Consider the following 230,686-nt stretch of genomic DNA (forward strand, 5'->3'; position numbering starts at 1 on the left):
GCAAGAATGTCGACGAACCAGAGATCGCCCGTCCCGTCATCCCATGTGGGCGACTCGCCGACCTTCATCGGGGTATCGATCAGACGGCGCGTCTCGGGGGTGATGATCGCCGGACCGCTCATCGTGGCGCCTCCGCTCGGACGGCCAGGCCGTCGCGATCGCGCAGACGAATTTTCCCGTCATGGTCGCCCTCGCAAAAGCCGCCGCCCTGAAAATAGGCGGCAATCGCTCCCTCGGTCGGGTTTTCAAGGCGCAGGTGGTCGCGCGGGTTGTCCTGCGGCCGATATCCAAGCCGCCAGGCTAGATCGTCCTTCCACCAGTTCGCATCGGTCCGGGAAACCCCGTAGACGACCGCCGCGGCGATGTCGGGATGGGTGAGTCCGATGCGTACGAGCTGCGCCAGATCGCGGGCACTGATCCAGATCGCCGCCGAGCGCTCGCTGTTCGGATAGGTGCCGGCATTGCCGATGCGGATCGACAGCGTGCGAATGCCCGCCGTGTCGTAATACAGGCCGGCGAGCAGTTCGCCGAAACATTTCGAGAGGCCGTAGCGGCTGTCCGGACGGGCGGGATCGAGCGGCGTGATGGTCTCGCTGCGTGGATAGAATCCGCTTGCATGGTTGCTGGAGGCGAAGACGATGCGTTGAACGCCATTGGCGCGCGCCGCCTCGTAGACGTTGAAGGTGCCAAGCGCGTTGGCGCGCAGGATCGCCTCGATATCGCTCTCCTGGGCAATGCCGCCGAGATGGATGACGCCATCCATGCCGGCGAGCGCTCCTTTCATCGCCTCCGCATCGGCGAGATCGGCCTCGACGAAGCTCTCGTTCGGCCGGAGCTCCTCGGCTCGCCTAACGTCGATCAGCCGCAGATGCTCGACTTCCGTGCAAAGGAATCCCCGGAGCAGCGTGGCTACGTGGCCGGCGCCGCCCGTCATCGCTATCCGTCTCAAGGTAAATGCTCCTCCCGGTTTACACCGCCCGCGTCCAACCCGTCCGCGCGGTCAGGTCCCTCCGTCCCTGGGTCCTTGCTCGCCGGGTCGCGGCGTCTCGGTCCCCACGCCCTGGAACATGCGCGCCCGCGCATTCAGGATATGCCGTTTCATGGCGTCATGCGCCTCGGTCTCGGCCCGAGCGAAAATCGCCTCGACGATCGCCGCGTGCTCGTCCTGGACCTCGCGCACATGCGCCGGGGTGCGCTTGAGGCTCAGGCTGCGGGTGACCGACATGCCGATCGCGAAATGCGGTCGGAACCATTCCCGGACAATGACGTGAAACTGGTTGCCGGTCGCGATCGCGATCGCTTCGTGCAGCGCCTGATCCTCGTCGGCGCCCAGTTCCCCGAGCACCAGGCATCGTTCCAGCGCCTCGAGGGCGGCGCTGATGCGCGCCTTGTCGGCGGGCTGCCAGTTGCGGGCGGCAAGCTCGGCCGCCTCCGCTTCGAGCCCGGCCCGGAATTCGAAGAAGCGCTGCACGTCCGCAAGCGATCCGACCGGAACCTGCTTCAGCACCGAGGAATCCGGACGCTGCCGCACATAGGAGCCCGACCCCTTCCGCGACACGATGAGATTGTCGGCGCGCAGCCGTTCCAGCGCCTCGCGCACGACCGGCCGGGATGCCCCGAGCATGAGAGCCAGGTTCTGTTCCGACGGCAGCCGCTCATTCACCGGGAAGCGTCCATCGGCGATCATGCCGACGATCTTCTCGTAGATGATGTCGCTGAAACGCGGTTCGCTTCTATCGGCCGCCAGGGCGTGCCCGGGATTCATCAGCGCCTCTTTTCCTGCCTCCAGCGGAGGAATTCCGCCTGCGCTTCAGGCCCCGGAGGATAGAGCCCGAATATGCCGCGGCCCTCCTTCACCCGCTCCTCGACGAAATCCTCGAAAACGGTCTGCTCGAATGCCTCGTTCGCGACCTCGTCGGCAATCGCCGATGGGATCACGACCACACCCTCGTCGTCGCCGACGATGACATCGCCCGGATAGACCGGCACGTCGCCGCAACCGATCGGCTGATTGATATCGAGCGCATGGTGGCGGATCAGGTTGGTGGGAGCGGACGGCGCCGAGTGATAGGCCGGGAAGGGGAGCTTGGCAATGTCCGGCGTGTCGCGGAAACCGCCGTCGGTCACCACCCCTGCGACGCCCCGCATCCACAGGCGGGTCACCAGAATTCCGCCGGCCGAAGCGGCACTTGCATCCTTGCGGCTGTCCATCACCAGCACGTGCCCTTCCGGGCACTCTTCAACGGCTCGCCGCTGCGGATGGCCACGGTCGTTGAAGGCGCCGACATGATCGAGATCCTCGCGCGCCGGGATGTAGCGCAGCGTAAAGGCCGGCCCGACCAGACGCGGCGCAGCGGGATTGATCTTGTGGATGCCGCGAATGAAGACATTCCGCAGGCCTCGTTTCATGAGCACCGTCGTCAGGGTCGCGGTCGATACCGTCTTGAGCTTCTCGCGGGTCGCCTCGGAAAACTGCATCTGTCCCTCCCGGCTGTCATTCCAATCGAGGTCAGGCTTACCCAAGATGTAAAAATCTGTCAATTCTTGTAATTATCTGAAAACGCGTTATCGTCACGCTGCTGGCCAGTGGAGGGGCCGGCTCCGGAATCCCGGCCTTAAGCGGCCGGCCTCCGGTGCGACTGATCCTAGGGAGGAGACATCAGATGCATGATGGACAGAAACCATCGCGCGGCGTGACGCGCCGAACCGTATTGGCAGGTCTGGGGGCGGCCGTGGCACTTTCCGCAGTCGCGCGCCGGGCAGCGGCCGCAACCGGGAAGGAGGCGCCGCAACTCGCAGCGCTTGTCAAGGACGGCAAGCTGCCGCCGCTTGCAGAGCGAATTCCTCCGAAGCCGATGGTGGTCAAGCCCTTCGAGAAGACCGGTGCCTATGGTGGCACCTTGCGCCGCGGCCTGCGCGGCTCGTCCGATCACAACGGCATTCTGCGCATGGTCGGCAACCAGGGCCTCGTGCGCTGGAACATGGACTTCACCGAAGTCCTTCCCAATCTCGCAGAGAGCTGGGAGGTCAGCGCCGACGGCACGCAGTTCACCTTCCACCTCATTCCCGGCGTGCGTTGGTCCGATGGGCACCCGTTTACGGCCGAAGACGTGGTCTTCGCGATCGAGGATTGCGTCAAGAACAGCGAGCTCTACAGCGCGACGCCCGCCCAGTTGACGGTGGCCGGCAAGCCGGTGGTGGTCGAGAAGATCGATGACCATACGGTGAAATTCACCTTCGCCGCGGCAAACGCGCTTTATCTGGAGAACCTCGCGACGCCGCTTGGCCAGCATCCGACGCTGTTCCCGAAACACTACTGCAGCAAGTTCCTGCCGAAGTACAATCCGAATCTCGAGGCGGACGTCAAGGCGGCGGGCGTGACCAGCTGGACGGAACTCTTCCGCGCCAAGTGCGGCGACATCGAAATTCCTTCGAGGTGGGGGAATGTGGACAAGCCGACGCTCGATCCCTGGGTCGTCAAGGAGCCCTATTCCGGCGGGGCGACCCGCGTCGTCATGACCCGCAATCCCTATTTCTGGCAGGTCGACACCGAGGGCAACCAGCTTCCCTATGTGGATGAAATCAACTTCGGCATCTCGCAGGACGTCGAGTCGCTGATGCTGAACGTCATCTCCGGCAAGATCGACATCCAGGAGCGCCATATCAGCGTCCTGGCGAACAAGCCGACGCTGTCGCAGAACATGGAGAAGGGCGACTACCGCCTGCTGACGCTGGTGCCCTCGGCGGCCCAGCAATGCCAGATCTATCTGAACATGACCCACAAGGATCCGGCGATGCGGAAGATGTTCGCCGACAAGTCCTTCCGTCAGGCGCTGTCGCTGGGGCTCAACCGGCAGGAGATCATCGACATCGTCTATTTCGGCCAGAGCGAGCTCTTTCAGACGGGGCCCCGGCCGGGCCACCCCTGGTATCACGAAAAGCTCGCCCGGCAGTTCACCGAGTTCGATCCGGACAAGGCGAACGCCATGCTGGACAAGGCGGGCTACGACAAGAAGGATGCCGACGGCATCCGCAAGCGCCCGGACGGCCAGCGCGTCTTCTTCGCGATCGACGTCATTCCGACGCTCTATCCCGACCTCGTCGACACGTTGGAACTGGTGAAGGCGCAATGGGCGCAGATCGGCATCGACGTCAAGGTCAACACGATCGAGCGCGCGCTCTACTACACGCGCGGCGACGACAACGCCCATGACGCGGCGGTCTGGCCGGGCTCCGGCGGGCTCGATCCGATGCTCGACCCGCGCGACTTCTTCGCCTTCCACCCGCAGGGTTCCCGCTACGCGATCCCGTGGACGCTCTGGTACACCTCGAACGGCGAGAAGGGCGAGGAACCGCCGGAAAGCCAGAAACAGCGCTTCAAGCTCTTCGACGAGGCCCGTTCGACCGCCGACCTCGCCAAGCGCGGCGAGATCATGAAGCAGCTGTTCGACATCACCGCCGAAGAGTTCGAGACCATCGGCGTGTGCCTGGCGGTCGGCGGCTTCGGCATCATCCGCAACAACCTGCGCAACGTGCCGGAGAAGCAGCCGGACAGCTGGAGCTGGCCGAACCCGGGACCCGCCCTGCCGCAGCAGTTCACCTTCACCAGCTGATCGTTTCGCGACGCCGCCGCTCGCGCGGCGGCGTCTCATCTCAAACCAGGGATGGGGGAGCCGGCCCCCGCCTGGACAGCCGCGAGACATTTCCATGCTGAAGTTCATCGTCAAACGCCTGCTCTGGATGATCCCATCGCTGTTCGCCGTCAGCTTTCTTTCTTTCGTTCTCATCCAGCTGCCTCCGGGCGACTACGTCACCACCTATATCGCCACGCTCGCCGCCTCCAACGAGATCGTCGACCAGAACACGGCCGCCCAGCTGCGCGAGCGGTTCGGCCTCGATGACCCGATGCTGGTGCAATATTTCAAGTGGATCTGGGGCATTCTCACCCGTGGCGACTTCGGCATCTCCTTCGAATGGCAGCAGCCGGTTTCCGGACTGATCTGGGAGCGCATGGCACTGACATTGCTGCTGGCCGTGGCCAGTCTGCTTGCCACCTGGGCGATTGCGCTGCCGATCGGTGTTTTCTCGGCAGTCCGCAAATACTCGATCGGCGATTATTTCTTCACTGCCTTCACCTTTTTCGGCCTGTCCGTGCCCTCGTTCCTGCTTGCCCTGGTGCTGATGTATGTCGCTGCCGTGGAGTTCGGCCAGGATGTCGGCGGGCTGTTCTCCTCGGAGTTCGAAACGGCGCCGTGGAGCATCGCGAAGATGCTCGACCTCCTCACCCATCTGTGGCTGCCGGTCGCCATCCTGGCGGTCTCCTCGACCGCAAGCCTCATCCGGGTGATGCGCGCCAACATGCTCGACGAACTGCCGAAGCCCTATGTCACGACGGCGCGGGCCAAGGGACTGTCGGAGTTTCGCCTGCTGACGAAATATCCGATGCGCATCGCGCTCAACCCGTTCATCTCGACGATCGCCTGGCTGCTGCCGAACCTGATATCGGGCTCGGTGGTGGTGGCGATCGTGCTCAACCTGCCGACCGCCGCGCCCTTGCTGCTGCAGTCGCTGATGGCGCAGGACATGTATCTCGCCGGCGCCTTCGTGCTCCTGATCTGCGCCCTGACGCTCATCGGATCGCTCATCAGCGACATCCTGCTGGCGCTGATCGATCCCCGCATTCGTCTCGAATAGAGGGCGCTTCCATGACCGATATCGCCGTCACCAATGTCCAGCCGGATCGCGCCGCCGTCGCCTCGCAGTGGCAGCTCATCTGGTGGGCCTTCCGCCGCCATCGCCTTGCCATGGTTGCCTTGGTCGTCACCGTCGCAATGTATGTGGTTGCACTCGTTCCAGGCTTCTTCGCGATCAACGACCCGACATTGCAGAATGCCCGCGCGACCTTTCACCCGCCGCAGGGGCTGCACCTGATCGATACCTCGGACGGTTTTTCGATAGGGCTCCATTACTACCCGCTGAAGCTCACGCGCGACCCGGACACACTGGCGGCGATCTACAAGGAGGATACCAGCCAGAAGATGCCGGTCGTCCTGTTCGGACGCGGCTACGAATATTCGGTCCTCGGCCTTTTCAGGACAAACATCCATCTCTTTGCCTCGGCGGATAAATCGCGGCCGCTCTTCCTCTTCGGCGCGGACCGGCTCGGCCGCGATGTCTACAGCCGTGTCGTCCAGGGCGCGCAGATATCGCTATCGATAGGTCTCGTCGGCGTGTTCATCTCGCTCCTGCTCGGGATCGTGCTCGGCGGCATCTCCGGCTATTACGGCGGGCGCATCGACTTCGTCATGCAGCGCGTCATCGACTTCGTGCTGTCGCTGCCGACGATTCCGATCTGGCTGGCGCTCGCGGCAGCCCTGCCGCAGGGGTGGCCGGCGACGCTGCAATACATGATGATCACCATCATCCTGTCCTTCACCGGCTGGGCGCAGCTCGCCCGCGTGGTGCGCGGCCGCTTCCTGTCGCTGCGCACCGAGGAGTTCGTCGCCGCGGCGCGTCTCGACGGCGTCTCGGAGGGCCGCATCATCTTCCGGCACATGCTGCCGAGCTTCTCCAGCCATATCATCGCCTCGGTGACGCTCGCCGTCCCCGCAATGATCCTCGCCGAAACCTCGCTCTCCTTCCTGGGGCTCGGGCTGCAACCGCCGACGATCTCCTGGGGCGTGTTGCTGCGCGAAGCGCAGAACATCCGCTCCATTGCGACCGCTCCCTGGCTGTTCATGCCGGGCGCGGCCGTCGTCATCGCGGTGATGGCGCTGAACCTGCTTGGCGACGGCCTGCGCGATGCCGCCGATCCCTACAACAAATGAGGCCGACGATGACCGATGTGCTTCCCATCGCCGGCCGCAAGCCTCTGCTCGAAGTGCGCAATCTCACAACCGAATTCCCGTTGCGCACGGGCGTGTTCCGCGCCGTCAAGGACCTCTCCTTCTCCATCGAAGCGGGCAAGACGCTCTGCGTGGTCGGCGAGAGCGGCTCCGGCAAGTCGGTGACCGCCCGCTCGATCCTGCAGATCGTCGATGCCCCCGGCCGTATCGCCGCGGGCTCGATCCTGCTCAACGAGCCCGGCGGCTCGTCCATTGATCTCGCGAAACTCGACCCCCGGGGGCGGGCGATCCGCGCCGTGCGCGGCCGCGATATCGCGATGATCTTCCAGGAGCCGATGTCCTCGCTCTCGCCCGTCCACACTGTCGGCGACCAGATCACCGAGGCGCTCAGGCTGCACATGAGCATGACCAAGGCGCAAGCCCGCGCCGAGGCGATCAGCCTGTTGAGGCAAGTGGAAATCCCCGACCCCGAGAAGGCGATCGACCGCTACGCCTTTCAATATTCCGGCGGCATGCGCCAGCGCGCCATGATCGCCATGGCGCTCGCCTGCAAGCCGAAGCTGCTGATCGCCGACGAGCCGACGACGGCGCTCGACGTGACCACACAGGCGGAAATCCTCGATCTCATTGCGCGGCTCCAGAAGGCCACCGGCATGGCGGTGCTCTTCATCACCCACGACATGGGCGTGGTGGCGCAGATCGCCGACGACGTGCTCGTCATGCATCACGGCGTCGCCAAGGAATACGGGACCGCCGAGGAGATCTTCCACGCCCCGAAGGACCCCTATACGCGGATGCTGATCGGCTCGGTGCTGAAGCTCGAGCAGAAGGCGGAGATACGGCTGGCTCGGCCGCCGCTCGACGCGAAAGCGGCGCCCATTCTTGAGATTCGCGATCTCTCGATGCAGTTCGGCGAGCTCAAGGCTCTCGACCAGGTATCGATCTCGCTGCTTCCCGGCGAGACGCTCGGCATCGTCGGCGAAAGCGGCTCGGGCAAGACGACCATGGGCCGCTCCGTCATGCGGCTCTACGACCCGACGGCGGGCGAGATGCTTTACCGCAGGTCCGACGGGACGGTGGTGGACCTTGCCAGGATCAGCGGCCGGGACCTCAAATCCGCCCGGCGCGAGCTGCGCATGGTCTTCCAGGACCCGTTCGGCTCGCTCAACCCGCGCATGACCGTGGCGCAGGTGATCGGCGAGCCGCTGCTCGTCAACGGCATCGCCAAGGGCAAGGAACTGGAGGAGCGGGTCTGCCACCTGATGGAGCAGGTTGGCCTCGATCCGGCGGGGCGGGAACGCTACCCGCACGCATTCTCGGGCGGCCAGCGCCAGCGCATCGGCATTGCCCGGGCGATCACGCTCAACCCGCGCATCATCGTCGCCGACGAGGCGACCTCGGCCTTGGACGTTTCCGTGCGCTTCCAGGTGCTCGACCTTCTGATGCGGCTGCAGGACGAGCTTGGCCTCGCCTACATCTTCATCAGCCACGACATCGGCGTGATCCGCTACATGTGCGATCGTGTCGGCGTCATGTATCGGGGCCGGCTGGTCGAGGTCGGCGATGCCGAGAAGGTCTGCAATCAACCGGACCATCCCTATACGCAGGCTCTCCTTTCCGCGATCCCGCGCCCCGATCCGCGTGACCGCGATCGCTCGAGGCGATTCCGTTACATCGAACCCACCCTCAAGAATGAAAGTGTCGTCAGATGAAGATCACAGGCATCCGTACCTTCCTGATGCATGCGGGCCAGCCGGACCCGTCGAAATGGGCCTCGGACGGGCATGCCAGCCATGTGACGCAGCACAAGCTGGAGGGCACGCGCAACTGGCTGTTCCTGAAGATCGAGACGGACGAGGGGATCACCGGTATCGGCGAATGCTCCGGCTGGCCGCGGGTGATCGAGACGGCGATCAAGGATATCGCGCCGCTGCTGATCGGCGAGGACCCGGCGCATATCGAAAAGCTCTGGCAGAAGATGCAGATCGCCATGATGGGCCATGGCATGCTCGGCACCGTGGGGGCAGGGGCCATGACCGGCATCGACATGGCGCTCTGGGACATCAAGGGCAAGGCGCTCGGCGTGCCGGTCTGGATGCTGCTCGGCGGCAAGCTGCGCGACCGCATTCCGATCTATTCGCATGCCAACACCGCCGAGCGGGCGCTTGCCGTCAAGGAGCGCGGCATCAAGACGATCAAATGCGGCGGCGTCTCCGATCCGGTCCGCAAGGTGGCGATGCTGCGCGAGACGGTCGGCGACGAGATGGACATCGCGATCGACCTGCATGGCCCGCCGTGGATGACGCCTGCCGACGCCTGCCGGCTGGTCAGGGCGCTGGAGCCCTACGAGCTGCTCTGGGTCGAGGATCCGATCGCCCCGGACAATATCGAAGGCTACCGCCGCATCCGCGACGCCGCCCATATCCCGCTTGCCTCCGGCGAGCGGACCGCGACGATCTTCGGCGAGCGGCAACTGATCGAGGAAGAGCTGGTCGACGTCATCCAGCCCGATACGGGCCGGGCCGGCGGCATCACCCAGATGAAGAAGATCGCGGCGATGGCCGAAGCGCATCACATCCAGATGGCGCCGCATTCCGGCTCGCTCGGGCCGGTTGCCGAATATGCGGCGCTGCATGTGCTGGCGTCGATCCCGAATGCGCTGATCCTCGAGCGCATCGACGACGACTGGGAAGGACGCCGCCACACCATCGTGCCGCACCCGGTGCAGGAAGGCGGCTCGATTGCCGTCCCGGACGCGCCGGGCCTCGGCTGCGACATCGACGAGGAATTCGTGGTGCGCTTCCCGAGCGAAGGCAATGTCTCCGTGCCGGTGCAGGAAAGCGCCAAGTCCTACAATCCGGGCACCTATGGGGAGCGCCTTTATGTGCAGACCCGCCTGTCGCGCCGCAGCTATTTCAATCCTTGAGGACGTGGCATGAAGATCGATCGCATGCGGGTCTTCGTCACCCGCGACAAGGACAGGCCGCGTGTCATCGTGGCGCTCGACACCGACGACGGCCTGACCGGCTGGGGCGAGTGCTACAATCATGGGCCCGACAAGGCGCTGCCGCCGCTCCTCGACTACCTCTATGGCTTCCTTTCCGGCCAGGATCCGACGCGCGTCGAATACCTGTACAACCTTTTGATCCAGCAGAGCCGCTTCCCGCCCGGCGCCCTCGGCCTTTCAGCCATCTCGGCGCTCGACCATTGCCTGTGGGACCTGGCGGCCAAGGCGGCGGGCGTTCCGGTCTACAAGCTTCTCGGCGGCGAAGTGCGCGACCGCGTGAAAGTCTATGCCGGCGTCTATACGGCACCGGACGCCCCGGCGGCCAAGGAGGAATTCGACCGGCTGAACGAGGTATGGGGCTTCAAGGCCTTCAAGCTCAGCCCCTGGCGGATCGACATCCATGCCAATCGCTGGGGCGAGGTCGTCAGGAGCTCGGCGGAGTATTTCCGCTCTCTCAGGGAAGCCGTTCGTCCGGATTACGAGATCGCCTTCGACGCGCATGCCAAGATCTTCGAGCCCGCTGCCGCTCGCCAGCTCGGCAACGCCCTGGCGCCCTATGATCCGCTGTTCTACGAGGAACCGCTTCGTCCCGAGAACATCGAGATGTGGGGCGATCTGAAGCAGGGGCTCGATTGCATCCTGGCGACCGGCGAATCGCTCTATCATCGCAACGAGTTCCTGCGGCTGTTGCAGGTGAAGGGCGCGGACCTCATCCAGCCCGACATCTGCGTCGTCGGCGGCATCTCGGAAATGCGCCGCATCGCCACGCTTGCCGAGGCCTTCTTCGTCGGCGTCGCCCCGCACAATCCGATGGGACCGCTGGCAACGGCCGTCAATGTCCACTTCGCCGCGGCGCAGCAGAACTTCCGGATCCTCGAATACCGGCTGCCGAAGGGCCAGTGCTATGTCTATGGCGGCACCGACCTGGAACAGCGCGAGGACGAGACGCGCTACGTCGTCGATCCCTATCTGCCAAAGGACGGCTACCTGGAGCTTCGGCCGGACCGTCCCGGCTGGGGCGTCGAGATGGATGAAAAGGCGATGCGTGAGGACGGTTACGTCCACTGGCAGCGGCGCGTGCCGAAAAGACCCGACGGTTCCTATGCCTTCGCGTGAAACGCTGGAAATGGAGTGCGGGCCGCTTTGGGCCCGCTTCGCTCCGCAGAATGGCGGGCGCATGACCCGTCTTCGTCACGAGACGACCGGCGACATTCTCGTTCCAACGCCGGAGGCGAGCTTCGATCCGCTCTACTGGCCGAAAGCCGGCGCTTACCCACTATTCCCCTATCACAACCGATTGATCGGGGCTGCCTTTGTCCACGACGGTCGGCGGCGTGCGGTAAGGCCGCATCCGGCGCTCGGCACGGACGCCGTCCATGGCCCTGCGCACCGGCGGCCGTGGGAGGTGGTCGGCCACGGGAGCGATCGGCTGGTTCTGGGCCTGGACTACCGGGCGGATGAGGATTGGCCGTTCGACTTCCGTGCCCTGCAATCTTTCCATTTGCAGCCGCACGGGCTCGAGGTCGTGCTCAGCCTGAGCAATACCGGTCGGGAACCGATGCCCGGCGGCTTCGGCTGGCACCCGTATTTCGCCGCTGCCCTTGGGAAACGGGTCTCTTGTGATGCGGCAAAACGCTGGCCGCTCGATGCCGTCGGCATCCCGAGCGGCGTGCCGCCCGAGGCGCGTGATGGTGAGAAGCCGCTTCCGGGCGAAACCTTCACCGAGCATCTTTCGGAATGGAGCCAGGCGGCCGCCGTGCTGAATGGCGGTGCGAGGATCACGCTCGTCGCGGATCGTGCGCTGCCGCATCTCGTCGCCCACCGGATGCCGGATTACATCTGCCTCGAGCCCGTGTCCCATGTCGCCGGGGTCTTTGGATTTCCGCCGCAATCGCGCGCCGGGGCCGGACTCGCCCTTCTGGAACCCGGCGAAGAGCGATCGGCTCGCATCTCTCTTTGCGTCATGGCGGACACGAATGACGATCAGCCCGGACCCGCCGGATCATCTTCGTGAGCGACGGACCGTGATTGTTTTGAGACCCGCGGCCTTGCTCCGCCGCCGAGGTCCGCGGCGGCTGCCGAAAGCTCTGGATCGGGCTGGAAGAGTCGCACGGTCGTGGCCGCTCATCCCGGCAGTTTGCGACGAAGGTCATGCGCATCCACCTGAAGCCTTCGCGGGAACCTACCTTTCTGCGCCCGGTTAGATGCGCAGAGGATCGACCATTGGCGAAACTGGGTGTCCTGACATTCCACCGCTGCATCAATTACGGCTCGTTCTGGCAGACACGGTGCTTGATCGACGGGCTGCGTTGTCGCGGCACGGATCCGATCGTCCTCAACCACAGTTCGGATCGTGTCAGCCGGGCCGAATGGCGCTGCGCCTTGCAGCCCCTGCTGCCGGTCAGGACCTCGTGCGCGGACTCTCGGCTCTACGCCACGAAGATCAGAAAGTTCTTCAAGGCCATCGAAGCGCTTCCACTCAGCACAGCCTTTGCGCTGCATGATCCGACGGGCAGCGAGAACTGCGATCTGGTCATCGTCGGCAGCGACGAGGTCTGGAACCTGCGTCATCCCTGGTATGGCGGATGCCGGCTGTTCTACGGCGACAGCCTCGCCGCGCGGCGGGTCGTCTCCTATGCCGCGACATTCGGGAACCATCCCGCTGCAAACGGGCTCGACGGCTTTTGGGCGGAGGGACTGCGGAAATTCGAGAGCATTTCCGTGCGGGACGAGAACTCGAAGACAATTGTCGAGAATGCGCTTGGACGCGAGGCGACGCTTGTCCTCGACCCCTGCCTCCAGTTTCCCGAGGCAATCGCGCCTTACCAGCAGGTTTCGAGAAAGGTGCTCCCGCGCCGCTACGCCGCCGTTTATGGCCACTCGTTTCCGAACTGGTTCAAGGACTCGGTTCGCCGCTGGGCGCAATCACGGGCGGTCAGGCTTGTCAGTATCGGTTATCGAAACGATTGGGCCGATGAACAGTGGATCGATGCCGGGCCATACGATTTCGCCGGCTTCATTGCCGGAGCCGCGGCGGTGGTGACGAATTTCTTCCACGGCTGCGTTTTCTCCTTGCTCAACTCCAAGCCTTTTGCGTGCGTCTTGTCGGATTACCGCTGGAACAAGATTTATGACCTGACTGAACTCTTGGGCGCAGAACGCCATGTCATCTCGAAGGAGGCGGGCGAGCAGGACTATGAGGCCGTTCTGGACGACGCACCGGACGCGGCCATCGGAACCCGGCTGGCGCAGCATCGCCTCCGCTCACAGGCCTATTTGGATCATGTCCTTGACTGATCTGCCGAAAGTCCCGCCTGACGATCCCAGGCTCACGCCGAGACAGATCGGGAAGTCCGGCTTGTGCATCGGCTGCGGAGCCTGCGTAGCGCGGTCAGGCGGCAGCAATGCAACCATGCGGCTCGACCGCTATGGCCAGTTCAAGCCGAGCATCCCCGGCCGGTCGACGGACAAAGGCTTGCCAAACTTCGCTGAGCTCTGCCCCTTCTCCCCGCACGCCCGGAACGAGGACGAAATCGCCCGCGAGCGGTTCCCGTCAGCCAGGTACCGTGATCCGATGATCGGGCACTTCGAGACGGCTTATGTCGGCCATGTCCGCGAGGCGAGCTTTCGGGCGGACGGCAGCTCCGGCGGCATGGCGAGCTGGACGGCCGTCGAGCTCCTGGCAAGGAACATGGTCGACGGGGTCGCTCATGTGGTACCCCGCTCTGACGGCGAGGACGATCGCCAACCTCTCTTCCGCTACAGGATTTCGCGAACGGTGGAAGACGTGCGCAGTGGCGCCAAATCGCGTTACTATCCGGTCGAGATGTCCGCGATCATCGACGAAATCAGGCGCCGCCCCGGGCGTTACGCGGTGGTCGGCATTCCCTGTTTCGTCAAAGCCGTACATCTCCTTCGCCGGCAGGAACCGGTCCTGCGCGAACGCATTGCCTTCACCCTCGGTCTCTTTTGCGGGCACATGAAAAGCGCTCGCTTCGTCGAGAGCTTCGCCTGGCAGTTGGAGGCAGGAATGGGAGAGGTTGCGGGTGTCGATTATCGGCTAAAGGATGCCGGCCGGCCGGCAAACTGGTACACCGCCCAGCTGCGGCTCAAGGACGGGAGTTCGAGGAGCAAGGACTGGTGGCATCTCGTCGACGGCGACTGGGGTGCCGGTTACTTTCAGAACTCGGCCTGCAACTTCTGCGATGACGTGGTCGCCGAGACGGCCGACATTTCCTTCGGCGACGCCTGGGTCGAGCCCTACTCATCCGATGGCCGGGGCACGAATGTCGTCGTCGTTCGCTCTCCTCTGCTGCAACGGCTCGTCGTTGATGCCGCAGACGAAGGACGGCTGGACCTCAGCGAGATCGACGGCGATTTCGTAGTGCGAACCCAAGCGGCCGGATTCAGGCAACGACGCGAGGGGCTCGCCTTCCGCCTCTCTTGGCTGCGTTCCGGCATAGGGCCGAACAAGCGCGTCGCTCCGAAACGGAGCGGCCTGCCGGCGCGCCGCATGCTGGTCTACTGGCTGCGCAGTTCGATCAGCGCTTGGAGCCATCGCGTTTTCTGGCTTGCCAGAGCGCTGCACATGCCACGCCTCTATACAAGCTGGGCTTCGACGATGCTCGCCCTTTACCAGGGCCTCACCTATTCGCGGGGCTGGGTTGGAAAACTCATCGATCGCATCGCCGGGCGGACTGACACCGGAGACTGATGTCGGGCGCCGACCGACGGCGCGCGAGGTGCATAGCGCTCGGTCATCTCGGCACAGAACGCGGCAAACTCTTCCGGCACGGTCGGCGCGCTCGTATGGTGCGGGGCGAGGCCCCTGTGTTCCGGGGTGAAGCAGAAGGTGACGGTGACGTCGAAATCCTCGAGCGCCTGCATCTGGCGGTCGAACCATGCCAGGGCGCCGGGCCGGAAGCGGTCGGCCCAGGAGAGGCCGGTGCGCAGATAGGTGACCCCGAGGCGCTTCATCCATCGGACGGCATCGTCAAGCCGCGGGTCCTCGAAATGGAACCATTGCACGAGCCCGATTTCCGGCGTGTGCCGGGCAAATTCCTCGAGCGCCAGCTTCGGCGCGCCGTCCTCCCGCAGAAGGCCCATGTAGAAATGCCGGTAATAGGAGGAGCCCTCCGCCTCCCTGTGCCGGGTGGTCGCCGGCCAGGCGCGCGGCAGGTCGTAGAGGCTGTACCATTGTATCCGATCGACCCTGCCCTTGAGCAGTTCGGCGGTTCTTTTCAGCCCCCAAAGCTGAACCTCCTCGGCCCCGAAAGTCGACACGCCGACCTCGCTTATCCAGATCGGCAGATCGGTCACGCTGCGCAGCTCCTCGATCTTCTGCGGCCATTCGTGGATCTGCCAGAGGTTCCAGTCGAGCGGGAATCCGTGGGCGGCCACGGCGTCGACGTGATCGAGCACGCCGTAAGTCTTCATAAGGTCAAGGAAGCCGGGGTCGATCGGCGAAATGCCGCCGAGCACCCTTGTAAGACGGGGGTTCACATCCTGGATCGCATCTGCGGCGAGTTTCGCCATATTGGCAAAGCAACTCCAATCCGGATCGATTTCCGGATCCCAATGCGACTTGTTGTTCGGCTCGTTCCAGATCATTGCGGCTTCGATCATCAGTACCTCCGAACCGCCGGGAACCGGCGAGTTTCTACGAACCGCGCCATCGTGATGCCCGGCGCGCTCACGACGGGTCTTCGTTCAATGTCAGTATCTTCGCCCCCCAGTCGCCCATCACGACGACGGAGATGGAGGCGGGAGCAATCTCGAAGCGGGGCCAGGCGTCCGCCGAAAGGCCGAGCACATGGCAGACCAGGGACTTGATGACGTCGGCATGACTGACAAGGACGATCTTTCGGTCACCCTTCCGCCGGCCGAGCGTCTCGACGAGCGCCAGGACGCGCGATTGAACCTCCAGCATCGTTTCGCCGCCGGGGGCGCGAACCTGGCTTCTCGTGCAATTCCACTGCCGCCAAAGCGGGTCGGTGTTCAGGACTTCGAAGCTCTTGCCGGACCAGGTGCCGAAGTCGACCTCGTCGAGCGCTTCGGCCGTTTCGACCTCCGAGATTTCGGATGCATTGGCGATCGCCGCGGCCGTCTCCCGGGTGCGCTTGCGCGGGCTGGCATAGATCGCGCCGATGTCCTCGCGGGCGAGACGCGCCGCCAGACGCTTGGCCTGTTCCAGGCCGGCCGGCCCGAGCGGAACGTCTCCCGTTCGCCCCGCCAGAAAATTGCCGATCTTGTCATGGGCGGCGTGCCGCACCAGAAGGAAAGTGGTCGTCACTCGGCCGCTCCCCGGAGTGCGTCGGTATCGCCCGCGATGAATTCTTCGAGCCGGGTGCGCGCCTCGGCATCGGTGAATTGCCGGGGCGGTGATTTCATGAAGTAGCTCGATGGGGCGATCAGCGGACCGCCGAGGCCGCGGTCCATGCCGAGCTTGGCACATCGCACCGCGTCGATGACCACACCGGCGGAATTCGGCGAATCCCAGACCTCCAGCTTCAGTTCGATATTGAGCGGAACGCTGCCGAAGGTGGTCCCCTCAACGCGAATGTAGGCGAACTTGCGGTCGGCGAGCCAGGGCACGTGGTCGCTCGGCCCGACATGGATGTCTCCGGGAGCAAGGGGCATGTCCATTTGGCTGACGACCGACTGCGTCTTCGAGATCTTCTTCGATTCCAGCCGCTCCCGTTCGAGCATGTTGAGGAAGTCGGTATTGCCGCCGAAGTTGAGCTGATAGGTCCGGTCGATCCGGACGCCGCGGTCGCGGAAGAGAGTGGCGAGCAGCCGATGGACGATGGTGGCGCCGACCTGGCTCTTGATGTCGTCGCCGATCAGCGGCAGGCCGCGCTCGGCGAATTTCCTCTGCCAGGACCGGTCCGAGGCGATGAAAACGGGGATGCAGTTGACGAAACCGCAGCCGGCGGCAAGCGCCTGCTCTGCATACCATCGCGTCGCCACTTCCGAACCGACCGGGAGATAGGAGACCAGCACATCCGTTTCGCTTTGCCGCAGCACATCGGCGACATCGACGGCGGGGGCCTCCGATTCTTCGATTTCCTCTCGCAGGTATCGGCCGATCCCGTCGAGCGTTCTGCCGCGCTCGACTGTGACCCCGGTCGATGCGACATCTGCGAAACGGAAGGTGTTGTTCGGAGGAGCATAGATCGCTTCGGCAACGTCGCGGCCGACCTTCGAAGCGGCAACGTCGAAGGCGGCGGACACTTCGATATCGCTTATATGGTAGCCGCCGAGACTGACATGCATCAGTCCCGGCACGGGTTCGTCTTCCCTGGCGTCGCGATAGAAAGTCAGCCCCTGGACGAGCGAGGAGGCGCAATTACCGATTCCGACCAGACCGATTCGAATGGATTTCGATCGCATCTCCGCACTCCCGCAATGCATCTACAATGCTCGCCAAACCCGCGCGCCGAGGAATGGTTCCCTTTCTCGGTTGCGCACGCATCCCGCGGATCGAAATGAGGTGCTGCGCGTTCAACGCGAATGAAGAGCGATGGGCGGAGCGATGCTGATCTACGGTGACCCGACGCGCAGCGTGCGGGCCGACATTCTGTGCGAGACGATTGCCGCGCGGTTGCGGGCGCTCGAAGTCCGGCCACCCGGCCTCGAACGGCACGCCGCGCTGGTCGGCATCTTCATCAAGGCGGGCGAGCTGGTGCAGGGGCTGTCGGATTTCGAGCTCGAGACCGTCGGGGCGGACGAGCTGTCGGCAAGGCGCGAAAAGTCTGGCGTTCTGCTCCTCGATCTGGCGCGGCTCGTCGCCGAATCCTGGTCTCGGGGGTTCTCCGGTCGCCTGGCTCCGCCAGATCGTGTTTGGCCGCTGCTCCAGGAGCTTCGGGCGCCATTGCCGCTGTCGATCAAGGAAGGGGAGGGCTATGCCTTCTACGCGCTCTATCCCGAAAGCTACATCGAAGCGGCAAGGCGCTCGGGGCTGGGTGCGAACACCGTGGTGATCGGCATTCGCTCGATCGGCGCCAGCCTTTCGGCGGCGGTTGCCGCTGCGATCGGGGCGGGCGCGCCGGTCACGGTGCGGCCGGTCGGCCATCCATTCCGGAGAAAAATCCACGTCGGCCCGCAGCTTTCGCAACGGCTTCTCAAGGACAGGACGGCCGATTTCGCGATCGTCGACGAGGGGCCGGGCCTTTCCGGCAGCTCCTTCGGAGGCGTGGCGGATTGGCTGGAGGCGAATGGCGTCAGCGAAAGCCGAATCCACTTCTTTCCCGGCCACAGTGGTGACCTGGGACCAGAAGCCAGCCAGGATCACCGCAAACGCTGGGCAGCGCGCCCCCGCCAGGTCGTCGAGCTGGATGAGCTTGTCGTTGCAGCGGGTCCATCGCCGCGCTCGCTCGCCGCCTGGGTGAGCGAGCTTGTCGGGCCCCTATCGCGGCCACTCCAGGAGATTTCCGGCGGAGGCTGGCGGAGCATGCTTCCGCGCAGTCACGAATCCTGGCCGCCCGCCGATCCCAGGTTCGAGCGGCGAAAATTCCTGGCGCACACGGCCGATGGTCCATGGCTCGTGAAATTCGCGGGTATCGGCGACGTCGGGCAGCGCAAGCTCGAAAAGGCACGCCTGTTGGCGGAGGCCGGGTTCACGCCACCCGTTGCCGGGCTGTGCCATGGTTTCCTGGTCCAGAAGTGGGTAGCGGCGACTCAACCTGGGCGAAGCGACGTTCACCGGGCGGATTTCAGGGAACATCTCGGACGGTACTTGGCATTTCGGGCTCGCCGTCTGCCGCCGCCGGCGACCCACGGCGCCTCAATGGCAACGCTGTGCGAAATGGCCATTACCAATACGGGAGAAGCGCTTGGCGAATCCGTTGCGGCCCAGCTGCGGCCACTGCTGTCCAAGGCTTTGCAGCACGATTTTCCGATCATGCCCGTCGATACCGACAACCGCCTTCACCGATGGGAGTGGCTGGCCGGCGAGCGCGGCTTCCTCAAGGCCGACGCACTCGATCACTGTGCCGCCCACGACCTTGTCGGTTCTCAGGATGTCGCCTGGGATGTCGCGGGCGCCGTCGTCGAGTTCGACCTCACGCCAGAGGAAGGGGCTGCTCTCCAAGGCATTGTATCCGACGGCAGCTCGCGTGCCGTCGACGCGGAACTGCAGGAGATCTTCGAGCTTTGCTACCTGGCCTTCCAGCTCGGGCTCTGGACCTCCGCCAAGACTGGCGCCGGCTCGGACGAGGTCCCGAGGCTGGACGCGGTCGCGGCACGCTATGCGAACCTCTTGCTCCGGCGCATCGAAGGGTACGCCGGATCAATGTGCCGGTGAGGCCGTCGCCGTTATCTTCCGTAAATCCTGTCGAGGACATCGGCGACGGTGACGAAGCGATCATTCTCCGGATCGAAGCGCTCGCCTGCGGCAAGGCGCTCCGCCCAGCGGGCCGCGGCGCGCCCGCCCCAGGCGTCCGGGGGAAGCGCGAGAACCTCCCGCTGCGTCCCGCGATACCGTTCGGCCGTAAAGTCGAGATAGGATCCGTCGACATTCCTGAAGCTGGCGCCGCCCTCGGTGCCGTAGAAGTCCGCGCTGATCACCGCGTCGCATCCCGCCTGCAGGTGCCATGAGCAGGCGACGCGGGCGACCACCCCGTTTGCCAGTTCGAGCGTCGCGGCGGCATAGTCCTCGACGACATCGCCGTCGCGGCGGATGGGAACACCCTTGTAAAACAGCCTGCTTTCAACCCGAGCCACCTTCGGGAATCCGAGCACCCAGAGGAGGAGGTCTACCAGGTGTACGCCGAGATCGATGACGCAGCCGCCGCCGGAAAGCGCCTTGTCGTAGAACCACGGCTTGCTCGGCCCATAGGCGTTGTGAAAGGTGAGATCGACCGCGAAAACTGTGCCCAGTTCTCCCGACGTGATCAGATCACGTATCCGCTGCATCCCGGCCGTGTAACGATAGGAGAGATCGACTCCCAGCAGCCTGTCGGCGTGCTGCGCCGCCTCGACGACCGCTACCGTCTCGTCCCGCGTGCGGCCGAGCGGCTTCTGGCAAAAGACCGCCAGGCCTTGTTCCAGGGCCACGATCGATTGCGCGGCGTGGAGTGCGCTTGGAGAGGCGATGACGATGCCGTCGAGTTCCTCGTCGAGCAGCGCTTCAAGCGAATTGACGACTGCGGCCTCGGGCGTCAGCTCGCGCGCCGCCGCCGCCATTTCCGGTGTGGGGTCGAATATCGCAGCCGTTTCGACGGCGCCGGTCTCGACGATCGCCCGCATGCGGTGCAGGCCGATCCGCCCCACTCCGAGGAAGCCGACGCGTGGGCGGCTGGCGGCGTTCAGGTTCGTTGCAAGCGGGGTCGCGTCACTCATCGTAGATCACCAGTGCCTTGATGAAGCCTTCGGGACGATCGCGCGTCATATCCAGTGCCGCGCCGAGCTCTTCGAGCCGGAACCTGTGCGTATAGAGCGGTGACGGCGACAGGCGCCCGGCGGCCGTCGCCTCGATCGCCTCACGGATGCCGCGCATGTAGATCGCCGGATCGCGCTCATGCGCGTTGATCACGTCGAGGCCGCGCCAGTTCCAGAGCTGCATGTTCACCTGGCGCGGGCCGTCCTGGTGATAACCCGCAATGACGAGCCGGCCGCGCTCCTTGGTCAGTTCGCCGGCAAGGTCGAGAGGCCACTGCTTGCCGACCGCCTCGATGACGCAATCGCAGAACGCGCCGGAGGTCAGTCGCTTCACCCTGTCGATGATCTGCCAATGATCATCCATGGCGATCGTTTCGTTCGCGCCGGCGCTTTTTGCCGCAGCGAGCGAGGAAGGCCTGCGCGATATGGCGATGACCCGTGCGCCGGCCGCGCTCGCAAGCTGCGTCAAAAGGATGCCGAGAAAGCCGATGCCGATGATCGCCACGGTTTCGCCGGGCCCGATGGCGCTGCGCCGGAAGATGTTGAAGGCGCAGCCGAGCGGCTCCCCGGGGAACGGCTCGTTCGCGAGTGCGGCGGGCAGGGGGGCGATGGCGGCCTGATCCGCAATGTCGTGCGTCGCATAGGCGTGATAGGTGAGCGCCGCAACGCGGTCGCCCGCCGCGAATCCATGCACATCTTCGCCCACAGCATCGATGATCCCCCAGCCCTCGTGGCCGAGCCCGCCGGGTTCGGTCGGGAACCGCATCCATTCCGGGCCTGCCCAGGGTACGAGGTTGGAGGCGCAGACGCCGCAGCCTTGCAGCTTGATCCGCACCTGTCCGGGACCCGGCTCGGGCAGCGGCAATGTATCGACGCGCAGTTCGCCCGGCCCGGTAACGATCGCCGCCGACATGGTGCCTGTCCTCGACTGTGCCCTGATATTCATGCCTGCCTCCCGCTGCTTGACATGGAACATGCCGGCGGCTCGGCGCGAAGCGGGGATATCGAGCGAAAGAGAATCCCCCGTCATGCCCTCGCCGCGGCGGCTGGAAAAATGACGCTCGGCCGCCTGGAGCCCATAACTTCATGTTCGGGGTTTTGTTCCTGCCGGGCGATTGTCATGGAACCTCATGCGGAGAGCGAGGTTTGTAGCTTGGGCGTGCGTGGGCGAGCAGCAGCTCAATCATCAGCTATGTAGATGTTCAAAGAAGAAGTCATAGATGAAGGAACCTTTGCTGCAGACGTTTGTTGGAGCTTTGTCTCTATCTCTGATTGGTCATAGTCGGGAGCGTTTATGACAAAGGTACTTGTCACCGGCGGCTGTGGATTCATTGGGCGGCACGTGGTCGAGGAACTTGTCTTAAGGAATTACGAGCTGCGCGTGCTGGACTCGTTCAACGAGCAGGTCCATGCGGACGCGCAGATCACGTTGCCGCGGAACGTCGACATGCGTCGGGGCGACATTCGCGATGCAAATGCGGTCAAGGATGCGCTGGCGGAGATCGACTGCGTCGTCCATCTCGCCGCAGAGGTGGGTGTCGGCCAGTCGATGTACGAGATCGCCCGCTATGTGGGCGTCAACGATCTCGGGACGGCCGTGCTGCTCGAGGCGATGATCGAGAGCCCAGTCCGCCGCATTGTCGTCGCATCGTCGATGAGCGTCTATGGCGAAGGTCTTTACGAGACGACGGCGGGCGAGCGCATGCCAAGTGCGAGACGCTCGCCTGCCCATGTCCAGGCCGGATCATGGGATCCGCTCGGTCCGAACGGAGAGAGCCTCAGGCCCGTTGCCACGGACGAGCACAAGCCGGTCGACCTCGCTTCCATCTACGCTCTGACGAAGTACGCCCAGGAGCGTCAGGTGTTGATCTTCGGCGAAGCCTACGGCAGGGAAGCGGTAGCGCTCCGTCTCTTCAACGTGTTCGGAGCAGGGCAGGCGCTTTCCAATCCCTATACCGGCGTGCTTGCGAATTTCGCGTCCCGGCTTGCCAATGGGCAAGCGCCGATGGTGTTCGAGGACGGCAGGCAGCGGCGCGATTTCGTTCACGTCGGCGACGTGGCGCGCGCCTTCCGGCAGGCGCTCGAGCAACCGCAGGCGGCGGGGCACGTCATCAATGTGGGCAGTGGTCACGCCTACGCCATCGCAGATGTCGCTTCGCTGCTGGCGGAAGCAATGGGTGTGCCTGAACTCGAGCCCGAGATCATGAACAAGGCCCGCTCCGGCGATATCCGCAATTGCTTCGCCGATATCTCCAAGGCCCGCGACCTGCTCGGATTCCATCCAGCACACAGGCTCGAACACTCGCTTGAGGACTTCGCGCACTGGGTGCTCAGCGTCGGCGCCATCGACCGCGGCGCCGAAATGAAGCGGCATCTGGAAACGCGGGGGCTCGTTCGATGAGCGCCAGGCCGATTGACAGGCATGAGGGCGTGCCGGCGCCCGCTCTTTCCGGGAAAACGGCGGCAATTCTCGTCGTGGGCGGCAGCGGGTTCCTCGGCTGCAATCTCGCCGACAGCTTCCTACGCGACGGTGAGAAGGTGATCGTCCTCGACAATCTGAGCCGCCCGGGCGTCGAGCGGAACCTGGAGTGGCTGGTCGAAAACCATGGCAGTGCCGTCCAGGCGGAAATTGCCGACATCCGCGACCTCTCCGCAATCGAGCCGGTCTTCAAGGAGGCAAAGGCGATCTTCCATTTCGCGGCGCAGACGGCGGTGACGACCAGCCTTCTGCAGCCGGTCGACGACTTCGAAACCAACGCGCGCGGTACGCTGAACGTCCTCGAAGCGGCCAGACGTGCCGGGCGCCGCGCGCCCGTGATCTTCGCCAGCACGAACAAGGTCTATGGCGCGCTGACGGGTCTGGAGATGGACGAGGCTGGCGATCGCTACCTCCCGGCCGATGCCGTAACGCGCAGATATGGCGTCGGAGAGGCGCAGCCGCTCGATTTCTGCACGCCCTATGGCTGCTCGAAAGGCGTCGCGGATCAGTACGTGCTCGACTATGCCAAGTCCTTCGGGCTTGCTACGGCCGTGCTCCGGATGAGCTGCGTCTATGGTCCGCGCCAGTTCGGCACGGAGGATCAGGGATGGGTCGCGCATTTCCTCATTCGCGCCCTCGCGGGTGAGCCGATCTCGATCTATGGCGACGGCAAGCAGGTCCGCGATATTCTCCATGTCAGCGACGCGGTGGCCGCCTACAGGGCGCTCCTGGCGTCGATCGACCGCCTTGCCGGACGCGCCTTCAATCTCGGAGGCGGCCCTGGCAATGCGGTGAGCGTCGCCGAGGTACTGCACGAAATCGAACGCGTGACGGCGCGCCGGGTGAGGAGGGTGAAGAGCGACTGGCGTGCCGGCGACCAGCTGTACTTCGTCGCCGACACGCGCGCGCTCATGGACGCGCTCGGCTGGAGAGCCCGCACCGGCTGGCGTGCCGGCTTGCGCGACCTGCATGCCTGGCTTCTGCAGGATTGGGCGGACGTCAACAAGGCTCCTTTTCAGCGCCGGCCGCGGAGGATCACCGCATGATCGCCCGCGCCATATCCGCCCCGCACCCCTCCGCCCATGACGGACGGCTGCCGCGGCGCATCCTGATGAGCGTCGATGCGGTCGGCGGCATCTGGCGCTATGCGATGGATCTTGCCGAAGTCCTCCGCAAGGCGGGCGTCGAAACGGTCTTCGCTGGCTTCGGTCCCGCGCCGTCCGAGGCGCAGCGTCGAGAAGCCGCCCGCATCGGCCGGCTCGAATGGCTCGTTGCCCCCCTCGATTGGATGGTCGACGACGAAAGCGAATTGACAGCCGTCGCGGATGGTCTTGGCGAACTGTCGCTCCGGCACTCGGTCGATCTCATGCATCTGAACCTGCCGTCACAGGCGGTCGGTCTTGACATGGAAAAGCCTGTCGTCGCGGTCTCCCACTCATGCGTCGTCACCTGGTTCGAGGCCGTGCGCGCCGGCGGCTTGCCGGAGCGGTGGTTCTGGCAGAAGCGGCGCAATCGGCTGGGTTTCGATCGTGCCGGCGTGGTTCTGGCGCCGAGCCGAAGCCACGCGGCCGCACTTGAGCGCTGCTATGGGCCGATCGACAATCTTGCCGTGGTCTACAACGCCAGCGCCGACCAGGCGGCGACGCCCCCCAAGGAGAATCTCGTCTTTGCCGCGGGGCGCTGGTGGGACGAGGGCAAGAACGGCGCGGTGCTGGACAGGGCTGCCGCGTTGATCCGCTGGCCGGTGATCATGGCGGGCGCGTGCAACGGGCCGAACGGCCAGCACCTCCACATTGCGCAGGCCGATCACAGGGGCGAGCTCAGCCACGAGCGGGCGATGGCGCTGACGTCGAGCGCCGCGATTGTCGTCTCGCCGTCGGTCTACGAACCGTTCGGCCTGGCTCCCCTCGAGGCGGCCGGCGTCGGGGCGGCGTTGGTGCTCGCCGATATCGGCACCTATCGGGAGCTCTGGGACGGCGTCGCCCGGTTCTTCGATCCGCACGATGCGGAGGCATTGGCGAGCGCGGTCAACGACTTGACGCAGGATGCGCGGCTTCGCGCAGAGCTTGGTCGGCAGGCCCGTTTGCGGGCGCGATCCTTCACCGTCGAAGCCCAGCGCGACGGGATGCTCGATGTCTACGGTCAGGCGATGCGCGGATCCACCCGATTGACGGCAGCGGAGTGAGCGATGCGGTTCCTCTTCTACACCCAATCCCTCGTTTCCGACTGGAACCATGGAAATGCGCATTTCCTGCGCGGCGTCATGCGCGAACTCGTCGGCCGCGGACACCGGGCGACGGCTCTCGAACCGCGCGACTCCTGGAGCCGCCTGAACCTGATCGCGGACCAGGGCGTCGGGCCGATCGCCGCCTTCCGCAAGCACTTTCCGGAATTGCACGCGGAGAGCTACGACGCGAACTTCGATCACGAGGCAGCGGTAAGCGATGCCGATGTGGTTGTCGTGCATGAATGGACGGAGCCGGCCTTGATCGCCCGGCTCGGGCGCATCCGTCGCAATGGCGGCCGTTTCACGCTCGCCTTTCACGACACGCATCATCGGTCCGTCTCTCAGCGGCGCGAGATCGCCCGGCTCGATCTGACCGGTTACGATTTCGTCCTGGCTTTCGGCGAGGCGCTCCGCGAGCGTTATCTCAGTGCCGGCTGGGGCAAGCATGTGTTCACCTGGCACGAGGCGGCCGATACCTCGCTGTTTCAGCCGATGCCGGAGGTGGAGAAGACCGGCGATCTTGTCTGGATCGGCAATTGGGGCGACGACGAGCGCAGTGCGGAGATCGCCGCCTTCCTCGTCGAGCCGGCGCGACGACTGAAGCTGAGGACGACGGTGCGGGGCGTCCGCTATCCGGGCGCCGCCCTGAAGGCGTTGCGGGCGGCGGGGATCTGCTATGGCGGCTGGGTCGCAAACGCCGCCGTTCCCCGGACCTTCGCCGCGCATCGCGCGACCATGCACATTCCGCGGCGACCTTATGTCGAGGCGCTGCCCGGCATCCCGACCATCCGCGTGTTCGAGGCGCTTGCCTGCGGCATTCCGCTGATCTCGGCGCCCTGGAACGATGCGGAAGGCCTTTTTCGCGCCGGCAAGGATTTCCTCTTCGCCCGCAGCGGAGAAGAGATGACGCGCCTCCTGCGCCAGGTGCTTTCCGACCCGGCCTTTGCCGAAGAAATGACGGCGAGCGGATTGGAGACGATCCGGCGACGCCACACCTGTGCGCATCGCGTCGACGAGCTTCTCCGCATCGTCGCTGCCTATGGACCGAGACAGGCTGTGGGCGATAGCGCCACGACCAAGGAGGCAGCGATATGAGGATTGCCTTTTACGGATCGAGCCTCGTTTCGGCCTATTGGAACGGCGCGGCAACCTATTACCGCGGACTGCTCAGGGCGTTGGCCGCGCGGGGTTACGAAATCACCTTCTATGAACCGGACGTCTATGATCGGCAGAAGCACCGCGACATCGATTCGCCGGATTGGTGCAGCGTCGTCGTTTACGAAGGGACTGTCGCGGCGCTGAAGCGGGCCGCTGCCTCGGCGGCCGAGGCCGACGTCGTCATCAAGGCGAGCGGCGTCGGCTTCGAGGACGATCTGCTGCTCGTAGAGGTGATGGCTGCGGCACGTCCGGCGGCGCTGAAAATCTTCTGGGATGTCGACGCGCCCGCCACGCTTCAGGAGCTCCGGGCGGCCCCCGATCATCCGCTGCGGCGCGCACTCTCTTCGCTCGATCTCGTCTTGACCTATGGCGGCGGCGATCCGGTTGTCCGCTCCTATCGGGCGCTCGGCGCCTGCCAATGCGTGCCGATCTATAACGCCGTCGACCCGGAGACGCATCATCGCGTCTCCGAAGACCCGCGCTTTGCCGCCGAACTTGCCTTCCTCGGCAATCGCCTGCCGGATCGCGAGGCGCGGGTGGAAGCGTTCTTCCTCGCGCCCGCGGCCCGACTCGGCAACCGGCGATTCCTGCTCGGCGGGGCCGGCTGGCATGACAAGCCGCTGCCCGCGAATGTTGCCTATATCGGCCACGTTCCGACGGCCGATCACAATGCCTTCAACGCGACGCCCCACGCGGTCCTGAACATTTCGCGCGCCAGCATGGCGGAAAACGGCTTCTCGCCGGCAACCCGCGTCTTCGAGGCGGCCGGCGCCGGCGCCTGTCTGATCACCGACGCATGGGAAGGCATCGAGCTCTTCCTGAAGCCGGGGGAGGAGGTACTGGTCGCCCGCGACGGCCAGGACGTGGTCGAACTGATGCGGAAGCTGACGCCTGCAAGTGCGCAGCAGATCGGAGAGCGGGCGCTCGCCCGCGTCCTCGGCGAACATACCTACGCGCATCGGGCTGCGGAAGTGGACCGCGTCTTTCGCGATCGGTCGAGCCGTGTGGAGGCAGCCGAATGAACCGCCGGCTCGACATCGCCATCCTGGGCCTCTCGCTCTCCTCCTCGTGGGGTAACGGCCATGCGACGACATTTCGAGCCCTGCTGCGCGGCGTCCATGCGGCCGGCCACCGGGTGACCTTCCTGGAACGCGACGTTCCCTGGTATGCGCGCCATCGGGACATGGCCGAGCCCGACTTCTGCGAGCTTGTCCTTTACAGGAGCGTTGACGAACTGCTGATGCGACATGCTGGCAAGTTGGCCAGTGCCGATGCCGTGGTCATCGGCTCCTACGTGCCCGACGGGGTGGAGGTGATCGACGCTGCCGTCGATCTCGGCGCCAAGCGTCTGTGCTTCTACGACATCGACACGCCGGTGACGCTTGCAAGGCTCGGGCGCGGCGACGAGGAATATCTGGCCTGCCGGCAGGTGCCTTTGTTCGATCTCTATTTCTCCTTTTCCGGAGGCCCGATGCTCGATCGGCTCCGGAGCGATTTCGGGGCGCGCCGAGCCGTGCCGCTCTATTGCGCCGTCGATCTGGACATCTATCGCAATACGGGTGCGCCGAGAGAATGGGATCTCGGCTATCTCGGAACCTTCAGCCCCGACCGGCAGCCGGCGCTCGAGCGTCTGCTCATCGAGCCGGCTCGGCGTTTGCCCGAGATGCGCTTCGTCGTTGCCGGCCCGAACTACCCGGCCGGGCTCGACTGGCCGGGCAATGTGCAGCGCATCGAGCATCTGCCGCCTGCCGAGCACGCCGATTTCTACAGCCGCCAGCGGTTCACGCTGAACGTGACGCGCGCCGACATGGTAGCGGCGGGCTGGTCGCCCAGCGTCCGCCTCTTCGAGGCGGCCGCCTGCGGCACGCCCCTGATCAGCGATTGGTGGGAGGGCTTGGACAGCTTCTTCCCGCCCGGACAGGCCGCGATCATCGCGACGAGCAGCGACGATGTCGTCGCGGCACTGACGAGTCTCGACGATCGTCAGTGCAAGGCGATTGCCGACAGCGCCTATCAGCGTGTCGCAAGCGCACACAGCGCTGCGGTTCGCGCCAGAACCTTCGTCGGGGCCATCGAAAGCATCGCGCCCAAGACCGATCTCGCCACGAGACATTCAGAGCGGCGGCTTCGGGTATAACCGAAAGGAGAACGGCCTATGGCAAAGAGAAAAGGAGCAAATCGCGGAAGGGTCATCCTGGTTGCCGGAGGGGCCGGCTTCGTCGGATCCCACCTTTGTTCAGCCCTGCTCGGCGCCGGCAACCGGGTGATCTGCCTCGACAGCTATCTGACGGGATCTCCGGACAATGTCGCCGCGCTTCAGCGCAACCCTTACTTCACCATGGTCGAACAGGATGTCTGCGACGAGATCGTCAGCGATGAGCCGCTCGACGAGATCTACAATCTCGCTTGCCCCGCCTCGCCGCCGTCCTACCAGGCCGACCCGATCCATACGATGATGACCAGCGTGACCGGAACCGGAAATCTGCTGCGGCTTGCCGCCCGGCACGGTGCCAGGTTCCTCCAGGCCTCGACGAGCGAGATCTACGGCGATCCGCAGCAGCACCCGCAGCAGGAGGAATATTGGGGGCATGTCAATTGCACCGGCCCGCGGGCTTGCTACGACGAAGGCAAGCGGGCGGCCGAGGCGCTGTGCTTCGACAGTCTGCGGGCCGGCAGCGTCGACGCGAAAGTGGCGCGCATCTTCAACACCTACGGCCCGCACATGCGGCCGAACGACGGCCGGATCGTCTCGAACTTCGTCGTGCAGGCGCTGAACAACGAGCCGCTCACGGTCTATGGCAGCGGTGAGCAGACGCGGTCCTTCTGCTATGTGTCCGATCTCGTCGAGGGATTGATCAGGCTGATGAACCGCGATCCCAATCCGGGTGTACCCGTAAACCTCGGCAATCCGGGCGAGTTTACCGTCATCGAATTGGCCGAACTGGTGCTTTCGAAAGTCAGGACGGCGTCGGCTATCGTCCACGCACCCTTGCCGCCCGATGATCCGCAGCGCCGCCGGCCCGACATCTCCCGAGCAAAATCGCTTCTTGGCTGGGAGCCGAAGGTTCCGCTGCAGGACGGACTGACGCACACGATTGCGTGGTTCCAGAGGGCGCTTCCGCAGCAGCCGCCAATGCGCCGGCGCGGCCGTCCTGCGCGTCAGCCGGAAATGTCCGTGCTTTCTCAGGACCTTTGATCATGGTTCAGGAGACGAAATACCGAACGGCTATCGAGAATGAGATCGCGGCACTCGGCCCCTGGTTCCACAATATGCGGATCGCGGGCGTCGAAACGTCTCCCGATCACTTCCTCGGCGATTATCCAGCGGTGAAATGGGAGAGGTTCAAGCATGTCGTGCCGGAGGACCTAGATGGCCGGAGCGTGCTCGACATCGGCTGCAATGCCGGCTTCTACTCGCAGGAAATGAAGCGCCGCAACGCCGGCCGGGTGCTCGGCATCGACTCCGACCCGCGCTATCTGCGGCAAGCGAAATTCGCCGCCGAACAGGCCGGAATGCAGGTCGAGTTCAGGCTGATGTCCGTTTACGACGTGGCACAGCTTCGCGACAGGTTCGACCTGGTCATCTTCATGGGCGTTCTTTACCATCTGCGCCATCCGCTCCTGGCGCTCGATTTGCTCTACGAGCACGTGGTCGATGACAAGATGCTCTTCCAGTGCATGCAGCGCGGAGCCAATTCGGTCTCGCCGCTCGAGGCTAACTACGATTTCCGTGAATGGGGAATTTTCGATCGTCCGGACTATCCCAAGCTGTTCTTCGTCGAAGACCGGTTCGCCGACGATCCCACCAACTGGTTCATTCCGAACCGAGCCGGTGTCGAGGCGATGCTTCGCAGTTCCGGTTTCGTCATCGAAGCCAACCCGGAGCGGGAGGTCTATCTGGTGCGGAAAGGGGAACGGCCCTTCATGAGCGAGCCAACGCCGCTTGTCGGCTCCCCGGGCCGCTACTGCTTGCTTCCTTGAGCCGTTGCCGATTTAAGGGCAAAGACATGCAGCAATTCAAAGTCCAGCCATCTTGGCGCGTCTGACAAGACGCGCGGCGCCACCAGCCATCGAGACGAACCAAAATTGCACATACCTCGACTGTTTGCAGAGCATGCATCCCCATTGGAACATCGGCGCATCCCGCTGGTTCGGCAGCATGCATGAGGAAACAGGAGGGCAAGATGAGTGCTTCCGGGGTTGCCGCGTTCGACAAGACGCTTCAGATCACCAATATCTGGCTCGATGAAATCATGGAGCATCAGGGCCCGGATCGTCAGCTGGCATGGCATATCCTCGGCGCCGTCCTCCACACAGTGCGCGATCGCTTGCCAGCAGACCTCGCGGCGCATCTTTCCGCGCAACTGCCGCTGCTTGTGCGCGGCGCCTACTACGATCAGTACGAGCCTTCGAAACAGCCGACGCGTTCGCGGAGCTTGGACGAGTTCCTCGGGCAGGTGAAGGACGAACTCGCCTTCACCCGGCCGGTCGACGCAAAGGAGGCGGTGCAGACTGTATTCCACGTCCTGTCGCATCACCTGGACCCGGGCGAAGTGCGCAAAGTCCGCGATGGATTGCCTGCCGACGTGCGGGCGCTCTGGCCCGATCCTGCCCAGCGACATTGATGGCGTGGAAGGTCGGCGACGGCGAAATTCATCAATCGCGTGAATTCGGAGGGCGCCGATGGACGTCATTTTCCTAAAAGCCGGAATCCGGTTTCTCGGGCTCGCCGCGGTCGCGACGGTTGCCTCCGGCGTCGCCCTCGGCCCGGCGCGGGCGGAACTGCTCGCCCGGGTTCCCGCTGCGCGCGAAATGGCGGTCTGCGGCGACACATTGTTCGTCGGAACAAAAGGGTCCTCGGTCTATGCCGTGCCGCTGTCCGGCGGCCGCGCCCGACGGGCCGCCTCCGGATTCTCCGCACCGAATGGCGTCGCATGCTCCCGCGGCCGCTTGTTCGTCGCTTCGAGGGACAGAATCACTGCGTTCGAGATCGGGCGCGGCGGCACCCTGAACGGCCGGCGCGATATTCGCCGCGGGTTGCCGAATTCGGGGGGCCACAGTTTTCGCTACATCGCCGTCGGTCCCGATTCGAGGCTCTACGTGTCGTTTGGATCGCCTTGCAACATCTGCTTGCCGCGCGGGCTGCAAGGCACGATCGCCAGCATGAACCAGGATGGGTCCGATCTACGACGCGTCGCCTGGGGTGTGCGCAATTCGGTCGGATTCGACTGGCGGGGCAGCACCATGTTCTTCACCGACAACGGAGCCGACCGAATGGGGGACGATATCCCGCCCGACGAGCTGAACGTGCTTCGGCAGGGCGGCTTCTATGGCTTCCCCTATTTCGGCGGCCGAATCCGTCTCACAGGGTTTGAGGACGCGCCGCCGCCCGCCCGTCAGATAGCGCCCGTTTTCAACTTTCAGGCCCATGTCGCAGCCTTGGGGATCCATTTCTTCCGCAGCCTCGGCGGTGACGCACTGGTCGCCCAGCACGGCAGTTGGGACAGGTCGGTCCCGGTCGGCTATCAGGTCGTGCGGCTGAGCTTCCGGGGCGGCCGGCCAGTCTCGGCGACGCCTTTCCTGCGAGACGTCGGCCGGCCGGTGGACGTCAAGGAGGCGCTGGACGGTTCCGTCCTCGTCTCCGACGACGCCGGAGGCGCGATCTACGTCTTCAGGCGATAATGGCGCACGGAGTCACTGCAGCGGCCGTCATGCTTCGGGAGCGGGGATGGTTGGGTTTCGCCCTTACCGCGACCGGCCCGCTCGCCTGACGACGAGGCATGGCCGGTCGCGACGCCTTCAAGGCTTTTGGCTTTGGTCCGCCGCATCGTGGACGGTTCCGAATTTATCCGAGGGTAGGAGGGGTGTCGATACGAAGCACCGGTCGGCACCCGGCCCGGACCCGGATTTGGAGCGTCACAGTGACCTTATCGGCACAGTACGACACGTTGTGGTTGAGAGGGGTGGAGGGGACCTTCATGCGCAAGGTGAAAGATCGTCGCTGACATGCCCTGCGCTCGCGGACAGAACCGTTAGCGGCTCACACCAAATGCTATCTACGAACCGAAGGGGAGCGGAGTGTCTGCGACGGAAGCTCGCCGAACCGGTTGCGGTAATCCGTGGCCAGCCGCCCCATATGGGTGAAGCCCCAGCTGAGTGCGACCTCGGCGACGCTTTGGCCCGGTCTGGCCTCCACCAGTTCTTCGCGGAAGGCCTCCAGGCGCAAATGTTGGAGGTAGTTCATCGGAGTGGTATTTTTGAACTGACGGAAACCCTGCTGGAGCGTACGCGAACTGACACCGCAGGCGACGGCGACCTCCACCAGGGTCATTGGCTTCGACAGGTTCGCCGTCATGAACTCGATTGCTTTCTTGACGTGACGGGGCACCGGCGAGGCGGCGCGGCGCATCTTCTCCGAAAAGCGGTGCGGCAACGTCTCGAGAATCATCTGCATCAGCGCTTCGCTAAGCCTCGTCAACGCGAGCGGAGACTTGCGCAACGGTGCGCTTCCGGCCAGTCCGGCCTGAAGTGTAGCTGCAATGCGGGCAATCGCCGATCCTGGCCCGGACAACAGGTCGAACTCCGGCGAGAATTCCAATCCTCCGGAAACCGGCACCTCGACCATCTCGCTCAGATGGCGGCAAAGTGCCGCTCGCTCGATGGCGACAGCCATGTGCTCGCGCGAGCTCAAGGAGAGTGCGGTGATGCGCCTGCTGCCTTCGATGATCGCTCCGCGTTCGGGTGACGAGCAAATTGTGCGATCTCCCACACGAATGTCCACCCGGCCCTTTTGCGGCATGACGAACACGAGCTGATCGCCAACCCCTTCGCTCTCCACGAGGAGTTGCCCGTCATAGTGACTGTGCCCGATCGACATTGCGCCGGCGTTCGCCCACGCGCATTTGTAGTAGATACCCTCGGTGGAAATCGGTTTGACGAGCACCCGCGATGTCCAGCCAGTCAGCGTGGCAGCAAGGCGGTCCGGGTCGCTCCCTTCAAACGAGAAGTACTCCGGTCTGTCCCGCAAGACCATGCGTTTTTCCTCTCATTGCAGAACCCGCTCAACAGGAGTCGGAGGCTATGGAATGCGAATTCCAAATAATGTCAAGAATAAAACGTCCGTTTCGTTGAGCTTCATCCGCAATGCGAGTTGAGGGTCATGCGCCGTCTCTTTGGAAGAGCGGCAAAGGATTTTGCCCGATGGGCCGCGTACGAGCGAAATGTAAACGATTACTTCGACAGAAGCGTTTCGCCAGGAGCAATCCTGCGGGGCGTTACGTCATTTTGCGAACGACCCAGAGAGACCGGCCCGCATGCGCGATTCCGGACACCTGCCGAAGGCGCGGATTGTCCTTGAGCCGCTCGGCCTCAACCGCATCGAGAAGCAGAACCTGCCGATCCGTCTCGTTCGCGTTCGGTGTAATCCAGCAGCGCCGATCGTCGCAGCAAAGCCCCGCTTCCGGATGTTCCTGCAGGTACTCGATCGCATATTCGGCGTTCACTTTTTGCGGACCCGCATCGCCGGACATCTGTGCTTTCCTCCTGCTTCTGGATTGCTCGAGGACCGTATGATCATACGCGATTACGGCGGCCGGTGCAGGGGGACGATTCTTGCCGGCTTCCGCGGCATGGGGCTGGATGCAACTCCGCACGGCAGAGGACGCCGGGCCTCGCCTGGCAACAGCACCGGCCTTGACCAGTCCAGATCAACTATTTAAGGAAGCCGTCGACGGTTCCCCTACGACGAAGCGAAGGGGATTAATAGGGAACACGGTGCGGACGACCCAAGAGGGACCAAGACCGTGGCTGCCCCCGCAACTGTAAGCGGATTGCCGCCACCCTCGTGACGCGCAAGCGTCATGCCACTGCGAGTTCGATCGCGGGAAGGCAGGTGCAGGCAGATATCCGCGAGCCAGGAGACCTGCCGTCATGCGTTCACTCCAGTGCCACGGGCGGGGATGCCCGGAACAGGAAAAACCATGACCTCTCCTTGCGCCGATCTGTGCCTTGCTGCCTTCGGTTTTCCCCGCTCCTCGACGCCGTCGAACTGCCGGCAGGCGGACTGACTCCGTCCGCCCGCGCCACGAGCAGGCCGCCTTCCTTGCGCGCCGCTTCATCGAAATTTGGGGAATTCTGATGAGAAGCATCTTTGCAAAATCAAGTCGCGTCGTCCTGTGCGCTGCAGCCGTACTTCTGGCGGCAATCGGCATGGAGGCCGAGGCCGCCGAGACCAGCTACCCGCTGACGCTGACGAATTGCGGCCGTCAGGTCACCTTCGAGAAGGCGCCCGAACGCGCCGTCTCGATCGGCCAGAGCAGCACGGAGATCCTCTACCTGCTAGGCCTCAACGATCGGATGGTCGGGACCGCCGTCTGGATCGGTCCGGTCATCGAGGGCTACGAGGAAGTAAATGCCAACGTCGAGCGGCTCGCCGACAACGACCCGAGTTTCGAAGGCGTCCTCGCCAGGAAGCCGGATCTCGTGACGGCGCAGTTCCAGTGGCATGTCGGGCCCGAGGGCGTCGTCGCCAAGCCCGAGCAGTTCGAGGAGCTCGGCATTCCGGTCTATACGTCCCCGGCCGATTGCGTCGGCAAGGACAATAGCGGCGGCGGCGACGGCGTTCGCCACACGGTCTTCACCATGGACCTGATCTATTGGGAGATCAGCGAACTCGCCCGGATCTTCAACGTCCAGGAGCGCGGCGAGAAGCTGGTCGCCGATCTGAAGGCGCGCGAGGACGCGGCGAAGAAGAAGATCGCCTCGGCGGACGGCAAGCTTTCCGCCGTGTTCTGGTTCTCGAGCGCCGAGCTCGACATCGATCCCTATGTCGCCGGCAAGAACGGTGCGCCGGGCTACATCATGCGGGCGCTCGGCATCAGGAATGTCGTCGAAAGCGAAGAGGAATGGCCGACCGTCGGCTGGGAAACCATCGCCAAGTCCAGCCCGACGCTGATCGTCGCGGGCAAGATGGAGCGCCGTCGCTTCCCGGCCGACGACATTGCCGTCAAGCACAAGTTCCTGGGGTCCGACCCGGTCGCCAGCCTGATGCCCGCCGTGAAGGAGGGCCACGTCGTCGAGATGGACGCCCAGGCGATGAACCCGACGATCCGGACCATCGAAGGCATCGAGGCGCTCGCCGATGCCGTCGAAAAATCCGGCCTGAACAAGTGATCGGCATCGTGCCATCGCTCTCCCGGACGAGCGCCAGCCTGCTGGCGCTCGTCGTGCTGCTTGTCGCCCTCTGGCTGGGCGCGGCGATCGGCGAGACGTCGATTCCGATGGGCGTCGTGGCCAAGACGGTCGCCAACCGTCTGTGGGATGCCGGTTACGGTCTCGATGCGCTCGACGAGGGCATCATCTGGAACTACCGGGTGAGCCGCGCCATCGTCGCCGCCTGCTGCGGTTCGGCGCTGGCGCTTTCAGGCGTCGTGCTGCAGTCGCTCTTGCGCAATCCCCTGGCCGACCCCTATATCCTTGGTATCTCTGCGGGTGCCTCAACGGGCGCGGTCGGTGTCGCCGTCCTCGGAATCGGCGCCGGCCTTATGACGCTGCCGGCGGGGGCGTTCGTCGGAGCCATCCTCGCCTTCGGGCTCGTCAGCCTGCTCGCGATGCGTGCCGGCAGGGGGCACGGGGCGATCATCCTGGCCGGCGTCGCCGGCTCGCAGCTTTTCAACGCGCTCACATCCTTGATCGTCACCAAGGCCGCCAATGCCGAGCAGGCGCGCGCGATCATGTTCTGGCTGCTCGGCAATCTGTCCGGAGTGCGCTGGCCGGATGTCTGGCTCGCCGTGCCCGTCGCGGTGGTCGGCCTCATCGTCTGTCTGTGGCACGCGCGGGCGCTCGACGCCTTCACCTTCGGCTCCGAGTCGGCAGCCTCGCTCGGCATCCCGGTCCGCCGGGTCTATGTCGTCCTGATCGGCACAACGGCGATGATGACCGCGGCCATGGTCAGCATCGTCGGTTCGATCGGTTTCGTCGGCCTCGTCATCCCGCACGTGTCGCGGATGATCGTTGGCGTCCGGCACGGGTTGCTGCTTCCCGCTTCCGCCTTGATCGGGGCGGTGTTCATGATCGCCGCCGACATCGTGTCGCGCGTCGTCATTCCGGGCCAGGTGCTGCCGATCGGCGTCGTCACCGCGCTGGTGGGCGCACCCGCCTTCGCCGTCATCCTCAGTCAGAGCAGGACAGTTCGATGAAACTCTCCGCTTGCAATGTTTCATGGTCGACCGGCGGCGTTTCCATCCTGCGGGATGTCTCTCTCGACGTCGTCGCGGGCGAGTTTCTCGGCATCGTCGGGCCGAACGGCTCCGGCAAGACCAGCCTGATGTCGCTGCTTGCCGGCCTTCGGCGGCCGAGGTCCGGTCGGGTGCTGCTGGACGGGCAGAGCGTCGACAAGCTGGGACGGAAGGAAATCGCCAGGCGCATTGCGCTGGTCGAGCAGCAGGCCGAAACGAGCGAGCGCATCTCGGCGCGCCAGGCCGTCGAACTCGGCCGCACGCCGCATCTCGGGCCTTTCACCCCATGGTCGGCGAGGGACGATGACATCGTCGACGAGGCAATCCGCAACGTCGGCATGGCGCAGCTTACGGCGCGCATGTGGCACACGCTGTCGGGCGGGGAGCGGCAGCGCCTGCACATCGCGCGTGCCCTGGCACAGGAGCCACAGATCCTCCTTCTCGACGAGCCGACCAACCATCTCGACATAGGCCATCAGATCGGCCTTCTGCATCTGGTGCGGCAGCAGAAGCTGACGGCGGTCGCCGCACTCCACGATCTCAACCATGCCGCCATGTTCTGCGACCGGGTCGCGTTGATGAGCGGCGGTCGCATCGCTGCGCTGGGACGCCCGTACGAAGTTCTGACCGAAGAGCGAATCCGCACCGTCTTCGGACTGGACGTCGATGTCGAGCACGAAGGCGAGGGCCGCTGCCATATCCGTTACCGCGCACCGGGTGCGCCGACTGCCGTAAGGCCGATGCTGAAGCGGATTTCATGATCAACTCGTCAGGCTGCTGTTGACCGCTGATCGTAATCTCGATGCCGGCCTGGCGAGCGCCGGGACGATCGACGGCATGGTCCCGGACGGACATCCGGGGTTCAAGGGCAAGATCAACGAGAAGAGCGTCGTCACCTGCGCAGGGAGGTAACGGACGGGACAACCGGTCGCTGAAGCGGGACGGGATGTTCGATTTGCCGAGGGCGCACCCCCCTCTGCCCTGCCGGGCATCTCCCCCACATGGGGGGAGATGGTCAAAGGCAAAGCCCTGCCCACCGGTAAGCTCGTGAATGCCGAAACGCTGAATTGTCGAGCAAGACGCTGCTGCTCGCCGATCTCCCCCCTTGTGGGGAGATGCCCGGCAGGGCAGAGGGGGGTGCTCCCGAGTTTTCGCTGCGATCGGCTTGGGCACTAAACTAATTCAGCCGGAAGCCATTGCCCTTCAGACCGGGCCGGGCCAGATCGGAGGATGGCGAGACACCAAATGCAGCCCGGTATTCCTGGGAAAACCGGCCGAGATGCACGAAGCCCCAGCGCTGCGCGATTTCGGCTACCGTCGCCGATGGGCGCGCCTCGATCATTTCGCGGCGGGCGCCTTCGAGCCGCAGCTGCCGAAGGTAGCTCATGGGCGTCGTATTGAGGAATCGGCGGAAATTCACCTGAAGGGCGCGGGCGCTCACGCCCGCGGCAGCCGCCATGTCCGCGACACCGATTGGCAAGGCCGCATGCATCCTGGCGAAATCCATGGCTCTTCTGAGCTGGCGCGGCGCGATCGTATTGACCGGCAGATTGGACTGGGAAAGGGAATGATGGAGGTTTTGCACCATCAGCAGGCAGAACATCTCCTTGAAGCTGGCGAGCGCAATGGGCGAGGCCGCCAGATTCTGGCTTTCGCAGATGTTCTCCCGGAAGAACCGGATCAGGTTGAGCATGTGGGCCATGGGCCCGCTGTTGAGGTCCTGCACCGGCGTGAATTCGAATCCTGCCGGAATTGCCCGCTCGTAGGTTCCGACAAGCGCCGCCATGACCGCCTCGCGCGGCACGCAAAATCCTTCGCCGACCGACCCTCCGCCGATGGTAATACCGGAATAGCGATCCGCCGACGTCAGCAATCCCGAACCAGGCGTGACGTGGTGCCGTATGCCTCCGGTCGCCAGCTCGTAGCTTGTTCCATGCTCCATGAAGAACATGAAATCGTCGCTCTCGATGTTGACGGCAAACTGCCGGAGGGTGGAACTCGAGCCCGACCAGCCGCCGAAGCCATCGATGCCGTGCATGCTGAACGAAAAATGGTCGCGGCAATCGCGGTTCAGCGGTTTGTATATTTCGCCCTTTTCCGCCGACAGCCAGTTCGAAATTTCTCCCGCCGTGAGCGGTGCTTCATCGAGCTTTGCAGTCAGAATTCCGGTCAAATGGCACCCCTTGGCGTTCCTGCCTGAAGGCTTCGCAAGGATCGCCGGAAGCCCGAACGTACCGTGCCCCCATGCCGCAGGCGCTATCGCCCGAAAGTATAGCCTCTCGCTTTAGCGGGCAAGTTCGCCGCCTGGTGTGATGGCGGGATCTTCACAGGCAAAGGTGCGCTCCAGCACAGCGAAGTCGCGATACAACTTTAAACTCGGCATTGAAATCGATTACATTTTCTGGCTTCATGGCTCACGCAAGATTTTGGGAGGATCTTATGACGAAATTCATTGCATTTGCGCTTGGCACGGTCGCGTCTCTCGTTGTCTCGGCCTCGGCGGTCAACGCGGAGACCTTCAAGATCGGCCTGTCGAACGGCTGGGTCGGCAGCGAGTGGCGTACCCAGATGATCGACGAGGCGAAGGAAGCCGCGGCGAAATGGAAGGACAAGGACGTCGACGTCGAGGTTTCGGTGCAGAGCGCCAATGTCGACGTGCCCGGGCAGATCGCCCATATCCGCAACTTCATCGCCGAGGGCGTCAACGCCATCATCGTCAACCCGAACAGCCCGACGGCCTTCGACCCGATCTTCGCCCAGGCGAAGGAGGCCGGCATCCTGGTGATCGCGACCGATGCGGAAGTCTCCTCGCCCGATGCGATCTATGTCGGCATCGACCAGACCGCCTGGGGCGCGGCCGGCGCCAAATGGCTTGCCGAGACGCTCGACGGCAAGGGCAAGGTGGTGGCGATCAACGGCGTTGCCGGGCATCCGGCCAACGAGATGCGGGTCGCCGGCTACAAGTCGGTCTTCAAGGACTTTCCGGATATCCAGATCGTCAATGAAGTGAACGCCAACTGGGACCAGGCCCAGGGACAGCAGGCGATGCAGAACATCCTTGCCACCTATCCCGACATCAACGGAGTCGTCGTGCAGGACGGCATGGCCGCCGGTGCCTGGAAGTCGATCATGGATGCGGGCAAGAAGGACCAGATCGCCGCGACCGGTGAGATCCGCAAGGACTTCATCGACCTCTGGATCAAGGACAAGCTGAACTCCGGCGCGACCGTGAACCCGCCCGGCGTCATGGCGAGCGCGCTCAATGTCGCCGTCCTGATGCTGCAGGGCAAGGAACTGAAGGAGCCGGCCAAGGCGGGCCAATACGGCAACGCCCTCTACCTGCCGATCCCGTTCATCGATTCGAAGAACGTCGAGGAGGCGGCAAAGCAGCTCGAAGGCAAGCCCGGCTATTACTCCTATACGAGCTCGCTTTCAATCGAAGAGGCGGAAGCGCTCTTCAAGTGAGCCTTTCCGGGTAGGGCGCGGGCCGATCACGGCCTGCGCCCGGCAAGCCGAAGCGTAACGGACGCAGTCGCATGTCGAAATTAAAACTGAGCGGCGTGAGCAAGGCTTACGGCGCGACCTTGGCGCTCCGCCGCGGCGACCTCGAAGTCCTGGCCGGCGAGGTCCATGTACTCATGGGCTCGAACGGTTCCGGCAAGAGCACGCTCTGCAAGATCATTGCCGGCAGCGTGCGGCCGGACGATGGCAGGATCCTGATCGACGACACGCCGGTGACGATCACCGGTCCGCGTTCGGCCCGCGCTCAAGGCATCGGCATCTTCTATCAGGAGCTCAGCCTCGCTGCCCACCGCACGGTCGAGGAGAACGTCTGCCTTGCCGCGCTGCCGGCCAAGGCCGGGCTCTTCGTCGACCGCACGGCGCTGAAGGAGCGGGCGGCGCGCTATATCGCGCTGTTCGACGGCGTCTCCGGCGATGGCTTTTCCGCGGATGCGCTCGTCGGTAACTTGCGCCCGGACCAGCGCCAGCTCGTCGAGATCATGAAGGCGCTCGCCAGCGAAGCGCCGCTCATCATCTTCGACGAGCCGACCTCGGCGCTCGACCGCGCCCAGGTCGAGCGCTTCTTCGAGATCCTGCGCGATCTGAAGCGACGCGGCCGCGGCATCATCTTCATTTCGCACCGGATGGACGAGATCAAGGCGATCGGCGATCGCGTCACGATCATCCGCGACGGCGAGACGATCACGACCCTCAATCTGGGCGAGACCGATGCCGGCACGGTGATCCGGCTCATGGTCGGCGGCGCCGGCGACATGCCGGCCTCGCAATCCTCGGTGCCGGCGGTTGTCGACGCGAAGGACGGGGCGGCGCTGACGGTCCGCAATCTTTCGGGCGCCGGTTTCCGCAATGTCAGCTTCGAAGTGGCCCGCGGCGAAATCCTCGGTTTCGGCGGCCTGCACGGCCAGGGCCAGTCGGCGCTTCTCAGGGCGATCTTCGGCGCCGGCGCGGTCGCGTCGGGCGAGATCCTGATCGGCAGCGAGCGGTTTGATGCGGCAAGTCCCCGCGACGCGATCCGCCGCGGCTGCGCCTATGTCTCCGGCGACCGCGGCCGTGACGGCGTCATCAGCGGCCGGCCGATCATCGAGAACGTCACGCCGATCCATTACCTGCGCGACCGGCTGATGATCGCCAGGCCCTCGAAGCTCAGCGACCGGGTCGCGCCGGCGCTTGAAAGCATGCATACGAAATTCGCGAGCCTCTTCCATCCGATCAATTCGCTCTCCGGCGGCAACCAGCAGAAGGTGATCATCGCCCGCTGGCTGATCGACCGTCCGGATGTGCTTTTGCTCGACGACCCGACCAAGGGCATCGATCTTTCGGCCAAGGCCGACCTCTTCGCGCTGATCCGGCAATTGGCGGCCGAAGGTCTCGGCATCGTTCTCTACTCCTCGGAAGATGCCGAACTGCTCGGCAATGCCAACCGCATCCTGGTCTTCAACGGCGGCTCGGTCAGCCGGGAACTCATCGGGGCGGATCGCACCCGCTACAACCTCTACCAAGCCGCTTACGAGGCCGCCTGATGGCAGAGATCGCAACCAGCCCGACCTACCGGCGCGCCGGCGGCATCCGCAGGCTGCTCGAGCGCTATCCTTTCCTGCCGGCGCTCGCCATCGTCCTGGTGCTGCTTGCGCTCAACGGCGTCTTCTCGCCGAACAGCCTCAGCTACCGCTCGCTGACCGGGCTGCTCAGCACCTACATGGCGCTGATCCTGCTTGCGATCGCCCAGACCTATGTCGTCTATGCCGGCGACATTGATCTGTCGGCGGGCTCGATCCTGTCGCTCGTCAATGTCGCGATCGTCGTGCTGATGGAGCGCTGGGGGGGAGGCGCCGGCGCGGTGCTGCTGGCGCTCGCCATCGGCCTGCTCATCGGGCTCGCCTGCGGGCTCGTCAACGGGTTCGTCGTCGCTGCGCTGCGGCTGCAGGCGATCGTCGCCACTTTCGCGACCAGCATCTTCTTCACCGGCCTGGCGCTCTACATCCTGCCGGTTGCCGGTACGCCGGCGCCGACCATCTTCTGGCGCACCTATGGCGGCCGGCTGCTCGGGCTGCCCTTCGTGTTCTATATCCTTGCGGCGCTGGTCGTCCTGCTCACGGTGCTGAGCCGCACGCGCCTCACTACGCAATTGCTCGCCGTCGGCGACGACCAGCAGGCGGCCTACCAGACCGGCTTGCCGGTGGTCGCGATCAGGATCCGGGGCTATCTGCTCTGCGGCCTGTTCTCGGCGCTTGCGGCCTTCTGCATCACGGGAGATACGGCAAGCGGCGATCCGCTGGTCGGCGGCAAGATGACGCTCTTCAGCGTCGCCGCCGTTGTGCTCGGCGGCAGTGCGCTTTCCGGCGGCTGGGGAACGGTGGTCGGCTCGCTCCTCGGCGCGCTGACGATCGGCCTTATCAGTTCCGTCGTCTTCTTCATGGGGACGCCGTCCGAGTGGCAGAACTTCGTCCAGGGGCTGGCGATCCTGATCGTTCTGATGGCCGGAGTGCTTGCCGGGCGGAGGGCGCGGCCATGAGCAGGATAACGTCTTTCCTCCGCCAGCCGATCGTCGTCGCGCTCATCCTGATCGTCCTCCTCCTCTATCTCGGCGAACTGCTCTCCCCGGGCTTTGCCAGCGGTGCGCAGATCCTCAGGCTGATGATCGTCGCCTCGTTGCTCGGCATCGTCGCGGCCGGCCAGAACGTGGTTATCCTCGGCGGGCGCGAGGGCATCGATCTCTCGGTCGGCGGCGTCGTGTCGCTGTCGGCGATCATCGCCGGCAATGTCATGAACGGCGCCGATGGGGGTATCTTGCCGGCGATCGCCGCCTGTCTTCTGGCCGGTGCCTTCTTCGGCCTCCTGAACGGCCTCGGCATCACGCTGCTGCGCATCCCGCCGCTCGTGATGACGCTCGGCATGCTCGGCGTGCTGCAGGGCCTGCTCGTCGTCATCCGCATGGGCATTCCCTCCGGCCAGGCGGCGCCTGCCCTGTCGCGCTTCGTCACCCAGCCGCTCGTCCTCGGCGTGCCGGGCATCATCTGGCTGTGGGTCGCGATCGGTATCCTGATGGCCTTCATGCTCAACCGGACGGTCTTCGGCCACCGCATCTATGCGATCGGCTCGAACGAGCATGCGGCCTATATGGCCGGCGTGCCGGTCAGGCTGATGCGAATAGCCCTCTTCATGATCTCCGGCATGTTCTCGGCGATCGCCGGCCTCTGCCTGCTCGGCTATTCCGGCTCGTCCTTCGCCAATGTCGGCGAGCAATACACGCTGACCTCGATCATCGCCGTCGTCTTCGGCGGCACCTCGCTCGCCGGCGGCAAGGGTGGCTATACCGGTACGATGGCCGGCGCCTTCCTGCTGGTCATCCTGCAGGGGATCCTCACCACCGTGAACATCGACGAATCCGGCCGGCAGATGGTGTTCGGTGCGACACTTCTTGTCCTCATGATGTTCTATGGCCGGGGCCGGGCGATGCGCGCATGAGGGACCGGCCGAAGATCAAGGATATTGCCGAGAAGGCCGGAGTGTCGGTCGCCACAGTCTCGCGCGCGCTTTCCGACTCGGCGCTGGTGACGCCCGAAACGCGCCAGCGCATCCACGATCTGGCGCGCGAGCTCAACTACCGCCCCAATGTCAGCGCCCGGAACCTGAGGACGCGCAAATCGATGGCGGTGCTCCTTGTCGTGCGCGATGTCGGCAACCCCTTCTATCTCGACGTTCTGAAAGGTGTCGAGGCGACGGCGCGGGAAGCGGGCTATGCGGTGCTGATGGGCAATACCGAGAACGATCCGCTCCGCGAGATCGAATATTTCAACATGCTGCGCGACGGCCATGCCGACGGCATGATCCTGATGACCGGCAAGCTGCCCCCGGAAGGCGGCAATCGCACCGGCGCCTGGAACCATCTGCCGGTGGTGGTGGCGCTCGAAATGATCGAGGGTTCGGAACTGCCGCATGTGCAGGTCGACAATGTCGGGGCCGCGCGCGAGGCAGTGGAGCATCTGATCGGGCTTGGGCACCGACGAATCGCCCATATCAGTGGGCCGGTTCCGGAACCGATGAGCGTCTACCGCCGCGAGGGCTATCGGCTCGCCATGCGCGAAGCCGGTCTGGATATCCCGCCCGGCTACGAAGTTCGCGGCAACTTTCTGCTGGAGGGCGGGCTGGAATGCTGCCGAGCGCTCTTTGCACTTCCGGAACCGCCGACGGCGCTGTTCGTGGCCAATGATGAAATGGCCTATGGTGCCGCCCATGAGCTGAGGCGCATGGGGCGCGACGTCCCGAGCGAGGTCTCGGTGGTGGGTTTCGACGATCTCTATCTGAGCAAGGCCTTCTACCCGCCGCTGACGACCGTCAGCCAGCCGCGCGCCGAAATCGGCCGCACCGCCATGGGGCTCCTGCTCAGCATCCTGTCGGGCGGGCGCGTCGAGGGCGGCGAACCGATCGTGCTGCCGACGGCGCTCAACATTCGCGGCAGCACGGCGCCGCCTTGCATCTGAGCTATCCTACAGCGCCGCGCGCCTTATCAGGCGCGCAAAGGTCGCTGTAGCACTTTGAATTGCTGCATGTCTTTGTCCTTAAATCGAGGTCGATTCAAGGAGACATGCAGTAGGGAGGAAGGAATGACGACATTGCCAAAGCAGACCCTGCGCATCGGATTTGTCGGAACCGGCTTCATCGCCCACTTCCATCTGAAGTCGTTGGTCGGCGTGCGCAACGTGGAGGTGACGGGCGTCTACAGCCGCAAGGCGGAAAACCGGGAGCGCTTCGCGGAAGCGGCGAAGGAACTCGAACTCGGGACCTGCCGCCCCCATGGCAGCCTCGACCACCTTCTCTCGGCCGGCGACGTCGATGCGATCTGGATCGTGTCGCCGAACTATACACGGCTGGAGGTCATGCGGGCGCTCCATGCGGAGATCAAGGCGGGGCGCAGCCAGGTCTTCGCCGTCGCCTGCGAAAAGCCGCTGGCGCGCACCGTCGCCGAGGCCCGCGAGATGCTGCGTCTCGCCGAGGACGCCGGCCTCAACCATGGCTATCTCGAAAACCAGGTCTTCTGTACCCCGGTGCTGCGCGGCAAGGAGATCATCTGGCGCCGCGCCGCCACGACCACGGGCAGGCCCTATCTGGCCCGCGCCGCCGAAGAGCATGCCGGCCCGCACGAGCCGTGGTTCTGGCAGGGCGACAAGCAGGGCGGCGGCGTGCTTTCCGACATGATGTGCCACAGCGTCGAGGTGGCGCGCCATCTGCTGACGGCCCCCGGCGCGCCGCGCAATTCGCTCAGGGTCAAGGCGGTGAACGGCACGGTGGCGAACCTCAAATGGACCCGCCCGGCCTATGCCGACCAGCTGCAGCAGCGATACGGAAACGAGGTCGACTACCGCAATCGCCCCTCGGAGGATTTCGCCCGCGCCACCGTCACCCTCGAGGACGAGGCGGGCAACGAGCTGATGATCGAGGCGACGACCTCCTGGGCCTTTGTCGGCGCCGGCTTACGCATCCAGCTCGAACTCCTCGGCCCCGAATATGCGCTGGAATACAATTCGCTCGGCACGGGGCTGAAGATCTTCCTGTCGCGGGCGGTAAAGGGGTCCGAGGGCGAGGACCTGGTCGAAAAGCAGAATGCCGAACAGGGGCTGATGCCGGTACTCGAGGACGAGGCCGGGGTCTATGGCTACACGGACGAGAACCGGCACCTTCAGGAAGGGCATGAAACCGCTCGAGACCTTCGAGGACGGGCTCGCCGTCGTCGAGATCCTGATGGGGCTCTACCGCTCGGCCGAGATCGGCGCGACGCTCAATTTCCCGGCGCCGGAGCTTGAGAACTACGTGCCGCTGGTGGCACGCACCGGGGCATGAGGGGGGAAGGCGCGGCTGCTATTCCTGAAGCGAAAATCGGCAAGTGGATGAGGCTACCCCCCTCTGCCCTGCCGGGCATCTCCCCCACAAGGGGGGAGATCGGCTGGAGGCGCGGCCTTACCTTACTATAACGGGCGCATGCCGCAGCACAGTATCCCTTGATCGAGGCGTTGTGACATTGGTGAGCGGGACATTGCCACCTGCCCATCTCCACCCCTGTGGGGGAGATGCCCGGCAGGGCAGAGGGGGGTGCCGCCTTACGTGCCGGCAGCCTCTATCGGCTATCGCTTCGATAGCGCCTCCGGCTATAGTCAGCGCCGAGGAATCGACGCCGTGCAGCGGCGCTACGCGATAAGCGATGGGAGGAGAACGATGATTGAAAGGAATTCGGCCCCGCGGCTCCCCACGCCCGACGGAGCGCGGCCATGCTGATCCTCGACAAGGTATTTCTGGTCACCGGCGGCGGCTCGGGGCTTGGCGCCGCCGTCGCTCGGATGTTCGTCGCCGACGGCGGCCAGGTGGTCATCGCCGACGTCAATGAAGAGGCGGGAGCGGCGATGGCCGCCGAACTCGGTGACCGCGCCCGCTTCGTGCGGACGGACGTGACGAGCGAGGCGGACGGTGCCGCGGCGGTGCAGGCGGCGCTCGACACCTTCGGACATCTGCACGGGCTCATCAACTGCGCCGGCATTGCGCCCGGCGAGAAGGTGCTCGGCCGTGACGGGCCGCATCGGCTCGACAGTTTTACGCGAGCGATCGGCATCAACCTCATAGGCACCTTCAACATGATCCGCCTTGCGGCCGCGGCGATCGCCCGGGAGGAGCCGGATCTGGAAGGCGGCCGCGGCGTGATCGTCAACACCGCGTCGGTCGCCGCCTTCGACGGGCAGATCGGCCAGGCGGCTTACGCGGCCTCGAAAGGCGGCGTCGTGGCGATGACGCTGCCGATCGCGCGCGAGCTCGCCCGCTCCGGCATCCGCGTCGTGTCGATCGCTCCGGGTATCTTCGAAACGCCGATGATGGCCGGCATGCCGCAGGAGGTGCAGGATTCGCTCGGCAAGAGCGTGCCGTTCCCGCCGCGCCTCGGCCGGCCGGGGGAATATGCCGCGCTGGTGCGGCATATCTGCCAGAACGACATGCTGAACGGCGAGGTCATCCGGCTCGACGGGGCGCTGAGGATGGGGGCGCGGTAGGCGCGGCAATGAGAGCCAGAGGTTTGTCGACTTCGGCCTGCACCCGCCCCTCATCCGGCCTGCCGGCCACCTTCTCCCCGCAGGCGGGGCGAAGGAGACTCGCGGCGGGCTCCGGCTCGAAAATCCCCTCGCCCCGCTTGCGGGGAGAGGGCTAGGGTGAGGGGCAGCTGGCGTAGCCAGCGCTTTGAACCTCTTACCGCAGCCGCTTGCCGCCCTCGTCGAACACCAGCGCGCAGGCGGGGTCGAAGCGGGCGGTGATGCGGTCGCCGGATTTGAGGCCGCGGCCGTTCTTCGTTTCGATCACGACGAGTTCGCCATTGCCGTGCCGGGCATAGGCGAAGGTCTCCCCGCCGAGATGCTCGAGCATGTCGATCGTCAGGTCGAGTGATACCGAGCCTTCTTCCTTGAAGTGTTCGGGCCGTATGCCAATCGTTACGGGAGTCCCAGGCGCCGCCCCCTTGAGACCGACGGGGATTTTCACGCCGCCGTACTCCGGCAGCCGTGCATAACATTCGCCGCCGTCGCCGGCTTCGATCACGCCTTTCAGGAAGTTCATCTTCGGCGAGCCGATGAAGCCGGCAACGAACTGATTGGCGGGATCGTCATAGAGATCGAGCGGCGAGCCGACCTGCTCGACGACGCCGCCGCGCATGACGACGATCTTGTCGGCGAGCGTCATCGCCTCGACCTGGTCGTGCGTCACGTAGATGATCGTGGCGGCGAGCTGCTTGTGCAGCCGCGCGATTTCGATGCGCATGTGGACGCGCAGTTCCGCGTCGAGGTTCGACAGCGGCTCGTCGAAGAGAAAGATCTTCGGGTGGCGGACGATCGCCCGGCCGATCGCGACGCGCTGGCGCTGGCCGCCGGAAAGCTGTTTCGGCTTGCGGTCGAGCAGGGGCCCAAGCTCCAGGATGTTGGCGGCTTCGCCGACCCGCTTTTCGATCTCCGCCTTGGGAACGCCGGCAAAGCGCAGCGCAAAGCCCATATTCTCCCGGACGGTCATATGCGGATAGAGCGCATAGGACTGGAAGACCATGGCGATGCCGCGTTTTGAGGGGTCGACATCGTTCATCAGCACGTCGTCGATCGTGAGGTCGCCGGAGGTGATCTCCTCGAGACCGGCGATCATCCGGAGCAGGGTCGACTTGCCGCAGCCGGACGGTCCGACGAAGACGACGAACTCGCCCGACTTGATGTCGAGATCGACACCCTTGATGACTTCAAAACCGCCATAGGACTTGCGGACATCGCTGAGTTGGAGCTCGGTCATGCGCGCGCCGCTCCTTCGGTGGTGGCCGACAGTTCGAGCTTCGCCGTGCCAAGGCGCGACGAGGTGACGCTGACGGAAATGTCGCCGGCGGCACCCGTCGATTCCAGCCAGAAGCCGGTCGAGCCGCCCTGGAAGACAAGCCGGTTCGGTCCGATAACGCGTGCCGGGCCGTCAACCGCGATGTCGATGGCATCGTTCAGGAACGGCAGGATGTTGCCGGCCTGATCAAGGGCGCGGACGATGACCCGCACGCTGTCGCGCCCTTCGGCCCTAAGCGTCTGGCTGTCGGCCTCGATCGCGAGCGTCGTCGGCAGGGGATCGGCGACCATCCGGAGATGGGCGACGGCCTTGCCGTCGACGAAGCCGGTGAATTCGGCGCTCTCCCACTTCATGCCCCAGACGCCGAGCTCGTCCTTGGTGAAGTGGCGGTGGTCGATGACGACGGGCGCATGCGGCAGGTGCGGGAAGGTCTCGCGGTCCGGGCCGACGCGCTTCGTAAGCGAGCCGTATCTCAGTTCGATCTCGTCGCAATTGGTCAGCACGATCAGGGGCAGCACGCCGCCGATGTTGCGCTCGCCGCGGGCCCAGAAGGTGACCGGCTTCATCACCACTTCGTTCGACGGCTCGCACTGGCTGGTATAGACGTAAGCGGCGAATTTCGGCTCGCGGAACATGTCCATGACGCCGTGATAGCAGATCCGGTCGCCGGAGCCGAAGTCCTTGTGCGTGTTGTAGTCGAACATGCACCAGCCGATCGCGCCGGAAATGCTTAGGCTCCCATGGGCGGCGTTCAGCACTTCGAGGTGACGGCGGACATGTTCGGCCTGCCGCTGCTCCTGGTCGTAGATCTTCGTCGGATACATGTGGCCGCCGAATTCGGTGATGAGGTACGGCACCTTGCGCGAAAGCCCGGTGCATTCCTGCTGCGGGCGGAGCGCTGTGCGCGGCCGGTTCGAGCCGGGCAGCTCCTCGTTGCCGAGGATGAAGTCGTTCATCGTGTAGACGTCTTCGAGGAATTCGCTGTCGGTGATGTAGCGCACGCCGCCGGTCTGACGGGTCGGGTCGAGCTCGCGGGCGAGGCGATTGGTCTCGACATAGAAATCGTGCGAATCCTGCGACTCGTTGATCCTGACGCCCCAGATGACGATCGACGGATGGTTCCAGTCGCGCTCGATCATCCGGCGGACGTTCAGGATCGCTTCCTGTTTCCAGGCCTCGCCGCCGATGTGCTGCCAGCCGGGGATCTCCTCGAAGACCAAGAGGCCGATGCGGTCGCAATGGTCGAGGAACCATTTCGACTGCGGGTAATGCGAGGTGCGGACGAGATTGCAGTGCAGCTTGTGCTTCAAGAGTTCCGCGTCGCGCTCCTGCGCGCTGCGCCCCATTGCATAGCCGACATAGGGAAAGGCCTGGTGGCGGTTGAGGCCGCGGATCTTCAGCGGCCGGCCGTTCAGCCGGAAGCCGTCGACCGTGAACTCCGCCGTTCGGAAGCCGAAATGCGAGGAGAGGAGGTCACCGCCGTGATCGGTGCGGAGCTGGACTTCCACTCGGTAGAGCACCGGATCGTCGATGTCCCAGAGCGACAGGCCCTCAAGCCCCGTCATTTCCAGCGTGACGCTCTCGCCACGGGTCTCGCCGACCGCCTCAGCCAGCAATTGGCCATTGGCGTCCCTGAGCAGCGCCGTCACGGTGCCGGAGAAGGCGAGGCCTTGCGGATTGGCGAGGTCGCAACGGACGGTGACGGATTTGGCGTCGCTTAGGACGTCGTGGGTTTCGATCTTGAGATTGCCGATCGCGACCGCGTCGGTGAGCTTCAGCCAGACGTCGCGATAGATGCCGGCATAGGTGAGATAGTCGATGCGCCCGCCGAAGGGTGGGATCTCCGGGTTTTCGCTGCCGTCGATCTTGACGGTGATGAGGTTGTCGCCGTCGCGAAGCCTGCCGGTGAGGCGCGCTTCGAAGGGGGTGTAGCCGTCCTTGTGGGCGACGATCTCCTCGCCGTTGAGGTAGACGACGGCATCGGCCATCGCGGCACCGAAGACGAGCGAAACCTCGCGGCCGGCGAAGTCGGGACGCCAGGCGAGCACCTTCTGATAGGTGAAGGCGCGCTGATAGGAGGTCTCGTCGAAATAGTTGAAGGGCAGCTCGACGGCGTTGTGCGGCAGGCTGACTGGCTTGCCGGCTTGCAGTTTGCCGGCAGTGGCGGCGTTGAAGCCTTCGGAAAAGACCCATGAATCGTTGAATGAAGTTACAGAGCGCATCATGATTCCTATTTGACTGAGCCCAGCATGCCCTGGACGAATTGGCGTTGCATGAAGAAGAAGACGGTGAGGGTCGGAAGGGTCGCGAGGAACGTGCCGACCATCACCACCCCGTAATCGGGGTAATAGGCCGAGGCGAGCGACGAGATGACCAGCGTGATCGTCTTCGTCTCGTTGGATTGCAGCACGATCAGCGGCCAGAGATAGTTGTTCCAGGCGGTCATGAAGACGATGATGAAGGCGGCCGCGTAGGTCGAGCGCATCACCGGCACATAGATATAAAGGAAGATCTGCCACTCCTTCAGGCCGTCGACCTTCGCCGCGTCGCGCAGTTCCGAGGGAAAGGCCTTGGTGCTCTGGCGGAAGTAGAAGACGATGAAGGCCGAGCCGATCGTCGGCAGCACGACGGCGATATGGGTGTTGATGAGGCCCATCTTGCCCATCATGATGAAGAGCGGGATCATCAGCGCCGCAAACGGGATCATCAGCGTCAGCAGCATGGCGCGGTAGAGGTTTTCGCGCCGGCGCGAACGGAAGATCTCGAAGCCGTAGCCGGCAAGCGACGAGACGGCCAGCGTCAGCACCGTCGCGAAGATGGTGACCTTCGCCGAATTCCAGAAGACCAGCGGCACGTTCACCAGGGTGAAGAAGTTGGCGATGTTCGTCGCCAGCGCCTCACCCGGCATAAGCCGGCCCTTGATGATGTCGATCGACGAATTGGTCGCGCCGAGCACCATCCAGATGAAGGGGAAGACGGACAGGAAGGCCATCAGCCCGACGAAGCCATAGGTGAAGACGGCCGAGGCGATAGTGGCAGGGTTGTTTCTCATCTGTCGCGCTCCCTGGCCAGGAAGAACTGAAGGAAAGCGAGCATGGCGACCAGGATGACGATGACGTAGGAAACCGTCGCCGCATAGCCGAAGCTCGGCATGTAGCGGAACGTGAGATTGTAGATGTAGAGCGACAGCGTAAGCGTCGCATTCGACGGCCCGCCCTTGCCCTCGGTCAGGTTGTAGACCTCGTCGAAGAGCTGCAGCGTGCCGATCGTCGAAATCACTGTGGTGAACAGGATGACGGGCTTCAACAGCGGGATGGTGATGTGGGTGAAGCGCGCCCAGGCCGGAACGCCGTCGATGCGGGCGACCTCGTAGATCGACCTGTCAATGTTCTGAAGTGCCGCGAGATAGAAGATCATGTTGTAGCCGGTCCAGCGCCAGGTGATTGCGATGATGACCAGCACCTTCGCCCAGAAAGGATGCGTCAGCCACGGAATGGGCGAGGAAATGATGCCGATCGCCTCAAGCGTCGAATTGACGATACCGTCAAGCGCGAACATGCCCTTGAACAGCACCGAATAGGCGACGAGCGAGGTCACGCAGGGCAGGAAGATCGCCGTGCGGATAAGCCCCCGGCCGACCAGCCGCGGATTGTTGAGGAGCGACGCCAGGACGAGGGCGAGCAGGATCATGATCGGCACCTGCACGACGAAATAGGTCATCGTGTTGGTGAGCGCCTTGATGAACACCGGATCGTTCCAGAGCCGAACGATGTTTGCGAAGCCGGCGAACTTCATCATCATGCCGCGGCCGGACTGGAAGGACATCCAGAGCGACCAGACGATCGGATAGATCATGAACAGAGCGATCAGCCCGAGCGCCGGCGCGACGAAGAGCCAGCCATTGACATCATAATATCGGCCGATGCCGCCGCGCCGTGCGTGAACCATGATCCTCCTCACCGATCACGCTGATGATTTGGGGTGTCGGGTCGACCCAAAGCCATGAACGTCATCGATTCTAGTAGTTTGAAACGCGCGATGCGGGCGGAAACCGTTTTTCTCATCCCGCTCTCGACAGCCGTAAGCATGGCCGCGGCCTTGCCGCCGCGACCGGGAGGGGCGGGCTTCCACCCGCCGCCTCGCCTGCCTGTCACTGAATTTGCGTGCTCACTTCGGCGTCGATCGCCTTGAGGGCCTCATCGACCGGCGTGCCCTGAATGATTGCCGGCAATTGGGCGATCACGGCGGCATCCACCTCGTTGGTGAAGATGCCGTAGTTGACCGCGGGCACTTTTGTCAGCCAATCGGAGAAATTCTGCCAGACCTTCTCGCCGCCGAAGAACGGATCGGCCGCCTCGTAGGCGGCGCCGCCACGCGCGGCGAGCAGCGAGCCGACGGCACCGCGGTCCTGCAGGATCGTCTGATAGAAATCGATGTCCTTGGCGTAGACTTCATTTAGGAAGTCGATCGCCTCGGCTTTCTCGGCGGAGCTTTCGAGCACATACCAGCTCGATCCGCCAAGGTTCGAGGCATGCGTGGCGCCGTCGATCGAAAGCGCCGGGATGGGCGCGACGCCCCATTTGCCGGACTGGTCCGGTTGGGCCTTGACCGTGCCGGTGATCCAGACGCCGGTGACGACCGCCGCGACATCGCCGGACGCGAAGGTCCCGGCCCAGTCCGACCAGCCGGCAACCGGCTTGTGAATGTCGGCCGCCATGATTTTGCCCACGGTCTCCAGCGATGCCTTCAGCGCCGCATTGTCGGCGATGTTGGCCGTGCCGTCCTTGTTGAAGTACCATTGCCCTGCGGATTGCATGATGATGCGGATAAGCCCCGCGTCGCTCGGATCGATTGCGATCATCTTCTTGCCGGCCTTGGCCTCGACCTGCTTGCCGATCTCGATGAAACGATCCCAGGTAATGTTCTGCATGTCCTCCGGCTTGAAGCCGGCGGCTTCGAGATAATCCTTGCGGTAGTACATTCCCGCGACGCCGGAATCGAAGGGCATGCCGTAGACCTTGCCGTCGAGGGTCATCAGCTCGACCTTATACGGCGCGAAACCGGAATAATCGACGGTGCCGGAAAGGGGCGCAAAGGCGCCGGGGAAGGATTGCAGATATTTCTGCGCGCCGTAGTCCTCGATCAGCACGATATCGGGCAAAGCGTCGGCGGTGCCGGAGGCAAGGCCCGTCTGCAGCTTCTGCTCGACGTCGGTCTTGGCGAAATCGACGACGTTGAAGGTGACGTCCGGATGCGTCTTGGTGTAGCGGGCGCCCGCTTCCTTCATGATCGCGACGTTGAAGTTCGGGTCCCAGCACCAGATGGTGATTTCCTTCGCCTCTGCGGCGGTCACCGCCAGAGAGCTCGCGCTCGCGAGCGCAAGAGCGGCGATCCGCGGCAGATGGGCACGCGCGAAAATATCCATGAATTTCCTCCCTCAAGGTTCGTTCCCCGAGACAGTCCTCCCTGTCTCTGGGGCGGAGTATTTCCTAAAATCGGGAGCGATGCAATATTTCAGTAAATTTTTACTCCGGGTATTTCACAAGCCAGTTCAGTCTGCTCCATCTTCGCGCGCAAACGGCTCGAAGGCTTTACCCAGTGCGGATTAGAGGCAGCTACAATACGGAGCCTTGTCGACGGCGTCCCCCGTTACCGAGATTTGACGCCGGCGGCATCTCAAACTTCAGATGCCGCCCCACTGCTCATCGGTAAATTTCTTAATGTCGAAGTTCGGATCATCTGGGCCCATGGCGCCAACCTCGGCCCGAAGCTTTTTGATCTGATCTTCGCGATCGCCCTGCAGGGGCGTGCTTCCACGCCAGACCATTTCGGTTCCGAGGATCACCTTCTTAGGGACCTCCCGTCCGGAAAGGCGCTCGAGCAGCAAGTCGACGGCGGTTTCGCCGATCAGCTCGGCCGGGATTTTCACCGTGGAAAGCGGCGGCCCGAGGAACTGTGCGACGGGAATATCATTGAAGCTCGCCACGGCAATATCGTCGGGGATCCTCAGGCCTATCTCGTGAATGGCCCGATAGGCGCCGAGCGCCATGTTGTCGTTGCAGGTGATCAGGACCTTTGGCGGGTTGGGTTTCGACAGCATCGCCTTTGTGAGCGCGTATCCGCAGTCGGGAGTCATCCGCTCGACCAGGCACAAGTCCGGGTCGTAGAGCCCCGCCTTCACCATCCACTCGATATAGGTGCGGCAACGGCGCTCGGAATGGATGTTTTCCGGCTCATGGAAAGCGTCGATCCAGCCGACGAAGCCGATCCGGCGATAACCCATGCCGTGAACCGCTTCGAGGAGCCGGGTCATGGCCATCGCGACATCGCTCAAGACGCTGTCGTCCGCATCGCCGGCGGGCGCGTAATCGGCGAAAACCAGGTGGCGGCTGTGGCGGCGCAGCCATTCGAGTTCCTGGCCATAGTAGTGGCCGACCGCGACGACGCCGGAAGCGCCCTCGAGGATCGCCGCTTCCGGGGGGCTGCCGCTCAGGACGACCTTGACGATCTCGCTCTTCAATGCCTGGCAGCGGCTCTCGATGCCGAGCCGGACGCCGACATAGTAAGGATCGGCCAGCTCCTGGGCCGGCTCGAGGAAGTGGACGAGCGCGATCTTCAGCCCGACGCCAACGGCTTGAGCCGCGGCCCGGCTGCGATTGCGCGGCGTCGCATAATTGAGCGCCTCGGCCGTTTCGATGATCGCCTGCCGCTTCCTGGTGGAGATCGACAATGTCGGATCGTAGTTCAAGACCCGCGACACCGTCGCCGACGACACGCCGACAGCTGCTGCGATTTCCTTGATTGTCACCATTCTGTTGCGTCCGCCTATCAGCCCGCGCTTCGCGTCATTTCTTTAGTAAAATTTTATCGCGCAGATTTCAATCGCAAGCAGCAGCGAGCGTCGTTACCGATTCGTTTATCTGCCGGGTTTTCGCGGGGACGCTGGCATACATGCCGGTGGTGCGGAACTCCGTCGGGCTCGCGCCGAAGACGCGGCGGAAAACCTTGGCGAAATAATTGGGGTCATCGAAGCCCGACAGGATGGCCACTTCCTTGACAGGCAGGTCCGCCGTCTTGGTCAGGAGCTTCACCGCCCTCTGCAACCGCTTCTGAAGCACGAATTCGGCGGGTGGCATGCCTTCGCTCGCCGCGAAGATGCGCGAAAAATGCGCACGACTTAATCCCGAGACGCGGGCGAGTTCCTCGACCGGCAGCGGTTTCTCCAGATTCGAAAGGATGTGGTCGATGACGTGCTGCATCTTCCGAAATTCTTCACTGATGACCGGATGCGAACCGAAAACGTCGTCGTAGAGCGCCATCGCCGCCTCATAGGCGATCGCCGAGGCGCGGCCGGGTGTCTCGCCGCCGGTGATCAGGCGCAGGCTGCAGTCGGCCAGGTGCTCGATCGTTTCGGGCTGCAGCTTCAGGACCGGGCCGGTGACGGCGAGAATGGCGCGGTGGATGCGCAGCGCCTCCTCGCCGTTCATCGAGATCCAGAAAAACTCCCAGCGCCCGCCGTCCTCCAGCCAGTAGCGGTGATTGTGTGGCACGAGGAGGAGCAGCGTGTCGCCCTCGCGCACGCGATAGGTGCGGTGTTCGTAGCGCAAGTTTCCGGCGCCGCCGATCGTGTGCTGCAAGACAGTGAACGGCGTCTGCCCCCGCTTTCGCCCGTCCCAGTCGTAGCCGCCATCGGTCCTGATCTCGTAGCCGGTGCTCGTCGGCATGGTGTGCAGGCTCTGTCTTCCCCGCGGCAGAGAAACAGTGCGCATTACCGGTCCCCGGTCGATCAGTTGCTGCAGCACAGAATTACCCATGAAAGCACAATCCCTCTCTAGTCGCGCTCCGGATTATACACATAATGACCACAGATCGCGCAAGACGCGTGGCTAACCAGCGTCTGGTGCAGGGTTTTCGGTGAGGACGGCCCGCCGGTCGCGGCCGGATCAATTCGATGAATTGATTTTACCCTTATAGCGCGAAGATCGCCGTTCGCGAGGAGGAATTGAACGAAAATGGGCAGCTTCAAGATCGCCATTATCGGCGCCGGCAGCGTCGGTTTCACCAAGAAGCTTTTCACCGACATCCTGTCCGTGCCGGAGCTCCGCGACGTCGAGTTCGCCTTGACGGATCTGAGCGAGCACAATCTCGGCATGATCAAGACGATCCTCGACCGGATCGTCGATGCGAACAATCTGCCGACGCGGGTCACCGCAACCACCGATCGCCGCAAGGCGCTCGAAGGGGCGCGCTACATCATCAGCTGCGTGCGGGTGGGCGGCCTCGAAGCCTATGCGGACGACATCCGCATTCCGCTGAAATACGGGGTCGACCAATGCGTCGGCGACACGATCTGCGCCGGCGGCATTCTCTACGGCCAGCGCAACATTCCGGTGATCCTCGACTTCTGCAAGGACATCCGCGAAGTGGCCGAGCCGGGCGCCAAGTTCCTGAACTATGCCAACCCGATGGCGATGAACACCTGGGCGGCGATCGAATACGGCAAGGTCGACACCGTCGGGCTCTGCCACGGCGTCCAGCATGGCGCCGAGCAGATCGCCGAGATCCTCGGGGCCAAGGACGGCGAGCTCGACTATGTCTGCTCCGGCATCAATCACCAGACGTGGTTCATCGACGTGCGCGTCAATGGCCGCAAGATCGGCAAGGACGAGCTCGTTGCCGCCTTCGAGGCGCACCCGGTCTTCTCCAAGCAGGAGAAGCTGAGGATCGACGTGTTGAAGCGCTTCGGAGTCTACTCGACCGAAAGCAACGGCCATCTCTCCGAATACCTGCCCTGGTATCGCAAACGCCCCGACGAGATCACCAAATGGATCGACATGTCGGACTGGATCCATGGCGAGACCGGCGGGTATCTGCGCTATTCGACCGAAACCCGCAACTGGTTCGAGACGGAATATCCGCGCTTCCTCGAAGAGGCGGCGAGACCCCTCGACACGATCAAGCGCTCGAACGAGCATGCGAGCCATATCCTCGAAGCGCTCGAGACCGGGCGCGTCTATCGCGGCCATTTCAACGTCAAGAACAACGGCGTGATCACCAATCTGCCGGCCGACGCGATTATCGAATCTCCTGGCTTCGTCGATCGCTTCGGCATTAACATGGTGTCCGGCATCACGCTTCCCGAGGCCTGTGCCGCCACCTGCATCTCGTCGATCAATGTCCAGCGCATGTCCGTGCATGCGGCGATCACCGGGGACATCGATCTTCTGAAGCTCGCGGTGCTGCACGACCCGCTGGTCGGCGCGATCTGCACGCCGGAGGAGGTCTGGCAGATGGTCGACGAAATGGTCGTCGCTGAGGCTCAATGGCTGCCGCAATACGCCCATGCCGTGGAGGCGGCCAAGGACCGGCTCGCCCGGTCGACGGTGAAGACCCGCGACTGGACGGGTGCGGCGCGGCGCGAGGTGCGCTCCATCGAGGAAATCCGCGCCGAGAAGGACGCCGCGAAGTTGCGCGCCGCCGGGTAGGCGGTGTGGACGTAAGTGGACGTTGGCGACACCCCCTCTGGCCTGCCGGCCATCTCCCCCACAAGGGGGGAGAGGTCAGGCGGCCAGGTCTCGCCAATCGTTTCGCTTCTGCAGGGTGCAAACGTTCCGGTGGAGGCGAGAGCGTGCCCCGTCTTTCTCCCCCCTTGTGGGGGAGATGGCCGGCAGGCCAGAGGGGGCAGCTTGGTGACTTAGTCACTTGCGTATCAAAACGATGGCCCGAGGACACCTGCGTGAGGAGACGCGGGTACTTTTGAGGCAGGAGGAATGCCACCCGCTCCGGGATGGCAAATTTAGGAGGGAGAACCTGAGGCAATGAAAAAGCATCGACTGACAACAACGGCCAGCCTGCTGATCGGCATATCCGCCATCGCCGTGCAGGCCTTCGCATCCGAACCGACCGTGGTGCCCGAGCAGCCGCCCGTGCCGGCGCAGGGGAAGATCACCTATGTGCCGCGCGATTCGATCATCGAGTTCAAGGCCTTGTCCGAATACAAAGAGCCGGAATGGGTAACGGAGAAATTCGTCAAGGCCGGCAAGCTGCCGCCGGTTGCCGAGCGCCTGCCGAAGGAGCCGATGGTCTTCAAGACCGGCAACATGCCGGACGGCGCCGGCGTCTATGGCGACGTCATGCGCCATGTGATCGGCGGGCGGCCGGAGGGCTGGAACTACAGCGCCGGCCAGACTCAAGGCTGGGGCGGCATCGACATCGGCATGTCGGAATGCCTGACGCGCACCGCACCGCTCTACCAGGTCGAAGCCAGCGACGTCGAGCCGCTGCCGAACCTCGCCAGAAGCTGGGAGTGGTCCGAGGACGGCCATAAGCTGACCATGCATCTGATCGAGGGTGCGAAATGGTCGGACGGCGACCCCTTCGATGCCGACGACGTGATGTTCTACTGGGACGACAATGTCGTCGATCCGAACGTTTCGCCGCTGAACGGCGCGACGCCCGAAACCTTCGGCGAGGGGACGACGCTCAAGAAGGTCGACCAGTACACGGTCGAGTGGACCTTCAAGGAGGCCTTCCCGCGCCAGCATCTCTATGCCATGGCCTACGGCACCTTCTGCCCCGGCCCGTCGCATATCCTCAAGACCAAGCATCCGAAATATGCCGGCACGACCTACGACCAATACAAGAACGGCTTCCCGCCGGAATATATGAACATTCCGGTAATGGGCGCCTGGGTTCCGGTCGCCTACCGGCCGGACGACATCATCGTGCTGCGCCGCAATCCCTATTACTGGAAGGTCGACGAGGCCGGCAACCAGCTGCCCTATCTGAACGAGGTCCATTACAAGCTGTCGACCTGGGCCGACCGCGACGTTCAGGCGATCGCCGGATCGGGCGATTTCTCCAACCTCGAGCAGCCGGAGAACTTCGTCGAATCGCTGAAGCGCGCGGCGGATGAGAAGGCCCCGGCACGGCTCGCCTTCGGCCCGCGCGTCATCGGCTACAATCTGCGCATGAACTACTCGGCCAATGGCTGGGGAGAGCCGGACGAACGTGGCCAGGCGGTTCGCGAGCTCAATCGCAATCTGGATTTCCGCAAGGCCGTGACCATGGCGGTCGATCGCAAGAAGCTCGGCGAAGCGCTGGTGAAGGGACCCTTCACGGCGATCTATCCGGGCGGGCTTTCCTCCGGCACGAGCTTCTATGACAGGAACTCGACCGTCTACTATCCCTTCGACCTCGAAGGCGCCAAGGCGCTCCTCGAAAAGGTCGGTCTCAAGGACACCGACGGCAACGGCTTCGTCAACTTCCCTGAAGGCACGGCCGGCGGCGCCGACGTTCAGATCGTCATGCTCGTCAATTCCGACTACGGCACCGACCGCAATCTTGCGGAAGGCCTGATCGGCCAGATGGAACAGCTCGGTCTCAAGGTCGTGTTGAATTCGGTCGACGGCACCAAGCGTGATGCGACGCAATATGCGGGCAAGTTCGACTGGTTGATCCGCCGCAACGACCAGGAGCTGACCTCCGTCGTGCAGAACACGACGCAGCTTGCCCCCACCGGTCCGCGCACGAGCTGGCATCACCGGGCGCCGGAAAGCGGCAAGGTCGATCTCCTGCCGCACGAGCAGGAACTCGTCGATATCGTCAACAAGTTCATCGCGAGCAACGACAACGAGGCGCGCGCCGATCTGATGAAGCAGTTCCAGAAGGTCTCGACGGAGAATGTCGATACGGTCGGCCTGACCGAATATCCGGGGGCGCTGATCATCAACAAGCGCTTCTCGAACATTCCTCCTGGCGCGCCGATCTTCATGTTCAACTGGGCGGAAGATACGATCATTCGCGAGCGGGTCTTCGTCGCGGCCGACAAGCAGGGCGACTACGAGCTCTATGCGGAACAGCTTCCCGGCAAGCCCGGCGAAAGCGGCCCGAGCAACTGAACGTGATCGTCTCCCCCGGCTCCTCACCTTCGGGGCCGGGGGATTGCCCTTCACTCCAGTGGCGGTGCCGGTCGCGCCGGCATCGCCGATGGAAAACCGACGGAAGGAACGGCCATGTTCAGGTTTCTGCTTGTCCGCGTCGCCTCTGCCATTCCGGTGCTGTTCGTCCTGAGCGTGGTGACCTTCGCCATCATCCAGGCGCCGCCCGGCGACTATAGCGACTACATCCGCTCGCAGCTCATCAACCAGGGCGGCGCCTCCTTCGAGGAAGCCGACGCCCAGGCGCAGGCCTATCGCAAGGAGCATGGCCTCGATCAGCCGCTGCCGCTCCAATACGTCAACTGGGTGACCGGCATCGTGACGCGCGGCGATTTCGGCCACAGCCTCTATTACAACAAGCCGGTTGCCGACGTTGTCGGCGAGCGCCTGCCGCGCACCTTGGCGCTGGCTCTGGTCTGCCACATCCTTGCGTCGGTCATCGGCATCGGCTTCGGCATACTTGCCGCGACAAGGCAATATTCCTGGGTCGACAGCCTGCTTTCGACCGTCTCCTTCCTCGGCATGACGGTGCCGCGCTTCCTGATGGCGCTGATCATCGTCTATGTCCTCGTCTTCCATTTCAATGTCAGCGAGATCAACAGCTTCCATTCGGCCCGCTATGGCGGCGCGCCCTGGTCGTGGGACAAGTTCGTCGATCTGGTGAAGCATGTCTGGCCGGTGGTCGCGATCGCCACCTTCGGCGGGCTCGCCTACAACATGCGGGTCATGCGCGGCAACCTGCTCGACACGCTGAACGCTCAATATGTCGAGACGGCGCGCGCCAAGGGCCTGAGCGAAGGGGCGGTGGTGATGCGGCATGCCGTTCCGAACGCGCTGCACCCGCTCATCATGTATCAGGGCGTCGTGCTTCCCTACATGCTGACCGGCGAGATCGAGACGGCCATCATCTTCGCGCTGCCGACCGTCGGCCCGGCTATCGTCGGCTCCATGTGGGTGGGCGACGTCTATGTCACCGCCACTTTCATGCTGGTTCTCTCGGCAACGCTGATCGTCGGCAACATCATCGCCGACATGCTGCTCGCCGCGCTCGATCCGCGGGTGCGCATGGGAGGAGGGGCCTACGCATGACCATCGAAGCCCACGGCACCGTTCCAGTCGCGATGCAGCCGGAGGAAAAGCACCATCACGAAAGCTACACCGCCCTCGTCTGGCGGCGGCTGAAGCGCTCCTGGACGGGCCTGCTCGGCCTGATCCTCGTCAGTCTGCTGGTCCTGATGGCGATCTTTGCCGATTTCCTGTCGCCCGTCGATCCGAAGGCGACGGGCGTCGCCTTCGCGCCGCCGCAGGCGATCAGCTTCCGCGACAAGGACGGCAACTTCGTCTTCTCGCCGCGCAGCTACCCGGTGCGCGACACGGAGGAGCTTGACCCGATCACCTTCCAGCCGATCATCGGTCCCGACTACGACAATCCGCAGATCCTCGGCTTCTTCGTCAAGGGCGCGCCGTACCGGCTCTTCGGCCTGATCCCGGCCGAGCGTCATCTGTTCGGTGCCGTCGATGGGACGCCGGTGCATCTGCTCGGCACCGACAAGTTCGGCCGCGATGTGCTGTCACGCATTCTCTACGGCTCGCGTATCTCGCTGATCATCGCGCTGACGGTGGTCTCCATCGTCACGGTCGTCGGCACGACGGTCGGCATGGTGTCCGGCTATTTCGGTGGGCGCTTCGACGCTTGGGTGCAGCGTTTCGTCGAGCTGGTGCTGGCCTTCCCGCAACTGCCGCTCTACCTGGCGCTCGCCTCGCTGATCCCGGTGACGGCGCCGACCAATGTCTTCCTCGCCTTCGTCGTCATCGTGATGTCGGCGCTCGGCTGGGCGCAGATGTCGCGCGAGGTGCGTGGCAAGACCCTGGCGCTCGCCCGCATCGACTATGTGCGGGCGGCGATCGCCATCGGCGCGACCGACCGGCGCATCATCTTCCAGCACATTTTCCCGAACGTGATGAGCCATGTGATCGTCGCGGTCACGCTGGCGATCCCCCAGGTGGTGCTGCTCGAATCCTTCCTCGGCTTCCTCGGCTTTGCGGTCAAGCCGCCGCTGATTTCCTGGGGGCTGATGCTGCAGGATACGGCCAACTATTCGGCGATCGGCTCCTATCCCTGGATCCTCTCGCCCGTCGCCTTCGTGCTGGTCACCGTCTTCGCCTTCAATGCGCTGGGTGACGGCCTGCGCGACGCAATCGACCCCTATTGAGGAGCACGCCGATGGCAACAGTCGAAACCATTGTCGCGGCACCCGAAGAACGGCGCGACCGCCATTTGAAGGATAACCGGCCGGTCATCGACGCCCGCAAGGTGGCCGTCACCTTCAAGGTCGAGAACGGCACCGTCGAGGCGGTGAAGGATGTCTCCTTCCAGCTCTACCGCGGCGAGACGATCGCGATCGTCGGCGAGTCCGGCTCGGGCAAGTCTGTGACCGCGCGAACCGTCATGGGGCTGCTTTCGAAGCGCGCCACGATCGCCTCGCATTCGCGCATCGAATATGACGGACGCGACGTCCTGAAGTTCTCGAAGCGAGAGCGCCGGGCGCTGCGCGGCGACCGCATCTCGATGATCTTCCAGGAGCCGATGAGTTCGCTGAACCCGGTCTATACGATCGGCAGCCAGATTATCGAGGCGATCCGGGCGCATCGCCGCATGAGCCGCCGTGCGGCGGCGGCCCGCGCGCTGGAATTGCTGCAGCATGTGCAGATCCCGGATCCGGAAGCACGGCTCTACCAGTATCCGCACCAGCTTTCCGGCGGCCAGCGCCAGCGCGTGATGATCGCCATGGCGCTTGCCAACGACCCGGACGTGCTGATCGCCGACGAGCCGACGACGGCGCTCGACGTCACCGTGCAGGCGCAGATCCTCAACTTGATCCGCAAGCTGCAGCAGGAGCTCGGCATGGCGGTGATCCTGATCACCCATGACCTGACGGTGGTCAGGCAATTCTCCGATTATGTCTATGTGATGCAGCTCGGCGAAGTGAAGGAGCACAACACCACCGAGGCGCTCTTTGCCAACCCGCAGCACGCCTATACGCGCCGGCTGCTCGCCTCCGAGCCGACCGGTGCGGCCAAGCCGCTGCCGGACAACGCGCCGATCGTGCTCGACGGCCGCAACGTCCGGGTCTCCTTCATGCTGAAGAAGGGCGGCTTCTTCAAGCCGGAGCTGAAGGAGCTCGTCGCCGTCGACAGCCTGAGCCTCAATCTGCGCCGGCACGAGACCCTCGGGCTGGTCGGCGAATCCGGTTCCGGCAAGACCACCTTCGGCCAGGCGCTGATCCGGCTGATCAATACCGATGCCGGCGAGATCTTTTTCGACGGCGAGCCGATCCATGGCAAGGATCGCAAGGGCATGCGGCCGTTGCGCTCGAAGATCCAGATCGTCTTCCAGGATCCGTTCGCCTCGCTCAATCCGCGCATGTCGATCGGCCAGATCATCGAGGAGGGGCTGATCGTCAACGGCATCGGCGAGAACCGCAAGGACAGGCTCGCGCGGGTCGAGGACGCGCTCCTCAGCGCCGGCATGCCGGCCAACATCCTGTCGCGCTTCCCGCACGAATTTTCCGGCGGCCAGCGCCAGCGCATCGCCATTGCCCGAGCCATCGCGCTCGAGCCGGAATTCATCCTGCTCGACGAGCCGACCTCGGCGCTCGATCTCTCGGTGCAGGCCCAGATCATCGAGCTTTTGCGCAAGCTGCAGGACGAGCGGGGGCTTAGCTACCTCTTCATCTCCCACGACCTGAAGGTCGTGCGCGCGCTCTGCCACCGCGTCGTGGTGATGCAGCACGGCAAGATCGTCGAAGAGGGGCCGGTGAACGAAATTCTTTCCAATCCCAAGACTGCCTATACGGAGCGGCTCGTCAGAGCCGCCTTCGAAGTGGCCGCGTGACTCCCAAGAACAGAGGCTTTCCATGACCAGACAACCCAAGATCACTTTCATCGGCGCCGGCTCGACCGTCTTCATGAAGAACATCATCGGCGACGTCTTACAGCGGCCGGCGCTTTCGGCTGCGACCATCGCGCTGATGGACCTGAACCCGGAGCGGCTCGCCGAAAGCGAGATCGTCGCCGGCAAGCTGGTACGAACGCTCGGCGTGAAGGCCAAGGTCGAGACCTATTCGAACCAGCTGAAGGCGCTGGAAGGGGCCGACTTCGTCGTCGTCGCCTTCCAGATCGGCGGCTACGAGCCCTGCACCGTCACCGATTTCGAGGTGCCGAAGAAATATGGGCTCCGCCAGACGATCGCCGACACGCTCGGCGTCGGCGGCATCATGCGCGGGCTTCGCACCGTGCCGCATCTCTGGAAGATCTGCGAGGATATGCTTCAGGTCTGCCCCGAGGCGATCCTCCTGCAATATGTGAACCCGATGGCGATCAACACCTGGGCGATCGCCGAGAAATATCCGACGATCAAGCAGGTAGGCCTCTGCCACTCCGTTCAGGGCACGGCCTTCGAGCTCGCCCGCGATCTTGACATCCCGCTTGACGAAATCCGCTACCGGGCGGCCGGCATCAACCACATGGCCTTTTATCTGAAGTTCGAGCATCGGCAGAAGGACGGCAGCTACCGCGACCTCTATCCGGATCTGGTCCGCGGCTATCGCGAAGGCCGCTTCCCGAAGCCCAGCCACTGGAACCCGCGCTGCCCGAACAAGGTGCGCTACGAGATGCTGACGCGGCTCGGCTATTTCGTCACCGAAAGCTCGGAGCACTTCGCCGAGTACACGCCCTATTTCATCAAGGACGGCCGTCCCGACCTCATCGAGAAATTCGGCATTCCGCTCGATGAATATCCGAAGCGCTGCATCGAGCAGATCGAGCGCTGGAAGGGCCAGGCGGCGGCCTTCAAGGAGGCCGAGACGATCGAGGTGGCCGAGAGCCACGAATATGCCTCGTCTATCATGAACTCGGTCTGGACCGGCGAGCCTTCGGTGATCTACGGCAATCTCAGGAACAACGGCTGCATCACCTCGCTGCCGGAAAACTGCGCCGCGGAAGTGCCGTGTCTTGTCGACGCTTCCGGCATCCAGCCGACCTATATCGGCGCGCTGCCGCCGCAACTGACCGCGCTGATCCGCACCAACATCAATGTCCAGGAACTGACGGTCCAGGCGCTTGTCACCGAGAACCGCGAGCACCTCTATCACGCGGCGATGATGGACCCGCACACGGCGGCCGAACTCGACCTCGACCAGATCTGGTCGCTCGTCGACGACCTGCTCGTAGCCCATCGCGACTGGATCCCGGAATGGGCCCGCATCCCGAAAAAAGTAGCGGCCGCCTGATTTCTTTCTCCCGGTCAGGCGACCAGATGGCCCCGGAGCGCACGCGTTCCGGGGCTTTTCTTTGCATGGCGGGTTCAGCAAGCTGGAACCGATCAGCCTTCCGACTGTTGGAGTTTGTTCGCTCAGCGGCAAACGCCCAAGACAACAGATGGAGCCTCAGATGGAAAAGAAACCGGATCGCCCGAAGAACAAGGGAGAAAGCGGTACCGCCAGGAAAAACCAGCCTGGCCATGTCGGCGGGGATCAGGCCCGCAAGGCGCAGGACTGGGGCGGTGGATCCAAGGGCTCGAAGGGTCCCGTCACCGAGAAAGACAAGCACAACCCGAATTCGAGCGCCAAGACCTGAACTCCGAGGGAGCGGAATTGAAAATCGGGAGGACGGGTGTGACACCCCCTCTGCCCTGCCGCAAATCTCCACCACAATGGGGGAGATTCGCTGGAAACGCCGCCTCTGCCTCGCCTGGGCATGCCGAAATCAGGGCACCTGCAAGGCCATGCATTGGATACTGATAGGCCGGGACATTGCCACTGCCGATCTCCACCCTTGCGGGGGAGATGCCCGGCAGGGGCAGAGGGGGGTGCCGCCGCTTCAATCCCTCAGCTTCCGCGCTTCTGGCTCTGCGACCAGCCGGAGCCGAGCTGCTGGCTTTGGCTCTGCCCGTCTTGTTCCTGGCGGAAACCGCCGGAAGCCTCGGCTTCGGGCTGGGGCCAGGAACCGGGATTGGCCGGACGCGGTCGGGGTTCGTAAATTCCGCGCGGCGGCGTGTCGTGCGCACTGGCCGGTGCCGAAGCGCTATCCGTCCTGTATGTCCGAACAGTCCCGGAGCTTCGGGCAGAGTCTCTTGTCGCCATTACCGGACGGGGAGCGTCGAAGGTGTCTTCCGTGTGGCCGGTCGCTGCCGCGCTCGGCACGCCTCCCTGCCAGCCGCTCCAGCCCTCGCTCCTCCACAGGTCGGCGCGCTCGTCGAGATCGATCGTGCCTTCGTCGTCGAGGATGTCGCGGACGGCTGCGTAACTCTGATCGTCGATGCCGCTCACCGTCACCAGATATCCGCCGCGGGCGAGGCCCTCGGCATAGATCTCTCGGTCCTCGTCGGGGAAGAAAAAATTCTCGATCGCCGACCAGATGCCTTCCCGCTCGAAATCAGAGCACCCTTCGCCGATGCCGAGGACAAGCTGAACCGAGGCGCCGCCGAGTTCTGCCTTGTGCAGCCTTTCTACCGCCGCTTCCGCGTCACGCCGACTATCGAAGAAGGCCGTCATCGTGCTGGTTCCCTGGGCGGCAGTGCGTCCGTCACTGTCAAAGTCGGGCATGGATTCCTCCTGGGGTGCGTAATCGATTTTGGGGACACGGGAAGGCAAACCAACGCCGACAGCGATTGTTCCGAATGACTGTGGGAAGGCGGAGGAGGGCTCCGCCCTTCCGGAGAAGGGGATGTTGACGCTGCCGTCAGACGAGGCCCGGCACGACGAAGACCAGCCAGGCGACGACAGGCCCGATGATGGCGATCAGTGCGCTGTAGATGAGCAACTGGCGCAGCACGTGCTCGCGCTTGTCGTCCGGTGCGTTGGCGACGACGAGAGCGCCGTTCGTCGAAAACGGGCTGGTGTCGACGATCGTCGTCGAGATGGCGATCGCCGCCACGACGCCGATGGCGCTGATATGGCCCTGCAGCAGGAACGGCACCGCCAGGGGGATGATGGCGCCGAGCAGCGCCGTCGAGGAGGCGAAGGCCGACACGATCGCCCCCGTGAAGCACAGGAGCAGTGCCACGAGGAGCGGCATGCCGAGACTTGAGATGCCGCTGGCGACGTAATCGATCGTTCCGGCCTTCTCCATGACGCCGACATAGGTGATGATGCCGGTTATCAGCAGCACGGTCGACCAGCTCACCTTGTCGATCGCCGCCTTCTGGGTCCTCGGCGAGATGAGCGCCAGCACGACGGCGACGGTGATCGCCACCAGTCCGACATTGAACTTGAAGACGAGAGCGCCGACGCCGAGCGCCGTCAGGCCGACCAGGGTGGAGATCATTTCCGGGGTGAGGCGCAGCGTCTGCAGCGTGTCCGCCGCCGTACCGTAGGCGTGCTCCCTGATCGGCCTGGCGGGCGTGCCGCCATGGCCCCGGATCGATGCGGATACGCCCTCGGGGTGGAGCTCGGGCAGCGGACCGGCCGTTGCCGCTTTCTGCTTCATGACCCGGGCGCCGCCGAAGACGAAGAACACCAGCACGGCGATCGCCAGGTTGAAGAAGAAGCTGGAGAGGAACAGCGATGTCGGCGCGAAAGGCAGGCCGGCCTTGACGACGATCTGGTTGGTGATGCCGCCATAGACGCTGATCGGCGAGAAGCCGCCGGCCTGCGCGCCATGGATGACCATCAGGCCCATCATCGCCGGGTGGATGCGGTACTGGACGGCAAAGCTCAGCGCCACCGGCGCCAGGATGGCGACGGCCGCCGGCCCGAGCGCGCCGAACCCGGTGATCACCGCGGCGACGAGGAACATCACCCAGGGGATCCAGGCGACATGGCCGCGCACCAGGCGCACGGCGCATTCGACCAGCCAGTCGATGGTGCCGTTGATCTGCGCGATGGCGAAGAGGTAGGTGACGGCGACCAGCGTCAGGAACAGGTCGCTCGGGAAGCCGGCGAAGATGTCATTGGCCTTCATGCCGATGATCAGCGATCCGAGCAGGAAGGTGCAGCCGAAGGCCAGCGCGCCCATGTTGATCGGCTGGATCGTCGCGATGACGAACATGCCGACCAATAGCAGTATGGATAGGATTTCGATGCCCATGATTCCCCTCCCTCCGGCGCCTCACGGGCCGGCAGTTCGCGATTCTTGAGGTTTGAAGATACCGTGCGCCTTCCTCCCAGAGGGCGCACGAGATGGCTCAGGTCCTTATGTAAAGGTCGGCGTATTGCTGCCGCAGGACGTTCTTCTGCACCTTGCCCATGGTGTTTCGGGGCAAATCTTCAGCGAAGATGATGCGTTTCGGTTGCTTGTAGCGTGCAAGCCGCTCCCGGAGCGCGCCAAGGATGGCGCTCTCGTCGAGCGCCGCGTCGGGCTTGCACACGACGATGGCGGTGACGCCCTCGCCGAAATCGGGATGCGGGACGCCGATCACAGCGCTTTCGGCGACCCCCTCGAGCTGGTCGATCTCACCCTCGACCTCCTTGGGATAGATGTTGTACCCGCCCGAAATCACCAGGTCCTTGCCGCGGCCGACAATGTGAACATAGCCGTCCCGGTCGATCTTGCCGAGATCGCCGCTGATGAAGAACCCGTCCGAGGTGAATTCCGCGGCGGTCTTTTCCGGCATGCGCCAGTAGCCCTTGAAGACGTTCGGTCCCTTGATCTCGATCATCCCGGTTTCCTCGGGCGGCAGGGCGGCGCCGGTGGCGGGATCGGTGACGCGCACCGTCACGCCGGGCAGCGGAAAGCCGACGGTTCCAGCGATCCGTTCTCCGTCATAGGGGTTCGAGGTGTTCATGTTGGTCTCGGTCATGCCGTAGCGCTCGAGGATCGCGTGACCCGTGCGTTTCCTGAACTCTGCATGCGTTTCGGCGAGCAGCGGTGCAGAACCCGAAATGAAGAGGCGCATGTTGGCGACCGCCTGCCGGTCGAGGCGCGGGCTCTGCAGGAGGCGCACGTAGAAGGTCGGAACGCCCATCAGCAGCGTCGCCTCAGGGATCAGCGACAGGATCTCGTCCGGATCGAACTTCGGCAGCAGAAACATCGAGGCGCCGGCGAGCAGCGTGACATTCGTGGCGACGAACAGCCCATGCGTATGGAACAGTGGCAAGGCGTGGATCAGACGATCGGCGGCGGTCACATGCCAGTAGTCGCGCAAGGTCGTGGCATTCGAGAGCAGGTTGCCGTGGGTGAGCATCGCACCCTTGGAGCGGCCCGTCGTTCCCGAGGTATAGAGGATTGCCGCCAGGTCGTCGGCCGAGCACGACGCGTCGACGAAGTCGCCCGGCTCGTCGCGGGCGAGATCGAGAAGCGAGCCCGTGCCGTCTGCGTCAAGCGTTTCGACGATCGCGCCGTGGGGCCCTGCGATCGTCCTGACGCTCTCCCGGGCGGCCGGGGAAACGATGACCAGGCGCGGCTCGGCATCGCCGATGAAATAGTCGAGTTCGGCGAGCGTATAGGCGGTGTTGAGCGGCAGGTAGACGGCGCCGCTGCGCAGGCAGGCGAGATAGAGGATCAGCGCTTCGGCGCTTTTCTCGACCTGCACGGCGACCCGGTCGCCCGGGCGGATGCCGAGCGCATCGATTGCGCTGGCGATGCGGCCCGAAAGATCGAGCGCGTCATCATAGGTCCAGGTCCGGCCGCCATTGATGCGGATGAACGGCGCATCGCCGGAAGCGGCGGCCCGAATGGCGTCGAAAAGATGGTTGCTCACTTGCGCCCTCCTCCAATCCTGTCGTTCATGACCTGTGCGAACGGTCGTGACATTTCGTTCCTGCCGCCGCGGCGGCTGTCGCCGTTTCGGCCGAGCAGGCTCTTGACGGCCGGCGACGCTGTAACCTCGCCGCGCTGCGCCAGCGCCTCGTGGTTCATCTCGATGTCCTCGAGCTTGTAGAGGTAGTTGACCATCAGCCCGTGCGCCTGCTGCATGGCCTTGGCCGAGCGGTCGCCGAGGAAGTTCAGCCTGTCCAGGCGGGCGCCGTTGCCGAGATGGAAGCGGGCGACCGGATCGACCGGCCGGCCCTCCGGCGTGCGCTCGATCAGGAAATAATAGGCCGCGAGCGGCAGCAGCACGTGTTCGATCTCGTTTGCCGCGTTCGCGTCGTCGACCCATGCCGGATCGTCGAGCAGGCCCAGAACCTTGCGATCTTCCTCGGTCAGCAGCGGCTCGGCTTCCGAACTGCGCGCCCTGGTAAGCCAACGGGCAAAGCCCGGCACGGGCGAAAGCGTGACGAAGTTCCTGAGGCCGGGCAGGTCCCTGCGCAGGTCCTCGACGACCTGCTTGATGAGGAAATTGCCGAACGAAATGCCGCGTAGGCCCTCCTGGCAATTGGAGATCGAATAAAAGACGGCGGTCGTCGCCTGGTCCGGCTCGATCTGTTCCCGGCCCTCGTCGAGCACGTCCTTGATGGCGCTCGGCACGGATCGGGTGAGCGCCACCTCGACGAAGACGAGCGGCTCGTCGGCGAGCCGCGGGTGGAAGAAGGCAAAGCAGCGCCGGTCGGCCGGCGCCAGTCGACGGCGTAGTTCCTCCCAGCCGGCGATCTCGTGGACGGCCTCGTATTTGATGATCTTTTCCAGGATGTGCGCCGGCGTCGACCAGTCGATGGGTCGGAGCGTGAGGAAGCCTCGATTGAACCAGGAGCCGAACAGGTGGGTGAAGTCGGCATCGAGAGCGCGATCGTCGTCCGATCGGTCATTGGAGGCGAGAAGCTGCTGGCGCATCCGGACCAGCTTGGCCGTACCGCTCGGCGCATGATTCAATCGGCGCAGTAGTTCCTGACGGCGTGGTTCCGCAGCCTTGTGGAGTGCGATGATCGCCGCAGGGCTCTTTTCCGTGCGGTACCTGTCGACCGCCTTGTCGAGCTTTGCCGTATCGGCGCCGAATTTTTCAGAGAGCATCTGCAGGAAATGCTCGACGCCGGCGCTGTCGAGCTTGCTCCAGCGCCCGAGGATCTCGGCGGCAATGGCCATACCGGATGCTTCGCCGCGGCTCGACAGCAGCATTTCGCAAAGCGTCTCGAGATCGGCTTCGACGATCGAGTCCGCGGAGCGCGAAGCGGAAAACAAGAGCTTGCGTCCGCGCTCGGTGATGCCCTGCAGCATGTCGCTGAAAAAAGAGGTTCCGGGCATGCCATTCTCCTCCTGCTGCCTGGACAGTCTAGTCTATCGACGCGTGCCCGCGTTCTCATTTTCGAGCTTGGCAATATGGTATATAAACTGGCACATTACGTGTGCGACGTCAACGATTGTGTATACAAGAATTGAATTCCTGCATTATGAAGGTAGGGCGGATGTCCGAGAATGTTGGCCGGTGGCTCCGGGACGAGATCGAAAACGCAATCCTTTCCAATGAGTTCGCCCCTGGGGAACGGCTGGACGAGATGGTCCTGGCGAGCCGCTTCGGCGTATCGAGAACGCCGGTCCGCGAGGCGCTGATGCAGCTCAATGCGATCGGTCTCATCGAAATTCGGCCACGCCGGGGTGCCGTGGTCATCGACCCGGGACCGCACCGCATCTACGAAATGTTCGAGGTGATGGCCGAACTCGAGGGGCTCGCCGGGTCGCTTGCCGCCCGCCGCCTCGACCAGGCGTCCCGTCAGGCGATCACGATGGCACACAAGCGCTGCGAGCAATCGGCCGAGGCCGGCGACAGCGACGCCTACTATTACGACAACGAGGAGTTCCATAAGGCGATCTATGCGGCGAGCCGCAGCGAGTTCCTCGAGGAGCAATGCACGCAACTGCATCGAAGGCTGCGGCCCTATCGCCGGCTGCAGCTGCGGGTGCGCAATCGTCTTACAACGTCCTTCTCGGAACATTGCGGCATCGTCGACGCGATCTTTGCCGGGGACGGGGAGGAGGCCCGCCGGCTGTTACGGTCTCACGTAGGCATCCAGGGCGAGAGGTTCAGCGATCTGGTCGCCAGCATGGCGACCAGATGACAAACGCTAACGCCATGCTGCGGTTTTCCGGATCCATTCCCTGGTTCTGGCTTCCGGGTCGGCGTTGAGCGTGATGTCGGTAACCACGGCGGCACTGTCCGCGCCATGCGCGAACACCCCGTCGATCCGCTCCCGATTGAGCCCGCCGATCGCGACGAGCGGCAACGTCCCGACGCGCTCGCGCCAGGCGGAAAGCCGTTCGAGCCCCTGCGGCGCCCATTTCATCTTTTTCAGGATCGTCGGGTAGACCGGCCCGAGCGCCACATAGTCGGGCTCGACGGCTAGCGCCGTTTCGAGTTCCGCCTCGTCGTGGGTGCTGACGCCGAGCTGCAGCCCGGCGGCGCGGATCGCGCCGAGATCGGCAGCGGCGAGGTCCTCCTGACCGAGATGGACGCAGTCGCAAGCCTCATCGATCGCCACCTGCCAATAGTCGTTGACGATCAACTGGCAGCGATGCGCGGCACAAACCGCCTTGGCCCTGCGGATCTCGGCGCGAAGGTCTTCGTCGCTGCGCTCCTTGATCCTAAGCTGCACCAGTTTGACGCCGAGCGGCACCAGCCGTTCGATCCATTGGGCCCTGTCGACGATGAGATAGAACGGGTCGAGCTTCACGAGAAAACCGCCTTTCCGATGACGGGAGTGGAGGGAACGGCCATGTCGCGCGGTTCCAGCATGCCGGCGCCAGAGGCCAAATGTCCGGCCTCGATCGCGTTCGCGAAGGCTTCGGCCATCGCGGCCGGATCTGCGGCGCCGGCGACCGCGGTGTTGAGGAGCACGGCGTCATAGCCGAGTTCCATCACCGTTGCCGCATGCGAGGGCCGGCCGATGCCGGCATCGACGATCAGCGGCACGTCGGGAAACGCGGCGCGCATGGCGCGCAGCGCGACCGGGTTCTGCGGGCCCATCGCGCTGCCGATCGGCGCGCACCAGGGCATCAAGACCTTGCAGCCGGCCTCCAGCAGCCGTTCCGCAACGACCAGGTCATCTGTCGTGTAGGGGAACACCTCGAAGCCTTCGCCGGTCAGGATGCGGGCCGCTTCGACCAAGCCGAAGACGTCCGGCTGCAGCGTGTCGTGATGGCCGATGACCTCGAGCTTGATCCAGTCGGTCGCAAACACCTCGCGCGCCATCTTGGCCGTCAGCACCGCCTCGGAGACGGAATGGCAGCCGGCCGTGTTCGGCAGGACGCGCACGCCGAGCTCGCGGATCAGCTCGAAGAAGGCACCGCCCTGGCGGCCGCCGGCCGTCTCGCGGCGCAGCGACACGGTGACGATATCGGTGCCGGACCGCCGGACGGCCTCGGCAAGCACTGCGGGCGAGGGGTAGCGGGCGGTGCCGAGCAGCAGTCGCGAGCGGATTTCGGTTCCATAGAATTGCGGCATGATCAGCCTCCCTGCATGGGGGACAGGACCTCGATGCGGTCGCGGTCCTTCAGCGGATGGCTTGCGCGATCGGCGCCATGCACCAATTCGCCGTTGACGGCCGTCGCGATCCAGTCGCCCTCGTATTCGAGGAGCGCGAGCAGGTCGGCCAATGTGGCGGCTGGGAGTTCGTGCTCCTCGCCATTGACGGTCAGCTTCATCGGGCATTTCCTCTCTTTCGTCATCGCTCTGTAGCGGGCGCAAACCCCTCCCCAACCCCTCCCCACAAGGGGAGGGGCTTGCAGTGCCTTGCTCACTTCGCCTCACCATGCGCCTTTTCGTCAGACGCAAGCCTGAAAGTGGCGGACGATCGCAGCGGCTGCTTAGCCCCTCCCCCTGGTGGGGAGGGGTTGGGGAGGGGACTTTCGTAGAGTCGATCGTCGAAGGCGAGCGCCGCGACCTCCTCGGCCAAGGCCGGCGACAGGAGGAAGCCGTGGCGGTAGAGCCCGTTGACGGCGATGGTGTTTTCCCGCCGGATGACGCGCGGCAGGTTGTCGGCAAAGGCGGGGCGCACCCCCGTGCCGGTCTCGACGAGCCGCGCCTCGGCAAAAGACGGATGCAGCGCATAAGCGGCGTTCAAGAGCTCCATCAGGGAGCGCGCGGTGATCGGACCGGCGTCGTCGCTCTCGATCATCGTCGCGCCGCACATGAAGAGCCCGCCGCCGCGCGGCACGATGTAGAGCGGAATGCGCGGATGGAGCAGGCGCACCGGACGGGAGAGAGTGACCTCGCCGGTGTGGAGATAGAGCATCTCGCCGCGGACGCCGCGCAGCCCCTTGATCTCGCCGATCCCGGCGGCGCCGGTGCAATCGACGGTCAGGTCGAAGCGGCCTTCGTCCATGACGCCGCTGAAGACCACGCCTTGCGCCTCTAGCCCCTGCCTCAGCGTCGACAGGGCCAGGCGCGGATCGAGATGCGCTTCCTCCGGAAAGAACAGCGCCTCGCGAAACCGCCCGGCGAGCGCCGGCTCGAGCGCTTCGATCTCTTCCGCGCCGATCCAGCGGAAGCCGGAGGTGCGTGACGCGAAACGCCTGAGTTCGGCCGAGTCGCGCGGCGGGGCGACGACCAGCGTGCCGTTGCGATGCACCGAACCGGCGGGAAGGGCGGCCTCCCACCAGTCGGCGGCGCCGGTGCCGCGGATAAGAACGGCTTCCTCGGCGCTTTCCCGCTCGCACCAGGGGGCGAGCATGCCGCCGGCATACCAGGATGCCGCGCCTGCGAAGCCCGAAGCGTGCTCGGAGACGTCGACCTCCGCGCCGCGCGCGACGAGCGCACGGGCGGCCGTCAGGCCGGCAACGCCGGCTCCCCTGATCAATACGCGCATCCTACTCTCCAGCGGGTTGGCTGGCACCTTCGAGCGGCACATAGAGATCGCCGCCGTCGCGGTATTTCGCCGCCATCGCTTCGAGCCCTTCCTTCTGAGCCTCGGCGCGGATGTCGTGGGAGATGCGCATCGAGCAGAATTTCGGGCCGCACATGGAGCAGAAATGCGCCACCTTGTGGGCCTCCTTCGGCAGCGTCTCGTCGTGGAAATTGCGCGCCGTCTCTGGATCGAGCGACAGGTTGAACTGGTCCTCCCATCGGAACTCGAAGCGGGCGCGCGACAGCGCGTCGTCGCGGATGCGCGCGGCCGGATGCCCCTTGGCGAGGTCGGCCGCGTGCGCCGCGATCTTGTAGGTGATGACGCCCACCTTCACGTCGTTGCGGTCGGGCAGGCCGAGATGCTCCTTCGGCGTGACGTAGCACAGCATGGCGGTGCCGAACCAGCCGATCATCGCCGCGCCGATGCCGGAGGTGATGTGATCGTAGCCGGGCGCGATGTCGGTCGTCAGCGGCCCGAGCGTATAGAACGGCGCCTCGCCGCAGGTCTTCAGCTGCTTGTCCATGTTCTCCTTGATCTTGTGCATCGGCACGTGGCCGGGGCCCTCGATCATCACCTGGCAGTCCTTCGCCCAGGCAATCTGCGTCAGCTCGCCGAGCGTTTCGAGCTCGGCAAACTGCGCCGCGTCGTTGGCGTCGGCGATCGAGCCCGGGCGCAGGCCGTCGCCGAGCGAGAAGGAGACGTCATAGGCGCGGCAGATGTCGCAGATCTCCTCGAAGTGCTCGTAGAGGAAGCTCTCGCGGTGGTGGTGCAGGCACCACTTGGCCATGATCGAGCCGCCGCGCGAGACGATGCCGGTGACGCGGTCGACGGTGAGCGGGATGTAATGCAGCCTGACGCCGGCATGGATGGTGAAATAGTCGACGCCCTGCTCGGCCTGCTCGATCAGCGTGTCGCGGAAGACCTCCCAGCTGAGGTCCTCGGCGATGCCGCCCACCTTCTCCAGCGCCTGGTAGAGCGGAACCGTGCCGATCGGCACCGGCGAATTGCGGATGATCCATTCGCGGATGTTGTGGATGTTGCGGCCGGTCGAGAGGTCCATGACCGTGTCCGCACCCCAGCGCGTCGCCCAGACCATCTTCTCGACCTCCTCGGCCATCGACGAGGTGACGGCGGAATTGCCGATATTTGCATTGATTTTCACCAGGAAGTTCCGGCCGATGATCATCGGTTCGGTTTCCGGATGGTTGATGTTGGCCGGGATGATCGCCCGGCCGCTAGCCACCTCCTGGCGGACGAATTCCGGCGTGACGAAATCGGGCACGGCTGCGCCGAAGCTTTCGCCATCGCGGGCGAGCGCTTCCTTCGCGGCCTTGCGGCCGAGGTTCTCGCGGATGGCGATGAACTCCATCTCCGGCGTGATGATGCCGGCCCGTGCATAGGCGAGCTGGGTGACGGCCTGCCCGGGCTTGGCCTTGAGCGGCTGGTGGCGGACGGGGAATTCGGGCGTCAGCCTCTCGCCGGTTGCAAAGCCGTTGTCCTCCGCCTTGACCGCGCGGCCGTCATAGTTTTCGACATCGCCGCGGGCGAGAATCCAATCGCGGCGAAGCCGCGGCAGGCCTTCATCGATGCGGATATCGGCGTCATCGAGCGTGTAGGGACCGGAGGAATCATAAACGGTGACGGGCGGTTCGCCGGAGGTTGGATGCAGCGCGATCTCGCGCATCGGCACGCGGATATCGGCATGGATCTCGCCCGGCTTGTAGATCTTGCGGGAGGCGGGCAGCGGCCCCTGCGTGACCGAGGGTGCTGCGAGAGGCTTGAAAACATTCATCTTGAGGCTCCAAAGTTTGCGCGTTGGAGACCCAGTTCTGAAGCCGGAAGGATGAAAAGACGCATCGCCGATGGATCGCGGGAACACGGAATCCTGGCATCAAGCGTCTGCACCGTCCCTACGCCAGTATGAACTGGATCAGGTTCAACGGGTCACTGCGCGCTCTAGCAGTATCTCAGCCCCTTGCCGGGACCCCCCTGGTGAATGGACGCAATAGTCACCGATATGGGCGCTGCGTCAAGACTGTTTTTGGATGGGATGCGGCGCGAAGTCGCGATCGGACTGTGGGCGGATGCCGCACGCCACCTGTCGCTGAATGCAAAAGAGAGGCGGACGGGAGCCGCCTCTCTTCTTCCAGCCGCAGCCGGTGGAGGTCAGCCGCGGACTGGTAAATGGAGCCGTTCTGGGAGGGCCATCTAACTCTCGCCCCCACGCCGATCAGCTCGCTCGGCTCTTGCAGGACGCTGCCGATCAGTAATGGATTACAGACCGTATGGATTTTCCGTCGTGCATCAGGTCGAAGGCCGAGTTGATGTCCTCGAGGCCCATCGTGTGTGTAACGAAGGGAGCCAACTGGATTTCGCCCTTCATCGCGTCTTCGACCATGTCGGGCAACTGGCTCCGACCTTTGACGCCGCCGAACGCGGTGCCCTTCCATGTCCGTCCCGTCACGAGCTGGAACGGCCGGGTGGATATCTCCTGCCCCGCGCCCGCCACGCCGATGATGACCGATTGGCCCCATCCCCGATGGGCACATTCAAGAGCGGCGCGCATGACATTGACGTTGCCGATGCACTCGAAGGAGTGGTCGACGCCCCAGCCTGTCATCTCGATCACGACTTGCTGGATCGGTTTGTCATCGTCTTTCGGATTGATGCAATCGGTGGCGCCGAAGGACCGCGCCAGATCGAACTTCGACGGATTGGTGTCGATGGCGATGATGCGCCCTGCCTTTGCCTGGCGGGCGCCTTGGATCACGGCAAGCCCGATCGCGCCGAGGCCGAACACTGCGACCGTGTCACCCGGTTGGACCCTGGCGGTGTTGTGCACCGCGCCGATGCCGGTGGTGACACCACAGCCCAGAAGGCAGACATGTTCATGATTGGCTTCGTGGTCGATCTTCGCCAGCGAAACCTCCGCGACGACGGTATATTCGCTGAAGGTCGAGCACCCCATGTAGTGAAAGATCGGCTGCCCTTTGTAGGAGAAGCGCGTCGTGCCGTCGGGCATCAGCCCCTTGCCCTGCGTGGCGCGGACTGCGACGCACAGGTTGGTCTTGCCGGATGTGCAAAACAGGCACTCCCTGCATTCGGCCGTATAGAGGGGAATGACGTGATCCCCCGGCGCGACGCTTGTTACCCCCTCGCCAATCTCGACCACGGTGCCGGCACCTTCATGACCGAGCACAACAGGAAAGACGCCCTCCGGATCGGCGCCCGACAGCGTGAATGCATCCGTATGGCAAACCCCCGTATGGGTGATCTTTACAAGCACTTCGCCTTTCTGTGGCGGGGCGACGTCGAGCTCGACGATTTCCAGCGGCTTGCCAGGGGCGAATGCGACAGCGGCACGTGACTTCATCATGGTCCTCATGGTTGGTGGAATTGGCAGGCGGACAGAGGGAGCCTGTTATTCACGACGGCCGCCGGGCTCCGGCCCGGCAGTGGCGGTCCATAGGTCACGCGCCATCTGCCGGAGCAGCAGAGCCTCGGCCCATCTGTCGGTCGTGTCGTTGCCGTCCCTTGCCGTGGTCGCATAGGGCTTGGGACCGAGCTCGCAGGTGAAGACCAGCTCGGCGTCATCGGCCGCGCGGGACCGCCAGTTCCGAAAACCGTAGGTCCACCACTCGAGGAAGAGGTCGACCCAGGGACGGTGATGCGGAAAGGAGATCTCGATCTGCACCTGTTCGCGCGAGGCGACACGGCCGTGAAAGGCGTGCGCGTTCCGGAGGACGCGCCGGATCATGGCGTGATTTTCCTCATCGACCGGAAAGGCAAATTCGCGGCCGACCAGGAAATGCGAGAGATCGGCAAGCAGCGGCAATTCGGGCCTGTGGTCCAGCAGATCCAGCGTGAAGAACAGGTCCGTGGTCATCCGGTCGCGATGCGTTTCGATGAACACGGGGATGCCTGCCTCTTCGGCGAGCCGCATCCAGCCATCGAGAAGCGGCAGGCAATCCTCGATGCGGCGTGGGCGGATATCGGGTTGCAGGTTGATGTGGCTGACCGGAAATTCCCTTGCGAGTTCCAGCGGCAGGCGCAGATCCTCGACTGAGCGGGGGAAGCAGACGCCTTCGATCTTCAGGCCGGTGCCGCGGAGGGCTTCCTTCAGGCGCAAAACATCCCGGCGGTTGGTGTAGTGCGCACTGATCCCATCGAACCCCGCCTCCGAGATCATGGCGATGTTCTCGTCTAGGCTGCGTTCGTGACCATCCGTATTCCGGCGCTCCATGGCCCAGAGCGATTGAAAGATCAGCAGCTTCTGCATCATGCCGCCCGCGCGCTCTTCAAGAGCGTCTTGAGGTTCAGGCCGGGGTCGGCCAGTGCCGCCGGGTCGGCGTTGGTCCCGGCGGCAATCAACATCTCGGCCAGCTTGATGTCCTTCGCGACGCCATTGCCGATGCCGAGGCCCGCCGCAGCCGCCAGGCGCCCGCCGTCCAGATAGAACTCAAGCTCGCCCCCCGCGATTGGGCGCACGACGCTCTGATGGGTCGGCTGAGGCAGCCCTGCCACCTGGAGGCCAAGATCATATTGATCGGACCAGAACCAGGGGATGGCGGTAAAAGTCTCGGCGGCGCCGGCCATGTTCCGAGCTGCAGTTTCCGCCTGCGCCCTCGCGTTCCGCCAGCTTTCATAGCGGATGTGTCCGCCGCGGGGTTGCGCCACTGCAGCGCAATCGCCCGCCGCGAAAACGTTCGGCGCGCTGGTGCGGAGACACGCGTCTGTCAGAATTCCGTTGCCCGCGGCCAGTCCGGCCGCCTCCGCCAAGGCGGTTTCAGGCAAAACTCCGATGGCGCTGACAACAAGATCGGCGGGCACCATGCTGCCATCGCTCAGAGCGACTCCGTCATCGCTGATTGCCGCGACGCCGCGGCCCAGGTGGAAGCGCACACCTTCTTCTGCATGTCTGGCATGGAGTTGTTCGGCAAAGCGCTGAGGGACGGCGCGGCCCAGAGGTTTCGGCGCGGCTTCGATCACACTGACCGAGACGTCTTTTCCGCGCAGGACCGATGCAAGTTCCATCCCGATCAAACCGCCACCGATAATCGCAACTCTCTGACCGGCATCAATTCTGGAGAAAACCGCCTCGGCGTCGGCATGGGTACGGAAGTCGAGCGCGAGCTCAGCGCCGGGGCATGTGAGCCGTCTCGGCCGTGCGCCCGTGGCGAGAAGCAGCTTCTCATACCTCAACAGACGTCCGTCGCTTAAGCTCACGGTTCCGGCGTCTGCATCCAGTTTCGAGGCCGACAGGCCGTGAAGATAATCGATGCCGGCTGTCTCCAGCGCATCCCTCGCGCAGATCACCTTCATCTCAACCGCGCCGTTCATCGGCTTCGACAGCGGTGGCCTTTCATAGGGCAGATGAGGCTCGGCTCCGACCAGCGTGACGGACCCGGAATATCCCGCCTCGCGCAGGGCGAATGCTGCTCGCGTGCCGCATTCCCCGGCACCGATGATGACGATACCGTCCATGGTTCTCTCCATGTGAAGATGACCGGCGCATATCGAGCAATTCCAGGAAAAGCGTGGTAACGGTTTTCCCTCAGGAATTGCGCACTTTCAGAGCGAGATGCGCCGGCCAGGAGGATCAGTTCTTCTGGCTGTACTGGTCCATGTTTTCGGGCGTGACCAGTTCGAAGGGCACCCAGACCTCCTTGTCGACGCTCTTACCCTGCGCCAGCGCGACGGCTGCATCGACGGCACTCGCCGACTGTCCCTTGGCGTTCTGGAAGACCGTCACGTCCAGGTCGCCCGCCGCCATCGCGGCAAGGGCATCCTGCGTCGCATCGATGCCGACGACGATCACGTCTTCCATCGAGGTCCCCGCGGCCTTGAGCGCCTGAATCGCGCCGATCGCCATCTCGTCATTGTTGGCGAAGATCACGTCGATCGGCCGGCCGGCGGTGATCCAGTTGGTGGTCAGATCCATCGCGTTGGTGCGCGTCCAGGCGGCGGACTGCTCGTCGGCGATGGTCACGTCCTTGCAGTCACCGGCCGCCAGCGTTTCCTTGACCGACGACGTGCGGTCGCGCGACGCCTGGTGAGCCAGATCGCCCATCAGAATGTAGGCCTGCGCATCGCCTGACTTTCCCTTTTTCTTCAACAGCTCGCAGGCAGCCTCGGCACCGAGCCGTCCCGAGTCGGTTTCCTTCGAGCCGACATAGGCCTGCTTCTCAGGCAGCCGATCGATGTTTTCCGGCTCGAGGTTGAGGTAGACGAGCGGAATGCCCGCCTTGCTCGCCGCCTCGCTGATGCCCGGGGCGGCGGACGTATCCGCCAGGGTCATGATGATCGCGTCGACGCCGGAAGCGATGAAGTTGTCCACCTGGCTGCGCTGCTTGGAGATGTCGGTCTGCGCATCCTCGATCTGAAGATTGACGCCGCTCACCTCGGAGGCCCTTGCATCGAGCCCCTGACGCAGCAGTGTCTGGAAGTTGTTGTCGAAGCTCTGCATCGAAACGCCGATCGTCTCGGCCGAGGCAGCGCCTGCCATCAGGACGGCCAGAACGGCCGCCGAACAGATTGATTTCATGTCATCCTCCCTTGGGGCGCCGGGCCACCCCTGTCACATCCCGGAGCCCACCGGGCCAGCCAACGTTGCGTTGCCCTAGCCGAGCGCCACGCGAACTTCTCCGTCGATCACCTCTGCCGGATAGGTTTTCAGATTCTCGCAGGCGGGAAGCCTGATGGCCTCGCCGGTGCGGTAGTCGAAGACGCCGGAATGCTTCGGACACTCCACCTCGAAATCCATGACCAATCCGTCTGCCAAGTGGACCGCCTCGTGCGTGCAGAGGCCGGCGGTGCAGTAGACGCTGTCGTCGGGCCCGCGGTAGACCGCATAGGTGCGGCCGCCGTGGTCGAAGCGGATGGCGCCCTCCTGTTCGATGTCTTCGAGCTTGCAGGCGGAAACCCAGGTCATTCGGCGGCCTCCCCGACTTCGATGCGAGCCTTGCGGCCCGCGAGCTTTTCCTTCCGTTTGCGATAGCGTTCCTGCATCCGGGCCTCGCCCTCTGGGGAGCCGTCGTGCCAGGTGCCGAACCACTTATCGAGCGGGATCAGGGCGTCGCCGTAGTTCACCTCGAAATACTTGTGGTGCAGGTAATGCGCATAGGCATGGCTATCGACCAGCTTGCCCTCGCCGATCTCGACCTTGTCGAAACCGACATGGCCAGGGATCGCCCCGAAGCCCGCATAATGGAGCTGGTAGAGCATGAGGATCGGGTTGGACGGCAGGATCAGGTGGTAGAACGCCGTTCCGAAATAGAGCAGGTGCTCGACAGGATGCATCGACAGCGACGACCAGGGCGACGGGTTCACCGAATTGTGGTGGACCGAATGCACCCACTTGTAGAGGAACGGCGTGTGAATGAGCCGATGAATGCAGAAGAAGTGGAACTCGTGGATGATCGGTACTACCAGCGCGATAATCGCAAGCGTCCACGGATTTTCCGCGAGGCCGAGCCAGGGCGCATAGCTATTGGCATAGGCCCACAGCATCGCGACCTCGGCCGCGGTCCAGATGGTCACGCCCGAGAGGAACGTGCGCAGGATATTGTCGAGGTTCTGGCTTTCGAACCAGAAGGCCTTGCTCTTTTGGTCAGCCGGGAATTTCCCGTTGTACTTGAAGCGGTTTTCCTGCCGCTTCAGGACGTAAAGATGAAGCTCGAAGGCGCCGTAGAAGAAGAGCACGCAGATCGCGTTCATGGCGTAGAGCCAGGCGACCCAGCCGATGCCGAACGTCTGCATCGTCTCGATCGGCGGAATGATCCATGCCCAATAGGCAACCGCCGAAGCGGCGAAGATCGCGTTCCAGGGAAAGAAGTAGTGCGGCAACCACTTCAGGATCGCCATCAGCCGCGTGGGAAAAAGGAACAGGGGTGCGTATTGAACGGGCTCGTTCGGCGCCCAGTCGCCGCGCTTGTTGCGCGTTCCATACTTCAGGTCGTCCATTGCGCTCTCCTCGGGCGCAGTCGTCGCGCCCGTTCAAATGTCTCTGGTGGAGGAGATCGCCTTGCGAGTCTTTTTCCGGTGTCGCTCCGTCCCGACGCTCCGGCTCTCCTCCCTGACGCGAAATTATCAGGGGCCAGTCCGAACGCCGAAGCCTTCCTTGATCTGATTAGATCAAAGCCCTTCCTTCGTGATGGTAATGAAGCGAATGGGAGCCTGATCCGGCTCGATATCTGTGAGACCGGTGCGGTACAGGATCAGGTCCAGCGCACGACGGGCCTGCGCCTCCGGCGCCTGGTCCAGCACCACATCCATTGTGCCGTCGCGCAGCGCCGCGCGCGTGTTTTCGGTCAGTTCATGCCCAACGAAGAACACATCGCGGCCGCGCGGATGCCGGCAAAGCACGTCGATCAGGGCGGAATTGGCGCCTCCGGCGTTGTAGAGGCCGGCAAGGTCGGGATACATCTCCAGCGCCGACCACAGGCGGTCGGCGCTGACGCGCCCCTCGTCGCGACCGAATCCCAGCCATTCGAAGCTGGAGCCTCCGGGGTTTTCACGAAAATAGTCCGAAAACCCGCGGATACGATCGCGATGCACCTGATAGACGGGATGGCAGATTGCAACCACCGGCCCGGTCCGGCGAGCCATTCGGCTGATGAAGAGCGCCGCCGTCCGGCCGACGGCATGATTGTCGATACCTACGAATTCGCCGACTCGCTCGGAAGCCCGGGTGACGACGTGAACCACCGGCAACCCTTGCGCGTCTACCTTTTCCACCGCAGCACTGATCACCGGACTGGTGGGTACTGCAAGGATCAGGCCGGCCCGTGCAACATCGGTGGACACGATGCGCCGGGCAATTTCTTCCGGCTTCATCTCTTCGGCGAAGCTGCGGTGTACGACCACCAACGGGTCGAGGGTGGCCGCGATTCTCTCGAACGCCTTGGAGAGCCGCTGATAAAAGGTCGTTTCCGGACGAACCATCAACACTTCAATGCGCAGCAAGCCTCGATGCGCCTCGGGAAGCTTGCGCGGGTAGTTCAAGGCGCGCGCCGCAAGAAGCACCTTCTCGACCAGTTCGGGGCGAACACCTCCCCGCCCGTTCAGGACCCGCTCGACGGTCGCGGTTCCGACTCCCGCGTGACGGGCGATGTCCCCATAGTTCGGCTTGCTCAATCCCGGACCCTCGAATGGGCTGGCGCTACATGGCCGATTCCATGCGCGTGACATGCCCCCTGCTCATACACGTGAGGCCGCAAGCCTCCCAGAGGTATACGGAGAAGTCAAAAGGGAGCGCGAAATCATGAGGGGGCGAGAAGCCAGCCCCTACAGCGCCGTGCGTCTTATCAGACGCACAAAGGTCGCTGTAAACGCGTGCCAAACCGCGGTCTCAATTCCATGTGTGCAAGCAAATTTTCCAGGAGCCATCGCCCTGCTTTCGGAAGATGGTCACGATTGTGCCCTCAAAACGGACTGCTTTTCCGTCTTCTGCAAGTCCAGTGGCCCGCCATTTGCCGTGCGAAAAGGCGAGGTTCCCTCCCTCTTCCACGCCGAGCAGCTCAATGCCGTGATCCTTGACCCCAGCCGAGATCAGTCCGGCCCAAAAATCAGCGATCGCAGCTGTGCCTTTGACGACTGCATGGGTGTGCGGCAACACCGTAGCATCCTCGGTGTACAGCGCCGCAACCGCAGCGGCGTCCCCGCCGTTGAAGGCGGCGTTCCATCGGTCACTCGCTTCCTTCACGAACCCACGACTATCCGATTCGGGCATGGCCTCCTCCCTTCAAGCTGCTGGTGAATTTGTGGTTGCGAGCAGATGCGCTGCCTTTAGGTCCGGCAATGAAGATCCTTCCGCAAAACTTGCGAGAATCTCAGCCAGCTGCTCCCGCGCGCTCGTTCCGGTGCCGTCCAAGCGCGCAAGTCCCATCGCCGCACGAAGCTCCCAAAAACGCGCCCCCTGGGCTCGCGCCGTAGTCAGCGCTTCCCGGAAACAATCCGCAGCCTGTTTCCCCCGCCCGACATTGGGCAAAAGCGCAGCCTCTCCTTGGAGACGAAGCACTTCCGCCGCGAACCAACGTTCGTTCGTCCGTGCGATGTCGCCTTGCGCCCCCTGAAGCAGCCGGGTCGCTTCCGCTGCGTTGCCAGCTCCCATTTCAATTTGCGCCTTAACAGCGGCAAAGTACGGCACCATGTATCGCGCCCCTGTGCTTTTCCATTCCTCGACACCTCTTTGGAGATCGGTCCTGCCGCGATCGGTGTCGCCTTCTTCAGCGACTGCCCACGCCTGAAGGACGGTAGCGCCGGCCTGCCACAACCGAAATCCCGCCTCTCCCGATATTTGCGACAGTTCGGCGGCACGAAGCTTTGTCCCTTTGCGATCGCCCAGGATTTGGCGGATGACACCACCAAAGAACAAGGGCAGTGCGAGACTGTTACGGTGTCCCAGGTTTCTCGCTTCGGCCGTCGCTTCGTCGTTGACAGTCAGTGCCTGTTCGGGAAAGCCGAGAGCCAAAAGACTTCGTGCCAGGTAGTCGAGGCACACGACGCGCGGGTCGAAAGCGTAGACGAAGGCGGGGGACCGATGTTCCTGCGGGTCATAGAGCGCCAACGCCTCCTCCAGGTGAGTCCGTGCGCGCGAAAACTCGCCTGCGGGCAGGGCGCACACACCCGCCGCCCGATGCGCGAAGAACGAGAGGCCGCGGTCATTGCAGCTGTTGGCGAGTTCCAGCAGTCGATCGGCCGCGCGACGCGCTTCGGACAGTTCGGCGGCATAGAGGTAATACAAGCAAATACCGTAGAGAACGGGAAATGCCTCCCGCATTTCGCCCAGTTCCTCACAGATTTCCCTGGCTCGCAAATAGGCGGCACCCGTGACAGGAGAAGCGAAGCCGTGCGCAGCCGTCTGAGCACTTCCGATTGCCAGCTGCAACGAGAGTTCGCGTCGCGACCGGTCTGGCGAGGCCGCAAGGGTCGCCAATCCGTTCAGTGCATTCCCGAAGCGCAGAAGAGCTTCCGATAGCGACGAACGCGACAACGCCCGCCGCCCGGCTCGTTCGTGGTACTCGACGGCTTTCTCGACGAGGGATGCCTGCTCGAAATGGTGGGCCAGCAATTCGGGTTCGGCTGCGACGATCTCGGGAAATCGCGCCTCCAGGATTTGGGCAATTCGGGCGTGCAGCTGCTGTCGCCGACTCAAAAGCAGGCTCCCGTAAGCGGCATCCTGAACCAACGCGTGCTTGAAGGCGTAGCTAGCCTGACCTCTGCCGCCGCGCCGGAACACCAAGCCTGCGGCGACGAGCTGTTCCGTTGCCATCTCCAGTTCGGCTTCCGGCATGCCCGTTGCCGCAGCGAGTAGCTCGTGGCTGAATTCCCGCCCGATTACCGCACCGATTTGGGCGACCTCCCTGACCGAGGCGAGGCGGTCGAGACGGGCCATCAGGGAGTCGTGGAGAGTTGCCGGCACCGCAAGCGGAGGCAAGGGGCCCGATAGCTTGTAGTCTTCGCCGGTTTCCTCGAGGAGGCCGGATTCCAGAACTACTTTAGTCAGTTCCTCGACGAAAAGCGGCACACCCTCGGTTTTTCCGAGAATCTGGTCCAGAACTGCCGACGGGAGGTGCTTTCCGCGCGTCATGGCATCGACAATCGAGGCTGTCTGGGCGCGGCTCAAGCGGTTTAAGGTCAGCAAGGTAGCGTGGGGGAGACCGTTCCATCGGACGGCTCCTTCCGGGCGATAGGTGGCGATGAGCATAACCGGCAGCCGCTGGATGCGCCCAACAATGCTGTCGAATAGTTCGGCCGAAACCGGATCAAGGTGGTGGGCGTCCTCCAGGAGCACGAGGACCGGTTTGCTGCCCGCGAGGACCTCCAGCTGCTCGATCAAGACCTCGAACGTGCGCGCCTTCTGCATTTGCGGCATCAGGTCGATCTTAGGGTAGCGGTCGCTGGTGGGAATCGAGAGCAAGGCTGCAATTAGCGGAACGGCTTGCTGCGGGTCTCGCATTGCCGCAAGCGCTCCCTCCAGGAAGGTCAGCTGCGTTTCAGGCGGGTCCGTCCGGTTGATGTCGGCCGCGCGGAGCAGTTGGTCAGCGACAGGATACAGCGCGCTTTGCGCATGATACGGCGAACAGAAGTAGCGCAGATACGTGACCGGGCCGCCCTTCAGCCGTTCGCGAAGCTCTTGAAGAATCCGCGACTTGCCGATACCTGCCTCGCCAAACAGCTCCACAACCTGTCCTTCTCCGGACGACGCGAGCTTCCATCGGTCAATAAGCACGCCGAGATCAAGTTCCCGGCCGACCAATGGCGCGGCAACTCCTGAGTGGAGAGCATCGAAACGGCCTTCGGCCCGGCTTTCTCCGATTACCAGATATGAGCTGGTGGGGGTGTCAAAGCCATGCAGCTTTTTCGGGCGAATTCGCTTGACCTCGAAGAGCCTGCCCAGCAGCCGGTATGTCAGTTCCGAAATCACGACCGTATCCGGCTCGGCGAGCTTCTGCAGTCGAGCAGCGAGATTGGGGGTCTCCCCAGCCACGGCGTTTTCCTGGGCTGCGCCGGTCCCGATCAAGTCTCCGACAACAACAACGCCGGTCGCTATGCCAATACGGACGGACAGTTGCTGACCGTCCCTGGTGGAGAGCGCCTTCACGGCTTCAACGACGGAGAGCCCTGCTCGGACCGCCCGTTCCGCTTCTTCCTCGTGCGCCTGCGGCCACCCGAAATAGGCAAGAACACCATCGCCCATCAGCTTTGCAACATACCCGTCGTAACGGACAATTTCGCCCGCAACGGCATTCTGGAACTGGCGCAGCAGCGCGCTCACTTCTTCCGGGTCGAGATGGGTGGCCAAACCTGTCGAGCCCACCAGGTCGGCAAACATCACGGTGAGCTGACGTCTTTCGGCTTCGCGTGGGCGGGTTTCCGGGGGTTGCTTGACATGAGCGACTGTCCCCGAAATCGTCGGCTGCCTCGGAACGCCGCTGCCTTCGAGTGCAGCGATCGCCTCGAGGATCTTCTTCCGATGAGCGAGGGGAGCGACACCGATTTCCTTCAGATCCTCGGCAGTCAGCTTGGGCAAGATCTCAGCGTCGATCGCGTTGCTGTCAAAGAACGGGGCATACTGCGCAAGCCCCAAGCTCTCAAGCCACGACGCGACGTTCATCGGGATCCCCTCCCGGAAACACGCTAAAATTCTAATATACAGCATCCACCTTTGAAACGCACCGGAGTTGCAGTGCTGGCTGCAACTCGACTGCTGAGGCGCCGCTAGGCGCTGGCCGGAAGCTTGTGGGTGACAACAGCCCCAACGGCAGAATGGGTGTCCGCGAGCGGAGCCTCAGCCGGTGCTTCGTAAAGGGTTCGAAGTTCGATTCCTATCAAGACGAGGGGTCCAATCCGAAGCGCCGCGGGCAAACATTCAGCGCGCGCCACGCATCGGTGTGCAAGGCGGGCTCCGCAACATTGTATTACTGTGCAATAATCATTGTGTACGCAGATTATACAATTTAATTGACTCGATCGCCGGGCTGTGCGACCTTCCTGCCGTCAACGGACATCCTCGAGAGACTACGGGCACGGAATTCCAGGAGGGAAATTCGGTGAAAAGCGGAAAGAACGGCCTCTACGACGATCTCAAGCGTCAGATCCTGACGATGGAACTAGACCCCGACCAGGATCTGGACGAGGTCAGTCTGGGCGAGCAGTACGGTCTCTCTCGCACGCCCGTCCGGGAGATTTTCCGGCGGCTCGAGGGGGAAGGTTACATCGACATTCGCGCCAACCGCGGTGCGCGCGTCATCCCCATGAACCACCAGACGCTCAGGCACTTCTTCCTGGTCGCTCCGATGGTCTACGCGGCGATCGGCCGCCTCGCCGTCCAGAACTTCAAGCCGAAGCAGCTCGGCGAGCTCAAGGACACGCAGGAGCGATTCCGCTCGGCAAGCGTGACCGGCGAGACCCTTGCGATGGTGCTGGAGAACAACCGCTTTCACGAGATCATCGGCGAGATGTCGGGTAACGCCTACCTGCAGCCGAGCCTTGGCCGTCTTCTGATCGACCACGCGCGGATCGGCCACACTTTTTTCCGGCCCAGGAACGAGGACATGCACCGTCGCCTCCAGGTTGCCGTGGAGCACCACGACGGCTTCATCGCCGCTATCGCTGCACACGACGAAGACACCGTCGTCGATCTCGTTTTCGAGCACTGGGAATTGTCGCGGGAGAACATGGAGATGTTCATCGCGCCGCAGGGAATGAAGGCGGATGCCCTCGTCGAGGTGCCCGCCGAATCGATGGAGAAATCGTCGTGAAATTCGAAGGCATCTACACCCCGGCGGTCACGCCGCACGCAGCCGATGGCAAGATCGACAAGAAGGCGTTCGCCGAGGTCCTCGAATCGCTGATCGAGGCGAAGGTCCACGGCATCATCATCGGCGGCTCGACCGGCGAATACTACGCCCAGTCGGCGCAGGAACGCGTCGAGCTGGCTGCCCATGCCAGGGACGTCATCGGCACCCGGTTGCCGTTGATCGTCGGGACCGGTGCGACCAGGACCGAGGACTCGGTGGAGTATGCGAGAGCCGCGAAGGAGATCCGCGCCGACGCCATCCTCGTCTCGTCGCCGCCCTATGCGCTGCCGACCGAGCGCGAGAACGCCGTCCATGCGCTGACCATCGACCGCGCCGCCAACCTGCCGATCATGCTCTACAACTATCCGGCCCGCATGGGCGTGATGATGGGCGACGAATATTTCTCCCGCGTCGGCAAGTCGAAGAACGTCGTGGCGATCAAGGAAAGCTCCGGCGACATGGGCAACCTGCACCTGCTCGCCCGCAAGTTCCCGCATATCTCGCTCTCCTGCGGCTGGGACGACCAGGCGCTCGAATTCTTCGCCTGGGGGGCGAGGAGCTGGGTCTGCGCCGGCTCCAACTTCCTGCCGCGCGAGCACGTCGCCCTCTACGAGGCCTGCGTCGTCGAGAAGAACTTCGACAAGGGCCGCGCCATCATGACGGCGATGCTGCCGCTGATGGACTTCCTCGAGACCGGCAAGTTCGTCCAGTCGATCAAGCATGGCTGCGAGATGGTCGGCCTGAAGGCCGGTCCGGTCCGGGCGCCGCTGCGCCCCCTGAATTCCGACGAAAAGCGAACGCTGCAGACTGTCGTCGCCACCCTGAAGCGCACGGTCGCCCAAATCACCTCGGGAGCCAACTATGCATGAACCCTTGACCGCCGCCGAATACAAGGCGATCGCCGCCGGCCTCCAGCTGCCCACCAATGCCTTCATCGACGGCGCCTTCCGTCCGGCGAAATCGGGCAAGACGTTCACGACGACCAATCCCGCCACCGGCGAGGTGCTGGCCGAGATCGCCGCCTGTGACGCGAGCGACGTCGACTTCGCGGTTGCCAAGGCGAGGCAGGCCTTCGAGGACGGCCGCTGGCGTCTTCAGTCTCCCGGCGACCGCAAGGCGACGCTCCTCAAGCTCGCCAAGCTCTTGGAACGCAACCGCCACGAGCTTGCCGTCATGGAGAGCCTCGATAGCGGCAAGCCGGTCCGCGAATGCCAGGCCGTCGATGTGCCGGAGACGATCCACACGATCCGCTGGCATGCCGAGCTGATCGACAAGCTCTACGACAACACCAACAATGTCGGGCCGAATGCGCTCGCCATGGTGGTGCGCGAACCGGTCGGCGTCGTCGGCTGCGTGCTGCCGTGGAACTTCCCGCTGCTGATGCTCGCCTGGAAGATCGGCCCGGCGCTGGCCGCCGGCTGCCCGGTCGTCGTCAAGCCCGCCCAGGAAACGACGCTGACGACGCTGCGGGTCGCCGAACTCGCCCATGAGGCCGGCATCCCGGCCGGCGTCTTCAACGTCGTCACCGGCAGCGGCCGGGAGGTCGGCGAGCCAATCGGCCTGCACATGGATGTCGACATGGTGGCCTTCACCGGCTCGACGCCGACCGGCCGGCGCTTCCTGCGTTATGCCGCCGATTCCAACCTGAAGAAGGTCGTCCTCGAATGCGGCGGCAAGAACCCGGCCGTGGTGCTCGAAGACGCCGAAGACCTCGACCTTGTCGCCGAGCAGGTGGTCAACGGCGCCTTCTGGAACATGGGCGAGAACTGCTCGGCGACGTCGCGGCTGATCGTCCAGGCCAGCATCAAGGACGAGCTCATGAACCGCATCGGCGCCTATCTGCGCGAGTGGAAGACCGGCGACCCGCTCGACCCGGAAAACCGCCTCGGCGCGCTGGTCAGCAAGAACCACTTCGACAAGGTCAAGTCCTTCCTCGACGACGTGAAGAGCGAGGCGCTCCCGGTCGCCTTCGGCGGCGAGACGCTGAAGGGCGTCTACATCGAGCCGACGGTCGTCGACGGCGTCACGCCGGCAAGCCGGCTGTTCAAGGAGGAGGTCTTCGGGCCGATCCTGTCGGTGACGACCTTCGAGAACCTGGCCGAAGCCGTGGCGCTGGCCAACGACACCAATTACGGCCTGACGGCGTCGGTCTACACCGGCAGCCTGAAGAAGGCGATCAAGCTGTCGCGCGAGATCCGCGCCGGCCTCGTCACCGTCAACTGCTTCGGCGAGGGCGACGCCACGACGCCGTTCGGCGGCTACAAGGAGTCCGGCTTCGGCGGCCGCGACAAGTCGATCTTCGCCCACGACAACTATTGCGAGCTCAAGACGATCTGGATCGACGTCTCGGAGCGCTCGGTGGACGAGACGATCCGATGATCTCCAAGCCGGTGAAGCGCTTGCCGGTTGAAAACGGCATCTCGGGTTGGGAGGCGGTCAGTCGGCGTCCGTTCCCGGCCCGGAGCCTGGAAGGCAACGTCACGGCCGACTGGTTGATCATCGGCGCGGGCTTCGCCGGCCTTTCCGCAGCCCGTCGTCTGCTCCAGCTTCGGCCGGACGACAAGATCGTCGTCCTTGATGCGAGCGAGCTGGGCAAGGGGACGTCGGGCCGGAATTCCGGATTCATGATCGACGTCCCGCACAATCTCTCCTCCAGCGAATATTCGAGCGGCAGCGCCGACGCGACCAGGCTGGAGATGGCCCAGAACCGATCCGCGATCGCCTTTGCCAAGGAGGCAGCCGCTGAATACCGGATGTCGCGGGAGACCTTCGACCCTGCGGGGAAGATCAACGCCGCGGCAACGGCACGGGGGATGAAGCTGAACCTGAGCTTCGGCCATTCCCTGAAAGGCGCAGGGGAGCAGCACATCCTCCTGGATGCCGCCGAAATGCGCGAGATCACCGGGTCGGACTACTATCTCGGCGGGCTGTATACGCCCGGCGCGGTGCTGATCCAGCCGGCCGACTATATCCGCGATTTGGCCGCCGGGCTTTCGCCGAAGGTAGAGATCTTCGAAACTTCCCCGGTCACCGCGTTGAAGCGTGCGCACGGTGCCTGGACGGCCGTCTGTCCGCGGGGCAAGGTGACTGCGCCCAAGGTGATAGTGGGCGTCAATGGCCACATCGACGACTTCGGCCACTTCCGTGGGCGGCTGATGCATATCTTCGCCTATGCGTCGATGACCGCCCCTTTCCCCGCAGACGATTTCGGCCGCCGGGTCTCCGGGCAAGATCGATGGGCTCTGCTTCCGGCCGATGCCATGGGTGCGACGGTTCGCAAGATCACGTCCGGCGGCCAGTCGCGCATCGCCATCCGGACAAAGTACACCTACGACACCACCGTGAAACTGACCAAACGGCGCATGGCCAGGATGGCGGAGGCGCATCGCACTTCGCTGGACGCGCGGTTTCCGGGCCTCAAAGGAATACCGTTCGAACATAGCTGGGCCGGGCGGATCTGCCTCAGCCTCAACCATGTGCCCGCCTTCGGCGAAGTCGAGGAGGGACTTTATTCCGCCTGCTGCGAGAACGGTCTCGGCACGGTGAAGAGCACGCTTGCCGGCATGATGGCGGCTGAACTGGCGACCGGGACCCACTCCCGGCATCTCGAAGAATACATGGATCACCCCGCACCGTCCCGGCTGCCGCCGGAGCCGTTCGCATGGCTGGGTATCAATGCAATGATCCGTTTGCAGGAATTGCGCGCAGGCCGCGAGGGATGATCCGTCGCCGCGCAATATGAAGACTGAGCCGACTGCAGGTCTTCAATGAGAATGGGAACGAAAAACAGGAGAACGACGATGAAGACTTTGTGGAAGGCGCTCTGCGCTGCCGCAATGGTCGGGATGACCATGCTGTCCGCCCATGCGGAGGAAAAGACCATCACCATAGGCACGATGTCCTGGGAGGACCTCACCCCGATCACCGGGATCACCAAGAAGGTGCTTGAAGACTCCGGCTATACCGTGAAGGTAACCGAGTTTTCGGAGTGGGGCATCGCCTACGCCGCGCTCAGCAAGGGCGACGTGCAAATCCTCGCCTCGCAGACGGACTATGTCGCCCAGGATTACTGGGACAAGAACAAGAACCGGCTGGAGAAAATCTCCCCGGTTTCGCATGGGCTTTATCAGGCCATTGCCGTGCCGCAATACGTGACGATCGATTCGACGGAGCAGCTCAACGACAACGCCGACAAGTTCGGAGGCAAGATCGTCGGCATCGAGCCCGGTTCCGGGCTGATGCGCGACGCTGCCAACGCCGTCAAAGCCTACGATCTCAAGCTGCAGCTCGTCGAAGGCAGCACCGCAGCGATGACCGCCGCGCTCAAGTCGGCCATGGACCGCAAGGAATGGATCGCCGTCACCATCTGGGAGCCGTCCTGGATGATGCAGAAATACCCTGTGAAGTTCCTCAAGGACTCGAAAGGCATCTTCCCGCCGCCGCAGAGCTACTACTGGATTGGCCAGAAGGGCTTCTCGGCGGAAAACCCGCACGCTCGTGAAGTGATCGCCAGCGTCTACGTTCCGCTCGCCGACATCACCGCGATCAACGGCGCAGTCAGCGATGGCAAGACAATGGATGAGGCCGTCGAGGAGTGGACCGACAGCCATGCCGACCTCCTGAAGCGCTGGGAAAATATCAAGAGCCAGTGACCTCGAAAGGCGGGCCGCTGAAATCAGCGACCCGCCCGACATTCCGAAACATGAAGGCCGGCGCCAAGCTGGCCCGCGGGGAACGCGATGAAAACTGCGATGAATGACTCCAACGAAGTATTGGTCGACTGCCAGAACGTCTGGAAGATTTTCGGGGCCCGCGCTCCCGCAGCCGTCAAGGCCGTGTCCGAACGCGGACTGTCCAAGAAGCAGGTGCTCAAGGACTTCGACTGCGTTGTCGGCGTGTCGGACGCCAGCCTCCAGGTGCGCCGCGGCGAGATCTTCTGCATCATGGGCCTTTCGGGCAGCGGCAAGTCGACGTTGATCCGTCTTCTCAACCGCCTGATCGAGCCGAGCCTCGGCAAGATCACGGTGAAGGGCAGGGAGATCGCCAAGCTGAATGCGGCGGAGCTCCGGGACATGCGGGCACGCAACATCGGCATGGTGTTCCAGAGCGTCGCGCTTCTTCCCTACAGGACGGTCCTCGAAAACGCCGCCTTCGGCCTTGAGGTCCGGGGTGTCGCCAGGGACGAACGCAACAAGACCGCCCGCGCCGCGCTCGAAAAGGTGGGGCTCGCCGATTGGACGGCGCGCTATCCGAGCGAGTTGTCGGGCGGCATGCAGCAGCGTGTCGGTCTTGCCCGGGCGCTCGCCGCCGATCCCGAGATCATTCTGATGGACGAACCGTTCAGCGCGCTCGACCCGCTCATCCGCCGACAGCTCCAGGACGAGTTCCGGCAATTGACGAAGTCGCTCGGAAAGTCCGCCGTCTTCATCACCCACGACCTGGAGGAAGCCATCCGCATCGGCGACCGGATCGCCATCATGAAGGATGGCGTCATCGTCCAGGTGGGAACCGCCGAGGAGATCGTGACCAAGCCCGCCGACGATTACGTCTCCGATTTCGTGGCGGGCATATCCAGGATTCATCTGGTCAAGGCGCATTCGGTCATGCGGCCGCTCGCCGAATTCAAGAGCGCGCAGCCGCATTGCGACGTCGATGCGCTGCTCCGGACCTCGCCGGAGGCAGACATCGGCGAACTGATCGACCTTACCATGCAGTCCGACCGTGACGCGGTCGCGGTCGTCGAGAACGGCGCCGTCGTCGGTGTTGTCACGACGCGCGGCTTGCTTCGCGGTGTTGCCGGCACGACCGCCGGAGAGCCTGTCGCGGCCTGACCTGGGGGTAGGGAAATGGACACTTCGATCATTGCGGATACTTTCGACACCTGGACGGATGATGCGCTCAGCTGGATCAGTGACAACGGCGAATGGCTGTTCGAGTTCGTCAGAATGGTTCTCGAGGGAACCTATGGCGGCATTCTCTGGCTGCTTCAGCTTGCCCCGTTCTACGTCATCGCGGTCATCGCCGCGGCATGCGGGTGGCGGATGATCAATGCCGTGGCGGGCGCGCTGATCGGCGTAGCCCTGGTCTTCTGCGCCCTGATGGGATTGTGGGCAGAGACCATGAGCACGTTGGCTCTCGTCATCACCGCCACGATCCTCGCGCTTCTCGTCGGCATTCCGGTCGGCATCGTCGCGGGCTTCGCAAGATCGTTCGACCGGTTCCTGGAACCGGTCCTCGACCTGATCCAGACGCTTCCGCCGTACATCTATCTTCTTCCCGCGATCGCACTGCTCGGCTACGGCCCGGCCACGGCGCTCGTCGCGACCTTCATCGTCGCGATGCCGCCTGCCATCCGGTTGACCTCTCTCGGCATACGCATGACCCCGCGCGAGTTCATCGAACTGGGCCAGGCGAGCGGCCTGACGCCCTGGCAGATGTTCACCAAAATCAGGTTGCCCTTCGCCATTCCGAGCATCATGGCAGGCATCAACCAGAGCCTGATGATGGCGTTCGGCATGGTCGTCATCGCCGGCATCGTCGGTTCGGGCGGTCTCGGAGAGACGATCTACGGAGCCGTGCGCACGCTCGACATCGCAACGTCGATCAACGCCGCGATCGCGATCGTCATCCTGACCATGGTGCTCGACCGGCTGGCCCAGAGCGCGGCACGCACCGCGAACGGAGGCAGAAGATGAACCCGGAATCCATTCAGGTTTCCCCTGGCACCTACCTCGCTCCCGCAGTGGATTGGCTGAACGCCAACTTCCATCCCCTTTTCGAGGCCGTCACGAAGTTCGTCGAGGCGGTCCTGGGCGCGATCGAATCCGCCCTGCTTTTTCTGCCGCCATACGGAGTCATCGTCATTGCCTTCGTCCTGGCCGCCGTCCTCGTGAACATCCGCGTCGCGGTGATCACGGGCATCGCGCTGGCATTCTGTTTCTTGGTTGGTCTCTGGATGGCGTCGATGCAGACGCTCGCACTGGTGACTGTCGCAGTGACCATCTCGGTGCTGATCGCATTTCCGCTCGGAATCCTGGCGGCCCGCTACAGACAACTCGAGGCGGCGATCCGCCCCGTGCTCGATATCATGCAGACGGTACCGCCGTGGGTCTATCTCATCCCTGCCGTCATGATCTTCAGCCTCGGCCGGGTGCCGGCCATCATCGCGACGATCGTCTACGGCGTCCCGCCGATGCTCCGGTTGACCACGCTCGCCTTCAACCAGGTGCCGAAGGACCTCTTGGAACTCGGGCAGGCGACGGGAGCCTCGCCGCGGGCGATCCTCTTCAAGATCGAAATCCCCTCCGCGACCCCGACGCTCGTCGTCGGCCTCAACCAGTGCATCCTGCTCTCCCTGGCGATGGTGGTCCTGGCGGGGCTGGTGGGTGCAGGCGGCCTTGGCGCCGAGGTGACCCGTGGTTTGACCCGCATGGAAATGGGCCTGGGCTTGCGCGCAGGATTGTCGATCGTCGCCGTCGCCATTCTGCTCGACAGGCTCTCGCGCGGCGCCCTCCAGCGGGGGCGGAACACCCGCCCGGCGTAACGCACGGGGCTGTAGGACACTGGAAGAGACTGTCATGCGCCGCAGCTTTTTTTGCATCGACTCCCACACCTGCGGCAATCCGGTCCGCGTCGTTGCCGGTGGCGGACCCTTGCTTCCGCATCTGCCGATTTCCGAGCGGCGGGAGATCTTCGTTCGGGACTTCGACTGGATCCGCAGGGCCCTGATGTTCGAGCCGCGCGGCCACGATGTCATGTCCGGCGCAATCCTTTACCCGGCCTTCCGCGAGGACTGCGACTTCGCGTCACTGTTCATCGAAGTCAGCGGTTGCCTGCCAATGTGCGGCGCGGGCACCATCGGCCTCGCGACAGTCGTTATCGAGGAGGGGCTCGTAACGCCGAAAAGACCAGGGATCCTGTCCATCGAGACGCCGGCCGGAAGGGTGGACGTCACCTACGAGATGGACGGAGATCTCGTCAAAAGCGTGCGCCTCTTCAATGTCGCGAGCTATCTTCATAGCGCCGATGTGGAGGTCGAGGTTCCCGGCATCGGAAGGCTGGTCATCGACGTCGCCTATGGCGGCAATTTCTACGCGGTCGTCGAGCCGCAGCGGAACTGGCCAGGCCTGGACGGCATGACAGCCTCGGAGCTCGTCGGCTTCAGCCAGAAACTCAGGACGGCACTTGCGGAGGTGTGCGATCCTGTCCACCCGGAGGATGAGAGGATCCGCGGCGTCCACCATGCAATCTGGTGCGATCGTGCTAGCAACGGAAATGCCGATGGCCGCGGCGCGGTTTTCTATGGCGACAAGGCGATCGACCGTTCGCCGGGCGGAACCGGAACCTCGGCGCGAATGGCGCAATTGCATGGGAAAGGACGACTGAAGATCGGCGATGCCTTTCGGAACGAAAGCCTGATCGGCACGATCTTCGAAGGTCGCGTCGAAAGCGGCGTCAATATGGGACCCCACGAGGGGATCATGCCGAGCATCGGCGCATGGGCGAGGATCACAGGCCACAACACGATCTTCGTCGACGACCGGGATCCCTTCGCGCACGGCTTTCAGATCAGGTGAACCGCACGAGAGGGGCGCCCCTCTCGACCGGCACTTCCACGGCGCGCACTGGCTGTAAGGAGCAGGTGAAATGGCACATACCGCTCAATTATCGGCGTCAGGCGCCACTCCCCCGGTGCGCCGGCTGAAAATCGGCTTCGTCCTGGCGCGATCTTTCACGTTGTCGGCATTCGCGATGTTCATCGACACGCTCAGGCTGGCGAGCGACCAGCTCGACCGGTCCGGCCGCGTGCTTGCGGATTGGCAGGTCCTCGGCAGTACCAGGCACCTGATCACCTCGAGTTGCGGTGTCCAGGTAGCGCCCACATCGGACATCGTCGATCCTCGACAATTCGATTACATCGCCGTCGTCGGCGGCCTGCTGACTGTCCAGCAACCAGTCGATTACGAAACCATCCGGTTTCTCAAGCACGCCGCTTCGAAAGGCGTCCCCTTGGTCGGCCTGTGCACCGGATCCTTCATTCTCGCGGAAGCGGGGCTGATGAAGGAACACGAGACATGTGTGAGTTGGCTGCACTACCACGAATTCCGCGAACGCTTTCCTGACCATAAAGCCAGGCCGGACCGGCTGTTCAATCTGGAGCGCAAACGCGGCTCCTGCGCGGGCGGAAGCAGTGCCGCCGATCTGGCGGCTGCCTTGGTGAGGCGGCACATCGGTGCGGATGCCGAGCGCAATGCACTCGAGGTGCTGCAGATCGAAAAGGCCCGGTCGCAGTTCGATATCCAGACGCGCCAGCCGCTGTACGAGTACTTCAACGATTCCCGTGTCATGGCCGCCCTGATATCCATGGAGCAGCATCTCGAAGGTGGGATCACCATCGAGCAGCTTGCGGCCTCGGTCGGGCTGTCGAGACGCCAGCTCGAGCGGCTGTTTCATGAAAAGGCAGGCATTTCTCCCGCGGTTGCATTCCGACGTCTGCGGCTGGACCGGGCGAGGCAGATCCTGCTGACGAGCAAGAAGCCCATCATCGAGGTCGCGCTCGACGTCGGCTTCATAAACACATCGCATTTCACCAAGGAGTTTCGGCGGACCTACGGCCGAACGCCGGCGGAGATCAGAGATTCGGCCGCGCGCGATCGCGCGGCATCAGATCACTCGCAGCGAGGTCGTCATCGAGGCGGTCGAGGGCCCGCATTCGTTTGAGGGACAGAGAATTTCGATTCAAAGCGCTTGAATGTGAGTTCGGCAGCTCGTGGGACCGGCGAACCCGAGGAACCTGCGGCGCCGATTGATGAATTCAGGAATTGGATTTTCTCTCCGCAGGTTCACGTCAGGAACACACGACCAGGCCCGCATGGCTCGGACTGCCGAAATCCGTTCCCGCGCAAACGCTATGTTTGACCGTCCTCATGGCAAGAGCAGGGGCGCGGATCCTGGGAAGTCGCCGTTGCTCGAAAGAACACGCGTGCATTATAATTTGGCGGGGGACAATTCATGAGTGCAAATCAGCATCGAATGTTTCCGAACTGGACTGCGTGGACCCCAATGGGACGGCCCAGTGATCCGGTTCGAGATGGGCTCACAAATCTGGACGGGCGATAAGACCACATGTCACCGGCTCCCAAGATCGCGATAGCCTGCCAGGGCGGAGGCAGCCATGCCGCGTTTGCGGCTGGCGTGCTGAGTGCCCTGCTGGCGCCTGAGTACCGTGATCGCTATCGGGTCGTTGCCTTAAGCGGGACGTCTGGCGGCGCCATGTGCGCCGCGCTGGTGTGGTCCGGCTTGATCCGCGGAGGGGCGGACGAGGCTAGACGCCGCCTGATGGAGTTTTGGCGCGATCTCGAGGTGCATGACATCCTTGATGCGGTGGCTAATTTCTGGGCGGTGGCGTCGGCACGCCTCCCGGTCAGCGCCGAGATCAGCCCCTACCTATATGGTCCTGTGGCGGAGCCGCGCTTGCGCAATCTTCTCAGTCGTCACCTCGACCTAGAGTCGTTGCCGAGTGAGCCGCATCGTCGCGCGAGGCCAAAGCTCCTGATTGGGGCCACTGACATCGTTCGCGGCCTCGGAGTGGCGTTTGAGGGGGAGAGCTTGACCTATGATGAGCTGATCGCCTCGGCCGCGGTCCCCCCGCTCTTCCGGGCCGTGCAGGCGCACGGCACTCTCTTCTGGGACGGGCTCTTCAGCCGCAATCCGCCTGTGCGCGAATTCACCGAGTTGCCGGAGAGGCCAGACGAAATCTGGGTGGTGCAGATCAACCCGCAGCAGCGGAAAAGCGAGCCGCGGGCGATGCCAGAGATCATCGACCGCCGGAATGAGCTGTCTGGCAACCTGGCGCTCAGTCAGGAATTGTACTTCATTACGAAAATCAATGAGCTGATCGCCGAGTATCCCTCACTCGGCGCACGCTACAAACCTATCAACATCCGAGTCGTCGAACTCGAGGGCGACCTGGACTATCCCTCAAAGCTGGACCGCTCCAGACCGATGATCGAGCGCCTGCTGATAGACGGTCAGGAACGCGCAGCGTGGTTTTTCGACGGGCGATCTCTGTGGCCACGCTAGCGTAATAACGAGTTGTGCGGGCATCCATGTCGATTTCTGTCGAGGTGGAACGCCTGCATCGTGGGCGCGCAGGTTTGTCAGGCCATCGAAAACTTCGAGCGCGTCGCTGATGACCCTGTCGAGCGCGGCCGCGGTATCCGCCAATCTTTTCATGTCGAGGCGAGTGTTGACGCCACATTCTGGCCGAATGCCAGCACTCGGACCTGTTTGACTTGCTCGCCAAAGAAGCAGCGCTGCCTCACGCATTGGAGGCTGACGACGATCTGAGCTAATCCACTTTGAGTAGAAAAGAACGGCGCGATAACTATCGGAACTGGGCGATAATGACAATGGCGCTCAATGGCTGTATCAATAAAAACATAATTAACGGGAAGTATTACTGTGATCCTTAACATGATTTTCGATGACAGTTAATTTTGTCCGCCGCGGAACACCGTCGTAACGAAGTATTTTCTAATAACTACACACACAGGAAGCGACACACGACCCGCAGTATATAGTAAGTGACAAGGAGCGGCAAATGTACCTCACGAACTCGACCCTGACCAATTTTGAAGAAAACAACAAAGGCTTTCCGAAGAAAAGCAAAATTGTAATGTTAGCGAAGACCGATCTGTTCGCCGAATGTCTGACGCAGGCGATCAGTGCGCGTTTTCAAGATCAAGAGATCGTAAGCCTTTCCGATGCCGACGGTCTCCTGGATGGCAATCTTTTAGACGTAAGCCTGGTCATGCTCTACCGATTGCCGGCGGCAGCATTTCCATCGATCGTGAGGGCGATCCACGAGTTCCATCCGAATGCCGCTATTGGCCTGGTGGTGCAGCATGCGGACGAGCTCGACTCCTCGATCGCGGGATTTGTCAACGAAGGCGTGGTTCACGGCGTGCTGCCCCTGAACCTCAATCTCGACGTATGCCTTGCCGCCATCGATCTCCTGATGAAGGGCGGCGAGCATTTTCCGGCCGCGTTGCTTCGGCGCCTTGCGCCGAGCGGGCTCACAGGAGGCGGACTTGTCGCGCAAAGACAGGCGTCTTCGGAAGACATCGATCTGGAACGCAAGGCCGATTATGGCCAAGGCCTCCTGACGATGCGCGAGGTCCAGATTCTGGATCTCATCTGCATGGGCACGCAGAACAAGATTATCGCCGATCGTCTCCGGCTTTCCGAAAACACAGTCAAGGTGCATGTCCGGAATATCTACAAGAAGATGAATGTGCGCAACCGGACGGAGGCGGCGTCGCGCTACTTCCGGAGCGACCCTGATCTCGCCTCGCTCCCACACTAGTGCGCTGCCGAGGCTAGCTGAGCGACAGTCGCGCCGCACACCAGTCCCAGACCGCATCCACGGCCTTTCGAGGCGATGATGACCGTTTGCGGACGAGGAAGTAATCGGGTTCGATGATTGCCGTTGCATCCGTCACCTGCACCAGCCGCCCGGCCGCAAGATCGGCCGCGACGAAAGCCCGGCACGCCAAGGCGACGCCCTGGCCGGCCAGGGCGGCATCCAGCGCCAGCGTCGTATGATTGAACACTGCTCCGGGCAGCTTGTCGCGGCATCGCAGGAATACCGGCCAGTGGCTGTGGGCATCATGCAAAAGCGGGAGCTTCCGAAGCTGCTCGCCAGCCAGAGGAAGCGGCAAGCCTTTGACCAGATGTGGGCTTGCGACCGCGACCAGTTCCTGACGGAACAGCAATCTTGCCTCCAGCGTTGCCGGAAAAGGCTGGCGGGTCAGGCGCACCGCGATGTCCACCTGGTCGCGGTCGAAGTCGGATAGCGCTTCGGTGGCGACCGTCCTGAGCTCCACATCGGGAAGGGCGGCGTTAAGCTCTGCGAGCCGCGGGATCAACAGCTTGGCGGCGACGGTGGGGGTTACGCTGATCGTCACTGCTTCCGGCCGCGCAAGAAGCCGTCCGGTCGCCTCGCCAAGCGTATCGAAGGCACGCGTCACATCTGCAAGATAGGCCGCGCCCTGCGGGGTCAGAGCGAGGCCGCGGGGGAAGCGCTGAAACAACATAAGGCCAAGTTGATTTTCCAACGCGCGAACCTGCTGCGCGACCGCCCCTTGCGTGACGCCCAGCTCCTCGGCGGCGGCGCGGAAATTCAGCCTGCGGCCCGAGACCTCAAAGGCCCGCAGGGCGTTCAGCGGTGGCAGCTTGCGGCGGGCTTGAATCATTGGAATGTCCTGTAGATTTTCTACAGTCTGGCACGTTTCTTTCTGGCGCGAAAGTCCGGCCCCTATCTGGCATACTGCCTCGAAATCCAGCTATCGGAGGCTCCAATGTCTGAAGAAAAAGTCGCTCTCATCACCGCAGGCGGGTCCGGCATGGGCGCCGCGGCCGCAAGGAAACTGGCCCAGGAGGGCTATCGCATTGCCGTTCTTTCCTCGTCCGGCAAGGGAGAGGCCCTGGCAAAGGAACTGGGTGGCGTCGGTGTGACCGGCTCGAACCAGTCAAATGACGACGTGAAGCGGCTCGTGGACCTGGCGACGGAGAAATGGGGGCGGATCGACGCGCTGGTCAATTCCGCTGGCCACGGCCCGCGCGCGCCGATCCTCGAAATTCCAGACGAGGACTGGCACAAGGGCATGGAGGTCTATTTCCTGAGCGCGGTGCGCCCGATCCGGCTGGTTACACCGATCATGGAGGCGCAGGGCGGCGGCAGCATCGTCAACATCTCGACGGCATGGGCCTTCGAGCCTTCCGCGATGTTCCCGACCTCCGCGGTTTTCCGGGCCGGACTGGCGAGCTTCACGAAGATCTTCGCGGACAGCTATGCGGCGAAGAACATCCGCATGAACAACGTCCTGCCCGGCTGGATCGACAGCCTGCCCGCCACCGACGAGCGGCGCGACAGCGTTCCGATGGGCCGCTACGGCACGTCCGAGGAAATCGCAGCCACCATTGCCTTCCTGCTGTCGGGTGGCGCGGGGTATATCACCGGGCAGAACATCCGCATCGATGGGGGCCTCAGCCGTTCCCTCTGAACCAGGCCAGCGAGACAAACCACGAAGCCGACCTCCAGGATTCGTCCTGGCGGATGAATCTTCCGCCGTTTGTGCTGCAGTTCCGAAACAGAAGGCGAGACGTCCACTGCGCTAATCGCCAATGACAGCAAAGGGTCGAGCTTAGCGTTGGGGCCGTGAGAGGCGGAAATGCCGCTGGACGATGCGCCGGGTTAGGCTCGCTCCATGAAATGAACTTTCATGGGCTGATCGAACACCAGGCCTCCCCCCGCACCACGGCGGGCGGATGTCAGGACCGCGCTCTTCAAACTGGAGCTGAGACGTTCGATTGCTGAAAGCCGCGACGGATCCACTGCGACAATGCGGTCGAGGAACTGCTCCGGCGAACCAAACGCCTCCGTGCGAACGTAGGTGAGCGTATTCATCAGCTTTAGATTGCCGCCCGAAAGCTGCGCTTCGATGGCTGCCTGAGCTGCCTGCCTGACAAGGGTCTCGTCGTCGACCAGGCGGAGTGCTTCGAAAAAATTACCTTCTGCCAGCGGTTCGACAACGACCAATATCCCGTCGTCGCCCAGAACCCTGACCGATTCGAGCAGCGCGATGGGCATGAGTGGTTCGGGAACGTGGTGGAGCGAATTCACCATCATCGTCACATCAAAGGACGCGGTTTCGAAGGGTAAGGCCTCGGCCGAGGCTATGGTGAACTTGCCGCGGGGCACAGTCTCCCGCGCGGTCCGGATCGCCTGCGGCTCCGGGTCGATCCCACAGACGTCGGCGCCGGCTTCGATCAGCTCCTTTGCCAGCCTTCCGGTTCCGCAGCCAATGTCGAGTATTCGCAGGCCGGCGACCTGACGGACCGAGCGAAGGGCTGCCACTGGGCTTTCCATCATCGTGCGCTGCTCGTGTGCCGAAGTTTTGTGTGAAACCATCTCACTCTAGATACTTGCCTGCGAGAAGAGGCTCGGACGACTGGGCGCCGTCGACAGAACAGATCCATGACGACTGACGCAATCCATGCGCCCCTCGGGTCAGTCCGGTCGGCTTATCCAGCTTCGCGGGACGGACCGCCGTGTCGCGAACAATGCTCACTCCGGGAGGCCTGCGAGTCGGAGACCTTCGACGTATCGGGCAAGGAGCGCCTTGTCACGATACGGTGCGCGGGAGCTGTATCGCTCGATCGAGAATTCTGGATTTAGCTTCAGAAGTTCGCTCGCAGCGCGACGCGCGTCTTCCAGGCGTCCAAGCTGAGCATATGTCGCGGCCAGCAAGCGGTAGGCAGATCCAAGGTCGGCCATCCTTTCCAGGAGGGACAGTGCCTCCAGATAGTTTCCGGACAGGTACTTGCTGGCCGCGATGTTCCAGAGGTACCAGTCCGGTCGACTGGGATTAAGCCGCACGGCCAGTTCCCCGATCCTGATTGCATCCTCAAGACGCCCGAGATAGCCTAGAGCATCGCAATATTCGGCGAGGAGGTCACAGTTGTTAGGAGCCAGCTCGCGGCCACGTTCGTAGCAGCCGATTGCCCTTTCCGCCTCCCCGCGCCACAGGAATACGACGCCCAGAGCCCAGTGAACGTCGGCGTCAAACGGATCGAGCTCCAGTGCTTTGGTTGCAAAAGCAAATGCACTGTCCAGGGTGGCGACCGAGTCGACGCGCTCGTTCCACTTCAATTTCCTTATCTGGAGCCACGCGAGACCAAGGTATCCGCGCGCGTAGCCAGGATCATCGTCGATAGCGGCCTCGAACATCTCCTTCGCAAGCCTGACGTCAGCCGGATTCAGGCTTTTTTCGAGGTGTCTGCCCCGCAGGTAGAAATCGTATGCCCTCAGGGCCGTAAGCGGCTTGTTCAAGACGCGCCGGCGCTCGGCCTCCTCGATCTTGATGTTCAGCGCGGCCGGAATGGATCGAGAAAGCTCATCCTGAATGTGGAACGTATCGACGAGGTCGAAATCATACTTCTCCGCCCAGATATGTTCGCGCCGGGCGTTCGACAGACTCGCACTGACCCTGACGCGATCGCCGAGCCGTCTCACGCTGCCGTCGAGGGTGTAATGAGTGGCCGGGAGGCGCAGTTCTGAACTGGGCAAACGAACGATCACGCTCAATCCGGAGAAGCGCGACAACGCGGCAGCAATATCCTGTGTGATTCCGGCGGCGAAGTACTCCTGGTCGGGGTCGCCGCTCAGGTTCACGAAACTCGAAACGTAGAGAAGCGTTCTGTTCAACGTGAGCGTGGGATCGCCCTGTACTTCGATCGACGGCGGCGCCATAAAGGACACGCAACGTCTGGTTGGCACGTCTTCGTCGATGATGACATTGAAGATCCGAAGCGAACGCTCGATGTTTTTCAACGTCTGCTCTCCGGCATCCTCAAAGCGGATACCAAGGCGGTTGCCCACCGTGTCGCGCACCGACGCTGAGACTGCGACTCCGCCCGGCTTGGCGATGCTCTCGATTCGCGCCGCCACGTTTACGCCGTCACCGTAGACGTCGCCGTCTTCAAACAGGATGTCACCGATGTTTATGCCGATGCGAAACTCTATTTGCCGGTCATGGCGGACATTCGAGTTCCTCGTCCTCATCTCCCGCTGAATTTCCACCGCGCAGAGAACCGCATCTTCGACGGTGCTGAAATCTACCAGCATGCCATCGCCCATGAGCTTGATGATGCGGCCGTGATGCAGAGCGATCTTGGCATCCAGAAGCTCTTGTCGGTGCTTCATGAGAGCCGCCAAGGTGCCCTTCTCGTCAACCCCCATCAGTTGGCTGTAGCCGACTACGTCTGAGGCCATGATCACGGAGAGTTTCTGTTCCATCGACGATTCCGCTCCACAACCAATTAGATAGCACATCGGCGCCACCGAGGCATCGAGCTTGCGTTGCCAGATACGGGAGAGTGGTCAATCCAATGGGCGAAGCGCTCGCCCGCCTCGGTCAGCGCGACGCTGCGGGTCGTCCGGACGCCGTAACACTTTGAAATCTTATCTTTAAGTCGGCTGCGATCTTAAGGAAACATACAGTAAGTCCAAGGGAGTATCGCGGCAGATCATAACGATCAACTAAGCCAATTAGCGGATGCCCCTGACCCAATGTGAAGCTCATCGCCACGAATTGGCTTTGTTATGCTGATCGCAGTGCTTGCGGATCACCAACGCTGCGCGCGCGTGACTTTGCGTCAGCCGCGAACGGCTGATCAATCATCGATTTGGTAAAGAGGTCCGAGACGATGCGCGAAGGGCCTGCATTTTCTAGCGGGGAGCGGCGAACCACGGCCGTACCATATCGTCGCCTATGCCATGGGTCGGTCGCAACCTCGCTCGGCTTCATTCCGTTCTGCCTTATCCTGCTGCTTGGGTCTCCCGCGAGAGCTCAGTCGGCAACCGATGACGGACTTCCTGAGGACCCGGTCGGGATGCGCATTTCAGGCGCCACCACCCATGTCGGGGGCGGGCCGCCTGCGGAGCGCGCGGTGGTACCGGCGGCGACTGAGCAGTGGCAAGCCCCGGAACGCGAAACGTCCGACATAGAGGCTTTACGGCGTGCCTTGACGACCGCTCGTGCGGAGCTTGAAGCGGCGCGCGAAGAAACGCGTGCGGCGCACCAGTCCGCCCGGGAGGATGCGCTCCGGCACGAACAGGCTCTCGCTGCGGAAGGTCAGCGGGCGGCCTCCCTGGCCCAGGAACTCAAGGTGACGCGGGCCGATCTCGACGCCATGAAGGCTCGAGTGGAGGAGGTCGCGAATGCCGCCACCCGCTCTCTGACGGTGGTGCTGCTCGAAATCGAACATCTGCAGGCCAAGGCCGCCGGAGCAATCCGTTCGAAGGCCGCCGCGCTCAGAGCGCGACACGCTGTGGAGATATCTCTCGCCGATGCGAGGCGAGCGCTTGAAGAAGAGCGGCACAGGCGTGCAGGCTACGAACGCGAGCTCGCTGTGGCCCGCCAATCGATCGTTGCCCTGGAGGCCCGCGCCAAGCCGGCAGCGGCAGAGCAGGCCGCTGCCATGCAGGCTGGAAACCTTGCCGAGGCTGCAGCAAGGCGAGCGCTTGAAGAAGAGCGGCACAGGAGTGCAGGCTACGAACGCGCGCTCGCTGTGGCCCGCCAATCGGCCGTTGCCCTGGAGGCCCGCGCCATGCTGGCAGCGGCAGAGCAGGCCGCTGTCATGCAGGCTGGAAAGCTCGCCGAGGCTGCAGCTAGGCGAGCTGGAGAAGCGCTCGCCGCGGAACGCGAGAAGGGAAGAACGCTCGCGCGCGATCTCGACACTGCGCGCCAAGAGCGCGACGCTGCAAGGCAGGAACTGGCCCGGATCTCGGCGGCTGAGCGCGAGGTCTCGGAGGATAAGCGCAACCGCGCCCTTGCCACGGAGCGTGAGGAGGATGACGTCCTCAAGGCCCGACCTCAGCGCCCCACCGCGAGCAGTGAGAATGGACCGAAGGTGCGTGCCGGCGATCGCCCCAGCGATCGTGCAAAGGCCGTTGTGCGGAAGCGCGCCCGATCGGTCCGTCAAGTCGGGTCGCTGGAATTCCGCAAGGTGGAGATCCGCAAGGCGACGCCATCGGTTCGATCGGTAACGGTTGTGCTTCCCGAAGCGCTGCTCCCCAGGCGGCCGCCGATGCGGCGCCGCTGGTAGAGAAGCGGGTTTTTCGAGGGTTGCCTGGCCCAAGAGAGGGACCGGATTATGCGCAAGTACCTGACTGCCACATTGTTGATCGTAGTCGCGATCGGGCCTGCTTCGGCTCTTGACGTCGGCCTCGGCGCCCAAGTCGGCGGTATCGGGATCGGCGCAGGTGTGGGGGTTGCCAATGGCGGCGCCTCGGCAGGGGTCGGCACGAGTGTTGGCGGCGTAGGCGGAGCGGAAGCTGGAGCCTCGGTCGGCACGACTGGGGGATCGAGCGTCGGAGTGAGCGGCAACGTCGGCGGAACAAGTGGCGGCATATCGGGGGGGTCCGGGGTTGCTTCAGGGAGTTCGACGGCCGGTTCGAGTTTGTCGAGCGGTGGGAAAGCGGGCACTGGCACGGGGAATGGTCCAGGGGGCTCGCTCGCAGGAGCCGGATCACGAGGGAGCGGCGCTGCCCACGCGATCACCCGCATTGCACCGGCAATGGCGGACCGATCACCCATCGTTCTGCCACGCATCCTTTGGCCATTGACGGCGAAGCGCGCCGAATACGAGCGCGGTGAATGGGGCTACCCTTCAGGGCTCCTGGCGCCATTGGCGGCGATTCCGGGTACCCCAAAGGCCGTGGTTCGCGCCTGCCGACGGGCGATTGCGTCGGCTGCGTCGCCCCTTGGCGCCGTGCGCGTAAGTGCGGCGAGCGCCGGTCCGCTGCTCCGCCACCGCAGCGGTGCGCTTACGGCCCCGCTGGCCGTGCGCATAGATTATGCCGTTCAAGGCGACATCCAGGCCCGCCAGGCGCGAATCCGCTGTCGCCTCGACCCGTCCGGCAGGGTCGTCGCCGTGAGCTAAGGTCGGCGCTGCGATGAATTCGAGATGCCTCAGTCAGCGTTGCTGCGGCGCAGAGGGTCACGTGACATGTCTTCGTTCGGTTTTCCAGCTCGTCGTCCGTGGCCCTTTGCCGCCGATGGAGGGGGACTGCAGGAGATAAGACCTTGGTCTGATCAAGACTGGGCGAACGTCCGGGGCTATCGAGGGAAAGGTCCAATGTCGCTGGATGTGGAAAGCCGTGGGTTGACGATTGGTTTGCGTCGTGAGCAAGGTGTCCCAAGATAAGGCGAGCATGAGAAAGTTGCCGATTTCGCTCGACTCCACGGAGTCCGACATCAGCCGGCCACGCCTCCTCGACGTGTTTGGGTAAGCCACTGTCAGGCGAATGGTGCGCCAATGATTTTTTTAATCGGCAAAGTGAACACCAGCGGGCGCAAGCTCGTCGCGGCGCTATGCACCGTGGCGATCGGCTTTGCCCTTGCCAGTCTTCCCTTCAAGATCACCATCTCCGGTTCCACCCTCGAACTTGCTGCCCAAACCGCCTTTGCCAAGAACGGCAACAGTGGAAACGGAAATGGCGGCGGCAACGGCAATGGCAATGGTGGCGGGAACGGCAATGGGAAGGGCGGCGGCGGTTCAAGCAACAGCAGTTCGAGCAGCAGTTCGAGCGGGACCAGCGCAAAGAGCACGACGCTCCGGGAGCTTTTCGGCTCGGTCTTGAGAATCCGCCATGTCGAAGGAATAAGCGAAGAGATCAAGGACGGCCGTTACATCATGAAAGACGCGCGCGGACGCACTATCGTGAACCGACGCGCGACATCGGCCGACCAGAAGCGGCTCCTATCCCTCATTGACTGAGCGGGCGGTCGAGCGCGTCGCGCAATACCATCGCGGCCTCGGTGCGGTTGGCCACGCCGAGCTTTGCCATGATCTGCGTCATGTGGTGCTTGATGGTTTTTTCATGAAGGCTGAGCTTTCGCGCCACCTGCTTGTTGCTCATGCCTGACGCCACAAGATTGAGAACTTCCCGCTCCCGGGTGGTGAGGTCGTGGATCAGGTCGAATTTGCTGACAGGCGCCGGCGCACTATTGGACAGGAGCTTGGCCGACAGTGTCGGAGCCACGTAGCTCTCGCCGGACGCCACCGTCCGGATGACATCGGCCAGCGCTCTCGACCCGATCCCTTTGAGGACATAGCCCTTGGCGCCGCCCTGCAATGCGGCCTTGACGTCGTCGCCAGCCTCGGAAACGGTCAGCATGACGATTTTCTGCGATGGAGCGATCTGAAGGATAAGCGGGACGGCCTCCAGCCCGCTGCCCGGCATGGAGATATCGAGCAGCATCACGTCGGGGGACAGATTCTCGGCGATTCTCAGCGCGTCGTCGCGCGAGCCCCCCTCCGCTATGATTTCGAAGCCGTCGATCTCCGACAAGCTTCTCGTCACGCCTTCTCGGAACAGAGGATGATCGTCGATCACCGCAACGCGAATTGTCATGCCTGCCCAATCTCCTCGATCCCGAGCGACATCCGGACAACCGTACCCGGAGCGGCCGCGTTCAGTTCAAATGTACCACCAATACTTTCTATCCGCTCCCTCAGGCCGGCAAGCCCGAGGTTGGTGGGCCTTATCTTGCCCGGATCGAAACCGGGCCCGCCATCGGCCACCTCGATCCACACCCTGTCGCCGTCGATGCTCTGGACGACACGCTGCCCGACGCCTCCGCCGTGCCGATAGGCATTGTTCAGCGCTTCCTGCACGAATCGGTATATGCATATCTTCGCCGACGGGGAAAGGTGGCGGGGCGGCCGCGACAGCGACAAATCCACCGCCGAGCCGGTTCGCTGCCTGTGCGCGTGAACGCAGCGCTCGAGGATCTCCGGGAGGCTCGCGCTTTCGATCTGCGGCAGGACCAGCCCATTGCAGAGGGTCCGGATCTCATGCATCGCCTCGTCGAGGCTTGCCTTGATGGCGGCAACCTCGCGCTCGCGTTTTTCCGCCGCCACAATGGGATTCATCACCGCCTCGCTGTCCAGCCGCAGCGAGGCATAGGCGAGGAGCTGCGCCGGGCCATCGTGCAAATCCGCGCCGATGCGTCTGAGCATCTGCTCGTTGAGCGCCGTGGCGCGCTGCGACGCCTGCTGCAGGCGGCCGCGAAGCGTCTCGTTCTGCGCCAGCAGCGCGGACAGCTCGTCGATGCGCTGCTTGAGGGCGAGGCGTTGCTTCTCGATGGTTCTGCTGCCGCGCAGCACGATTGCGGAAAGCACGATGAAGAACGCCAGCGTAAAGCCCGCGACGGCCAGCCACGTCAGGAGCCGCGCCCGATGCAAGCTGAGCTGGAAGTCATGGGCAATCTCATGGAATTCCGAAACGGCGACGACCTGTCCCGACCAGGGCTGCAGCACCGGGTTGTAGATTTCGAGGAGCGGCTGATTGGCCGAACGCTCGGTCTCGTTGTCCAGATCGTCGACCGGCTTGAACTGGGCGACCATCTGGCCATCGAAGGCTGCCTTCAACTCGGGACTGGGTGTGAACCGCTTTCCGACCATGTCCTCTTCGTTCGCGTAGAGGATCGTGCCGTCCGACCGCCAGAGACGGAATGCCAGCACGCGGTTGCCAAGCGCGCCCTGTCCAAGCGTCTCATCCAGCGCACGCGAGACGGCGTCGTCCAGAACTTCGGTCGTCTGCATGTCCGGCAGGAGCGGCGCAATGACGCTGTCGACGTAGAGCGCCGTCGTTGCCGCCGAGTTTCGGGTGACGGCGTCCTCTATGAGACTGGTGACGAATGCGCCGACCACCAGCATCGCTGAGACGGCGACTATGCCGCCGGCCGTCAGGAACTGCTTCGCCAAAGGCTGCGCGTTCCATCGTGTGATCAAGTCTCTGGCGCGCACGACAAATCTCGGGCTTGTCCGCTCGATTCGCTGGCGGCACATCGTTGGGTAGAGCCGATAAAGTACCGCCTCCGGTAGGCGGGTCAATGGCTGCCCGCGCTCGCGATAGTCGGTCGGACCTTTTGTGGCCGGTCTATCAGACCTAAGTCCGAGGTGCCAGCGCAATAGTCCGACGGCTGTGGCGCCGCGGCGGCGTGCAAGCTACGGTCGCTTTGGTTTGAAATTCGAAGCTCCCGTTGACGGGGGCGAGCATGACCCAAAGGAGGCCCACATGGCTGTTTCCAAGGCAATCGGTCGGAGCGTCGTTGCGCTGGCCATCGCGATCGCGCCCGTAGCAAGCGTCACCTTCGGCACTGCCGGAATTGCTTTCGCCAAAGGCGGTAACGGCGGCGGTAACGGCGGCGGCAACGGTGGTGGAAATGGCGGCGGCAATGGCGGCGGTAACGGAGGAGGCCACGGAGGCGGCCAGAGCAAGGCGCATTCCGGCAGCGGCAAGCAGGACAAGGCGCGGGCCGGCAAGAGCAATGGCGACAACCTCCTGAAGTCGCTCTTTTCGCGCGGCACCAAGTCGAAGAAGACGATCAAGGCAGGAAAGCCGGCGAAAACCGGAAACGTGGCCGCGGGCAAGCCCAAAAGCATCGAGCCCGAAAAAGCCAAGCTGGGCTCCGGGTTCAGTTCGCTGAACAGGAATTATCACGCCTATCTCAACTCCAACGATCCCCGCATGGCGGCGATCTCGGCCTATGCGATCGCCTATGCCGAGTTCGAGGCGGAGAATGGCCCCGACGCTGTCCCGACCGATCCTGCCTTGGGCGACGAAGCACTCCGCGAGGCACTCGAAAGCTTCACGAAGGACGGCGTCGTGACCGACGACGACCTTCTCGAGGCGAAGGAAATACTCGGCGTCGGACCGGCAGTCGGCAAGATCGATCAGATCCGTGCGACCCTGCCGCACACTTCGGATGATTCGGATATTTCGGACGCCTCGGACACTTTGGACACGTTGCCTGAGGAGCCCGAGGACCCCGAGCTTGAGGAGCCCGAGACCGCGGGGCTGAATTCCGGGTTCAGTTCGCTGAACAGGAATTACCACGCCTATCTGAACTCCAACGACCCTCGCATGACGGCGATTTCCGACTACGCGATCGCCTATGCCGAGTTCGAGGCGGAGAATGGCACCGATGCCATCGCGACCGATCCTGCCTTGAGCGACGAAGCACTTCGCGAGGCACTCGAAAGCTTCAGCAAGGATGGCGTCGTGACCGACGTCGATCTCGCCGAGGCCAAAGAGATACTCGGTGTCGGACCGGAGTTCGGCAAGATCGACGAGATACGTGAGACGCTGCCGGAAACGACCACTGACGACCTGGGTGTTGCGGAGTAAACCTGAGTTCGGACGGTGCCGGCGGCAGTCGGCATCCGTCCGCAATCCGGATGGGGCGGTTTGATCCATGAATCTGCAGGCACTCGACGACGCGACCTGCGGTGCGGCGCGGGCGATGCAGCACGGCCGGATCGGTTTCTCCCTGCAACAGATAAACGCCGTCGCGGATCCAGGCGAGGTCCTCTATTCGAAATGCCTCGCGAGATTCGTGGAGCCCGACGGAACGGTCAGGACGCGCGGAGAGTTCTCGGCATTGCCCGATGCATCGAGGTTCGATCGGGCTTTCGGTCTCGATCTCCTCGACCTGGCCTTTGAATGGCTCGCTTGCCATCCGTCGCAGGTGCTGGGCTGCGATATCTCGGCTGAAAGCATGGCGGATGAGCGAAGCTGCATGGTGCTGTACGACCTCCTTTCGAGGCACAGCGCTTTTGCCGCACGCATGGTTCTCGAGTTCACACAGCCCTTGAAATCGTCCTCCGCCGCAGACCTGCTCATCAGGGCTCGCGCGATGGGCTATAGGATAGCGATAGACAAGTTCGGGACCGGCAACGCGCTGACAACTGTCCCGGCCGACATCGTGAAAATCGACGCATGTTTCGCGCAGCACCGCCGGGGTGACGCAGCGCCGATCCTGCGTGACATGGTCGCTCTGGCCTCCTTCGCGGCGCCGACCGTGGTTGTCGAAGGCATCGAAACATACGATCAGCTTGAGGCCGCCAGGAGTGCCGGAGCGACACATGTGCAGGGATTTCTCCTTTCGGAGCCAACTCTGCCCCCCGTCCATTCGCGCAGCGCAAGAGCATTCAAGCGAAGAAATCGATCCCTGTCGCTCCGGCCGCATCTGCCGGGGCGCTCCTGGCACCCATAGCATCTCGCACCCGATCAGCGGGCGGGGCCTGCGGCGTTTTCGACCGTCTATTCCGGCCGCGGGTCGGTCGGCGGCTTGACGCAGATTGCTCTGACGCACTCCCGCAACCAGCGATGCGCCGGATCGGCATCGAGGCGAGGGTGCCAGAGCATCGACACGGTGATCTCCGGAATCGAAACCGGGACCGGAAAGCTGAACAGGCCGGTGCGAAGATTGCCGGTGTGGCGCTCGGGAACGGTGGCGATCATGTCCGAGTTTCGCGCCAGCGCCAGTGCGGGTGAAAAGCCGCCGACAATCGCCGCGATCTCCCGTTCCAGGCCAAACATTTCCAGAGCGTCATCGATCGGTCCCTTTTCGGGCCGAAAGCGGGCGACGAGGACATGCTGCCCGGCGGCGTAGCGGGCGGGAGTGATCTCGCCCCGGCAGAGCTCGTGTCCGACACGCACGACGCCGACGAAACGATCCCTGAACAGGGCTTGCGCGCGGACTTCCGGGCCCTGGCTTGCGCCTACGACGCCGGTCTCCAGATCGACGCTGCCGTCGCGCAAGGGGGTGCTGTCCTTGTCCAGCTTCGGCACGAAGCGCAGCCGCACGCCCGGCGCCTCGGCGCCCACCTTGGCGATCAGCGCCGGCCCGAAATTCTCGACGAAGCCGTCGCTGGTGCGGAGCGTGAAGGTCCGGACCAGCCGGGCGAGATCGAGCCGGTCATCAGGCCTGAGCACCGCTTCCACCTCCTCCACCAGATGAGCGACCCGCCCGCTGAGTTCGAGCGCGCGTGGCGTCAGGACGAGACCGCGCCCGGCCCGCACCAGCAGCGGGTCACCGGTCGTCTCGCGCAATCGCGCCAGCTGCCGGCTCATGGCGGAAGGACTCAGCCGCAACCTTCGAGCGGCGCGGGCGACGCTTCCTTCGGAAAGCAGTGCATCGAGAGTGACCAGAAGGTTGAGATCCGGGTGCGACATGTCTGTGACGATAGCACGATCGTTGCGTCACATGCACGAATGAAGTGCAATTCGTGCGTCTTCCGCCATATCCAGCGTGGGTGTACCTGTCGGCCGATACTCTTGAGAGGAACGACGACATGACATCATACCCAAGGGATGCGCTTGCGGCAGGCATGGCTCGACCCGCCTCGGTCCGCCGGACGCTTGCCAGTCTTTCCCTTTCCATGCTGCTGGCGTCGCTAGGAACCAGCATTGCCAATGTCGGCCTGCCCACGCTGGCTGAGGCCTTCTCCGCCTCGTTTCAGGAGGTGCAGTGGGTCGTCCTCGCCTATCTCGTGACCATCACCACGCTGATCATCAGCGTCGGAAGGCTTGGCGACATCGTCGGCCTCCAGAGGCTGCTGCTGGCCGGTATCGCCTTGTTCACGGTGGCATCGGCCCTGTGCGGCGGTGCTCCGCATCTCTTCTTGCTTGTTGCGGCAAGAGCCCTGCAGGGCTTGGGCGCTGCCGTCATGATGGCGCTTGCCTTGGCTATGGTCGGCGAGGCCGTGCCGAAGGAAAGAACCGGCAGCGCTATGGGTCTGCTCGGCACCATGTCGGCGATCGGAACGGCGCTCGGCCCCTCGCTGGGCGGCGCGCTGATTGCCGGCTTCGGCTGGCGGGCGATCTTTCTGGTGACCGTGCCGATCGGTCTGCTCACACTATTTCTCGCCTACCGCGGCCTGCCGACGGATCGTCCAGCCTCCGGGTCCGGTCGACCCCGCTTCGACTCCATAGGAACGCTGGTCCTGGCCTTGACGCTTGGTGCCTATGCGCTCGCCATGACGATCGGGCGCAGTACGTTCGGCGTCACCAACCTATTCCTCTTGCTGGCGGCGCTCTGCGGCACCTGCCTTTTCCTGTTCGTGGAGGCCCGGGCGGTATCGCCCCTGGTCCAACTCTCGATGCTTCGAGAGCCGCGCCTGCGTTCGGGGCTTTTCGCGAGCATGCTCGTCGCGACGGTCATGATGACGACGTTGGTGGTCGGCCCCTTCTACCTGTCGCGCGGCCTGGGGCTTGATGCGGCACTTGTCGGCATGCTGATGTCGGCCGGACCGGTCGTCTCGGCGCTGGCCGGTGTCCCGGCGGGGCGGCTCGTGGATCGCTGCGGCGCGACGCGCATTATGATCTCCGGTCTCGCCGCCATGGCGACCGGCTGCGTCGGGCTCTCCGTCGGCCCGGGGTCCTTCGGCGTCGCCGGCTATGTCGTGCCGCTCGTCATCCTCACCGCGGGCTATGCGCTGTTCCAAGCGGCCAACAATACCGGCGTGATGCAAGACGCGCGTTCCAATGAGCGGGGCGTTGTCTCTGGCCTGCTGAACCTCTCGCGCAATCTCGGGCTCGTCAGCGGCGCGTCGGTAATGGGAGCGGTCTTCGCCTTCGCGGCGGCGAGCGAGGCTGCGACGGCCACCGCTACCGCTGCCGGCATGCGCGCCACTTTCGCCGTCGCCACGGTGCTGGTTGTCGTTGCGATCGCCACCGCAGCGGCAAGTCGCGCTCCTGCCGTAAGGCCCTGAGAGGCGCCGGGAGCCGGGGGCCGGTAGTTGCCGCAATCGGAGGCACCCCCCTCTGCCCTGCCGGGCATCTCCCCCACAAGGGGTAGATCGGCTGGAGACGCCGCTCTGCCCCACGCCAGCGCGCCTATGCCAAATCAAGGCACCTTTAAGCCCATGCATTGGATCATGGTGGGCGGGACATTCCCACTTGCCGATCTCCATCCTTCGTGGGGGAGATGCCCGGCAGGGCAAAGGGGGGTAGCACCCGTTCTCCAGATTTCGCCGTTCAATCCGCTTAGCCCCGCAAGGTGCATGCCAGGTTGTGGATGTGGCGTGCGCCGATGCCGCAGCAGCCGCCGACGATGGATGCGCCGGCTTCGACCCAGTCGCAGGCGAAGCGCGAATAGAGGTCGGCGGTGAGGTCGGCGCGGGTGTCATGAAGCGTCTCGTTGGCAGCACCCTCGGTTTCTTCCGCTTCGAAGGCGTTGGCATAGACACCGATCCCGATGTCCACCTGTCTTTCCCGGAACGTCGCAGCCGCAGCAGCGACGGCACGCGCCATGACTTCCGGGCGGCTGCAATTGAACAGAAGCGCCTCGGCACCGGAGCCGGCCGCCCAGGCGGCAGCCGCGGCCACGGTTTCACCGGACCGGAGCTTCGGAGCATCTCCCTCCAGGGCCTCTGCTTCGTCAGCCAGAGTGAACGAGATCCAGAACGGCTTGCCGGTCGCCGCCACCGCGGCGCGGACCGCATCGCCTTCCGCGACCAGGCTCAGCGTCTCGCCGAGCCAGACATCGACATAAGGCGCCAATCCTTCGACGAGGACCTTCAGATAGTCCTGCACGCGCGACGGGTCGAAGCGCTCCGGCTCATAGGAGCCGAAAATCGGCGGCAACGAGCCGGCGACCAGGACCTTCCGCTCGGTCCTGCCATCGGCGGCCTCTCGCGCAAGCTTTCCGGCCAGTTCGATCAGCGAGCGTCCCTCGGAGCGGAAGCGCTCCTCGCCGATGTGGAACGGCACGAGCGCGTAGCTGTTGGTGGTGATCACGTCGGCGCCGGCGTCGATGAATTCCCTATGGACTTGCCCGACGATCTCGGGAGTTTCCATCAGCGCCAGCGCGGACCATTCCGGTTGCCTGAGTTCGGCGCCGAGGCGGATCAGCTCGCGGCTCATGCCGCCGTCGAGAATACGTAGTTGGCTCATTGATGATGGACTCCAATTTGCGGTTTCAGCGCCGGATCACCGCCGACGGGGAAAGTGCCGTCAGCTTGTCCCTGACGCCCGGGAATTCGGATGGGGTTCTTGTGGCGGCCTTCATCGGAGCGCTTGATCCAGGTCCGCGATGATGTCCTCGACGAACTCCAGACCGACCGAAAGCCGGAAGACGCCATCGCCGGCGAAGGCGCGGTAGTCGTCGAGTTGGGCCCCTTGCAGCCCATAGGTGGATTTCATCATTTCGTTGGTGTCGAGAAGCACGACGATGCTGCGCTGGTGGCCGAGCGAAAAGGCGTAATGCACCACGCGCAGCCGGTCGGCGAGTTGCTTTGCCATTCCGCGCGGGTCGTGCGTCTGGAATGTGAGGATGCCGCCGAAGGCATTCATCTGGCGTCTTGCCAGCGCGTGCTGGGGATGCGTCTCCAGTCCCGGATAGGTTACCGATCCGACGCCCGGATGATCGGAAAGGAACCGGGCAATCCGCATTGCGGATTCGGATATCGCCTTGAGCCGCGGAAAAAGCGTGTCGATGCCGCGCATGATGAGCCAGGCATTCTGGGCCGAGAGCGAGGCTCCGAGATAGACGCCGGCGCGCGAGCGGATTTTCTCGATGAGGTCCTTGCGTCCGCAAACCACCCCGCCCAGCGCATCGCCGTGGCCATTGATGAACTTGGTCAGGGAGTGGATGACGAGGTCGACGCCAAGGGCGAGCGGCCGGGTCGCGACGGGGGTTGCGAGGGTGGAGTCGACCGAAACAAGTGCCCCGTGCTGACGGGCGAGCGCCGCCACCGCGGAAAGATCGGTCAGTCGCAGGATCGGGTTGCAGGGGCTTTCGCAGTGGACGAGCCGCGTATTGGGCCGGAACGCCGCGGCGACCTCGTCGAGGCGCGACATGTTCACGGCCGTCACCTCGATGCCGTAGTCAGGCAGGATCCGCCGCGCCAGCTCGTTGGCTCCCGCGTAGCAGACATCGCTGACGACCAGGTGATCGCCCTTCTTGAGGCAGGTCAGGAAGGTGGCGGCGATCGCGGCGAGGCCGGTCGCGGTCGCCAGCGCGTCGTCGGCGCCTTCGAGCGCCGCCATCCGCTGCTCGAGCTGCCGCACCGTCGGATTGGTCCAGCGCGCATAGAGGAAGGGCAGCGCCGTCAGATCCTCGACGCCGTCGGCCGAAAAGGCGCCGTCGCCGGGAACCAGCAGATTGTTGACCGACATCGAGATATTGGGGGCGATCGCCTTTGTCGCCGGATCGATCTCCAGGCCGGCGTCGAGCGCCAGGGTTTCCCGATCAAGGGCCGGGCCGGCGGCTTGCGGCCGGGCCATCGCCTGGTTGCGGCCATCCGCCATGGCCATAAGGCTCGACAGGTTCGAGGGCATGGAAGACCTTTCCGAGATGCGTTTCGACACCGACTCTAGTGCCCCCTCGATGTTTTTGGCCGCTCAGCGGCTGCCGATCCGCCGAGAAAAGGCGCTATAGGGGTCCGGCGCGCCGCCAAATCCATCAGGCGTGGCTAGCGCCGCACCGGAACCTGCGCTTCGACGATCCTGAAGGCGCGGGTGATGATCAGCGTCAGACAGACATAGAAGACGGTCACGACCATCAATGGCTCGTAGACCAGCAGCGTGTCCTGCCTCACCTTGTAGGCCACGGCGTAGAGGTCCATCACGGTCACGGTGAAGGCGAGAGGGGTGGCCTTCAGTTGCAGCACCACCTCGCCGGCAATCGTCGGCAAGGCGATACGGATGGCGCGCGGCAGCCAGATTCGCCTGAGCAGCGTCCAGGACGACATGCCGAAGGACCGGCCGGCCTCGAGCTCACCTTTTGGAACGGCAAGAAGCGCACCGCGCAACACCTCGGCCTCGTAGGCCGCATAGTTGAGGGTGAAGCTGACGGCTGCGAAGAAGAAGCCTTCGCGCAGGATCGGCCAGAGGAAGCTTGCGCGCAGCCCCGGGATCATCGGCAGCAGCGAGCCGACGCCGTAGTAGAGCAGCCAGAGCTGGATCAGGAGCGGCGTTCCGCGCAGGCAGGTGCAGTAGCCGCGCGCCAGCAGCTTCAACCAGCGCGGACCGGTCACCTGCGCCAGGGCAAGGCCGATCGCCAGGATGAAGCCGAAGCCGACCGAGATAACCAGCAGGAGCACGGTCTGGACCGCGCCTGCGGCAATGAGCGGCCAATAGGAAAAGATCCACGAGAAATCCAAGGGCCGCCTCCTATGCGGTTTTCGGCTGACCGCGCCGGAAGCGCCTCTCGAGCGCCGCGAAGAGGACGTTGGAGATGAGCGTTATGGCGAGGTAGAGGGCGGCGGAGGCGAGGAAGAACAGGAAATAATGCTTGGTGTTGCCGGCGGCGATCCGGGTCGCGAGCGCCAGTTCCTGGTAGCCGACGACGGCGATCAGCGCGCTGTCCTTGGTGACGCACATCCAGAGATTGGCAAGGCCCGGCAGCGCGTTCGGCATCAATGCCGGCAGCACGATGCGGCGGAAGCGGAGCCGCGGCCGCATGCCGAAGGCGGCCGCCGCTTCGATCTGCCCGACCGGAACAGCGAGGATCGCGCCGCGGAACACCTCGGTCATATAGGCACCCTGAACGATGCCGAGCACCGCGACGGCGGCGACGAAGCCGTTGATCTCGACCGACGGGAGGCCGAGGGCCGCCAGCAGGCGGTTCAGCCCGTCGGTCCCCGCATAATAGAGGCCGATGATCAGGATCAGTTCCGGAATGGCGCGAACGGCCGTCGTATAGAGATCGAGGACGAAGCGAACCGGGCGATTGCCCTTCAGCTTGCCGATCGCGCCGACGAGGCCGATGGCGATGCCGACGAGATAGGCGCCGAGCGAAATCAACACGGTCGAAAGCGCCCCGGCAAGCAGCACGCCTCCCCAGCCCGGCGGGTAGGGGGAGAGCAGTTCCAGGAGCGATTGGCTGGACGACATCCGGGGCCTACCTGATCGAGTTCATAGGCAAAGGGCGATCGGCACATGACCCTTCACGTGCCGATCGCTCCTCCGGTCATTCGCCATAGGGATCGAAGTCGAAGTACTTCTTGGAGATCTCGGCATATTTGCCGCTGGCCCTGACGGCGGCGATCGCCGCATTGAGCTTGTCGCGCAGTGCCGTGTCGTCCTTGCGCAGTCCGCCGCCGATGCCCGTTCCGAGGATCGCCGGGTCGTCCTTGACGTTCCCCTTGTCTTCGCAGCAATCCTTGCCGAAGTCCGACTTCAGGAACTCCGCCAGCGGAATGGCGTCGCCGAAGACGTAGTCGATCCGGCCGGCGGCGAGGTCCTGGAAGGCCTCGTCGAGCGTCGCATAGGTCTGTTCCGATGCCTTGTCGGCGAAATACTTCTTGTAATATTCGGACTGGATCGTCGAGACCTGGATGCCGATCGTCTTGTCGGCGACATCCTCGGGTGCCGCTCCGGCCTTGCCGTCCTTGGCGCCGATCAGCTTGCTCGGCGTGTTGTAGTATCTGTCGGTGAAGTCGATCGTCTTCTTGCGCTCGTCGGTGATCGACATGGACGACCAGATGACGTCGAACTTCTTCGCCTCGAGACCGGGGATCAGGCCGTCCCAGGACATGTCGACGATGGAGCACGTCTCCTTCATCTCCGCGCAGACCGCATCCATGAGTTCGATTTCCCAGCCGATCCACTTGCCGGACGGGTCCTTCGTGAAGAAGGGCGGGTAGGCCTCGTTCATGACGCCGAAGCGCACTTCCGCATTGGCGGCACCTGCAAGCGAGAAGGCCACGCCGGCCATCAGGATGGACATCAACTTCATTCGACTACCCCTTCTGTTTTCGTCGGAATGGAAACGGATCAATGGCTGAGACTGCCGGTGAACGCGCGGCAGCGGGCGCTGAGCGGCGCACCGAAGACCTGGGCGGGCGGGCCTTCTTCCTCGACGCGCCCCTGATCGAGGAACATCACGTGAGTGGAGACGTCGCGGGCGAATTTCATCTCGTGCGTGACGATGAGCATTGTGCGCCCTTCTTCCGCCAGCTCGCGGATGACCTTCAGCACCTCTCCGACAAGCTCGGGATCGAGCGCGGAGGTAGGCTCGTCGAACAGCATCACGGCCGGGTCCACGCAGAGCGCGCGGGCGATGGAGGCGCGCTGCTGCTGCCCCCCCGACAGGAATGCCGGATAGGCGTGCCGTTTGTCGTAAAGGCCGACCTTGGAAAGCAGGGCCTCGGCCCTTTCGACCGCCTCCTTGCGGTTCATGCGAAGGACATGAAGGGGTGCCTCGATGACGTTTTCGAGCACGGTCATATGGGCCCACAGGTTGAAGCTCTGGAACACCATGGCGAGGCCGGTCCGGATGCGTTCGATCTGCCGCCAATTGGCCGGAAGGGCGCGCCCCTCACGGCCGGGCTTCATCAGGACCTCTTCGCCGTTGAAGACGAAACGGCCGCGGTCGGGAACCTCGAGAAAGTTGATGCAGCGGAGGAAGGTGCTCTTTCCGGAACCGGAGGATCCGATCAGCGAAATGACGTCGCCTTTTTGCGCCGATACCGAGACGCCCTTGAGCACGTGGTGGTGTCCATAGCTCTTATGAACGTCTTCCACCAGCAAGGCGGCGGCGTTTCGCATCATTCCTGTCGTTCCTGGCGGTTTTCTAGTTATTTGGTCGGAGATATTATTGTCTTGCCGCGCCGCTTTTCCGCACAATTTCATGAGAGATGCGGATTTTCCGCGCAGAGCGTCCAAGTTTGCGGGCTCGCCGCTTCTGCTGCGTTTGATTTTGGCATAGGGAAACAGTGCGGGCGCTCATGCAGGAAGGCTGTTCTAGAGCGGGAGAAGCGTGCTCATCACGAAGGCGGGCGACGCGCCCCGCCAATGAGATATAAGCTTCGGCAAATCTGCAAACGAGGAGACGATGACGGAGCCACTGGACCAATTCGATCGGAAGATCCTCGAAATCGTGCAGCGCGACTGCCAGCTCAAGGCGGAGGCGATCGGAGACGTCATCGGCCTTTCGGCCTCCGCCGTTCAACGCCGCCTCAAACGGATGCGCGAGGACGGGATCATTTCCGCCGAGATCGCCGTCGTCGACCGCAAGATCGCGGGAAATCCGATGACCTTCATCGCCGGTATGGAGATCGAGCGAGAGAACTACGACGCTCTGGCGAGATTCCGCACCTGGGTGGACAAGCAGGATCACATCCAGCAGGTCTATTACGTGACCGGATCGGTGGACCTCGTGGCAATCATCACCGCCCAGGATGTCACCCAATACGACGAGATCACCGCGCAGATCATGTCGCAGAATCCTCAGATCAAGCGCATCCACACGAATGTGGTGCTGAAGGATGTGAAGCTCGGGATGTTTGTGCCGGTGACTGCCGATTAGCGCGGCGTCCGATCGGATTGGAACGGTGAAATTCGGGAGCAGGGGTGTGATACCCCCCTCTGCCCTGCCGGGCATCTCCCCCACAAGGGTGGAGATCGGCAAGTGGGAATGTCCCGCCCATCAAATTCCCAATTCGTGGACTTTGCGGGTGCGTTGATTTCGGCATACGCACGCTGGCGTGGGGCAGATCGGCGCACCCAGCCAATCTCCCTCCTTGTGGGGGAGATGCCCGGCAGGCAGAGGGGGTGCCCTCGATCGCAGCAATGATTGAACCGGAAAGCCGCGGTTGCCAGGATGATCTACTTTACGAGTGACACGCATTTTGGCGAGCCGCGGGTGCTCAGCATCGATCGTCGGCCCTTCTCCAGTCTGGCCGAGCACGATGCAGCGCTGATTGCAAACTGGAACGAAACGGTCTCTCCGGGTGACGACATCTGGCACCTTGGCGATTTCGCGTCAAAGAGAATGGGATTTGCGGAGGATTTGCTCTCCCGGCTGAACGGCAACAAGCACCTGATCGTCGGCAACAACGATCCGCTCGCTACGCTCGAAGCGAGCGGCTGGCAGAGCATACAGCATTATGCGGAACTGACCGTTGACGGGCATCTGCTCATCCTCTGCCACTATCCGTTCCGAACCTGGAATCAGATGGGAAAGCGGTCGATCAATCTGCACGGCCATTCCCATGGCCGACTGAAGTCGATGCTGCGACAGTTCGATGTGGGCGTCGATGCCAGAAATCTGCGACCGGTCAGCCTCGCCGACATTCTTCGGAGCCGCACCTGAAGCCGTGGTCCGCGTGCCTCGACGGGAACGACTCGTCCTCTGGATTGTTTTCGCACGAGATCTGCGGCCGTGGCGAGGTGCTCATGCAGGAAGATCTGTTCGGAAATCCAGGCGGCATTCTGCCGGTGGGATTTCGCTACAAGCCGGATGTCGTTCCGCGGAGGGTTCAGGCGGATCTGCTCGAGGCTATACCGCAGCTTCCGCTCAAGGCTTTCGACTTTCATGGTTTCGAGGGCAAGAGGCGGGTGATCTCCTTCGGCTGGAAATACGATTTCAGCACGGAATCGCTTCGGAAAATCGACTCTATCCCGCCGATGCTCCTGCCGGTGCGCCGGTTGGCCGCGGATTTCGCCGGATTGCCGGCGGACGAACTGGAACAGGCGCTGGTCACGGAATACGACGTCGGGGCGCCGATCGGATGGCACAGGGACAAAGGAGTCTTCGGCAACGTCGTCGGGGTCTCGCTCCGGTCCGCCTGCACGTTCAGACTGCGCCGAAGAATTGGCGGAAAGTGGGAGCGCGCTTCGATCCTACTCGAGCCCGGCTCCGCATATCTGCTTTCCGGTCCATCGCGGACCGAATGGGAGCATTCCATTCCGCCGGTCGACCAGCTGCGATACTCAATTACTTTCCGGCAGCTGCGTACATAAGCGGGCGGGTGTTGAGCAGGTCCTTCCGAGCCGTATCATCGCGTCCGGGTATTCGTTCAGAGGAGCACGCCGTCGGCCACATCAAGCGGCGAGGGTGATCGACCCGCATCGATCAGTTTTTTAGCCGTCATATAGGCGCGCATCGTTGATCGCGTCGACGGCGAGCAGCTTCCCGCCGGCGAAACTACCTGAACTCGCCTCGCCTGCCAGACCACAGCGCGCCACACCTAGCCGTTCGTCTACAGTCGTAACATAGCGATAATTTCGAAAAGAGCGGACCGCCCGACGGATCCATCGGGATTCGGCCTTGCCCATCGACATCGAAGCGAAGCCGCTGAAGGCGCAGGGGCTCGACATCGAACTCATCAACTGGCGCGGCATCTTCGCTCCTCCGCGCGTCGAAGGGGCGGACCTCGACGCGCTGAAGGCCGCCGTCGACAACACGGTCAAGTCGCAGCAGTGGAAGGACATCGTCAAGGCGCGCGGCTGGACGGACTACTACGCCCCGTCCGACGAGTTCAAGGGCTTCATCGCCTCCGAAACCGAACGCGTCCGCACGATCCTGACGTCGATCGGCCTTGCAAATTGACAACTGCTGAGGAGGGGAGGCGAAAAGCCTCCCCCGACTGCGCGATGAGGATTTCATGACCGAGAGAAGCTTGAAGCTGGCAAACCGCCCGGCTGTGGTCGCTGCCATGGTGCTGTTTACAGTGGCCGCGGTGACCTATTGGGATGCGAGCCAGATGACTGCCCGCGCCACCTACGGCATGGGCGCCAATGCCGCCTCCTATTTCATCTGTCTCTTCCTGGCCGTGCTGGGCGTCGGGCATCTGTTTACCGCCTTCCAGACCTCGGCCGTTGACGCAGAAGACGCCGACTGGAAAGCAATTGGCTGGATCGCGCTCGCCTTGTCGGGGCTAATCGGCTCGATCTGGCTCGGTGCCGGCTTCATCCTCGGATCCGCCTTGCTGTTCGCCTTCACCGCACGCGCCTTCGGCCGCAAGTCGCTGGGCGTCGACCTGGTAATCGGCGTCGCCATGGGCCTCATCATCTTCCTTCTGTTCAACAAGCTCCTGAGCCTCGCTTTGCCGCAAGGTCCGTTCGAGCGGCTGTTCTAGGGGCGCGGCAATGGACGCAATCAATCTGCTTTTCGAAGGTTTCGCGCTGGCGATCCAGCCGGCCAACCTGATTTTCGCGGCGATCGGCGTATTGATCGGCACGGCCGTCGGCGTTCTTCCGGGCATCGGCCCGGCGCTGACTGTCGCGCTTCTGCTGCCGGTGACCTTCAAGCTCGATCCGGGCGGCTCGATCATCATGTTCGCCGGCATCTACTATGGCGGCATGTATGGCGGCTCCACCACCGCCATCCTGTTGAACACGCCGGGCGAAAGTGCCGCCGTCGTCACCGCGCTCGAGGGCAACAAGATGGCCCGCTCCGGGCGGGGCGGTCCGGCGCTGGCGACGGCGGCGATCGGTTCCTTCGTGGCTGCTTTGGTCGCCACCGTTGCCTTGGCCTTCCTGGCGCCGGCGCTCGTGAAGGTCGCGGTCAAATTCGCCCCCTGGGATTATTTCGGCCTTATGCTGATCGCCTTCGTCACGGTCTCGGCGACGTTCGGGTCATCGCCGCTCCGCGGCCTGACGAGTCTCGCCTTCGGCCTGTGGCTCGGCCTGATGGGGCTCGACCAGCTGACAGGACAGGCTCGCCTGACCTTCGGCGTGCCGCAACTGCTCGACGGCGTGGAGGTGACGACACTCGCGGTCGGCCTGTTTGCGATCGGCGAAGCGCTGCATGTCGCTTCGCGCCACCTCTACAAGCCGGAGAAGCCCATTCCCGTCAAAGGCTCGATCTGGATGAGCAAGGAAGACTGGGCGCGTTCCTGGAAAGCCTGGCTGCGCGGCACGGCGGTCGGCTTTCCGGTCGGCGCCCTTCCGGCCGGCGGCGCGGAAATTCCGACCTTCCTCAGCTACACGATGGAGAAGAAGCTCAGCCGCAAGCCTGAGGAATTCGGCTCCGGCGCGATCGAGGGCGTGGCCGGCCCGGAGGCGGCGAACAACGCCTCGGCCGCCGGAACGCTGGTTCCGCTGTTGACCCTGGGGCTCCCGACCTCGGCAACCGCCGCCGTCATGCTCGCGGGCTTCCAGCAGTACAATATCCAGCCCGGCCCACTCCTCTTCACCCAGCATGCCGATCTCGTCTGGGGGCTTGTCGCGAGCCTGTTCATCGCCAATGCGATGCTGCTCGTGCTCAACCTGCCGCTCGTCGGTCTGTGGGTGAAGCTGCTGCGCATCCCGCTGCCCTGGCTCTATGGCGGCATCCTGGTCTTCGCCTCCATGGGAACGATCGCCGCCAATCCGTCCGTCGTCGAACTGCTGCTGCTCAGTGCCTTCGGCGTGGTCGGCTTCCTGATGCGGCGCTACGACTACCCGGTGGCTCCGGCCGTGGTCGGGCTGATCCTCGGCCCCTTGGCCGACAATGCGCTGAGGCGCTCGCTGCAGATGAGCCTCGGCGACCCGATGATCTTCCTGCAGCATCCGAGCTCCGCCATCATGATCGCGATCGCCACCATTGCCCTCATCGCACCCTTCGCGTTCAAGGGACTGTCGCGCTTCCAGCATGACGAGGATTGAGGCCTTGGAGAGAAAATCGCCTTTTGCAATCGCGATGCCGGATGCATAAATCGACGTTGAGCTCGCGCGTTACCGGGCCAAAACCACACGGCGAACCATGGCAAGACAAAGCGTATCCCCGCAGATCACCGCAAACATCCTCGAATTCGTGAGGACGAACCAGATGCGCGCCGGCGAGCATCTGCCCTGTCAAATGCTCGCCGATGCGTTTCGCGTTTCCCGCGCACCGGTCAATGCCGCGTTGAAGAAGCTCGAGATGATGGGAATCGTGCGCGCCGAGCCCAATCGCGGCTATTTCCTGGCCGTGGACGCGGCAAACGTCGAGGCGGCGAAACCCGCAGGCGAGCCCCAGCGCGAGGAGGAGGATCCGCTCTACTTCCGCATCGCCGAGGACCGCCTTGCCGGCAAGCTCGAGGAGCGTGTCAGCGAAAACGAGTTGATGCGGCTTTATGACGTCGCTCGCAGCCGCCTGTTGAAGACCCTGCATCGGATCGCCGAAGAGGGCTGGATCGAGCGCCTGCCGGGCAATGGCTGGGCCTTCCGCGAAACGCTGACATCGCGCCAGAGCTACGAGGAGGGTTACGTCTTCCGCGCGGTGATCGAGCAGCAGGCGATGCTCTTGCCGACCTTCCGGCCGAACGAGGACGAGTTCAGGAAAGCCCGCGCCGTGCAGACCGCTTTGGTGGAGGGGGGGTACGAGACCTGGTCGCGCGCCGAAATCTTCAAGGCGAACAACAACTTTCACGAGATGCTCGTTGCCTGCTCGCAGAACGACTTCTTCCTCGATGCCATCAAGCGCATCAACCGGCTGCGTCGCCTGATCGAGTACCACATCACGATCGACCGCAGCCGCCTTCCTCGGCAGACGAGCGAACACCTCCACATACTCGATCTCGTCGAGGCCGGACGCAGGACCGAAGCGGCGGCCTTTCTCTACACGCACATCATGGGTGCGAGCAGGATCAAGACGCCGCAGGTCTAAAAAGCGGTCCTTCAGCGCCGCGCGCCTTCCAGTTGCGGAAAGGTCGTTGTAGCGTTGAAACTGCCGCATGTTTTACTCAAATCGGCTGCGATTTAAGGAACCATGCAGAAGGGCTTAGATTTTCCTCGAAGGCTTCTCTGGCCGCTTCCTGCTGGGGGCCTTCTACTTGCCAATATCCAGTGACGCGCAGCCGGCGCCCGGCGTGAGCCAATTGATTAAATGTGGCCTTGTGCTGACTAGCCCAAGCCAAAGAACGCCAATATGGCGAGCACGACCACAACCAGTCCAACCAGGTAAATGATCTGATTCATGGTTCACTCCTTTCATGAGCAATGAACGGATTTCTTCGCGGGTATGTTCCAAGTCGCCAGGCAACATGGCGGCCGGCCGTTGGAAAAGAGGATGTTGCGAGCCGCTCATGGCATAATCCACATTGCATTTTATGACTACAATATGTAATTTGCCCCGACGGGCCGAGGAGGTCGCCTCATTATCAAGACGGGAGGACATCAATGCCCGCGACAAAGCTGGCACATCTCGGCGTCGACGGCGTGGACTACACGATCGTCGATCTTCCCGCGGAGGCAGGCGAGGCGTTGACGCGCCTTCCCTATATGCATCGCATCCTCCTGGAAAACGTGCTGCGCACCGCAGGGGACGATGCCGCGAGCGCTAAGGAAGCGATCCGGGACTGGCTCGAAACCGGTACGAGCGAGCGCGAAATCCCGTTTCTGCCCAATCGGGTCCTGATGCACGACACGACCTGCGGTCCGGCGCTCGTCGACATTGCCGGCATGCGCTCGGCGCTCGCTGAAGCCGGCGGCGATCCCGCTCTTCTCAATCCGGTCGTTCCCGTGGACGTCTCGACGGATCACTCGGTGGGCGTCGATTTCTTCGGACAGGCGGGCTCGCTCGAAAAGAACATGGCGCGCGAGTTCGAGCGCAACGCCGAGCGTTATCGCTTCATGAAATGGGCGACCAACACGCTTCGCGGTTTCACGGTGCATCCGCCCGGTACCGGGATCATGCACACGCTCAATCTCGAAAGGCTCGCGACCGTCGCGACGAGCAAGCTCGTCGATGGTGTGCGCTGGGCGATGCCGGACACGCTGATCGGCACCGACAGCCACACGCCGATGATCAACGGCATCGGTGTGCTCGCCTGGGGCGTCGGCGGGCTCGAGGCGGAGAGCGTCTTCTTCGGCATGCCGGTGACGCTCAGGGTTCCGGACGTCGTCGGCGTGAGGCTCACCGGAAAATTGAAGAGCGGCGTGCTCGCGACCGATCTGGCGCTCACCGTCACCGAACAGCTCCGTAAAATCGACCTGCAGGACCGCTATGTGGAATTCTTCGGCCCCGGCGTTTCGACGCTGACAGCCGGCGACCGCGCCGTGGTTGCTAACATAACGCCGGAGTTCGGCGGCAACAGCGGCTACTTCCCGATCGACGATCAGACGCTCAACTATCTCGAAGTCACCGGGCGGTCGCGCGACCAGGTCGAGTTCGTCAGGGCCTATGCCAAGCGCGCCGGGTTGTGGTTCGATCCGCATACGGACCCCCGCTACACGGCGGTCGTGGAACTCGACCTTTCGACCGTCGAAGTCAGCCTTGCCGGGCCGACGCGCCCGCAGGACCGGATCCCCGCCGGCGCCACCCTCCAGGCGATCAAGCCGATGATCGAAGGACGTGGCGCGGACGAGCAGGCGGGCAGGCCGGAGGATGGGGCGGTGGCGATCGCCGCGATCACCAGCTGTACCAACACCTCCGACCCGCGGCTCGTCGTTGCCGCGGGGCTCTTGGCGCGCAAGGCAAGGGGTTTCGGGCTGAAGCCGCCCTATTGGGTGAAGACGTCGCTCGCACCCGGCTCGCCCACGGCGGAGCGCTATCTTCGCCGCGCCGGGCTTCTCGAAGACCTCGAGGCGATCGGCTTCGGCGTCGTCGGCTATGGCTGCACCACCTGCATTGGGAATTCCGGTCCGTTGACGGCGCCGATTTCCGCCGCGATGGAGGAGCGCGGCATCGTGCCTATCGCGGTCTTGTCGGGCAACCGGAACTTTCCGGGCCGCGTCCACCCGCAACTCGAAGCCGGCTTTCTTGCCTCGCCGCCGCTGGTCGTCGCCTTTGCGCTCGCCGGAACGGTGAAGCTCGACATCCTGACCGATCCGATCGGGACCGCCGTCGACGGCCGGGAAATCACCCTGTCGATGCTTTGGCCGACAGGGGCCGAGATCGACGAGGCCCTTGCGTTGGCATCGATCGCGCGCGATTTCAAGCCGGCCTATGAGGAGGCGGAGGCAAGCCCCGTTTGGGGCAAGCTCGATGCGCCGACCGCCACGCTGTTCCCGTGGGAGGAACAATCGACCTATATCCGCAGGCCCCCCTTTGCCGGCTTTGGCGGTGGTACCCTGCTCGGCAGTTACGACGCGCATCCCCTCCTCGTCCTTGGAGACGACATCACCACCGACCATATCTCTCCGGCCGGCGCCATTCCCGCAAGCGGCACGGCCGGCAGATACCTGATCGAGCGTGGCGAAAACCCCGTGGACCTTAACGTCTTCGCCTCCCGTCGCGGCAATTGGGAGGTGATGGTGCGCGGCCTGTTCACCAACAGGACGGTGCGCAACATGCTCGCCGACGTCCCGCCGGGCTCCACCATTCACGCGCCGTCCGGCGAGGTCCTGCCGCTCTGGGACGCGGCGCGCCGCTATCGCGCCGACGGTCAGTCCGTCGTTGTTTTCGCCGGTGAGCGCTACGGCATGGGCTCGTCGCGCGACTGGGCGGCGAAAGGCGTGTCGCTGCTCGGCGCCCGCGCCGTTCTGGCCCTGAGCTTCGAGCGCATCCATCGCTCCAACCTGATCGGCATGGGCATCCTGCCGTTGCGACTGCCGGCGGAGTTCGGTCCCGACCGGCTGAAGCTCCGGCCCGGAGACATCGTCGCGGTCTCGGCCGATCCGGAGACGATTTATCCCCGATGCCCGGTTCCGGTGACGATCCGCCGAAAGAACGGCAGCAGCTTCATCTTCCAAGCAAGCGCCGCCATAGAGACCAATGTCGAAATCCGAACCCTCAAGGCCGGCGGTATCCTGCCCTTCATCCTCGATAGAGTGCGGACTTCGAGCCGCACAGGAAAGCCGGGTTCAGCGGTCACGGGCCGCGCGGGCTAATAGTTGCGGCTTCGGGCTGCCAAACCATCGAGGGCAATGCTAAATTAGAGCACGTTAATGTAGAACAGGCGCGGCCTGGGTTGGGGCAGGGTGGGCGCCTCAGCAGGCCTATCAGCAAAGCCGCCGGCGCGAGGGGGCATCGATGACATCCACATCGCTGATAATCTCCGTGATCACCATAGCCGGTATGTCGACGGTTCTTGTCGTGCCGAGCGACGCCCACCAGGCCGGCAGCGGATGGACCTATCCTCCAGCCTGTTGCAGGGACAAGGACATCGGAGGAGATTGCGCGGCCATACCAAGCTCGGATGTTAGAAAAGGCCCTCGGGGGTTCTCCGTGACCATACATCCCGGGGACCACCACCTCGCCACGAGAAACCACTGGTTCTTCATCCCCTATGGAGACGAGATTCCGTCCGGGGACGGCGACTATCACATCTGCCTTCATCCGACCGAAGACAACGTGAACTGCTTCTTCGCGCCCCCTGACAATGTGTGACGGAGTGCCGCCTTCGATAACAAGGCACCTGGCTGCTCGGCCGCGCCGATGAATTCACGAATTCTTAAGCGACCAGGTGTTTACTCTGGGTTGTCTTTCCTGGCGCACTTAGCGCCAATGCAACCGCATGACGCGGGTCGGACACGATAATTCCTGCCGCCGTAAATTCCTATGCGAGGTCCTGACCTCCCGCCTACCTGTTCGACGTCGTCGCCGGCGCGATTGCCTGCGACGCTTCATTGAAAGGCGCTGCATGATGGCAATTGCGAATCCATCGCCGAAACAGCTTGCACAGCAAAGTCGCAAGGAACTTTTCTACACGGTATTTGCGACCTTGAACCGACTGGAGATCGACGCATCGCCGGTGAATTACGAGCTCATGTACGAGATCGTCAGCGGCAACAATCCGGAACTTCGCGAAAAATTCGCGCGGCTCGGCAAGCCGATCGCCGCAGAGGAACTGGAGGCACTGGCGCGAGCCTACCTGCCACATCACTTCGGGAAGTCGATCCATGACCGGTCCGCAGATCGCCTGCAAAGCGAATTGACGACGCTCAAGGAGTCCCTGTTGACGGGTCAGAACTCGCTGTCCAACTACACCAACATGCTTGGCCAGGCGACGGGCAAGATCTCCTCGGCCGATCCGCGCGACATGAACGCGATCCGGTCCCAGCTTCAGGCGATCCGCCACATGACGGAAGTACAGCATTCGGCCAGCACACAGATCCTCGATCGCGTATCGAACCAGATATCGGCGGTCGCGGCGATTACGAGCGAGGTGGATGAGTTCGAACGTACGAAGTTCACGCATCTCGTTACCAATCTCGCCAATCGGCGCGGCTTCAACAAGAAGCTGGCCGAAATCTATGGTGGCGAACATTATCCCGACGCGGTGTCGCTTCTTCTCTGCAACCTCCTGGTTCTCGAGCCCTTCGAGGCCAAGGAACTCATCAAGGTAAAGGAAGCCATCCTCGAGCGCCTCGGTTTCGCCGTGGCGCGCGTCGTGCAAGCCACCGACTTTGCCGCCTGGCTCGAGCGGCCGCAGATCGGCATCCTCGTCTGGATGACCGCGGAGGCGGAAATCCAGAAAATGGCGGACCAAATCCGAAAAAGCGCGCTTGCGGCATTCGACAGTCGTCAGGCGAAGATGCCCGTCGTCGCCGCCCGGTTCGGCTGCGGCACCACTTATGACGCCGGCACGGCCTCAGAACTGGTGGGGCACGCGGAAAAGGCCCTGCAGACCGCCACGGATACGGCAAGCGACAAGGTTGTGTTCTTTTCTGCCGGCGGTGCCGGCGACGCCCGCAAAGATTGGATGCTCTATCGCGAGTGACAGGCTTTAAGCAATTCTTGTAGAATGATTGAGATTATTATTATCGACTGCTTACGGTTTTCAAGTAGTGATAAAGCAGTACATGTAGATCAGCGAGGAAGCTATGCCGTACAAGGACAGTGTTCAGCGTGTTTCTCCGAGAACGCAGACCCAGATAACCGGCAACGTCAGTTGCAAGACAGGTTCGAGCAACGGAATCGTCAAGGATCTTTCTGAAGAGGGTATCTGCTTTCAGCTCTATTTCGACATCGGCGCCCGCACCGGACAGGAGGTTACGATCCGCAGCGAAGAGCTCGGTCTTCTGACGGGTATCGTTCGGTGGAACCGAGGGGATCGCATAGGAATCAAGCTCAAGCTCTCATCCAACACAGCGGCGCAGATCGCGTCATACTACAAGTTCTTCCAGGGCTGACCGGGAACGGATCGTCCTCGTGCCGGTCGAATAGGGAGACCGGCCATAGTGTGGAGGCGGATAGGGATCACAGTTTCAGCGCCGCCGTATATGTCTTGGCGGTGTCCGTCACATGGATCCGCATCAGCCGGTCGAATTCTTCGAAGGCGCCCTTTTCGAAGAGCTCGACGAATGCGCGGTGTTCCTTGAAGGAGCGGGGTGACTGCACGTCGATCGGGGCGCTGTAATTGGTCCTGAGTGCCGCAACCCGTCCGGCCACCAGGCGGTAGGATTCCTGCACGTAGCGGTTGCCGCAGTGGTTGACGAATGTTTCATGAAAGGCCGTATCGGCGCGGCCATAGGCGATCTTGTCCTTCGCCTCCACGGCCTTCTCCATCTCGCCGATAACCGTTTCGAGCGCGGCGAGCGTGCCGGACCGGTCGTTCCGATAGGCAAGTCTGGCCGCCTGGGGCTCCAGAATGGCGCGGAACTCGCAGAGCATCGCGATGTCCTTTGCATCCGGGCTGAAGACGAAGCTGCCGACCTGCGGGCGGATCACCACCAGCCCCTGCAACTGGAGCTGGTTCAGGGCTTCCCGAACGGGCGTTCGGCTGATTCCGAAGGATTGTGCCAGCATCTCCTCGGCGATGACGGCGCCCGGCGGGAACTCGCCTTCGATGATCGCCTGTCTGAGACGCGACGCCACCTTCTGGGCCAGAGATTGTGACGGCTCGAGCTTCAATGAAGGCATGGCAGAATCCATTTGCAGGCGATTGCCGCCGTTCGAGAGGTCCATTTTGCGGCAGCAGAGATATATACATGGCGCTGGATAGCGACAAGCCGGACCGGCGCCATGCGGATTGGCTCATTCGGTCAATCTGCCCGGATGCGCTTCAGCTCGCCGAAGACGAGGTCGAGCGTTTCGGGTCCGATCGATGCCGCATGGCGCTCGGAGATCACCTTGAGTTTGTCGCGTAGCCGCTCCATCTCCTCCGGCGCGATCTCGTTGACCTCCATTCCCTGGGTCTTGAGGTTGGCCAAGCTGACCTCGGACTTCTCCCGGTTGACCTTGCGCTGCTCCTTCTGCCCCACAAGGGCGCATTCCTTGAGGACCGTCTGCTCCTCCGGCGAGAGCCCGTCCCATATCTTCTTGGAAAACAGCACCAGCGTCGGGCTGTAGGCGTGCTTGGTGAGCGTCAGGTATTTCTGGACCTCGTAGAACTTCATGTTCTCGATATTGTTGAACGGGTTTTCCTGGCCGTCGACGGTTCCGGTCTCGAGCGCAGAATAGATCTCCGAAAAGGCGAGAGGCACGGCGTTGGAGCCGAGTTCCTTGAACGTGTCGATGAAGATGTTGTTCTGCATGACGCGCATCTTCACGCCCTCAAAGTCCTCGGCCTTGGCGATCGGGTGGCGCGAGTTGGTGGTGTGGCGGAAGCCGTTCTTCCACCAGGCGAGGTTGACCGCGCCGACCGGCGGCAGCTTGTCCGAAAACCAGTTGCCGACCTTGCCGTCGAGCAACTGGTCGGCTTCCTTCTCGTCGTTGAACAGGAAGGGCAGGTCGAAGACGCCGAAGGACGGCACGATCGAGGTGAGTGGCGCCGTCGACGTCAGCACCATTTCGAGGGAGCCGGTGCGGACGCTTTGGGTCGCGGTCAGATCGTTGCCGAGCGCGCCGTCCCAATAGGGCTGGATCTTCATCTTGCCGCCGGTTTTCTCGAGCGTGCAGGCCCCCATGGCGGCAAGGCCGTTGCCCATCGGGTGTTCCTTGCTGACGCCGTTCGAGACGCGGATCGTCCGCTCCTCGAACTCGGCATTGGCCGGTCCGGCTGCGAAGAGTGCGGTGGCGGCAATCGCCGCCGCCAGGCCGGTTCGTGTGATGAGCATGCGCATTGTTCAATCCTCCCTATGGATTTTTATCGGCGGGTGAGCCGGTCGAGTGGAACCATGACGAGATCGGGGAACAGGACGAGCAGGAAGAGAACGATGAGCTCGGCCCAGAGGAAGGGCCACAAGCCCTTCATCAGATCGCCCATGGAGATGTTGGCGACCCTGCACATGACGTTCAGCACGATGCCGACCGGCGGCGTGATCAGCCCGATCGCGTTGTTCATGATGAAGAGGACGCCGAAATAGACCGGGTCGATGCCCGCCTGCTTGATCACCGGCATCAGCACGGGGGTGAGGATCATCAGGGTCGGTGCGAAGTCCAGCGCCGTGCCGACGATCACGACGATGACCATGATGACGGCCATCAGCAGGATCTTGTTGTCCATGAAGGGGCTGAGCATCGCCTCGACCTGCGATGGAAGCTCCGACAGGGTGATGAGCCAGGCCGAGATCAGCGCGGTGGCGATCAGGAAGACGATGACGGCGGTGCTCTTCGCCGCGGCAACGAGGATGGGATGAAGCTGGCGGAGCGGCAGCTCCCTGTAGACGAAGGCGCCAACCGCGAAGGCGTAGACGCAGGCGACGACTCCGGCCTCGGTCGGCGTGAAGATGCCGAATTTGAGCCCGCCGATGATGCCCGCCGGCATGACGAGCGCCCAGATGCCGTCGATGCCGGCGCGCAAGCGGGCATTCCAGTCCTGACGCGGCAGGATCTTGGCCTTGTCGCGCCGCGCGACCCACACCCAGGCGAGGAGGAGGGAAAGCCCCATCATCAGCCCCGGAACGATCCCGGCCAGGAACAGCTTGCCGATCGAGACATTGGCGATGACGCCGAAGACGATCAGGCCGATCGAGGGCGGGATCACCGGAGCGATGACGCCGCCGGCTGCGATGAGGCCCGCGGACCGCGGCACGTCATAGCCGGCCCGCCGCATCATGGGAATGAGCAGCGCGCCGATCGCCGCCGCATCCGCCGCGGCACTTCCCGAGATCGCGGCCATCAGCACGGAAGCGAAGATCGCGACGAACCCGAGGCCGCCCCTAAGATGCCCGACGAAGGTCAGCGCGAAGGTGACGATCCGCTTTGAAATGCCACCGGCATTCATGAGCTCGCCGGCCAGCATGAAGAACGGAATGGCGAGCAGCGGAAAGCTGTCGGCACCCTCGATGATCTTCTGCGACAGGATCGTCGTGTCGATATTGCCCTGCAGCAGCATGAGCGCCACGGCGCAGATCAGCAGGGCGAAGGCGATCGGCACGCCAAGCGCAATGGCGCCGATCAGCGAGCCGGTGAAAATCGCGATGGTCATCGCTCGGCCCTCTCCGCTGCGGCAACCGGTGGGATTTCTTCGCTCGCGCTGGTTTCGAGAAGCTCGCTGTCGCGGATCCGGCCAGTCACCGCGCGGCAGAGCTTGACCAGCGCGTGAAAGCCGATGCCGGAGGCCGACAAATAGACGACGCCATGGACCCAGATCATCGGAATTTCCGTCACCGGTGCGAGGGTGCTGGCATTGACCTCGTGCTGGAGCCATGTGCCGTGCAGCAGCATGGCGCAGCAGACCAGGATCAGGCTCTGGCTGAGCACGCAGCAGACGATCCTGCCGCGCCGCGTCAGCGCCCGCACGAAAGTGTCCATTCCGAGATGGGAGCCGTCGCGCATCGCCACGACCGCCCCGATGAAGGTGATCCAGACGAAGAAGATGCGGGAAAGCTCTTCGGAGACCACGATGCCGGAATTGAAGACATAGCGCAGCACCACATTGCCGAAGACCATGATGACCATGGCGGCCAGCAGAAGGGCGAGCAGCGTCTCAATGGCCTGGAACGCTCGGTTCATAGTGAAATGACCTTGCCGGGATTGAGCAGATTTTCGGGGTCGAGCGCGCCCTTCAGGACCCGCATCAGCGCGATCTCGGCCTCGCTGCGGGCATGGCCCAGCCACTTCTTCTTCATCGTGCCGATGCCGTGCTCGGCCGAAATGCTGCCGCCCATCTCGCGCACGAGCCCGTAGACGATCGTGTCCATCGCGTCCTTGGGTTGCTCGCCAAGCGGCAGTCCCGCTACCCAGGCGACCAGATGCAGGTTTCCATCGCCGATATGCCCGTAATAGACGCTTTCGCAGCCAGGGATGCCCGCTTCGAGGGCCGTCTTGCAACGGCTCGCGAAGCTGTCCATACGGCCCACCTGGAGGCCAATATCGTAGGAGATGTGCGGTCCAAGCCCGGTACCGAATTCAGCGCAGGCGTCGCGCACCGCCCAGAAGTCCTTCACCTGAGCATGGGACTGGGCGACCGCTGCATCGGCCAGAATGCCGCTCTCCATCATCTCCTCCAGCCAGGATTGGAACCGCGCGGCATCGGTCGCCTCGTCGGATCCGTGCGTTTCGACCAGGACATAGAAACCGTGGCCGGAGGCGACCGGCGACCGGACCTTCAGCCGCTCGGTGACGACCTGCCAATAATCGGGCCACATCACCTCGAACGCCGACAGGATGGGGCCGAGCCCGCTGCGGGCGCCCGCCAGGAGCGCCGCCACATCCGCGTAGCTCGACAGGGCGCAGAGGGCGGCCGTGGTGGAGCGCGGCTTGGGGAACAGCCGCAGGACCACCCGGGTGATGATCCCGAGCGTGCCTTCCGATCCGATGAAAAGGTGCTTGAGATCGTAGCCGGCGTTGTTCTTCAGGAGCTTGTTGAGGTTCGTCAAGACGGTTCCATCCGGCAGGACCACTTCGAGGCCCAGAACGAGATCGCGTGTCATTCCGTAGCGGATGACGCGATTTCCGCCCGCATTGGTCGAGAGATTGCCGCCGATCGCGCATGATCCGCGTGAGCCGAGATCGAGCGGGAACAGAAATCCCGCCTCATCGGCCGCCCTTTGCACCACCTCGAGCGGCGTGCCTGCCTTGACCGTCATCGTCGCGCTGACCGGATCGATCTCCTCGATGCCGACCATGCGCTCGAGCGAGATGGCGACCCAGCCCGGCTCGGGCGTTGCGCCGCCGCAGAGTCCCGTCAAGCCGCCCTGGGGCACGAAGGGCAGCCGGGCGGCCCGGCAGGTCGCAATGGCGCGCGCCGCTTCCTCGGAATTGCTGGGCCGCAATACGGCCAAGGGCTGAGCGGGAGGCTTGCTGCTCCAGTCGTTCCTGTTGCGCAAGGGAATGTCGTTGCCGGTCAGGACCGCCTGAGCCCCGAGTTCGACCCTCAATTCCTCGAGCGCGTCCTCCCCGGGACGACCACGTTCCACAGCATCCATCATTCGCGTCTTTTCTTGTATGTAAGGTACTGTACCTTACGAGACGCGGGTCATATGTCAAGCTCCGCTAACGCAACATTCGCCGGGCTTGCGCGGCCAAGTGCCAGAGGAAGGGGAATATCGCGATGGAGAGAGCCGGTCGCTTCGCCTTTTCGCGGCAATGACCACGCCGTTTTGGCCGGACGCCCGCAGCCGCGTCGCTTGTCGACCCGCCCGGCGTCGCGCGGGTCAACCGCGGCGGCATCACCCAAAGACAATGTCGCGCGCTCTGCGACATGTTTTTGCGGATGATTCGCGTTATAGGTCGGACGTTGATCGGCATAGCGTGGAGGTGATCATGAAGGCTCGTATCAAATGGGTGGAAGGGCGGACCTTTGTCGGCCAGTCCGGTAGCGGGCACAATGTCGTGCTCGGGACGGCTTTCGGACCGGAGGGAAGCACCCCGGGGCCAAGTCCCATGGAGCTGGTGCTGATCGGTACCGGGGGCTGCTCGGCCTTCGATGTCGTTCACATCCTCGAAAAGGGTCGCCAGCCGGTGGAGGATTGTACCGTCGAGCTCAGCGCAGACCGGGCGGATCAGGAGCCGAAAGTGTTCACCCGCATTCACATGCACTTCGTGGTCAAGGGGCGCGGGCTTGCAGCAAACAAGGTCGAACGCGCGATCGCGCTGTCGATAGAGAAATATTGCTCCGCCTCGGCAATGCTCGCCAGGACGGCGACGATCACCCACGACTTCGAGGTCGTCGATACCGCTGCCGTCGAGGCGGACTGATTTGCAAAATCGCCGATGAAGCCCTGTAATCGGGAGTGGGAGACGGCTCGTCTCTCACGTCTTCCGGATCAGGTTAGCTGATCAAGGTGCCCCAACCGGGATCCCATTGGACGTCCTCGACAAGTTCCACATAAATCGGCGTTTCACCCCGACTATGGGCTCTTGCCAGCCGGAAAGCGGCATCCGGCTCCATTTCCTCGCCGGGGAAGATAATGTCCTCCTCGGACGGATCGGTGACCTGCCGTACATATCCTCTGACTTCGTCGCCATAGCGGTAGAGCTTGACAATGATTGCGCCCGGCACGGGATTGTCGGGCAACTGTTGGATCGGCATGCGCGTCTCTCCTCTGCAGGAGCCGGCGACATCTATCTCGTCACCGCAAAACGGGCCCGTCTGTTCCTCGGGCCAGCGAAGGACAGGCGGCCCTGCTTCGCGCCCGGCGTCTAAGCCATTCCGGCCGGGTCGCCGATCGGCAGCAAGGCAGGATCCGTCGGGTTCTTGTCATCCTCCGGCTTTTTTGCCGGCGGCTCGCGGGGAGGCTCCTGGCCGCGGTCCGGTCTGGCCGGAGTGCCCTGTGGCTTTCTCGGAGTTTCGGCGGGGGTGGGAGTGGGATCTCTCTTCGGCATCGTGTTGTCCTTTCGTCAAGGACAACGACCACATGCTGCGATGGTTCCTGCTGCGTGTTTCTATAAATCGAAGCCGACTTCGGGAGAAGGATGTGCAGCTCCGCCGGCGCGAGCAGGACATCGCCCGCATTTTGGGGGGTGCGCCGAGGACGTGTCGACCGACCGTAACGTCGGATACGGCAGAAGACCACCTTTGACCTTTGCAAACCCATTCGCCAGCGCGACCGGTCGGCGCTTTCGGCGATCGGTCGCCTGCCACGTCAATATTATACCATGCTACGTCGGAAGGAGCGATGCCCCTGGAAATCCGCAAAACCCTGCTGCAGGTGGAGACGACGCTGATCGAAGGCGGAAAGGCGCAACAGCATCCATGGCGACGCAGACCGCCAAGGGCGACGCGCTGGCAGTCCGCCTTCCCCTCGGCCATGAGGCGATTTCCAGCCTAAACCGCGGCGACAGCGTCTGGCTCGGCTTCGATCCGGGATCGGCGCACGTCTTCTGCTGAAGCGTTGGGCGCTCCGGCGCGAAAGATGTCTTACCGGTAGGTGGTGGGAACCAGTGCCGCCCTGTTCGGCGGCGCTTCCACCGCTGTTCGGTCGACAGCAAGAATGCTCATCACGAGAGAGATGAGGACGAGTATCAGCGTCATGAATGCGATGCCTGCCTTATCCATCCCCCATCATGATCGGTGGAATGCGAGCAAACCGGGGCGGCGGCGGCCAAGAATTTCACCGATGTCAATCACGGTTAATATTGTCTGAAGTGAGCTTGGCCTTCTTCACCTTGCGCCGCCTCATGCGCCTTCTCGCGAGAAGGCCCTCGTCCGCTTTACACTCGGGGTTTTGAGTGCGGAAACCGCGCTGGCGGAGGTGCCCTATGCGAGAGCACCGCCTTGAGCCGGAAAGGCCGGAGATACCGTTACCCCGCTTTGGCGCCTTGCTGTTCGGCCAGGAGCGCCTCGGCGATCGCCGCGGCATTCTTGACAGGGAAACCGAATAGCCAGGGGACCACGACGGGGTTTCGCGGCACCCTCAGCTGGCTTTCCGCAATGCTGCCCGGCCGGCCATCCGGCCAGCCGGGCAGGCAGGTCATGCGTTCAGCGACTTCGAGAAAGGCATGACGCGGATCCGCTTGCCGAGTGCCTTGTAGGCGGCATTGGCAACGGCAGGGCCGATCGGCGGTACGCCGGGTTCGCCGATACCCGAGGGCGGGTTGGCGGAGGCGACGATGTGGACCTCGACCGCCGGCATCGCATCGATCCGAAGCGGCGTGTAGAGGTCGAAATTGCCCTGGTCGACCTGGCCGTCGGTCAGCGTGATCTCCTCGCCCAGAATGGCGCTGAGCCCGAAGCCGATGCCGCCCTCGACCTGGGCGCGAACCTGGTCCGGATTGACCGCCAGGCCGCAATCGACGGCGGCGACGACGCGCTCGACCTTGATCTGACTGTTCCCATCGGTCGAAACCTCGGCGATCTCGGCCACCACGGAGCCGAAGCTCTCGGCGACGGCAACGCCGCGGAACCGGCCTTGCGGCAATGGCTTCTCCCATTCCGCCTTTTCCGCCGCAAGCTTCAGCACGGTCGCGTGGCGCGAGCCCGGCTCGAGCATGGAGAGACGGAATTCGATCGGGTCGCGTCCCGCCGCCTCGGCGACTTCATCGAGGAAGGTTTCGGCCGCAAAGGCGGTGTGGGTAGAACCGACCGAGCGCCACCACAGGACCGGAACGCCGACCTCCGTGCTCGTCAGGCCGACCGTCTGGTTGGGAATGGCATAGGGCAGGTTGTGCGCCCCCTCGACGGAGGTCGGGTCGACCCCGTTCTTGACCATGCCCTCGAATGCCGTCTTTGCCACGATGGATTGGCCGACGATGTGATCGGTCCAGGCCACGAGTTTTCCACCGTCGTCGATGCCGGCCTTGAGGCTGTGGACATAGGCGGGTCGATAGCGGCCGCCCCGCATGTCGTCCTCGCGCGTCCATTGCAGCTTTACCGGCGCACGGAAACCGATGGCCTTGGCTATGTGTACGGCCTCGACGACAACGTCACCGTCGAACACGGCCCGCCGGCCGAAGCTGCCGCCGGTCTTCATGACGTGGAGGCGGACCTTTTCGGGAGCGATCCCGGCCACATCCCCGGCGAGTTTCTGGTATACGTCGGTGAACTGGTGCCCGCCCCAGATTTCCAGCGTGCCGTCGTCGTTCATGCGTGCGACCGCGTTCAGCGGTTCCATCGCCGCATGCGCCAGATAGGGGAACTCGAAGCTCGCCTCGATCACCTTGGCGGCCTTGGCAAATTCCGCCTCGGCGTCGCCGTCCTTGCGCGCGACCGCCGCCGGCGGCTTCTTCACGAGATCGCGGTACATGGACATGACCTGCTGCGTTCCACGCTTTTCCGCGCCTGCCTCGTCCCACTCGACGGTGACCGCCTCGCGCCCCTTGATCGCCGCCCACATGTGCTCGCCGACCACAGCGATGCCACGCGGCGTTTCGACCACGTCCACCACGCCCTTGACGGCGCGCGCGGCCGCCGCATCGAAGGACTTCACCTTCGCGCCGAAGAGCGGCGGATGGATCATCACCGCGGTCAGCAGGCCGGGTAGCTTGACGTCGATCGTGTACTGCTCGGTGCCGTTCGCCTTGCGGGCGCTGTCGAAGCGCTTCAGTTCGGAATTGCCGATCAGCTTCCAGTCGCTCGGCTGCTTGAGATTCACGTCGGCCGGCATAGGCATCGTCGCGGCCTTGGCGGCAAAGGCGCCGAAACCGCCGCTCTTGCCGGAGGGATGGGAGAGAACGCCTTTCTCGACGGCGATCTCCGCCGCCTCGACGTTCCATTCGGAGGCTGCCGCGGCGACCAACATGGCGCGGGCCGCAGCGCCCGCTTTGCGGTAGCGTTCCCACGAGGTCACCATGGAGGTCGAGCCGCCCGTGCCCTGCATGGCGCCGCCAAAGGCGATATTGCCATAGGCCGGTAGATTGCCGGCAGCACCCTTCACGTCGATCGTCGACCAGTCGGCATCGAGTTCCTCGGCCACCAGCGTGGCGATGCCGTTGTAGGAACCTTGCCCCATCTCGAACTGCGAGGAAAGGACGGTCACCTTCCCATCCCCGTCGATCGTGACATAAGGAGAAAAGGCATGCGCGCCTGCCTCAGGCGTCTCGCTCGCTGCGGCTGGCGACGCGGAGAGGAGGCGGAAGCCGATGGCGAGACCGGTGCCGGTCGCCAGCGCGCCGATCAGGAATTGCCGACGCGAAGCCTCGACGCGGGCGGCGGGGAAGGTAAGCGATTGCATCAGTTTCGGTAGCATGGCTCAGCCCTCCAGACGCTTTGCGGCTTCGTGAATGCCGGCACGGATGCGATGATAGGTGGCGCAACGACAGAGATTGCCGGACATGGCGGCGTCGATATCCTCGTCGCTGGGCTTCGGATTGTTGGTCAGCAGGTCGGTCGCCGACATGATCTGGCCCGACTGGCAGTAGCCGCATTGCGGGACGTCGAGATCGGCCCAGACGGACTGGACCGCTTCCGCGACCTTGCCCTTCAGGCCCTCGATGGTGGTTACCTGAGCGCCTTCGATGTCGCCAATCAGCGTCTGGCAGGAACGGACCGGCGAGCCGTCGACATGGACGGTGCAGGCGCCGCATTGCGCCATGCCGCAGCCGAATTTCGTGCCTGTTAATCCAACCAGATCGCGGATCACCCAAAGAAGCGGCATATCCGCCTCGGCCTCGACCGTATGCTCGACGCCGTTGATCGTCACAATTGCCATGGTGTTCTCCTCGCGTTGAGGCGCGGGGTCCAGACAGGTGCAACCATGCCTCCTCACGCGCCGCAGCCATTCGCCAGGCTGCGGCCGCAGCTTAGAAGACCGCCCTCACGTTCGGTAGATTCGATCCTGTCGGATTGTTGCCTATTCCTGTCGTGGTGACGGAATTGTGATCATCGGCCGGTCCGCGCCGCGGCGGCTAACCGATGGAATCGCCTTTGGTCGCATCGCTGGAGTTGAGGATTGCCTTGATGTCGCGCAGCGGCGGGTGGCCGAAAGCGCGTCGATATTCGCGGCTGAACTGGGTCGGGCTCTCGTATCCGACCCTGAGGGCGGCAGTGGCCGCGTCAAGCGATTCGGACAGCATCAGTTCCCGCGCGTGGTGCAGGCGCAGGTGCTTCTGGAACTGCAGCGGGCTCATGGCGGTCATGGCGCGGAAATGGTGGTGCAGCGTCGAGACCCCCATGTTGGCGATCTCCGCCAGCTCTTCGACGCGCAGCGGACGGGTGTAGTTCTCCTTCAGCCAGGCGATCGCCCTGGCGACGCGGTTGCTGTTTGTGCCGGCAAGCGCGAATCGCCTGAGCCGCGCGCCTTGCTCGCCGGTGAGCAGCCGGTAGAGGATCTCGTTGTGAATGTGATTGGCCAGAAACGGGATGTCCGCGGGCGCATTCGCAAGCGAGATCAGTCTTAGAAACGCGTCGAACAGTTGAGGCGTTGCGGCGCCGACGGCAACGCCGACGAGGTCGCGTTCGGGCACGTCCGACGGATGCAGGTCATGGTCGGCGATGATCCGCCGCAATTTTTCGAGGTCGAGCCGAAGCGAAGCTGCCACATAGGGCTCGTCGACGCTCGCCTCGCAGATCTGCCCTGTCGCCGGCAGTCCGAGAGCCGTCAGGAAAAAGCAGGATTCGTCGTAGACCAGAGTCTGGCCGCCGACATGGACGCGCTTGCTCCCCTTGATGATCAACGACAGGCTCGGCTCATAGACGGCGGAGAAGGGGCCGGCCGGTTCGACGACGCGATAGAGCGAAAGCCCCGGAACCGCGTGGCTGTAGCGCAGACCGTCCCATGGCAGTTTCGCAAGTTCGTCGAGGATGCGCGCTCGCAGCGGCCCGGTTTCGTCGCGCAGGCGCTGTCGCTGACTGCTGATCGCCTCGCTCATGGGCATGAGTTCTCTCCCTCCTGCGGTCCGATGGCAATTCATCTCTTTATCACATTCTTTTGTAGTCAGCAGAATTAGGCAAGAAGCGCCCAAAGAAATTTCACCTGATATACTCATTGACTCATCATACCAGTTCCTCTATCGCTTCCATCAGCGACATGCGGGAGATGCACATGACTTCGATTGCCTTACTGGGCGCAGGCGGCAAAATGGGATGCCGGCTGGCCAGGAACCTCAAGGGCTCGCGCTTCGACGTTCGCCACGTCGAGGTGAGCGAGACCGGCAAAGCGCGGCTGGCCAAGGAGCTCGGGATCGAGGCGGTTTCGCTTGACGCCGCGCTTGACGGTGCGGAGGTCGTGATCCTTGCTGTTCCGGATACGGCAATCGGCAAGGTCGCCACCGGCATCGTCGACAGGCTGAAGCCCGGCACGACGATAATCGTCCTCGATGCGGCCGCACCCTTTGCCGGTCATCTGCCGAAGCGCGAAGACCTCACCTATTTCGTCACCCATCCCTGCCATCCGCCGATCTTCAACGACGAGACGGAGCTTGCCGCGCGCAAGGACCACTTCGGCGGCGTCGCCGCCAAGCAGCACATCGTCTCCGCGCTGATGCAGGGGCCGGAGGCGGACTACGCCAAGGGCGAGGAGATCGCCAGGATCATCTGGGCGCCGGTGATGCGCTCGCACCGCGTCACCGTCGAGCAGATGGCTTTGCTGGAGCCCGGCCTGTCCGAGACGGTCTGCGCCTCGCTGCTCGTGGTCATGCGCGAGGCGATGGACGAATGCGTCGCCCGCGGCGTGCCGAAGGAGGCGGCGCGCGACTTCCTGCTCGGCCACATGAACGTGCTCGGCGCGGTGATCTTCGAGGAAGTCGAGGGCGTCTTCTCGGACGCCTGCAACAAGGCGATCGAATTCGGCAAGCCGATGCTGATGCGCGACGACTGGAAGCGCGTCTTCGAGCCGCAGGAAATCGCCGACAGCATCCGTCGCATCACCTGATTCACCAAAACCGGAGCCCTTGGGCCAGCTCCGGCCGTTTTCAACCTGGGAGGAGAGAATAGATGAAACTGACACGCAGAATGACCATGGCCGCCTTTGCGGCCTTCCTGGCGGCGGGCTCCGCCATTCCGGCTTACGCGGCCGATCTCATTGCGATCATCACGCCGTCGCACGACAACCCGTTCTTCAAGGCCGAGGCGGTCGGGGCCGAGGCGAAGGCAAAGGAACTCGGCTACGAGACGCTGGTGCTCGTCCATGACGACGACGCCAACAAGCAGTCGCAACTGATCGATACGGCGATCGGCCGCGGCGCCAAGGCGATCATCCTCGACAATGCCGGCTCGGAAGCCTCGATCGCCGCCGTGCAGAAGGCCAAGGATGCCGGCGTGCCGTCCTTCCTGATCGACCGGGAAATCAACGCCACCGGCGTCGCCGTCTCGCAGATCGTCTCCAACAACTACCAGGGCGCCCAGCTCGGCGCCGAGGAGTTCGTCAGGCTGATGGGCGAGTCGGGCAACTATGTCGAACTGCTCGGCCGCGAAGCCGATCTCAACGCCGGCATCCGCTCGAAGGGCTATCACGACGTCATCGACGAGTATCCGGAGATGAAGATGGTGGCGCAGCAGTCGGCGAACTGGAGCCAGACCGAGGGCTACAGCAAGATGGAGACCATCCTGCAGGCCAATCCCGACATCAAGGGCGTCATCTCCGGCAACGACACGATGGCGATGGGCGCGATCGCCGCGCTGCAGGCCGCCGGCCGCAAGGACGTCATCGTCGTCGGCTTCGACGGTTCCAACGACGTCCGCGACTCGATCAAGTCCGGCGGCATCAAGGCAACCGTGCTCCAGCCGGCCTATGCCCAGGCGCAGATGGCGGTCCAGCAGGCGCATGACTTCATCGCCACCGGCAAGAAGCCGGCTGAAGAAAAGCAGCTCATGGACTGCGTGCTGATCAACGCGGAAAACGCCGACCAGCTCGAGACCTTCGCCCTCACCAACTGATCATGAAAAGGCGCGCGATCGGCGGAAAGCTGGATCGCGCGCCGGCTTTCCCATGGAGTAGGGTTCGATGCCTGGTATGAGGGGCGCGTCCGTCATTGTCCTTGCGGTTATGATGGGGCTCGCGGGCTGCAAGATCATCAAGACGCCGACGGCGGAGGAATCCGCCACCGGCGGCTTCGATCCGGATCGCATGGTCGCGGAGATTTGGGAGAGCAAGGTCGTGCCCTATCTCGACAAGAGGGCGGGACCATTGTCCGAGGTCGCCTCGCTTGCGGCGAGCAACCTGGAAGCCGCAGGCGCGAAATACGGCCATAAGGAGAAGCAGGGCAGCGCGCCCTGGACCTTCGCCGCGCGCCTCTCCGGCACCATCGTCAAGGCGGAGACGAAATCGCGCTCGGCCTATGTGGAGGTCGACGCGGATGGCGACGGCAAGGCGGATGCACGCGTCCAGATCGGCCCGGCGATCCGCGGCACGGCGATCCGCGACAGCCTCGACTTCGTGAACTTCAACGAATTCAAGAACCAGATCGAGTGGGCCCAGTACGGCAAGGCCTTCAACACCCATGTGAACGGCCTGGTGCTCGAAAAGCTGTCGCGCGACCAGCTGGTCGGCAAGAAGCTGGAGGCGGTCGGCGCCTATCCCGTACCCGCCAAGGGGCAACTGCCGCTCTTCGTGCCGGTTGAGTTGACGGTGGGCGGATGACCATGCAGCCGGCTCAAAACGACGATTGCGTGCTGCGCCTCGAGGACGTCACCAAGGTCTATTCCGGCATCGTCGCCGTGCGTCACGCCAACCTGGCGCTCAGGCGCGGTGCCGTAAACGTGCTCGTCGGCGAGAACGGCGCCGGCAAATCGACGCTGATGCGCATCATCGCCGGCGTCGAGAAGCCGTCGCTCGGCCGCATCCTGCTCGACGGCGAGGAGGTCGCATTCCACTCGCCGGCCGATGCCCAGCGCCACGGGATCGGCATGGTCTTCCAGGAGCTCAATCTCTTCGGCAACCTCTCCGTCGCCGAAAACATCTTCGCGACGCGTGAAGTGACCCGCGGCCTGCGCGGCATCGACCATCGCGCCCAGATCGACAAGGCCAATCATTTTCTCGACAGGCTGGATGCCGGCATCGACGCCGAGACCCTCGTCGAGGACCTGCCGATCGGCCAACAGCAGCTGGTGGAGATCGCCAAGGCGATCTCGCTCGATACCCGTATCCTCATTCTCGACGAGCCGACCTCGGCGCTATCGGCGGCGGAAGTCGACGTCCTCTTCAAGGTCATCCGGGAACTCAAGGCGCAAGGCGTGGCGATCATCTATATCTCCCACCGCCTCGAAGAGCTGATGCGGATCGGCGACTACATCACCGTGCTCCGCGATGGTCAGATCACCGGCCACGCCATGGTCAGGGACATCGACACGAAGTGGATCGTCCGTTCGATGATCGGTTCGGATGCGAAGGATTTCGCCAAATCGGTGGATCATCGCCTCGGTGAAGAGGTCTTCCGCGCCGAGGACATCTGTCTGCCGCGGCGGACCGGCGGCCTCGCCGTCGATCATGTGTCGATCTCGGTGCGCGCCGGTGAAGTGCTCGGCATTTACGGGCTGATGGGCGCCGGCCGAAGCGAGTTCTTCGAATGCGTCATCGGCCAGCATCCCCACTCGACCGGACGCGTCCATGTCGGCAGCGTCGAGGTCTCGAAATCCGACACCTCCGACCGCATTCAGCAGGGACTGGCGCTGATCCCGGAGGATCGCCAGCGCGAAGGACTGGTGCAGGCGCTGTCGATCGCCGGCAATCTTACCTTGGCGAGCCTCGAGCGTTTTCTGCGCTTGCGTTTCCATATCGCCGGCGAGAGGGAACGGGCGGCGATCCAGGCGGCGATCCGCGATCTTTCCATCAAGGCGCCGAACCCGGACTTCGAGGTGACCTCGATGTCGGGCGGCAACCAGCAGAAGGTCGTCATCGGCAAGGCGCTGATGACGAGGCCGAAGGTGCTGCTCATGGACGAGCCGAGCCGCGGCATCGACGTCGGCGCAAAGGCCGATGTCTTCCGCACCATGCGGCGGCTGGCCGGCGAAGGGCTGGCAATCCTCTTTTCCACCTCCGACCTCGAAGAGGTGATGGCACTCTCCGACCGCATCGCCGTCATGAGCAATGGGCGGCTCGTTACTCTCGTCGACCGGGCCGATGCGACGGAAGAGATGATCGTGAGCGCTTCGGCCGAAGGCCACAAGACGACAAGGGAACACGCCTGATGACGACGGCAACGACGACCACCACCAACGTCGCGGAAGCGCCGAGCGGCTCACTGCTGCTGACGCTCATGAAGCTCAGGACCTTCATCGCGCTCTTCGCGGTGATCGCCTTCTTCTCGATCTTCGCGCCGAACTTCCTGTCGACCGCCAACCTCATTCTGATGTCGAAGCACGTGGCGCTCAACGCCTTCCTGGCGATGGGCATGACCTTCGTGATCATCACCGGCGGCATCGACCTTTCCGTAGGCTCGATCGTCGGGCTCTGCGGCATGGTGGCCGGCGGCCTGATCCTCAACGGCATCGACCTGCAATTCGGCTACACAATCTATTTCAACGTCTTCGAGGTGTGCCTCATCACGCTCGCCGTCGGCATCGTGATCGGCGCGGTCAACGGCCTGCTGATCACCAAGCTCAACGTCGCGCCGTTCATCGCGACGCTCGGCACGCTCTATGTCGCCCGCGGTTTCGCCCTGCTTTCGTCGGACGGCCAGACCTTCCCGAACCTCGTCGGCAAGCCGGAACTCTCGACGACCGGCTTCGCTTTCCTCGGCTCCGGCCGGCTTCTCGGCCTGCCGGTCTCGATCTGGATCCTCATCGTCGTGGCGCTTGCCGCCGCCTATGTGGCCAAATGCATCCCGATCGGCCGGCACATCTTCGCGGTCGGCGGTAACGAACGGGCCGCCCGCATGTCCGGCATCCGCGTCGACCGGGTGAAGATGTTCGTCTACATGTTCTCCGGCTTCTGCGCGGCGATCGTCGGCCTGGTCATTTCATCGGAACTGATGGCGTCGCATCCGGCGACGGGCAACTCCTTCGAGCTCAACGCCATCGCCGCGGCAGTCCTCGGCGGCACGTCCATGTCCGGCGGGCGGGGCACGATCGGCGGCACCATCATCGGCGCCTTCGTCATCGGCATCCTTTCCGACGGCCTTGTCATGATGGGCATTTCGTCCTTCTGGCAGATGGTCATCAAGGGCATCGTCATCATCGTCGCGGTCGTCGTGGACCAGGCGCAACGCCGCTTGCAGCAGCAGGTGACGCTCATGCAGCTTGCAAGGAAAGGTTAGGATCTCGGCCCCTCCCCAACCCCTTCCCACAGGGGGGAGGGGCTTCGCGGCGGCACCGTCTTGCCCAACGCCGGCGTTTCCGCGAGTGGCAACGCTCTAGGTCAGAGAGGTGAGGGTGCGGCAGCAAGGCCCCTCCCCCTTGTGGGGAGGGGTTGGGGAGGGGTCTTGGAGTTGCAGGGATTGAGGGGTCTTTAGGTGGCAGGGTTGGAAGGCCCTTGAGTTCGGAAGGAACAGACAATATGGCAGTTCTGAAAGGTGCCCTGATCGGCTGCGGCTTCTTCGCAGTCAACCAGATGCACGGCTGGCGCGACGCCGAGGGGGCGCGCATCGTCGCCATCTGCGACCGGGATCCGGCGAGGCTCAGGGCGGTCGGCGCCGAGTTCGGCATCACGCGCCGTTATACGTCGGCCGAGGATCTGTTTGCCGATGGCGGCTTCGATTTCGTCGATATAGCAACGACCGTCAGGAGCCACCGCCCGCTCGTCGAGATGGCGGCGCGCAACGGCATTCCGACGATCTGTCAAAAGCCGATCGCGCCGACGATGGAGGACGCCAAGGCGATGGTTGCCGCCTGTGCCGCGGCGGGCGTACCGCTGATGGTACACGAGAACTTCCGCTGGCAGTCGCCGATCCGGGCCGCAAAAGCCGTGACCGACAGCGGCGCGATCGGCGAAGTCTTCTGGGGCCGGGTGAGCTTCCGATCGGCCTATGACGTCTATTCCGGACAGCCTTATCTGGCGACCGGCAAGCGCTTCATCATCGAGGACCTCGGCATCCACGCGCTCGACATCGCGCGCTGTCTCTTCGGCGATGCGACTTCGGTCACCGCCCGCACCCGCCGGGTCAATCCGAACATCGTCGGCGAGGACGTCGCCACCATGATGCTCGACCATCGCGGCGGCATAACTTCGATCGTCGATTGCAGCTATGCCACCAGGCTGCCGGTGGAGCCTTTTCCCGAAACCCTGCTGGAAGTCGACGGCAGCAAGGGGACCTTGCGGCTCTCGCAGGGCTACCGTCTTTCCGTTCACTCGCGGGAGGGGACCGAAGTGACGGATGTCGAGCCGCGTCTCCTCCCCTGGGCCTCGCCTCCCTGGCACAACATCCAGGAGAGCGTCAGCCTCATCCAGCAGCACTGGATCGACTGTCTGCGCAGCGGCCGCGAGCCGGATACGTCCGGCAGGGACAATCTCAAGACCTTCGCCCTCGTCGAGGCGTCCTATCGCAGCGCCGCCAAGGGCAGGACCGTGTCGGTCGAGGAATTCCTCCTATGACGGCGTCGCGCGCCCTTCTCCTCTTCGGAACCGAAGAGCAGGAGCCGGAATCGCGCCGCCTCGAAGCAGGCCGGCTCAGCGCCGAGCTTGTCGGCGGCAATCTGCGGACGATCCGCTTTTCCGGCAGGGAGGTGCTGCGGGCGATTTCCTTTCTCGTGCGCGACCGTGATTGGGGGACATGCGAGGCCGCAATCGCCGAGCTGACCGTCGAACAGGGAGAGGCGGCGACGATCGTCCGATACGATGCCCGGTTCCGGGCGCCCGGCGGGGCGGTCCTCGATTGCCGGTCGACGATTGAAGTCCTCCCGGACGCCCTGATCTTCGAAGCGCGCTTCACGCCCGACCGCGATTTCGAAACGGCGCGCGCCGGCTTTGCGATCCTGCACCCGATCGTCGGTGTGGCCGGCCGGCCAGCGACCGTCGAGCACGGAGACGGTTCGATCGAGCGATCGGTTTTTCCCGATCTGATCGAGCCCTGGCAGCCATTCAAGGATATTGCCGCGATCACCCATGAGGTCACGCCAGAGGTCGCGGCCGAGTGCCGCATGGCCGGCGACGTCTTCGAGATGGAGGACCAGCGCAACTGGACCGACGGCTCCTACAAGACCTATGTGCGGCCGCTGGCGCTTCCCTGGCCCTATGTGCTGAAGGCCGGGGAAACGGTTCATCAGGCCGTCCGGCTGTCGATCCGGCAGACCGGCGCGGCCAGCCCGACGTTCGCGCCAACGGCGGGGGCGATCGAGATCTCGCTCAGGCGCGATCAGGGAAGACTGCCCGCCATCGGCATCGGCCTCAGACCCGACGAGGTGAGCGACGAGCTGCTCGACGCGGGTCTTATCCGCGCGCTCGGTGCGCGGCATCTGATCTGCCACTTCGATCCGGAGGCCGGCCATGGCGCCGCGGCGCTGAGGCATTTCCGGCAAATGGCCGACTTTTCGGGCTCGGCGGTGACGCTTGAATGCTTCGTGCCCTGCCGGCGCTCGCTGGATGAGGAACTCGGCGACATCGCCCGCATGGTGCGCGACAGCGGACTGAGGCTCGCGAGCCTCGCCGTGTCACCATCGGTCGATCGCCAATCGACGCCGCCGGGCAGCGTCTGGCCGGAATGTCCGCCGCTCGAGGATGTCTATGCCGCCGCGCAAGGAGCTTTCCCGGAAGTGCCGCTGGGTGGCGGCATGTTCAGCTATTTCACCGAGCTCAACCGCAAGCCCGTGCCGGCCGATCGGCTCTCCTATGTGACCCATTGCACCAATCCGATCGTCCACGCCGCCGATGATTCGAGCGTCATGCAGACCTTCGAGGCGCTCCGCGACGTCACCCGGTCCGTCCGGGCGATTTACGGCGACAAGCCCTACCGGATCGGACCTTCCACCATCGCGATGCGCCACAACCCCTATGGCAGTACGACGAAGGACAACCCGTCCGGCAAGCGCATCGCCATGGCGAACCGGGATCCGCGCCACAATGCGCTCTTCGGGGCGGCCTGGACGCTCGCCTATGCGGCAACGGTCGCGGGCGCGGAGCTCGAGGTGCTGACGCTTTCGACGCTCGCCGGCCCATTCGGCCTGGTGGCCGGAGCCGGCGAACCCGTCAAAGAGGGCCAGCCGAGGCCGCTGTTCCACGTCTTGCGCTGGCTTTCCCAATTGTCGGGCGGCAGGCGCATTGCCGTCGCGACATCCGCGCCGGACCGGGTTCTCGGCCTCGGCGCGGATCTCGTTGGTGCGACCATCCTGCTGTTTGCCAATCTCACCCCCGATCCACAGACGGTGACGCTCGCCGAGCCGGGCATGCGGAGACTCATCCTTCTGGACGAAGGTTGGCTTCGCGAGGGCGCAAGGGAGCCTGAGGCGAGGGCACATGCAGGAGCGGGCATCGTGCTCCCGGCCTATGCCGTGGCGCGCATCGATATATCGAATCGGTCCGCCACGGCAGGATGACTGCATATGTGGACGGCAAGTTTACCCCCTCTGGCCTGCCGGCCATCTCCCCCACAAGGGAACCCACAAGGGGGGAGAGGATTCGCGGCAACGTCATCGCTTCTATCGAGAAGGCTTGGCAGTGCAGACCTTCCTGATGGGCACTGGCCGTGCCCCATGCTTTCTCCCCCCTTGTGGGTCCCTTGTGGGGGAGATGGCCGGCAGGCCAGGGGGTAGCCGCTTGCGCCCTCGTTCGTGCCGCAAAAAAGCGCGGCCCGGAAAAACCAGGCCGCGCCAAGCCGCACTCATCGTGCGTTGCCCTGGGAGGCAAGCTATTCGGCGGGCTGAACCGCGACCGCCGGAATGGTCTCGACAGACGCATCGCCGGCAAGTGCAACGGAGAGCTGCGCCTGGTCCAGTTCGCCTTCCCACTTCGCCACCACCAGCGTCGCAACCGCATTGCCGACGAAGTTGGTGAGCGCCCGGCACTCGGACATGAAGCGGTCGATGCCGAGGATCAGCGCCATGCCGGCGACCGGCACGGAGGGTACGACGGAGAGCGTCGCGGCCAGCGTGATGAAGCCGGCGCCGGTGATGCCGGCCGCACCCTTCGAGCTCAGCATGGCGACGAGCAGGAGCAGGATCTGATCGCCGTAGGAGAGCGGCGTGTCGGTCGCCTGCGCGATGAAGAGCGCCGCCAGCGTCATGTAGATATTCGTGCCGTCGAGGTTGAAGGAATAGCCGGTCGGGATGACGAGACCGACGACCGAGCGCTTGCAGCCGGCCTTTTCCATCTTGTTCATGAGGCCCGGCAGCGCCGCTTCCGAGGACGAAGTGCCAAGCACGAGCAGCAGTTCCTCCTTGATGTAGCGGATCAGCGCCACGATGGAGAAGCCGTTATAGCGCGCCACCGCGCCGAGAATGACGAAGACGAACAGGAACGAGGTGAGATAGAAGGTGCCGATCAGCATGGCGAGGTTGGCGATCGAGGCGACGCCGTACTTGCCGATGGTGAAGGCCATGGCACCGAAGGCGCCGATCGGGGCGGCCTTCATCAGGATCGCCACCAGCCGGAAGATCGGCAGCGTCAGCGCCTGGAGGAAATCGACGACCGGCTCGGCCTTCTTGCCCACCAGGGCGAGCGAGATGCCGAAGAGCACCGAGATGAACAGCACCTGCAGGATGTCGCCCTCGGCAAAGGCGCCGACGAGCGTCGTCGGGATGATGTTCATCAGGAAGCCGGTGATCGACTGCTCATGCGCCTTTTCCGCATAAGTGCTGATCGCCTTCGCATCGAGCGAGGCCGGATCGATATGCATGCCCGCACCCGGCTGCACGACATTGGCGACGACGAGGCCGACGACCAGCGCAAGGCTGGAGAAGGTCAGGAAGTAGATCATCGCCTTGCCGGCGACGCGGCCGACCTTGGCGAGATCGGTCATGCCGGCAATGCCGGTCGCGACCGTCAGGAAGATCACCGGCGCGATGATCATCTTGACGAGCCTGATGAAGGCGTCGCCGAGCGGCTTCAGCTCGGTGCCGAGCTCGGGATAGAAATGTCCGAGCAGGATGCCCGCGGCGATCGCCGCCAGGACCTGGACATAGAGATGGCGGTAAAAGGGTGTTTTGCCGCGGACCTCCGCGGAATGTTCGATGATCATGTGATATCCTCCACTTGGGGCGCGTGCCCAGTCCGGCAATGTGCCGGGCCTCCCGGGCCACTTTTCCGAAGATCGACAGCCGCGGCTGCCTTGTGGAGCTTGTTTGCAACGGGCGTGCCAGTTTGACGGCCTGGACACCAAATCGTTGAGATAACTGCGCTTTCAGTAATGTCGCGAAGGCAACCTCATTGAGGTGTGCGGAAATCCGCCCAACGCGGCTGGCGCGCTGGGCGAAAACATGCACAATGCCGCCATGACCGCATACCTGCCGGGCACAGACGATCTGGGCGCGCTGCGCCGCCGGGCGCGACACTCATGGCTTGTGTTTTCGGCCGTGGCGCTCGCGCTCCTGGTCGCCGGATTCCTGCTTGCCGGGGCCTATGGCCGGTCGCAGGCGCTGGCCGACCTTGCCGAGCAAGGCCGGCTCGACGCCAGCCTGAAGGCCTCGCTGTTGCGGGCCGTGGTCGAGCGGCAGCGGGCCCTGCCGCTTGTTCTTTCCGACGATGCCGCCATTCGCGAAGCGCTGGTCTCGCCGGGCCCTCAGTCAATGGAGCCGATCAACCGCAAGCTCGAAAGCCTCGCGGCAAGTGCCGAAGCGGCCGTCGTCTACCTGATCGGCCGCGACGGCGTCGCGGTCGCCGCCAGCAACTGGCGGGAGCCGACGAGCTTCGTCGGCAACGACTATGCCTTCCGCGACTATTTCCGCCTGGCGATGCGCGACGGCAAGGGCGAGCATTTCGCCATGGGGACGGTGAGCCGGCGGCCCGGACTCTACATCTCGCGCCGCATCGACGGGCCGAACGGCCCGCTCGGCGTGATCGTCGCCAAGCTCGAATTCGACGGCGTCGAGGCCGACTGGCGCGTCACGGACAAGCCGACCTATGTCACCGACCGGCGCGGCATCGTGCTGATCACCAGCCTGCCTTCCTGGCGCTTCATGACGACGAAGCTTATTCCCGAGGAAAGGCGGGCCGACATTCGCGAGAGCCTGCAGTTCGGCGATGCGCCCCTGCTGCCGCTGCCATTCCATCGGATCGAAGCCCGGCCGGATGGCTCCTCCACGCTGGAGGCGCTGCTGCCGGGCGACGGCACCGAGGCATATCTCCGTGTCGAGACGCTGGTGCCGTCGACGAACTGGCGACTGGAGCAGCTGTCGCCGCTTCGGGCCGTGCTCGCGGCGGGCGCACGGGAGGCGCGTCTTCTGATGCTTGCCGCGCTGGTGCCACTCCTGGCGCTTGGCGCATTTCTCCTGCGCCGGCGGCAGGCGGTCGCGATGAGATCCGCCAGCGAGCGGCTGGCGCGCAATGAGCTGGAAGCGAAGGTCGAGGCGCGGACCCGCGACCTCCTCATGGCCCGCGACCGCCTCGAAATCGAGATCGCCGACCACCGGGAGACGGCCGAGAAGCTGCAGGCCGTCCAGCAGGATCTCGTCCAGGCGAACCGGCTGGCGATCCTCGGCCAGGTCGCCGCCGGCGTCGCCCATGAAATCAACCAGCCGGTGGCGACGATCCGTGCCTATGCGGACAATGCCCGCACCTTTCTCGACCGCGGCCAGAGCGCTACGGCCGCCGAGAACATGGAAACCATCGCCGAACTCACCGAGCGGGTCGGCGCCATCACCGACGAGCTGCGGCGCTTTGCCCGCAAGGGCCACTTCGCCGCCGAGCCGACGGCGATAAAGGATGTCGTCGAGGGGGCGCTCCTGCTGCTCCGCAGCCGCTTTGCCGGCCGCATGGACGCGATCCGCATCGAACTGCCGCCGGACGGCCTCATGGCGCTCGGCAATCGCATCCGGCTGGAACAGGTGCTGATCAACCTGTTGCAGAACGCGCTGGAAGCGATCGGCGATCGCGACGCCGCTACGATCCTTGTCCGCTGCGCGGAAACGGCGGGCGGCATCAAACTCACCGTCGCCGACAACGGACCGGGGATTCCGGCCGAGATTCGCGACGAGCTCTTCACACCCTTCAACACCTCGAAGGAAGAGGGCCTCGGGCTTGGGCTCGCCATATCGAAGGAAATCGTCTCCGACTATGGCGGCACGATCGAGGTCGAAAGCGGCCCTTCCGGAACGACATTCACCGTGCATCTGAAGAAGGCTCAAGCGCAATGAGCGGCGCCCCATCCGTGTTCCTGGTCGATGACGACCGCGACCTGCGCAAGGCGATGCAGCAGACCCTGGAGCTTGCCGGCTTCACCGTATCGCCCTTCGCCAGTGCGAGCGAGGCGCTCGCGCAACTCACCGCCTTCTTCGAGGGTGTCATTATCAGCGATATCCGCATGCCGGGCATGGATGGGCTGGCGTTCTTCCGCAAGGTCGCCGAGCTCGACGCGGACATACCGGTCATCCTGGTCACCGGTCATGGCGATATACCGATGGCCGTGCAGGCGATCCAGGGCGGGGTCTATGACTTCATCGCCAAGCCTTTTGCCGCCGACCGGCTCGTCCAGAGCGCCCGGCGGGCCCAGGAGAAGCGCCGCCTCGTGATGGAGAATCGGGCGCTGCGGCAGGCGGCCGAGGCGGCCTCGGAGAGCCTGCCGCTGATTGGCCAGACGCCGGTGATGGAGCGGCTGCGGCAGACGCTGAGGCATATCGCCGACACCGACGTCGACGTGCTGGTCGCGGGAGAGACCGGCAGCGGCAAGGAGGTCGTCGCGACGCTTCTCCACCAGTGGAGCCGGCGCCGGAGCGGCAATTTCGTGGCGCTCAATTGCGGCGCGCTGCCCGAATCGGTCATCGAGAGCGAGCTTTTCGGCCACGAGCCCGGCGCCTTCACCGGCGCCGTCAAGAAGCGCATCGGCCGGATCGAGCATGCGAGCGGCGGCACACTGTTCCTCGACGAGATCGAGGCGATGCCGCCGGCGACGCAGGTGAAGATGCTGCGCGTGCTCGAAGCCCGGGAGATCATGCCGCTCGGCACCAATACGATCCGGCCTGTCGACATCCGTGTCGTGGCGGCCGCCAAGATCGACCTCGGCGACCCGGCGGAGCGCGGCGATTTCCGCGAGGATCTCTACTACCGGCTGAACGTAGTGACCCTGTCCATCCCGCCCTTGCGGGAACGTCGCGAGGATGTTCCCCTGCTCTTCTCGCATTTCCTGAAGCGGGCGTCGGAACGCTTCGGGCGGGAGGTGCCAACGATCTCCGCCGGCGTTCGCGATCACCTGATGTCGCATGCCTGGCCGGGCAATGTGCGCGAGCTTTCGCACTTCGCCGAACGGGTGGCGCTCGGGGTCGAGGAACAGCCGGGAAAAGCCGCCGTTGCCCCGGCGACGAGCGGCGGCACCCTGCCCGAACGTCTGGAGCGCTATGAGGCCGAGATCCTCAAGGAGGCGCTGACCGCCCATCGCGGCGACGTCAAGGAGACGCTGCAGGCCCTCGGCATCCCCCGCAAGACCTTTTACGACAAGCTGCAGCGCCACGGCATCAACCGGGCGGACTATGTCGGGCGGAGCGATTCCTGATGCTGCATGTTTGCTACTTGGGAACGATGCATCAGGCCGGCCGGCCGTCGCGGATCATCGTGAAATAATCGTCCAGGCCGACTTGGCCACCTTTCAACGCCACCCCAATGCCGTCGATCAGCGGGTCGGCGCTATGGGCGGTGCAAAGCGGCGATCCCGGCGATTGCGGCAGCGGCAGGCGCAAAGTCAGCGCGTCGACCGAGAGCTGGCCCAACGCGTGGCTCGACGTGTCGCCGCCGGCGATGACGGCGCGGCGAAGCCCCGCCCGCTTCACCAGTTCCTTCAGCAGCAGGCCGAGCCGTTCGCCGATCCGGTGGCGCGACCCGTCCTCGAGGCCGATCGCATTGCCGCGATCGCTCGAGGGACCAAGCGCCGTATAGAGAATGACGCTCCGGCCGGCGGCGAGAACTTCAAGGCCGCGCGCCATTGCATCCTCGAGCGCGCCGCCGCTCTCCGCCGCAGCGAGGGCGCCGGGATCGAGTCCGATCCCGTCAAAACCGTTCTGAAGGGCGTGGCGGATCTGCCGTTCGGTCGTCGGCGACACGCTGCCGGAGACGACGGCGAGCTGATCGACAGGCCCGGGCGCCATGAAGGCCGGCGCTTCGCCGAGCAGCCCGAGCCGATGCCACTCGCGGACGAGGGCATATTCCAGTCCGGAGGATCCGCAGGCAAACTGGCCGCCGGATGTGCGTTTGCGCCAAAGCTGCCGCCCGACAATGGCCTGGCTTTCAGCGCCCGCGACGTCGAGGAGGACGATGTCGTTTCCTTCGGCGAAGGCGAAATCCGTCACCGCGTCGGCTTCCGCCGAGGCGAGCTGCGCAATATCGACCAGACCCGTCTTCAGCGACGTCTGCCGCGACAGGTGCAGACGGACGTCCGCCTCGTCCATCGGCGTCACCGGGTGCCGGCTCATCACCGGATGGCGGTCGATGCGGTGGGTCTCGCCCCGAAAGGCGGCGAAGAGATTGCCAAAGGCCGTGTAACGGCGAATTTGCGGAGCGCCAAGCACAAGCGGCACCGGCGCCTTGCCGAACACCTCGCGGCCGATCTCGATCGCCTTGCCGATACTGCCGACAGTCGGGCTGGAATCGAAGGTCGAGCAGACCTTGTAATGGACGATCTGAGCGCCGAGCGACTTCAGCCAGATAAAGGCAGAGGGGAGATGTTCCCTCATCCAGTCGGATGTCTGGCTGCGGCTCGTACCGGCAAGGCCGAAGGCGCTGCAATGAGCGAAGCGTTCGAGCAGCCGTGCCTCGGGAATCTCGAGGAACAGGACGGTTTCGACCCCATGCGAGGAGAGCGCCTCCATGACATCGGTGGAGCCGGTCAGGTCGTCGCCGTAATAGCTCAGCAATGGTGTCTGCATGCGCGGCCTTCCGTGGCTTGACTAAATAGATCAGGCGCCCTTGCCGTCGGCGAATTTTGCGAGCGATTGGGCGAGCTCCGGATGATCCCTGGCATAGTCGGCAAGCGGGATACCGGCGACCGCAGCCTCCCAGGCCTGGCGAACCGCCCTGACCCCGGCGCCGGCTCCGCCCGAATGGCTGACGATGCCGCCGCCGCACAGATAAAGCAAATCGGTCGAGCCGCCGGTGCGGGCATAGGTCTCGGGTGCCTGGCCGCCCCACTGGCCGGAGCCGACCACCGGCAGCGGACGATCACGCTCGGAAAACAACGGCGTGCTGACCGCCTTGAACGATTTGACAAAGCTCGCGTCCGGCTCCCAATATTTGACGCGGATGCCGTTGATCTGGAACTGGTCGACGCCGATCAGCCGCCAGAACTGCTGCCAGACGGAGAATTCCATTCCGAGGCCGCCGTGGCGGGTGAGAATGTCCCAGCCATTGCGATGCGCATGGAGCACGATCTCGGAGCGCCTGCGCAGGAACGCAACGCCCCCCATACCGATCGAATTGATGTTGACGACCCCGGCATTGCCGCCCGCCTGCACGACCAGATCGTGGTTGCGCATCATCTCGTCCGGATCGGTATGGGAGATGCCGAAGGCGTACATCACCTTCTTGCCGGTCCTCTGTTCGTGGTCGAGGATTCTCGGCATGGTCGCGGCGATCCGCTCCTTCAGCGGCGAATAGGCCGGGCTCATCAGCTTCTCGTCGTCCTTGATGAAATCGACGCCGGAGGAGAGCAGTTCACCCACCAGTTCTGCGGTCTCCTCCGGCCTCAAGCCCAGGGCGGGCTTGACGATGGTGCCGATGATCGGGCGCTTGTCGACACCGGTCAGCCTGCGGCTTCCGGCGACGCCGAACTGTGGCCCGGGATGGGCGGCGGCGAATTCCGGCGGCAATCGCATGTCGACGATGCGAATGCCGGTCGTCCCCTTGATCGAATAGACGCCTCCGATCGCGATGGTCATTAGCGCGGCAAGATCCGTGCCGACCGCATCGAGCGGAAAGTCGATGTCCGCCTCGGCCCGGTTGAAGCGCTTCGCCTCGCCCGCCTCCTCCGGCCAGGAGGGGCGGTCGGTCGGCTCCAGATGCCTGATCGCGACCACCCGGGCCGCGACGCGTGCCTTCAGCTCCTCGGTTTCGCCCGGGACAGGCACGAAGGTTCCGGTCGACTGATCGCTGGCGATCTTGGCCGCCATCGCTTCGACGTCGCCGGGGGTTTCGATGCGGTAGGTGATGCGGATCACGGCAATCGCTCTTCAGGAAATGAGTAGCCTCTTCGATCCAACTGGTATAATGAGTATCTGAGTTGTGCAAGAGAAATCGCGTTCGCCGGCCGGGTAACGGCGCAAGATTTCCTCTCCGGAAAAAACATGCATATAGAGGGACAAGCGGCAACAGCGGTGGAGTTCACATGGCGATTCAATCCGAACCGATCGTTCGCAGGAAACTTTCCGACGAGGTCTTCGCCCGGCTGAAGGCGCTGATCGAGACCGGCGAATTGCAGCCTGGCGACGAGATGCCGTCGGAACGGATGCTGATGGAGCGTTTCCAGGTCGGCCGCCCGGCCATCCGCGAAGCCATGCAGACGCTTGCCAATATGGGACTGATCGAGATTTCGCATGGCGAGCGCGCCAGGGTGCTGCAGCCGACGGCGCAATCGCTGCTGAAGCAGGTGGACGCCGCCGCCAAGATCATGCTCTCGGCGTCCTCGGATTCGCTCGAACACCTGAAGAACGCACGCATATTTTTCGAACGCGGCATGGTGCGCGAGGCGGCAAGCCGCGCCACGGATGCCGATATCGCCGCGCTCGAGGAGATTTTGATGCGGCAGCGCGCTTCGCTCGGCGATTCCGACGCCTTCATCGCCGCCGACATGGCCTTTCACACCCGCGTCGCCCAGATTTCCGGCAATCCGATCTTCAGTGCCGTCAGTGACGCCATGCTCGGCTGGCTCAAGGAATATCACACGGAAATGCTGATCTGGACCGGCAAGGAGAACGTCACGCTCTCCGAGCATGCGGAAATCATCGACTGCATCCGCCGGGGAAAACCTGATGAGGCCGAACAGGCGATGATCCGGCATCTCGAGCGCTCGCGGGCGCTTTATGCGCCAAAGGGCAAGTGAGACAGGCGCGGGGAACGCCCGCACCCTACCTCAAATCCCGTGCAGCACCTGCGTCGCCTTGACCGCGGCCGAGGCGCGGTTCTCGACGCCGAGCTTCACGTAGATCTGTTCGAGATGCTTGGTGACGGTGCGGGCGCTCAAGCCGAGGATCTCGCCGATATCGCGGTTGGATTTCCCCTTGGCGATCCAGAGCAGCACCTCGGATTCGCGCTGGGTGAGATGGAAGTGCTGGCGCAGCATCTCGTCGTCGCTGATGCCGTTCTCGGCGGTGAGCCGAAAGAGATACTCGTTGGCGCCGATGGCGCCGAGATAGGAAATCTGCAGGCCCGTCTGGCCGGCCTGATGGAGCGTCAGGCTGCCTTGCTTGTCGCCACCTTGCTGTTCACGCTCCCGCATCCATACGGCGATCCGTCCGGCCACGACCGCAAGGCCGTCGTCGCTGCCGGTAGCGGCGTTGACAAGGCGGGTCGCCTGCGGGGTCGACCAGCGCACGGTGCCGTCGCCGCGCACGGCAAGCAGATGCCGCCCGGCGGCGTCGAGCGCGACGCGGGCGCTTTGGGCGGAGCGCGCATTGGAGAGGTGAACGCGGATGCGGGCCCGAAGCTCGTCGATATTGATCGGCTTGGTGAGGTAGTCGACGCCGCCGGCCTCGAGCGCGCGCACCACGTGTTCCGTCTCGGTGAGCCCCGTCATAAAGACCACCGGCACCTGGGCGACCGAGGCATTCGCCTTCAGCCGGGTGCAGGTGTCGAACCCGTCCATGCCGGGCATCACCGCGTCGAGCAGGATGAGGTCGGGGGTTATGCGGTCGGCGATGTTGAGCGCCGCATTGCCGGATGTGGCGATCAGAACGGAAAAGCCGGATTGCTCCAGCGCCTCGGTCAGGAAGCCGAGCGCCTCCGGCGAGTCGTCGACGAGCAGCACGATGTCGCGCGGATTGGCGGCCTCAGGCACGGGCGTTCGTCTCCTCGGGAAGCAGCCGCTTCAGGAAGGCGTCATAGCCGGAAAGGTCGAAGGCCTGGACATAGGCGCCGACCGCCTCGGCAAAGGGCTGGTTCTCCGGGTTCAGGGCAATCTCCGTCAATTTCGCCTCGATGCCTCTCACGTAGCCGATTTCGCCGAGCTGGATCAATTCCTTCACATGATGAGCGCCCGGGCTTGTCACGGCTCTGTTCTTGCTGCTTGAAGACTCGTCCTTTGCATCGCCCTCATGGATCCATTCGAGCCCGAGATGGATCGCCAGCTTGTCAGTGAGCTGGCGGACGCCGAAAGGCTTGGCGAGCGTGTCGTTGTGGCCGATCGTGCGTGCCGCCGAGCCGTCGCCGATATTGGCCGACAGCATGATCGCCGGCGCCATCTGGCCGCCTTCCCTGAGCTTCGTCACCAGTTCCCAGCCATTCATGCCGGGCATGGAGATGTCGATCAGGAAGAGGTCCGGCCGCGTCGCCTCGATGAGTGTTAGGCAGTCGGCCCCGCTCGCCGCCGTCAGCACGGTGAAGTCGAGCGGCGCGAGCACCTCGCGCATCAGGTCGCGGTGGTCGGCATTGTCGTCGACGACCAGGATGGTGCGGTGCGGTCCCTTGTAGGAGCTGATCTTGCGCACCGGGTCCTTCAGCGCCGCCGGCCGGTCGACGGCCGAAAGCATCAGCCGCACCCTAAAGGCGGTGCCCTTGTCCTTCTCGCTCGTCACCGAAATTTCCCCGCCGAGCGTCTGGGTCAGCAGGCGCGTGATGGTGAGCCCCAGACCAAGCCCCGGCATGCGATGCTCCGCGTCGCCGCGCTGGAAGGGATCGAAGATCTTCGGCAGGTCCTTGTCGCTGATGCCGCGGCCGCTGTCCTCGATCGTGAAGCTCGCAACCTGGCTGCGATAGGCGACATCGAAGCGGATACGGCCCTCATCGGTGAATTTCAGCGCGTTGGAAAGCAGGTTGACGAGGATCTGCCTCAGCCGCTTTTCGTCAGTGCGGACGAATTGCGGCAGCGAGGCGGAGCGGTCGTGCTCGAAGACGATGCCCTTGGCCTGCGCCTGCGGACGGAACATGTCGACGATCTGGTCGAGAAAGTCGTGGATGTTGATCTCGTTCGAATAGACCTGCAGCTTGCCGGCCTCGATCTTCGAAATGTCGAGCAGGCCGTCGATCAGCCCGGAAAGATGATCGGCGCTGCGCTTGATGACCTTGATGGCGCCTTGCCGCGACGGCGGGATCGTCTCGTCGCGTTCGAGGATCTGGGCGTAGCCGAGCACGGCGTTGAGCGGCGTGCGCAATTCATGGCTCAAGCCGACGACGTAGCGGCTCTTGGCGCGGTTCGCCGCTTCCGCCGCTTCCTTGGCATTCTGCAGCGCCGCGTCGGTCTTCTTGTGGGCGGCGATCTCTTTGAGCAGCAGGGTGTTCTGGCGGGAGGATTCCTCCTCGGCCACGACGCGGCTGTCATGGGCAAGCACGTAGAACCAGGAGACGACCCCGGCGAGGATGGCGAAGACGAAGAAGACGACGGCGATCGTCCGCTCGACGACCGCGGCGGTCTCCGGTGAGGCGGCGGTCGTCTGGTGGGCGATCATCGCCAGGATGATGCCGATGCCGGTGATCGAGATCACGGCGGAAATGGCGTAGCGGCCGAGCCTCGTGGCGAGCTTCGCGACGATGGTGTCCGGCAGCACCGCCTTGGCGACGGTGGCGATCTGCGTGTTAAGCCGCGCCCTCGGCTTGCACATGTCGTGGCAGCGGCTGTCGAGCGAGCAGCAGAGCGAACAGATCGGCGCCGCATAGGCCGGGCACCAGGCCATGTCCTCGGGTTCGAACGGATGCTCGCAAATCGAGCAGGTGATCTCGCTTTCGCGAAGCCAGCTCTTGCGCGGCTTGCGGGCGAGGTAGAATTTGCCCTCCGTCCGCCAGGCGATCAGCGGCGAGACGACGAAGGCGGTGACGAGGGCGATATAGGGCGCCAGCGAGGCGGCAATCTCTCCCATGGCGCCGAAATGCGCGGCGAGCGCCAGCAGTGCCGAGACGCCCATCGTGCCGAGGCCAACCGGATTGATGTCGTAGAGATGGGCGCGCTTGAACTCGATGCCGGGGGGTGACAGGCCCAACGGCTTGTTGACGAAGAGGTCGGCGGAGATCGTGCAGAGCCAGGCCATGGCGACGATCGAGAAGATGCCGAGCGTCTCCTCGAGCAGCCGGTAGATGCCGAGTTCCATCAGCAGAAGCGCGATCGCCACGTTGAAGACCAGCCAGATCACCCGGCCCGGATGGCTGTGGGTCAACCGCGAAAAGAAATTCGACCAGGCGAGCGACCCGGCATAGGCATTCATCACGTTGATCTTCAGCTGCGAGACGACGACGAAGGCGACCATCAGGAGGAGCGCCGCCGTCTCCGACGGCACGATATAGCCGAAGGCGGTGTAATACATTTGCGCGGGGTCGGCGGCCCTGGTCGAGGGCACGCCGGCGCTGAGCGCCAGCACGACGAGAAAGGAGCCGGCGAGCAGCTTCGGCGCGCCGACGATCACCCAGCCGGAGCCGGCGAGGAAAACTGCGATGCGGTGATGCAGCTTGCGCTGGCCGTCCGGCGGCAGGAAGCGCAGGAAGTCGACCTGCTCGCCGATCTGCGCCATCAGCGCGAAGATCACCGCGGAAGCCGCGCCGAATTCGACCAGATCGAAGGGGGCGACGGTACCGGCGGGCCCCGAGGCGTGATGGATGCCGGCGTAGGAGAGCCAGAGGCCGACCTTCTCCCAATCGGCAAGCGCGATGAAGGCGAAGGGCAGGATGTTCAGCACGATCCAGAAGGGCTGGGTGACGAGCTGGAACTTGCTGATCAGCCGCACCCCGTGGGTCACCAGCGGGATGACCATGACGGCGCTGACGATGTAGCCGATCCAGAGCGGGATGCCGAGCGCCAGCTCCAGCGCCCCGGACATGATCGACGCCTCGATCGCGAAAAGGATGAAGGTGAAGCTCGCATAGATGAGCGAGGTGATCGTCGAGCCGATATAGCCGAAGCTCGCGCCGCGCGTCAGCAGGTCGATGTCGACGCCGTGGCGGATCGCATAGCGGCTGATCGGCAGGCCGACCAGCAGGATCATCACGCTCGCCACGAGGATCGCCACGATCGCGTTGGTCGTGCCGTAGGACATGGTGATGGCGCCGCCGATCGCCTCCAGCGCCAGGAAGGAGATCGCGCCGATTGCCGTCTGCGAGATGCGCTCGGAGGAGAAACGCCGCGCGCTTTTGGCGGTGAACCGCAGCGCATAGTCTTCCAGCGTCTGGTTGGCGACCCAGCGATTGTATTCTCGTCGAACGGGAATGATGCGCTGGCGTGCCGCCATGGTCCCTCATGTCTTGGCTTGTCCCCCGGCAGCGCCGGCCATCGCCTTCGTAACACAGACCGGCGGCGCGCGAAATTGCTGCGATGCGGAATTGGCCTGGCCGGTGATCGGAACCAGAGATTCCATGCCAATCAGGAGCAGCACGCGCTCTTCGCTGCGGGTCCACAGCAGGTCTCCGCTTTGCTCTTCTCCTCGGCAAGCCAGCGATCACGCGGCTTGCAGCTCGCGGGCCTCGGAGCGAGATCCACATGCACGGCATCGTCGCGCAGCCTTGGCAGCGACGCGCAATAGAGCTGCACCGGGCGGACGCCGTCGCTGACTTCAAAGGTGAGCCTCGCCGATTGCTCGAGTTGCAGGTGACCCGAAACCTTGCGGATGATCGCCGAGAACTTGCCGGCCGGCATAGGTGCGCGGTCTTCGCCCTGGACGTCCCAGAGCTGCACGAAGATCTCGGTCCAGGCGTCCGGATTGGCGCCGCAATCGAGCCCCGCGAACTGCCCCGCCTTCACCTCCGTCACATGATAGCCGGGCTTGATCGGCCGTCCGTCATAGTGAAACCAGAGGGGTAGCTCCTCGGCTCCAGCGAGCGTTCCAAGCAGAAGCCCGAGCGAGATGTCGTCATTCCGAATTTTCATGTTGTCGAGCGCGCGCATCTGCGTTATTCCTCGTTTCAATTATTCAAGGATTGTTGAAATATGGACGAACGTCAAGCGCTCGCTTCCTTCAGCGCGCTCTCGCAGGAGACCCGCCTGCAGATCGTGCGAATGCTGGTCAGTGCGGGCCCGAGCGGTATGCCGGCCGGCGCAATCGCGGAAAAGGCGCAGGTTTCTCCATCCAACGTCTCGTTTCATCTGAAGGAACTGGAGCGGTCCGGATTGATCACCCAGAAACGCGAGTCGAGATCGATCATCTATTCGGCCGATTACGAGGCTCTCGGCAGCCTGATTCGCTTCCTGATGGAAGATTGCTGTGCCGGGCATCCCGAAATCTGCGTACCTGCCGCCGCGGTCGCGCCCTGCTGCGCGCCAACTATGGAGGGAAATGCGAATGAGTAACGAGCGGGTCTACAACGTTCTTTTTCTTTGTACCGGCAATTCTGCGCGCTCGATCATGGCTGAGGCCATTCTCGAGGCCGAAGGCAGGGGACGCTTCCGCGCCTTCTCGGCCGGCAGCCAGCCCAAGGGGGAAGTCAATCCCTGGGCCCTGAAGACGCTGGAAGCGCTCGGCTATCGCACCACGGGTTTCTCGTCGAAGAGCTGGGATGCCTTCGCCGCGCCGGGCGCACCACAAATGGACTTCATCTTCACGGTCTGCGACGATGCCGCCGGCGAGGCCTGTCCGGTCTGGATCGGCCATCCGGCGACCGCGCATTGGGGGATCGAGGACCCCGCCGCCGTCGAGGGATCAGATGTCGAGAAGGGCCGTGCCTTCACGCTCGCGGCGAAATACCTGAAGAACCGCATATCGGCGTTCGCGGCCCTGCCGATCGCTTCGATCGACAAGCTCGCCCTCGAGACGAAGCTCCACGAGATCGGCAGGCTCGAAGGCTTCTCCCGGCCTTTCGAGGCGCGCTGATGTCGTCGTTCGATCTCTCCCGCCGCCTCGTCGCCGAAGGCCTGGGAACGGCACTGCTCGTCGGAACCGTCGTCGGTTCCGGCATCATGGCCGCCTCGCTGACTGAGGATACGGCACTCGCCCTGCTTGGAAACACGCTTGCAACAGGCGCGATGCTGGTGGTGCTGATCACCATCCTCGGTCCGATTTCCGGAGCGCATTTCAATCCGGCCGTATCGCTGATTTTCGCGCTGTCGAGCGCTCTGCCACGGCGCGATCTCGCCGGCTACGTCCTTGCCCAGGTCGCCGGCGGCATCGTCGGCACGATCGTTGCGCATCTGATGTTCGATCATCAGATCCTTGAGTGGTCGACGAAGGTGCGCACCGGGCAAGCACAGTGGCTCGCCGAATGGGTGGCGACCTTCGGGCTGGCCGCGACCATTCTCGGCGGCATCCGCTTCGAAGAGAAATCGGTGCCCTGGCTGGTCGGCCTCTATATCACCGCTGCCTACTGGTTCACGGCGTCCACCTCCTTTGCCAACCCGGCCGTGGCAGTCGCCCGATCGATGACCGATACGTTCTCCGGCATCCGCCCGGCCGATCTCCCCGGCTTCATCGCCGCCGAGCTGATCGGCGCGGTTTCGGCGCTCTTGCTGATGACGTGGCTGCTACGGTCGAGCAATGCCCAGAGCAATGCCCCAAGGGGCGAGCGCGTCTTCTGAGCTGCCCGCCTTGGCGCGGTTGCCGGTGCTGCTATGCGATGCACTTGGTTGCCAGCGGTCTGCACACCACTTCCTCCTTCCCCCCGTCACCTACGTAGAATGACGTATGTGCAGTGCGGTGAGCCTGGCGGAATATCCTTCTAGCAACGGCCAAGGAGAACCAACACTCCGTTGCGGCGACCAGAACTAGAGGGGTTCAATCAGATGAATTACAGGGCACGCGTCACCGGCGCATTCCTCGCTGCCGTCCTTTCGACGACCGCGTTCAACGGCGCCTTTGCCGCCGAGGACACGATTAAGGTCGGCATTCTTCATTCGCTTTCCGGAACCATGGCGATCTCGGAGACGACGCTGAAAGACGCCATGCTGATGCTGATCGACGAGCAGAACAAGAAGGGCGGTCTGCTCGGCAAGAAGCTCGAGGCGGTCGTCGTCGATCCGGCCTCCGACTGGCCGCTCTTTGCCGAGAAGGCGCGCGAGCTGATCTCGGTCGACAAGGTCTCGGCGGTCTTCGGCTGCTGGACGTCCGTGTCGCGCAAATCCGTGCTGCCGGTCTTCGAGGAGCTGAACTCGATCCTCTTCTACCCCGTCCAGTACGAGGGCGAGGAAAGCCAGCGCAACGTCTTCTACACCGGCGCCGCGCCGAACCAGCAGGCGATTCCCGCCGTCGACTACCTAATGGAGAACGAAGAGGTCGAGCGCTGGGTGCTCGCCGGAACCGACTATGTCTATCCGCGCACGACCAACAAGATCCTCGAGGCTTACCTGATCTCCAAGGGCGTCAAGCCCGAGGACATCATGATCAACTACACGCCGTTCGGCCATTCCGACTGGCAGACGATCGTCTCCGACGTCAAGAAGTTCGGTTCGGCCGGCAAGAAGACCGCCGTCGTCTCGACGATCAACGGCGACGCCAACGTGCCCTTCTACAAGGAGCTTGCCAACCAGGGCATCAAGGCGGAGGACATCCCGGTCGTCGCCTTCTCGGTCGGCGAGGAAGAGCTCGCCGGACTCGATACCGGTCCGCTCGTCGGCCATCTTGCCGCCTGGAACTACTTCCAATCGGTCGACAATCCGGCCAATGCAGAGTTCATCAAGACCTGGAAGGCCTATACTAAAAACGACAAGCGGGTCACCAACGACCCGATGGAAGCCCATTACATCGGCTTCAACATGTGGCTGAAGGCGGTTGAAAAGGCCGGCACCACCGACACCGACGCGGTGCTCGACGCGATGATCGGCGTTTCGGTGCCGAACCTCTCGGGTGGCTATTCGACGATGATGCCGAACCATCACATCACCAAGCCGGTGCTGATCGGCGAAATCCAGGGCGACGGCCAGTTCGAGACCGTCTGGGAAACGCCTGGCCTGGTCGTCGGCGACGAGTGGTCGGACTACCTGCCGGACTCCAAGGACCTGATCTCCGATTGGCGCGCCCCGATGTCCTGCGGCAACTTCAATGTCGCCACCGGCAAGTGCGGCGGCAAGGGTTCCTGATTTCATGACGAAGCAATTGTTCGCGGGCGGGCCGGATGCGGCCCGTCCCCGACAGCGTGTTTCATGACGAACCGATAGCATGAAATACCCTCCGTCCGGAGGCGTCCATTCGGACGGGGGACTTGCTGCAGATGCCAAGCGAGAGGCGAATGTACCGCATCTTTCAAACCATGCTGGTTGCCTTGGTTCTCTTCACCGCGGTCCCCAACGGACTTCGGGCGGAAGAGGCGTTGCGCGATCTGGTGAACGCGCTCGGCGAAGCGAAGCTCTCCGACATGGATGAGCACATCACGGCGCTGGCGAAGACCGGCGATCCCAAGGTCGTCGCCATCCTCGAAGCGCTCGGCGAAGGCAATCTCTACGCCCGCAAGGCGGATGGCGAGGTGTTCCTGACAAAGGAAAGCGGCTCGTCGCTGACGCTCATCGACCCGATCTCCGGCGAGAGCGCCGGCGAGGCGCCGAAGGCGGCGCTCTCGAAGGTCAAGGTCAACAATGGCGTTCGTCGCGCGGTGCGCAGCGCGCTCGGCAGTCTGACGTTGCTCAGCCCCGACCGCGCCGCACGCCTCAGGGCGGCGCAATCGGTGCTTCAGTCGCCCAATTCCGATGCGCTCGGCGCCATCGAGAACGCGCTTGCCGCCGAAAAGGACAGCGAAGTGCGCGCCCTGCTCGAACAGGCACGCGCCACGACCCTGCTCATTTCCGACCGGCCCGTCGTGGAGAAGAAGGAGGCGGTGCGGCTTCTCAAGGAAAACGGCGGCCGCGAGGCGCTCTCCATCCTCTCATCCGCGCTCGGCTCCGCCGACGAGACCCTGAAGCCCGACATCGAGGCGGCGCTCGCCGCCATCGAACAGACGCAGGCACTTTGGGCCGCCGGTCAGAACGTTTGGTACGGCCTGTCGCTCGGCTCGGTGCTGCTGCTCGCGGCGATCGGACTGGCGATCACCTTCGGCGTCATGGGCATCATCAACATGGCGCATGGCGAGATGGTGATGCTCGGCGCCTACACGACATTCATGGTGCAGGAGGTCGTGCGCACCTCCTTCCCGGGTCTCTTCGACTGGTCGCTGGCGATCGCCCTGCCGCTTGCCTTCCTGGTGACCGGAGGCGTCGGCCTTGCGCTGGAGCGCGGCGTCATCCGCTTCCTCTATGGCCGGCCGCTCGAGACGCTGCTTGCCACCTGGGGCATATCGCTGATCCTGCAGCAATCGGTGCGGTCGATCTTCGGCCCGACCAATCGCGAGGTCGGCAACCCGTCCTGGATGTCCGGCGCCTTCGATCTTGGCGGGCTGACGATCACCTGGAACCGCCTCTGGATCATCCTCTTTGCGCTCGCCGTCTTCGCCGCGCTGCTCTTTCTCCTCAAGAAGACGCCGATGGGCCTGCAGATGCGGGCCGTCACGCAGAACCGCCGCATGGCCTCGTCCATGGGCATCCGCACGCCCTGGGTCGATGCGCTCACCTTTGCGCTTGGTTCCGGCATTGCCGGCATGGCCGGCGTCGCGCTCTCGCAGATCGACAACGTCTCGCCGAACCTCGGCCAGGGCTACATCATCGACAGCTTCATGGTCGTGGTCTTCGGCGGCGTCGGCAATCTCTGGGGCACGCTCGTCGGCGCCTTCTCGCTCGGCATCCTCAACAAGTTCCTGGAGCCCTATGCCGGCGCCGTGCTCGGCAAGATCCTCGTGCTCGTGCTGATCATCCTGTTCATCCAGAAGCGGCCGCGCGGGCTCTTCGCACTCAAGGGCCGGGCGGTGGAAGCATGATTACCTCGTTCCTCATCAAGTCGCTGGATCGTACCATCGTCGTCACTGTCGCGATCCTGCTGGTCCTTGCAGCGCTCGTTCCGGCTCTCAATCTCCTGACGGCGCCGGACCACCCGCTGCATGTGCCGACCTATCTCGTCTCGCTGTTCGGCAAGTACCTGACCTACGCGCTGCTGGCGCTGGCGCTCGACCTCGTCTGGGGCTTCTGCGGCATCCTCTCGCTCGGACACGCCGCCTTCTTCGCGCTCGGCGGCTATGCGATGGGCATGTATCTGATGCGCCAGATCGGCGCGCGTGGCTCCTATGGCAATCCGCTGCTCCCGGATTTCATGGTGTTCCTCAACTGGAAGGAACTGCCCTGGTTCTGGTACGGCTTCGACATGTTCTGGTTCGCGGCGCTGATGGTCGTGCTGGTGCCCGGCCTTATCGCCTTCGTCTTCGGCTGGTTCGCCTTCCGCTCGCGCGTCAACGGCGTCTATCTGTCGATCATCACCCAGGCGATGACCTACGCGCTGCTGCTCGCCTTCTTCCGCAACGACATGGGCTTCGGCGGCAACAACGGGCTCACCGACTTCAAGGATATTCTCGGCTTCAACATCCAGGCCGACGGCACCCGCGCCGCGCTCTTTGCGGCTTCGGCGCTGGCGCTTGCCGTCTCGCTCGTCATCACGTCGGGCATCGTGCGCTCGAAATTCGGCAAGGTGCTGGTGGCGCTGCGCGACGCCGAAAGCCGCACGCGTTTCCTCGGCTACCGCGTCGAGCACATGAAGCTCTTCGCCTTCACCGTCTCGGCGATGATGGCGGGTGTCGCCGGCGCGCTCTACGTGCCGCAGGTCGGCATCATCAATCCGGGCGAGTTCGAGCCCGGCAATTCGATCGAGGTGGTCATCTGGACGGCCGTCGGCGGCCGTGGCACGCTGATCGGCCCGATCGTCGGCGCGATCCTCGTCAATGGCGGGAAAAGCATCTTCACCGCCGCCTTCCCGGAATTCTGGCTCTTCGCGCTCGGCGGGCTCTTCGTGCTCGTCACGCTGTTCCTGCCGAAGGGCGTGGTCGGCACGGCTCAGCACTATCTTGCCCGGCGCCGCGCCTATCGCGAGACCAGCCGACCCGAGAACGCGACCGGCCTGGCTGACGCCGAACCCTTGGCTGCAGAGTGATCGCCATGACCGAAAAGACAACGAAAAGCCTGCTTTATCTCGACGGCGTCTCCGTCTCCTTCGACGGGTTCAAGGCGCTGAACTCGCTTTCCTTCATCGTCGAGCCGGGGGAACTGCGCGCCATCATCGGTCCGAACGGCGCCGGCAAGACGACGATGATGGACATCATCACCGGCAAGACCCGGCCGGACGCGGGCGCGGTTTTCTTCAAGGGCGATATCGACCTGACGAAGAAGGACGAGGCGGAGATCGCCCAGCTCGGCATCGGGCGAAAGTTCCAGAAGCCGACGGTCTTCGAGAGCCATACGGTCTGGGACAATCTGGAACTGGCGCTGAACCGCAGCCGCGGCGTCTTCGCGACGCTCTTCTACCGCCTGACGGGCGAGGACAAGGCGCGCATCGAGGAGATTCTGACGACCGTTCGGCTGACGGCGCGGCGCGACGACCTCGCCGCCAACCTCTCGCACGGCCAGAAGCAATGGCTGGAGATCGGCATGCTGCTCGCGCAGGAACCGGAACTCTTGCTCGTCGACGAGCCGGTGGCCGGCATGACGGATGCGGAGACGGCGGAGACCGCGGTCCTCTTGAAGGAAATCGCCAGGACACGCTCCGTCGTCGTCGTCGAGCACGACATGGGCTTCATCCGCGATCTGGGCGTCAAGGTCACCTGCCTTGCCGAAGGGTCGGTGCTGGCCGAAGGGTCGATCGATTTCGTCAGCAACGATCCGAAGGTGATCGAGAACTATCTCGGCCGATGAGCGGCGAGCGGAAGGACCTGTACCGATGTTGAGCGTCGAAAACGTCAGCCTGCATTACGGCGCCGCCCAGGCGCTTCGCAACGTTTCGTTCAAGGCCGAAATGGGCAAGATCACCTGCGTGCTCGGCCGCAACGGCGTCGGCAAGTCGAGCCTGCTTAGGGCAATCACCGGCCAGCATCCGGTGAGTTCCGGCGCAATCGCCTTCAACGGCGTGGCCCTCGATGGGCTGGCGCCGTTCCGGCGCGCGAAGCAGGGTCTCGGCTACGTGCCGCAGGGTCGCGAGATCTTTCCGCTTTTGACGGTCAAGGAGAATCTGGAGACCGGCTACGCGCCGCTGAAGCGCGCCGACCGCTCCATCCCGGACGATATCTTCAGCCTGTTTCCCGTGCTTCAGACCATGCTCGGCCGGCGCGGCGGCGATCTGTCGGGTGGCCAGCAACAGCAGCTCGCCATCGCGCGCGCGCTCGTCACTCGCCCGAAGATCCTCGTGCTCGACGAGCCGACCGAGGGCATCCAGCCGTCGATCATCAAGGACATCGGCCGGGCGATCCGATATCTGAGGGATTCGACCGGCATGGCGATTCTGCTCGTCGAGCAATATCTCGACTTCTGCCGCGAGCTCGCCGACCAGGTCTACATCATGGATCGCGGCGCCTTTGTCCACGCGGGACCGGCGGAGACGCTGGACAGCCCGGAAGCGCGCCGGCATCTGACGGTTTAGCTGTTTTCCACAGGGTGGAAAAGAGCCCAAGATTTCAGCGGCTTGTGTCTGCCGGGGAGGCCGCGTCATCTCCGCCGCGACAGAAAATCCACCGTTTCAATCGATTGTGTTTGCGCCCTCCGGTGCTTTGAACCATACTGCCGCCGCACGTTTTATGAAGGAGCATTACAAACCGTTACCGCTGACAGAATTGGCCATTTCGCGTTTCCGGCCTAACCACTCGGAGGAGACCCTAATGACGAATTTCCTGCCCGCCCTTTATGAAGGGCATGCCCCGATCACGCTGCAGACTCTCTTCAGAGATGCGCTCGAAGCCTATGACGATTGGGACGAAGACATGCCCGAACCGATCGTTTCCTTTGAAGGAAAAGTGGTGCCGATCAGCGCCGTCTTCGATTGGATGCGGCCCTGCACCGACATCATGCCGGCCAATATGCTCGGCATCGTCACCGACCGGCTGACGAAGCCCTGGAGCGGCACCGGACCACTCGACGAGATGACCGTCTCCACCGCCGCACGCGTCATGTCCGTGCTGGTGCGGCGGCGCCTAAGGCGCTTCGGCCGCGGTTCGATCGAAGCCTTCGCGGAGCGTTTCAATCAGCCGATATGCCCTGGACAGCCAGGCTGAGCCAGAGCAGGCCCCCCGCGCGAACGGCTTAAGCGCGACCCAGACCGCTTACTGCATGTTTCCTTAAATCGTATCCGATTTAAGGACGAAACATGCTGCGATTCGAAGTCCTACAGCGACCTTTGCGCGTCAGGTAAGACGCGCGCCGCTGTAGGGCGAAATGCGAGGCGTTCGGCGCCTTCAGGATTCATCTCGTTGCCTCGAGGTGGTATCATTCTGCCGCCGCCCCGGGACGCGAACGCGCCGGCGCCGAACGCATGTCAGGATCTTGCCATGACCCGCATCGTCGATCTCCGCGTCTTTGACCTGCGCTTTCCGACGTCTCAAAGCCTCGACGGGTCGGATGCGATGAATCCGGATCCGGACTATTCGGCCGCCTATGTCATTCTCGACACAGACCGGCCGGGGTTCGCCGGCCACGGCCTCACCTTCACTATCGGCCGCGGCAACGACATCTGCTGCATGGCGATCAAGGCCATGCGGCATCTGGTCGTCGGCCAGGACATCGGCAGTATCCTGCGCCAGCCGGGCCTCTTCTGGCGACATCTGACCGGCGACAGCCAATTGCGCTGGATTGGCCCGGAGAAGGGCGCCATCCATCTCGCCACCGGCGCGATCGTCAACGCCGTGTGGGACCTCATCGCCAAGGAGGCCGGCAAGCCGGTCTGGCGTCTCGTCGCGGAAATGTCCGCGGAGGAGATCGCCGATATCGTGGACTACCGCTACCTGACCGACGTGCTGACGCGCGATGAGGCGATCGACATCCTCAAACGCGCCGAACCCGGCAAGGCGGAGCGGATCGCGACGCTCGAGAAGGAGGGCTACCCGTGCTACACGACCTCCGCGGGTTGGCTTGGATACGACGACGCGAAGCTCCGGCGTCTTGCGCAGGAGGCGGTCGACCAGGGCTTCAACCATATCAAGATGAAGGTCGGCCGCGACCGCGCCGATGACATCCGCCGGCTGACGATCGCCCGCGAGGTTCTCGGCCCGGACCGTTACCTGATGATCGACGCCAACCAGGTCTGGGAGGTGAAGGAGGCGATCGACTGGGTGAAGGCGCTGGCCTTCGCCAGGCCCTTCTTCATCGAGGAGCCGACGAGCCCGGACGATGTCGCCGGCCACCGCAAGATTCGCGAAGCGATCGCCCCGGTTAAGGTCGCGACCGGCGAGATGTGCCAGAACCGCATTCTCTTCAAGCAGTTCATAGCCGAGGGCGCCATCGACGTCGTGCAGGTCGACGCCTGCCGGCTGGGAGGGCTGAACGAGGTGCTTTCCGTGCTGCTGATGGCGGCCAAATATCAGCTGCCGGTCTGGCCGCATGCCGGCGGGGTGGGCCTCTGCGAATACGTGCAACACCTTTCGATGATCGATTACATCGCCGTTTCCGGCACCAAGGAAGGGCGCGTGATCGAATATGTCGACCATCTGCACGAGCACTTCGTCGATCCGTGCGTCATCGGCAACGCCGCCTATATGCCGCCCGAGCGGCCCGGCTTTTCGATCGAGATGAAGCCGCAATCGATCGACGCCTATACGCATCGCGGTTAGCGGCAAGGCGGCGTGGGGAAAAATGCCTTGACGCGAATCAGTGGATGAATCATTCCTGTAACGGAATAGATCGCATATTCCGTAATTCAGCGTAGCTCAGCGATTGCTCTGTTAAAGAATGCGGCGGGCGCATTTGTGCGGCCGGCGAGGGGTGGCGCTTTGCCATTCGCTTGCCGCCCGGGAAGCGATTGCGCAAGGCACGAGGGGATTTTGACGATGGACATGAGTGGGTCGGCCGTGGACGCGGCAAGTGGCAAGACGGCGACCGCCGGTGCTGGATCTCGCCGGCCCGCCGACGAGGCGATCGCGGCCGATGCGCGGGCACTTTCCGAGCAGTTGAAGGCGATGCGCGACCGGCTGTTTGCGCCGACCGCCACGAAGACGCTCCGCAGCTTCACCTCCGGCGAGGCCGCCAGGCTGATCGGCGTTTCCGACGGCTATCTCCGGCAACTGTCGCTTGCCGGCGAGGGGCCGCAGCCCGACACCGGCATCGGCGGGCGCCGCTCCTACTCGCTCTCAGATATCAATGCGCTGCGCCGGCACCTCGCCGAACAGGCGCTCGCCAAGGGCAATGCCGCCAAGGCACGCGGCTACGTGAATTGGCGCGACGGCACGCGGGGCGAACATCTGCAGGTAATCTCCGTCACCAACTTCAAAGGTGGTTCCGGCAAGACGACCTCCTCGGTCCATCTGGCGCAATATCTGGCTTTGACCGGCCATCGGGTGCTGGCGGTCGATCTTGACCCGCAGGCCTCGCTGTCGGCGCTCTTCGGCTACCAGCCGGAGCTCGACCTGACCGGCAACGACACGCTCTATGGCGCGATCCGCTACGATGCCGAGGCGCGGCCGCTGAAGGAGATCATCCGCAAGACCTATTTCGACGGGCTCGACCTCGTGCCGGGCAATCTGGAACTGCAGGAATTCGAGCACACGACGCCGCAGGCGTTGAGCGCGCGGCAGAATGGTGCCGATGCCGGGCCGCTTTTCTTTGCCCGGGTGCAGGCCGCGCTTGCAAGTGTGGCCGACGACTACGACGTCGTCGTAATCGACTGCCCGCCGCAGCTCGGCTATCTGACGCTGTCGGCGCTCTGCGCCTCGACCTCGGTCATCGTCACCGTGCATCCGCAGATGCTCGACGTCGCCTCGATGAACCAGTTCCTCTACATGACCTCGGACCTCTTGAGCGTCGTGCGCGAGGCTGGCGGCGAGCTCAATTTCGATTTCCTCCGCTATCTCGTCACCCGCTTCGAACCGAATGACGGCCCGCAGGCGCAAATCGTCGGCTTCATGCGCTCGCTCTTCGGCGACCGGGTGCTGACCTCGGCGATGGTGAAGTCGACGGCGATCTCGGACGCGGGTCTCACCAAGCAGACGCTCTACGAGGTCGGCCGCGAGAATTTCACCCGCGCGACCTATGACCGGGCGATCGAGTCGCTCAATGCCGTCAACGGCGAGATCGAGGCTCTCATTCACGCGGCCTGGGGGCGTTAAGACATGGCTGGCAACAACCGGAAGAACGAATTGCGGGCGCTGTTCATGGGCGGGGCGCCTGCCGCCGCGCCGCAGGCCGCAGCGGACCAGCCGCCGGCCGGGCCGGCTGAGTTGACACCTGTCAACGGCCAGCCCGCTCCAACCGCGCCGCGGGCCGCGTCCGGCGCCGTCAAGGCGATGGGGCTTTCGCTCGGCAGCATCACCCGCGAGGCGGAGGAGGCGCGGGTGCTCCGCGAGGCACTGACCCAGGGCGAGCGCGTCGTGGCGCTCGATCCCGCGTTGGTCGAGGCCTCCTTCGTTGAGGACCGGCTGACCGACGGCGAAGTCGACGACCCGGATTTCCTCGCCCTCGTCGACAGCATCCGCGAGAACGGCCAGCAATCGCCGATCCTCGTTCGCCCGCACCCGGAAAAGCCGGGCCACTACCAGACTGCCTACGGTCACCGCCGCCTGAAGGCCGTGCGCCGCCTCGAGCTTCAGGTCAAGGCGATCGTCCGGCCGCTGACGGACGACGAGCTGGTGCTGGCACAGGGCAAGGAGAATGCCGAGCGGCGCAACCTCTCCTTCATCGAGCGGGCGCTCTTTGCCGCCGCCCTTGCCGCCCGCGGTTTCGACCGCAAGGTGATCGGCGATGCGCTCGCCGTGCAGAAGAGCGAATTGTCGCGGCTGTTACAGGTGGCCGACAGCGTGCCGCACGCACTCGCCCGCGCCATCGGCCCGGCCCCGAAGGCCGGCCGCGAGCGCTGGATGGCGATCGGTTCCTTGCTGGAGCGGGAAGAGGCGAGGGAGCTGGCGGAAGCCGAGATAGGCTCGCCGCGCTTCCGAAGCGCCGATACGGACCAGCGCTTCCAACTCGTCTTCAACCGGCTGTCTGAGAGCGACAAGCCGGAGCCGGAAAAGCCCGAGGAACTGAAGGACGAGGCCGGACGGGTCTTTGCGCGGCTGAAGCTCGACGGGAAAGCACCAAGGATCGAGTTCCTTCCCGGCACCCATCCGGCGTTCATCAAGGAGGCCGTGTCGATGCTGGCAAAATGGCACGCGACCTTCGTGGAGAACCAGAAGTCCTTGTAATTCGGAGCGTTTGCCCCTCATCCCGCTGCCGCGACCTTCTCCCCGCAGGCGGGGAGAAGGGGCGTGCCGCGCCGCCCCAATCCCCTCCTGTTCAGGAAAGGCAGGGGAAGGGCGGGCTTTGGATGCGGCTGCCGTCGGTAGCGTGAGGAGGGAAAGCGGCGCCGCGAGTCTCCTTCGCCCCGCGTGCGGGGAGAAGGTGGCCGGCAGGCCGGATGAGGGGCAATCCACCCCGTTCTCCCTCTTACTCGTAATCCACCCATACCCCGCCGGCATCGGCCGAGCGGACGCAGTTCTCGACCCAGCGCACGCCCTCCAATCCTGCATCGACGCCAGGGAATACCAGCTCTTCGATCCCCTCCGGCGCCAGTCCGCGATTGCCGTTGATCGCGAGAGCGAAGCGGCGGTAGAGGTTGGCCCAGGCCTCGAACAGGCCCTCCGGGTGGCCGCCGCCGATGCGGTCGTCGAGGCGGGCTTCCGGGTAGAGATAATCCATGCCGCGCTCGAGGATCCGGACCGGCTCGCCCTGGATCTCGTAGGAGAGCTGGTTCGGCCGCTCGTCCCACCATTCGACGCTCGCCTTCGAGCCGACGATGCGGACCTTCTGGCCGTGCATCGAGCCGGCGTTGACGGCGCTCGACCACACATTGGCGATGGCACCATTGTCGTACTCCATGAGCGTCACCGCATTGTCCTCGAGCGGCGCGCGGCTTTTCACGAAGCTCTGGCGCACGCACATCAGCCGCGTGATCTTCAGATGCGGCAGGATGACCTCGGAAATATAGAGCGGATGGGTGCCGACATCGCCGAGCACATAGCTCGGCCCGGCGAATTTGGGGTCGACCCGCCAGCGCGTCGACGGGTTCTGCTCCTCGACGGCGGCGCTGTGGAAGCCGTGGGCGAACTGCAGGTTGACGACGCGGATCTCGCCGAGGTCGCCGTTCTTCACCATGGCGCGGGCCTGCTCGATCATCTGGTGGCCGGCATAGCCATAGGTGACGCCGACGATGAGGCCGCGCGCTTGCGCCAGCGCCTTGAGCTCCTTCGCTTCCGCGACGGTGAAGCAGAGCGGCTTCTCGCAGACGACGTGTATGCCGTGTTCGAGCGCGGCCTTGCAGATCGAAAAATGGGTGTTGTTCGGCGTGGCGATCGAGACAGCCTCGATGCCGTCGCCGCGCTTCGCCTCCCCGGCGAACATCGTCCGGTAATCCGGATAGCTCCGTGCCTCGTCCAGCCCGAGGTCGATCCCGAAGGCGCGGCCGCGCTCCGGATCGACGTCGAAGGCGCCGGCGGTGAGTTCGAAGGTGTCGTCTCTCAGCGCTGCCGAACGGTGGATGTAGCCGATCTGGCTGCCGCGTCCGCCGCCGACCATGCCCCAGCGGATCGGGTTTTTCTTCGTTTCTGACATTGTGGTGTTCCCGGGTGTCTTTGTTGGTTGGAGTCTAGTTCTGCAGTCTCCGCTGGAGTCGCGTCACCCCCTCTGGCCTGCCGGCCATCTCCCCCACAAGGGGGGAGAGGATCCGCGGCGAGCCGCTCGCCTCAACATAAATGGTCCATATGCGGCTACGTCTCGAAGGGAGCCGAGCGCTGACCACAAGGTTTCTCCCCCCTTGTGGGGGAGATGGCCGGCAGGCCAGAGGGGGTGACGGGAGGCACCAAGCCTCAACGCCCTCAGAACCCGACCGAGCGCAGATAATCGCGGCTTACCTTCACGTCGGCGAGGCTGCCGGCGACGCTTGAAGGATCGCGCTCCTGCTCGACGGTGATGAAGCCGTGGTAACCGATCTCCTCCAAGGCTTGCTTGACGGCCGGATAATCGATGACGCCGCGGCCGATCGGGCACATGACGCCTTGCGCGCAGGCTTCGAAGAAGCGGATCTTTTCGCCGAGCACGCGCCGGAACACCGTCTCGTCGATATCCTTGAAGTGGACGTAATCGAGCCGGTCGGCATATTCCTTCAGCGTCTCGACCGGGTCCATGCCGGCGTAATAGGTGTGGCCGGTGTCGATGCAGAAGCCGGCGAGCTCCGCCGGGATGTCGCTCGCGATGCGATCGATCTCGTCGGCGAACTCGATATAGCCGCCGGCATGTGGATGGATGACGGCGCGCACCCCGTATTTGCTCATCGCCACTTCGGCGATCGCCTTGATGTTGGCGACCATGCCGGCCCAGGCTTCGTCGGAGAGCCGCGGCGCCCGCTCGGAATGGCCGGCGGCATAGTCGCGCTCGTCATGGCCCCAGTCCATGACGGTGAGGTAGGGCGTCGTGAAACGCTGGCCGGGCGCCGGTTCCGGTTGCGGCAGCCTGGTGATGACGGCGCAGATCTCATCCGTCTGCCGCAGCAGATTGGCCTGATTCGCCGGAGAGACGAGATCGTCGAAGATCGTTCCGGCGACGATGAAGAGCTTGCGGCCCTGAAGCGCCTTAGCGACCCGTTCGGACTCGAGCGGCACATAGCCGTAGGGGCCGAGTTCCAGGCCGCCGTAACCGGCGGCCGCGGCTTCGTCGAAGACCCGCTCCCAGGCGGGGAGGTTCGGGTTCTTGACGTCGTCAACGCCCCAGCAGCATGGGGCGGTCGTAATGGTGATGGTCACGAATGTTGTCCTATTTAGGTAAGTTTCTGCTTACGCGCGCTTGGCCGGCCAGTACTTGTCGACATATTTCTGGATCTCGGCCCGCATGAAGCGGCCGGACTCGTCGGCCCGGTCTTCCCAGCCGAAGACGCAGGCGGTGACGATGCCGTCGAAGCCGACCTCGGCGAGCGAGGAGAAGAAGACGTCCCAGTTGATCTCGCCCTGATACATGTCCATGTGCTGGTGGATCGTCACCTTGGCGCCGGGCGGGTTGATGATGTAGCGCAGGCCGGACGATGCCTTGTGGTTATAGGTGTCCGCGACATGCACATGGGCGATCAACGGACCGGCGTCGCGGATCATCTTCGCCATGTCGTCGCCGAAATAGAAGGTGTGCGGCGCGCAGTAGAGGAACTTGACGTTCTTCGACCCGATCGTCTTCAGCATGTCGATCGCCGGATGCAGCGTCTCGCACCAGTCTTCCGGGTGCGGCTCCATGTTGAGCGTCACGCCTTCGTTCTCGAAGACCGGCACCAGCTCCTCCATCGACCGCCACCAGGCCGCCTCGCTGTGCTCATGGGTGTGCATGCCGCCGCAGCAATTGGAGCGATGGCTGCGGTCGGGCGAGGGGCCGCGGCCGAATTCGGAATTCATCGTGTCGCAGCCCATCTCGACGGCGACCTGGATCGCTTCCTTCCAATAGCGCACCGCCGCCTGGCGCTCGTCCTCGTGCGGGCTTGCCCAACGATACATCGGCAGGATCGAGGCGAGTTTCACGCCGTGGTCCTTCAGCGCCGACTTGAATTCGGCGATCCGTTCCTTGTGCGCGCGCGGCCGCACCCACCAGGGGAGAAAATCGTCGCGCGGCGACAGCTCGATATGGTCGTAGCCGAGCTCCGCTGCCTTGCGGCACAGATCATGCAGGCCGAGGTGGCGGTGCATATAGGGGTCGAGTGCGATCTTCATGGGTAGCTCCTCCTTGGTGCCCTGCGCGGCAGTGGGCGACATTTTCCGACCGGTCTTTGACTTCGGTTTCCTCCCGAACTGCGGGACAGAATACCGGGGGGCGCCGCGGGCTTCCAAAGCTTCCGTGATCAAATTTGATCATTGACCGCGGCGGATTGGGATGCTTCGCTGCAACGCGAATTCGAAGGAAGAGTCTCTTGACCAAGGTGACCTTGAAGGATGTGGCCCGGGAGGCCGGTGTCGGCACCGCGACCGTCGAGCGCGTCCTCAACGACCGCGGCGGGGCTCGCCCGGAAACGGTCGAGAAGGTCTTTTTCGCAGCCCGGAAGCTCAATTACCGGCACGGACTGCCGCAAGCTCATCGGGGCCTGATCCGTATCGAGGTGATCCTGGTGAGACCCGACACGAGCTTCTATTCCCGCATGAACCAAGCCTTCGAGCGGATCGCCGCCCTGTTGGACAAGAGCATTGTGGTCCACCGAACCTTCGCGCGTGAGAACGACCCGGTCGATTTCGCCCACCACATCGCCAATCCGGCCGTCCGTCGCTCTGCCCTCATCGTCGTGGCGCCCGATCATCCAGAGGTCGTGGTAAGCCTGAGGGCGGTCGCCAGCCGCGGGACGCCTGTGGTGCAGATCATGACACGACCGGCGCCGGAACTTCCCTATGTCGGGATAGACAACTATGCGGCGGGGAGGACGGCCGCCTACTACATGTCGAAGATGCTCGTCGGGCGACGAGGTCCTTTCGTGGCGCTCTGCCACAGCGGCGCCTATGAGAACCACAAGGAACGCATCCGCGGCTTTTCCTCCTATCTCGCCGAGCACGCGGGCGAACACCTCTTCAGGCAGGTGATGTTCGACTATGACGACGACCTCAATTCGATGGAGCTGCTGCGCGGGGCATTGCGCGACGCCCCGGAGATCATCGGGCTCTACACCGCCGGCGGCGACAACCGATCCGTCGCCGCGGTGCTGAAGGAGCATGCGTCGCGGCGCATCTTCTGGGTCGGCCACGAGCTATCCGAACAGTCGCGCGGCGCTCTGCGCGCCGGCATCATGTCGATCGTCCTCGACCAGGCGCCGGAGATCCAGGCGCGCCGCTCGATCGACCTGACATTGCGGTCGCTTGGTCTGATCGACATAGAAGTGAGCCCCGAGCCGGTGCGGTTTCTGACGATCACGCCGGAGAACCTGTAACGTTTCCCGGGCGAGCCTCTACACAAGGGGGCACCCCCCTCTGCCCTGCCGGGCATCTCCCCCACAAGGGTGGAGATCGGCAAGGCGCGGGCTCCCTGCTCCATGGTCCCTACGGCGGTAAGCTCTATACAGAAGGGAGGGTACCGCAAACACTCTGCCATTCTGCGGCGTTGGCTGGCCGGCGAATACGTCGATGCTGGCCGATCTCCCCCTTTGTGGGGGAGATGCCCGGCAGGGCAGAGGGGGGTATCAACGCCCGGTCCCGTTTTCGCCATTGCAGTCTGCTGCGGCCCCACTCATGCCCCAACCGGCTGAGGTTTCCGCCTGTTGATCAAGCGCTTGGCAAGCCTTTGACCGGGTTTCTCGACGGCGAAAAACGTAATCCAGGCAGCGACGTAGACCAAAGGCACCAGAAGAGCGGTCACCGCGGCGAAACGCGCAGGCGCCGTGATCGTGTCGCCGAATGCGCCGATGAACCAGGCGGCGATCGGCTGCAGAAAAATGAGGTGCCAGAGATAGGCGCCGAACGACAGTTCGCCCAGCCAATGGAAGAACCTGTTTCCGAGCGAGGCGGAGAGCGCGCGAAGCCTTTCGCTGAGCGCCCCTCCGACGAGGCGATGGTAGAGCAGGGCGAAGAAGATTCCGACGAGCATGACCCGCATCAGCATTTTCGTCGCCGTCATGTCGCCGCCGATCGGCAGAAGGGCGAGCGCGATCGCGGCCAGGCCGTGGAGGAGAGCCTTCGATCCGTCGGCGTGAAGACCAAGCGCCAGAAGCATTCCGCAAAGGAAGATATGCATCTTCAAGGGCAGGAACGCCGGCATTGGAAAGTGAATCCCAATGAGGCTGGCCGTCGACACGATCGCCGCGGCAAGGACGACCGTGAGCAGCGCGCCTTTCAGCCAGCCGGATTTCTTGAGCAGAAGCATGATGAACGGAAAGGCCGCATAGAACTGCATTTCGAGCCCGATGCTCCAGTCGGGCAGGGGAGTCCGATAGGCGTAGTCGGGAGAGAGGCCGAAGAGAAAGCTGACATGCATCAGCCCGTTCGTCAGACCGTTGTCCAGATAGCGCTGCGGCGATTGCGGTGTCCGGTCGAGGAACGCATCGATGGCCATTCTCGATTCGAACAGCCAGGCGCCGAGCATGAGGGCGACCGCCAGAAGAACATAATAGAGCGGCGCGATCCTCAGGAAACGCCGAATCCAGAAGCTTACCCAGGTCGAGGTCAATTCCCATGGCTCCTTGCCGGCACGAAGCTGGTAGTGAAACACCATCAGGAAACCGGACAGCATGATGAAGAGATCGACGCCGAGATCAGGCTCGGACAGGACCGGCAAGCGCCAGCCCGTCAGCAACAGTGCATGGCCGATCATCACCCAGAGAGACGCCAGGCCTCGAAGCCCGTCCAGACAATCGATTCGAGTTTTGCGGGGATCATGGTCAGCCATCAGTACACTTCGTCCTTGTGAGCAACTAAAGGTTACTGCCGCGCGCTATGTTGCGACGCACAAGGGAATGCCTAGAGGCGGACTAAGGCGATACTAAGTAACGGCTGAGGCGGCCCGGGGCCCGAGGGCGGTTCCGAAAAAGCCGGCGGACCCTCTGCATGTTTCCTCGAATAGCTGACTGCGGGACAACAACATGCATCGATTCGAGCCTGCAGCGGCCCTTGCGCGTCTGATAAGACGCGCAAACCGCAGCCGTCGATCAGGCGCGGCCGGCCCGCGCATCCAGGCTCAATCCGCCCGCGCCGAATGCCACGATCTGCAGAAAACCGCCGGTAATCGCCAGATTCTTCATGAAGTGGATCAGCTGATTCGTGTCGTCGAATTCCATGTGAAAGCCGAGGGCCGAGGCCAATGTGAAGGCTGCCAGGACGAGTGCTACCAACCTTGCCTGATAACCGAGCACGAGCAGGATGCCGCCGCCGATCTCTGCGACCAGAGCGATCGCATAGGCAACTCTGGGGAGCGGCAGATTGGCCGCCGATATGTAGGCGATGGTGCCGGCGGGATCGGCTGCCTTTTCCACTCCGGAAACGATGAAGATGACGGCGAGGAGGAGGCGGCCAACGAGGGCGAGGGAACTCTGAAGTGCGGCGTTGTTGCTCATGTCAGTTCCTTTCCTGGGATAGCAGGCGCAGCAGAATCGCGGTCCGCAGTTTGCGCTGCCGCTGCCGCGCATTACCTCATGACATCTCCCCTATGGTAGTCGGGAAGGTGGCTGCCGGCGCTCTCTTCCACGTACAAATGTAGCGTCTTTGCCGCGGAAGTTTCTTCCTCGCTGGAATGAAATTCAAACGGGCGCCAATTCTCGTCCTTGAGGCCTCCGGAACCTTTCGCCATCGATGATGTTGGACCCTGATTGGCCCGCCTGATCGGGCGCCAAACTGACGCCGGGCGGGCCTGGGAGGAAGCCATGATCCGCATGATGCCTTCGCTGTTTCTTCCGCGCCGCCGCCTGCTGCAGTTGGGCCTCGGAGCCACGTTCGCCTCGAGCGCGGGCCTCGCTCGTGTCTCGCTCGCGGATGAACCAGCTGAACCGATGGACGAGGATATATTCCAGTTCGCGCTCAACCTCGAATATATGGAAGCCGAGTATTACCTGCGTGGCACGACCGGGAAAGGGATCGACGATGCCGATGCAGGTGCGGAGGCCGGCACCGTGACCGGCGGCAAGCAGGTCTCTTTCGATACGCCCGCGGTCGGCGAGTTCATGAGCGAGGTGGCGGAAAACGAACTTGCTCATGTGAGGTTCTATCGCAAAACCCTTGGCGCCGATGCCGTGTCGCGGCCGGCCATCGATTTCGACGCCGGCTTTGCAGCAGTTGCAAAAGCCGCAGGGTTGGGGGAGGACTTCGACCCCTTCGGCAACGAGATGAACTTCGTGCTCGGTGGCATGCTGTTCGAAGATGTCGGCGTCACCGCCTATGCCGGCGCCGCGACAGTTCTGAAGAACGAGGACTTCCTCGCCGCCGCCGCCGGGATCCTCGCCGTCGAGGCCTACCACATGGGAATGGCCCGGTCGACGCTCTACAGAATGGGCGAAGAGGCCTGGAAAGCGGCTGCCGCGGTTTCCGATGCTCGCGACAAGATCGATGGATCGGACGACAAGGACCAGGGCCTTCAGATGGAGGGCAAAGCGAACATCGTTCCTTCGACGCCGGATGCGATCGCCTTTACCCGGACGCCGCAAGAGGTGCTGCGCATCGTCTATCTCACCGATCAGGAGGGTGCGACCAAGGGTGGCTTCTACCCGAACGGGATGAATGGAAAACTCAACAGCACCTGAGCCGTTCGCGATGGGGCCGACCAGGCGAGGCTTTGTTTCCGTGCCTGGTCCGGGCCTCGGGGGCTTTGCCACAGTCTGAAATTCTCCTATCTGAAACAGAAATTGAACGGCGATCCTCTGCGGCGATGCGGTCGTCGAAAGGTCCGGAAATCCTCGAACGAGCGTCCGGAAAGTGGTGCCGGGGATGCCGCCATGGAGCAGCGGGACACCATCCGCCGACGCCTCTGGAAGGGAGTTGTTAACCTTCATTTCCTATTCGCTAGGGACAGCCCTTTCGATGATGAATTTCGAGTTTCAGGCCATGCGTATTCCCCGGACAAATTTCTCGACGGCAGCTTTGTATGGTGCAGATGAGGCGGATGATTTCGTGCATCCGCATCCGGGCGCACCGGACGAGCCGCATGCGCCGATGACACCGGCTGGCGCGCAGGACCACCTGTTCGAGGCTCCGGAGGCGCCGCGCCGGGCGGCCGCTCAGCAGGGCAACGACATGGACCATGCCGGGCGCGCCGCGCGCCTCTACGGCCACGGTTCGGCCTATGCGCCGGCCCAGGTCACCGCCTCGACGGGCGATCCGCTGCCGACCCTTGCCGAGATCACCGGCCAATCGGACGGGGCGAGCTGGGAGAGCCATTTCTTCCTGTCGCCCAATGTCCGCTTTACCCGCACGCCCGAACGCGAATTCATGAAGCGCCGGGCGCCGGCGGCCGACGAGAGCGGGGCCGAGCTTGAGGCGGTTGCGGCAGAGCTGGACGAGCAGGACGTCGTCGCTGAAACGGCGCCCGTCGAGGCCGCCCCCGAAGCCGCGGCTCCGTCCTACAGCCCCTCCGAACTCCTGCGCGTGCTGACGCAGCAGCTTCCCTCCTGGAGGCCTGCGCAGGCGCGCGGCGCGGACACCGCCGAGACGGCGGACGATGCGGCGCCGGTGGTGATCGAGCAGGTCTCCGTGGCCGCTGGACCGCAAATGGCATCGGCGCCTGCGGTCGGTGAAATGGGGGTTGTCCCGGCGGTTCCGGCCATGGCCGAGGCCGCGCCCGAAACTTCCGGCATCGTCGTGGGCAACGAGACGGATGCGCGTCTCTCCTACCTCTCCGATCATGCCTTCTTCGAATTCATGCCGCTCGAAATGGCGGCTGCCCCCCGGATCGCCGCCCAGTCGGTGAAGGAAGCAGCGAAACCGCCAGTGCAGATCGCCGCGGCACCGAATCCTGTCGCCGTGCCGCCGGTGGAAATTCGTCCGCTGCCGCCAACGGCAATCACCTCGATGTTCCGGGTGGTCGAATGCCGACCCCCGGCAACGGCCGCCGCGCCTGTTCCGGCCCAAGGCGCTCTTGACGTGGCCGCAATGAATGCCGTGGCGGTCGCGCCGGTGCAAGCGCCCGCGCCGGCCCACATCGAGCCGGTCGTGTCCGTCACAGCCGAGGAGAAGGCGCCGGTCGCCGATGTCCCGGTCACCAAGGCGGCGATCACCATGCCCGCCGTGGTGCAGCGCTCCTCCTCGCCCTTTCCGCCGATCGGCGGCAGCGAGCGCCATCAGGCTGGCGGCGCCTACGAGTTTCCGTCGAAGGAACTGCTGCAGGAGCCGCCGCAAGGCCAGGGCTTCTTCATGACCCAGGAGCAGCTCGAGCAGAATGCCGGGCTTCTCGAAAGCGTCCTCGAGGATTTCGGCGTCAAGGGCGAGATCATCCATGTCCGCCCCGGCCCGGTCGTCACCCTCTACGAATTCGAACCAGCGCCGGGCGTCAAGTCCTCGCGCGTCATCGGTCTTGCCGACGATATTGCCCGGTCGATGTCGGCGCTCTCGGCGCGCGTCGCGGTGGTTCCCGGCCGTAACGTCATCGGCATCGAACTGCCGAATGCGACGCGCGAGACCGTCTATTTCCGCGAACTGATAGAGTCCAATGATTTCCAGAGGACCGGCTGCAAGCTGGCGCTCTGCCTCGGCAAGACGATCGGCGGCGAGCCGGTGATCGCCGAACTCGCGAAGATGCCGCACCTGCTTGTCGCCGGCACCACCGGCTCGGGCAAGTCGGTGGCGATCAACACGATGATCCTGTCGCTGCTCTACCGGCTGAAGCCGGAGGAGTGCCGGCTGATCATGGTCGACCCGAAGATGCTCGAACTCTCCGTCTATGACGGCATCCCGCACCTCCTGACGCCGGTCGTCACCGATCCGAAGAAGGCGGTGATGGCGCTCAAATGGGCGGTGCGCGAAATGGAGGACCGCTATCGCAAGATGTCGCGGCTCGGTGTCCGCAACATCGACGGCTACAACCAGCGCGCCGCCGCCGCCCGCGAAAAGGGCGAGCCGATCCTCGCGACGGTGCAGACCGGCTTCGAGAAGGGGACGGGCGAGCCGCTCTTCGAGCAGCAGGAGATGGACCTGGCGCCGATGCCCTATATCGTCGTCATCGTCGACGAGATGGCCGACCTGATGATGGTCGCCGGCAAGGAGATCGAAGGGGCGATCCAGCGTCTCGCCCAGATGGCGCGCGCCGCCGGCATCCACCTGATCATGGCGACGCAGCGCCCGTCGGTCGACGTGATCACCGGCACGATCAAGGCGAACTTCCCGACCCGCATTTCCTTCCAGGTGACCTCGAAGATCGACAGCCGCACCATTCTCGGCGAGCAGGGCGCCGAACAGCTGCTCGGCCAGGGCGACATGCTGCACATGGCCGGCGGCGGCCGCATCGCCCGCGTCCACGGCCCCTTCGTCTCCGACCTCGAGGTCGAGCATGTGGTGGCGCATCTGAAGACGCAAGGACGGCCGGAATACCTCGAGACCGTGACGGCGGACGAGGAGGAAGAAGAGCCGGAAGAGGATCAGGGCGCCGTCTTCGACAAGAGCGCGATCGCCGCTGAAGACGGAAACGAACTCTACGAGCAGGCGGTCAAGGTGGTGCTGCGCGACAAGAAATGCTCGACCTCTTACATCCAGCGCCGGCTCGGCATCGGCTACAACCGCGCCGCTTCGCTCGTCGAGCGGATGGAAAAGGAAGGTCTCGTCGGCCCGGCCAACCATGTCGGCAAGCGCGAGATCATCCATGGCAACCGCGATCATGCCGGGAAGGCTGACGACGGCGAGATGGAATGAGAGAGGGACGGGCGAGCGGGGAACAGATGTGGGCGATGGCAGTCTTGACCCCCTCTGGCCTGCCGGCCATCTCCCCCACAAGGGGGGAGAATATTTGCGGCACGCTCGGTGCCGCCCATTGAGGTTTCCGTCTGGTGTAGCCTTTCCGTTGAAGTGAGCGGGTTGCCGCAACTCGTCTCCCCCCTTGTGGGGGAGATGGCCGGCAGGCCAGAGGGGGTTTTCCGCTACCCAACCGCCTTTCGCGCAGCCTTCCTACAAACGCTGCCGAAAAAATAGGCGCATGGCCATTTGCTGGCCATTGAAGCCGGCGGCAGCTATACAAGCCCTTGATAAACATCAGGCGACGCTGTTGGCACGACGCTTGCTTTCCAAGCTTGTATGCAAGATTTGTCGCCACAACAGAACGATCAGACCGGCATAGACGAAGCGATCGTCTCCGGCATTCTTTCCGCCCGCATCCGCCCGGGGACGCGGCTCGGCGAGAGCGAGGTGGCCTCCCTCTTCAGCGTTTCCCGCACCCGGGTGCGGGAGGCGATGATGCGGCTTGAACAGCGCGGCATCGTCAAGGTCAGTCCGCGGCGCGGCTGGTTCGTCGTCGAGCCCTCGGCCGAAGAGGCGATGATGGTCTACGCGGCGCGGCGGGTCATCGAGGCTGGGCTGCTGCGCAGCATGGAGGAGCTGACGACTAGCGGCCGCGAGACGCTTCACGCGCATCTTGCCGAGGAAAGGCTGGCGATTGCCGCCGGCGACCGGCAGCGGCTCACCTGCCTGATGGGCGACTTCCACATCCGCATCGCCGAACTCTCCGGCAACACGATCCTCGTCGAGATCCTGCGCGACCTGACGGCGCGCACCATCCTGATTTCCTTGCTCTACCAATCCGATTTCCACGCCATGCAGTCGCATCTCGGCCATTGCCGCATCGTCGCGGCGATGGAGGAGGGGGATTTCCTCAAGGCGGCGGCCCTTTCGGTCGACCATTTGGACGAGGTGGAGACGGGGCTGGACCTCACCCGCCGCCCGGATCCGCTGGCCGATCTCAGGCACTCACTTTCGCTGCCGCCGCAGACGGCTGCCGCGTCTTCGAATGCACCCCGCAAAGCCAAACCAGAAATCAACAGAGGAGAATGACCCAATGCTTTCAAGAAGAGTTTTTGTCGCCATGACGGCGATGGCGGCCGCAATCGGCTTCGGCTCCGTGGCGCAAGCCGACGCGCTCGGCGACATCACCGCCCGCGGCACGATCCGCGTCGCCGTGCCCCAGGATTTCCCGCCCTTCGGCAGCGTCGGCCCCGACATGGCGCCGGTCGGCTACGATATCGACATGGCCAATCTCATTGCCGAGAAGCTCGGCGTGAAGGTCGAGCTGGTGCCGGTGACGAGCGCCAACCGCATCCCCTATCTGCAGACCAACAAGGTCGATCTCGTCATTTCGAGCCTTGGCAAGAACCCGGACCGCGAAAAGGTCATCGACTTCTCGGCGGCTTACGCGCCCTTCTATAACGGCGTCTTCGCTCCGGCCGATTTTGTCGCCACCAAGCCGGAGGAGCTCGCCGGGAAGACCATCGGCGTCACCCGCGGCGCCGTCGAGGACCTGGAACTGACCAAGGTCGCGCCGGCCGATACGGTCATCAAGCGCTACGAGGACAACAACGGCACGATTTCGGCCTTCCTCTCGGGTCAGGTCGAGGCGGTCGCGACCGGCAACGTCGTTGCCGCGGCGATCCTCGCCAAAAACCCGCCGAAGCGCCCGGAGCTCAAGTTCCTGATCAAGAACTCGCCCTGCTATATCGGCCTTTCCAAGGAACAGCCGGCGCTGCTCGAAAAAGTCAACGGCATCATCGCCGCCGCCAAGTCCGACGGCAGCCTGAACGCCATTTCGCAGAAATGGCTGGGCACCGGCTTGCCGGCCGAACTCTGATCACCCCAAGCCACTCCGCGCGAGCGGGGTGGCGTCACCGCCGTTTGCAAACAGGGGTGCGCCTTTGAATTACCAATTCGAATTCGGCTGGCTCTTCGAATACTACCCGCAGATCGTCAAGGGGATCGCAATCACGATCCAACTGATCGCCGTCGGGGCGGTGGCCGGAATCTCGCTCGGCATCGTCTGCGCCTGGGTGCGGGCGCTCGGCCCGGCTTGGGCGAAGCCGGTGGTCGCCGCCTATGTGGAGCTGATCCGCAACACGCCGTTCCTGATCCAGCTCTTTTTCATCTTCTTCGGCCTGCCGTCGCTCGGCCTGCAGCTCAGCGAGCTCCAGGCGGCCAATCTCGCCATGGTCGTCAATCTCGGCGCCTATAGCTCGGAGATCATCCGGGCCGGCATCCAGGCGACGCCGAAGGGCCAGTTCGAGGCGGGGTCGAGCCTTGCCATGACGCCCTTCGAGATCTTCCGCCATGTGGTTCTGGTGCCGTCGCTTCAGCGCATCTGGCCGGCGCTCTCCTCGCAGGTGGTCATCGTCATGCTCGGCTCCGCCGTCGTTTCGCAGATCGCCGCCGAGGACCTGACCTTCGCAGCCAACTTCATCCAGTCGCGGACCTTCCGCGCCTTCGAGGCCTATATGGTTTCGACCGCCGTCTACCTTCTGCTGGCGATCCTGCTCCGCCAGGTGCTCGGCATGGTCGGCTGGTTGATCTTTCCGAGGAGGGCGGCCAGATGATCGAGTTCACCATCTGGGACATACTGCGCAACCTGTTGCTCGCCACCCGCTGGACGATCGCTCTGTCGCTCGTCTCGTTCATCGGCGGTGGCCTCGTCGGGCTGGCCCTGCTGTTCCTGCGCATCAGCCGGCGCAAGTGGGCGCGGGCGGTCGCGAAATACTATATCGAGCTGTTCCAGGGGACGCCGCTGCTGATGCAGCTCTTCATCGCCTTCTTCGGCCTCGGCCTCTTCGGCATCGACGTGCCGGCCTGGCTTGCGGCAGGCGTGGCGCTGATCCTCTGGAGCGCCGCCTTCCTGGGCGAGATCTGGCGCGGCTGCGTCGAGGCGATCGCCAAGGGGCAGTGGGAGGCCTCCGCCAGCCTCGGCATGGGCCGGCTGCAGCAGATGCGCTACGTCATCCTGCCGCAGGCGATGCGGATCGCCGTGCCGCCGACCGTCGGCTTCTCCGTGCAGGTGATCAAGGGCACGGCGCTGACCTCGATCATAGGCTTCGTCGAACTGTCGAAGGCCGGCACCGTCGTCACCAACGCCACCTTCCAGCCCTTCACCGTCTACGGCCTCGTGGCGCTCATCTATTTCGCGCTCTGCTGGCCTCTTTCCAAGAGCAGCCAGATCCTCGAAAGGAAGCTCAATGTCGCTCATCGAAATCACTGACGTCCGCAAGAGCTTCGGGCCGAACGAGGTGCTGAAGGGCATCAATCTCGATGTCGAGCCGGGCGAGGTGATCGCCATCATCGGCAAGAGCGGCTCGGGCAAGTCGACGCTCTTGCGCTGCATCAACGGGCTCGAGACGATCAGCGATGGCTCGATCTCGGTCGCCGGCGCCCAGCTTCTCGACGACGAAGCGCACCTGAAGGCGCTAAGGCTGAAGGTCGGCATGATCTTCCAACAGTTCAACCTCTTCCCGCATCTGACGGCCGGCGGCAATGTCATGCTGTCGCAGATGGTCGTCAAGAAAACGCCGAAGCCGGAGGCGGAGGAAATGGCGCGCAAGATGCTGGAGCGGGTCGGGCTCGACCACAAGTTCGACGCCTATCCGGATGAGCTCTCGGGCGGCCAGCAGCAGCGCGTGGCGATAGCCCGCGCGCTTGCGATGCAGCCAATCGCGTTGCTCTGCGACGAGATCACCTCGGCGCTCGACCCGGAACTGGTCGCAGAAGTGCTGGCGGTGGTGCGCGAGCTTGCCGCCGAGGGCATGACGCTGCTGATGGTGACGCATGAGATGAGGTTCGCCCGCGACGTCTGCTCGCGCGTCGTCTTCATGCATCAGGGCCGCGTCCACGAGATCGGCCCGCCGGAGGAAGTCTTCGCCAATCCACAGACGCCGGAACTGAAGCAGTTCCTCGGGGTGCATTGAAAGAACCGGCCGGCAGGAGCGCCGGCCGGTTCCGGGTCATGGCCTTACGGTGATATGGCCTTTCATGTTCGGATGATAGCGGCAGATATAATCGAAGCTGCCCGGCTGCTGCAGCACGAGCCGGCCCGACTTCTTCGCCGGCAGCAGCACTTCGGCACCGCCGTTCAACGTGGCGGTGTGAACGAGCGCATCCTTGTTGACCCATTCGATCTCGTCGCCCACCTTCGCTTCGATTTCCGCCGGCGCGTAGACAAGGCCGTCGATCGTCACCTTTATGCTTTCCGCCTGCGAAGGAAAGGCGACGGGGGCCGCTCCCAGCAACAGAGTGAGAATGGCTGCTCGCATTGGCAACATCGCGTGCTCACTTCAGTTCGGTTGCGACATGCTCGGCATGTTGCTGATGGCCCTGGAACAGCTTCAGCCCGGTCTCGAGCAGGCTCTTGAGTTCGCCGTTCTGGGCAGCCGGGATCAGCAGCGTTTCGAGCGCGCCGTTGACCTGCTTGTGGTAGGCGACCTCGTGCTCGACATAGGCCTTGTCGAAATCCGCGCCGGAAAGCTTTGCCAGTTCCTGACGCTTCGTCTCGGCCGCTTGCGACAGGGCCTTGCTGGTGTCGTTGTCTTCGGGCGTGACGTTGAGCTTCTTGACGAGGTCGAGCGCCTGTTTGTTCACCGCCTCATGGTCGCGCACCATCGTCTCGGCAAAATCGACGACCGTCTTGTTCTTTGATGTGGCGATCGCCTGTTTCGCGGCTTCGATATCGAGCACGCCGGCCGTATAGGCGATGTGGGCGATCTGCGGATCGGTCGGCTTGTCGGCGCCGAGCGCTCCGTTGGCGCCGACGAGGAGGGCGATTGCCGCCGCTGCGGCCGTCAGTCTTAAGATCATGGGATGTTCCTTTCCTCGAAGATCAAGAGCGTTTTCGATTGACGCGCTTTGGATGCTTCGCAGGTCGAAACGTTCCCGTCTAATTGCGGCCCCGGTCCTGTGGCTCACGCGAAATGCGGGCGAGGACGGCTTCGGTCAGGCGCTCGCAGCGTTTGCCGGCAAAGGGGAAGGCATCGAGCAGGACGGGGCCGATCTGCCGTTCCAGTTGCTCCTTCAAAAGGTGGCGCGCCCGATGCAGTCTGGTGCGGACCGTTTCCGGACGCAGCCCGAGCAGCGTGGCCGTCTCCTCGTTGTTGAGCCCTTCGATCACCCGCAGCACGAAGACCGTGCGGTAAGTATCAGGAAGGTGATCCGTCAGCTTTTCGACCAGGTCGAGGATCTGTCGTTGCGCCATCGTCTTTTCCGGATCGTTGAGATTGGCGTTGAGCGGAAAGGCGATGATCTCGGCCTGATGCGACTGTCGCATTGCCTCGGCCAGCTTCATCTGGCGCTTCTTCGTGCGCAGGCGGCCGAGCGCCTCGTTGATGACGATGCGGGCGAGCCAGGTCGCGATCGTCGAGTCGCCGCGAAAATCCCGAAAATGCGTGAAGGCGCGGACATAGGCCTCCTGCAGCACGTCTTCCGCCTCGCTGTTGTTGCGCAGGATGCTGCGGGCGATCCGATAGAGCTTGCGGTTATGCGCCTGCATGATCGCGCGGAAGCCTTCGAGATCCGGCGCGGACCGCGGGTGATTGAGCGAAGGATGGTTTTCGGCAATGGGCATGATCGGCTCCTTATGGTGGATTGGATGCCTCAACGCCTGGAATGTTCCCAAATTACCGCCGCCTTTTCGCTGAATCCAGAGCGGTGGACCACGTGCTCGGAGCCGGGAATGCGTGACCCGGCTCTCGGCGAATGCGGAACTGTATTTTCTGCTGGAAAAAGAGAAGGCCCGGCGCGGGAGGAGGTGCGCCGGGCCTTCGATCCTGATCGGCAACTGGGAGGAGGAGGGTCGCCGATCCCTCGATGGAGCTGGGAGGAGGAGTGCTCCATCGATAAGTCATACAATAATGTTGCGGCGCAGCAATTGCAAGCCCAAAAACACAAAAATTTATGTGGCCGGTAAAATCGCTCTGCGACGACGACCGGACCGGTCCACGCGCGGCGGCGCCCATGCGCTTGCCTTCGCGGTCAACTGCGCCAGATTCGGAAAGAACGAATCAGGGAGGCTGCCATGCCGGAGGACCGCAAGACGGCTCTGGTCCGGATCACCGGAAGAGTGCAGGGCGTGTGCTTCCGCGTCTGGACGCGAGACGAGGCGGAGCGGCTCGGCCTGACGGGCTGGGTGCGCAACGAAAGCGACGGTTCGGTGACCGCCTTGATTGCCGGACCGGCTGCCGCCGTCGACACGATGCTCGGCCGGTTCTGGAAGGGGCCGCCGGGTGCGTCCGTCAATGACGTCGCGAGCGAGGATGCTTCCTCAATCGAAGCGCCGACCGGTTTTCGGATTACGCATTAGCGGGGCGTTCCCGGATGCAGATCGGCCGGCTGCCCCTCATCCGGCCTGCCGGCCACCTTCTCCCCGCATGCGGGGCGAAGGGACTCGCGGCGCCCTCTCGCCCTACATCGGCTGCTTGGGGCAGGCGATGCGGCAAGCCGCGACGGTGTCCCCTCTCCCCGTTGTTACTGGGTGAGGGCTAGGGTGAGGGGCAATCGGGGCTTCTCTGCAGTCATTGCAGCGCGTCAAACCCGCTCCAGCGCCACGGCGATGCCCTGGCCGACGCCGATGCACATGGTCGAGAGGGAATAGCGCCCGCCGGTCTCGGCAAGTTCCAGGGCCGCCGTGCCGGTGATACGGGCGCCGGACATGCCGAGGGGGTGGCCGAGCGCGATCGCGCCGCCATTGCGGTTGACGCGCGGGTCGTCGTCGGCGATGCCGAGCTCGCGCAGCACGGCGAGACCCTGGCTGGCGAAAGCCTCGTTGAGCTCGATGACATCGAACTGGTCCTGCGTCATGCCGAGCCGTGCCATCAGTTTCTGCGAGGCGGGCAGCGGTCCGATGCCCATGATGCGCGGCGGCACGCCGGCCGTGGCGCCGCCAAGGATGCGGGCAATCGGTCTCAGTCCATGCTTCCGGGCCGCTTCCCCAGAGGCGATGATCAGCGCCGCTGCGCCGTCGTTGACTCCGGAGGCATTGCCGGCAGTGACGCTGCCGCCGGCGCGGAACGGCGCCTTCAGCTTGGCAAGCGCATCGATCGTCGTGGCGCGCGGGTGCTCGTCCCGGTCGACGACCACCGCTTCGCCCTTCCTCTGCGGGATGGAGACGGCGACGATTTCCCTGGCAAGCCGGCCGTTCGCTTGAGCGGCCGCGGCCTTCGACTGGCTGCGCACGGCAAAGGCGTCCTGGTCCTCGCGCGAGACTTTGAAGTCTTCGGCGACGTTCTCGCCCGTCTCCGGCATCGAGTCGACGCCGTATTGCGCCTTCATCAGCGGATTGACGAAGCGCCAGCCGATCGTCGTGTCGTGGATTTCGGCATGGCGCGAAAAGGCGCTGTCGGCCTTGGGCAGGACGAAGGGTGCGCGCGACATCGATTCGACGCCGCCGGCGATCATCAGTTCCGCTTCGCCGGCCTTGATGGCGCGGGCAGCGGCGATCACCGCATCCATGCCGGAACCGCAAAGCCGGTTGATCGTCGTGCCGGGGACCGTGACCGGCAGTCCGGCCAGCAGCAGCGACATACGCGCGACGTTGCGATTGTCCTCGCCCGCCTGGTTGGCGCAGCCGAAGATCACGTCATCGACCGCCTCCCAGTCAACCGAACCGCTGCGCTCGGCGAGCGCCTTCAAGGGGACGGCGCCGAGGTCATCGGCACGCACGGAGGAGAGCGCGCCGCCGAAGCGGCCGATCGGCGTGCGGATGTAGTCGCAGATGTAAGCGTCGCGCATCAGGCGGCCTCCTTGCCCGGGCCGGTGCCCTCATGGGCCTTCCTGGTGCGGGCGTTGATGTCGCGCAGCACCGAAAGCTCGGTCTCGGTCGGCGCCGGGGTTTCAATGACGGTTTCGGCGAACTTGATCGGCCAGCCGCAACTCTCGACGATCTGCTCGCGGCCGACGCCTGGATGGATGGACACGACGGTCAATTCCTTTGTCTCCGGGGCGGGCTCGAGAATGCACAGATCGGTGATGACGCGCGTCGGACCCTTGGTCTTCAGGCCGAGCCGTTCGCGGGTGTTTCCGCCCTCACCGTGACCCATGGAGGTGACGAAGGGCAGCTTCTCGACGAAGCCGCGCTTCGACAGCGCCATGGTGATGAAGATGCGGCCGCAATTGGAGGCGATCTCCGGCGCGCCGCCGCCGCCTGGCAGGCGGACCTTCGGTTGGTCGTAAGGTCCGACCACGGTGGTGTTGAGATTGGCGAAGCGGTCGATCTGCGCGCCGCCGAGAAAGCCGGTGGTGATGCGGCCGCCCTGCAGCCAGTAGCGGAACATCTCCGGCACCGAAACCGTGAAGAGCGCGGTATCGCAGAGCTCGCCGTCGCCGATCGACAGCGGCAGCACGTCCGGCTTGGTGCCGACGGTGCCGCTCTCGTAGATCAGCGTGATATCCGGCGCATGCGTCAGCCGGGCGACATTGCAGGCGGCCGAGGGGGCGCCGATGCCGACGAAACAGACGTCGTCGTTGGAAAGCTCGCGCGCCGCAGCGATGGTCATCATTTCGGTCGGGGTGAAATCCGTCATCATCGCCTCCTCAAGCGACCTTGGCCGATGTCTGCGCGGCGTAACGGGCGAAGTCTTCCGGCCGCGCGTCGAGCACGTTTTCCTTGATCCAGGCGGTGAAGCTCTCGCGGTCGCGGGCGATCTCGTCCCAGCGGAGATAGAAGGCGTTGGAACGCGGATAATAGCCATGCGCATAGGAGGGGAAGGCACCGCCCGGCACATGGGCGACCGCCGTCACCGCCCAGGCCGGCAGCACGACGGAATTGGGGGAGGGCGGCGATAGCTCGTCGACGATCTCCTCGACGGTGACGATCGAGCGCCTGGCGGCCAGCACCGCTTCCTTCTGGACGCCGACGATGCCTTCGAGCAGCACGTTGCCTTTGCGGTCGGCGCGCTGGGCGTGGATGATCGTCACATCCGGCCGGATCGCCGGCACGGCGGCCAGCACTTCCTGAGTGAAGGGGCAGGTGACGCTTTTGATGTTCGGGTTTACCTTCGGCAGGTCGGCGCCGATATAGCCGCGCAGCATGGCGAAAGGCAGGTTCGCCGCGCCCGCCTCATAGGCATTCGCCATCGCCGCATGCGAGTGTTCCTCGATTTCGAGCGGCCGCGGCCACTGGTTCTCGACCGCGTCGCGGAAGCGGTGCAGCGAGCCGACGCCGGGGTTGCCACCCCAGGAAAATTTCATGCCGCGCGCGGCGCCGACGCCGATCAGCTGGTCATAGAGGATGTCCGGCGTCATGCGGACAAGGAACAGATCCTTCCGTCCCTGGCGGATCACCTCATGCCCGGCGGCATAGGGGATGAGGTGCGTGAACCCCTCCATGGCGACGGTGTCACCGTCGCGGACGTTTTCCGCCACCGCCTCGGCGAGTGACAATATGCGAGCCATCCCAATCCCCCTCCTGTTTGCCGGCCGGCTTGTTCCTCAAGGGACCCGCGTCCGGCAGCGGCGACCGCCGGGAATAAGCGCCCATTTCAGCCGATCGTCAAATATTTTGTGCGATATTTGACTTTTGTTCGTATATCGCACAACATGGCCTGAATTCGATTGGGGATGAATCATGCGGGAAACGGATTTCGTCAGCGGCTTTGCGCGCGGCCTGACGGTCATCGAAGCCTTCGGCGAGGCACAGCCGCGTCTCTCGATCGCCGAGGCGTCGAAACGCACCGGCCTCGATCGTGCGACGGTGCGGCGCTCGCTGCTGACGCTCTCGGAACTCGGCTATGCCGACTACGACGGCAAGTTTTTCACCCTGACGCCGAAGATCCTGAGGCTCGGTCACGCCTATCTCTCGGCGACCCCGCTGCCTGCGATCGTCCAGCCCTATCTCGACCAGCTCTCGGAGAAGGCCGGCCAAAGCGCCTCGGCTTCGGTGCTCGATGGCACCGAGGTCGTCTACGTGGCTCGGGCCTCGCAGCGCCGGGTGATGTCGATCAACCTGGTGCCCGGCTCACGGCTTCCCGCCTATTGCGCCTCGATGGGGCGGGTGCTGCTCGCCGCGCTTCCTGAAGCGCAAGCGCGCGAGATCCTGAGCCGCACCGAGCTCAAGGCCAACACGCCGCGAACGAAGACCGATCCGGAAGAGCTGGTGGCCGAGCTTCGCAAGGTTCGCGAGCAGGGCTATGCGGTCATCGACCAGGAGCTGGAGCTCGGGCTTTGTTCGATCGCCGTTCCGTTGATGAACGCGCGCGGGCAGGTCGTCGCGGCGCTCAACATCGGCGCGCCTGCCGCCCATGTCGCGGCGGCCGAACTTGCGGAACGCTACCTGCCCTTGCTCAAGGAGACGCAAGCCGCGCTGCGGCCGCTGGTTCAATAGGACAGAAGTCGAAGGCCAAGGCGCTCGTGCTAGAAATTGCCCAATAACTGAAATGAGAACCGCAATCGAAAAAGACGAGCGCGAGATTTCGAACGTCAATTTCATAGCAATCGATGACGTAAGACTTTGTAATGAGAGGTCCACGGGTTTGATAAGACTAATTCTGTGATAAAATACTGAGAAATTGGGGGCCATGTCTCGTAACGGGAGGAAGAAACATGGCTGTTGAGGTCCCGAAGGATTTCCGCCGCGTGATCATTGCCGCGTCGGTGGGAAACATCATCGAGTGGTACGATTTTTACATTTTCGGGAGCTTGGCCGCGGTTCTGTCGGTCAAGTTCTTCGAGCAATCCCATCCGGTTGCAGCTCTGTTGAGCACGATTGCACTGTTCACGGCCGGATTTCTGATCCGGCCGCTGGGGGCCTTTCTGTTTGGCTGGATGGGCGACAGGGTGGGCCGCAAATACACGTTTCTCATGACGCTCAGCGGAATGGGATTGGGCACAGGCGCGATCGGCCTGATCCCGACCTATGAGGCGATCGGTCTTACCGCGGCCTTCATCCTTTTCGGCTTGCGAATGGTCCAGGGCCTGTGCCTGGGCGGAGAATATGGCGGCGCCATCACCTATGTGGCCGAGCATGTCCCGGATGAACGCCGGGGCTACTACACCGGCTGGCTTCAGACCTCTCCAACGCTCGGGATCGTGGTGTCGCTGGCCGTGATCATCGCGACGCGCACCTATTTCGGCACGGAAGTTTTCGACGCCTGGGCCTGGCGCGTTCCTTTCCTGGTGTCCTTTGTGCTGGTCGCCATCGCGATCTATATCCGCCTGCAGCTCCAGGAGACACCGATCTTTGAGGAGATAAAGGCCAAGGGCCAAATGACGCGAAATCCCTGGAGGGAAGCTTTCCTCAGCTCCAACATCAAATATGTCGGGATTGCCACCATCGTGCTGATCGGCCAGGGCGTCGTCTGGTACAGCGGCCAGTTCTGGGCCCTGTACTTCCTGCAGCAGGTTTCCAAGGTGGACGCGCTGACCTCGTCCTATATCGTCGGAGCTGCGCTGCTCCTTGCGACGCCGAGCCTGATCTTTTTCGGCTGGCTCTCCGACATCATCGGCCGCAAGCCGGTGATCCTCGGAGGCATGCTGCTCGCGGCGACCACATACTATCCGCTGTATCTGTGGCTCGGAACGGTGACGCAGCCGGACAACGTCAACTATCCGGTAGCGATCTTCATCATCTTCATCCTCGTCTGCTATGTCGGGATGGTGTACGGGCCGGTCGGGGCGTTCCTGGCCGAATTTTTCCCCGGCAGGATCCGCTACACCTCGGTGTCGGTGCCCTATCACATTGGCAATGGCTGGGGCGGCGGCCTGGTACCCTTCGTCACCTCGGCGGCTTTCGCGGCCACGGGCAGCATCGGCTACGCGCTGATCTACCCGATCGCTGTTCCGGCCGTATGCTTCCTGCTCGCGCTATGGCTGATGCCCGAGACCCGCAGGGTCAGCATATGGGAGCCGGTCGAGCCCCGATTGCGGTCTTAGCGGGGTCGGTCGCCTGCGGATCGTCTACCTGTTCGGCTGCCGCCGTCACTCCGGCAACCCGGCGAGCCGCAGGCCTTCCCTGAAACGCGCCAGATCTTCCGGGCGATGGATCGGCAGCCAATCCTTGAGGTTGGAGACGCGCAGGGATGGATCGAGGGCGGTCAGGCCATGCATCGCCTGCTTCGCTTTTTCCGTTCGTCCGGCGAGCGCGTGGCTCGCGGCCGCCAAGGCGATCGCCGGGAGCAAACTGGGCAGGTTCCCAAGTGCCTTTTCCGCGCAGTCCGAGGCGGAATCGAAGCGGCCCGCAAAGAAATGCGCCAGCGCCATCCCGACCTGCATCCGGAACATTTCCGGATCCAGCGGGCTGAGGCGAACGGCATGCGCCAGGTGCTCGATTGCGGCGTCTGTTTCACCGCGAAGAGCGCGCAGGGCGCCGCCGAGGTACCAGGCGGGGGCGAGGTTCGGGTTGAGCAGCACGGCCCGGTCGATGAGCGCGATACCGCCGTCCAGGTCGCCGGTGAGATGGGCGAGCGCATGCCCGCCTCTCGTCAGCGCCACCGCATCGTCGCGGCCGAGTTCGACCGCCATCCGCGCCAGGCGAGCGCCCTCGGCGATCTCGCGCGGACGATCAATCATCCAGCCATTCAGCTTGCGCCAGAAGTGGCACCAGGCGGCCATGGCGTAGGCGGATGCAAATTCCGGATCGAGTTCGGCCGCCTTGTAGAACAAGGGCAGCGCCGCCTCGATGGCCTCCCGCGTTCCGTTGTGCAGCTTCGCCATCCCGCGCAGGTAATAGTCATAGGCGTCCAGACTTTCCGTCGGCTTGCGCTTGGCGCGCTCGATTTCCGCCCGTTCGAGCTGCGGCGAGATCGCGCCGACGACGCTTACGGCCATCTGGTCCTGCAGTTCGAAGATGTCGTCGAGCGTGCCTTCGAATCGCTCCGCCCAGAGATGTGTCCCGGTCGCTGCTTCTATGAGCTGTCCGGTGATGCGCACCTTGTTGGCCGCCTTGCGCACGCTGCCTTCCAGCACGTAGCGCACGCCAAGCTCCGTGCCGACTGCCTTCACGTCCACCGCCCGGCCCTTGTAGGTGAAGCTCGAATTGCGGGCGATGACGAACAGCCAGCGGATGCGCGACAGGGCGGTGATGATATCCTCCACCACGCCGTCGGCAAAATAGTCCTGCTCCGGATCGCCGCCGAGGTTCTGGAAGGGCAGGACGGTGATCGAGGGCTTGTCGGGCAGGACGAGCGCGGACGGTGGCTCCGTCGATTCGCTGGAGGCGTGTTCGACGATCCCCGGTCCGCCGCGCTGCCGCGCTTCCCCGATCTCGCCGATCTTGATCTCGCCCACGAAGCGAAAACCCTTGCGGGCGACCGTCCTGACCAGGCGCTGCTCCTCGCCGGTGTCGCCGATGGCCTTGCGAACCGCGTTGATGTGACTGGTGATCGTCGATTCCGAGACGACCCGGCCGCCCCACACTGCCTCGAGAAGGTCGTCCTTGCTGACGACGCGGTCGCGGTTCCTGACGAGGTGCAGCAGCAGGTCGAAGACCTGCGGCCCGACGGCCACGACTTGCGAGCGCAGGGTCAATTCCCGGCGCTCCGGGTCGAGCACGTAGTCTCCAAACACGAGTTGCACGTCGGCATCCCCCGACCGAGCGCCTCGGCTCTGGCCGGGGCGTCGAATGTTCCCGTCCATTGATAGCACGGCAACGTTTGGTTAGAGAATTCATTCGCGTCAGGCAACCGCCTTGGACGAATAACCAAGCTTCCCTGAAGGGCAATTCAGGCCCGCCGCAAGGACTTCCGGCAAGCTCGCAGGCACTCTCCACCCATTCGACGGCAATGGTTGCGGTCGGGAGAAACGGAGAGAAGCCATGAAGATCGTCGTCATCGGAGGTACCGGCCTCATCGGATCGAAACTCGTGAAGAACTTCAGGGAGCGCGGTCATGAGGTGCTGGCCGCCGCCCCCAACACGGGTGTGAACACCATCACCCGCGAGGGCCTGGCCGAGGCGATGGATGGAGCCCAGATCGTCGTCGACGTGGCGAACGCACCGGTGTGGGAAGACAAGGCCGTCCTCGAATTCTTCGAGACCTCGGGCCGGAACCTGCTGGCTGCGGAAGCTGCCGCCGGCGTGCGCCACCATGTTGCCCTGTCGATCGTCGGCAGCGAACGGCTTCCCGACAACGGCTATTTCCGGGCGAAGGTCGCGCAGGAAAACCTCATCAAGGCCTCCGGCATTCCCTACACCATCCTGCGCGCCACGCAGTTCTTCGAGTTCGTCGGCGGCATCGCCCAGTCGGGGATCGTCGGCGAGGAGATCCGTCTGTCGCCGGCGCTGATGCAGCCGATCGCCTCCGACGACGTGGCAGCGGCGCTCGCCGATGTCGCACTCGCACCGCCGGTCAACGGCACGCTCGAAGTTGCCGGCCCGGAGGCGATCCCGCTCGACGAACTGGTCAGGCGCTTTTTCCGAGCGACGCGGGACACGCGCAAGGTCGTGCCGGACGTTCACGCCCGCTACTTCGGCGCGGTGCTCGACGATCAGTCGCTCACCCCTGGCAAGGACCCGCGCATCGGCGCGATCCGGTTCGAGGATTGGCTTGGTCAGCAGGCCACGCACTGAGGCACTCACGGACAATCAGAATGGCGCCGGCCCGGCACCGGGCCGGAACTTCGCGACAGATCCCCCCGAAGGAGAATTGCAATGTTCACACGATTTCTCTCGGCCTTTGCCTTCGCAGCGCTCTCGGTCACCGCAGCTTCGGCCGGCGACCGGCCCGCGGGCAAGGTGACGGTCGTCTTCGACCACGCGCTTCCGAACGTCCCCGGCAAGAGCATGAAGGGCGTTCTCGTCGAATACGGGCCTGGCGGCGGATCGCCCGCCCACACGCATCCGAAGTCCGCCTTCATCTATGCAACGGTGCTCGAGGGCGCGATCCGCAGCAGCGTCAACGGCTCGCCGGAAAAGGTCTATCACGCCGGCGAAAACTTCTACGAAGAGCCCGGCTCCCACCACGAAGTAAGCGCGAATGCGAGTGAAACGGAACCTGCCCGGCTGCTGGCGGTGTTTGTCGTCGACACCGATGTAAAGGAACTGGTCACGCCCGTCGGGCAATGAACGAACCGCTTCGATGCCGGCAGCTCTGGGGAGACCACCGCCGCCAGGGCTGCTTCCGCCATCGGCATCAACAGGAGTTGAGAAAATGGATACGCTCGCGGACAAGATCGCCATCGTCTCCCGCGGAAGTTCCGCGGCCGAAGTCGCCGTGGCGCGGCCCAACAGGAAAAAGACGATCGGCCTGCTGCTGTGCCTTAGCGCCGCGGCGGCCGTGGCTGGCGGATGGGCCTGGGCTCGTTCGGGCGGCGTTGCCTCGACCGACAACGCCTATGTCCGCGGCGATGTGACCTCGCTCGCCCCCAAGGTTGCGGGCTACGTCACGGCCGTAGAGGTTCGGGACAACCAAGCCGTCCGCGCCGGTGACGTCCTGTTCCGGATCGATGACCGGGACTACCGTGCAAAGCTTGCGCAAGCGGTGGCCAATGTCGAGGCGGCCGAGGCTCGCCTCGTCAACGTCGATGCGGAGACGGAGCTTCAGCATGCCCTCATCCGGCAGGCCGAAGCGCAGAGACGGTCGGCCGTAGCCGAACTTGACCTGGCCACCAAGGATTATGAGCGCCGCCGCGAACTGATCCGCAGCAATACCATCAGCCAGGCGCATGTCGATGAAAGCGACGCGGCGCGGTCGAGAGCCGAGGCGAACGTCTCGGCCGCCTCCGCCACGATCGAGGCGCAGCAGCAACGACTGACCGTCCTTGCCGCCCAGCGCGAAGCGGCCGTGGCTGCCGTGGCGCAGGCGGAAGCCGCGCGCGATCTCGCCCAGATCGATCTCGACAGCACCGTGGTGCGCGCGCCGGTCGGCGGCGTGATCGGTAATCGGCAGGTCCGCATCGGCCGGCTGGTTGCGCCGGGCACCTCCCTGCTCGATATCGTTCCGGTCAACGATGTCTGGATCGTCGCGAATTTCAAGGAAACCCAGGTTGAACATATCCGCCCCGGCCAGCCCGTCCGCATCACCATCGACGGCTATCCGAGCGGGGCGCTTGACGGCGTGGTCGACAGCTTTGCGCCGGGCAGCGGGTCTGCCTTCAGCCTGCTGCCCACGGACAATGCGACAGGCAATTTCGTACGTGTCGTCCAGCGCGTTCCGGTGAAGATCCGGTTTGCCAACAACCCGTCGCCGGGCCGCATCGTGCCCGGCCTGTCCGCCCGTGTCGAGATCAAGCGGGGAGACGGGTCATGACAAGGGTGGTCACTGCCACACCGAGTGGCGACAGATCTGCGACCGGGGCCCTGCTTGTCGCCGGCATCGTGCTGGCCACGCTGACGGAGGCGATCGCCAGCACCGTGCTGTCGCTCGGGCGCGGCGACATCATCGGCGACACCTATGCAACGCCGGACGAGTTCGCCTGGCTGGACATCGGCTACACCGCTTTCAAGCTCATCGGGTTCATCGCCGCCTCCGGGCTGATGAACCGCATCAATCCGATGAGCCTGATCACCGGCGCAACCTTTGCCATGGGCATGGCCTGCGGCGTTGCCGCCATGACCGCTCGCCTGGACCTTTTGGTGGCGCTTCGCATCATCCAGGGCTTCTCCGGCGGCACCCTGCTTGTCGCAGGCCAGGCGATCATCTTTCTCGCCTATCCGCGATCCCGCCAACCGATCCTTCAGGCGCTGTTTGCAATGGGGGCCGTCGTCGCCCCCGCGACGATCGCCCCGGCCCTCCAGGGGTGGTTGCTCGATAGCCAATCCTGGACCTGGATCTTCTTCAGCGTCGTTCCGGTGGCGCTCGCCGCTGCCGGACTTCTGCTGCTCGCCGACGCGCCGATGCCCGCCAGGACCACTCCCCGGCCGTTCGACTGGATCGGCTTCTCGCTGTTCTTCGTCACGCTCTTCTGCTTCACCTACGTGTTCAGCCAGGGCAGCCGGTGGGACTGGTTCGAGGAAGCGCGCATTCTGTGGCTGACGGTGATCGGTGCCGCCGCTCTTCTGGCCTTTCTCGGTCAACAAATGTTGGCCAAGGGCCATGGCCTGCTCGACTTCACCCTGTTCAAATCGGAGGATTTTTCCTTCGCCTTCATCGTCAGTTTCGTCGCCGGCGCCGCGTTGTTCGGGAGCGCGTATCTGATTCCGTCCTTTGCCGTCTCCGTCCTCGCCTTCACGCCGACCGATGCCGGCCAACTCCTCCTGCCGAGCGGGGCGCTGTTCATCGGCACGCTGCTGATTGCCGCCTTTCTGATGCAGGTGCGCCATGTTCCTCCGGTCGCCACGGTGCCGTTCGGCATCCTGATGATCATGGTTGCGATGTGGATGCTGTCCGGTTCGACCGGCGAGAGCGGCGCGGACGACATGATGGCCGCGATCCTGTTGCGCGGCCTGGGCCTTGGTTTCCTGTTTCTATCGATCACCCTGATCGCCTTCAGCAACCTCGACAGCCGGAATCTCGCCGCCGGGATCGGCCTCTTCAATACGGGCCGCCAGCTTGGCGGGCTTATGGGTGTCGCAGCACTCCAGACATTGATCGACCATAACATCGTCGCCAATGCCGCGGTCCTCGGCGCCAACGTCACCGCAGGGAGGCCCGCGGTCATCGAACGGCTGACGACCACGACGGCCATGCTGGCGGCGAAAGGGATGGACGCCGCAGCCGCTGCCCGGGCGGCAACGAGCCTCTTAGGCCGCGTCGTGACGGGTCAGTCCACGGTGATTGCCTTCGACACAGCGTTCAACGCAGTCGCCCTGCTTTTTGTCATCGCCGCCCCCGTGCTGGTCGCAATCAAGATCGGATTGTCCCGGCACGCGAAAGCACGCGCTGCGCATCCAATCAGACGCCCAAGGTCGCTGTAGCGCTTCGAACTACTGCACGATTCCTCAAATCGGATACGATTTGAGGAATCGTGCAGTAGTCCCTGGACCTATCGACAAACGGCCATGAATTCACCAAAACTTCGCGACAGAACGCTATTGCGGGTTGTCCGTGGGATGCGGACGACACTTCTTCCAAGCGGCAAGCCGGCGACATTCCTCCCATGTCTGCAAGGCTTTACACACGGGGACGACGGACCATGAAAGTTGTAGTCGAGAATACCGTTTGCTTGAACACCGGCGATGCGGCCATTCTTCTGGCGATCAGGCACATCCTGAAATCGGTCGCGAAAGAAACGCTGGAGTTCCTGGTGTTCGACAGCCAGCCGGAAGTCGCGGCGCGGCTCTATCCGAAGGAACAGTATCCGGACATCGAACTCAGGAAACTGCCGTCGGAATCGATCTTCAAGTACAAATACGACGACAATACCGTCAAGAATGCCTTGAAACAGGTCTATAACCAGGCGGTGTTCCAGGCGCTGCGTCACCTCGGCAGCGGCAACTATCTCGACAGGCGGTTCTTCAGCGACGCGGACCGCAAGAGCCTGGCGCTCTACAAGGACGCCGATATGGTGATCACAACCGGCGGCACCTATCTTGTCGAAAACTATTCGCTGGAGCGGCGCATCAACCAGTTCAAGCTCGCCGAGATGCTCGGCAAGAAGACGATCTTCTTCACCCAGTCGCTCGGACCCTTCGCAAAACCCTACAACCTCCGGAACCTGCCGCCGATTTTCGCCCGCAGTCCGCTGATCCTCCTGCGTGATGTCCGCTCGCGCGACCACATCCTCGATCTCGTCGACGATACGTCGAAATGCCATGTGGTCGCCGATTCCGTCTTTGCGCTTGCGGATGTGGAGCGGATCGAGGCGCTGCTGACGATCGGCCGCCCGGCACCGACGGGCCGCGTCGGCATTTCCGTCAGGCACTGGAACTATGTCCAGGGCGGTGGCGGCGGCATGGACCGCTACATCGAATCGGTGCGCGACATCGCGACAAAGCTGGTGCGCGACCATGGCAAGGAGGTCACCTTCATTTCGACCTGCCAGGGCGTGCCGGAATATGCCCATGACGACTCGAAAACGGCGAAGCTGATCGTCTCGGGCCTGGCGCCCGAAATCGCCGAGCATGTCACGGTCGACGCGGCTTTCCACACGCCGGAACAGCTGATGGCGATAGCGAGGGAGCTCGATTTCGTCGTGGCGACACGCATGCACATGATGATCATGTCGCTTTGCGTCGGCACGCCGGTGCTGCCGATCGCCTATGAGTTCAAGACGAAGGAAGTGGCCAAGCGCATCGGTGTCGAGGATGTCCTGCTCGACATCGACACGGTGACGCCCGACGAGGCGCTTGGCAAGCTCGACCGCTTCGCCGGCAATCTCGACCGCTACCGCGAGGTCAGCCTCAAGGCGGTGCTCGAGGAACATGCCTCGGCGATGTCGGCGGCGGATCTCATGCGCCCGTTGATCGCCAAGTCATCGGCGAACGGCGCTCAGGCCCTTCGCCAGGATGTCGAAGAGGACCTGGCGCGGCTGGCGTAGAGCCAACGCGAAGAGGAGCGCCAGCCCGTAGTTGAGGCAGACCGCCGAAGCGAGGGCGAGGAAATCGGAGCTGCCGGTCAGGGCTGCCGGCAGCAGCCGGTAGCATATCCAGGCGGCGAGCGCCGAGACGAGAAAGAGGCCCTGGACGTAGAGGAAATCTCTGGCCGAGACCGGCCCGACCCGCTGCAGGAGCCATGCGAGCACCGGAACGCGCAGGACGTAGCCGCTGATCGCATAGGCGGCAGCGACGCCGATCGCACCCCATTGCAGGCCGACGACGAAGGAAAGCACCGTCGTCAGCGACGAGTAGATCCCCCAACGGAACATCGTCTTCGTCTCGCCCTGGCAGATGAAGATCCAGCCGGTGGTGCTCGACACCGGCTGCATGAGGCTGGCGACCCCGAGCCAGGCGAAGATCGGCGCGACCGGCAGCCATTTCTCTCCGAAGAGGATGCTGACGGTCGGCTCCGCCGCGCAGGTGAGCGCCGCAATGCCGGGCATGGTGACCGCCGCCAGCAGCCAATTGGTGCGGAGATAGATGTCGCGAAAGCGCGGCTTGTCCTCCTGGATGCGGCTCATCAGCGGGATCATCACCCGCGACAGCGGCTGGGTGATGTTCTGCAGGGGGAAGAGCAGGAGCTTGTAGGCCCGGTCGTAATAGCCGAGCTCGACCGGGCCGGAGAACTTGCCGATCAGGATGTTGTCGAGATTGCGCGAGAAGAAATTGACGAGGTTGAAGCCGGTAAGATTGGCTCCGAAGGAAATGATGTCACGGTCGATCCTGACGGCGGGCCGGCCGGGCATCCATCGCGTCGCCCACCAGGCCGCGAGCAGAGCGACCGCGGCCGAGGCCGCCGGGCCGATCACCAGCGACCAGTAGCCCATGCCGAAGTAGGCGGCTGCGGCGGTGACCAGCAGTCCGACGACCGCCGCATAGACATCGTTGAGCGCCAATTGGCCGAACTTCAGATGCCGGTTCATCAGGGCTAGCGGCAGGGCCGCGAGGCTGCCGAGCAGCAGCGGCAGCGCTGCGGCGATCGCGATCGCCGTCATCCGCTGGTCGCCGTAGAAGGCGGCGATGGCAGGGGAAAGGGCGACGACCACGAGGGTGCAGAGGAGGCCGACGAGGGTGCTGATCCAGAACACCTGGTTGAGCTCCCGCTCGCCGATTTCCTTGCGCTGGATGACCGCCTGCTGCAGGCCGAGATTCTGGAAAAGCCCAACAAAGGCGACGATCGGGCTCACCGAGGCGACGAGGCCGAAATCCTCCGGCGCCAGAAGGCGGGCGAGCACCACGACGGAGACGAACTGGATGACCATGCGCAGAACTTGAGCGCCGCCGGTCACCAGCCCGCCGCGAAGGGCGACGCGGCCGAACTGAATGTTTTCCTTGTTCAAGCGACAAGCCTCGATCTGGAGAACCGGCTGAGGATGGCGGCAAAATCGTCGTCGAGGGCCTGCATGTCGAACTCGGCCTCGACCTTCCGCCGGGCTTCCCGGGCGATGCGCTCGCATTCGTCCGGATGCTCGGCGATGAAGCGCAGCCGGTTCGCCAGCGTCTCGACATCCCTTTCGGCGGCGAGAAAGCCGGTCTTCCGGTCCTCGATCAGCTCAGGAATTCCGGAATGGCGGGAACTGGCCACCGTCAGCCCCGCCGCCATCGCCTCCATCAGCGCTACCGGTATCCCTTCGACATCGCCGTTCCCGGCGGTGACGCTCGGCAGCACGAAGGCGTGCGAGCGCTTGAGCCATTCCTTGACGTCCTGGTGCGGAAGGCTGCCGAGGAAGGAAACCCGTCCGGAGATGTCGAGTTCGGCTGCAAGCGCCTCGAGCTGCGGCCGAAGCGGCCCGTCGCCGATGATGCGGTAGTGCCAGTCGAGTTCCGGCGCGTCGGCGCGGAGCTTGCCGAGGGCGCGGAGCGCGAATTCGACGCCCTTCTTCTCGGCGAGCCGGCAGACCGAAATCAGTTGCAGCGTCGCGCCGCGCCAGGATTTCCATTCATATGGGATCTTCTTGAGGTCGATGCCCATATGGTGGACGGCGACCTTTGCCTCCGGCGCGCCGGCTTCGATCAGCACGCGGCGGAAGTAGTCGTTCACAGTCAGGTTGAGCGCGCCGTGCTCGAACAGGTCGTTGTAGCGGCTAAGACCGCGCTCCTTGAGCGGCACGCCGACGTCATAGCCGTGGAAGATCGTTACGATCGGCGGGGTCAGCCGTTTCCATTTCTTCAGCCGTGCGGCGCGGGCGCCATTATGACCGAAATGGGCGACGATGACGTCGCATGCGTTCAGTCTTGCGACCGACGAGATGTCGAGCGCGGTGGACGCCTTGTCGTAAAGCTTCGGCGGCAGCCGGCCTATGGCCGGGCGAAGGTGCGCCGCGGCGCCCCACCAGTCACGGGTGCGTGCCAGGAGGGTCGCCAGCGGTTCCTGCCGGCGATCGGCGAAATTGTAGTCCGAGATGCCGTTGCAGACGACCTCGACCTCGAAGCCGCGCTGCAAAAGGCCGGCCATCTGGCCGATGACGAACGTCTCCGAAAGCATCGGAAACTGACCGACGACGAAACCGACGCGCATGCCGGGCGGTCTCAGGAGGCCTTGAGTTGAGCGGGGCGGCTCGCGGCGGCGCGTTCCAGCAGCTCGAGGAAGGCTGCGAACTGCCGGGCGGGCTGCATGAGCGGCCGCTCGGCGAAAACCGAGGCGGCTTGAGACAGGCGCTGATATTCGCTCTCGTCGCTCCAGAGCCTGCGGATGGCGCCCGTCCAGTCTTCGAGCGGCGCGTCATAGTCGAGCACGATGCCGCCTTCGCCGATTGCCTCCGGCAGTCCGCCGCGCCGCGAGCCGACGACCGGAATGCCGCTGCAATGGGCCTCGGACGCCACGCGTCCCCAGGCCTCTTCCCACTTGCTCGGCGCAAGCAGGATCTTCGTCCGGCCGTAGACGGTCTTCATGTCGCTGGTGCGGTTCTCCAGCCGCACATTCTTCAAGGGGGCAATGATCTTCTCGATTTCCGCCCGGTGGTCGTCGGCAAGCTTCCAGCTCTCGACGAAGAGAAAGGGAATGTCGGGGCATTGCGCGGCGATCTGGACGGCCAGCTCGAATCCCTTCTCCTTGTAGGGATTGATGAAGGTCACGTATTCGCGCGTCGTCGGCGTCGTGTAGGTTTCGGGATTGATCGTCGGCGGGATCACCACCGAATCAATGCCGAATTTCTCCTTGTAGGCCCGCGCGGTGAATTCCGAATTGGCAATGTAGTAGGCGGAGGTCAGGTCGCGCAAATCGCCGGCGAGCTCGTGGAACTCGACGTTTCTCAAATAGATGACGAGTGGGATATTGTGAGCCTGAAGCGCCTTCCCGATCGGGACGGATTTGTGGCACTGCACAACGGCAACGTCGGGCCGCAGCTTCTTGACGGCGAAAGCCGCCGCCTCCCAGGGGTGCCAGGCGCGGACGACCGGATAGCCGGGGAAGCTGTCCATCACGCCGCGCTCGCCGGACAACTTAAGCTTGACGCGCTGCTTGAAACCGAACATGCCGTCGCCGAACAGGGCTGCGAGGACGCCGGCCTCGTGGCCACGCTCGCGCAGTTGCTGGACAAGGTGGTGCGTGCTCGACTGAACGCCGCCGCTGAATTCGGGATAGTATCCGTTTCCGCCGGCAAACAGAACCTTCATACCGCTGTTCTCCTTCATAGAGACGATTCGTCGTGACCACCCAATGCGATCGGGCGAAAGGCATCAACGCCACAATGACGGCAATTGTTGGGTCGCACGGCGCCGCGCCGGCGCAACCTGCGATTTCGAAGCACACCCGAGCGAGGCCGCGGGGCCGCCGGGCATGGCGAAGGGCTTTGGGGCCTGTTCATCTGTCGCAAGAGAGTGAACCTCCACCGAGCTGGGTGACCGTGCGATCAAGCAGTCTTTGCTGCGCTGCAGCAAAAGACTGTCATGAGAGGAGCCGACAGTCAATCGAGCCTCGCTCTTTTGGTCTAGCTCGAAAGACGTAAGCCCTGATTTGGCCGGTAGGCTTGCTTGACGCGGCGACATTGCGAGCCTCAAATCAGCTCTTAAGACCAATAACGAGACGGGTGCATCATGGTCGACGACGAATCGATACCGGAGACGAAGCTGACATCCACCAAGCGGCGCTGGGCGGCCGATGGCAGGTTCCTGACCGGCCGCATCGCTCGGCCCGAGACCGACCGGCTTCCGCCCGGTCAGCATCTCGTCAAGGACTGGCCCGTCCTGGACCTTGGACAGCAGCCGCATATCGCGCTGGAAAACTGGCGGCTCGACGTGACCGGGGCGGTGGACCATCCGCTTTCGCTCGACTGGACGGCCTTCCAGTCGCTGCCGCAGAGCGAGAGCCTCTCCGACATTCACTGCGTGACGACCTGGTCGCGTTACGACAATCGCTGGCAGGGTGTCGCGACGCGCGATCTGCTCGATCGGGTGATGCCAAGGCCGGAGGCGGAGTACGTGATGCTGACGAGCTTCGACGGCTATTCGACCAACCTGCCGCTCGCCGATTTCGCCGCCGAAGACGCAATTCTTGCGACGATGTGGGAAGGCGCGCCAATTACCCGGCCGCACGGCGGGCCGATGCGTCTCATCGTGCCGCAACTCTATCTCTGGAAGAGCGCCAAGTGGCTGACGCGCATCGATTTTCGCAGCCGCGACGCGGCCGGCTTCTGGGAGCGGAACGGCTACCATATGCGCGGCGACCCCTGGCGCGAGGAGCGCTATTCCGGCGATTGATCCGCACCCGCGCCATCTTCGACTACAACTTTCGATCTTTGATGCTACAGTCCACGGTTGAAAGATACTTGATCTGGAGGGGAGCATGCGCAGCACCGCCATGAAAAGCCTGTCCTTCGCCCTGTTGTTCGCATGCGCGACGTCCTTGCCGCAGCCCGCTCGCGCCGCTTCGCCCGAGCCGGTAAAGGCCGAGCACGGCATGGTCGTCACCGCCCAGCATCTCGCTTCCGACATCGGCGTCGAGGTCCTGAAGAAGGGCGGCAATGCGGTCGATGCGGCGGTTGCCGTCGGCTATGCGCTGGCCGTCGTCTATCCGACCGCCGGCAATATCGGCGGCGGCGGCTTCATGACGATCCGCTTCAAGGACGGCAAGACGACATTCCTGGATTTCCGCGAGCGCGCGCCGCTCGCCGCCACCAAGACGATGTATCAGGACGACAAGGGTGAGCTCGTCAAAGGCCTGAGCACAAACGGTTATCTCGCGGTCGGCGTGCCCGGTCCGGTGGCGGGCTTCGAGTTCGCCCGCAGCCGTTACGGCACGCGGCCGCTGAAAGAACTGATCGGGCCGGCGATCAAGCTCGCCCGAGAAGGTTTCGCGCTCGAACAGGGCGATGTCGATTCCTTCGACGGCAGAACCGAGCGGCTGGCGAAGGACCCGGCCGCGGCCGCGATCTTCCTGAAGCCCGGCGGAAAGCCGTTCGCCGTCGGCGACAGGCTGGTCCAGGCCGACCTTGCCGCTTCGCTCGCAAGCATCGCCGAGAAGGGGCCGGATGCCTTCTACAAGGGCGCCATCGCCGATCAGATCGTCAAGGCGAGTGCGGAGAAGGGCGGCATCCTCTCCAAGAGGGATTTCGAGCAATATGCCGTACGCGAGTTGGAGCCGGTCAAGTGCAATTACCGCGGCTACGATATCGTCTCGTCGCCGCCGCCTTCCTCGGGAGGCGTGATCATCTGCGAGATCCTCAACATCCTCGAAGGCTATCCGCTCTCCTATCTCGGCTACGGCTCGGCCGAGACGGTGCATGCGATGGTCGAGGCGATGCGCCATGCCTATGTCGACCGCAACACCGCGCTCGGGGACCCGGACTTCGTCGAGAATCCGGTCGCCAAGCTCGTCGACAAGGCCTATGCGAAGGAGATCCGCGACAAGATCGATCCGTTCAAGGCCGGCCTCTCCGAGGCGCTGATGCCCGAGGGTTTCGGCGAGAGCAAGGAAACGACGCACTATTCGATCATCGACGACGAGGGCAATGCCGTCGCCGTCACCTATACGCTGAACGGCTCCTTCGGCGCGGGCGTGGTGGCGCCGGGGACGGGGATCCTGCTCAACAACGAGATGGACGACTTCACCGCCAAGCCGGGTGCGCCCAATCTCTACGGCCTCGTGCAGGGCGAGGCGAATGCGATCGCGCCCGGCAAGACGCCGCTTTCGTCGATGAGCCCGACGATCATCTCCAGGGACGGCAAGCCGTTCATGGTGATCGGCAGCCCCGGCGGCGCGCGCATCATCACCATCACGCTCGAGGCGATCCTCAACGTCATCGACCACGGCATGAACATCCAGGAGGCGGTCGACGCGCCGCGCCTCCACCATCAATGGCTGCCGGACAAGGTGTTCATGGAACCCTATGCGCTTTCGCCGGATACGCGGAAGCTGCTCTCGGCGATGGGCCACGATGTGCAGATTGACGAAAGCTGGACGATCTGGGGACAGGCGACCGGCATCCTCGTCGGCGGCGAGAGTCTGAGTGAAATCGAGGCCGGCGGCGGCGCCCGCTACAATGGCGGGGTCGACAGCCGCATCGGAGCCGGAGCGGCGAGGGGGTATTAACCCACCGGCCATTTCCGGCCTGCGCGGCAAATTGCCTAAGCAGCTCTTTCGGTCAGCCGAGCGTCTGTTCAGGGTGCGCTCGTATCTCACTCTCTAAGGCTATCGAACGCGGGGTACTGCCATGAATGGAGCGGACAGCCTTTGCGACACCCTCTTGGCCAATGATATCAAGGTGTGCTTCGCAAATCCCGGAACATCGGAAATGCATTTCGTCGCGGCGCTTGACCGCAAGCCCGAACTGAGATGCGTTCTTGGTCTATTCGAGGGCGTCGTCACCGGAGCGGCTGATGGCTATGCACGCATGACCGACCGCCCAGCAGTAACATTGCTCCACACCGGCCCAGGCCTGGCGAATGGTCTTGCCAACCTTCACAATGCCCGCCGCGCCAGGATTCCCATGATAAACATCGTCGGCGATCATGCGTCGTACCATCTTCCCCTCGATGCTCCGCTTACCACCGATATCGAGAGCCTGGCCGCTCCGATGTCCAATTGGGTGCGTCGCATCGCCGGGCCGGAGGACGTTGTGGGGTCGGTCGAGGCTGCATACCGAGCGTCCTTATCCCCTCCCGGAATAGCAACGTTGATTTTGCCGGCAAATGCCGCTTGGGGCAAAGTCGAGTCCGCCCCACCGAACAGGCTGGATCTTCCTGCGCCATCCGTTGTCGGGATGGATGTCGTGCGGGAAGTCGCCGAAGCAGTCCGCAATGCGCCCGGTCGGGTCGGAATTGTTGTTAGTGGAGCCGCCGCACGCGCAGACTGCCTGGCAATCGCCGGACAAATCGCCATTGCCAGGGATGTTCGCCTGTTCAGCGAGGTTCTGGTGACCCGGATGGAGCGGGGCATCGGCCGTGTCGCGCCGACTTGCATCCCCTATCCGATCGACGCTGCATTGGAGCTGTTGGACGACATCGACGTGCTGGTGCTGGTAGGTGCTCCGGAACCGGTGGCGTTTTTTGCCTATCCGGGCAAGCCTGGTCGGCTGGTTCGCGACGATTGCAACGTTCTGGTTCTGGCAAAGCACGGAGACGATTCGCACGGCGCGCTGGAGGCTCTGCGAGACGAACTGGGCGTCAGGCGATCGCAGCCGCTGCCGCGCGCGACAGCTCCTTCCGATGAGCCCACGCCGAACGGCAGGCTGACCGATGACGCCATCGCCGTAATGATGGCACACAAGCTTCCGGAGAATGCGATCGTGTGCGAGGAAGCAATCACCTCGGCGCGCCGGTTCTTTGCGCTGTCGGCCTTCGCCGCACCGCACGACTTCCTTATGACGACAGGTGGGGCGATCGGTGCTGGCATTCCGCTGGCGACGGGCGCTGCGATCGCTTGCCCCGACCGGAAAGTCTTCAATCTGCAAGCGGATGGCAGCGCCATGTACACGGTGCAGGGGCTGTGGACGCAGGCCCGCGAGAACCTCGACGTGGTGACGGTCATCTTCTCCAATCGCTCTTACGCTGTCCTCCATGCCGAGATGCGGAATGTCGGCGTTGAAGTGATTGGGGAAAACGCGCGGCGGATGCTGGACCTTGATCACCCGCCGCTGGATTGGGTGTCGATGGCTCAAGGCCTGGGGGTTGAGGCGGCACGTGCGCAATCCTGCGAGGAGTTTGCCGACCTGCTCGACAGTGCATTGGCGCGCCGCGGACCGTTTCTGATCGAAGCGGTCATTTGAGCGGTTTGGCAAAATCTCGAATCGTGTCCGCACCGTCCTCCACAGGGCGTACAGGTTGCAGTCCGCTGCCCCCTAATTTCCATGTAAGTTTTCGAAAATCCGCCATTGCATAGCCGGCGGTTTTCTCTTATCGAAAACATGAATTAAATACTCAACAATGCTTGCGCGGCCGCCTTGGGGGACATCCAGGCGGACGGTGGGCAGGCGCGTGCCTGGCATTCGGAAAGGGGTCACCATGACATCGATATCACTCGCACGGAGGTTCGCCGCGACCACAGCGCTCGCAGGTGCCTCGGCGCTGCTCGGCATCGCATTCGCCCAGGCCCAGACCGCCTCGCCGGGAACCGCGAACAGCGGCGCGACGGCGCTGCAGACCCTGGTCGTCCAGGGCGGCCAAGGCGCCGACGGCGTAGAAGGCATCGTCGAGACCGATGGCTATGTCGCGAAATCCGGCCGGACGGCCACCAAGACCGATACGCCGGTGGCCGAGACGCCCCAATCGATATCGACGGTCAGCCGCAAGCAGCTCGATGACCGCAAGCCGCAGAACCTCAGCGAAGCGGTAAGCTACACGCCCGGCGTGCGAGTCGGCCAGTACGGCGCCGAACCCCGTTTCGATGCCTTCAAGGTGCGCGGCGTCGATCTCACCTATACCGGCATCTTCCGCGACGGCCTGCGCCAGATCAGCAGCCCGAACGGCCTCTTCCGCCTGGAACCCTATGGCGTCGAGGCGATCAGCATCCTGCGTGGCCCGGCGGCATCGATCTATGGCGCGAGCAGCTCCGGCGGCATCGTCGACATCATCTCGAAGCGGCCGACAGAGGAACAGTTCCGCGAGGTCGAGATGCAATACGGCTCCTACGGGCGCGTGCAGGGCGCCTTCGATTTCTCTGGTCCCGTCGATGCAGAGAATACGGTGCTCTATCGGCTGACGGGTCTTGCCCGCGACGCGCGCAGCGAGATCAGCGCCATCAAGGACGACCGTCTCTTCATCGCGCCGGCCATGACCTGGCAGCCGGACGAGGGCACGAAGCTCACGCTGCTCGGCGAGTACATGGATTCGACGACGGGCGGTACCTGGGGCTACATCAATAACTACGGATCGGGCGGCACGTCGATCGGAGCCACACCCGTCTATGGCGGCGACGAGCGCTTCAACGACTTCGACCAGAAACAATGGCGCATCGGCTACGAACTGGAGCACGCCCTTTCGGACAATGTGACGCTCTATCACAAGCTGCGATACTCCGACCTGTCGACGCGGCAGGAATGGGTCTATGCGAACTATCCGGGCATCGTCATGGAGGACAATAGCGGCCTTGCGACGGACACCTATCTGAAGACCGACTTCGAGACCGGCGCGCTCGACCATCAGCTCATCACCGGCATCGACTACAGCTCCATGAAGTACACCTCGGCACAGGGGTCCGGTCCGGATCTCTTCACCGACGATTTCGCCTATGTGCCGGAGATCAGCTACCACGAGAACCAACGGCAGAACGCGGTCGGCATCTATGTTCAGGACCAGGTCGAATACGATGCCTGGCGGCTGACCGCAGGCCTGCGCCACGATTGGCTCGACAGCAAGTATACCCCTGGCGGCGTCCAATATTCGCGCGACGACAGCGAGACGACCGGGCGTATCGGGCTCGGTTACGTGACGCCGTGGAACGTCATGCCCTATGTCAGCTACGGCACGTCCTTCGTCGCCAATCCGGGCGTCATCCTGACGACCGGCGGCGTTTCCGAGCAGGCCAAGCCGACGATCGGCGAGCAGTACGAGGTTGGCGTGAAATACGCGCTGCCGGATCACAACGCTCTCATCACCGCATCCGTCTTCAACATCGACCAGGAGAACGCCTCGGTCTACGAGACCTCTTCCGGCGTGAACCTGCTGCGCCAGCTCGATCTGCGGTCCCGAGGCTTTGAACTGGAAGCGTCCGCTTCGCTGGACAACGGCCTGAGCGTGATCGCCGCCTATTCCTACAACGACGTCAAGATCACCAAGCTGACTGCCGAAACAGTGGGCAACCAGCTGAACTCCACGCCCTACCATACCTTCTCGCTCTGGGCGGACTATGAGTTCCAGAGCGGCACGTTCGAAGGGTTGGGGCTTGGCGCCGGCGTCCGCTATCTCGGCTCCAGCTTCGGCGACAACCAGAACACGCCGGTGCTCGACAATGAGTCGCGCACCTTCGTCGATGCTTCGCTGCGCTACGATCTCGGGAAGCTCAATCCGTCGATGGACGGCGTCCGCCTCCAGGTCAACGCCACGAACCTCCTGGACGAGGTCAAGCAGATCTGCACGACCGGCTTCTGCTACTTCGACGAAGGGCGCAAGGTCGTCGGCAGCCTGCGCTACCGCTTCTGATGCCGGCGCGCGACGCCAGCCCAGCGCGCGTTTCGCCGGCCGTGGTCTTTGTCACGGTCGGCGGCCTCTATGTCGCCCAGAGCGTCATCGGCGGGCTGACCATGCTCGGCCTGCCGGCTGTACTGCGCAACCAGGGCCTGCCGCTCGATCAGATCGGTCTCGTCTATCTCACCGTGCTGCCCTGGGCGCTGAAGTTCCTCTGGTCGCCCTATGTGGAGCGGTTCCGGTTGCCGCGCGTCGGCCGCAACCGGTCACGCGTCATCGCGGCCGTCGGCGGTTCGCTTTGCGCCGCGGGCCTCGTTGCCATCGGGATCACCGGTCTTTCGCCGCTGATGCCGGTGCTGGTAGCACTCATCCTTGTCGCCTTGGTGACCTCGACCGTCGACATAGCCTGTGACGGCTATGCGGTGGAGACGCTCTCCAAGGAACACCACGGCTGGGGCAACACCGCACAGGTGGGAGGCTCCTATCTCGGCTCGGCGGTCGGCGCGGGGCTCTTCCTCGTCCTCGTCGACCGCTATGGCTGGTCGCCCGCAGTCTTTTCCATGGCCGCAGTCGTATTCCTGCTCGGCCTTCCCTTCGCCTTCGGGCCTGCCACGCGTGGCGCTGTCGAGACGCGCCCCCATACGCCGTCGCTCGTCACCGCGCTGAAGCGCCCGGCGGTTCGAAAAGGCCTCGTCGTTGCGGCAATCTACGTTGCGGCGCAGAAATGGGGGCTCTCCATGCTCGGCCCCTTCCTCATCGACTACGGCCTCGATCTCGCGACGGTCGGCGTGCTGAACGGCTTCGGCAGCATGGTGGTAGGGCTTGCCGGGGCTCTGACAGGCGGCGCGGCGGTGCGTCTTTTCGGGGCGAATCTCGTGCTGACGCTCGCCATTCTGCTGCAGACCGCCATGCTTCTTGCCTTCGGCTTCTTCGATTTCGGCGGCAGCGCTCCGAGAGCGATGGTGATCGGCGTCGCCATCCTCTCCTCGTCGGGCGTCATGGCACTCGGCTTCGTCGCCCTCTATTCGCAATTCATGGGCTGGTCGGACCCGAGACAGGCGGGCGTCGACTTCACGCTTTTCCAATGCGCGGACAGCCTCGTCAGCATGGTCGGCGGGGTCGGTGCCGGCTGGATCGCCGAGAGGTTTGGCTACACCGCCTATTTCGGCATCGCCGCAGCGATCTGCTTTGCCGCGGCGCCGGCCATCTACTTGCTGATGCGAGGCCGTGCCGGCCTTGCCACCGGTGCGGTCTCGCACGGTTGAATCGTTGCTGCGATCGGGAGGCACCCCCTCTGCCCCGCCGGGCATCTCCCCCAAGGGGACACAAGGGGGATCGGCTGGACGTTACCACTTGCCGATCTCCACCCTTGCGGGGGAGATGCCCGGCAGGGCAGAGGGGGCAGCACAACCCATTCCCCCCGATTCTTGCCGTTCCGATCTGATCGAATTGCACTTTAGGCCTTGGCCGTCACCGCCTCGGCCGCCTCGCGGATCGTCTGCATCAGGATCGACAGCGGCAGCGAGGGTATCGCGTCGGTGCGCATGGTGAGGCCCACCGGTCCTTTCGTCTCGCTGGTGTCAATCGGCAGGGCGGTGAGCAGACCGTCCTCGATGTCGGTGGCGATGACCCCGTTCGAGATGATCCAGATGGCGTCGCTCGATCTGACGAAGGCGCGGCCGAAGGAATCGGAGACCGTCTCGATCTGGTTCGGCAGGCCGGCAATGCCGTTGGCGATCAGGTAGCGCTCGACGAAGGGACGGATGATCGAGGCTCTAGTCGGCATCAACACGGGATAGTCGCCGAGATGCGCGAACACCGACTGCTTGCCGGACAGCAGCGGATGGCCGGCGCGCACGGCGAAGACCACCTGCTCGGAATAGAGGTGCTCGAAGGAGAAGCCGGTCATGCGGTCGGGCGCGGCGAGCCTGCCGACGACGAGGTCGAGATCGCCGACGCGAAGCTGTTCGAGAAGCACCGCGTTCTCGCCCGTGACGATCTTCAGCCGGGCGCCGGTCTTCTCCTCGAGGAAAAGCGCGATCGCCCGCGGCATGATGCGCGTCGAGACCGTCGGCAGCGCGCCGACGCGAATCGGCGGCCCTTCGCCGGAGCGCTCCTGCGAGACGGAATCGAGGCCCTGCCGGAGCGCCGTCAGCGCCGCGCCGGCATGGCGCAGGAAGACCTCGCCGTAGCGGGTGATCTTGATGCCGCGCCCGTCGCGCTCGAATACCGAGACGCCCAAAACCTCCTCCAGCTCGCGGATCGTCTTGGTGACCGCCGGCTGCGTGACATTCAGGAGATCGGCGGCCTTCACCACGCTCTTCTGGCGCGCGACCTCGACAAATGTCTGCAGATGGCGAAACTTGATACGCGCGTCGATCATTGAAAGCATAACTCGGGAGTTAATGGATCGGCGCAAAATATCATTTTACCTAACCAGATGAAACGGCCAATTTGGGTGGTGAGGAGACGAACCGTGCAAGTCACCCGTTTGAACGACATCACCATCCACTATCGGTTGATCGGCGCCGTCGCCGAGAAACCGGTGCTTGTCTTCATCAATTCGCTGGGCACGGATTTCCGCATCTGGGGCGACGTGGCCGCCTGCCTGTCCGATCAGTATGCCATCCTCCTCTACGACAAGCGCGGCCACGGCCTGTCCGATATCGGCCAGGTGCCGTACGCGATCGAGGATCTCGCGACCGACCTCGCCGGTCTGCTCGACCTGCTCGCCGTCAAGAGCGCTATCATCTGCGGACTTTCGGTCGGCGGCCTGATTGCCCAATCGCTTTACCAGCGCCGCCCCGATCTGGTGCGGGCGCTCGTGCTTGCCGATACGGCGCACAAGATCGGCACGGCCGAAATGTGGGCCGCCCGCATCGCGGCGATCGAGGCCCACGGCATCGAGGCGGTCGCCGACGCGGTGCTGGAGCGCTGGTTCACGCCGGCCTTCCGCCGGCCCGAAAACGTCGCCTTCGCCTGTTACCGCAACATGCTGATCCGCCAGCCGGTGCCGGGCTACGTCGGCACCTGCGCGGCAATCCGCGACGCCGACTACACCGAAGCCGCCAGAAGGATCGCCGTGCCGGTGCTCTGCCTCGTCGGCGACCAGGACGGTTCGACGCCGCCCGATCTGGTGCGCTCGACGGCCGGCCTCATTCCCGGCGCGCGCTTCGAAGTGATCCGCGATGCCGGGCATATCCCCTGCGTCGAGCAGCCGGAGGCGCTGACCAGGGCGCTCCTGAGTTTCTTCAAGTCCCCGGAGACAAACCGATGAGTGATGCCCCATGATCGACAACGCCTCCGACCGCTATCGCCAGGGCATGGCGACGCGCCGCGCTGTCCTCGGCGACAGCCATGTCGACCGCGCCCAATCGGCGACGACGGAATTCGACCAGCCGTTCCAGGAACTGATCACCGAGGCGGCCTGGGGCCATGTCTGGTCGCGCCCGGCCTTGACGAAACGGGAGCGGTCGATCGTCACCATCGCGCTGCTCGCCGCCCTTGGTCAGGACGAGGAGGTGGCGATGCATGTTCGCGCCACGGCCAACACGGGGGCAACGCGCGAGGACATTTGCGAGGCGCTGCTGCATGTGGCGATCTATGCCGGCGTGCCGGCCGCCAATCACGCCATCAAGATCGCCAAGCAGGTGTTCGGCGAGATGGATGCCGCGAAGCGGGAGGGGGAGTGACGATGTCCGACACTGAAAATCGAAGGCCCGAAACGGGCGCCTTTTTCCAGCGGGACCGGGATTGGCACCCGCCGGCCTTCGCGCCCGGCTACAAGACTTCGGTGCTGCGTTCGCCGCGAAAGGCGCTGCTTTCGCTCGACAACACGATTTCCGAGATCACCGGTCCGGTCTTCGGCCATTCGATCCTGGGCGAACTTGACAACGACCTGATCCACAATTTCGCCAAGCCCGGCGAAAGCGCCATCGGCGAACGCATCATCGTGCATGGCCGGGTGCTCGACGAGCGGGGCCGTCCGGTCGCCGGCGCGCTTCTCGAATTCTGGCAGGCCAATGCCGGCGGGCGCTACCGTCACAAGAAGGAAAGCTACCTCGCGGCCCTCGATCCGAATTTCGGCGGCTGCGGCCGGACGATCACCGACGAGAACGGCTCCTATGTTTTCCGGACGATCCGGCCGGGAGCCTACCCCTGGCCGAACGGCGTCAACGACTGGCGGCCGGCCCATATCCATTTCTCGGTCTTCGGCCACGGATTCGCCCAGCGGCTGATCACCCAGATGTATTTCGAAGGGGATCCGATGATCTGGAAATGTCCGATCGTCGGCACGATCGCCGACGCCCGCGCGATCGAGCAACTGATCGCGCCGCTCGACTGGGCCAACACCATCCCGATGGATGCGCGGGCCTACAAGTTCGACATCGTGCTGCGCGGCCGCCGCTCGACGTTCTTCGAGAACCGGCCGGAAGGCAATTGAGGAGGGAAACGATGGTTCAGAATCTGGGCTACCTCAAGGAAACGCCTTCGCAGACAGCCGGACCTTACGTCCATATCGGCCTGACGCCGAACTTCGGCGGCATTTCCGGCGTCTACGAACGCGACCTCGGATCGTCGATGGTCAATGAAAAGACGCTTGGAGAGCGCATCACCGTGACCGGTCGGGTGATCGACGGCGCGGGCGCGCCGCTCAGGGACGCGCTGATCGAAATCTGGCAGGCGGATGCCGCGGGTCTCTACAATTCGCCTTCGGAAATGCGCGGTGCGGCCGACCCGAATTTCACCGGCTGGGGCCGCTGCCCGACGAGCGCCGAAGACGGCACCTTCGTGTTCGAGACCGTCAAGCCCGGCCGCATTCCCTTCAAGGACGGCCGCCTGATGGCGCCGCACATCACCTTCTGGATCGTCGCGCGCGGCATCAACATCGGGCTCCAGACGCGCCTCTACTTCCCCGACGAGGCGGCCGCGAACGCCGAGGATCCGCTGCTTCAGCGGATCGAGCATCGCCACCGGGCCGAGACGCTTGTCGCCGGCGGTCGGGCGCCTAATTATCATTTCGACATTCATCTCCAGGGGGAGAAGGAAACCGTCTTCCTGGACATCTGACCATCGGCGACCCATCCGCGTTGCCACATGCTTGTCGACGTCTCCCTGTTTCGGGGAGGCCAGATCCTGGAGACGTGGAATGACCTATTCGGCCTTTGATCACCCCTATCTTTCCGGCCTGCTTGGCGACGAAGCGGTAGCGGCGGAGTTTTCCGCGGCCGCGGAAATCCGCGCCATGCTGGCTTTCGAGGCGGCGCTGGCGCGGGCCGAAGCGCAGTACGGCGTGATTCCGCATGCGGCCGCCGACCGGATCACCGAAGCTTGCCGCGCCTTTTATCCGGATGTCGCGGCCTTGCGGCGCGGCGTGGCCATGGACGGTGTCGCCGTCCCGGAACTCGTCCGGCAATTGCGGCGCGCCGTCGGCGAAGAGGCGGCGGAGCACGTGCATTACGGCGCCACCAGCCAGGATGTCATCGACACCAGCCTGATGCTGCGCCTGAAGGCGATCGGCGAGCTCTTTTCCGCCCGCCTCGGTGAAATCGTCGCCGCGCTGGAGGAAGGCGTCCGGCAATGGGGCGAGCGTCCGCTGATGGGCCGCACGCGCATGCAGGCAGCCATCCCGATCACCGTTGCGGATCGAATGCGCAGCTGGGCCGAGCCGCTGCTCGACCACCAGGACCGGCTCGACGCCATGGATATCGACCTGTTCGCCGTGCAATTCGGCGGTGCGGCCGGCACGCTCGACAAGCTCGAGGACAAGGCGGACGCGGTTCGTGCGACGCTGGCGGAGGAGCTGGCGCTGATCGACTGTCCGCAATGGCACAGCCAGCGCTCGGCGATCGCCGATTTCGCCCACCTGCTTTCGCTGATCACCGGCAGCCTCGGCAAGTTCGGCCAGGACATCGCCCTGATGGCACAGGCGGGCGACGAAATCGTGCTGGCCGGCGGCGGTTCGTCCTCCGCCATGGCCCATAAGCAGAACCCGGTCGCCGCCGAAGTGCTGGTGACGCTGGCGCGCTTCAACGCCACGCAGATTTCCGGCATCCATCAGGCTCTTGTGCACGAGCAGGAGCGGTCCGGTTCCGCCTGGACGCTCGAATGGCTGCTGCTGCCGCAGATCGTCGGCGCGACCGCGGCGGCGCTGCGGCTTGCCACGGAACTTGCCGGCAATATCCGGCGTCTGGGCGCCGCTTGAGGACCGTCGAAACGACGCCGGACCGCTTCCTGGGAAGCGGTCCGGCAATTGCTCAGGCGGAGTCAGGCAATCAAGCCGATCGGGCAATATTCCCGTCGAGCCGGCGAATGTCCCTCTGCAATTGTGCATAGGAAGAGTTCGGTATCCGGCCGTTATGCATCGCCGCTACCCGGGTTGCGTCGGCGCGAATGTCTCGTTCCTCGCGACGCAGCCTGTTGAAGGCGACGGAGCTGAGCTTGCCCGAGAAACGCTCCGCATCCATGCGATGATTGGCGGCGCGCAGCTCGTGGAGGATGGTGGCGAGCCGCGGCTGCTGAACCACGACGGCCGACGTCATCGGCCGGGCGACCGGGGCGGGAGGGGCCACGTCGTCGTTGCCGAATATTCCCTGATAATAGTCGCCGTTCTCGGGACCGGTCGAGGTCACGCTTTCGTGGCGTCCGGCCGCGAAGGCGCCTCCTGCGGCGAGCGACAGAGCGAGGGCGGCGATTGCGGATGTCTTGATGAGCGAGCGCATTTTTGCGTCTCCTTGAACTCGAGGAAGCGGCAAGCTTCCGATCGGGGCTGTCTCATACCGTCGCGTCGCGATCCATTCGGTCGCCGGCAGTATTCAGCCTCGAGTAAAGGAATAGGCCCGGAGACGGCGGAAGTCACATTAACAATAAATAAAGTTTTGCCGGCGGGTTTTGACAAAGTTTTGTCAAAATTTCACCGCCGCGGTGCAATCGTTCCGAAGAAATATTAGAATATGCATGTATATTTGCGGGCTCTTCCGCTGGCCTGACTGGCGGGTTGACAAAGTGGCTGGTTGACCGGAACTGTGCCTCAACCTTGTGCAGAAGCAGAGACGCGAGCAAAGCATGCAAGTATCGGAACCCCAAGAGGCGTTTCCCGAGATAGGAACAGTCGCGAATCCGGCGGCCCTCTATGACGGAAACGACGTCCTGCTGTGCTATCAAGCCTCTCCCCGTGCGGGAGGTGGCAATGTGGTGCTCAAATTCGGGGATGTTATCGGTTTTCGAGTATCGCCTATAAACGTCGAAGGTCTGCAGGAGTGCCGGTACCCGGTCCAGCCATGGCAGTTCAACGAGGTTGCAGGCGGCAAGGAGACAGCCGAATGGAAAGCGCTCAATCCGAGACTTTGGCTAATATCCTTCAGTGACGTTACGATCGAAGTTCTTTTCGGAACCGTTTCTCTCATCGTCCACGACGCTAAAGGCGGGCCGCTGCTTCGGACGCTGACCGGCGCCTTACGATGATCGGCGGGAACCGAAGCTCGGGCTCTTCTAAGCGGGCATTCCGCCGCGGTTCACCGCCGTCAGCCGCTCGCGCTCCCGTTCATAATAGTGCTTGAGCGAGGGCAGAGCCGATTTGAGTTCGTCGAGCAGCGCCGCGTCGACGCCGGCTGGATCGCGGTACTTTGCTTCGAGATAGGCGAGGTGCCGGGCAAGCGCGGCTTCGGAGGCGCCTTCGGCCAGCGTGAAGACCGGCGAGACCGTGTTCCGCCCCTTGACGGTGATGCGGTCGATCTCGACGACCGGGAACCTGGCGGCGGCGAGCCCGGCCGTCCGCTCCCCAAGGAGCAGCGGGATACCATAGTCCTTCGAGGCGCCCTCGAGGCGCGAGGCGAGGTTGACCGCGTCCCCCAGCGCCGAATAGTCGAAGCGGCGGGAGGAGCCCATGTTGCCGACGACGCATTCGCCCGTATTGATGCCGATTCCGATTCGCAGCGTCTTCGGCGGCTGTGCGGCGGCGTTGGCTTCGGCCTCGAGTTCTGCGTTCAAGCGCTCGAGGGCGGCGAGCATGTCCTTCGCCGCCTGAACGGCATGGACGGCATGGTCGGGATCGTCGAGCGGAGCGTTCCAGAAGGCCATCAGACAGTCGCCGATATATTTGTCGATTGTGCCACCTAGGTTGAGCACGGCCTCCGACAGCGGCGTCAGCAGCCGGTTGATCAGCGTCGTCAGCCCCTCCGGGTCGTCCTTCATGTCTTCCGAAATTGTCGTAAAGCCGCGCACGTCGCAGAAGAGGATCGTGAGCGTCCGTCTTTCACCGCCGAGCTTCAATTGCGTCGGATCCTGCGCCAGCCGTTCGACAAGTGCCGGCGACAGATATTGCGAGAAGGCGCGCGTGATCTCGCGGCGGCGACGACGCTCTTCGGCATAGTCGATGCCCGCCTGGCCGACCGCAACGCCGAGGAAGGCGAGGGAAGGGCCGAGCGGCGAGACGAACAGATGACCGAAGCGGAGCAGGCCGCAGCTTGCGAGGAAGATGAGCCCAAGCGCGAGGGCGCCATAGCCGAGCGTCCGCCAACTCGTCGATTTGGACACAGTGACTGCCGCCGCAAGGGCGGCAAGCACAATCGCCGGGATAGCGATCGCTTCACCGGCCCTCTGGATGAAAAGACGATGCACGAGATTGTCGTAGATCGTCGCCTGGACCTCAGCGCCTGCAACGAGTGCGCGCGAAAAAACCGTGTCGGAGGTGGCGAAGGTGTCAGTGCCGCCTTCATTGATGGACGGGGCGTTCTGCAGGCTCAAGCCGACAATGACGACGCGATCGCGGAAGGTGCCCTCCGGCAGGAAATTCTCCGGGTCGAGCGCCTGGTAGTAGGATACGGTCGGATAGGTGCGCGCCGGGCCGAAGGTCTGGATCAAGCTCCGCCGCTGCGGCGGCTCCGGGTTCCTTCCGGCAACCGTCGCAAGCGTCACCGCGAAGCCGTCCGCATAGGGGGGAAGCTGCCGCAAGGTGCCGTCGCCGCTGAGATTGACCGAGGCGATGCCGACTTTCGCGCCTCTCTCCGTGAAGAAGGGGAGGGGCTCGGTGCGGACGAACTGTTCGGCCTGCGGCGTCTGGATCAGCGTCTGGTCGCCGGCCAGCACCACGTCCGGACCGAGCGCCTCAGCCAGCGCTTTATCGTTTTCCGGATCGGCGGCCGGCTCGGCGAAGATCACGTCCATCGCGATCGCCCGCGCGCCGGCCTTTCGCAACGCTTCGATCAGCCGGCCATGCAGGGTGCGCGGCCAGGGCCACTGGCTGCCGATCTCGGCCATGGACGGTTCGTCGATCGCGACGATGACGGGGCCGTCCTCGGGTAGCGTAGGCCGGCCGATGATCGAGAGATAGTCGTAGGCGCGGAGATCCGCGAGCGACCAGCTGCCGGTCAGCGAGACAAGCGAGACGAGCATGGCAACGAAGGCGGTGAGGGCGGCAAGCTTCGCCCGCCGCGGCGAATGACGGATTCGATCGATCGTTGTGGAAACGCGTTGACGGGCGTGCATCAGAACCGCACTTTGACGGTGCCCTTGACGGTGGGGCCCCAGCCGGGAATGCCGTCACGCACCTCGAATTCCTCATCGAGCAGGTTGAAGCCGGCAAGTTCAACTTCGAAGCGCTTGTCGAAGGGCTCCCATTGCAGGGCGGCGTCGAGCGTCCAGAAGTCGTCGAGCGTGGCCGTGCTGTCCGTCCGTTCGCCAACGTAGTTTGCCGCCACCGTCGTCTTGATGTTTGCAGTGTTGACCCAGGTCAAAGCCACCTGGCCCGAATTTTTCGGGAGGAAGGGAAGATCGCCGCTGCTGCCGGCCGACAGGTTCTCGCTTTCGATGCGGGCCACTGTTGCGGAGAGACCGAGGCCATGGCCGATCGCTACGTTGGCGGTCAATGCGACGCGGTCGACTCTTCCTTTGTCGAAATCAAATCCCGTCGTCAAGAACGGGAAGTCAATCGAGCCGTTATGGATTTCCTGATGCTGAAAGTCGGCAGCCGTGAAGAACCAGTCGTTCCATTCGGCATCCCAACGAAGAGCGAGCGTGTCGGCATAGCCCTCTGTCCCGATCAGATACTGATTGGGTTGCAGCCCGACGATGCCGACGGGCGCTAGCGTGGCCGCGTCAAAGTTGTAGCCTTCGCGCTGCACCGCTGCACGCAGCCAATGGCCCTCGGCGGGGGCCCAGGCGACACCCAGTTTCGGCTCGAGCCGGATATTGTTGTCGTTGGCGTCCTCGATGTAGCGGGCAAACAGTGCGCCTTCGACCTTCAGGTCCGGGGTGATCTCATAGAGACCGTCGACATAGGCCTTTACGACCGCCTGCGTAGAGGATTGAAAGTCAATTGTAGTCGGGGATGGCAGAGGCGGCGGCAGGATGAAAGTGGATTCCG

At 63.9% G+C, this 230,686-nt stretch carries 201 protein-coding genes, 4 pseudogenes and 2 riboswitches (2 of these 207 running past the window's edge); of the genes and pseudogenes, 121 read left to right on the forward strand and 84 right to left on the reverse strand.

Going from position 1 to position 230,686, the window contains the following annotated elements:
* The 4 genes in view from AU381_RS22215 to AU381_RS22230 are tightly spaced (at most 51 nt apart) and all read right to left on the reverse strand, a layout consistent with a single transcriptional unit that may run on beyond the window.
* Positions 1-122 carry the start of an SMP-30/gluconolactonase/LRE family protein gene (locus tag AU381_RS22215; RefSeq protein ID WP_064243879.1) on the reverse strand. The gene continues 757 nt to the left of window position 1, outside the view, so 122 of the gene's 879 nt are visible here — the first part of the coding sequence; the start codon lies at positions 120-122; its stop codon lies off the left edge, out of view.
* Positions 119-949 (reverse strand): NAD-dependent epimerase/dehydratase family protein, encoded by an 831-nt coding sequence (locus AU381_RS22220; protein ID WP_064243880.1) that lies wholly within the window; start codon positions 947-949, stop codon positions 119-121. The genes AU381_RS22215 and AU381_RS22220 overlap by 4 nt, the downstream gene beginning before the upstream one ends.
* A 51-nt stretch (positions 950-1,000) precedes the next feature.
* Complete coding sequence (locus AU381_RS22225; RefSeq protein ID WP_064243881.1) at positions 1,001-1,765, reverse strand: FadR/GntR family transcriptional regulator; 765 nt, start codon at positions 1,763-1,765, stop codon at positions 1,001-1,003.
* Positions 1,765-2,478 carry a ribonuclease activity regulator RraA gene (locus AU381_RS22230; RefSeq protein ID WP_064243882.1) on the reverse strand — a complete coding sequence of 238 codons (714 nt, stop codon included), beginning with the start codon at positions 2,476-2,478 and terminating at the stop codon, positions 1,765-1,767. The genes AU381_RS22225 and AU381_RS22230 overlap by 1 nt, the downstream gene beginning before the upstream one ends.
* Positions 2,479-2,663: 185 nt before the next feature.
* Here AU381_RS22230 and AU381_RS22235 point away from each other — a divergent pair, with 185 nt between their 5' ends.
* From AU381_RS22235 to AU381_RS22275, 9 genes are all read left to right on the forward strand, one after another.
* Positions 2,664-4,613: an ABC transporter substrate-binding protein gene (locus tag AU381_RS22235; RefSeq protein WP_064243883.1), complete on the forward strand. Its 1,950-nt coding sequence runs from the start codon at positions 2,664-2,666 to the stop codon at positions 4,611-4,613.
* 94 nt (positions 4,614-4,707) lie between these two features.
* Complete coding sequence (locus AU381_RS22240) at positions 4,708-5,694, forward strand: ABC transporter permease (protein ID WP_064243884.1); 987 nt, start codon at positions 4,708-4,710, stop codon at positions 5,692-5,694.
* A gap of 11 nt (positions 5,695-5,705) precedes the next feature.
* Positions 5,706-6,827: an ABC transporter permease gene (locus AU381_RS22245; RefSeq protein WP_064243885.1), complete on the forward strand. Its 1,122-nt coding sequence runs from the start codon at positions 5,706-5,708 to the stop codon at positions 6,825-6,827.
* Between the two features lie 8 nt (positions 6,828-6,835).
* A complete protein-coding gene (locus tag AU381_RS22250) occupies positions 6,836-8,557 on the forward strand; it encodes an ABC transporter ATP-binding protein (protein WP_064244195.1) in 1,722 nt (573 codons plus the stop codon).
* Positions 8,554-9,771 carry a mandelate racemase/muconate lactonizing enzyme family protein gene (locus AU381_RS22255; RefSeq protein WP_064243886.1) on the forward strand — a complete coding sequence of 406 codons (1,218 nt, stop codon included), beginning with the start codon at positions 8,554-8,556 and terminating at the stop codon, positions 9,769-9,771. The genes AU381_RS22250 and AU381_RS22255 overlap by 4 nt, the downstream gene beginning before the upstream one ends.
* Before the next feature lie 9 nt (positions 9,772-9,780).
* Positions 9,781-10,968 (forward strand): galactarate dehydratase, encoded by a 1,188-nt coding sequence (locus AU381_RS22260; protein WP_064243887.1) that lies wholly within the window; start codon positions 9,781-9,783, stop codon positions 10,966-10,968.
* A gap of 61 nt (positions 10,969-11,029) precedes the next feature.
* Positions 11,030-11,866 carry an aldose epimerase family protein gene (locus AU381_RS22265; RefSeq protein ID WP_244520108.1) on the forward strand — a complete coding sequence of 279 codons (837 nt, stop codon included), beginning with the start codon at positions 11,030-11,032 and terminating at the stop codon, positions 11,864-11,866.
* A gap of 209 nt (positions 11,867-12,075) precedes the next feature.
* Complete coding sequence (locus AU381_RS22270; protein ID WP_064243889.1) at positions 12,076-13,149, forward strand: polysaccharide pyruvyl transferase family protein; 1,074 nt, start codon at positions 12,076-12,078, stop codon at positions 13,147-13,149.
* Complete coding sequence (locus AU381_RS22275; protein WP_064243890.1) at positions 13,136-14,566, forward strand: Coenzyme F420 hydrogenase/dehydrogenase, beta subunit C-terminal domain; 1,431 nt, start codon at positions 13,136-13,138, stop codon at positions 14,564-14,566. Before AU381_RS22270 ends, AU381_RS22275 begins: the two co-directional genes overlap by 14 nt.
* Here AU381_RS22275 and AU381_RS22280 read toward each other — a convergent pair.
* The 3 genes from AU381_RS22280 to AU381_RS22290 all read right to left on the reverse strand — a co-directional run bounded on the left by AU381_RS22280 (position 14,500) and on the right by AU381_RS22290 (position 17,244).
* Positions 14,500-15,477: a glycoside hydrolase 5 family protein gene (locus AU381_RS22280; protein ID WP_064243891.1), complete on the reverse strand. Its 978-nt coding sequence runs from the start codon at positions 15,475-15,477 to the stop codon at positions 14,500-14,502. The genes AU381_RS22275 and AU381_RS22280 overlap by 67 nt on opposite strands.
* Before the next feature lie 67 nt (positions 15,478-15,544).
* Positions 15,545-16,144: a histidine phosphatase family protein gene (locus AU381_RS22285; protein ID WP_064243892.1), complete on the reverse strand. Its 600-nt coding sequence runs from the start codon at positions 16,142-16,144 to the stop codon at positions 15,545-15,547.
* Entirely contained in the window at positions 16,141-17,244 is a 1,104-nt protein-coding gene (locus AU381_RS22290; RefSeq protein ID WP_064243893.1) for an inositol-3-phosphate synthase, read from the reverse strand. Before AU381_RS22290 ends, AU381_RS22285 begins: the two co-directional genes overlap by 4 nt.
* A gap of 142 nt (positions 17,245-17,386) precedes the next feature.
* Between AU381_RS22290 and AU381_RS22295 the strand changes: the two genes are divergently transcribed.
* A complete protein-coding gene (locus AU381_RS22295) occupies positions 17,387-19,156 on the forward strand; it encodes a hypothetical protein (RefSeq protein ID WP_064244196.1) in 1,770 nt (589 codons plus the stop codon).
* A gap of 11 nt (positions 19,157-19,167) precedes the next feature.
* Here AU381_RS22295 and AU381_RS22300 read toward each other — a convergent pair whose 3' ends face one another.
* Both AU381_RS22300 and AU381_RS22305 read right to left on the reverse strand, forming a co-directional pair.
* On the reverse strand, positions 19,168-20,193 hold the full coding sequence (locus tag AU381_RS22300) for a Gfo/Idh/MocA family protein (protein WP_064243894.1): 1,026 nt from the start codon (positions 20,191-20,193) through the stop codon (positions 19,168-19,170).
* Positions 20,186-21,178 (reverse strand): MDR/zinc-dependent alcohol dehydrogenase-like family protein, encoded by a 993-nt coding sequence (locus AU381_RS22305; protein ID WP_064244197.1) that lies wholly within the window; start codon positions 21,176-21,178, stop codon positions 20,186-20,188. Before AU381_RS22305 ends, AU381_RS22300 begins: the two co-directional genes overlap by 8 nt.
* 348 nt (positions 21,179-21,526) lie before the next feature.
* Here AU381_RS22305 and AU381_RS22310 point away from each other — a divergent pair, with 348 nt between their 5' ends.
* The 10 genes from AU381_RS22310 to AU381_RS22355 all read left to right on the forward strand — a co-directional run bounded on the left by AU381_RS22310 (position 21,527) and on the right by AU381_RS22355 (position 31,778).
* A complete protein-coding gene (locus tag AU381_RS22310) occupies positions 21,527-22,633 on the forward strand; it encodes an NAD-dependent epimerase/dehydratase family protein (RefSeq protein WP_064243895.1) in 1,107 nt (368 codons plus the stop codon).
* A complete protein-coding gene (locus AU381_RS22315; protein WP_064243896.1) occupies positions 22,630-23,757 on the forward strand; it encodes an NAD-dependent epimerase/dehydratase family protein in 1,128 nt (375 codons plus the stop codon). The genes AU381_RS22310 and AU381_RS22315 overlap by 4 nt, the downstream gene beginning before the upstream one ends.
* Entirely contained in the window at positions 23,754-24,896 is a 1,143-nt protein-coding gene (locus AU381_RS22320) for a glycosyltransferase family 4 protein (protein WP_064243897.1), read from the forward strand. Before AU381_RS22315 ends, AU381_RS22320 begins: the two co-directional genes overlap by 4 nt.
* Before the next feature lie 3 nt (positions 24,897-24,899).
* The gene (locus AU381_RS22325; protein ID WP_064243898.1) at positions 24,900-26,033 is read left to right on the forward strand and encodes a CgeB family protein; all 1,134 of its coding nucleotides are present in this window, start codon (positions 24,900-24,902) and stop codon (positions 26,031-26,033) included.
* Positions 26,030-27,118, forward strand: coding sequence for a CgeB family protein (locus AU381_RS22330; RefSeq protein ID WP_064243899.1), 1,089 nt, complete (start codon positions 26,030-26,032; stop codon positions 27,116-27,118). Before AU381_RS22325 ends, AU381_RS22330 begins: the two co-directional genes overlap by 4 nt.
* Positions 27,115-28,233, forward strand: coding sequence for a CgeB family protein (locus AU381_RS22335; protein WP_064243900.1), 1,119 nt, complete (start codon positions 27,115-27,117; stop codon positions 28,231-28,233). The genes AU381_RS22330 and AU381_RS22335 overlap by 4 nt, the downstream gene beginning before the upstream one ends.
* An 18-nt stretch (positions 28,234-28,251) precedes the next feature.
* On the forward strand, positions 28,252-29,292 hold the full coding sequence (locus tag AU381_RS22340; RefSeq protein ID WP_064243901.1) for a UDP-glucuronic acid decarboxylase family protein: 1,041 nt from the start codon (positions 28,252-28,254) through the stop codon (positions 29,290-29,292).
* A 2-nt stretch (positions 29,293-29,294) separates the two neighbouring features.
* Positions 29,295-30,077, forward strand: a complete 783-nt coding sequence (locus tag AU381_RS22345; protein WP_064243902.1) for a TIGR04290 family methyltransferase — start codon at positions 29,295-29,297, stop codon at positions 30,075-30,077.
* Positions 30,078-30,280: 203 nt separating this feature from the next.
* Positions 30,281-30,721, forward strand: a complete 441-nt coding sequence (locus AU381_RS22350) for a DUF2267 domain-containing protein (protein WP_064244198.1) — start codon at positions 30,281-30,283, stop codon at positions 30,719-30,721.
* Positions 30,722-30,779: 58 nt separating this feature from the next.
* Entirely contained in the window at positions 30,780-31,778 is a 999-nt protein-coding gene (locus AU381_RS22355; RefSeq protein WP_064243903.1) for a PQQ-dependent sugar dehydrogenase, read from the forward strand.
* A gap of 370 nt (positions 31,779-32,148) precedes the next feature.
* On the opposite strand, the gene AU381_RS22360 is transcribed toward AU381_RS22355, so the two are convergent.
* Together AU381_RS22360 and AU381_RS22365 are read right to left on the reverse strand one after the other, a co-directional pair.
* Positions 32,149-33,129: an AraC family transcriptional regulator gene (locus AU381_RS22360; protein WP_064243904.1), complete on the reverse strand. Its 981-nt coding sequence runs from the start codon at positions 33,127-33,129 to the stop codon at positions 32,149-32,151.
* A 241-nt stretch (positions 33,130-33,370) separates the two neighbouring features.
* Complete coding sequence (locus AU381_RS22365) at positions 33,371-33,625, reverse strand: hypothetical protein (protein ID WP_064243905.1); 255 nt, start codon at positions 33,623-33,625, stop codon at positions 33,371-33,373.
* Positions 33,626-33,809: 184 nt separating this feature from the next.
* A riboswitch (cobalamin riboswitch) is annotated at positions 33,810-34,039 on the forward strand.
* Between the two features lie 265 nt (positions 34,040-34,304).
* Here AU381_RS22365 and AU381_RS30120 point away from each other — a divergent pair.
* From AU381_RS30120 to AU381_RS31050, 4 genes are read left to right on the forward strand one after another with little or no spacing between them, the layout of a single operon-like run.
* The gene (locus AU381_RS30120) at positions 34,305-35,267 is read left to right on the forward strand and encodes an ABC transporter substrate-binding protein (protein WP_244520116.1); all 963 of its coding nucleotides are present in this window, start codon (positions 34,305-34,307) and stop codon (positions 35,265-35,267) included.
* Complete coding sequence (locus AU381_RS22375) at positions 35,264-36,292, forward strand: FecCD family ABC transporter permease (protein ID WP_064243906.1); 1,029 nt, start codon at positions 35,264-35,266, stop codon at positions 36,290-36,292. The genes AU381_RS30120 and AU381_RS22375 overlap by 4 nt, the downstream gene beginning before the upstream one ends.
* The gene (locus AU381_RS22380) at positions 36,289-37,092 is read left to right on the forward strand and encodes an ABC transporter ATP-binding protein (RefSeq protein WP_064243907.1); all 804 of its coding nucleotides are present in this window, start codon (positions 36,289-36,291) and stop codon (positions 37,090-37,092) included. The genes AU381_RS22375 and AU381_RS22380 overlap by 4 nt, the downstream gene beginning before the upstream one ends.
* A gap of 19 nt (positions 37,093-37,111) precedes the next feature.
* Positions 37,112-37,243, forward strand: a complete 132-nt coding sequence (locus AU381_RS31050; RefSeq protein ID WP_280137785.1) for a cupredoxin domain-containing protein — start codon at positions 37,112-37,114, stop codon at positions 37,241-37,243.
* A gap of 265 nt (positions 37,244-37,508) precedes the next feature.
* Here AU381_RS31050 and AU381_RS22385 read toward each other — a convergent pair whose 3' ends face one another.
* A complete protein-coding gene (locus tag AU381_RS22385) occupies positions 37,509-38,504 on the reverse strand; it encodes a helix-turn-helix domain-containing protein (protein ID WP_064243908.1) in 996 nt (331 codons plus the stop codon).
* Positions 38,505-38,770: 266 nt separating this feature from the next.
* On the opposite strand from AU381_RS22385, the gene AU381_RS22390 reads away from it, so the two are divergent.
* The 7 genes and pseudogenes from AU381_RS22390 (at position 38,771) to AU381_RS22420 (ending at position 46,884) form a co-directional block, all read left to right on the forward strand.
* Positions 38,771-39,796, forward strand: a complete 1,026-nt coding sequence (locus AU381_RS22390) for an ABC transporter substrate-binding protein (protein ID WP_064243909.1) — start codon at positions 38,771-38,773, stop codon at positions 39,794-39,796.
* Between the two features lie 71 nt (positions 39,797-39,867).
* Positions 39,868-41,373: a sugar ABC transporter ATP-binding protein gene (locus tag AU381_RS22395; RefSeq protein WP_064243910.1), complete on the forward strand. Its 1,506-nt coding sequence runs from the start codon at positions 39,868-39,870 to the stop codon at positions 41,371-41,373.
* Positions 41,373-42,365, forward strand: coding sequence for an ABC transporter permease (locus tag AU381_RS22400; protein ID WP_064243911.1), 993 nt, complete (start codon positions 41,373-41,375; stop codon positions 42,363-42,365). The genes AU381_RS22395 and AU381_RS22400 overlap by 1 nt, the downstream gene beginning before the upstream one ends.
* Positions 42,362-43,318, forward strand: a complete 957-nt coding sequence (locus AU381_RS30125; RefSeq protein WP_064243912.1) for an ABC transporter permease — start codon at positions 42,362-42,364, stop codon at positions 43,316-43,318. Before AU381_RS22400 ends, AU381_RS30125 begins: the two co-directional genes overlap by 4 nt.
* On the forward strand, positions 43,315-44,334 hold the full coding sequence (locus tag AU381_RS22410) for a LacI family DNA-binding transcriptional regulator (protein WP_064243913.1): 1,020 nt from the start codon (positions 43,315-43,317) through the stop codon (positions 44,332-44,334). The genes AU381_RS30125 and AU381_RS22410 overlap by 4 nt, the downstream gene beginning before the upstream one ends.
* A gap of 123 nt (positions 44,335-44,457) precedes the next feature.
* A pseudogene (locus AU381_RS22415) lies at positions 44,458-45,691 on the forward strand (Gfo/Idh/MocA family protein).
* Positions 45,692-46,116: 425 nt separating this feature from the next.
* On the forward strand, positions 46,117-46,884 hold the full coding sequence (locus AU381_RS22420) for a 3-hydroxyacyl-CoA dehydrogenase (protein WP_064243914.1): 768 nt from the start codon (positions 46,117-46,119) through the stop codon (positions 46,882-46,884).
* Positions 46,885-47,077: 193 nt separating this feature from the next.
* Here AU381_RS22420 and AU381_RS22425 read toward each other — a convergent pair whose 3' ends face one another.
* From AU381_RS22425 to AU381_RS22455, 7 genes are all read right to left on the reverse strand, one after another.
* The gene (locus AU381_RS22425) at positions 47,078-48,154 is read right to left on the reverse strand and encodes an ABC transporter ATP-binding protein (RefSeq protein WP_064243915.1); all 1,077 of its coding nucleotides are present in this window, start codon (positions 48,152-48,154) and stop codon (positions 47,078-47,080) included.
* Positions 48,151-50,415 (reverse strand): glycoside hydrolase family 2 protein, encoded by a 2,265-nt coding sequence (locus AU381_RS22430; protein WP_064244200.1) that lies wholly within the window; start codon positions 50,413-50,415, stop codon positions 48,151-48,153. The genes AU381_RS22425 and AU381_RS22430 overlap by 4 nt, the downstream gene beginning before the upstream one ends.
* An 8-nt stretch (positions 50,416-50,423) precedes the next feature.
* Positions 50,424-51,245: a carbohydrate ABC transporter permease gene (locus AU381_RS22435; protein WP_064243916.1), complete on the reverse strand. Its 822-nt coding sequence runs from the start codon at positions 51,243-51,245 to the stop codon at positions 50,424-50,426.
* Entirely contained in the window at positions 51,242-52,141 is a 900-nt protein-coding gene (locus tag AU381_RS22440) for a carbohydrate ABC transporter permease (RefSeq protein ID WP_064243917.1), read from the reverse strand. The genes AU381_RS22435 and AU381_RS22440 overlap by 4 nt, the downstream gene beginning before the upstream one ends.
* A 202-nt stretch (positions 52,142-52,343) precedes the next feature.
* Complete coding sequence (locus AU381_RS22445) at positions 52,344-53,618, reverse strand: ABC transporter substrate-binding protein (RefSeq protein ID WP_064243918.1); 1,275 nt, start codon at positions 53,616-53,618, stop codon at positions 52,344-52,346.
* Between the two features lie 258 nt (positions 53,619-53,876).
* Positions 53,877-55,004 (reverse strand): LacI family DNA-binding transcriptional regulator, encoded by a 1,128-nt coding sequence (locus AU381_RS22450; RefSeq protein ID WP_244520110.1) that lies wholly within the window; start codon positions 55,002-55,004, stop codon positions 53,877-53,879.
* Between the two features lie 67 nt (positions 55,005-55,071).
* The gene (locus AU381_RS22455) at positions 55,072-56,007 is read right to left on the reverse strand and encodes an AraC family transcriptional regulator (RefSeq protein WP_064243919.1); all 936 of its coding nucleotides are present in this window, start codon (positions 56,005-56,007) and stop codon (positions 55,072-55,074) included.
* Between the two features lie 198 nt (positions 56,008-56,205).
* Here AU381_RS22455 and melA (AU381_RS22460) point away from each other — a divergent pair, with 198 nt between their 5' ends.
* The 7 genes from melA (AU381_RS22460) to AU381_RS22490 all read left to right on the forward strand — a co-directional run bounded on the left by melA (AU381_RS22460) (position 56,206) and on the right by AU381_RS22490 (position 65,769).
* Positions 56,206-57,678: an alpha-glucosidase/alpha-galactosidase gene (gene melA, locus AU381_RS22460; protein ID WP_064243920.1), complete on the forward strand. Its 1,473-nt coding sequence runs from the start codon at positions 56,206-56,208 to the stop codon at positions 57,676-57,678.
* A gap of 333 nt (positions 57,679-58,011) precedes the next feature.
* Positions 58,012-60,093 (forward strand): ABC transporter substrate-binding protein, encoded by a 2,082-nt coding sequence (locus AU381_RS22465; protein WP_064243921.1) that lies wholly within the window; start codon positions 58,012-58,014, stop codon positions 60,091-60,093.
* Between the two features lie 114 nt (positions 60,094-60,207).
* On the forward strand, positions 60,208-61,221 hold the full coding sequence (locus tag AU381_RS22470) for an ABC transporter permease (RefSeq protein WP_064243922.1): 1,014 nt from the start codon (positions 60,208-60,210) through the stop codon (positions 61,219-61,221).
* Entirely contained in the window at positions 61,218-62,345 is a 1,128-nt protein-coding gene (locus AU381_RS22475) for an ABC transporter permease (RefSeq protein ID WP_064243923.1), read from the forward strand. Before AU381_RS22470 ends, AU381_RS22475 begins: the two co-directional genes overlap by 4 nt.
* 11 nt (positions 62,346-62,356) lie before the next feature.
* A complete protein-coding gene (locus tag AU381_RS22480; RefSeq protein WP_064243924.1) occupies positions 62,357-64,027 on the forward strand; it encodes an ABC transporter ATP-binding protein in 1,671 nt (556 codons plus the stop codon).
* 22 nt (positions 64,028-64,049) lie between these two features.
* Positions 64,050-65,423, forward strand: coding sequence for an alpha-glucosidase/alpha-galactosidase (gene melA / locus AU381_RS22485; protein WP_064243925.1), 1,374 nt, complete (start codon positions 64,050-64,052; stop codon positions 65,421-65,423).
* Positions 65,424-65,583: 160 nt separating this feature from the next.
* Positions 65,584-65,769 (forward strand): hypothetical protein, encoded by a 186-nt coding sequence (locus tag AU381_RS22490; RefSeq protein WP_064243926.1) that lies wholly within the window; start codon positions 65,584-65,586, stop codon positions 65,767-65,769.
* A gap of 251 nt (positions 65,770-66,020) precedes the next feature.
* On the opposite strand, the gene AU381_RS22495 is transcribed toward AU381_RS22490, so the two are convergent.
* The 4 genes from AU381_RS22495 to AU381_RS22510 form a co-directional block, all read right to left on the reverse strand.
* Positions 66,021-66,737 (reverse strand): hypothetical protein, encoded by a 717-nt coding sequence (locus tag AU381_RS22495; protein WP_064243927.1) that lies wholly within the window; start codon positions 66,735-66,737, stop codon positions 66,021-66,023.
* Positions 66,738-66,873: 136 nt separating this feature from the next.
* On the reverse strand, positions 66,874-68,220 hold the full coding sequence (locus AU381_RS22500) for an SLC13 family permease (protein WP_064243928.1): 1,347 nt from the start codon (positions 68,218-68,220) through the stop codon (positions 66,874-66,876).
* Positions 68,221-68,317: 97 nt separating this feature from the next.
* Positions 68,318-69,832, reverse strand: coding sequence for a malonate--CoA ligase (locus AU381_RS22505; protein ID WP_064243929.1), 1,515 nt, complete (start codon positions 69,830-69,832; stop codon positions 68,318-68,320).
* On the reverse strand, positions 69,829-71,250 hold the full coding sequence (locus AU381_RS22510) for a malonyl-CoA decarboxylase (protein ID WP_064243930.1): 1,422 nt from the start codon (positions 71,248-71,250) through the stop codon (positions 69,829-69,831). Before AU381_RS22510 ends, AU381_RS22505 begins: the two co-directional genes overlap by 4 nt.
* A 161-nt stretch (positions 71,251-71,411) precedes the next feature.
* Between AU381_RS22510 and AU381_RS22515 the strand changes: the two genes are divergently transcribed.
* Positions 71,412-72,062: a GntR family transcriptional regulator gene (locus AU381_RS22515; RefSeq protein ID WP_064243931.1), complete on the forward strand. Its 651-nt coding sequence runs from the start codon at positions 71,412-71,414 to the stop codon at positions 72,060-72,062.
* 6 nt (positions 72,063-72,068) lie between these two features.
* Here the strand turns inward: AU381_RS22515 and AU381_RS22520 are convergent, their stop codons facing one another.
* The 14 genes and pseudogenes from AU381_RS22520 to AU381_RS22585 all read right to left on the reverse strand — a co-directional run bounded on the left by AU381_RS22520 (position 72,069) and on the right by AU381_RS22585 (position 87,963).
* On the reverse strand, positions 72,069-72,674 hold the full coding sequence (locus tag AU381_RS22520; RefSeq protein WP_064243932.1) for a thiamine phosphate synthase: 606 nt from the start codon (positions 72,672-72,674) through the stop codon (positions 72,069-72,071).
* On the reverse strand, positions 72,671-73,444 hold the full coding sequence (locus AU381_RS22525) for a thiazole synthase (protein WP_064243933.1): 774 nt from the start codon (positions 73,442-73,444) through the stop codon (positions 72,671-72,673). The genes AU381_RS22520 and AU381_RS22525 overlap by 4 nt, the downstream gene beginning before the upstream one ends.
* Before the next feature lie 2 nt (positions 73,445-73,446).
* Positions 73,447-73,644: a sulfur carrier protein ThiS gene (gene thiS, locus AU381_RS22530; RefSeq protein ID WP_064243934.1), complete on the reverse strand. Its 198-nt coding sequence runs from the start codon at positions 73,642-73,644 to the stop codon at positions 73,447-73,449.
* 212 nt (positions 73,645-73,856) lie between these two features.
* Positions 73,857-74,807, reverse strand: a pseudogene (locus AU381_RS22535) (FAD-dependent oxidoreductase); the annotation flags it as partial.
* 1 nt (position 74,808) lies between these two features.
* The gene (gene thiC / locus AU381_RS22540; RefSeq protein WP_064243935.1) at positions 74,809-76,638 is read right to left on the reverse strand and encodes a phosphomethylpyrimidine synthase ThiC; all 1,830 of its coding nucleotides are present in this window, start codon (positions 76,636-76,638) and stop codon (positions 74,809-74,811) included.
* Positions 76,639-76,735: 97 nt separating this feature from the next.
* Positions 76,736-76,847, reverse strand: a riboswitch (TPP riboswitch).
* Between the two features lie 262 nt (positions 76,848-77,109).
* Complete coding sequence (locus AU381_RS22545; protein WP_064243936.1) at positions 77,110-78,219, reverse strand: S-(hydroxymethyl)glutathione dehydrogenase/class III alcohol dehydrogenase; 1,110 nt, start codon at positions 78,217-78,219, stop codon at positions 77,110-77,112.
* A 48-nt stretch (positions 78,220-78,267) separates the two neighbouring features.
* The gene (locus AU381_RS22550; RefSeq protein WP_064243937.1) at positions 78,268-79,128 is read right to left on the reverse strand and encodes a sugar phosphate isomerase/epimerase family protein; all 861 of its coding nucleotides are present in this window, start codon (positions 79,126-79,128) and stop codon (positions 78,268-78,270) included.
* On the reverse strand, positions 79,125-80,330 hold the full coding sequence (locus tag AU381_RS22555; protein WP_064243938.1) for an NAD(P)/FAD-dependent oxidoreductase: 1,206 nt from the start codon (positions 80,328-80,330) through the stop codon (positions 79,125-79,127). The genes AU381_RS22550 and AU381_RS22555 overlap by 4 nt, the downstream gene beginning before the upstream one ends.
* A 115-nt stretch (positions 80,331-80,445) precedes the next feature.
* A complete protein-coding gene (locus AU381_RS22560) occupies positions 80,446-81,390 on the reverse strand; it encodes a substrate-binding domain-containing protein (protein ID WP_064243939.1) in 945 nt (314 codons plus the stop codon).
* A gap of 75 nt (positions 81,391-81,465) precedes the next feature.
* Positions 81,466-81,777, reverse strand: coding sequence for a MocE family 2Fe-2S type ferredoxin (locus AU381_RS22565; protein ID WP_064243940.1), 312 nt, complete (start codon positions 81,775-81,777; stop codon positions 81,466-81,468).
* Positions 81,774-82,808 (reverse strand): sterol desaturase family protein, encoded by a 1,035-nt coding sequence (locus AU381_RS22570; RefSeq protein ID WP_064243941.1) that lies wholly within the window; start codon positions 82,806-82,808, stop codon positions 81,774-81,776. Before AU381_RS22570 ends, AU381_RS22565 begins: the two co-directional genes overlap by 4 nt.
* Positions 82,809-82,979: 171 nt before the next feature.
* Entirely contained in the window at positions 82,980-83,981 is a 1,002-nt protein-coding gene (locus AU381_RS22575; RefSeq protein WP_064243942.1) for a LacI family DNA-binding transcriptional regulator, read from the reverse strand.
* 214 nt (positions 83,982-84,195) lie between these two features.
* Positions 84,196-84,576, reverse strand: a complete 381-nt coding sequence (locus AU381_RS22580; RefSeq protein ID WP_064243943.1) for a YybH family protein — start codon at positions 84,574-84,576, stop codon at positions 84,196-84,198.
* Between the two features lie 12 nt (positions 84,577-84,588).
* Positions 84,589-87,963, reverse strand: coding sequence for an ATP-binding protein (locus tag AU381_RS22585; protein ID WP_064243944.1), 3,375 nt, complete (start codon positions 87,961-87,963; stop codon positions 84,589-84,591).
* 436 nt (positions 87,964-88,399) lie between these two features.
* On the opposite strand from AU381_RS22585, the gene AU381_RS22590 reads away from it, so the two are divergent.
* The 12 genes from AU381_RS22590 (at position 88,400) to AU381_RS22645 (ending at position 101,516) form a co-directional block, all read left to right on the forward strand.
* Positions 88,400-89,110, forward strand: coding sequence for a GntR family transcriptional regulator (locus AU381_RS22590; RefSeq protein WP_064243945.1), 711 nt, complete (start codon positions 88,400-88,402; stop codon positions 89,108-89,110).
* Positions 89,107-90,018: a dihydrodipicolinate synthase family protein gene (locus AU381_RS22595; protein WP_064243946.1), complete on the forward strand. Its 912-nt coding sequence runs from the start codon at positions 89,107-89,109 to the stop codon at positions 90,016-90,018. The genes AU381_RS22590 and AU381_RS22595 overlap by 4 nt, the downstream gene beginning before the upstream one ends.
* Positions 90,011-91,528, forward strand: coding sequence for an aldehyde dehydrogenase (locus AU381_RS22600; protein WP_064243947.1), 1,518 nt, complete (start codon positions 90,011-90,013; stop codon positions 91,526-91,528). The genes AU381_RS22595 and AU381_RS22600 overlap by 8 nt, the downstream gene beginning before the upstream one ends.
* Positions 91,525-92,871, forward strand: coding sequence for an NAD(P)/FAD-dependent oxidoreductase (locus AU381_RS22605; protein WP_064243948.1), 1,347 nt, complete (start codon positions 91,525-91,527; stop codon positions 92,869-92,871). The genes AU381_RS22600 and AU381_RS22605 overlap by 4 nt, the downstream gene beginning before the upstream one ends.
* Positions 92,872-92,949: 78 nt before the next feature.
* Positions 92,950-93,801, forward strand: a complete 852-nt coding sequence (locus AU381_RS22610) for a glycine betaine ABC transporter substrate-binding protein (RefSeq protein WP_064243949.1) — start codon at positions 92,950-92,952, stop codon at positions 93,799-93,801.
* 99 nt (positions 93,802-93,900) lie between these two features.
* The gene (locus tag AU381_RS22615; protein WP_425288631.1) at positions 93,901-94,980 is read left to right on the forward strand and encodes a quaternary amine ABC transporter ATP-binding protein; all 1,080 of its coding nucleotides are present in this window, start codon (positions 93,901-93,903) and stop codon (positions 94,978-94,980) included.
* A 15-nt stretch (positions 94,981-94,995) separates the two neighbouring features.
* On the forward strand, positions 94,996-95,844 hold the full coding sequence (locus AU381_RS22620; RefSeq protein WP_064243951.1) for an ABC transporter permease: 849 nt from the start codon (positions 94,996-94,998) through the stop codon (positions 95,842-95,844).
* Positions 95,841-96,692, forward strand: a complete 852-nt coding sequence (locus AU381_RS22625) for an ABC transporter permease (RefSeq protein ID WP_064243952.1) — start codon at positions 95,841-95,843, stop codon at positions 96,690-96,692. Before AU381_RS22620 ends, AU381_RS22625 begins: the two co-directional genes overlap by 4 nt.
* A gap of 34 nt (positions 96,693-96,726) precedes the next feature.
* Positions 96,727-97,725 (forward strand): 4-hydroxyproline epimerase, encoded by a 999-nt coding sequence (locus AU381_RS22630; RefSeq protein ID WP_064243953.1) that lies wholly within the window; start codon positions 96,727-96,729, stop codon positions 97,723-97,725.
* A 70-nt stretch (positions 97,726-97,795) separates the two neighbouring features.
* The gene (locus tag AU381_RS22635; RefSeq protein ID WP_064243954.1) at positions 97,796-98,869 is read left to right on the forward strand and encodes a GlxA family transcriptional regulator; all 1,074 of its coding nucleotides are present in this window, start codon (positions 97,796-97,798) and stop codon (positions 98,867-98,869) included.
* A 405-nt stretch (positions 98,870-99,274) separates the two neighbouring features.
* Positions 99,275-100,231, forward strand: coding sequence for a patatin-like phospholipase family protein (locus tag AU381_RS22640; protein ID WP_064243955.1), 957 nt, complete (start codon positions 99,275-99,277; stop codon positions 100,229-100,231).
* 520 nt (positions 100,232-100,751) lie between these two features.
* Positions 100,752-101,516, forward strand: coding sequence for a helix-turn-helix transcriptional regulator (locus AU381_RS22645; protein ID WP_064243956.1), 765 nt, complete (start codon positions 100,752-100,754; stop codon positions 101,514-101,516).
* Between the two features lie 13 nt (positions 101,517-101,529).
* Here AU381_RS22645 and AU381_RS22650 read toward each other — a convergent pair whose 3' ends face one another.
* Positions 101,530-102,405, reverse strand: a complete 876-nt coding sequence (locus AU381_RS22650) for a LysR substrate-binding domain-containing protein (protein WP_064243957.1) — start codon at positions 102,403-102,405, stop codon at positions 101,530-101,532.
* Positions 102,406-102,510: 105 nt separating this feature from the next.
* On the opposite strand from AU381_RS22650, the gene AU381_RS22655 reads away from it, so the two are divergent.
* Positions 102,511-103,215 (forward strand): SDR family oxidoreductase, encoded by a 705-nt coding sequence (locus tag AU381_RS22655; protein WP_064243958.1) that lies wholly within the window; start codon positions 102,511-102,513, stop codon positions 103,213-103,215.
* A gap of 191 nt (positions 103,216-103,406) precedes the next feature.
* Here the strand turns inward: AU381_RS22655 and AU381_RS22660 are convergent, their stop codons facing one another.
* Entirely contained in the window at positions 103,407-104,069 is a 663-nt protein-coding gene (locus tag AU381_RS22660; protein ID WP_162273449.1) for a class I SAM-dependent methyltransferase, read from the reverse strand.
* 210 nt (positions 104,070-104,279) lie between these two features.
* Positions 104,280-106,010 carry an adenylate/guanylate cyclase domain-containing protein gene (locus AU381_RS22665; protein WP_064243959.1) on the reverse strand — a complete coding sequence of 577 codons (1,731 nt, stop codon included), beginning with the start codon at positions 106,008-106,010 and terminating at the stop codon, positions 104,280-104,282.
* A 596-nt stretch (positions 106,011-106,606) separates the two neighbouring features.
* Between AU381_RS22665 and AU381_RS22670 the strand changes: the two genes are divergently transcribed.
* The 3 genes from AU381_RS22670 (at position 106,607) to AU381_RS22680 (ending at position 109,495) form a co-directional block, all read left to right on the forward strand.
* A complete protein-coding gene (locus tag AU381_RS22670; protein ID WP_244520111.1) occupies positions 106,607-107,821 on the forward strand; it encodes a coiled-coil domain-containing protein in 1,215 nt (404 codons plus the stop codon).
* Between the two features lie 48 nt (positions 107,822-107,869).
* Positions 107,870-108,658, forward strand: a complete 789-nt coding sequence (locus AU381_RS22675) for a hypothetical protein (RefSeq protein WP_064243961.1) — start codon at positions 107,870-107,872, stop codon at positions 108,656-108,658.
* A 375-nt stretch (positions 108,659-109,033) separates the two neighbouring features.
* Positions 109,034-109,495, forward strand: coding sequence for a hypothetical protein (locus tag AU381_RS22680; RefSeq protein ID WP_064243962.1), 462 nt, complete (start codon positions 109,034-109,036; stop codon positions 109,493-109,495).
* Here AU381_RS22680 and AU381_RS22685 read toward each other — a convergent pair.
* Both AU381_RS22685 and AU381_RS22690 read right to left on the reverse strand, forming a co-directional pair.
* A complete protein-coding gene (locus tag AU381_RS22685) occupies positions 109,485-110,132 on the reverse strand; it encodes a response regulator (RefSeq protein WP_064243963.1) in 648 nt (215 codons plus the stop codon). The genes AU381_RS22680 and AU381_RS22685 overlap by 11 nt on opposite strands.
* On the reverse strand, positions 110,129-111,571 hold the full coding sequence (locus tag AU381_RS22690) for a sensor histidine kinase (RefSeq protein ID WP_064243964.1): 1,443 nt from the start codon (positions 111,569-111,571) through the stop codon (positions 110,129-110,131). The genes AU381_RS22685 and AU381_RS22690 overlap by 4 nt, the downstream gene beginning before the upstream one ends.
* Positions 111,572-111,800: 229 nt before the next feature.
* Here AU381_RS22690 and AU381_RS22695 point away from each other — a divergent pair, with 229 nt between their 5' ends.
* A complete protein-coding gene (locus tag AU381_RS22695) occupies positions 111,801-112,913 on the forward strand; it encodes a hypothetical protein (RefSeq protein WP_064243965.1) in 1,113 nt (370 codons plus the stop codon).
* 67 nt (positions 112,914-112,980) lie between these two features.
* Positions 112,981-113,781: an EAL domain-containing protein gene (locus AU381_RS22700; protein ID WP_064243966.1), complete on the forward strand. Its 801-nt coding sequence runs from the start codon at positions 112,981-112,983 to the stop codon at positions 113,779-113,781.
* A gap of 47 nt (positions 113,782-113,828) precedes the next feature.
* Here AU381_RS22700 and AU381_RS22705 read toward each other — a convergent pair whose 3' ends face one another.
* A complete protein-coding gene (locus tag AU381_RS22705) occupies positions 113,829-114,743 on the reverse strand; it encodes a LysR family transcriptional regulator (RefSeq protein WP_064243967.1) in 915 nt (304 codons plus the stop codon).
* A 119-nt stretch (positions 114,744-114,862) separates the two neighbouring features.
* Here AU381_RS22705 and AU381_RS22710 point away from each other — a divergent pair, with 119 nt between their 5' ends.
* A complete protein-coding gene (locus AU381_RS22710) occupies positions 114,863-116,281 on the forward strand; it encodes an MFS transporter (RefSeq protein ID WP_064243968.1) in 1,419 nt (472 codons plus the stop codon).
* 274 nt (positions 116,282-116,555) lie between these two features.
* Here the strand turns inward: AU381_RS22710 and AU381_RS22715 are convergent, their stop codons facing one another.
* The 6 genes from AU381_RS22715 to AU381_RS22740 all read right to left on the reverse strand — a co-directional run bounded on the left by AU381_RS22715 (position 116,556) and on the right by AU381_RS22740 (position 122,066).
* Positions 116,556-117,464 carry a homocysteine S-methyltransferase family protein gene (locus tag AU381_RS22715; protein ID WP_064243969.1) on the reverse strand — a complete coding sequence of 303 codons (909 nt, stop codon included), beginning with the start codon at positions 117,462-117,464 and terminating at the stop codon, positions 116,556-116,558.
* A 111-nt stretch (positions 117,465-117,575) separates the two neighbouring features.
* Positions 117,576-118,850, reverse strand: coding sequence for a trans-sulfuration enzyme family protein (locus AU381_RS22720; RefSeq protein WP_082910288.1), 1,275 nt, complete (start codon positions 118,848-118,850; stop codon positions 117,576-117,578).
* Between the two features lie 134 nt (positions 118,851-118,984).
* The gene (locus AU381_RS22725) at positions 118,985-119,674 is read right to left on the reverse strand and encodes an ABC transporter permease (protein ID WP_064243971.1); all 690 of its coding nucleotides are present in this window, start codon (positions 119,672-119,674) and stop codon (positions 118,985-118,987) included.
* Between the two features lie 10 nt (positions 119,675-119,684).
* Positions 119,685-120,407: an ABC transporter permease gene (locus AU381_RS22730; protein WP_064243972.1), complete on the reverse strand. Its 723-nt coding sequence runs from the start codon at positions 120,405-120,407 to the stop codon at positions 119,685-119,687.
* 76 nt (positions 120,408-120,483) lie between these two features.
* On the reverse strand, positions 120,484-121,251 hold the full coding sequence (locus AU381_RS22735; protein WP_064243973.1) for a transporter substrate-binding domain-containing protein: 768 nt from the start codon (positions 121,249-121,251) through the stop codon (positions 120,484-120,486).
* Positions 121,252-121,289: 38 nt separating this feature from the next.
* Complete coding sequence (locus AU381_RS22740; RefSeq protein ID WP_064243974.1) at positions 121,290-122,066, reverse strand: ABC transporter ATP-binding protein; 777 nt, start codon at positions 122,064-122,066, stop codon at positions 121,290-121,292.
* Between the two features lie 283 nt (positions 122,067-122,349).
* On the opposite strand from AU381_RS22740, the gene AU381_RS22745 reads away from it, so the two are divergent.
* From AU381_RS22745 to AU381_RS22795, 11 genes are all read left to right on the forward strand, one after another.
* On the forward strand, positions 122,350-122,823 hold the full coding sequence (locus AU381_RS22745; RefSeq protein WP_064243975.1) for an Lrp/AsnC family transcriptional regulator: 474 nt from the start codon (positions 122,350-122,352) through the stop codon (positions 122,821-122,823).
* Between the two features lie 294 nt (positions 122,824-123,117).
* Positions 123,118-123,609, forward strand: coding sequence for a metallophosphoesterase family protein (locus AU381_RS22750; protein WP_064243976.1), 492 nt, complete (start codon positions 123,118-123,120; stop codon positions 123,607-123,609).
* Between the two features lie 83 nt (positions 123,610-123,692).
* Positions 123,693-124,259 (forward strand): alpha-ketoglutarate-dependent dioxygenase AlkB, encoded by a 567-nt coding sequence (locus AU381_RS22755; protein WP_064244202.1) that lies wholly within the window; start codon positions 123,693-123,695, stop codon positions 124,257-124,259.
* Positions 124,260-124,566: 307 nt separating this feature from the next.
* On the forward strand, positions 124,567-124,848 hold the full coding sequence (locus AU381_RS22760; RefSeq protein WP_064243977.1) for a tripartite tricarboxylate transporter substrate-binding protein: 282 nt from the start codon (positions 124,567-124,569) through the stop codon (positions 124,846-124,848).
* A gap of 55 nt (positions 124,849-124,903) precedes the next feature.
* A complete protein-coding gene (locus AU381_RS22765; RefSeq protein ID WP_064243978.1) occupies positions 124,904-125,377 on the forward strand; it encodes a tripartite tricarboxylate transporter TctB family protein in 474 nt (157 codons plus the stop codon).
* A gap of 10 nt (positions 125,378-125,387) precedes the next feature.
* Positions 125,388-126,887 carry a tripartite tricarboxylate transporter permease gene (locus AU381_RS22770; RefSeq protein ID WP_064243979.1) on the forward strand — a complete coding sequence of 500 codons (1,500 nt, stop codon included), beginning with the start codon at positions 125,388-125,390 and terminating at the stop codon, positions 126,885-126,887.
* 97 nt (positions 126,888-126,984) lie between these two features.
* The gene (locus AU381_RS22775; protein WP_064243980.1) at positions 126,985-127,869 is read left to right on the forward strand and encodes a GntR family transcriptional regulator; all 885 of its coding nucleotides are present in this window, start codon (positions 126,985-126,987) and stop codon (positions 127,867-127,869) included.
* Positions 127,870-128,381: 512 nt separating this feature from the next.
* Complete coding sequence (gene acnA, locus AU381_RS22780; protein ID WP_064243981.1) at positions 128,382-131,033, forward strand: aconitate hydratase AcnA; 2,652 nt, start codon at positions 128,382-128,384, stop codon at positions 131,031-131,033.
* Positions 131,034-131,175: 142 nt separating this feature from the next.
* Positions 131,176-131,532 carry a hypothetical protein gene (locus AU381_RS22785; protein ID WP_064243982.1) on the forward strand — a complete coding sequence of 119 codons (357 nt, stop codon included), beginning with the start codon at positions 131,176-131,178 and terminating at the stop codon, positions 131,530-131,532.
* A 253-nt stretch (positions 131,533-131,785) separates the two neighbouring features.
* Positions 131,786-132,865: a diguanylate cyclase domain-containing protein gene (locus AU381_RS22790; RefSeq protein WP_082910290.1), complete on the forward strand. Its 1,080-nt coding sequence runs from the start codon at positions 131,786-131,788 to the stop codon at positions 132,863-132,865.
* Positions 132,866-132,968: 103 nt separating this feature from the next.
* The gene (locus AU381_RS22795; protein WP_064243983.1) at positions 132,969-133,277 is read left to right on the forward strand and encodes a PilZ domain-containing protein; all 309 of its coding nucleotides are present in this window, start codon (positions 132,969-132,971) and stop codon (positions 133,275-133,277) included.
* A gap of 67 nt (positions 133,278-133,344) precedes the next feature.
* On the opposite strand, the gene AU381_RS22800 is transcribed toward AU381_RS22795, so the two are convergent.
* From AU381_RS22800 to AU381_RS22820, 5 genes are all read right to left on the reverse strand, one after another.
* Positions 133,345-134,007: a GntR family transcriptional regulator gene (locus AU381_RS22800; RefSeq protein ID WP_064244204.1), complete on the reverse strand. Its 663-nt coding sequence runs from the start codon at positions 134,005-134,007 to the stop codon at positions 133,345-133,347.
* Between the two features lie 122 nt (positions 134,008-134,129).
* Positions 134,130-135,149 (reverse strand): TRAP transporter substrate-binding protein, encoded by a 1,020-nt coding sequence (locus AU381_RS22805; RefSeq protein ID WP_064243984.1) that lies wholly within the window; start codon positions 135,147-135,149, stop codon positions 134,130-134,132.
* Between the two features lie 23 nt (positions 135,150-135,172).
* Entirely contained in the window at positions 135,173-136,456 is a 1,284-nt protein-coding gene (locus AU381_RS22810; RefSeq protein ID WP_064243985.1) for a TRAP transporter large permease, read from the reverse strand.
* Positions 136,453-136,983, reverse strand: coding sequence for a TRAP transporter small permease (locus tag AU381_RS22815; RefSeq protein WP_064243986.1), 531 nt, complete (start codon positions 136,981-136,983; stop codon positions 136,453-136,455). The genes AU381_RS22810 and AU381_RS22815 overlap by 4 nt, the downstream gene beginning before the upstream one ends.
* A complete protein-coding gene (locus AU381_RS22820) occupies positions 136,980-138,398 on the reverse strand; it encodes an FAD-binding oxidoreductase (RefSeq protein ID WP_064244205.1) in 1,419 nt (472 codons plus the stop codon). Before AU381_RS22820 ends, AU381_RS22815 begins: the two co-directional genes overlap by 4 nt.
* 337 nt (positions 138,399-138,735) lie before the next feature.
* Here AU381_RS22820 and AU381_RS22825 point away from each other — a divergent pair, with 337 nt between their 5' ends.
* Positions 138,736-139,170, forward strand: coding sequence for an OsmC family protein (locus AU381_RS22825; RefSeq protein ID WP_064243987.1), 435 nt, complete (start codon positions 138,736-138,738; stop codon positions 139,168-139,170).
* 73 nt (positions 139,171-139,243) lie between these two features.
* On the opposite strand, the gene AU381_RS22830 is transcribed toward AU381_RS22825, so the two are convergent.
* Positions 139,244-139,504 carry a hypothetical protein gene (locus tag AU381_RS22830; protein WP_064243988.1) on the reverse strand — a complete coding sequence of 87 codons (261 nt, stop codon included), beginning with the start codon at positions 139,502-139,504 and terminating at the stop codon, positions 139,244-139,246.
* A gap of 586 nt (positions 139,505-140,090) precedes the next feature.
* Here AU381_RS22830 and AU381_RS31265 point away from each other — a divergent pair.
* Both AU381_RS31265 and AU381_RS28955 read left to right on the forward strand, forming a co-directional pair.
* Positions 140,091-140,168, forward strand: a pseudogene (locus AU381_RS31265) (amino acid synthesis family protein); the annotation flags it as partial.
* Between the two features lie 2 nt (positions 140,169-140,170).
* Positions 140,171-140,302: pseudogene (locus AU381_RS28955) on the forward strand (TOBE domain-containing protein); the annotation flags it as partial.
* Between the two features lie 413 nt (positions 140,303-140,715).
* Here the strand turns inward: AU381_RS28955 and AU381_RS29895 are convergent.
* From AU381_RS29895 to AU381_RS22845, 4 genes are all read right to left on the reverse strand, one after another.
* Complete coding sequence (locus tag AU381_RS29895; protein ID WP_156528651.1) at positions 140,716-140,889, reverse strand: hypothetical protein; 174 nt, start codon at positions 140,887-140,889, stop codon at positions 140,716-140,718.
* The gene (locus AU381_RS22835; protein WP_064243989.1) at positions 140,886-143,099 is read right to left on the reverse strand and encodes a xanthine dehydrogenase family protein molybdopterin-binding subunit; all 2,214 of its coding nucleotides are present in this window, start codon (positions 143,097-143,099) and stop codon (positions 140,886-140,888) included. The genes AU381_RS29895 and AU381_RS22835 overlap by 4 nt, the downstream gene beginning before the upstream one ends.
* A gap of 3 nt (positions 143,100-143,102) precedes the next feature.
* Positions 143,103-143,561: a (2Fe-2S)-binding protein gene (locus AU381_RS22840; protein WP_064243990.1), complete on the reverse strand. Its 459-nt coding sequence runs from the start codon at positions 143,559-143,561 to the stop codon at positions 143,103-143,105.
* 196 nt (positions 143,562-143,757) lie between these two features.
* Positions 143,758-144,726 (reverse strand): AraC family transcriptional regulator, encoded by a 969-nt coding sequence (locus AU381_RS22845; protein WP_082910292.1) that lies wholly within the window; start codon positions 144,724-144,726, stop codon positions 143,758-143,760.
* Positions 144,727-144,893: 167 nt separating this feature from the next.
* On the opposite strand from AU381_RS22845, the gene AU381_RS22850 reads away from it, so the two are divergent.
* The 7 genes from AU381_RS22850 to apnL all read left to right on the forward strand — a co-directional run bounded on the left by AU381_RS22850 (position 144,894) and on the right by apnL (position 153,253).
* Positions 144,894-145,721 carry a phosphogluconate dehydrogenase C-terminal domain-containing protein gene (locus AU381_RS22850; RefSeq protein ID WP_064243991.1) on the forward strand — a complete coding sequence of 276 codons (828 nt, stop codon included), beginning with the start codon at positions 144,894-144,896 and terminating at the stop codon, positions 145,719-145,721.
* 62 nt (positions 145,722-145,783) lie between these two features.
* Positions 145,784-146,725 (forward strand): D-ribose ABC transporter substrate-binding protein, encoded by a 942-nt coding sequence (locus AU381_RS22855; protein ID WP_064243992.1) that lies wholly within the window; start codon positions 145,784-145,786, stop codon positions 146,723-146,725.
* 67 nt (positions 146,726-146,792) lie between these two features.
* Entirely contained in the window at positions 146,793-147,428 is a 636-nt protein-coding gene (locus tag AU381_RS22860) for a DUF2291 family protein (RefSeq protein WP_064243993.1), read from the forward strand.
* Positions 147,425-148,975, forward strand: coding sequence for a sugar ABC transporter ATP-binding protein (locus tag AU381_RS22865; protein WP_064243994.1), 1,551 nt, complete (start codon positions 147,425-147,427; stop codon positions 148,973-148,975). Before AU381_RS22860 ends, AU381_RS22865 begins: the two co-directional genes overlap by 4 nt.
* Entirely contained in the window at positions 148,975-150,042 is a 1,068-nt protein-coding gene (locus AU381_RS22870; RefSeq protein ID WP_064243995.1) for an ABC transporter permease, read from the forward strand. Before AU381_RS22865 ends, AU381_RS22870 begins: the two co-directional genes overlap by 1 nt.
* 239 nt (positions 150,043-150,281) lie before the next feature.
* Positions 150,282-151,316, forward strand: a complete 1,035-nt coding sequence (locus AU381_RS22875) for a Gfo/Idh/MocA family protein (protein WP_064243996.1) — start codon at positions 150,282-150,284, stop codon at positions 151,314-151,316.
* Positions 151,313-153,253, forward strand: coding sequence for a D-apionate lactonase (gene apnL / locus AU381_RS22880; RefSeq protein WP_064243997.1), 1,941 nt, complete (start codon positions 151,313-151,315; stop codon positions 153,251-153,253). Before AU381_RS22875 ends, apnL begins: the two co-directional genes overlap by 4 nt.
* Positions 153,254-153,564: 311 nt before the next feature.
* On the opposite strand, the gene AU381_RS22885 is transcribed toward apnL, so the two are convergent.
* Positions 153,565-154,893, reverse strand: a complete 1,329-nt coding sequence (locus AU381_RS22885; protein WP_064243998.1) for a dicarboxylate/amino acid:cation symporter — start codon at positions 154,891-154,893, stop codon at positions 153,565-153,567.
* Between the two features lie 238 nt (positions 154,894-155,131).
* Between AU381_RS22885 and AU381_RS22890 the strand changes: the two genes are divergently transcribed.
* Together AU381_RS22890 and AU381_RS22895 are read left to right on the forward strand one after the other, a co-directional pair.
* Positions 155,132-157,006, forward strand: a complete 1,875-nt coding sequence (locus AU381_RS22890) for a sensor histidine kinase (protein WP_064244207.1) — start codon at positions 155,132-155,134, stop codon at positions 157,004-157,006.
* On the forward strand, positions 157,003-158,358 hold the full coding sequence (locus AU381_RS22895; RefSeq protein ID WP_064243999.1) for a sigma-54-dependent transcriptional regulator: 1,356 nt from the start codon (positions 157,003-157,005) through the stop codon (positions 158,356-158,358). The genes AU381_RS22890 and AU381_RS22895 overlap by 4 nt, the downstream gene beginning before the upstream one ends.
* A gap of 31 nt (positions 158,359-158,389) precedes the next feature.
* Here AU381_RS22895 and AU381_RS22900 read toward each other — a convergent pair whose 3' ends face one another.
* On the reverse strand, positions 158,390-159,724 hold the full coding sequence (locus AU381_RS22900; RefSeq protein WP_064244000.1) for a four-carbon acid sugar kinase family protein: 1,335 nt from the start codon (positions 159,722-159,724) through the stop codon (positions 158,390-158,392).
* Between the two features lie 30 nt (positions 159,725-159,754).
* Complete coding sequence (gene oiaX, locus AU381_RS22905; protein WP_082910294.1) at positions 159,755-161,011, reverse strand: 3-oxo-isoapionate-4-phosphate decarboxylase OiaX; 1,257 nt, start codon at positions 161,009-161,011, stop codon at positions 159,755-159,757.
* Positions 161,012-161,178: 167 nt separating this feature from the next.
* On the opposite strand from oiaX, the gene AU381_RS22910 reads away from it, so the two are divergent.
* The gene (locus tag AU381_RS22910) at positions 161,179-161,892 is read left to right on the forward strand and encodes a transcriptional regulator NanR (RefSeq protein WP_064244001.1); all 714 of its coding nucleotides are present in this window, start codon (positions 161,179-161,181) and stop codon (positions 161,890-161,892) included.
* 30 nt (positions 161,893-161,922) lie between these two features.
* Here the strand turns inward: AU381_RS22910 and AU381_RS22915 are convergent, their stop codons facing one another.
* From AU381_RS22915 to AU381_RS22925, 3 genes are all read right to left on the reverse strand, one after another.
* A complete protein-coding gene (locus AU381_RS22915; protein WP_064244002.1) occupies positions 161,923-162,846 on the reverse strand; it encodes a response regulator in 924 nt (307 codons plus the stop codon).
* Positions 162,839-166,219, reverse strand: a complete 3,381-nt coding sequence (locus AU381_RS22920; RefSeq protein ID WP_064244003.1) for a hybrid sensor histidine kinase/response regulator — start codon at positions 166,217-166,219, stop codon at positions 162,839-162,841. The genes AU381_RS22915 and AU381_RS22920 overlap by 8 nt, the downstream gene beginning before the upstream one ends.
* Before the next feature lie 131 nt (positions 166,220-166,350).
* Complete coding sequence (locus AU381_RS22925; protein WP_064244004.1) at positions 166,351-166,872, reverse strand: DUF6428 family protein; 522 nt, start codon at positions 166,870-166,872, stop codon at positions 166,351-166,353.
* A gap of 42 nt (positions 166,873-166,914) precedes the next feature.
* Here AU381_RS22925 and AU381_RS22930 point away from each other — a divergent pair, with 42 nt between their 5' ends.
* The 12 genes from AU381_RS22930 (at position 166,915) to repB (ending at position 179,135) form a co-directional block, all read left to right on the forward strand.
* The gene (locus AU381_RS22930; RefSeq protein ID WP_064244005.1) at positions 166,915-167,274 is read left to right on the forward strand and encodes an ArsR/SmtB family transcription factor; all 360 of its coding nucleotides are present in this window, start codon (positions 166,915-166,917) and stop codon (positions 167,272-167,274) included.
* Complete coding sequence (locus tag AU381_RS22935; protein WP_064244006.1) at positions 167,267-167,794, forward strand: arsenate reductase ArsC; 528 nt, start codon at positions 167,267-167,269, stop codon at positions 167,792-167,794. The genes AU381_RS22930 and AU381_RS22935 overlap by 8 nt, the downstream gene beginning before the upstream one ends.
* Positions 167,794-168,495 carry an aquaporin gene (locus tag AU381_RS22940; protein WP_064244007.1) on the forward strand — a complete coding sequence of 234 codons (702 nt, stop codon included), beginning with the start codon at positions 167,794-167,796 and terminating at the stop codon, positions 168,493-168,495. Before AU381_RS22935 ends, AU381_RS22940 begins: the two co-directional genes overlap by 1 nt.
* Positions 168,496-168,699: 204 nt before the next feature.
* Entirely contained in the window at positions 168,700-169,992 is a 1,293-nt protein-coding gene (urtA, locus tag AU381_RS22945; protein WP_064244008.1) for an urea ABC transporter substrate-binding protein, read from the forward strand.
* 149 nt (positions 169,993-170,141) lie between these two features.
* Positions 170,142-171,755, forward strand: a complete 1,614-nt coding sequence (urtB, locus tag AU381_RS22950) for an urea ABC transporter permease subunit UrtB (protein WP_162273450.1) — start codon at positions 170,142-170,144, stop codon at positions 171,753-171,755.
* Positions 171,752-172,915, forward strand: coding sequence for an urea ABC transporter permease subunit UrtC (gene urtC, locus AU381_RS22955; protein WP_064244009.1), 1,164 nt, complete (start codon positions 171,752-171,754; stop codon positions 172,913-172,915). The genes urtB and urtC overlap by 4 nt, the downstream gene beginning before the upstream one ends.
* Positions 172,916-172,920: 5 nt before the next feature.
* Positions 172,921-173,673 (forward strand): urea ABC transporter ATP-binding protein UrtD, encoded by a 753-nt coding sequence (gene urtD, locus AU381_RS22960; protein WP_064244209.1) that lies wholly within the window; start codon positions 172,921-172,923, stop codon positions 173,671-173,673.
* Positions 173,674-173,698: 25 nt separating this feature from the next.
* Positions 173,699-174,394: an urea ABC transporter ATP-binding subunit UrtE gene (gene urtE, locus AU381_RS22965; RefSeq protein WP_064244010.1), complete on the forward strand. Its 696-nt coding sequence runs from the start codon at positions 173,699-173,701 to the stop codon at positions 174,392-174,394.
* Between the two features lie 235 nt (positions 174,395-174,629).
* Entirely contained in the window at positions 174,630-175,022 is a 393-nt protein-coding gene (locus AU381_RS22970; protein ID WP_064244011.1) for a BRA0787 family protein, read from the forward strand.
* A 273-nt stretch (positions 175,023-175,295) separates the two neighbouring features.
* Positions 175,296-176,573 (forward strand): L-fuconate dehydratase, encoded by a 1,278-nt coding sequence (locus tag AU381_RS22975; protein ID WP_064244012.1) that lies wholly within the window; start codon positions 175,296-175,298, stop codon positions 176,571-176,573.
* Positions 176,574-176,789: 216 nt separating this feature from the next.
* Positions 176,790-178,064, forward strand: a complete 1,275-nt coding sequence (gene repA, locus AU381_RS22980; RefSeq protein WP_064244013.1) for a plasmid partitioning protein RepA — start codon at positions 176,790-176,792, stop codon at positions 178,062-178,064.
* A gap of 3 nt (positions 178,065-178,067) precedes the next feature.
* Positions 178,068-179,135: a plasmid partitioning protein RepB gene (repB, locus tag AU381_RS22985; protein WP_064244014.1), complete on the forward strand. Its 1,068-nt coding sequence runs from the start codon at positions 178,068-178,070 to the stop codon at positions 179,133-179,135.
* Between the two features lie 241 nt (positions 179,136-179,376).
* On the opposite strand, the gene AU381_RS22990 is transcribed toward repB, so the two are convergent.
* The 3 genes from AU381_RS22990 to AU381_RS23000 all read right to left on the reverse strand — a co-directional run bounded on the left by AU381_RS22990 (position 179,377) and on the right by AU381_RS23000 (position 182,672).
* A complete protein-coding gene (locus AU381_RS22990) occupies positions 179,377-180,540 on the reverse strand; it encodes a Gfo/Idh/MocA family protein (protein ID WP_064244015.1) in 1,164 nt (387 codons plus the stop codon).
* A 263-nt stretch (positions 180,541-180,803) separates the two neighbouring features.
* The gene (locus AU381_RS22995) at positions 180,804-181,727 is read right to left on the reverse strand and encodes a TIM barrel protein (RefSeq protein WP_064244016.1); all 924 of its coding nucleotides are present in this window, start codon (positions 181,725-181,727) and stop codon (positions 180,804-180,806) included.
* A gap of 30 nt (positions 181,728-181,757) precedes the next feature.
* On the reverse strand, positions 181,758-182,672 hold the full coding sequence (locus AU381_RS23000; RefSeq protein ID WP_064244211.1) for a sugar phosphate isomerase/epimerase family protein: 915 nt from the start codon (positions 182,670-182,672) through the stop codon (positions 181,758-181,760).
* A gap of 197 nt (positions 182,673-182,869) precedes the next feature.
* Between AU381_RS23000 and AU381_RS23005 the strand changes: the two genes are divergently transcribed.
* Positions 182,870-183,871 carry a LacI family DNA-binding transcriptional regulator gene (locus tag AU381_RS23005; RefSeq protein WP_064244017.1) on the forward strand — a complete coding sequence of 334 codons (1,002 nt, stop codon included), beginning with the start codon at positions 182,870-182,872 and terminating at the stop codon, positions 183,869-183,871.
* Positions 183,872-184,167: 296 nt separating this feature from the next.
* Here AU381_RS23005 and AU381_RS23010 read toward each other — a convergent pair whose 3' ends face one another.
* Positions 184,168-185,322, reverse strand: a complete 1,155-nt coding sequence (locus AU381_RS23010; RefSeq protein WP_064244018.1) for an acyltransferase family protein — start codon at positions 185,320-185,322, stop codon at positions 184,168-184,170.
* A gap of 259 nt (positions 185,323-185,581) precedes the next feature.
* On the reverse strand, positions 185,582-185,986 hold the full coding sequence (locus AU381_RS23015; protein ID WP_064244019.1) for a DoxX family protein: 405 nt from the start codon (positions 185,984-185,986) through the stop codon (positions 185,582-185,584).
* A gap of 306 nt (positions 185,987-186,292) precedes the next feature.
* On the opposite strand from AU381_RS23015, the gene AU381_RS23025 reads away from it, so the two are divergent.
* The 7 genes from AU381_RS23025 to AU381_RS23055 all read left to right on the forward strand — a co-directional run bounded on the left by AU381_RS23025 (position 186,293) and on the right by AU381_RS23055 (position 194,278).
* A complete protein-coding gene (locus tag AU381_RS23025; protein ID WP_064244021.1) occupies positions 186,293-187,165 on the forward strand; it encodes a ferritin-like domain-containing protein in 873 nt (290 codons plus the stop codon).
* A 301-nt stretch (positions 187,166-187,466) separates the two neighbouring features.
* Positions 187,467-190,262 (forward strand): DNA translocase FtsK, encoded by a 2,796-nt coding sequence (locus tag AU381_RS23030; RefSeq protein ID WP_064244212.1) that lies wholly within the window; start codon positions 187,467-187,469, stop codon positions 190,260-190,262.
* Between the two features lie 378 nt (positions 190,263-190,640).
* Positions 190,641-191,393 (forward strand): GntR family transcriptional regulator, encoded by a 753-nt coding sequence (locus tag AU381_RS23035; protein WP_064244022.1) that lies wholly within the window; start codon positions 190,641-190,643, stop codon positions 191,391-191,393.
* A gap of 4 nt (positions 191,394-191,397) precedes the next feature.
* Positions 191,398-192,183 (forward strand): transporter substrate-binding domain-containing protein, encoded by a 786-nt coding sequence (locus tag AU381_RS23040; protein ID WP_064244023.1) that lies wholly within the window; start codon positions 191,398-191,400, stop codon positions 192,181-192,183.
* A 64-nt stretch (positions 192,184-192,247) separates the two neighbouring features.
* Positions 192,248-192,919 carry an amino acid ABC transporter permease gene (locus AU381_RS23045; protein ID WP_064244024.1) on the forward strand — a complete coding sequence of 224 codons (672 nt, stop codon included), beginning with the start codon at positions 192,248-192,250 and terminating at the stop codon, positions 192,917-192,919.
* Entirely contained in the window at positions 192,916-193,575 is a 660-nt protein-coding gene (locus AU381_RS23050) for an amino acid ABC transporter permease (protein ID WP_064244025.1), read from the forward strand. The genes AU381_RS23045 and AU381_RS23050 overlap by 4 nt, the downstream gene beginning before the upstream one ends.
* Positions 193,553-194,278 carry an amino acid ABC transporter ATP-binding protein gene (locus AU381_RS23055; RefSeq protein WP_064244026.1) on the forward strand — a complete coding sequence of 242 codons (726 nt, stop codon included), beginning with the start codon at positions 193,553-193,555 and terminating at the stop codon, positions 194,276-194,278. The genes AU381_RS23050 and AU381_RS23055 overlap by 23 nt, the downstream gene beginning before the upstream one ends.
* 36 nt (positions 194,279-194,314) lie before the next feature.
* On the opposite strand, the gene AU381_RS23060 is transcribed toward AU381_RS23055, so the two are convergent.
* The 3 genes from AU381_RS23060 to AU381_RS23070 form a co-directional block, all read right to left on the reverse strand.
* Entirely contained in the window at positions 194,315-194,632 is a 318-nt protein-coding gene (locus tag AU381_RS23060; protein WP_064244027.1) for a cupredoxin domain-containing protein, read from the reverse strand.
* Positions 194,633-194,639: 7 nt separating this feature from the next.
* Positions 194,640-195,164 carry a DUF4142 domain-containing protein gene (locus AU381_RS23065; RefSeq protein WP_064244028.1) on the reverse strand — a complete coding sequence of 175 codons (525 nt, stop codon included), beginning with the start codon at positions 195,162-195,164 and terminating at the stop codon, positions 194,640-194,642.
* A 79-nt stretch (positions 195,165-195,243) separates the two neighbouring features.
* A complete protein-coding gene (locus AU381_RS23070; RefSeq protein ID WP_064244029.1) occupies positions 195,244-195,927 on the reverse strand; it encodes an RNA polymerase sigma factor in 684 nt (227 codons plus the stop codon).
* Between the two features lie 450 nt (positions 195,928-196,377).
* Between AU381_RS23070 and AU381_RS23075 the strand changes: the two genes are divergently transcribed.
* Entirely contained in the window at positions 196,378-196,662 is a 285-nt protein-coding gene (locus AU381_RS23075) for an acylphosphatase (RefSeq protein ID WP_162273451.1), read from the forward strand.
* Positions 196,663-196,886: 224 nt separating this feature from the next.
* On the opposite strand, the gene pcaF is transcribed toward AU381_RS23075, so the two are convergent.
* From pcaF to AU381_RS23090, 3 genes are read right to left on the reverse strand one after another with little or no spacing between them, the layout of a single operon-like run.
* A complete protein-coding gene (pcaF, locus tag AU381_RS23080; protein ID WP_064244031.1) occupies positions 196,887-198,089 on the reverse strand; it encodes a 3-oxoadipyl-CoA thiolase in 1,203 nt (400 codons plus the stop codon).
* Entirely contained in the window at positions 198,089-198,880 is a 792-nt protein-coding gene (locus tag AU381_RS23085) for a CoA-transferase subunit beta (protein WP_064244032.1), read from the reverse strand. The genes pcaF and AU381_RS23085 overlap by 1 nt, the downstream gene beginning before the upstream one ends.
* Positions 198,881-198,890: 10 nt before the next feature.
* Entirely contained in the window at positions 198,891-199,751 is an 861-nt protein-coding gene (locus AU381_RS23090) for a CoA transferase subunit A (RefSeq protein ID WP_064244033.1), read from the reverse strand.
* Positions 199,752-199,923: 172 nt separating this feature from the next.
* Between AU381_RS23090 and AU381_RS23095 the strand changes: the two genes are divergently transcribed.
* Both AU381_RS23095 and AU381_RS23100 read left to right on the forward strand, forming a co-directional pair.
* Positions 199,924-200,679 carry an IclR family transcriptional regulator gene (locus tag AU381_RS23095; RefSeq protein WP_064244034.1) on the forward strand — a complete coding sequence of 252 codons (756 nt, stop codon included), beginning with the start codon at positions 199,924-199,926 and terminating at the stop codon, positions 200,677-200,679.
* A gap of 218 nt (positions 200,680-200,897) precedes the next feature.
* Positions 200,898-202,226, forward strand: coding sequence for an MFS transporter (locus AU381_RS23100; protein ID WP_064244035.1), 1,329 nt, complete (start codon positions 200,898-200,900; stop codon positions 202,224-202,226).
* 45 nt (positions 202,227-202,271) lie between these two features.
* Here the strand turns inward: AU381_RS23100 and AU381_RS23105 are convergent, their stop codons facing one another.
* Positions 202,272-203,867, reverse strand: coding sequence for a winged helix-turn-helix domain-containing tetratricopeptide repeat protein (locus AU381_RS23105; RefSeq protein WP_064244213.1), 1,596 nt, complete (start codon positions 203,865-203,867; stop codon positions 202,272-202,274).
* Between the two features lie 238 nt (positions 203,868-204,105).
* Here AU381_RS23105 and AU381_RS23110 point away from each other — a divergent pair, with 238 nt between their 5' ends.
* From AU381_RS23110 to AU381_RS23130, 5 genes are all read left to right on the forward strand, one after another.
* On the forward strand, positions 204,106-204,858 hold the full coding sequence (locus tag AU381_RS23110) for an SDR family oxidoreductase (protein WP_064244036.1): 753 nt from the start codon (positions 204,106-204,108) through the stop codon (positions 204,856-204,858).
* An 81-nt stretch (positions 204,859-204,939) separates the two neighbouring features.
* Entirely contained in the window at positions 204,940-205,353 is a 414-nt protein-coding gene (locus tag AU381_RS23115; RefSeq protein ID WP_064244037.1) for a cupin domain-containing protein, read from the forward strand.
* An 85-nt stretch (positions 205,354-205,438) separates the two neighbouring features.
* Entirely contained in the window at positions 205,439-206,536 is a 1,098-nt protein-coding gene (locus AU381_RS23120; RefSeq protein WP_064244038.1) for an HlyD family secretion protein, read from the forward strand.
* The gene (locus tag AU381_RS23125; protein ID WP_064244039.1) at positions 206,533-208,143 is read left to right on the forward strand and encodes an MFS transporter; all 1,611 of its coding nucleotides are present in this window, start codon (positions 206,533-206,535) and stop codon (positions 208,141-208,143) included. Before AU381_RS23120 ends, AU381_RS23125 begins: the two co-directional genes overlap by 4 nt.
* Positions 208,144-208,361: 218 nt before the next feature.
* On the forward strand, positions 208,362-209,705 hold the full coding sequence (locus tag AU381_RS23130; RefSeq protein ID WP_064244040.1) for a polysaccharide pyruvyl transferase family protein: 1,344 nt from the start codon (positions 208,362-208,364) through the stop codon (positions 209,703-209,705).
* On the opposite strand, the gene AU381_RS23135 is transcribed toward AU381_RS23130, so the two are convergent.
* From AU381_RS23135 to AU381_RS23145, 3 genes are read right to left on the reverse strand one after another with little or no spacing between them, the layout of a single operon-like run.
* Positions 209,640-211,103: a lipopolysaccharide biosynthesis protein gene (locus AU381_RS23135; protein WP_064244041.1), complete on the reverse strand. Its 1,464-nt coding sequence runs from the start codon at positions 211,101-211,103 to the stop codon at positions 209,640-209,642. The genes AU381_RS23130 and AU381_RS23135 overlap by 66 nt on opposite strands.
* Positions 211,100-212,281 carry a glycosyltransferase gene (locus AU381_RS23140; RefSeq protein ID WP_064244042.1) on the reverse strand — a complete coding sequence of 394 codons (1,182 nt, stop codon included), beginning with the start codon at positions 212,279-212,281 and terminating at the stop codon, positions 211,100-211,102. The genes AU381_RS23135 and AU381_RS23140 overlap by 4 nt, the downstream gene beginning before the upstream one ends.
* 11 nt (positions 212,282-212,292) lie before the next feature.
* Positions 212,293-213,378 carry a glycosyltransferase gene (locus tag AU381_RS23145; protein ID WP_064244043.1) on the reverse strand — a complete coding sequence of 362 codons (1,086 nt, stop codon included), beginning with the start codon at positions 213,376-213,378 and terminating at the stop codon, positions 212,293-212,295.
* A gap of 420 nt (positions 213,379-213,798) precedes the next feature.
* Between AU381_RS23145 and AU381_RS23150 the strand changes: the two genes are divergently transcribed.
* The 5 genes from AU381_RS23150 to AU381_RS23170 all read left to right on the forward strand — a co-directional run bounded on the left by AU381_RS23150 (position 213,799) and on the right by AU381_RS23170 (position 221,588).
* A complete protein-coding gene (locus AU381_RS23150) occupies positions 213,799-214,461 on the forward strand; it encodes a sulfite oxidase-like oxidoreductase (RefSeq protein ID WP_064244044.1) in 663 nt (220 codons plus the stop codon).
* 85 nt (positions 214,462-214,546) lie between these two features.
* A complete protein-coding gene (ggt, locus tag AU381_RS23155; protein ID WP_064244045.1) occupies positions 214,547-216,292 on the forward strand; it encodes a gamma-glutamyltransferase in 1,746 nt (581 codons plus the stop codon).
* A 121-nt stretch (positions 216,293-216,413) separates the two neighbouring features.
* Positions 216,414-217,967: an acetolactate synthase large subunit gene (locus tag AU381_RS23160; protein WP_064244046.1), complete on the forward strand. Its 1,554-nt coding sequence runs from the start codon at positions 216,414-216,416 to the stop codon at positions 217,965-217,967.
* A gap of 235 nt (positions 217,968-218,202) precedes the next feature.
* A complete protein-coding gene (locus AU381_RS23165) occupies positions 218,203-220,338 on the forward strand; it encodes a TonB-dependent siderophore receptor (protein ID WP_064244047.1) in 2,136 nt (711 codons plus the stop codon).
* Positions 220,338-221,588: an MFS transporter gene (locus AU381_RS23170; RefSeq protein WP_064244048.1), complete on the forward strand. Its 1,251-nt coding sequence runs from the start codon at positions 220,338-220,340 to the stop codon at positions 221,586-221,588. The genes AU381_RS23165 and AU381_RS23170 overlap by 1 nt, the downstream gene beginning before the upstream one ends.
* A gap of 191 nt (positions 221,589-221,779) precedes the next feature.
* Here AU381_RS23170 and pcaQ read toward each other — a convergent pair whose 3' ends face one another.
* Positions 221,780-222,706, reverse strand: a complete 927-nt coding sequence (pcaQ, locus tag AU381_RS23175) for a pca operon transcription factor PcaQ (RefSeq protein WP_064244214.1) — start codon at positions 222,704-222,706, stop codon at positions 221,780-221,782.
* A 93-nt stretch (positions 222,707-222,799) separates the two neighbouring features.
* Here pcaQ and pcaD point away from each other — a divergent pair, with 93 nt between their 5' ends.
* The 5 genes from pcaD (at position 222,800) to AU381_RS23200 (ending at position 226,528) form a co-directional block, all read left to right on the forward strand.
* Positions 222,800-223,600: a 3-oxoadipate enol-lactonase gene (pcaD, locus tag AU381_RS23180; protein WP_064244049.1), complete on the forward strand. Its 801-nt coding sequence runs from the start codon at positions 222,800-222,802 to the stop codon at positions 223,598-223,600.
* Positions 223,601-223,610: 10 nt separating this feature from the next.
* Positions 223,611-224,015, forward strand: a complete 405-nt coding sequence (gene pcaC, locus AU381_RS23185; protein ID WP_064244050.1) for a 4-carboxymuconolactone decarboxylase — start codon at positions 223,611-223,613, stop codon at positions 224,013-224,015.
* A 2-nt stretch (positions 224,016-224,017) separates the two neighbouring features.
* Positions 224,018-224,767, forward strand: coding sequence for a protocatechuate 3,4-dioxygenase subunit beta (gene pcaH / locus AU381_RS23190; protein WP_064244051.1), 750 nt, complete (start codon positions 224,018-224,020; stop codon positions 224,765-224,767).
* Between the two features lie 11 nt (positions 224,768-224,778).
* Positions 224,779-225,393, forward strand: coding sequence for a protocatechuate 3,4-dioxygenase subunit alpha (pcaG, locus tag AU381_RS23195; RefSeq protein ID WP_064244052.1), 615 nt, complete (start codon positions 224,779-224,781; stop codon positions 225,391-225,393).
* Between the two features lie 79 nt (positions 225,394-225,472).
* Positions 225,473-226,528, forward strand: coding sequence for a 3-carboxy-cis,cis-muconate cycloisomerase (locus tag AU381_RS23200; RefSeq protein WP_064244053.1), 1,056 nt, complete (start codon positions 225,473-225,475; stop codon positions 226,526-226,528).
* A gap of 70 nt (positions 226,529-226,598) precedes the next feature.
* Here the strand turns inward: AU381_RS23200 and AU381_RS23205 are convergent, their stop codons facing one another.
* Positions 226,599-227,045, reverse strand: a complete 447-nt coding sequence (locus tag AU381_RS23205; RefSeq protein WP_064244054.1) for a hypothetical protein — start codon at positions 227,043-227,045, stop codon at positions 226,599-226,601.
* A gap of 343 nt (positions 227,046-227,388) precedes the next feature.
* Between AU381_RS23205 and AU381_RS23210 the strand changes: the two genes are divergently transcribed.
* Entirely contained in the window at positions 227,389-227,787 is a 399-nt protein-coding gene (locus AU381_RS23210; protein WP_064244215.1) for a hypothetical protein, read from the forward strand.
* 27 nt (positions 227,788-227,814) lie between these two features.
* Here the strand turns inward: AU381_RS23210 and AU381_RS23215 are convergent, their stop codons facing one another.
* A complete protein-coding gene (locus tag AU381_RS23215; protein WP_064244055.1) occupies positions 227,815-229,809 on the reverse strand; it encodes a CHASE2 domain-containing protein in 1,995 nt (664 codons plus the stop codon).
* Positions 229,809-230,686 carry the 3' portion of a FecR domain-containing protein gene (locus tag AU381_RS23220; RefSeq protein WP_064244056.1) on the reverse strand. The gene runs 2,722 nt beyond the window's last position, so the window shows 878 of its 3,600 coding nt (coding positions 2,723-3,600); its start codon lies off the right edge, out of view; the stop codon is at positions 229,809-229,811. The genes AU381_RS23215 and AU381_RS23220 overlap by 1 nt, the downstream gene beginning before the upstream one ends.

Source organism: Sinorhizobium glycinis (assembly GCF_001651865.1).
Lineage (GTDB): Bacteria > Pseudomonadota > Alphaproteobacteria > Rhizobiales > Rhizobiaceae > Sinorhizobium > Sinorhizobium glycinis.

Coding starts and splice junctions, on each gene's coding strand:
- AU381_RS22225 (WP_064243881.1), bottom strand. CDS start 1,765: ATGAATCCCGGGCACGCCCTGGCGGCCGATAGAAGCGAACCGCGTTTC.
- AU381_RS22230 (WP_064243882.1), bottom strand. CDS start 2,478: ATGCAGTTTTCCGAGGCGACCCGCGAGAAGCTCAAGACGGTATCGACC.
- AU381_RS22235 (WP_064243883.1), top strand. CDS start 2,664: ATGCATGATGGACAGAAACCATCGCGCGGCGTGACGCGCCGAACCGTA.
- AU381_RS22240 (WP_064243884.1), top strand. CDS start 4,708: ATGCTGAAGTTCATCGTCAAACGCCTGCTCTGGATGATCCCATCGCTG.
- AU381_RS22245 (WP_064243885.1), top strand. CDS start 5,706: ATGACCGATATCGCCGTCACCAATGTCCAGCCGGATCGCGCCGCCGTC.
- AU381_RS22250 (WP_064244195.1), top strand. CDS start 6,836: ATGACCGATGTGCTTCCCATCGCCGGCCGCAAGCCTCTGCTCGAAGTG.
- AU381_RS22255 (WP_064243886.1), top strand. CDS start 8,554: ATGAAGATCACAGGCATCCGTACCTTCCTGATGCATGCGGGCCAGCCG.
- AU381_RS22260 (WP_064243887.1), top strand. CDS start 9,781: ATGAAGATCGATCGCATGCGGGTCTTCGTCACCCGCGACAAGGACAGG.
- AU381_RS22265 (WP_244520108.1), top strand. CDS start 11,030: ATGACCCGTCTTCGTCACGAGACGACCGGCGACATTCTCGTTCCAACG.
- AU381_RS22275 (WP_064243890.1), top strand. CDS start 13,136: ATGTCCTTGACTGATCTGCCGAAAGTCCCGCCTGACGATCCCAGGCTC.
- AU381_RS22280 (WP_064243891.1), bottom strand. CDS start 15,477: ATGATCGAAGCCGCAATGATCTGGAACGAGCCGAACAACAAGTCGCAT.
- AU381_RS22290 (WP_064243893.1), bottom strand. CDS start 17,244: ATGCGATCGAAATCCATTCGAATCGGTCTGGTCGGAATCGGTAATTGC.
- AU381_RS22295 (WP_064244196.1), top strand. CDS start 17,387: ATGCTGATCTACGGTGACCCGACGCGCAGCGTGCGGGCCGACATTCTG.
- AU381_RS22300 (WP_064243894.1), bottom strand. CDS start 20,193: ATGAGTGACGCGACCCCGCTTGCAACGAACCTGAACGCCGCCAGCCGC.
- AU381_RS22305 (WP_064244197.1), bottom strand. CDS start 21,178: ATGAATATCAGGGCACAGTCGAGGACAGGCACCATGTCGGCGGCGATC.
- AU381_RS22310 (WP_064243895.1), top strand. CDS start 21,527: ATGACAAAGGTACTTGTCACCGGCGGCTGTGGATTCATTGGGCGGCAC.
- AU381_RS22315 (WP_064243896.1), top strand. CDS start 22,630: ATGAGCGCCAGGCCGATTGACAGGCATGAGGGCGTGCCGGCGCCCGCT.
- AU381_RS22320 (WP_064243897.1), top strand. CDS start 23,754: ATGATCGCCCGCGCCATATCCGCCCCGCACCCCTCCGCCCATGACGGA.
- AU381_RS22325 (WP_064243898.1), top strand. CDS start 24,900: ATGCGGTTCCTCTTCTACACCCAATCCCTCGTTTCCGACTGGAACCAT.
- AU381_RS22330 (WP_064243899.1), top strand. CDS start 26,030: ATGAGGATTGCCTTTTACGGATCGAGCCTCGTTTCGGCCTATTGGAAC.
- AU381_RS22335 (WP_064243900.1), top strand. CDS start 27,115: ATGAACCGCCGGCTCGACATCGCCATCCTGGGCCTCTCGCTCTCCTCC.
- AU381_RS22340 (WP_064243901.1), top strand. CDS start 28,252: ATGGCAAAGAGAAAAGGAGCAAATCGCGGAAGGGTCATCCTGGTTGCC.
- AU381_RS22345 (WP_064243902.1), top strand. CDS start 29,295: ATGGTTCAGGAGACGAAATACCGAACGGCTATCGAGAATGAGATCGCG.
- AU381_RS22350 (WP_064244198.1), top strand. CDS start 30,281: ATGAGTGCTTCCGGGGTTGCCGCGTTCGACAAGACGCTTCAGATCACC.
- AU381_RS22355 (WP_064243903.1), top strand. CDS start 30,780: ATGGACGTCATTTTCCTAAAAGCCGGAATCCGGTTTCTCGGGCTCGCC.
- AU381_RS22360 (WP_064243904.1), bottom strand. CDS start 33,129: ATGGTCTTGCGGGACAGACCGGAGTACTTCTCGTTTGAAGGGAGCGAC.
- AU381_RS22365 (WP_064243905.1), bottom strand. CDS start 33,625: ATGTCCGGCGATGCGGGTCCGCAAAAAGTGAACGCCGAATATGCGATC.
- AU381_RS30120 (WP_244520116.1), top strand. CDS start 34,305: ATGGAGGCCGAGGCCGCCGAGACCAGCTACCCGCTGACGCTGACGAAT.
- AU381_RS22380 (WP_064243907.1), top strand. CDS start 36,289: ATGAAACTCTCCGCTTGCAATGTTTCATGGTCGACCGGCGGCGTTTCC.
- AU381_RS22390 (WP_064243909.1), top strand. CDS start 38,771: ATGACGAAATTCATTGCATTTGCGCTTGGCACGGTCGCGTCTCTCGTT.
- AU381_RS22395 (WP_064243910.1), top strand. CDS start 39,868: ATGTCGAAATTAAAACTGAGCGGCGTGAGCAAGGCTTACGGCGCGACC.
- AU381_RS22400 (WP_064243911.1), top strand. CDS start 41,373: ATGGCAGAGATCGCAACCAGCCCGACCTACCGGCGCGCCGGCGGCATC.
- AU381_RS30125 (WP_064243912.1), top strand. CDS start 42,362: ATGAGCAGGATAACGTCTTTCCTCCGCCAGCCGATCGTCGTCGCGCTC.
- AU381_RS22410 (WP_064243913.1), top strand. CDS start 43,315: ATGAGGGACCGGCCGAAGATCAAGGATATTGCCGAGAAGGCCGGAGTG.
- AU381_RS22420 (WP_064243914.1), top strand. CDS start 46,117: ATGCTGATCCTCGACAAGGTATTTCTGGTCACCGGCGGCGGCTCGGGG.
- AU381_RS22425 (WP_064243915.1), bottom strand. CDS start 48,154: ATGACCGAGCTCCAACTCAGCGATGTCCGCAAGTCCTATGGCGGTTTT.
- AU381_RS22430 (WP_064244200.1), bottom strand. CDS start 50,415: ATGCGCTCTGTAACTTCATTCAACGATTCATGGGTCTTTTCCGAAGGC.
- AU381_RS22435 (WP_064243916.1), bottom strand. CDS start 51,245: ATGAGAAACAACCCTGCCACTATCGCCTCGGCCGTCTTCACCTATGGC.
- AU381_RS22440 (WP_064243917.1), bottom strand. CDS start 52,141: ATGGTTCACGCACGGCGCGGCGGCATCGGCCGATATTATGATGTCAAT.
- AU381_RS22445 (WP_064243918.1), bottom strand. CDS start 53,618: ATGGATATTTTCGCGCGTGCCCATCTGCCGCGGATCGCCGCTCTTGCG.
- AU381_RS22450 (WP_244520110.1), bottom strand. CDS start 55,004: ATGGTGACAATCAAGGAAATCGCAGCAGCTGTCGGCGTGTCGTCGGCG.
- AU381_RS22455 (WP_064243919.1), bottom strand. CDS start 56,007: ATGGGTAATTCTGTGCTGCAGCAACTGATCGACCGGGGACCGGTAATG.
- melA (WP_064243920.1), top strand. CDS start 56,206: ATGGGCAGCTTCAAGATCGCCATTATCGGCGCCGGCAGCGTCGGTTTC.
- AU381_RS22465 (WP_064243921.1), top strand. CDS start 58,012: ATGAAAAAGCATCGACTGACAACAACGGCCAGCCTGCTGATCGGCATA.
- AU381_RS22470 (WP_064243922.1), top strand. CDS start 60,208: ATGTTCAGGTTTCTGCTTGTCCGCGTCGCCTCTGCCATTCCGGTGCTG.
- AU381_RS22475 (WP_064243923.1), top strand. CDS start 61,218: ATGACCATCGAAGCCCACGGCACCGTTCCAGTCGCGATGCAGCCGGAG.
- AU381_RS22480 (WP_064243924.1), top strand. CDS start 62,357: ATGGCAACAGTCGAAACCATTGTCGCGGCACCCGAAGAACGGCGCGAC.
- melA (WP_064243925.1), top strand. CDS start 64,050: ATGACCAGACAACCCAAGATCACTTTCATCGGCGCCGGCTCGACCGTC.
- AU381_RS22490 (WP_064243926.1), top strand. CDS start 65,584: ATGGAAAAGAAACCGGATCGCCCGAAGAACAAGGGAGAAAGCGGTACC.
- AU381_RS22495 (WP_064243927.1), bottom strand. CDS start 66,737: ATGCCCGACTTTGACAGTGACGGACGCACTGCCGCCCAGGGAACCAGC.
- AU381_RS22500 (WP_064243928.1), bottom strand. CDS start 68,220: ATGGGCATCGAAATCCTATCCATACTGCTATTGGTCGGCATGTTCGTC.
- AU381_RS22510 (WP_064243930.1), bottom strand. CDS start 71,250: ATGCCCGGAACCTCTTTTTTCAGCGACATGCTGCAGGGCATCACCGAG.
- AU381_RS22515 (WP_064243931.1), top strand. CDS start 71,412: ATGTCCGAGAATGTTGGCCGGTGGCTCCGGGACGAGATCGAAAACGCA.
- AU381_RS22525 (WP_064243933.1), bottom strand. CDS start 73,444: ATGCCGCAATTCTATGGAACCGAAATCCGCTCGCGACTGCTGCTCGGC.
- thiS (WP_064243934.1), bottom strand. CDS start 73,644: ATGAAGCTGACCGTCAATGGCGAGGAGCACGAACTCCCAGCCGCCACA.
- thiC (WP_064243935.1), bottom strand. CDS start 76,638: ATGAATGTTTTCAAGCCTCTCGCAGCACCCTCGGTCACGCAGGGGCCG.
- AU381_RS22545 (WP_064243936.1), bottom strand. CDS start 78,219: ATGAAGTCACGTGCCGCTGTCGCATTCGCCCCTGGCAAGCCGCTGGAA.
- AU381_RS22550 (WP_064243937.1), bottom strand. CDS start 79,128: ATGATGCAGAAGCTGCTGATCTTTCAATCGCTCTGGGCCATGGAGCGC.
- AU381_RS22555 (WP_064243938.1), bottom strand. CDS start 80,330: ATGGACGGTATCGTCATCATCGGTGCCGGGGAATGCGGCACGCGAGCA.
- AU381_RS22560 (WP_064243939.1), bottom strand. CDS start 81,390: ATGAAATCAATCTGTTCGGCGGCCGTTCTGGCCGTCCTGATGGCAGGC.
- AU381_RS22565 (WP_064243940.1), bottom strand. CDS start 81,777: ATGACCTGGGTTTCCGCCTGCAAGCTCGAAGACATCGAACAGGAGGGC.
- AU381_RS22570 (WP_064243941.1), bottom strand. CDS start 82,808: ATGGACGACCTGAAGTATGGAACGCGCAACAAGCGCGGCGACTGGGCG.
- AU381_RS22580 (WP_064243943.1), bottom strand. CDS start 84,576: ATGCCCGAATCGGATAGTCGTGGGTTCGTGAAGGAAGCGAGTGACCGA.
- AU381_RS22585 (WP_064243944.1), bottom strand. CDS start 87,963: ATGAACGTCGCGTCGTGGCTTGAGAGCTTGGGGCTTGCGCAGTATGCC.
- AU381_RS22600 (WP_064243947.1), top strand. CDS start 90,011: ATGCATGAACCCTTGACCGCCGCCGAATACAAGGCGATCGCCGCCGGC.
- AU381_RS22605 (WP_064243948.1), top strand. CDS start 91,525: ATGATCTCCAAGCCGGTGAAGCGCTTGCCGGTTGAAAACGGCATCTCG.
- AU381_RS22610 (WP_064243949.1), top strand. CDS start 92,950: ATGAAGACTTTGTGGAAGGCGCTCTGCGCTGCCGCAATGGTCGGGATG.
- AU381_RS22615 (WP_425288631.1), top strand. CDS start 93,901: ATGAATGACTCCAACGAAGTATTGGTCGACTGCCAGAACGTCTGGAAG.
- AU381_RS22620 (WP_064243951.1), top strand. CDS start 94,996: ATGGACACTTCGATCATTGCGGATACTTTCGACACCTGGACGGATGAT.
- AU381_RS22625 (WP_064243952.1), top strand. CDS start 95,841: ATGAACCCGGAATCCATTCAGGTTTCCCCTGGCACCTACCTCGCTCCC.
- AU381_RS22630 (WP_064243953.1), top strand. CDS start 96,727: ATGCGCCGCAGCTTTTTTTGCATCGACTCCCACACCTGCGGCAATCCG.
- AU381_RS22635 (WP_064243954.1), top strand. CDS start 97,796: ATGGCACATACCGCTCAATTATCGGCGTCAGGCGCCACTCCCCCGGTG.
- AU381_RS22640 (WP_064243955.1), top strand. CDS start 99,275: ATGTCACCGGCTCCCAAGATCGCGATAGCCTGCCAGGGCGGAGGCAGC.
- AU381_RS22645 (WP_064243956.1), top strand. CDS start 100,752: ATGTACCTCACGAACTCGACCCTGACCAATTTTGAAGAAAACAACAAA.
- AU381_RS22650 (WP_064243957.1), bottom strand. CDS start 102,405: ATGATTCAAGCCCGCCGCAAGCTGCCACCGCTGAACGCCCTGCGGGCC.
- AU381_RS22655 (WP_064243958.1), top strand. CDS start 102,511: ATGTCTGAAGAAAAAGTCGCTCTCATCACCGCAGGCGGGTCCGGCATG.
- AU381_RS22665 (WP_064243959.1), bottom strand. CDS start 106,010: ATGGAACAGAAACTCTCCGTGATCATGGCCTCAGACGTAGTCGGCTAC.
- AU381_RS22670 (WP_244520111.1), top strand. CDS start 106,607: ATGCGCATTTCAGGCGCCACCACCCATGTCGGGGGCGGGCCGCCTGCG.
- AU381_RS22675 (WP_064243961.1), top strand. CDS start 107,870: ATGCGCAAGTACCTGACTGCCACATTGTTGATCGTAGTCGCGATCGGG.
- AU381_RS22680 (WP_064243962.1), top strand. CDS start 109,034: ATGATTTTTTTAATCGGCAAAGTGAACACCAGCGGGCGCAAGCTCGTC.
- AU381_RS22685 (WP_064243963.1), bottom strand. CDS start 110,132: ATGACAATTCGCGTTGCGGTGATCGACGATCATCCTCTGTTCCGAGAA.
- AU381_RS22690 (WP_064243964.1), bottom strand. CDS start 111,571: ATGTGCCGCCAGCGAATCGAGCGGACAAGCCCGAGATTTGTCGTGCGC.
- AU381_RS22695 (WP_064243965.1), top strand. CDS start 111,801: ATGGCTGTTTCCAAGGCAATCGGTCGGAGCGTCGTTGCGCTGGCCATC.
- AU381_RS22700 (WP_064243966.1), top strand. CDS start 112,981: ATGAATCTGCAGGCACTCGACGACGCGACCTGCGGTGCGGCGCGGGCG.
- AU381_RS22705 (WP_064243967.1), bottom strand. CDS start 114,743: ATGTCGCACCCGGATCTCAACCTTCTGGTCACTCTCGATGCACTGCTT.
- AU381_RS22710 (WP_064243968.1), top strand. CDS start 114,863: ATGACATCATACCCAAGGGATGCGCTTGCGGCAGGCATGGCTCGACCC.
- AU381_RS22715 (WP_064243969.1), bottom strand. CDS start 117,464: ATGAGCCAACTACGTATTCTCGACGGCGGCATGAGCCGCGAGCTGATC.
- AU381_RS22720 (WP_082910288.1), bottom strand. CDS start 118,850: ATGCCCTCGAACCTGTCGAGCCTTATGGCCATGGCGGATGGCCGCAAC.
- AU381_RS22730 (WP_064243972.1), bottom strand. CDS start 120,407: ATGTCGTCCAGCCAATCGCTCCTGGAACTGCTCTCCCCCTACCCGCCG.
- AU381_RS22735 (WP_064243973.1), bottom strand. CDS start 121,251: ATGAAGTTGATGTCCATCCTGATGGCCGGCGTGGCCTTCTCGCTTGCA.
- AU381_RS22740 (WP_064243974.1), bottom strand. CDS start 122,066: ATGATGCGAAACGCCGCCGCCTTGCTGGTGGAAGACGTTCATAAGAGC.
- AU381_RS22745 (WP_064243975.1), top strand. CDS start 122,350: ATGACGGAGCCACTGGACCAATTCGATCGGAAGATCCTCGAAATCGTG.
- AU381_RS22750 (WP_064243976.1), top strand. CDS start 123,118: ATGATCTACTTTACGAGTGACACGCATTTTGGCGAGCCGCGGGTGCTC.
- AU381_RS22755 (WP_064244202.1), top strand. CDS start 123,693: ATGCAGGAAGATCTGTTCGGAAATCCAGGCGGCATTCTGCCGGTGGGA.
- AU381_RS22765 (WP_064243978.1), top strand. CDS start 124,904: ATGACCGAGAGAAGCTTGAAGCTGGCAAACCGCCCGGCTGTGGTCGCT.
- AU381_RS22770 (WP_064243979.1), top strand. CDS start 125,388: ATGGACGCAATCAATCTGCTTTTCGAAGGTTTCGCGCTGGCGATCCAG.
- AU381_RS22775 (WP_064243980.1), top strand. CDS start 126,985: ATGGCAAGACAAAGCGTATCCCCGCAGATCACCGCAAACATCCTCGAA.
- acnA (WP_064243981.1), top strand. CDS start 128,382: ATGCCCGCGACAAAGCTGGCACATCTCGGCGTCGACGGCGTGGACTAC.
- AU381_RS22785 (WP_064243982.1), top strand. CDS start 131,176: ATGACATCCACATCGCTGATAATCTCCGTGATCACCATAGCCGGTATG.
- AU381_RS22790 (WP_082910290.1), top strand. CDS start 131,786: ATGATGGCAATTGCGAATCCATCGCCGAAACAGCTTGCACAGCAAAGT.
- AU381_RS22795 (WP_064243983.1), top strand. CDS start 132,969: ATGCCGTACAAGGACAGTGTTCAGCGTGTTTCTCCGAGAACGCAGACC.
- AU381_RS22800 (WP_064244204.1), bottom strand. CDS start 134,007: ATGCCTTCATTGAAGCTCGAGCCGTCACAATCTCTGGCCCAGAAGGTG.
- AU381_RS22805 (WP_064243984.1), bottom strand. CDS start 135,149: ATGCGCATGCTCATCACACGAACCGGCCTGGCGGCGGCGATTGCCGCC.
- AU381_RS22810 (WP_064243985.1), bottom strand. CDS start 136,456: ATGACCATCGCGATTTTCACCGGCTCGCTGATCGGCGCCATTGCGCTT.
- AU381_RS22815 (WP_064243986.1), bottom strand. CDS start 136,983: ATGAACCGAGCGTTCCAGGCCATTGAGACGCTGCTCGCCCTTCTGCTG.
- AU381_RS22820 (WP_064244205.1), bottom strand. CDS start 138,398: ATGGATGCTGTGGAACGTGGTCGTCCCGGGGAGGACGCGCTCGAGGAA.
- AU381_RS22825 (WP_064243987.1), top strand. CDS start 138,736: ATGAAGGCTCGTATCAAATGGGTGGAAGGGCGGACCTTTGTCGGCCAG.
- AU381_RS22830 (WP_064243988.1), bottom strand. CDS start 139,504: ATGCCGATCCAACAGTTGCCCGACAATCCCGTGCCGGGCGCAATCATT.
- AU381_RS29895 (WP_156528651.1), bottom strand. CDS start 140,889: ATGACCTGCCTGCCCGGCTGGCCGGATGGCCGGCCGGGCAGCATTGCG.
- AU381_RS22835 (WP_064243989.1), bottom strand. CDS start 143,099: ATGCTACCGAAACTGATGCAATCGCTTACCTTCCCCGCCGCCCGCGTC.
- AU381_RS22840 (WP_064243990.1), bottom strand. CDS start 143,561: ATGGCAATTGTGACGATCAACGGCGTCGAGCATACGGTCGAGGCCGAG.
- AU381_RS22845 (WP_082910292.1), bottom strand. CDS start 144,726: ATGCCCATGAGCGAGGCGATCAGCAGTCAGCGACAGCGCCTGCGCGAC.
- AU381_RS22850 (WP_064243991.1), top strand. CDS start 144,894: ATGACTTCGATTGCCTTACTGGGCGCAGGCGGCAAAATGGGATGCCGG.
- AU381_RS22855 (WP_064243992.1), top strand. CDS start 145,784: ATGAAACTGACACGCAGAATGACCATGGCCGCCTTTGCGGCCTTCCTG.
- AU381_RS22860 (WP_064243993.1), top strand. CDS start 146,793: ATGCCTGGTATGAGGGGCGCGTCCGTCATTGTCCTTGCGGTTATGATG.
- AU381_RS22865 (WP_064243994.1), top strand. CDS start 147,425: ATGACCATGCAGCCGGCTCAAAACGACGATTGCGTGCTGCGCCTCGAG.
- AU381_RS22870 (WP_064243995.1), top strand. CDS start 148,975: ATGACGACGGCAACGACGACCACCACCAACGTCGCGGAAGCGCCGAGC.
- AU381_RS22875 (WP_064243996.1), top strand. CDS start 150,282: ATGGCAGTTCTGAAAGGTGCCCTGATCGGCTGCGGCTTCTTCGCAGTC.
- apnL (WP_064243997.1), top strand. CDS start 151,313: ATGACGGCGTCGCGCGCCCTTCTCCTCTTCGGAACCGAAGAGCAGGAG.
- AU381_RS22885 (WP_064243998.1), bottom strand. CDS start 154,893: ATGATCATCGAACATTCCGCGGAGGTCCGCGGCAAAACACCCTTTTAC.
- AU381_RS22890 (WP_064244207.1), top strand. CDS start 155,132: ATGCACAATGCCGCCATGACCGCATACCTGCCGGGCACAGACGATCTG.
- AU381_RS22895 (WP_064243999.1), top strand. CDS start 157,003: ATGAGCGGCGCCCCATCCGTGTTCCTGGTCGATGACGACCGCGACCTG.
- AU381_RS22900 (WP_064244000.1), bottom strand. CDS start 159,724: ATGCAGACACCATTGCTGAGCTATTACGGCGACGACCTGACCGGCTCC.
- AU381_RS22910 (WP_064244001.1), top strand. CDS start 161,179: ATGGCGATTCAATCCGAACCGATCGTTCGCAGGAAACTTTCCGACGAG.
- AU381_RS22920 (WP_064244003.1), bottom strand. CDS start 166,219: ATGGCGGCACGCCAGCGCATCATTCCCGTTCGACGAGAATACAATCGC.
- AU381_RS22925 (WP_064244004.1), bottom strand. CDS start 166,872: ATGCGCGCGCTCGACAACATGAAAATTCGGAATGACGACATCTCGCTC.
- AU381_RS22930 (WP_064244005.1), top strand. CDS start 166,915: ATGGACGAACGTCAAGCGCTCGCTTCCTTCAGCGCGCTCTCGCAGGAG.
- AU381_RS22935 (WP_064244006.1), top strand. CDS start 167,267: ATGAGTAACGAGCGGGTCTACAACGTTCTTTTTCTTTGTACCGGCAAT.
- AU381_RS22940 (WP_064244007.1), top strand. CDS start 167,794: ATGTCGTCGTTCGATCTCTCCCGCCGCCTCGTCGCCGAAGGCCTGGGA.
- urtA (WP_064244008.1), top strand. CDS start 168,700: ATGAATTACAGGGCACGCGTCACCGGCGCATTCCTCGCTGCCGTCCTT.
- urtB (WP_162273450.1), top strand. CDS start 170,142: ATGTACCGCATCTTTCAAACCATGCTGGTTGCCTTGGTTCTCTTCACC.
- urtC (WP_064244009.1), top strand. CDS start 171,752: ATGATTACCTCGTTCCTCATCAAGTCGCTGGATCGTACCATCGTCGTC.
- urtD (WP_064244209.1), top strand. CDS start 172,921: ATGACCGAAAAGACAACGAAAAGCCTGCTTTATCTCGACGGCGTCTCC.
- urtE (WP_064244010.1), top strand. CDS start 173,699: ATGTTGAGCGTCGAAAACGTCAGCCTGCATTACGGCGCCGCCCAGGCG.
- AU381_RS22970 (WP_064244011.1), top strand. CDS start 174,630: ATGACGAATTTCCTGCCCGCCCTTTATGAAGGGCATGCCCCGATCACG.
- AU381_RS22975 (WP_064244012.1), top strand. CDS start 175,296: ATGACCCGCATCGTCGATCTCCGCGTCTTTGACCTGCGCTTTCCGACG.
- repA (WP_064244013.1), top strand. CDS start 176,790: ATGGACATGAGTGGGTCGGCCGTGGACGCGGCAAGTGGCAAGACGGCG.
- repB (WP_064244014.1), top strand. CDS start 178,068: ATGGCTGGCAACAACCGGAAGAACGAATTGCGGGCGCTGTTCATGGGC.
- AU381_RS22990 (WP_064244015.1), bottom strand. CDS start 180,540: ATGTCAGAAACGAAGAAAAACCCGATCCGCTGGGGCATGGTCGGCGGC.
- AU381_RS23000 (WP_064244211.1), bottom strand. CDS start 182,672: ATGAAGATCGCACTCGACCCCTATATGCACCGCCACCTCGGCCTGCAT.
- AU381_RS23010 (WP_064244018.1), bottom strand. CDS start 185,322: ATGGCTGACCATGATCCCCGCAAAACTCGAATCGATTGTCTGGACGGG.
- AU381_RS23015 (WP_064244019.1), bottom strand. CDS start 185,986: ATGAGCAACAACGCCGCACTTCAGAGTTCCCTCGCCCTCGTTGGCCGC.
- AU381_RS23025 (WP_064244021.1), top strand. CDS start 186,293: ATGATCCGCATGATGCCTTCGCTGTTTCTTCCGCGCCGCCGCCTGCTG.
- AU381_RS23030 (WP_064244212.1), top strand. CDS start 187,467: ATGCGTATTCCCCGGACAAATTTCTCGACGGCAGCTTTGTATGGTGCA.
- AU381_RS23035 (WP_064244022.1), top strand. CDS start 190,641: ATGCAAGATTTGTCGCCACAACAGAACGATCAGACCGGCATAGACGAA.
- AU381_RS23040 (WP_064244023.1), top strand. CDS start 191,398: ATGCTTTCAAGAAGAGTTTTTGTCGCCATGACGGCGATGGCGGCCGCA.
- AU381_RS23050 (WP_064244025.1), top strand. CDS start 192,916: ATGATCGAGTTCACCATCTGGGACATACTGCGCAACCTGTTGCTCGCC.
- AU381_RS23055 (WP_064244026.1), top strand. CDS start 193,553: ATGTCGCTCATCGAAATCACTGACGTCCGCAAGAGCTTCGGGCCGAAC.
- AU381_RS23060 (WP_064244027.1), bottom strand. CDS start 194,632: ATGTTGCCAATGCGAGCAGCCATTCTCACTCTGTTGCTGGGAGCGGCC.
- AU381_RS23065 (WP_064244028.1), bottom strand. CDS start 195,164: ATGATCTTAAGACTGACGGCCGCAGCGGCGGCAATCGCCCTCCTCGTC.
- AU381_RS23070 (WP_064244029.1), bottom strand. CDS start 195,927: ATGCCCATTGCCGAAAACCATCCTTCGCTCAATCACCCGCGGTCCGCG.
- AU381_RS23075 (WP_162273451.1), top strand. CDS start 196,378: ATGCCGGAGGACCGCAAGACGGCTCTGGTCCGGATCACCGGAAGAGTG.
- pcaF (WP_064244031.1), bottom strand. CDS start 198,089: ATGCGCGACGCTTACATCTGCGACTACATCCGCACGCCGATCGGCCGC.
- AU381_RS23085 (WP_064244032.1), bottom strand. CDS start 198,880: ATGACGGATTTCACCCCGACCGAAATGATGACCATCGCTGCGGCGCGC.
- AU381_RS23090 (WP_064244033.1), bottom strand. CDS start 199,751: ATGGCTCGCATATTGTCACTCGCCGAGGCGGTGGCGGAAAACGTCCGC.
- AU381_RS23095 (WP_064244034.1), top strand. CDS start 199,924: ATGCGGGAAACGGATTTCGTCAGCGGCTTTGCGCGCGGCCTGACGGTC.
- AU381_RS23100 (WP_064244035.1), top strand. CDS start 200,898: ATGGCTGTTGAGGTCCCGAAGGATTTCCGCCGCGTGATCATTGCCGCG.
- AU381_RS23110 (WP_064244036.1), top strand. CDS start 204,106: ATGAAGATCGTCGTCATCGGAGGTACCGGCCTCATCGGATCGAAACTC.
- AU381_RS23115 (WP_064244037.1), top strand. CDS start 204,940: ATGTTCACACGATTTCTCTCGGCCTTTGCCTTCGCAGCGCTCTCGGTC.
- AU381_RS23120 (WP_064244038.1), top strand. CDS start 205,439: ATGGATACGCTCGCGGACAAGATCGCCATCGTCTCCCGCGGAAGTTCC.
- AU381_RS23125 (WP_064244039.1), top strand. CDS start 206,533: ATGACAAGGGTGGTCACTGCCACACCGAGTGGCGACAGATCTGCGACC.
- AU381_RS23130 (WP_064244040.1), top strand. CDS start 208,362: ATGAAAGTTGTAGTCGAGAATACCGTTTGCTTGAACACCGGCGATGCG.
- AU381_RS23140 (WP_064244042.1), bottom strand. CDS start 212,281: ATGCGCGTCGGTTTCGTCGTCGGTCAGTTTCCGATGCTTTCGGAGACG.
- AU381_RS23145 (WP_064244043.1), bottom strand. CDS start 213,378: ATGAAGGTTCTGTTTGCCGGCGGAAACGGATACTATCCCGAATTCAGC.
- AU381_RS23150 (WP_064244044.1), top strand. CDS start 213,799: ATGGTCGACGACGAATCGATACCGGAGACGAAGCTGACATCCACCAAG.
- ggt (WP_064244045.1), top strand. CDS start 214,547: ATGCGCAGCACCGCCATGAAAAGCCTGTCCTTCGCCCTGTTGTTCGCA.
- AU381_RS23160 (WP_064244046.1), top strand. CDS start 216,414: ATGAATGGAGCGGACAGCCTTTGCGACACCCTCTTGGCCAATGATATC.
- AU381_RS23165 (WP_064244047.1), top strand. CDS start 218,203: ATGACATCGATATCACTCGCACGGAGGTTCGCCGCGACCACAGCGCTC.
- AU381_RS23170 (WP_064244048.1), top strand. CDS start 220,338: ATGCCGGCGCGCGACGCCAGCCCAGCGCGCGTTTCGCCGGCCGTGGTC.
- pcaQ (WP_064244214.1), bottom strand. CDS start 222,706: ATGATCGACGCGCGTATCAAGTTTCGCCATCTGCAGACATTTGTCGAG.
- pcaC (WP_064244050.1), top strand. CDS start 223,611: ATGATCGACAACGCCTCCGACCGCTATCGCCAGGGCATGGCGACGCGC.
- pcaH (WP_064244051.1), top strand. CDS start 224,018: ATGTCCGACACTGAAAATCGAAGGCCCGAAACGGGCGCCTTTTTCCAG.
- pcaG (WP_064244052.1), top strand. CDS start 224,779: ATGGTTCAGAATCTGGGCTACCTCAAGGAAACGCCTTCGCAGACAGCC.
- AU381_RS23200 (WP_064244053.1), top strand. CDS start 225,473: ATGACCTATTCGGCCTTTGATCACCCCTATCTTTCCGGCCTGCTTGGC.
- AU381_RS23205 (WP_064244054.1), bottom strand. CDS start 227,045: ATGCGCTCGCTCATCAAGACATCCGCAATCGCCGCCCTCGCTCTGTCG.
- AU381_RS23210 (WP_064244215.1), top strand. CDS start 227,389: ATGCAAGTATCGGAACCCCAAGAGGCGTTTCCCGAGATAGGAACAGTC.
- AU381_RS23215 (WP_064244055.1), bottom strand. CDS start 229,809: ATGCACGCCCGTCAACGCGTTTCCACAACGATCGATCGAATCCGTCAT.